The 227,116-nt window shown below is 46.0% G+C and carries 241 protein-coding genes, 1 tRNA gene, 11 pseudogenes, 3 riboswitches and 1 other annotated feature (2 of these 257 running past the window's edge); of the genes and pseudogenes, 152 read left to right on the forward strand and 101 right to left on the reverse strand.

The window, feature by feature from the left end:
• The 3 genes from NYE50_RS05755 to NYE50_RS05765 form a co-directional block, all read left to right on the forward strand.
• Positions 1-1,312: the final stretch of an ATP-binding protein gene (locus tag NYE50_RS05755; RefSeq protein WP_159353971.1), read on the forward strand. Its footprint begins 1,571 nt before the window's first position; the window shows 1,312 of its 2,883 coding nt (coding positions 1,572-2,883); the start codon falls outside the window, past its left edge; the stop codon is at positions 1,310-1,312.
• Positions 1,313-1,385: 73 nt separating this feature from the next.
• Entirely contained in the window at positions 1,386-2,330 is a 945-nt protein-coding gene (gene yhaM / locus NYE50_RS05760; RefSeq protein ID WP_003155251.1) for a 3'-5' exoribonuclease YhaM, read from the forward strand.
• A gap of 115 nt (positions 2,331-2,445) precedes the next feature.
• Positions 2,446-2,673 (forward strand): sporulation YhaL family protein, encoded by a 228-nt coding sequence (locus tag NYE50_RS05765; RefSeq protein ID WP_012117207.1) that lies wholly within the window; start codon positions 2,446-2,448, stop codon positions 2,671-2,673.
• A gap of 38 nt (positions 2,674-2,711) precedes the next feature.
• Here NYE50_RS05765 and NYE50_RS05770 read toward each other — a convergent pair whose 3' ends face one another.
• A complete protein-coding gene (locus NYE50_RS05770) occupies positions 2,712-3,563 on the reverse strand; it encodes a peptidylprolyl isomerase (RefSeq protein WP_014417328.1) in 852 nt (283 codons plus the stop codon).
• Positions 3,564-3,721: 158 nt separating this feature from the next.
• On the opposite strand from NYE50_RS05770, the gene yhzE1 reads away from it, so the two are divergent.
• Both yhzE1 and yhzE2 read left to right on the forward strand, forming a co-directional pair.
• Positions 3,722-3,808 (forward strand): sporulation protein YhzE1, encoded by an 87-nt coding sequence (gene yhzE1, locus NYE50_RS05775; protein ID WP_017417375.1) that lies wholly within the window; start codon positions 3,722-3,724, stop codon positions 3,806-3,808.
• A 124-nt stretch (positions 3,809-3,932) separates the two neighbouring features.
• Positions 3,933-4,019, forward strand: coding sequence for a sporulation protein YhzE2 (gene yhzE2, locus NYE50_RS05780; protein ID WP_003155248.1), 87 nt, complete (start codon positions 3,933-3,935; stop codon positions 4,017-4,019).
• 56 nt (positions 4,020-4,075) lie between these two features.
• On the opposite strand, the gene NYE50_RS05785 is transcribed toward yhzE2, so the two are convergent.
• Together NYE50_RS05785 and NYE50_RS05790 are read right to left on the reverse strand one after the other, a co-directional pair.
• On the reverse strand, positions 4,076-4,294 hold the full coding sequence (locus NYE50_RS05785; protein ID WP_003155245.1) for a hypothetical protein: 219 nt from the start codon (positions 4,292-4,294) through the stop codon (positions 4,076-4,078).
• A 60-nt stretch (positions 4,295-4,354) separates the two neighbouring features.
• Positions 4,355-4,885, reverse strand: a complete 531-nt coding sequence (locus NYE50_RS05790; RefSeq protein WP_007409225.1) for a DUF3267 domain-containing protein — start codon at positions 4,883-4,885, stop codon at positions 4,355-4,357.
• Between the two features lie 210 nt (positions 4,886-5,095).
• On the opposite strand from NYE50_RS05790, the gene NYE50_RS05795 reads away from it, so the two are divergent.
• On the forward strand, positions 5,096-5,437 hold the full coding sequence (locus NYE50_RS05795) for a YhaI family protein (protein WP_159353972.1): 342 nt from the start codon (positions 5,096-5,098) through the stop codon (positions 5,435-5,437).
• Here NYE50_RS05795 and NYE50_RS05800 read toward each other — a convergent pair.
• Both NYE50_RS05800 and NYE50_RS05805 read right to left on the reverse strand, forming a co-directional pair.
• Entirely contained in the window at positions 5,434-6,045 is a 612-nt protein-coding gene (locus tag NYE50_RS05800; protein WP_014417329.1) for an HTH-type transcriptional regulator Hpr, read from the reverse strand. The two genes, NYE50_RS05795 and NYE50_RS05800, sit on opposite strands and share 4 nt — an antisense overlap.
• Before the next feature lie 180 nt (positions 6,046-6,225).
• Entirely contained in the window at positions 6,226-6,582 is a 357-nt protein-coding gene (locus tag NYE50_RS05805; RefSeq protein WP_007409224.1) for a YtxH domain-containing protein, read from the reverse strand.
• 117 nt (positions 6,583-6,699) lie between these two features.
• Here NYE50_RS05805 and NYE50_RS05810 point away from each other — a divergent pair, with 117 nt between their 5' ends.
• Positions 6,700-6,891 carry a hypothetical protein gene (locus NYE50_RS05810; protein ID WP_007409223.1) on the forward strand — a complete coding sequence of 64 codons (192 nt, stop codon included), beginning with the start codon at positions 6,700-6,702 and terminating at the stop codon, positions 6,889-6,891.
• Positions 6,892-6,948: 57 nt separating this feature from the next.
• On the opposite strand, the gene NYE50_RS05815 is transcribed toward NYE50_RS05810, so the two are convergent.
• The 3 genes from NYE50_RS05815 to NYE50_RS05825 all read right to left on the reverse strand — a co-directional run bounded on the left by NYE50_RS05815 (position 6,949) and on the right by NYE50_RS05825 (position 9,241).
• Positions 6,949-7,467, reverse strand: coding sequence for a tryptophan transporter (locus NYE50_RS05815; RefSeq protein ID WP_003155234.1), 519 nt, complete (start codon positions 7,465-7,467; stop codon positions 6,949-6,951).
• A gap of 120 nt (positions 7,468-7,587) precedes the next feature.
• Positions 7,588-8,667, reverse strand: a complete 1,080-nt coding sequence (gene serC, locus NYE50_RS05820) for a 3-phosphoserine/phosphohydroxythreonine transaminase (protein WP_022553600.1) — start codon at positions 8,665-8,667, stop codon at positions 7,588-7,590.
• A 136-nt stretch (positions 8,668-8,803) separates the two neighbouring features.
• The gene (locus tag NYE50_RS05825; RefSeq protein WP_014417333.1) at positions 8,804-9,241 is read right to left on the reverse strand and encodes an HIT family protein; all 438 of its coding nucleotides are present in this window, start codon (positions 9,239-9,241) and stop codon (positions 8,804-8,806) included.
• Between the two features lie 481 nt (positions 9,242-9,722).
• Here NYE50_RS05825 and ecsA point away from each other — a divergent pair, with 481 nt between their 5' ends.
• Genes ecsA through NYE50_RS05840 form a run of 3 tightly spaced genes read left to right on the forward strand, consistent with a single transcriptional unit; the run spans position 9,723 to position 12,432 of the window.
• Complete coding sequence (gene ecsA / locus NYE50_RS05830; RefSeq protein WP_003155231.1) at positions 9,723-10,466, forward strand: ABC transporter ATP-binding protein EcsA; 744 nt, start codon at positions 9,723-9,725, stop codon at positions 10,464-10,466.
• The gene (locus NYE50_RS05835) at positions 10,459-11,685 is read left to right on the forward strand and encodes an ABC transporter permease (protein ID WP_007409219.1); all 1,227 of its coding nucleotides are present in this window, start codon (positions 10,459-10,461) and stop codon (positions 11,683-11,685) included. The genes ecsA and NYE50_RS05835 overlap by 8 nt, the downstream gene beginning before the upstream one ends.
• A 42-nt stretch (positions 11,686-11,727) precedes the next feature.
• Entirely contained in the window at positions 11,728-12,432 is a 705-nt protein-coding gene (locus tag NYE50_RS05840) for an EcsC family protein (protein ID WP_159353973.1), read from the forward strand.
• A gap of 20 nt (positions 12,433-12,452) precedes the next feature.
• Here NYE50_RS05840 and NYE50_RS05845 read toward each other — a convergent pair whose 3' ends face one another.
• The 3 genes from NYE50_RS05845 to hmoB all read right to left on the reverse strand — a co-directional run bounded on the left by NYE50_RS05845 (position 12,453) and on the right by hmoB (position 15,712).
• A complete protein-coding gene (locus NYE50_RS05845; RefSeq protein WP_159353974.1) occupies positions 12,453-13,640 on the reverse strand; it encodes a M20 family metallopeptidase in 1,188 nt (395 codons plus the stop codon).
• Positions 13,641-13,708: 68 nt separating this feature from the next.
• Positions 13,709-15,094: a membrane protein gene (locus NYE50_RS05850; RefSeq protein ID WP_017417381.1), complete on the reverse strand. Its 1,386-nt coding sequence runs from the start codon at positions 15,092-15,094 to the stop codon at positions 13,709-13,711.
• A 117-nt stretch (positions 15,095-15,211) separates the two neighbouring features.
• The gene (gene hmoB, locus NYE50_RS05855) at positions 15,212-15,712 is read right to left on the reverse strand and encodes a heme-degrading oxygenase HmoB (RefSeq protein ID WP_017417382.1); all 501 of its coding nucleotides are present in this window, start codon (positions 15,710-15,712) and stop codon (positions 15,212-15,214) included.
• A 122-nt stretch (positions 15,713-15,834) separates the two neighbouring features.
• Here hmoB and NYE50_RS05860 point away from each other — a divergent pair, with 122 nt between their 5' ends.
• The 6 genes from NYE50_RS05860 (at position 15,835) to NYE50_RS05885 (ending at position 24,762) form a co-directional block, all read left to right on the forward strand.
• Positions 15,835-17,976 carry a transglycosylase domain-containing protein gene (locus NYE50_RS05860; protein WP_159353976.1) on the forward strand — a complete coding sequence of 714 codons (2,142 nt, stop codon included), beginning with the start codon at positions 15,835-15,837 and terminating at the stop codon, positions 17,974-17,976.
• A 123-nt stretch (positions 17,977-18,099) separates the two neighbouring features.
• Positions 18,100-19,161 (forward strand): uroporphyrinogen decarboxylase, encoded by a 1,062-nt coding sequence (gene hemE, locus NYE50_RS05865; protein WP_014417339.1) that lies wholly within the window; start codon positions 18,100-18,102, stop codon positions 19,159-19,161.
• Positions 19,162-19,236: 75 nt separating this feature from the next.
• A complete protein-coding gene (gene hemH, locus NYE50_RS05870; RefSeq protein ID WP_003155221.1) occupies positions 19,237-20,172 on the forward strand; it encodes a ferrochelatase in 936 nt (311 codons plus the stop codon).
• A 27-nt stretch (positions 20,173-20,199) separates the two neighbouring features.
• Positions 20,200-21,633 (forward strand): protoporphyrinogen oxidase, encoded by a 1,434-nt coding sequence (hemY, locus tag NYE50_RS05875; protein ID WP_014417341.1) that lies wholly within the window; start codon positions 20,200-20,202, stop codon positions 21,631-21,633.
• Positions 21,634-21,781: 148 nt separating this feature from the next.
• A complete protein-coding gene (locus tag NYE50_RS05880; protein WP_003155219.1) occupies positions 21,782-22,354 on the forward strand; it encodes a TetR/AcrR family transcriptional regulator in 573 nt (190 codons plus the stop codon).
• A gap of 74 nt (positions 22,355-22,428) precedes the next feature.
• Positions 22,429-24,762: a YhgE/Pip domain-containing protein gene (locus tag NYE50_RS05885; RefSeq protein ID WP_021494936.1), complete on the forward strand. Its 2,334-nt coding sequence runs from the start codon at positions 22,429-22,431 to the stop codon at positions 24,760-24,762.
• A 62-nt stretch (positions 24,763-24,824) separates the two neighbouring features.
• On the opposite strand, the gene fabHB is transcribed toward NYE50_RS05885, so the two are convergent.
• The gene (gene fabHB, locus NYE50_RS05890; RefSeq protein WP_014417343.1) at positions 24,825-25,802 is read right to left on the reverse strand and encodes a beta-ketoacyl-ACP synthase III FabHB; all 978 of its coding nucleotides are present in this window, start codon (positions 25,800-25,802) and stop codon (positions 24,825-24,827) included.
• A gap of 136 nt (positions 25,803-25,938) precedes the next feature.
• Positions 25,939-26,142: a hypothetical protein gene (locus NYE50_RS05895; protein WP_021494937.1), complete on the reverse strand. Its 204-nt coding sequence runs from the start codon at positions 26,140-26,142 to the stop codon at positions 25,939-25,941.
• A gap of 132 nt (positions 26,143-26,274) precedes the next feature.
• Here NYE50_RS05895 and NYE50_RS05900 point away from each other — a divergent pair, with 132 nt between their 5' ends.
• Entirely contained in the window at positions 26,275-27,306 is a 1,032-nt protein-coding gene (locus tag NYE50_RS05900) for a M42 family metallopeptidase (RefSeq protein WP_263633493.1), read from the forward strand.
• Between the two features lie 38 nt (positions 27,307-27,344).
• Here NYE50_RS05900 and NYE50_RS05905 read toward each other — a convergent pair whose 3' ends face one another.
• Complete coding sequence (locus NYE50_RS05905) at positions 27,345-28,634, reverse strand: cation:dicarboxylate symporter family transporter (protein ID WP_003155211.1); 1,290 nt, start codon at positions 28,632-28,634, stop codon at positions 27,345-27,347.
• Between the two features lie 234 nt (positions 28,635-28,868).
• Positions 28,869-29,009 carry a protein YhfH gene (gene yhfH, locus NYE50_RS05910; protein WP_012117221.1) on the reverse strand — a complete coding sequence of 47 codons (141 nt, stop codon included), beginning with the start codon at positions 29,007-29,009 and terminating at the stop codon, positions 28,869-28,871.
• A 151-nt stretch (positions 29,010-29,160) separates the two neighbouring features.
• On the opposite strand from yhfH, the gene NYE50_RS05915 reads away from it, so the two are divergent.
• From NYE50_RS05915 to NYE50_RS05930, 4 genes are all read left to right on the forward strand, one after another.
• The gene (locus tag NYE50_RS05915; RefSeq protein WP_224988480.1) at positions 29,161-29,895 is read left to right on the forward strand and encodes an MBL fold metallo-hydrolase; all 735 of its coding nucleotides are present in this window, start codon (positions 29,161-29,163) and stop codon (positions 29,893-29,895) included.
• Positions 29,896-29,907: 12 nt separating this feature from the next.
• On the forward strand, positions 29,908-30,903 hold the full coding sequence (gene lplJ, locus NYE50_RS05920; protein ID WP_159353981.1) for a lipoate--protein ligase LplJ: 996 nt from the start codon (positions 29,908-29,910) through the stop codon (positions 30,901-30,903).
• A gap of 80 nt (positions 30,904-30,983) precedes the next feature.
• A complete protein-coding gene (locus NYE50_RS05925) occupies positions 30,984-31,628 on the forward strand; it encodes an SDR family oxidoreductase (RefSeq protein ID WP_017417391.1) in 645 nt (214 codons plus the stop codon).
• Positions 31,629-31,760: 132 nt separating this feature from the next.
• On the forward strand, positions 31,761-33,302 hold the full coding sequence (locus tag NYE50_RS05930) for a fatty acid--CoA ligase family protein (protein ID WP_224988478.1): 1,542 nt from the start codon (positions 31,761-31,763) through the stop codon (positions 33,300-33,302).
• A 47-nt stretch (positions 33,303-33,349) separates the two neighbouring features.
• Here NYE50_RS05930 and NYE50_RS05935 read toward each other — a convergent pair whose 3' ends face one another.
• A complete protein-coding gene (locus tag NYE50_RS05935) occupies positions 33,350-33,745 on the reverse strand; it encodes a hypothetical protein (protein WP_007409201.1) in 396 nt (131 codons plus the stop codon).
• Positions 33,746-33,899: 154 nt separating this feature from the next.
• Here NYE50_RS05935 and NYE50_RS05940 point away from each other — a divergent pair, with 154 nt between their 5' ends.
• Entirely contained in the window at positions 33,900-35,150 is a 1,251-nt protein-coding gene (locus tag NYE50_RS05940) for a M48 family metallopeptidase (protein WP_159353982.1), read from the forward strand.
• Between the two features lie 44 nt (positions 35,151-35,194).
• Here NYE50_RS05940 and NYE50_RS05945 read toward each other — a convergent pair whose 3' ends face one another.
• Complete coding sequence (locus NYE50_RS05945) at positions 35,195-36,343, reverse strand: S8 family peptidase (protein WP_017417394.1); 1,149 nt, start codon at positions 36,341-36,343, stop codon at positions 35,195-35,197.
• A 489-nt stretch (positions 36,344-36,832) separates the two neighbouring features.
• Between NYE50_RS05945 and NYE50_RS05950 the strand changes: the two genes are divergently transcribed.
• Positions 36,833-37,711, forward strand: a complete 879-nt coding sequence (locus tag NYE50_RS05950; RefSeq protein WP_159353983.1) for an ABC transporter substrate-binding protein — start codon at positions 36,833-36,835, stop codon at positions 37,709-37,711.
• A 15-nt stretch (positions 37,712-37,726) separates the two neighbouring features.
• On the opposite strand, the gene NYE50_RS05955 is transcribed toward NYE50_RS05950, so the two are convergent.
• From NYE50_RS05955 to NYE50_RS05980, 7 genes and pseudogenes are all read right to left on the reverse strand, one after another.
• On the reverse strand, positions 37,727-38,302 hold the full coding sequence (locus NYE50_RS05955; RefSeq protein WP_017417397.1) for a histidine phosphatase family protein: 576 nt from the start codon (positions 38,300-38,302) through the stop codon (positions 37,727-37,729).
• A 50-nt stretch (positions 38,303-38,352) separates the two neighbouring features.
• Positions 38,353-39,444, reverse strand: a complete 1,092-nt coding sequence (locus NYE50_RS05960; protein ID WP_061862040.1) for an acetyl-CoA C-acyltransferase — start codon at positions 39,442-39,444, stop codon at positions 38,353-38,355.
• Positions 39,432-40,868, reverse strand: coding sequence for an acyl-CoA synthetase (locus tag NYE50_RS05965; protein WP_159353984.1), 1,437 nt, complete (start codon positions 40,866-40,868; stop codon positions 39,432-39,434). The genes NYE50_RS05960 and NYE50_RS05965 overlap by 13 nt, the downstream gene beginning before the upstream one ends.
• A gap of 11 nt (positions 40,869-40,879) precedes the next feature.
• A complete protein-coding gene (locus NYE50_RS05970; protein ID WP_340763573.1) occupies positions 40,880-41,425 on the reverse strand; it encodes a biotin transporter BioY in 546 nt (181 codons plus the stop codon).
• A gap of 130 nt (positions 41,426-41,555) precedes the next feature.
• Positions 41,556-42,071, reverse strand: a complete 516-nt coding sequence (locus NYE50_RS21945; protein WP_369719112.1) for a methyl-accepting chemotaxis protein — start codon at positions 42,069-42,071, stop codon at positions 41,556-41,558.
• 243 nt (positions 42,072-42,314) lie between these two features.
• Positions 42,315-42,956, reverse strand: a pseudogene (locus NYE50_RS21950) (protoglobin domain-containing protein); the annotation flags it as partial.
• 14 nt (positions 42,957-42,970) lie between these two features.
• A complete protein-coding gene (locus tag NYE50_RS05980) occupies positions 42,971-44,494 on the reverse strand; it encodes an FAD-dependent oxidoreductase (RefSeq protein WP_224988476.1) in 1,524 nt (507 codons plus the stop codon).
• A gap of 124 nt (positions 44,495-44,618) precedes the next feature.
• Here NYE50_RS05980 and NYE50_RS05985 point away from each other — a divergent pair, with 124 nt between their 5' ends.
• Positions 44,619-45,476 carry an SDR family oxidoreductase gene (locus NYE50_RS05985; protein ID WP_072177103.1) on the forward strand — a complete coding sequence of 286 codons (858 nt, stop codon included), beginning with the start codon at positions 44,619-44,621 and terminating at the stop codon, positions 45,474-45,476.
• 30 nt (positions 45,477-45,506) lie between these two features.
• On the opposite strand, the gene NYE50_RS05990 is transcribed toward NYE50_RS05985, so the two are convergent.
• Entirely contained in the window at positions 45,507-45,740 is a 234-nt protein-coding gene (locus NYE50_RS05990) for an IDEAL domain-containing protein (RefSeq protein ID WP_007610478.1), read from the reverse strand.
• A 315-nt stretch (positions 45,741-46,055) separates the two neighbouring features.
• Here NYE50_RS05990 and NYE50_RS05995 point away from each other — a divergent pair, with 315 nt between their 5' ends.
• The 3 genes from NYE50_RS05995 (at position 46,056) to NYE50_RS06005 (ending at position 47,546) form a co-directional block, all read left to right on the forward strand.
• Positions 46,056-46,634: a competence protein ComK gene (locus NYE50_RS05995; RefSeq protein WP_003155179.1), complete on the forward strand. Its 579-nt coding sequence runs from the start codon at positions 46,056-46,058 to the stop codon at positions 46,632-46,634.
• Positions 46,635-46,779: 145 nt separating this feature from the next.
• On the forward strand, positions 46,780-47,148 hold the full coding sequence (locus NYE50_RS06000; RefSeq protein WP_012117235.1) for an iron chaperone: 369 nt from the start codon (positions 46,780-46,782) through the stop codon (positions 47,146-47,148).
• Positions 47,149-47,174: 26 nt separating this feature from the next.
• Positions 47,175-47,546 (forward strand): iron chaperone, encoded by a 372-nt coding sequence (locus NYE50_RS06005; protein WP_032866165.1) that lies wholly within the window; start codon positions 47,175-47,177, stop codon positions 47,544-47,546.
• A gap of 47 nt (positions 47,547-47,593) precedes the next feature.
• Here NYE50_RS06005 and NYE50_RS06010 read toward each other — a convergent pair whose 3' ends face one another.
• Together NYE50_RS06010 and NYE50_RS06015 are read right to left on the reverse strand one after the other, a co-directional pair.
• Positions 47,594-48,805, reverse strand: coding sequence for a GNAT family N-acetyltransferase (locus tag NYE50_RS06010; RefSeq protein ID WP_032866164.1), 1,212 nt, complete (start codon positions 48,803-48,805; stop codon positions 47,594-47,596).
• A gap of 156 nt (positions 48,806-48,961) precedes the next feature.
• Positions 48,962-49,672, reverse strand: a complete 711-nt coding sequence (locus NYE50_RS06015) for a YrpD family protein (RefSeq protein WP_151295556.1) — start codon at positions 49,670-49,672, stop codon at positions 48,962-48,964.
• 194 nt (positions 49,673-49,866) lie between these two features.
• On the opposite strand from NYE50_RS06015, the gene NYE50_RS06020 reads away from it, so the two are divergent.
• Positions 49,867-50,136 carry an excalibur calcium-binding domain-containing protein gene (locus NYE50_RS06020; RefSeq protein WP_003155168.1) on the forward strand — a complete coding sequence of 90 codons (270 nt, stop codon included), beginning with the start codon at positions 49,867-49,869 and terminating at the stop codon, positions 50,134-50,136.
• A gap of 103 nt (positions 50,137-50,239) precedes the next feature.
• Here the strand turns inward: NYE50_RS06020 and NYE50_RS06025 are convergent, their stop codons facing one another.
• The 5 genes from NYE50_RS06025 to NYE50_RS06045 form a co-directional block, all read right to left on the reverse strand.
• Positions 50,240-51,808: an IS1182 family transposase gene (locus NYE50_RS06025; protein ID WP_340762868.1), complete on the reverse strand. Its 1,569-nt coding sequence runs from the start codon at positions 51,806-51,808 to the stop codon at positions 50,240-50,242.
• A 161-nt stretch (positions 51,809-51,969) separates the two neighbouring features.
• A complete protein-coding gene (locus NYE50_RS06030; RefSeq protein WP_003155166.1) occupies positions 51,970-52,287 on the reverse strand; it encodes a YbjQ family protein in 318 nt (105 codons plus the stop codon).
• A 41-nt stretch (positions 52,288-52,328) separates the two neighbouring features.
• Positions 52,329-53,798, reverse strand: a complete 1,470-nt coding sequence (locus NYE50_RS06035) for a sodium:solute symporter family protein (RefSeq protein ID WP_159353985.1) — start codon at positions 53,796-53,798, stop codon at positions 52,329-52,331.
• Complete coding sequence (locus NYE50_RS06040) at positions 53,795-53,995, reverse strand: DUF3311 domain-containing protein (protein WP_110124622.1); 201 nt, start codon at positions 53,993-53,995, stop codon at positions 53,795-53,797. Before NYE50_RS06040 ends, NYE50_RS06035 begins: the two co-directional genes overlap by 4 nt.
• Before the next feature lie 120 nt (positions 53,996-54,115).
• A complete protein-coding gene (locus tag NYE50_RS06045; RefSeq protein ID WP_159353986.1) occupies positions 54,116-54,475 on the reverse strand; it encodes a hypothetical protein in 360 nt (119 codons plus the stop codon).
• Positions 54,476-54,625: 150 nt separating this feature from the next.
• On the opposite strand from NYE50_RS06045, the gene NYE50_RS06050 reads away from it, so the two are divergent.
• From NYE50_RS06050 to NYE50_RS06070, 5 genes are all read left to right on the forward strand, one after another.
• Complete coding sequence (locus tag NYE50_RS06050; RefSeq protein ID WP_159353987.1) at positions 54,626-55,252, forward strand: TVP38/TMEM64 family protein; 627 nt, start codon at positions 54,626-54,628, stop codon at positions 55,250-55,252.
• Positions 55,249-55,764 (forward strand): signal peptidase I, encoded by a 516-nt coding sequence (gene lepB / locus NYE50_RS06055; RefSeq protein ID WP_045925291.1) that lies wholly within the window; start codon positions 55,249-55,251, stop codon positions 55,762-55,764. The genes NYE50_RS06050 and lepB overlap by 4 nt, the downstream gene beginning before the upstream one ends.
• A 145-nt stretch (positions 55,765-55,909) precedes the next feature.
• On the forward strand, positions 55,910-57,388 hold the full coding sequence (locus tag NYE50_RS06060) for a monooxygenase (RefSeq protein ID WP_159353988.1): 1,479 nt from the start codon (positions 55,910-55,912) through the stop codon (positions 57,386-57,388).
• Positions 57,389-57,476: 88 nt separating this feature from the next.
• Complete coding sequence (locus NYE50_RS06065) at positions 57,477-57,998, forward strand: MarR family transcriptional regulator (protein WP_016938297.1); 522 nt, start codon at positions 57,477-57,479, stop codon at positions 57,996-57,998.
• Between the two features lie 161 nt (positions 57,999-58,159).
• Complete coding sequence (locus NYE50_RS06070; RefSeq protein ID WP_340762868.1) at positions 58,160-59,728, forward strand: IS1182 family transposase; 1,569 nt, start codon at positions 58,160-58,162, stop codon at positions 59,726-59,728.
• A 111-nt stretch (positions 59,729-59,839) separates the two neighbouring features.
• Here NYE50_RS06070 and NYE50_RS06075 read toward each other — a convergent pair whose 3' ends face one another.
• The 5 genes from NYE50_RS06075 to NYE50_RS06095 all read right to left on the reverse strand — a co-directional run bounded on the left by NYE50_RS06075 (position 59,840) and on the right by NYE50_RS06095 (position 64,536).
• Positions 59,840-60,997: an AbrB family transcriptional regulator gene (locus tag NYE50_RS06075; RefSeq protein WP_016938296.1), complete on the reverse strand. Its 1,158-nt coding sequence runs from the start codon at positions 60,995-60,997 to the stop codon at positions 59,840-59,842.
• Between the two features lie 166 nt (positions 60,998-61,163).
• Positions 61,164-62,360: an MFS transporter gene (locus NYE50_RS06080; protein ID WP_159353989.1), complete on the reverse strand. Its 1,197-nt coding sequence runs from the start codon at positions 62,358-62,360 to the stop codon at positions 61,164-61,166.
• Positions 62,361-62,375: 15 nt separating this feature from the next.
• Complete coding sequence (locus NYE50_RS06085; protein ID WP_017417412.1) at positions 62,376-62,996, reverse strand: TetR/AcrR family transcriptional regulator; 621 nt, start codon at positions 62,994-62,996, stop codon at positions 62,376-62,378.
• A 251-nt stretch (positions 62,997-63,247) separates the two neighbouring features.
• On the reverse strand, positions 63,248-63,757 hold the full coding sequence (locus tag NYE50_RS06090; RefSeq protein ID WP_071181685.1) for a ferritin-like domain-containing protein: 510 nt from the start codon (positions 63,755-63,757) through the stop codon (positions 63,248-63,250).
• A gap of 68 nt (positions 63,758-63,825) precedes the next feature.
• On the reverse strand, positions 63,826-64,536 hold the full coding sequence (locus tag NYE50_RS06095; protein ID WP_123117712.1) for a DUF421 domain-containing protein: 711 nt from the start codon (positions 64,534-64,536) through the stop codon (positions 63,826-63,828).
• A gap of 143 nt (positions 64,537-64,679) precedes the next feature.
• Here NYE50_RS06095 and addB point away from each other — a divergent pair, with 143 nt between their 5' ends.
• From addB to NYE50_RS06120, 5 genes are all read left to right on the forward strand, one after another.
• Positions 64,680-68,180: a helicase-exonuclease AddAB subunit AddB gene (gene addB, locus NYE50_RS06100; protein ID WP_159353990.1), complete on the forward strand. Its 3,501-nt coding sequence runs from the start codon at positions 64,680-64,682 to the stop codon at positions 68,178-68,180.
• Positions 68,167-71,871 (forward strand): helicase-exonuclease AddAB subunit AddA, encoded by a 3,705-nt coding sequence (gene addA / locus NYE50_RS06105; protein WP_038461775.1) that lies wholly within the window; start codon positions 68,167-68,169, stop codon positions 71,869-71,871. Before addB ends, addA begins: the two co-directional genes overlap by 14 nt.
• 64 nt (positions 71,872-71,935) lie before the next feature.
• Entirely contained in the window at positions 71,936-73,108 is a 1,173-nt protein-coding gene (gene sbcD, locus NYE50_RS06110) for an exonuclease subunit SbcD (protein ID WP_032866159.1), read from the forward strand.
• On the forward strand, positions 73,105-76,497 hold the full coding sequence (gene sbcC, locus NYE50_RS06115; RefSeq protein ID WP_172868826.1) for an exonuclease subunit SbcC: 3,393 nt from the start codon (positions 73,105-73,107) through the stop codon (positions 76,495-76,497). The genes sbcD and sbcC overlap by 4 nt, the downstream gene beginning before the upstream one ends.
• Before the next feature lie 15 nt (positions 76,498-76,512).
• Positions 76,513-76,806, forward strand: a complete 294-nt coding sequence (locus tag NYE50_RS06120; RefSeq protein ID WP_017417418.1) for a hypothetical protein — start codon at positions 76,513-76,515, stop codon at positions 76,804-76,806.
• Positions 76,807-76,846: 40 nt separating this feature from the next.
• On the opposite strand, the gene NYE50_RS06125 is transcribed toward NYE50_RS06120, so the two are convergent.
• From NYE50_RS06125 to NYE50_RS06155, 7 genes are all read right to left on the reverse strand, one after another.
• Positions 76,847-77,065, reverse strand: coding sequence for a spore germination protein (locus NYE50_RS06125; protein ID WP_003155143.1), 219 nt, complete (start codon positions 77,063-77,065; stop codon positions 76,847-76,849).
• A 39-nt stretch (positions 77,066-77,104) separates the two neighbouring features.
• On the reverse strand, positions 77,105-77,500 hold the full coding sequence (locus NYE50_RS06130; protein WP_159353992.1) for a spore germination protein GerPE: 396 nt from the start codon (positions 77,498-77,500) through the stop codon (positions 77,105-77,107).
• A complete protein-coding gene (locus NYE50_RS06135; RefSeq protein ID WP_003155141.1) occupies positions 77,500-77,676 on the reverse strand; it encodes a hypothetical protein in 177 nt (58 codons plus the stop codon). The genes NYE50_RS06130 and NYE50_RS06135 overlap by 1 nt, the downstream gene beginning before the upstream one ends.
• The gene (locus NYE50_RS06140) at positions 77,673-78,290 is read right to left on the reverse strand and encodes a spore germination protein GerPC (protein WP_159354698.1); all 618 of its coding nucleotides are present in this window, start codon (positions 78,288-78,290) and stop codon (positions 77,673-77,675) included. The genes NYE50_RS06135 and NYE50_RS06140 overlap by 4 nt, the downstream gene beginning before the upstream one ends.
• Before the next feature lie 35 nt (positions 78,291-78,325).
• The gene (locus NYE50_RS06145; RefSeq protein WP_159353993.1) at positions 78,326-78,562 is read right to left on the reverse strand and encodes a spore germination protein GerPB; all 237 of its coding nucleotides are present in this window, start codon (positions 78,560-78,562) and stop codon (positions 78,326-78,328) included.
• Between the two features lie 12 nt (positions 78,563-78,574).
• Positions 78,575-78,796: a spore germination protein gene (locus NYE50_RS06150; protein ID WP_003155135.1), complete on the reverse strand. Its 222-nt coding sequence runs from the start codon at positions 78,794-78,796 to the stop codon at positions 78,575-78,577.
• 189 nt (positions 78,797-78,985) lie between these two features.
• Positions 78,986-79,201 (reverse strand): aspartyl-phosphate phosphatase Spo0E family protein, encoded by a 216-nt coding sequence (locus NYE50_RS06155; RefSeq protein WP_014417374.1) that lies wholly within the window; start codon positions 79,199-79,201, stop codon positions 78,986-78,988.
• A 217-nt stretch (positions 79,202-79,418) separates the two neighbouring features.
• Between NYE50_RS06155 and NYE50_RS06160 the strand changes: the two genes are divergently transcribed.
• On the forward strand, positions 79,419-80,324 hold the full coding sequence (locus NYE50_RS06160) for a fumarylacetoacetate hydrolase family protein (protein ID WP_159353994.1): 906 nt from the start codon (positions 79,419-79,421) through the stop codon (positions 80,322-80,324).
• Between the two features lie 92 nt (positions 80,325-80,416).
• Complete coding sequence (locus NYE50_RS06165) at positions 80,417-80,773, forward strand: YisL family protein (protein ID WP_003155128.1); 357 nt, start codon at positions 80,417-80,419, stop codon at positions 80,771-80,773.
• Positions 80,774-80,972: 199 nt separating this feature from the next.
• On the opposite strand, the gene NYE50_RS06170 is transcribed toward NYE50_RS06165, so the two are convergent.
• Entirely contained in the window at positions 80,973-81,515 is a 543-nt protein-coding gene (locus NYE50_RS06170) for a DUF2777 family protein (protein ID WP_201448508.1), read from the reverse strand.
• A 175-nt stretch (positions 81,516-81,690) separates the two neighbouring features.
• Between NYE50_RS06170 and asnB the strand changes: the two genes are divergently transcribed.
• Together asnB and NYE50_RS06180 are read left to right on the forward strand one after the other, a co-directional pair.
• Entirely contained in the window at positions 81,691-83,532 is a 1,842-nt protein-coding gene (asnB, locus tag NYE50_RS06175) for an asparagine synthase (glutamine-hydrolyzing) (protein ID WP_159353996.1), read from the forward strand.
• An 84-nt stretch (positions 83,533-83,616) separates the two neighbouring features.
• On the forward strand, positions 83,617-84,357 hold the full coding sequence (locus NYE50_RS06180; RefSeq protein WP_053285064.1) for a squalene/phytoene synthase family protein: 741 nt from the start codon (positions 83,617-83,619) through the stop codon (positions 84,355-84,357).
• Between the two features lie 35 nt (positions 84,358-84,392).
• Here the strand turns inward: NYE50_RS06180 and NYE50_RS06185 are convergent, their stop codons facing one another.
• Complete coding sequence (locus tag NYE50_RS06185) at positions 84,393-85,760, reverse strand: MATE family efflux transporter (protein ID WP_003155121.1); 1,368 nt, start codon at positions 85,758-85,760, stop codon at positions 84,393-84,395.
• Between the two features lie 122 nt (positions 85,761-85,882).
• On the opposite strand from NYE50_RS06185, the gene NYE50_RS06190 reads away from it, so the two are divergent.
• The 3 genes from NYE50_RS06190 (at position 85,883) to iolG (ending at position 89,061) form a co-directional block, all read left to right on the forward strand.
• Positions 85,883-86,746 (forward strand): AraC family transcriptional regulator, encoded by an 864-nt coding sequence (locus tag NYE50_RS06190; RefSeq protein ID WP_007409155.1) that lies wholly within the window; start codon positions 85,883-85,885, stop codon positions 86,744-86,746.
• Positions 86,747-86,781: 35 nt separating this feature from the next.
• Positions 86,782-87,807: a LacI family DNA-binding transcriptional regulator gene (locus NYE50_RS06195; protein WP_014417382.1), complete on the forward strand. Its 1,026-nt coding sequence runs from the start codon at positions 86,782-86,784 to the stop codon at positions 87,805-87,807.
• 222 nt (positions 87,808-88,029) lie between these two features.
• A complete protein-coding gene (iolG, locus tag NYE50_RS06200) occupies positions 88,030-89,061 on the forward strand; it encodes an inositol 2-dehydrogenase (RefSeq protein ID WP_159353997.1) in 1,032 nt (343 codons plus the stop codon).
• A 117-nt stretch (positions 89,062-89,178) separates the two neighbouring features.
• Here iolG and NYE50_RS06205 read toward each other — a convergent pair whose 3' ends face one another.
• The 6 genes from NYE50_RS06205 to NYE50_RS06230 all read right to left on the reverse strand — a co-directional run bounded on the left by NYE50_RS06205 (position 89,179) and on the right by NYE50_RS06230 (position 95,575).
• Positions 89,179-90,747, reverse strand: coding sequence for an IS1182 family transposase (locus NYE50_RS06205; protein WP_340762868.1), 1,569 nt, complete (start codon positions 90,745-90,747; stop codon positions 89,179-89,181).
• A 161-nt stretch (positions 90,748-90,908) separates the two neighbouring features.
• Positions 90,909-91,403 (reverse strand): DinB family protein, encoded by a 495-nt coding sequence (locus tag NYE50_RS06210; RefSeq protein WP_022553575.1) that lies wholly within the window; start codon positions 91,401-91,403, stop codon positions 90,909-90,911.
• 154 nt (positions 91,404-91,557) lie between these two features.
• The gene (locus NYE50_RS06215) at positions 91,558-92,184 is read right to left on the reverse strand and encodes a pentapeptide repeat-containing protein (protein WP_088056528.1); all 627 of its coding nucleotides are present in this window, start codon (positions 92,182-92,184) and stop codon (positions 91,558-91,560) included.
• Positions 92,185-92,407: 223 nt separating this feature from the next.
• A complete protein-coding gene (locus NYE50_RS06220; protein ID WP_007409151.1) occupies positions 92,408-92,848 on the reverse strand; it encodes a GNAT family N-acetyltransferase in 441 nt (146 codons plus the stop codon).
• An 82-nt stretch (positions 92,849-92,930) separates the two neighbouring features.
• The gene (locus NYE50_RS06225) at positions 92,931-94,772 is read right to left on the reverse strand and encodes a bifunctional homocysteine S-methyltransferase/methylenetetrahydrofolate reductase (protein ID WP_094295674.1); all 1,842 of its coding nucleotides are present in this window, start codon (positions 94,770-94,772) and stop codon (positions 92,931-92,933) included.
• An 89-nt stretch (positions 94,773-94,861) separates the two neighbouring features.
• A riboswitch (SAM riboswitch) is annotated at positions 94,862-94,983 on the reverse strand.
• 100 nt (positions 94,984-95,083) lie between these two features.
• Positions 95,084-95,575 carry a YajQ family cyclic di-GMP-binding protein gene (locus tag NYE50_RS06230; protein WP_022553573.1) on the reverse strand — a complete coding sequence of 164 codons (492 nt, stop codon included), beginning with the start codon at positions 95,573-95,575 and terminating at the stop codon, positions 95,084-95,086.
• A 99-nt stretch (positions 95,576-95,674) separates the two neighbouring features.
• Here NYE50_RS06230 and NYE50_RS06235 point away from each other — a divergent pair, with 99 nt between their 5' ends.
• From NYE50_RS06235 to NYE50_RS06250, 5 genes and pseudogenes are all read left to right on the forward strand, one after another.
• Positions 95,675-96,571, forward strand: a complete 897-nt coding sequence (locus tag NYE50_RS06235; protein WP_170616562.1) for a CvfB family protein — start codon at positions 95,675-95,677, stop codon at positions 96,569-96,571.
• A gap of 170 nt (positions 96,572-96,741) precedes the next feature.
• Positions 96,742-97,717 (forward strand): annotated as a pseudogene (locus tag NYE50_RS06240) (BMP family ABC transporter substrate-binding protein).
• Positions 97,714-98,493, forward strand: a complete 780-nt coding sequence (locus NYE50_RS21955; protein ID WP_395606273.1) for a HAMP domain-containing protein — start codon at positions 97,714-97,716, stop codon at positions 98,491-98,493. Before NYE50_RS06240 ends, NYE50_RS21955 begins: the two are co-directional and overlap by 4 nt.
• Positions 98,494-98,615: 122 nt before the next feature.
• Positions 98,616-99,362, forward strand: a complete 747-nt coding sequence (locus NYE50_RS21960; protein WP_395606275.1) for a methyl-accepting chemotaxis protein — start codon at positions 98,616-98,618, stop codon at positions 99,360-99,362.
• 132 nt (positions 99,363-99,494) lie between these two features.
• The gene (locus NYE50_RS06250; protein WP_159353999.1) at positions 99,495-100,745 is read left to right on the forward strand and encodes a cytochrome P450; all 1,251 of its coding nucleotides are present in this window, start codon (positions 99,495-99,497) and stop codon (positions 100,743-100,745) included.
• Positions 100,746-100,793: 48 nt separating this feature from the next.
• Here NYE50_RS06250 and NYE50_RS06255 read toward each other — a convergent pair whose 3' ends face one another.
• Together NYE50_RS06255 and NYE50_RS06260 are read right to left on the reverse strand one after the other, a co-directional pair.
• Positions 100,794-100,916: a DUF3941 domain-containing protein gene (locus tag NYE50_RS06255; protein ID WP_098081280.1), complete on the reverse strand. Its 123-nt coding sequence runs from the start codon at positions 100,914-100,916 to the stop codon at positions 100,794-100,796.
• 48 nt (positions 100,917-100,964) lie between these two features.
• A complete protein-coding gene (locus NYE50_RS06260) occupies positions 100,965-101,816 on the reverse strand; it encodes a DegV family protein (RefSeq protein WP_029325952.1) in 852 nt (283 codons plus the stop codon).
• A 125-nt stretch (positions 101,817-101,941) separates the two neighbouring features.
• Between NYE50_RS06260 and NYE50_RS06265 the strand changes: the two genes are divergently transcribed.
• From NYE50_RS06265 to NYE50_RS06275, 3 genes are all read left to right on the forward strand, one after another.
• Positions 101,942-102,784, forward strand: coding sequence for a YitT family protein (locus NYE50_RS06265; RefSeq protein WP_007610547.1), 843 nt, complete (start codon positions 101,942-101,944; stop codon positions 102,782-102,784).
• Positions 102,785-102,798: 14 nt separating this feature from the next.
• Positions 102,799-103,260, forward strand: a complete 462-nt coding sequence (locus NYE50_RS06270; protein ID WP_159354000.1) for a BsuPI-related putative proteinase inhibitor — start codon at positions 102,799-102,801, stop codon at positions 103,258-103,260.
• 163 nt (positions 103,261-103,423) lie between these two features.
• The gene (locus NYE50_RS06275) at positions 103,424-104,992 is read left to right on the forward strand and encodes an IS1182 family transposase (RefSeq protein ID WP_340762868.1); all 1,569 of its coding nucleotides are present in this window, start codon (positions 103,424-103,426) and stop codon (positions 104,990-104,992) included.
• A 104-nt stretch (positions 104,993-105,096) separates the two neighbouring features.
• On the opposite strand, the gene NYE50_RS06280 is transcribed toward NYE50_RS06275, so the two are convergent.
• From NYE50_RS06280 to NYE50_RS06290, 3 genes are all read right to left on the reverse strand, one after another.
• Positions 105,097-105,294 (reverse strand): DUF3813 domain-containing protein, encoded by a 198-nt coding sequence (locus NYE50_RS06280; protein ID WP_003155097.1) that lies wholly within the window; start codon positions 105,292-105,294, stop codon positions 105,097-105,099.
• On the reverse strand, positions 105,294-105,443 hold the full coding sequence (locus NYE50_RS06285; protein WP_003155094.1) for a hypothetical protein: 150 nt from the start codon (positions 105,441-105,443) through the stop codon (positions 105,294-105,296). Before NYE50_RS06285 ends, NYE50_RS06280 begins: the two co-directional genes overlap by 1 nt.
• 85 nt (positions 105,444-105,528) lie before the next feature.
• The gene (locus NYE50_RS06290; RefSeq protein ID WP_159354001.1) at positions 105,529-106,341 is read right to left on the reverse strand and encodes a Cof-type HAD-IIB family hydrolase; all 813 of its coding nucleotides are present in this window, start codon (positions 106,339-106,341) and stop codon (positions 105,529-105,531) included.
• A 120-nt stretch (positions 106,342-106,461) separates the two neighbouring features.
• Here NYE50_RS06290 and NYE50_RS06295 point away from each other — a divergent pair, with 120 nt between their 5' ends.
• Both NYE50_RS06295 and NYE50_RS06300 read left to right on the forward strand, forming a co-directional pair.
• A complete protein-coding gene (locus NYE50_RS06295) occupies positions 106,462-107,229 on the forward strand; it encodes a prolyl oligopeptidase family serine peptidase (protein WP_007409140.1) in 768 nt (255 codons plus the stop codon).
• 62 nt (positions 107,230-107,291) lie between these two features.
• Positions 107,292-107,600 carry a metal-sulfur cluster assembly factor gene (locus tag NYE50_RS06300; RefSeq protein ID WP_003155088.1) on the forward strand — a complete coding sequence of 103 codons (309 nt, stop codon included), beginning with the start codon at positions 107,292-107,294 and terminating at the stop codon, positions 107,598-107,600.
• A gap of 108 nt (positions 107,601-107,708) precedes the next feature.
• Here NYE50_RS06300 and fosB read toward each other — a convergent pair whose 3' ends face one another.
• Entirely contained in the window at positions 107,709-108,152 is a 444-nt protein-coding gene (gene fosB, locus NYE50_RS06305) for a metallothiol transferase FosB (RefSeq protein ID WP_201448510.1), read from the reverse strand.
• Positions 108,153-108,337: 185 nt separating this feature from the next.
• Between fosB and NYE50_RS06310 the strand changes: the two genes are divergently transcribed.
• The 10 genes from NYE50_RS06310 to NYE50_RS06355 all read left to right on the forward strand — a co-directional run bounded on the left by NYE50_RS06310 (position 108,338) and on the right by NYE50_RS06355 (position 120,134).
• Positions 108,338-109,774 (forward strand): FAD-binding oxidoreductase, encoded by a 1,437-nt coding sequence (locus NYE50_RS06310; protein ID WP_109566850.1) that lies wholly within the window; start codon positions 108,338-108,340, stop codon positions 109,772-109,774.
• The gene (locus NYE50_RS06315; RefSeq protein WP_003155082.1) at positions 109,771-110,313 is read left to right on the forward strand and encodes an MFS transporter; all 543 of its coding nucleotides are present in this window, start codon (positions 109,771-109,773) and stop codon (positions 110,311-110,313) included. The genes NYE50_RS06310 and NYE50_RS06315 overlap by 4 nt, the downstream gene beginning before the upstream one ends.
• A 167-nt stretch (positions 110,314-110,480) precedes the next feature.
• Positions 110,481-111,518, forward strand: a complete 1,038-nt coding sequence (gene argC, locus NYE50_RS06320) for an N-acetyl-gamma-glutamyl-phosphate reductase (protein ID WP_071181696.1) — start codon at positions 110,481-110,483, stop codon at positions 111,516-111,518.
• A gap of 22 nt (positions 111,519-111,540) precedes the next feature.
• Positions 111,541-112,758 carry a bifunctional ornithine acetyltransferase/N-acetylglutamate synthase gene (argJ, locus tag NYE50_RS06325; RefSeq protein WP_017417439.1) on the forward strand — a complete coding sequence of 406 codons (1,218 nt, stop codon included), beginning with the start codon at positions 111,541-111,543 and terminating at the stop codon, positions 112,756-112,758.
• Positions 112,759-112,772: 14 nt separating this feature from the next.
• Positions 112,773-113,549, forward strand: coding sequence for an acetylglutamate kinase (gene argB / locus NYE50_RS06330; RefSeq protein ID WP_159354002.1), 777 nt, complete (start codon positions 112,773-112,775; stop codon positions 113,547-113,549).
• Positions 113,546-114,703: an acetylornithine transaminase gene (locus NYE50_RS06335; protein WP_159354003.1), complete on the forward strand. Its 1,158-nt coding sequence runs from the start codon at positions 113,546-113,548 to the stop codon at positions 114,701-114,703. The genes argB and NYE50_RS06335 overlap by 4 nt, the downstream gene beginning before the upstream one ends.
• Positions 114,704-114,773: 70 nt before the next feature.
• Complete coding sequence (locus NYE50_RS06340; RefSeq protein ID WP_012117273.1) at positions 114,774-115,832, forward strand: carbamoyl phosphate synthase small subunit; 1,059 nt, start codon at positions 114,774-114,776, stop codon at positions 115,830-115,832.
• Positions 115,825-118,920 carry a carbamoyl phosphate synthase large subunit gene (locus tag NYE50_RS06345; RefSeq protein WP_159354004.1) on the forward strand — a complete coding sequence of 1,032 codons (3,096 nt, stop codon included), beginning with the start codon at positions 115,825-115,827 and terminating at the stop codon, positions 118,918-118,920. The genes NYE50_RS06340 and NYE50_RS06345 overlap by 8 nt, the downstream gene beginning before the upstream one ends.
• Positions 118,908-119,879, forward strand: a complete 972-nt coding sequence (argF, locus tag NYE50_RS06350) for an ornithine carbamoyltransferase (protein ID WP_159354005.1) — start codon at positions 118,908-118,910, stop codon at positions 119,877-119,879. The genes NYE50_RS06345 and argF overlap by 13 nt, the downstream gene beginning before the upstream one ends.
• 75 nt (positions 119,880-119,954) lie before the next feature.
• Positions 119,955-120,134 carry a YjzC family protein gene (locus NYE50_RS06355; RefSeq protein WP_003155070.1) on the forward strand — a complete coding sequence of 60 codons (180 nt, stop codon included), beginning with the start codon at positions 119,955-119,957 and terminating at the stop codon, positions 120,132-120,134.
• Positions 120,135-120,170: 36 nt separating this feature from the next.
• Here NYE50_RS06355 and NYE50_RS06360 read toward each other — a convergent pair whose 3' ends face one another.
• Positions 120,171-120,356 (reverse strand): YjzD family protein, encoded by a 186-nt coding sequence (locus NYE50_RS06360; protein ID WP_007409129.1) that lies wholly within the window; start codon positions 120,354-120,356, stop codon positions 120,171-120,173.
• A gap of 260 nt (positions 120,357-120,616) precedes the next feature.
• Between NYE50_RS06360 and NYE50_RS06365 the strand changes: the two are divergent.
• The 4 genes and pseudogenes from NYE50_RS06365 (at position 120,617) to NYE50_RS06380 (ending at position 123,247) form a co-directional block, all read left to right on the forward strand.
• Positions 120,617-121,350, forward strand: a pseudogene (locus NYE50_RS06365) (hypothetical protein).
• 82 nt (positions 121,351-121,432) lie between these two features.
• Positions 121,433-121,999, forward strand: coding sequence for a hypothetical protein (locus tag NYE50_RS06370; RefSeq protein WP_017417444.1), 567 nt, complete (start codon positions 121,433-121,435; stop codon positions 121,997-121,999).
• Positions 122,000-122,089: 90 nt separating this feature from the next.
• On the forward strand, positions 122,090-123,043 hold the full coding sequence (locus NYE50_RS06375) for a BMP family ABC transporter substrate-binding protein (protein ID WP_072177123.1): 954 nt from the start codon (positions 122,090-122,092) through the stop codon (positions 123,041-123,043).
• 12 nt (positions 123,044-123,055) lie between these two features.
• Positions 123,056-123,247 (forward strand): ComZ family protein, encoded by a 192-nt coding sequence (locus NYE50_RS06380; RefSeq protein ID WP_014417408.1) that lies wholly within the window; start codon positions 123,056-123,058, stop codon positions 123,245-123,247.
• 28 nt (positions 123,248-123,275) lie between these two features.
• On the opposite strand, the gene NYE50_RS06385 is transcribed toward NYE50_RS06380, so the two are convergent.
• Positions 123,276-123,494, reverse strand: coding sequence for a hypothetical protein (locus NYE50_RS06385; RefSeq protein ID WP_007409123.1), 219 nt, complete (start codon positions 123,492-123,494; stop codon positions 123,276-123,278).
• Positions 123,495-123,660: 166 nt separating this feature from the next.
• Here NYE50_RS06385 and NYE50_RS06390 point away from each other — a divergent pair, with 166 nt between their 5' ends.
• From NYE50_RS06390 to NYE50_RS06430, 9 genes are all read left to right on the forward strand, one after another.
• Positions 123,661-124,599, forward strand: coding sequence for a beta-ketoacyl-ACP synthase III (locus tag NYE50_RS06390; protein ID WP_007409122.1), 939 nt, complete (start codon positions 123,661-123,663; stop codon positions 124,597-124,599).
• A 22-nt stretch (positions 124,600-124,621) separates the two neighbouring features.
• Positions 124,622-125,860: a beta-ketoacyl-ACP synthase II gene (fabF, locus tag NYE50_RS06395; RefSeq protein ID WP_021494977.1), complete on the forward strand. Its 1,239-nt coding sequence runs from the start codon at positions 124,622-124,624 to the stop codon at positions 125,858-125,860.
• An 82-nt stretch (positions 125,861-125,942) separates the two neighbouring features.
• Positions 125,943-126,728, forward strand: a complete 786-nt coding sequence (locus NYE50_RS06400) for a DUF2268 domain-containing protein (RefSeq protein WP_095060850.1) — start codon at positions 125,943-125,945, stop codon at positions 126,726-126,728.
• Positions 126,729-126,901: 173 nt separating this feature from the next.
• On the forward strand, positions 126,902-127,888 hold the full coding sequence (locus tag NYE50_RS06405; RefSeq protein WP_025284553.1) for an ABC transporter ATP-binding protein: 987 nt from the start codon (positions 126,902-126,904) through the stop codon (positions 127,886-127,888).
• Positions 127,885-128,874 (forward strand): ABC transporter ATP-binding protein, encoded by a 990-nt coding sequence (locus tag NYE50_RS06410; RefSeq protein ID WP_014417412.1) that lies wholly within the window; start codon positions 127,885-127,887, stop codon positions 128,872-128,874. Before NYE50_RS06405 ends, NYE50_RS06410 begins: the two co-directional genes overlap by 4 nt.
• Positions 128,875-128,951: 77 nt before the next feature.
• Positions 128,952-130,580 (forward strand): peptide-binding protein, encoded by a 1,629-nt coding sequence (locus tag NYE50_RS06415; RefSeq protein WP_095060848.1) that lies wholly within the window; start codon positions 128,952-128,954, stop codon positions 130,578-130,580.
• 75 nt (positions 130,581-130,655) lie between these two features.
• Positions 130,656-131,606, forward strand: coding sequence for an oligopeptide ABC transporter permease AppB (appB, locus tag NYE50_RS06420; protein ID WP_007610596.1), 951 nt, complete (start codon positions 130,656-130,658; stop codon positions 131,604-131,606).
• 14 nt (positions 131,607-131,620) lie between these two features.
• On the forward strand, positions 131,621-132,532 hold the full coding sequence (opp4C, locus tag NYE50_RS06425; RefSeq protein WP_072177127.1) for an oligopeptide ABC transporter permease: 912 nt from the start codon (positions 131,621-131,623) through the stop codon (positions 132,530-132,532).
• A gap of 147 nt (positions 132,533-132,679) precedes the next feature.
• Positions 132,680-133,432, forward strand: coding sequence for a YjbA family protein (locus NYE50_RS06430; RefSeq protein ID WP_007409116.1), 753 nt, complete (start codon positions 132,680-132,682; stop codon positions 133,430-133,432).
• Positions 133,433-133,464: 32 nt separating this feature from the next.
• On the opposite strand, the gene trpS is transcribed toward NYE50_RS06430, so the two are convergent.
• Entirely contained in the window at positions 133,465-134,457 is a 993-nt protein-coding gene (trpS, locus tag NYE50_RS06435) for a tryptophan--tRNA ligase (RefSeq protein WP_128974055.1), read from the reverse strand.
• A gap of 55 nt (positions 134,458-134,512) precedes the next feature.
• Positions 134,513-134,724: a binding site (T-box leader), on the reverse strand.
• 476 nt (positions 134,725-135,200) lie between these two features.
• Here trpS and NYE50_RS06440 point away from each other — a divergent pair.
• From NYE50_RS06440 to spx, 8 genes and pseudogenes are all read left to right on the forward strand, one after another.
• Complete coding sequence (locus NYE50_RS06440) at positions 135,201-136,835, forward strand: peptide ABC transporter substrate-binding protein (RefSeq protein ID WP_224988794.1); 1,635 nt, start codon at positions 135,201-135,203, stop codon at positions 136,833-136,835.
• A 106-nt stretch (positions 136,836-136,941) separates the two neighbouring features.
• The gene (locus tag NYE50_RS06445; protein ID WP_014417417.1) at positions 136,942-137,877 is read left to right on the forward strand and encodes an ABC transporter permease; all 936 of its coding nucleotides are present in this window, start codon (positions 136,942-136,944) and stop codon (positions 137,875-137,877) included.
• A gap of 3 nt (positions 137,878-137,880) precedes the next feature.
• Entirely contained in the window at positions 137,881-138,798 is a 918-nt protein-coding gene (gene oppC / locus NYE50_RS06450; protein ID WP_224988793.1) for an oligopeptide ABC transporter permease OppC, read from the forward strand.
• A 12-nt stretch (positions 138,799-138,810) separates the two neighbouring features.
• The gene (locus tag NYE50_RS06455) at positions 138,811-139,887 is read left to right on the forward strand and encodes an ABC transporter ATP-binding protein (RefSeq protein ID WP_003155039.1); all 1,077 of its coding nucleotides are present in this window, start codon (positions 138,811-138,813) and stop codon (positions 139,885-139,887) included.
• Positions 139,880-140,797, forward strand: coding sequence for an oligopeptide ABC transporter ATP-binding protein OppF (gene oppF, locus NYE50_RS06460; RefSeq protein ID WP_015239568.1), 918 nt, complete (start codon positions 139,880-139,882; stop codon positions 140,795-140,797). The genes NYE50_RS06455 and oppF overlap by 8 nt, the downstream gene beginning before the upstream one ends.
• 106 nt (positions 140,798-140,903) lie before the next feature.
• On the forward strand, positions 140,904-142,091 hold the full coding sequence (locus NYE50_RS06465; RefSeq protein WP_084191224.1) for a putative glycoside hydrolase: 1,188 nt from the start codon (positions 140,904-140,906) through the stop codon (positions 142,089-142,091).
• Positions 142,092-142,208: 117 nt separating this feature from the next.
• Positions 142,209-142,760: pseudogene (locus NYE50_RS06470) on the forward strand (GNAT family N-acetyltransferase); the annotation flags it as partial.
• Positions 142,761-142,957: 197 nt separating this feature from the next.
• Positions 142,958-143,353, forward strand: coding sequence for a transcriptional regulator Spx (spx, locus tag NYE50_RS06475; RefSeq protein ID WP_003155034.1), 396 nt, complete (start codon positions 142,958-142,960; stop codon positions 143,351-143,353).
• A 58-nt stretch (positions 143,354-143,411) separates the two neighbouring features.
• Here the strand turns inward: spx and NYE50_RS06480 are convergent, their stop codons facing one another.
• On the reverse strand, positions 143,412-144,068 hold the full coding sequence (locus NYE50_RS06480) for a TerC family protein (protein ID WP_224988792.1): 657 nt from the start codon (positions 144,066-144,068) through the stop codon (positions 143,412-143,414).
• Between the two features lie 275 nt (positions 144,069-144,343).
• Between NYE50_RS06480 and mecA the strand changes: the two genes are divergently transcribed.
• The 3 genes from mecA to pepF all read left to right on the forward strand — a co-directional run bounded on the left by mecA (position 144,344) and on the right by pepF (position 148,368).
• Complete coding sequence (gene mecA / locus NYE50_RS06485; protein ID WP_003155032.1) at positions 144,344-145,000, forward strand: adaptor protein MecA; 657 nt, start codon at positions 144,344-144,346, stop codon at positions 144,998-145,000.
• Between the two features lie 150 nt (positions 145,001-145,150).
• Positions 145,151-146,311 (forward strand): competence protein CoiA family protein, encoded by a 1,161-nt coding sequence (locus NYE50_RS06490; RefSeq protein ID WP_061862069.1) that lies wholly within the window; start codon positions 145,151-145,153, stop codon positions 146,309-146,311.
• 227 nt (positions 146,312-146,538) lie between these two features.
• Positions 146,539-148,368, forward strand: coding sequence for an oligoendopeptidase F (gene pepF / locus NYE50_RS06495; RefSeq protein WP_094296111.1), 1,830 nt, complete (start codon positions 146,539-146,541; stop codon positions 148,366-148,368).
• 37 nt (positions 148,369-148,405) lie between these two features.
• Here the strand turns inward: pepF and NYE50_RS06500 are convergent, their stop codons facing one another.
• The 5 genes from NYE50_RS06500 to NYE50_RS06520 all read right to left on the reverse strand — a co-directional run bounded on the left by NYE50_RS06500 (position 148,406) and on the right by NYE50_RS06520 (position 151,648).
• The gene (locus NYE50_RS06500) at positions 148,406-148,573 is read right to left on the reverse strand and encodes a hypothetical protein (RefSeq protein WP_003155026.1); all 168 of its coding nucleotides are present in this window, start codon (positions 148,571-148,573) and stop codon (positions 148,406-148,408) included.
• Between the two features lie 285 nt (positions 148,574-148,858).
• Positions 148,859-149,761: a protease adaptor protein SpxH gene (spxH, locus tag NYE50_RS06505; RefSeq protein ID WP_003155024.1), complete on the reverse strand. Its 903-nt coding sequence runs from the start codon at positions 149,759-149,761 to the stop codon at positions 148,859-148,861.
• Positions 149,758-150,156 carry a globin domain-containing protein gene (locus NYE50_RS06510; RefSeq protein WP_003155023.1) on the reverse strand — a complete coding sequence of 133 codons (399 nt, stop codon included), beginning with the start codon at positions 150,154-150,156 and terminating at the stop codon, positions 149,758-149,760. The genes spxH and NYE50_RS06510 overlap by 4 nt, the downstream gene beginning before the upstream one ends.
• Before the next feature lie 228 nt (positions 150,157-150,384).
• Positions 150,385-151,071, reverse strand: a complete 687-nt coding sequence (locus NYE50_RS06515; RefSeq protein ID WP_224988791.1) for a lytic transglycosylase domain-containing protein — start codon at positions 151,069-151,071, stop codon at positions 150,385-150,387.
• Between the two features lie 4 nt (positions 151,072-151,075).
• Entirely contained in the window at positions 151,076-151,648 is a 573-nt protein-coding gene (locus NYE50_RS06520; RefSeq protein WP_224988790.1) for a CYTH domain-containing protein, read from the reverse strand.
• Between the two features lie 124 nt (positions 151,649-151,772).
• On the opposite strand from NYE50_RS06520, the gene NYE50_RS06525 reads away from it, so the two are divergent.
• Genes NYE50_RS06525 through NYE50_RS06540 form a run of 4 tightly spaced genes read left to right on the forward strand, consistent with a single transcriptional unit; the run spans position 151,773 to position 154,527 of the window.
• Positions 151,773-152,138, forward strand: coding sequence for a UPF0738 family protein (locus tag NYE50_RS06525; protein ID WP_012117290.1), 366 nt, complete (start codon positions 151,773-151,775; stop codon positions 152,136-152,138).
• 27 nt (positions 152,139-152,165) lie between these two features.
• A complete protein-coding gene (gene yjbM, locus NYE50_RS06530; protein WP_003155019.1) occupies positions 152,166-152,801 on the forward strand; it encodes a GTP diphosphokinase in 636 nt (211 codons plus the stop codon).
• A 17-nt stretch (positions 152,802-152,818) separates the two neighbouring features.
• Complete coding sequence (locus NYE50_RS06535; RefSeq protein ID WP_003155018.1) at positions 152,819-153,619, forward strand: NAD kinase; 801 nt, start codon at positions 152,819-152,821, stop codon at positions 153,617-153,619.
• 14 nt (positions 153,620-153,633) lie between these two features.
• Positions 153,634-154,527, forward strand: a complete 894-nt coding sequence (locus tag NYE50_RS06540; RefSeq protein ID WP_159354010.1) for an RluA family pseudouridine synthase — start codon at positions 153,634-153,636, stop codon at positions 154,525-154,527.
• A 33-nt stretch (positions 154,528-154,560) separates the two neighbouring features.
• On the opposite strand, the gene prpE is transcribed toward NYE50_RS06540, so the two are convergent.
• Positions 154,561-155,310, reverse strand: a complete 750-nt coding sequence (gene prpE, locus NYE50_RS06545; protein ID WP_007409101.1) for a bis(5'-nucleosyl)-tetraphosphatase PrpE — start codon at positions 155,308-155,310, stop codon at positions 154,561-154,563.
• Between the two features lie 227 nt (positions 155,311-155,537).
• Here prpE and NYE50_RS06550 point away from each other — a divergent pair, with 227 nt between their 5' ends.
• From NYE50_RS06550 to NYE50_RS06595, 10 genes are all read left to right on the forward strand, one after another.
• Positions 155,538-157,382 carry a monovalent cation:proton antiporter family protein gene (locus NYE50_RS06550; RefSeq protein ID WP_224988789.1) on the forward strand — a complete coding sequence of 615 codons (1,845 nt, stop codon included), beginning with the start codon at positions 155,538-155,540 and terminating at the stop codon, positions 157,380-157,382.
• A gap of 53 nt (positions 157,383-157,435) precedes the next feature.
• Positions 157,436-157,544: riboswitch (TPP riboswitch) on the forward strand.
• A gap of 87 nt (positions 157,545-157,631) precedes the next feature.
• Entirely contained in the window at positions 157,632-158,339 is a 708-nt protein-coding gene (tenA, locus tag NYE50_RS06555) for a thiaminase II (RefSeq protein ID WP_015417218.1), read from the forward strand.
• Entirely contained in the window at positions 158,317-158,934 is a 618-nt protein-coding gene (gene tenI / locus NYE50_RS06560) for a thiazole tautomerase TenI (RefSeq protein WP_224988788.1), read from the forward strand. The genes tenA and tenI overlap by 23 nt, the downstream gene beginning before the upstream one ends.
• Entirely contained in the window at positions 158,918-160,027 is a 1,110-nt protein-coding gene (gene thiO, locus NYE50_RS06565; protein ID WP_224988787.1) for a glycine oxidase ThiO, read from the forward strand. Before tenI ends, thiO begins: the two co-directional genes overlap by 17 nt.
• Positions 160,024-160,227, forward strand: coding sequence for a sulfur carrier protein ThiS (thiS, locus tag NYE50_RS06570; protein ID WP_007409096.1), 204 nt, complete (start codon positions 160,024-160,026; stop codon positions 160,225-160,227). The genes thiO and thiS overlap by 4 nt, the downstream gene beginning before the upstream one ends.
• Positions 160,224-160,994 carry a thiazole synthase gene (gene thiG / locus NYE50_RS06575; RefSeq protein WP_007610655.1) on the forward strand — a complete coding sequence of 257 codons (771 nt, stop codon included), beginning with the start codon at positions 160,224-160,226 and terminating at the stop codon, positions 160,992-160,994. The genes thiS and thiG overlap by 4 nt, the downstream gene beginning before the upstream one ends.
• On the forward strand, positions 160,991-162,001 hold the full coding sequence (gene thiF, locus NYE50_RS06580) for a thiazole biosynthesis adenylyltransferase ThiF (protein WP_033574521.1): 1,011 nt from the start codon (positions 160,991-160,993) through the stop codon (positions 161,999-162,001). The genes thiG and thiF overlap by 4 nt, the downstream gene beginning before the upstream one ends.
• 22 nt (positions 162,002-162,023) lie before the next feature.
• The gene (thiD, locus tag NYE50_RS06585) at positions 162,024-162,836 is read left to right on the forward strand and encodes a bifunctional hydroxymethylpyrimidine kinase/phosphomethylpyrimidine kinase (protein ID WP_070081636.1); all 813 of its coding nucleotides are present in this window, start codon (positions 162,024-162,026) and stop codon (positions 162,834-162,836) included.
• 130 nt (positions 162,837-162,966) lie between these two features.
• Positions 162,967-163,743 carry an enoyl-ACP reductase FabI gene (gene fabI, locus NYE50_RS06590; protein WP_003155001.1) on the forward strand — a complete coding sequence of 259 codons (777 nt, stop codon included), beginning with the start codon at positions 162,967-162,969 and terminating at the stop codon, positions 163,741-163,743.
• A gap of 97 nt (positions 163,744-163,840) precedes the next feature.
• Positions 163,841-164,449, forward strand: coding sequence for a CotO family spore coat protein (locus NYE50_RS06595; RefSeq protein WP_302681664.1), 609 nt, complete (start codon positions 163,841-163,843; stop codon positions 164,447-164,449).
• A gap of 58 nt (positions 164,450-164,507) precedes the next feature.
• Here NYE50_RS06595 and cotZ read toward each other — a convergent pair whose 3' ends face one another.
• From cotZ to NYE50_RS06620, 5 genes are all read right to left on the reverse strand, one after another.
• Positions 164,508-164,951 (reverse strand): spore coat protein CotZ, encoded by a 444-nt coding sequence (gene cotZ, locus NYE50_RS06600; RefSeq protein WP_003154997.1) that lies wholly within the window; start codon positions 164,949-164,951, stop codon positions 164,508-164,510.
• Between the two features lie 145 nt (positions 164,952-165,096).
• Positions 165,097-165,579 (reverse strand): CotY/CotZ family spore coat protein, encoded by a 483-nt coding sequence (locus tag NYE50_RS06605; RefSeq protein WP_003154995.1) that lies wholly within the window; start codon positions 165,577-165,579, stop codon positions 165,097-165,099.
• 150 nt (positions 165,580-165,729) lie between these two features.
• Positions 165,730-166,230 carry a spore coat protein gene (locus NYE50_RS06610; protein ID WP_015239583.1) on the reverse strand — a complete coding sequence of 167 codons (501 nt, stop codon included), beginning with the start codon at positions 166,228-166,230 and terminating at the stop codon, positions 165,730-165,732.
• A gap of 92 nt (positions 166,231-166,322) precedes the next feature.
• Positions 166,323-166,637 (reverse strand): spore coat protein, encoded by a 315-nt coding sequence (locus tag NYE50_RS06615; RefSeq protein ID WP_160182568.1) that lies wholly within the window; start codon positions 166,635-166,637, stop codon positions 166,323-166,325.
• Positions 166,638-166,674: 37 nt separating this feature from the next.
• Positions 166,675-167,061, reverse strand: a complete 387-nt coding sequence (locus tag NYE50_RS06620; RefSeq protein WP_224988786.1) for a spore coat protein — start codon at positions 167,059-167,061, stop codon at positions 166,675-166,677.
• A gap of 170 nt (positions 167,062-167,231) precedes the next feature.
• Between NYE50_RS06620 and NYE50_RS06625 the strand changes: the two genes are divergently transcribed.
• The 4 genes from NYE50_RS06625 (at position 167,232) to NYE50_RS06640 (ending at position 168,746) form a co-directional block, all read left to right on the forward strand.
• Positions 167,232-167,588 (forward strand): DUF1360 domain-containing protein, encoded by a 357-nt coding sequence (locus NYE50_RS06625; protein ID WP_014417437.1) that lies wholly within the window; start codon positions 167,232-167,234, stop codon positions 167,586-167,588.
• Positions 167,589-167,874: 286 nt separating this feature from the next.
• Complete coding sequence (locus NYE50_RS06630) at positions 167,875-168,072, forward strand: hypothetical protein (protein ID WP_012117306.1); 198 nt, start codon at positions 167,875-167,877, stop codon at positions 168,070-168,072.
• Positions 168,073-168,163: 91 nt separating this feature from the next.
• A complete protein-coding gene (locus tag NYE50_RS06635; protein WP_007610678.1) occupies positions 168,164-168,325 on the forward strand; it encodes a YjcZ family sporulation protein in 162 nt (53 codons plus the stop codon).
• 166 nt (positions 168,326-168,491) lie between these two features.
• The gene (locus NYE50_RS06640) at positions 168,492-168,746 is read left to right on the forward strand and encodes a stage VI sporulation protein F (protein ID WP_003154986.1); all 255 of its coding nucleotides are present in this window, start codon (positions 168,492-168,494) and stop codon (positions 168,744-168,746) included.
• A 68-nt stretch (positions 168,747-168,814) separates the two neighbouring features.
• Here the strand turns inward: NYE50_RS06640 and NYE50_RS06645 are convergent, their stop codons facing one another.
• Entirely contained in the window at positions 168,815-171,100 is a 2,286-nt protein-coding gene (locus NYE50_RS06645; protein WP_224988785.1) for an ATP-dependent helicase, read from the reverse strand.
• A gap of 120 nt (positions 171,101-171,220) precedes the next feature.
• On the opposite strand from NYE50_RS06645, the gene NYE50_RS06650 reads away from it, so the two are divergent.
• From NYE50_RS06650 to bla (NYE50_RS06660), 3 genes are all read left to right on the forward strand, one after another.
• Entirely contained in the window at positions 171,221-171,475 is a 255-nt protein-coding gene (locus tag NYE50_RS06650) for a hypothetical protein (protein WP_032874485.1), read from the forward strand.
• Between the two features lie 161 nt (positions 171,476-171,636).
• Positions 171,637-173,205 carry an IS1182 family transposase gene (locus tag NYE50_RS06655; protein WP_340762868.1) on the forward strand — a complete coding sequence of 523 codons (1,569 nt, stop codon included), beginning with the start codon at positions 171,637-171,639 and terminating at the stop codon, positions 173,203-173,205.
• 146 nt (positions 173,206-173,351) lie between these two features.
• Positions 173,352-174,101 (forward strand): subclass B1 metallo-beta-lactamase, encoded by a 750-nt coding sequence (gene bla, locus NYE50_RS06660; protein WP_224989082.1) that lies wholly within the window; start codon positions 173,352-173,354, stop codon positions 174,099-174,101.
• 41 nt (positions 174,102-174,142) lie between these two features.
• On the opposite strand, the gene NYE50_RS06665 is transcribed toward bla (NYE50_RS06660), so the two are convergent.
• The 3 genes from NYE50_RS06665 to NYE50_RS06675 are packed head-to-tail and all read right to left on the reverse strand — an operon-like array spanning position 174,143 to position 175,829.
• Positions 174,143-174,865, reverse strand: a complete 723-nt coding sequence (locus tag NYE50_RS06665; protein ID WP_014417442.1) for an ABC transporter permease — start codon at positions 174,863-174,865, stop codon at positions 174,143-174,145.
• A complete protein-coding gene (locus NYE50_RS06670) occupies positions 174,858-175,595 on the reverse strand; it encodes an ABC transporter ATP-binding protein (protein ID WP_014417443.1) in 738 nt (245 codons plus the stop codon). The genes NYE50_RS06665 and NYE50_RS06670 overlap by 8 nt, the downstream gene beginning before the upstream one ends.
• Positions 175,596-175,829, reverse strand: a complete 234-nt coding sequence (locus tag NYE50_RS06675) for an AbrB/MazE/SpoVT family DNA-binding domain-containing protein (protein WP_224989079.1) — start codon at positions 175,827-175,829, stop codon at positions 175,596-175,598.
• 235 nt (positions 175,830-176,064) lie between these two features.
• Between NYE50_RS06675 and NYE50_RS06680 the strand changes: the two genes are divergently transcribed.
• A protein-coding gene (locus NYE50_RS06680) for an IS3 family transposase (RefSeq protein ID WP_099721935.1) occupies positions 176,065-177,215 on the forward strand; the annotation gives its coding sequence in 2 pieces (ribosomal slippage) (positions 176,065-176,338 and positions 176,338-177,215; 1,152 coding nt in all).
• A 62-nt stretch (positions 177,216-177,277) separates the two neighbouring features.
• Here NYE50_RS06680 and NYE50_RS06685 read toward each other — a convergent pair.
• Genes NYE50_RS06685 through NYE50_RS06695 form a run of 3 tightly spaced genes read right to left on the reverse strand, consistent with a single transcriptional unit; the run spans position 177,278 to position 178,978 of the window.
• Complete coding sequence (locus NYE50_RS06685) at positions 177,278-177,709, reverse strand: GNAT family N-acetyltransferase (RefSeq protein WP_029973128.1); 432 nt, start codon at positions 177,707-177,709, stop codon at positions 177,278-177,280.
• A 5-nt stretch (positions 177,710-177,714) separates the two neighbouring features.
• Positions 177,715-178,230, reverse strand: coding sequence for a YjcG family protein (locus NYE50_RS06690; RefSeq protein ID WP_003154969.1), 516 nt, complete (start codon positions 178,228-178,230; stop codon positions 177,715-177,717).
• Positions 178,231-178,255: 25 nt separating this feature from the next.
• The gene (locus NYE50_RS06695; RefSeq protein WP_007409075.1) at positions 178,256-178,978 is read right to left on the reverse strand and encodes an esterase family protein; all 723 of its coding nucleotides are present in this window, start codon (positions 178,976-178,978) and stop codon (positions 178,256-178,258) included.
• A gap of 174 nt (positions 178,979-179,152) precedes the next feature.
• Positions 179,153-179,278, forward strand: a riboswitch (SAM riboswitch).
• Between the two features lie 69 nt (positions 179,279-179,347).
• Here NYE50_RS06695 and NYE50_RS06700 point away from each other — a divergent pair.
• From NYE50_RS06700 to NYE50_RS06725, 6 genes are all read left to right on the forward strand, one after another.
• Positions 179,348-180,469: a methionine biosynthesis PLP-dependent protein gene (locus NYE50_RS06700; protein ID WP_191389658.1), complete on the forward strand. Its 1,122-nt coding sequence runs from the start codon at positions 179,348-179,350 to the stop codon at positions 180,467-180,469.
• On the forward strand, positions 180,462-181,637 hold the full coding sequence (gene metC / locus NYE50_RS06705; RefSeq protein ID WP_061862080.1) for a cystathionine beta-lyase: 1,176 nt from the start codon (positions 180,462-180,464) through the stop codon (positions 181,635-181,637). Before NYE50_RS06700 ends, metC begins: the two co-directional genes overlap by 8 nt.
• Positions 181,638-181,776: 139 nt before the next feature.
• Positions 181,777-181,849 (forward strand) — tRNA-Val (locus NYE50_RS06710).
• A gap of 150 nt (positions 181,850-181,999) precedes the next feature.
• The gene (locus NYE50_RS06715) at positions 182,000-183,049 is read left to right on the forward strand and encodes a tyrosine-type recombinase/integrase (RefSeq protein ID WP_024085137.1); all 1,050 of its coding nucleotides are present in this window, start codon (positions 182,000-182,002) and stop codon (positions 183,047-183,049) included.
• A gap of 164 nt (positions 183,050-183,213) precedes the next feature.
• A complete protein-coding gene (locus tag NYE50_RS06720; protein ID WP_168768883.1) occupies positions 183,214-183,942 on the forward strand; it encodes a helix-turn-helix domain-containing protein in 729 nt (242 codons plus the stop codon).
• Between the two features lie 212 nt (positions 183,943-184,154).
• A complete protein-coding gene (locus tag NYE50_RS06725; RefSeq protein WP_188153910.1) occupies positions 184,155-185,231 on the forward strand; it encodes a tyrosine-type recombinase/integrase in 1,077 nt (358 codons plus the stop codon).
• A gap of 667 nt (positions 185,232-185,898) precedes the next feature.
• On the opposite strand, the gene NYE50_RS06730 is transcribed toward NYE50_RS06725, so the two are convergent.
• Positions 185,899-186,123: a helix-turn-helix domain-containing protein gene (locus NYE50_RS06730; protein WP_224988998.1), complete on the reverse strand. Its 225-nt coding sequence runs from the start codon at positions 186,121-186,123 to the stop codon at positions 185,899-185,901.
• Between the two features lie 242 nt (positions 186,124-186,365).
• Between NYE50_RS06730 and NYE50_RS06735 the strand changes: the two genes are divergently transcribed.
• On the forward strand, positions 186,366-186,941 hold the full coding sequence (locus NYE50_RS06735; RefSeq protein WP_188153911.1) for a metalloprotease family protein: 576 nt from the start codon (positions 186,366-186,368) through the stop codon (positions 186,939-186,941).
• A gap of 141 nt (positions 186,942-187,082) precedes the next feature.
• On the opposite strand, the gene NYE50_RS06740 is transcribed toward NYE50_RS06735, so the two are convergent.
• From NYE50_RS06740 to NYE50_RS06750, 3 genes are read right to left on the reverse strand one after another with little or no spacing between them, the layout of a single operon-like run.
• Positions 187,083-187,682, reverse strand: a complete 600-nt coding sequence (locus tag NYE50_RS06740) for a hypothetical protein (RefSeq protein ID WP_160222968.1) — start codon at positions 187,680-187,682, stop codon at positions 187,083-187,085.
• A 17-nt stretch (positions 187,683-187,699) separates the two neighbouring features.
• Positions 187,700-187,891: a hypothetical protein gene (locus tag NYE50_RS06745; RefSeq protein WP_188153912.1), complete on the reverse strand. Its 192-nt coding sequence runs from the start codon at positions 187,889-187,891 to the stop codon at positions 187,700-187,702.
• The gene (locus tag NYE50_RS06750) at positions 187,881-188,114 is read right to left on the reverse strand and encodes a helix-turn-helix domain-containing protein (RefSeq protein WP_160222970.1); all 234 of its coding nucleotides are present in this window, start codon (positions 188,112-188,114) and stop codon (positions 187,881-187,883) included. Before NYE50_RS06750 ends, NYE50_RS06745 begins: the two co-directional genes overlap by 11 nt.
• Positions 188,115-188,224: 110 nt before the next feature.
• Between NYE50_RS06750 and NYE50_RS06755 the strand changes: the two genes are divergently transcribed.
• The 16 genes from NYE50_RS06755 (at position 188,225) to NYE50_RS06830 (ending at position 198,144) form a co-directional block, all read left to right on the forward strand.
• Entirely contained in the window at positions 188,225-188,572 is a 348-nt protein-coding gene (locus NYE50_RS06755) for a hypothetical protein (RefSeq protein WP_125122412.1), read from the forward strand.
• Positions 188,572-188,892 carry a hypothetical protein gene (locus tag NYE50_RS06760; RefSeq protein ID WP_071347032.1) on the forward strand — a complete coding sequence of 107 codons (321 nt, stop codon included), beginning with the start codon at positions 188,572-188,574 and terminating at the stop codon, positions 188,890-188,892. The genes NYE50_RS06755 and NYE50_RS06760 overlap by 1 nt, the downstream gene beginning before the upstream one ends.
• A complete protein-coding gene (locus NYE50_RS06765; RefSeq protein WP_188153913.1) occupies positions 188,893-189,093 on the forward strand; it encodes a hypothetical protein in 201 nt (66 codons plus the stop codon). It begins immediately after the preceding gene.
• Positions 189,090-189,431 (forward strand): hypothetical protein, encoded by a 342-nt coding sequence (locus NYE50_RS06770; protein ID WP_188153914.1) that lies wholly within the window; start codon positions 189,090-189,092, stop codon positions 189,429-189,431. Before NYE50_RS06765 ends, NYE50_RS06770 begins: the two co-directional genes overlap by 4 nt.
• The gene (locus NYE50_RS06775) at positions 189,424-189,600 is read left to right on the forward strand and encodes a hypothetical protein (RefSeq protein ID WP_188153915.1); all 177 of its coding nucleotides are present in this window, start codon (positions 189,424-189,426) and stop codon (positions 189,598-189,600) included. Before NYE50_RS06770 ends, NYE50_RS06775 begins: the two co-directional genes overlap by 8 nt.
• 384 nt (positions 189,601-189,984) lie before the next feature.
• On the forward strand, positions 189,985-190,473 hold the full coding sequence (locus NYE50_RS06780) for a hypothetical protein (protein WP_188153916.1): 489 nt from the start codon (positions 189,985-189,987) through the stop codon (positions 190,471-190,473).
• 249 nt (positions 190,474-190,722) lie between these two features.
• Complete coding sequence (locus tag NYE50_RS06785; RefSeq protein ID WP_188153917.1) at positions 190,723-191,535, forward strand: hypothetical protein; 813 nt, start codon at positions 190,723-190,725, stop codon at positions 191,533-191,535.
• A gap of 63 nt (positions 191,536-191,598) precedes the next feature.
• The gene (locus tag NYE50_RS06790) at positions 191,599-191,829 is read left to right on the forward strand and encodes a helix-turn-helix domain-containing protein (RefSeq protein WP_188153918.1); all 231 of its coding nucleotides are present in this window, start codon (positions 191,599-191,601) and stop codon (positions 191,827-191,829) included.
• A 688-nt stretch (positions 191,830-192,517) separates the two neighbouring features.
• Complete coding sequence (locus NYE50_RS06795; protein ID WP_188153919.1) at positions 192,518-192,886, forward strand: hypothetical protein; 369 nt, start codon at positions 192,518-192,520, stop codon at positions 192,884-192,886.
• Positions 192,883-193,365, forward strand: a complete 483-nt coding sequence (locus NYE50_RS06800; RefSeq protein WP_188153920.1) for a hypothetical protein — start codon at positions 192,883-192,885, stop codon at positions 193,363-193,365. The genes NYE50_RS06795 and NYE50_RS06800 overlap by 4 nt, the downstream gene beginning before the upstream one ends.
• A gap of 10 nt (positions 193,366-193,375) precedes the next feature.
• Positions 193,376-194,029 (forward strand): hypothetical protein, encoded by a 654-nt coding sequence (locus NYE50_RS06805; RefSeq protein WP_188153921.1) that lies wholly within the window; start codon positions 193,376-193,378, stop codon positions 194,027-194,029.
• A 35-nt stretch (positions 194,030-194,064) separates the two neighbouring features.
• Positions 194,065-194,772 (forward strand): hypothetical protein, encoded by a 708-nt coding sequence (locus NYE50_RS06810; protein ID WP_188153922.1) that lies wholly within the window; start codon positions 194,065-194,067, stop codon positions 194,770-194,772.
• Between the two features lie 74 nt (positions 194,773-194,846).
• Positions 194,847-195,068: a hypothetical protein gene (locus tag NYE50_RS06815; protein ID WP_041482358.1), complete on the forward strand. Its 222-nt coding sequence runs from the start codon at positions 194,847-194,849 to the stop codon at positions 195,066-195,068.
• Complete coding sequence (locus tag NYE50_RS06820) at positions 195,065-197,863, forward strand: phage tail tape measure protein (protein ID WP_340763706.1); 2,799 nt, start codon at positions 195,065-195,067, stop codon at positions 197,861-197,863. The genes NYE50_RS06815 and NYE50_RS06820 overlap by 4 nt, the downstream gene beginning before the upstream one ends.
• A 6-nt stretch (positions 197,864-197,869) precedes the next feature.
• Entirely contained in the window at positions 197,870-198,025 is a 156-nt protein-coding gene (locus NYE50_RS06825) for a glucosaminidase domain-containing protein (protein WP_024085160.1), read from the forward strand.
• On the forward strand, positions 198,022-198,144 hold the full coding sequence (locus tag NYE50_RS06830) for a hypothetical protein (protein WP_024085161.1): 123 nt from the start codon (positions 198,022-198,024) through the stop codon (positions 198,142-198,144). The genes NYE50_RS06825 and NYE50_RS06830 overlap by 4 nt, the downstream gene beginning before the upstream one ends.
• Before the next feature lie 88 nt (positions 198,145-198,232).
• On the opposite strand, the gene NYE50_RS06835 is transcribed toward NYE50_RS06830, so the two are convergent.
• Complete coding sequence (locus NYE50_RS06835; RefSeq protein WP_375804999.1) at positions 198,233-198,472, reverse strand: KTSC domain-containing protein; 240 nt, start codon at positions 198,470-198,472, stop codon at positions 198,233-198,235.
• A gap of 45 nt (positions 198,473-198,517) precedes the next feature.
• Between NYE50_RS06835 and NYE50_RS06840 the strand changes: the two genes are divergently transcribed.
• On the forward strand, positions 198,518-198,661 hold the full coding sequence (locus NYE50_RS06840) for a hypothetical protein (RefSeq protein WP_188153924.1): 144 nt from the start codon (positions 198,518-198,520) through the stop codon (positions 198,659-198,661).
• Positions 198,662-199,502: 841 nt separating this feature from the next.
• On the opposite strand, the gene NYE50_RS06845 is transcribed toward NYE50_RS06840, so the two are convergent.
• Positions 199,503-199,838, reverse strand: a complete 336-nt coding sequence (locus NYE50_RS06845; protein ID WP_007409072.1) for a hypothetical protein — start codon at positions 199,836-199,838, stop codon at positions 199,503-199,505.
• A 21-nt stretch (positions 199,839-199,859) separates the two neighbouring features.
• Positions 199,860-201,700: pseudogene (locus tag NYE50_RS06850) on the reverse strand (T7SS effector LXG polymorphic toxin).
• Between the two features lie 965 nt (positions 201,701-202,665).
• Here NYE50_RS06850 and NYE50_RS06855 point away from each other — a divergent pair.
• The 13 genes and pseudogenes from NYE50_RS06855 to NYE50_RS06915 all read left to right on the forward strand — a co-directional run bounded on the left by NYE50_RS06855 (position 202,666) and on the right by NYE50_RS06915 (position 210,679).
• Positions 202,666-203,409, forward strand: a complete 744-nt coding sequence (locus NYE50_RS06855) for an alpha/beta fold hydrolase (protein WP_224988640.1) — start codon at positions 202,666-202,668, stop codon at positions 203,407-203,409.
• 325 nt (positions 203,410-203,734) lie between these two features.
• Positions 203,735-204,064 carry an HIT domain-containing protein gene (locus NYE50_RS06860; protein WP_021494066.1) on the forward strand — a complete coding sequence of 110 codons (330 nt, stop codon included), beginning with the start codon at positions 203,735-203,737 and terminating at the stop codon, positions 204,062-204,064.
• A 77-nt stretch (positions 204,065-204,141) separates the two neighbouring features.
• The gene (locus NYE50_RS06865; RefSeq protein WP_014417483.1) at positions 204,142-204,612 is read left to right on the forward strand and encodes a hypothetical protein; all 471 of its coding nucleotides are present in this window, start codon (positions 204,142-204,144) and stop codon (positions 204,610-204,612) included.
• Positions 204,613-205,225: 613 nt separating this feature from the next.
• Positions 205,226-205,588, forward strand: coding sequence for a hypothetical protein (locus tag NYE50_RS06870; RefSeq protein ID WP_095271482.1), 363 nt, complete (start codon positions 205,226-205,228; stop codon positions 205,586-205,588).
• A 64-nt stretch (positions 205,589-205,652) separates the two neighbouring features.
• Positions 205,653-205,772 (forward strand): annotated as a pseudogene (locus NYE50_RS06875) (Fis family transcriptional regulator); the annotation flags it as partial.
• 123 nt (positions 205,773-205,895) lie between these two features.
• Positions 205,896-206,107, forward strand: a pseudogene (locus NYE50_RS06880) (helix-turn-helix domain-containing protein).
• 374 nt (positions 206,108-206,481) lie between these two features.
• Positions 206,482-207,306, forward strand: a complete 825-nt coding sequence (locus NYE50_RS06885) for a DUF2971 domain-containing protein (protein ID WP_159354027.1) — start codon at positions 206,482-206,484, stop codon at positions 207,304-207,306.
• A 233-nt stretch (positions 207,307-207,539) separates the two neighbouring features.
• Entirely contained in the window at positions 207,540-207,926 is a 387-nt protein-coding gene (locus tag NYE50_RS06890; protein WP_159354028.1) for a hypothetical protein, read from the forward strand.
• Between the two features lie 77 nt (positions 207,927-208,003).
• Complete coding sequence (locus tag NYE50_RS06895) at positions 208,004-208,300, forward strand: YjcQ family protein (protein WP_159354029.1); 297 nt, start codon at positions 208,004-208,006, stop codon at positions 208,298-208,300.
• Between the two features lie 111 nt (positions 208,301-208,411).
• On the forward strand, positions 208,412-208,783 hold the full coding sequence (locus tag NYE50_RS06900) for a hypothetical protein (RefSeq protein WP_159354030.1): 372 nt from the start codon (positions 208,412-208,414) through the stop codon (positions 208,781-208,783).
• Between the two features lie 159 nt (positions 208,784-208,942).
• Positions 208,943-209,217 (forward strand): annotated as a pseudogene (locus NYE50_RS06905) (phage terminase small subunit); the annotation flags it as partial.
• A gap of 138 nt (positions 209,218-209,355) precedes the next feature.
• Complete coding sequence (gene bla, locus NYE50_RS06910; RefSeq protein WP_159354701.1) at positions 209,356-210,276, forward strand: class A beta-lactamase; 921 nt, start codon at positions 209,356-209,358, stop codon at positions 210,274-210,276.
• A 121-nt stretch (positions 210,277-210,397) separates the two neighbouring features.
• Positions 210,398-210,679: a putative quinol monooxygenase gene (locus NYE50_RS06915; RefSeq protein WP_022553524.1), complete on the forward strand. Its 282-nt coding sequence runs from the start codon at positions 210,398-210,400 to the stop codon at positions 210,677-210,679.
• Between the two features lie 99 nt (positions 210,680-210,778).
• On the opposite strand, the gene NYE50_RS06920 is transcribed toward NYE50_RS06915, so the two are convergent.
• From NYE50_RS06920 to lacG, 9 genes are all read right to left on the reverse strand, one after another.
• Positions 210,779-212,191: an MDR family MFS transporter gene (locus NYE50_RS06920; RefSeq protein ID WP_172869130.1), complete on the reverse strand. Its 1,413-nt coding sequence runs from the start codon at positions 212,189-212,191 to the stop codon at positions 210,779-210,781.
• 132 nt (positions 212,192-212,323) lie between these two features.
• On the reverse strand, positions 212,324-212,797 hold the full coding sequence (locus NYE50_RS06925) for a MarR family transcriptional regulator (RefSeq protein ID WP_003154948.1): 474 nt from the start codon (positions 212,795-212,797) through the stop codon (positions 212,324-212,326).
• A 269-nt stretch (positions 212,798-213,066) separates the two neighbouring features.
• Positions 213,067-214,179, reverse strand: coding sequence for a glycoside hydrolase family 53 protein (locus NYE50_RS06930; protein WP_160249426.1), 1,113 nt, complete (start codon positions 214,177-214,179; stop codon positions 213,067-213,069).
• 51 nt (positions 214,180-214,230) lie between these two features.
• Positions 214,231-215,730, reverse strand: coding sequence for a UDP-glucose--hexose-1-phosphate uridylyltransferase (gene galT / locus NYE50_RS06935; protein WP_015388381.1), 1,500 nt, complete (start codon positions 215,728-215,730; stop codon positions 214,231-214,233).
• Position 215,731: 1 nt separating this feature from the next.
• On the reverse strand, positions 215,732-216,724 hold the full coding sequence (gene galE / locus NYE50_RS06940) for a UDP-glucose 4-epimerase GalE (protein ID WP_014304819.1): 993 nt from the start codon (positions 216,722-216,724) through the stop codon (positions 215,732-215,734).
• Between the two features lie 3 nt (positions 216,725-216,727).
• Positions 216,728-217,897 (reverse strand): galactokinase, encoded by a 1,170-nt coding sequence (locus NYE50_RS06945; protein WP_014304820.1) that lies wholly within the window; start codon positions 217,895-217,897, stop codon positions 216,728-216,730.
• A gap of 15 nt (positions 217,898-217,912) precedes the next feature.
• The gene (locus NYE50_RS06950) at positions 217,913-219,619 is read right to left on the reverse strand and encodes a PTS lactose transporter subunit IIBC (protein WP_014304821.1); all 1,707 of its coding nucleotides are present in this window, start codon (positions 219,617-219,619) and stop codon (positions 217,913-217,915) included.
• Positions 219,620-219,630: 11 nt separating this feature from the next.
• Positions 219,631-219,945: a PTS lactose/cellobiose transporter subunit IIA gene (locus tag NYE50_RS06955; protein ID WP_007407323.1), complete on the reverse strand. Its 315-nt coding sequence runs from the start codon at positions 219,943-219,945 to the stop codon at positions 219,631-219,633.
• Positions 219,946-220,008: 63 nt separating this feature from the next.
• The gene (lacG, locus tag NYE50_RS06960) at positions 220,009-221,409 is read right to left on the reverse strand and encodes a 6-phospho-beta-galactosidase (RefSeq protein WP_003154938.1); all 1,401 of its coding nucleotides are present in this window, start codon (positions 221,407-221,409) and stop codon (positions 220,009-220,011) included.
• Positions 221,410-221,661: 252 nt separating this feature from the next.
• Between lacG and NYE50_RS06965 the strand changes: the two genes are divergently transcribed.
• Both NYE50_RS06965 and NYE50_RS06970 read left to right on the forward strand, forming a co-directional pair.
• Positions 221,662-222,423: a DeoR/GlpR family DNA-binding transcription regulator gene (locus NYE50_RS06965; protein WP_003154937.1), complete on the forward strand. Its 762-nt coding sequence runs from the start codon at positions 221,662-221,664 to the stop codon at positions 222,421-222,423.
• A gap of 17 nt (positions 222,424-222,440) precedes the next feature.
• Positions 222,441-223,124: an HAD family hydrolase gene (locus tag NYE50_RS06970; RefSeq protein ID WP_069473345.1), complete on the forward strand. Its 684-nt coding sequence runs from the start codon at positions 222,441-222,443 to the stop codon at positions 223,122-223,124.
• A gap of 540 nt (positions 223,125-223,664) precedes the next feature.
• On the opposite strand, the gene NYE50_RS06975 is transcribed toward NYE50_RS06970, so the two are convergent.
• Positions 223,665-223,997 carry a hypothetical protein gene (locus tag NYE50_RS06975; protein ID WP_043867007.1) on the reverse strand — a complete coding sequence of 111 codons (333 nt, stop codon included), beginning with the start codon at positions 223,995-223,997 and terminating at the stop codon, positions 223,665-223,667.
• A gap of 101 nt (positions 223,998-224,098) precedes the next feature.
• Between NYE50_RS06975 and NYE50_RS21965 the strand changes: the two are divergent.
• A pseudogene (locus tag NYE50_RS21965) lies at positions 224,099-224,495 on the forward strand (MgtC/SapB family protein); the annotation flags it as partial.
• Between the two features lie 283 nt (positions 224,496-224,778).
• On the opposite strand, the pseudogene NYE50_RS21970 reads toward NYE50_RS21965, so the two are convergent.
• The 4 genes and pseudogenes from NYE50_RS21970 to NYE50_RS06995 all read right to left on the reverse strand — a co-directional run.
• A pseudogene (locus tag NYE50_RS21970) lies at positions 224,779-224,868 on the reverse strand (spore coat protein); the annotation flags it as partial.
• 164 nt (positions 224,869-225,032) lie between these two features.
• Positions 225,033-225,206 carry a YjfB family protein gene (locus tag NYE50_RS06985; protein ID WP_012117340.1) on the reverse strand — a complete coding sequence of 58 codons (174 nt, stop codon included), beginning with the start codon at positions 225,204-225,206 and terminating at the stop codon, positions 225,033-225,035.
• A 43-nt stretch (positions 225,207-225,249) separates the two neighbouring features.
• Entirely contained in the window at positions 225,250-225,651 is a 402-nt protein-coding gene (locus NYE50_RS06990; protein ID WP_029973097.1) for a ribosomal maturation YjgA family protein, read from the reverse strand.
• A 98-nt stretch (positions 225,652-225,749) separates the two neighbouring features.
• On the reverse strand, positions 225,750-226,319 hold the full coding sequence (locus NYE50_RS06995) for a YjgB family protein (RefSeq protein ID WP_159354037.1): 570 nt from the start codon (positions 226,317-226,319) through the stop codon (positions 225,750-225,752).
• Positions 226,320-226,426: 107 nt separating this feature from the next.
• Between NYE50_RS06995 and fdhF the strand changes: the two are divergent.
• Positions 226,427-227,116 (forward strand): annotated as a pseudogene (gene fdhF, locus NYE50_RS07000) (formate dehydrogenase subunit alpha); it runs 2,267 nt beyond the window's last position.

Consider the following 227,116-nt stretch of genomic DNA (forward strand, 5'->3'; position numbering starts at 1 on the left):
TCTGCAGGAAGAGCTTTGGCGTGACGGCCGGCACCGGCAGCAGCTGATTGCGGATCAAGCCGTGCTTGAACAGAAAGAAGCGGCATATGAAAGAGTCATCCGCCAATATGAAGAATGGGAGGCGGAAATGGCGCCGTTTGAAAAACAGGCGGAACTTTTTATGAAGGAACTGGGGTTTTCAGGAAGTCCTTCCCATCTTCTTGACGCATATCATGTGATGAAAGATGTCAAAAAAGAAATCCTTAACAAGCATGAGCTGACCATTGAAGCGGGCAGGCTGCAAAAGCTGCAAAGAGCTTTTGAGGACCGGGTCAAAAAGCTGAGTCCTTCAGACGGAAGGGAGCTGTCCGTAAAAGAAAGACTGCACGTTTTGCTGGCGCAGGCGGAACGGGCCCGTGAGGAAGCAAAACGAAAGCAGGCGCTCGAAACGGATCTGCTGCATGCACAAGAGCAAATGCGTGAATTAAATGAAGAAGTTCATTACTACGAACAGCAGGTCAAACAGCTTTTCATGGCGGCAGGCGCAAAAAAACGCGAACACTTTTGTGAACTCGCCAGGCTGAATGAAAGCCGCCGGGAAAAAGAGCGGCAGCTGCGCGAAATCAAAACGCACTTGTCCGGCATAGGCGGAAAACAGCTGGAGCCGTACATGAGCCGCACAGTGTCCGAACTTGAACATACAGTCGTTCAGAAGGAAACAGAGAAAAAAACGCTTGAGGAAAAAAGCGCCCAGCTCCGTGAGCAAACCGCTTTATTAACGGTGAAGCAAGAGCAGCTGGAGTCCTCGGGGCTTGTATCCGATTTAAAACATCAGACAGAAATGCAGAAGGAGCGCGTGAAAAAAACCGCTAAAGAGTGGGCCGCATTACAGACGGTCAGACACATTATCAGGGAAAAAATGGAGCGGCATAAAAAAGTGACGCTTCCCCGTCTGTTAGAAACCGCCGGTGCATTATACGGACCGCTTACGGACGGACGCTATCACAAATTGTATTTTTCCGAGGCTGATGATTCTATTATGGTCATGCGGAAAGACGGAACGGTGTTTTCTGCAGGCGAACTGTCACAGGCGGCATGCGAGCAGCTTTATGCGGCGATTCGTTTTGCCCTTGCGTCAGAGAGGGAGTCTGCGGTATCACTGCCGTTTTTACTTGATGACAGTTTTGTCCATTTTGACAGGCAGCGGCTGCAGCGGCTGTTTGATGTGCTGAATCAGCTTTCAGAAGGCGGGCGGCAGATACTTTATTTCACCTGCCATGAGCATGTCAGCCGGTCTTTTCACAGCGGACAAGTCATGCGGCTCCTGTCATAAAAGAGTTTATTTTCAAAAAAGAGGTATGTGCTATACTGGTATTATGTAAGATATGGAGGGAGCTTTTAATAGAATGGCAAAAGGTATTATGCTGCACGAGGTCGGCGAGCAGGTCGATCAATACTTTCTGATTAAATCTTCGACTAAAGGAATCGCAAGCAACGGAAAACCATTCCTGACGTTAATGCTGCAGGACCAATCGGGAGATATCGAAGCGAAGCTGTGGGATGCCAAGCCGACTGATGAAGTAACGTACGCGGCGCAGACGATCGTGAAGGTGATCGGAGATGTCCATCACTATCGCGGACGAAACCAGCTTAAGCTGAGAAACATCCGGCCGGCCGGTGAGAACGAAAATGTCAGCATTGATGATTTTCTGGAAACGGCGCCAATTCCGAAAAATGAAATGATGGAAACCGTCACTCAATACATTTTTGAAATGAAAAATCCAAACATCCAGCGGATCACAAGACATCTGGTCAAAAAATATGCGGCTGAGTTTATGGATTACCCGGCTGCGGCTAAAAACCACCATGAGTTCGTCTCCGGGCTCGCGTATCATGTAGTGTCCATGCTGAACCTGGCAAAAGCGATTGCCGATCTGTATCCGTCTCTTGACCGGGATTTACTGTATGCCGGAGTCATTCTGCATGATCTCGGCAAAGTAAAAGAGCTTTCAGGCCCCGTCTCCACAACGTACACCGTGGAAGGGAATCTGCTCGGGCACATTTCGATCATGGTGACAGAGCTTTCAAAAGCAGCCGAAGAGCTTCAGATTGACGCTGAAGAAGTGCTGATTCTGAAACATTTGATTTTAAGCCATCACGGAAAAGCGGAATGGGGAAGCCCGAAACCGCCGATGGTGAAAGAAGCGGAAATTCTGCACTACATTGATAATCTGGATGCAAAAATGATCATGATGGACAGAGCGCTGGAACGGGTGAAGCCGGGCGAATACACAGAGCGTGTATTTGCGCTTGAAAACCGTTCTTTCTACAAACCGACTTTCCATCAATAAGATAAAAAAGGCCGATTCTCTATGATCGGTCTTTTTTACGTTCAGCTCTCATAACTTGTCTTTATCAAGCATAGCTTAGAATAAAGACTCTGGGTGAAAAAAGGAGGAAACCGACGTGCTATTTTTTCCTTGGTGGGTATACCTTTGCATTATCGGAATTATTTTCAGCGCATATAAGCTTTTCACAACAGCTAAAGAAGAGGAAAAGCTTGACCAGTCGTTTATTGAAAAAGAAGGAAGGGTGTATATTGAACGGATGGAACAGGAACGCGAGCGCCGTATGGCTGCGCCCGCAAGTGAAAACGGGGATGCGGAAGAAAACTCCAATCATTCCATCGCATAAAAAAACTGTGCGGCTCGCCGAGAGCCCGCACAGTTTTTTTATTTAGATTCAGAAGATGTTGAAGTGTTAAACGTGTCTTTTAAGTCTTTGTCTTCCACTTTTACGTCAGCTTTTTTCATGACTTTTTGAATCGCTGCCTGTACAGCTGAGTTGTCGTTTAATTTCTGTTTAAGAACTTCTTCTTTCAGTTCTTTTTTCATGTCATCATATTTGCCGCGTTCTTCCGTCTTTTTGATGATATGATAACCGAATTTTGTTTTGACCGGATCGCTGACTTGTCCGACTTTCAGGCCGAATGCAGCTTTGCTGAATGTTGCATCCATTGACTTTTTATCGAACCAGCCAAGGTCGCCGCCGCTGTCTTTTGATGTGTCAGTTGAGTATTCTTTCGCAAGCGTTTCAAACTTCTCGCCTTTTTTCAGCTTTTTCTCCACTTCGTCAGCTGTCTTTTTGTCAGCGACAAGGATGTGGCTCGCGCGGATTTTACCTTTTAAGCCGTCGTAATATTCTTTCGTATCAGCGTCAGTCACTTTGATGTTGTCTTTCGCCGCTTTTTGTGCAAGCAGTTCGTACTTCACCTGATCTTTCAGGTAATCTTCGCCGTACTGCTGTTTAAGGGCGCTGTACTGATCGCCGAGCTGCGTTTTGTACTCTTTCAGCTTGTTATCGATTTCTTTATCCGTTACTTTGTATTTTTTTGCTAATACTTTTTCTTGTACGAGCTGTGTCAGCACACTTGCACCCGCGGTTTTTTTCATGTTCGTGTAGAGCTCGCCTTTTGTTACATTTCCGGCATCTGTCTTGGCGATTACGTCGTTGTCGCCGCTGCTGCAAGCGCTGAGAGCCAGGACGCTCGTTGCCGTAATAGCTGCTATCGCGATTTTCTTCATTCCTTTAAACACTCCTAATCATCCAAATTAAATTGCATATGCGTATCATAACATATTGTGGCTTTCTGTAAAAAGATTTTAAATAAAGGGCATTCGTCTAGTCAAACTTTTTCCTGATACATACAAATATATTGATCATGAAAAGGAGGTAATGAACCATGGGCGGAGGATATTCAAACGGTTTCGCGCTGCTCGTAGTACTGTTCATATTGCTTATCATCGTAGGTGCAGCTTACATTTGTTAAGCGAAACGGATCGCTTTTTCTAAAAGCGGTCCGTTTTCTTACCCGGGCGCCTAATCGTTTCAGAAGTACATTGCATATGATGTAATTGGAAAAATAAAACGTTTTGTAGGAGGTGCTTTTGGAGATGGGTGAAGTATTTGCAGGCGGTTTTGCATTATTGGTTGTTCTGTTCATCTTATTGATCATCATCGGCGCTTCTTGGCTTTATTAAGAAAAAAATATGGCTGTCGGGGGTCAGACCTCCGTCAGCCATATTTTTTTGCCTGTTTACACAGTAAAGGAGATCTCGACGAATGAAGAGATCAGTAAAATTAAAATAGATACATTAATAAAACGGAATACCTTATCCTGCCGGTCTTCAGGAATCTCTCTGACAAGGCATAATGTATTTGTGAGCCTGTTTATGAAATAAAGAATAAACAGGGCAGCCACGATAAAATAGAATAAAATGATGGGAGATTCCCCCTCTCTCTGAACTGCTCCCATATTACATTACCAAATATTTATTAAAAAAGATAGAATGTAACCTGAAAAATCAGCGGGACATCAAGACTCCGGCACTTTTTTTACTAAAATATCAAAACCGTCGGATTCCTGGTCAATCAGACATGATTTGGGCGCTTTGACCAGATGGAGCGCAAACAGAAGATCCGGCAGGCAATACCCCGCATGAATGCTCGAAATCATATAAAAGTAATGAGCGTGTCTCGGAAATGCCAGTCCGGCATAAAACAATAACGGCGTAATGAATAAAAACGGGCTGATCGTTGAAATCAACATCGTCGTTTTCGGTATGCCTTTCCATGTCGGCATCCGCAAGAAGTACATTTTCATTTCCTTTTTTCTTTTTTTACAGATCATCGGCAGGACATGTATGACTTTATGTACAAATAAAGTAACAACGAGCAGAACACAAAAAGCAAACACGTGCCCGTCACTTAAACTGATATTCGGACGCAGCAGCCCGAATGCCAAGAAGTTGCATATAAAAAACAGGATCATAAAACCTACAGCAGTCAATAATAAACGAACCGCACCATAATCTTTGATCAGATTAATGGTTTTCCAGCAATTCATCAGAGTCATCCTTCCGTACAAAGATGGAATACAATCTCAAAATAATTTACTCTCTTCAGGAGAAAAAATCAATCCTTTTTTAAAGAAAAAAATAAACCTGGAAAGAGAAGAACAGAAGAGCTCGGTGAAACATGGAAATGTACGGTTTAACCTTTCTTCTCCATTCATTATCAGCTAAAATAAGATTAAAGATAGAAAGAAGTGAAACGGATGGATTCAATGGATCAGCGTATCGGGCGTTTAGAATATTACATACAATTGCTGGTGAAAACGGTGGATATGGATAAGTACCCTTTTTATGCGATGATGATTGAAAAAGGGCTGACCGAAGAAGAAGGAGAAGAGGTCGGGCGGATCTGCCGCGAATTGGAGGACGAGCTGGAGTCGCAAAAAGCGCAAGGCTTTGTGACGTTTGACAAGCTCCTTGCGCTTTTTGCGGGACAGCTGAACGAAAAATTAGATGCTCATGAAACGATTTTTGCTCTGTATGAGCAGGGGCTTTATACAGCGCTGATGGAAGAATTTATTGAGATTATGAAGCACTTTGATTAACTGTTGATCGGTTCCAGCTCTTCAGCCGTTTCATGGACAGCCGATTCGTCCGTTTTTTTCTTCAGCCTTCCGTCTTCACTTTCAAAATCATTGTTTATGTTTGTCAATGATTTCTCGAATATCTCCATAAAATCTTCGCCGTAAATGTGGCGGATGACACAGGTTAATTCTTCAACCTCAGGAAACTTCCCGAATAAGTGGTAGATCGGCTGTGAGCCTTTAAACACCGCGTTCCTCGATGGATCAAACTCCTCAAGCAGGCTTTCGAATACATTTTCCCCTTCTTCAGTTAACTGAATGTACGTGTTCCGTTTATCATTCAGCCGCTTGGAAAATTTCAGATATCCCCGTTCTTCAAGCTTTTTTGAAAAGTTAAATGCAGTTGATACGTGCATAACGCCGAATTTGGCGATTTCTGAAATAGAAGCTCCTTTAAGCTGATAGGCAATCCATAATATATGATGCTCATTAATATTAAGGTCGTACGGCTTCAGCCAATTCTGCCAGTCTTTCTCGATAGATTTCCAGAGCGCTTTGGACAGCTGCGCCATTTTTTGGGTATAGATTAAAGCTTCTTTTAGATCGTAAGGCGGTTCAACACGATTCAATACAGATCACCTGCTTCACATTTTCTTTTCCTCTATTATGCCAATAAAATAAAGATTAATAAAGATGAAAATTTAAGAATTTTATAATAAATTCTTGATCCGTTGCTGGGAAAGGCTTTAAACCGCAAAAAAAAGTGCGGAACGCAATATGTCCGCACTTTTTTTTGGTTGTATAGGATATTAGTTTTGTAAGGTTTTCTCCAGCTGTCTGATTTTCTCTTCAATATCAGCGATTTCCTTTTGGAGATCCTGCTGGTGCGGTTTGATTTCCTCCTGCCACCTTTTAATGCTGGTCTGAAGCTCTCCGCCTACGTCTTTAATGACTTCTGCGCTTTCTTTCGCCGTTTGGACAAGCTGGTCCTTAAGCGCCATTCCGTCTTTTTTTAACCGTTTGATTGTGTCCTCAATTGAATTGCAATTCGCTTTGATTTTGCCCCGCAGCTCTTTTCCGGATGAAGGAGCCGAGAGTAACACCGCTGCGCCTCCGATCAATCCGCCTACGAAAAGGCCTGTTAAAAGGGAACGTCCGTCAGCCATTTGAAATCACCCCGTTTTTTTTCTCATAACTTTTATCATTTTTGTTCAGAAGAATAAACTTCTATACATAGCTTGCTTTATTTTAGCATATTTTTTAAGGGAAAAGGAGGGAGAAGGTTGTCTGTCTTTATGATTGTTTTATCTTGTATGGCTCTTGTCTTTGCGGCGGGCGCCGTTTATTACCTGAAACTGCTCGGCCAGGCCGCTTCATATCCGCCGAAGCGGGTCGTCCGCCAAAAGGCCATTGTCTGCTCAGCAGGAACCGCCCTCGCATTGTTCCTTATCTTTTTCACAAAACTTCTCGTATAAAACATGCTGAAACACATTAAAAAACCTCTTCCGGCCGGAAGAGGTTTCGGTATGCGGTTATTTCACCGTTTCAATCATATTGGACCGTTTTAAGATAGTTTGCACAATCGGATGCATAATGATAATGGCGATCGCGTTCAGCGCAGCCGCCGGAAGGACGACCGCGAGCACCAAGGCGGTGAATCCGCCCGGCAGGCCGACAATCAGAAGGGCCAGCGCCAAAAAGAGCAAACCGGAGATGAAGGTGCCGGCTATCGTAATGACGGCGGCGGCCGCTGTTTTCACGCTCTTTTTCACCAAAAGCGCCAGCGCGAGAAACAGAAACGCCGTTACCGGTTTTTCAATGATATTCGGAAGCTGTCCGCCCGGAAAAGATGTCGTGAGTGCGGAAATGATTCCCGTTACAATCCCGATCATCAGTACGTTCTGCACACGGGGGAATAACAGAATACCCATAAACATCATCACAAGCATCATATCGGGTTTCATTCCGAATAATACCGGCGGCATAATGGAATGAAGCACCGCTCCGATTGCCGCAAACAGGGCCATAATGACTAATTCTTTTGTTTTCATACTAAGCTCTCCTCTGCTAAGCTTTTTCGCCATCCAATAATATGCTCGTCATTTATTGCGATGGCCGGAAAAATTGATATGCAAACAGTATATCAAAGGAACCGTTATGTTAGAAGAAATTTATTCGTTTTCCTGCTGGAACTTTCTCATAAACTGAGCCAGTTTTTCACAATCAGCCAGGCTGACGGCGTTGTAGATAGACGCCCTGCAGCCTCCGACTGAGCGGTGGCCTCCGAGTCCGATCATTTTAGCCGCTTTCGCTTCTTCAACGAATTTTTTCGTGAGACTGCTGTCGCGGAGGGTGAACGTGACGTTCATGTGAGAACGGCTGTCTTTTGCGGCATGCCCCGCGTAAAACCCGCCGCTTGCGTCGATTGTGCCGTACAGGACATCGGCCTTTTCCTGATTGCGCCGTTCAGCCGCTTCGACACCGCCGTTTTCAGCCAGCCATTCAAGGACGAGGCTCAGCATATAAATCGCAAATGTAGGCGGCGTATTATACAGTGAATCGGCTTTTGTGTGAGTGGAGTATTTCAACATTTTAGGGACGTTGGCGTTTTCGTTTTCAAGCCATGATTTTTTCATGATGACGACCGTGACGCCGGACGGCCCGAGGTTTTTCTGGGCTCCGCCATAGATAACATCAAACGTTTTGACATCAATTTTTCTGCTCAGGATGTCGCTTGACATGTCGGCTACGAGCGGGATCGGTGAATTCGGGAACTCTTTCCACTGCGTTCCGAAAATCGTGTTGTTTGACGTAATATGCAGGTAGGCGCCGTCTTTGATTCCTGAGAGGTCCGCTTCCGGTATGTGGTTGTGGTTTGAATCTGCGCTTGTTGCCGTGACGGATGTGTTTCCGAACAGTTTCGCCTCGGCGAGTGCTTTTTCAGACCATGCGCCTGTTACGATGAAGTGCGCCGTTTTTTCCGGTGTTAAAAAGTTCATCGGCAGCATGGAGAATTGAAGGCTTGCGCCGCCTTGAAGAAATAAAATATCATAATCGTCGGGAATATCCATCAGTTCTTTCAGAAGGCTTTTGGCTTTTTGGTGCACCGCATCATATTCCGTGCTCCGGTGGGACAGCTCCATGACGGACATGCCGGTATCATTGAAGTTGACAAATTCTTTTTGTGCTTTTTGCAGCACATCCAGTGGAAGGGCTGCGGGTCCTGCATTGAAATTCGTTGTACGTTCCATGTTTACGATCTCTCCCTGTTTTCCGCTTTAGTGTAAGAAATAATACAATTATCCTATCACAATTTTTTGATTTTTTTGATATGAAAAAATATAATTTTATGTTTTTTGTGTTTCCGGACGCAAAAAAACCTCATCTTTAAGATGAGGCAAGCCGTTTTCTGACGGTTGAAGCGATCTCCTGAAGATCGTCAGGCGTATAGTCTTCGGCGTGGGTCTTCCAGACAGCCCCGAAACCGTCGCCTTTTCCGTAACGCGGAATGATATGCATGTGAAAATGGAACACCGATTGGCCCGCTTTTTCACCGTTGTTATTGAGAATATTCAGCCCGATCGGCTCGAATTCATCGCGGATGGCGCGTGCGATTTTCGGCACCGCTTCAAAATATTCTTTTGAAAGCTCAGGCGTAAACTCGTACACGTTTTCGATATGTGTTTTCGGAATCACGAGCGTATGGCCTTTTGTGACCTGGCTGATATCAAGAAACGCCGCGACGTGTTCATTTTCGTATACTTTTGAAGACGGAATGTCACCGGCAATGATTTTGCAGAAAATACAATCGTCCGCTTTGTGCATAGATGGGTTTCCTCCCTTATATGTATATTCTCATCGTACCACAAAAACGGCCAAAACAAAAAACAGGATGAACGGCTGCGCGTTCACCCTGATGCAGAAGTACGAGCTTTATCACAGAAAATTGAATATGCCTTTTGTAAGCACCTCATTTGTTTTTAAAATGAAGACTTATGGGTCTGCTTAATCATTCCTGGGACAAACACCTCATTTGATTATTTCATCATGAATGAAGAACATCATCAAAGCAGTGTGTGAAGAAATTGTAAGCACAGGACATGTTGATTTTCATCCAACTGTTCTAAGACGTCTTTTATAAACACCTCATTTTCAGTTGATTAAAGCTGTTTCCTTCTACATACATTATGATGTCCGCCAAAACGATAACTATGCACGATTTTCACGTGAGAAAAAAAGGGAATCGTTTCAAATCAGACTTTATTTTTGGTACTATGAAGAAAAACGAATCAGAAGGGGAGAAATTATGTCTCTGCTATCGGTAAAAGACTTAACCGGCGGTTATACGAGAAACCCGGTCTTAAAAAATGTTTCATTCACCCTTGAGCCGAACCAGATTGTCGGACTCATCGGATTAAACGGCGCGGGCAAAAGCACGACGATCCGGCATATTATCGGATTAATGGACCCGCATAAAGGCTCGATCGAGCTGAACGGCAAGACGTTTTCGGAGGATAAGGAAAGCTACCGCTCGCAATTTACGTACATCCCCGAAACGCCGGTGCTGTATGAAGAACTGACGCTCAAAGAGCATTTGGAGCTGACGGCCATGGCGTACGGCCTTTCCAAAGAAACGCTTGAAAAAAGGCTTCCTCCGCTTCTGAAAGAATTCAGAATGGAAAAAAGGCTGAAATGGTTTCCCGCTCACTTTTCCAAAGGGATGAAGCAGAAGGTCATGATCATGTGCGCGTTTCTCGCGGAGCCTTCGCTTTATATCATTGACGAGCCGTTTCTCGGCCTTGACCCGCTTGCGATCAATGCATTGCTGGAGCGGATGGACGCCGCGAAAAAAGCCGGATCAAGCGTGCTGATGTCAACGCATATCCTGGCTACGGCAGAGCGCTACTGTGACGCTTTCATTATTTTACATAACGGCGAAGTGCGGGCAAGCGGCACACTGGAAGAACTGAGAGAGCAGTTCGGCATGAAAGACGCAGCTCTTGATGACTTGTATATCGAACTGACGAAGGAAGACGCCGGCCATGAATAATATGTCTACGATTTGGCAGTCCCGGCTTGAAGAGCATATAAAGGAAACCAGAATGTATATGAAATATATGCTCAATGATCATCTCGTCATTGTGCTGATCTTTTTTATTGCCGGCGCGGCAAGCTGGTACAGCAAGTGGGTCAAAGACATTCCCGTTCATTTTCCGTCATTTTGGGTGATGGCGGTGCTCTTTTCATTTGTGCTGACCGGTTCATACGTCCGGACGCTGTTAAAGGAAGCGGACCTCGTGTTTCTGCTGCCGCTTGAACCGAAAATGGGGACATACTTTAAGCATTCATTTAAGTACAGCTATCTGTCACAGCTGTTTCCGCTTATTGCCCTGTCGCTTGTATGCATGCCTCTGTTTTTCGCTGTAAGTCCGGGGGCGTCGCTTGCGTCGTATGCCGCCGTATTTATTCAGATGCTGGCGGTAAAAGCGTGGAATCAGGCCATGGAGTGGCGGATGACGTTTATGAATGACAGAAGCATGAAAATGATGGATGCGGTCATACGCTTTATCTGCAATATGCTGCTTTTATACTTCGTCTTACAGTCGTTTTATGTGTACGCTGCCGCCGTCTACATTGTGATGGCCGGCCTTTATGTGTATTTCACATCGGCCGCAAAACATAAATCATTAAAATGGGAAGCCCATATTGAATATGAATTAAGAAGGAAGCAGCGGTTTTACAGAATCGCCAATCTGTTTACCGATGTGCCTCACCTGAAGAAACAGGCAAAACGCCGGGCGTATCTCGACTTTTTGCTCAGAATGATTCCGTTTGAACAGCGGAAAACGTTCTCCTATATGTATGCGCGGGCCTTTCTGCGTTCAAATGATTATCTCGGCATTCAGGTCAGGCTCACGATTATTTTTATCCTGATTATTATGCTCGTTTCCGCCAATCCGTGGATAACGGCGGCGTTAACCGTATTTACCGTCTTTATTACGGGGATACAGCTTCTGCCGCTGTTCGGGCATTTTCATCATCTTTCTCTGCAGGAGCTTTACCCGGTCAATCAGAAAGCGAAGCTGCAAAGTTTCTTTTCGCTGATGAAATCGGCATTAACCGTGCAGGCGCTGCTGTTCTGTGCAGCGTCAGCTTATGCCGCGGGAGTCAGCGGGGCGCTGTATGCGGCTGTTGCTTCAGCCGTTCTGATTTTTGTAATCATGCCTTCGTATATGGGCGGAAGATTGAAAAAGTACGGCAAGCTGTAATCTATCGGGTTTTTGAAACCTCAATGAAAGAAGGAGACACAGATGACCGACGATCAGCAGCTGATACAGGAAGCACTGCAATGGAAAGCGCGTTTTTTGCGCAAAGATTCCATGCTTGAACGCTTTTCTAAAGGAATGCAGGCGAAAATAAATGAGCGGATTCCCGATAAAATTCATGCCGTCATCACAGAAAGCATTAAAAAAATGACCGAAGCAACAATGGCTGGTTCAAATCTGGTGAAAAGCAAGCGGGATACACACGGTATGACGCTTGCTGAAAAAGATGCCCTCGCCAGACAAACCGTCGCATCGTACCAAAAGGTCGCGGCAGCTGAAGGTATCGGTACGGGGGCCGGCGGAATTTTTTTAGGGATGGCTGATTTTCCTTTGCTGTTATCCATTAAAATGAAATGTCTGTTCGATCTTGCCTCCATTTACGGCTATGATGTGAAAGACAGGGATGAACGATTGTTTTTGCTGTTTATTTTTCAGCTGGCTTTCTCAAGCGGTGAACAGCGGAAACGCATATACTCAATGATTGAACAGTGGGATTCGAAAAAGCATGATGTCGATTGGAGAGTTTTTCAGCAGGAATACCGCGATTATCTGGACGTGGTGAAATTGTTTCAGCTTTTGCCGGTCGTCGGAGCCGCCGTGGGCGGAGCGGCCAATTATAAACTGCTGTCACAGCTCGGTGAGACGGCAAGGCACGTTTTTCATTTAAGAATCACAGCAGCCGGTACGTAATGTACCGGCTGTTTTTTATGTCAGCGGGGGTAGCTCACCGCGGTACCGATAAGCACCTTGGCGGCCGTCAGCATCGCTTTTTCATTAAAATCAAATTTCGGATGATGATGAGGATAAATGGTTTCCGCGTTTTCTAAAGCGGCGCCCGTAAAGAAAAATGCGCCTTTTGTATGCTGCAGATAATAGGAAAAATCCTCTCCGGCCATCTGCGGCTCTCCTTCAACGACCTTCGTGACGCCGTCTGTTTCCGCTGCGGCTGCCGCAGCGTGCGCCGCTTCCTCAGGATGATTAACGACGGCGGGATAACCGCGCTTGAAACGATATTCATAGGAAGCGGAGTGCATGGAACAGATTCCTTTTACGACGGCTTCTATTTCTGCTTCGAGCAGGCTGCGCACACTTTCGTCAAACGAGCGGACGGTGCCTGATATGACTGCCTGATCGGCAATCGCATTAAACGGATTTTCAGCGATGAATGAGCCGGCTGAGATGACGGCCGGCTGCACCGGATTTACCCGCCGGCTGACGATATGCTGAAGAGCCGTGACGATTTGTGAGCCGATTAAAACGGCGTCCTTCGTATCGTGAGGAATCGCGCCGTGGCCGCCTTTGCCGATGACTTTAATCGTAAAGCCGTCAGCGGCGGCCATCACTGGGCCCGGGCGGCATAAGACCGTTCCGACGGGTTCAGTCGCCCAAAGGTGAGTGCCGAAAATGGCATCGACATGTTCGAGGCAGCCATCCTCAATCATTGCTTGTGCTCCGCCGGGAGATAATTCCTCAGCGTGCTGATGGATCATCACAAATGACCCTTTCAGTTTTTCCCGGTTGCGGTACAGCACTTTTCCGACAGCAAGCAGAGCCGCGGTATGGCCGTCATGCCCGCAGGCGTGCATGACGCCGGGAATTTGTGAAGCATAGGGCACATCTTTTTCATCCTGTATCGGCAGAGCGTCAAAATCAGCTCTGAGTGCCACGGCCGGTCCCGGTTCACCGCCTTCAATATAGGCTGTGACACCGTTGCCCCCGACATTCGTCCGGATGGGGACGCCGAGCTTTTCATAAAATGAGGCGATGAACGCCGGTGTTTTTTTCTCCTTAAACGATGGCTCGGGATTCATGTGAAGGTGACGCCTGATTTCAACCATTTCCTCATACAGCCCGTCAAGCTGAGCGTTTAAGCTTTTTTGAAGTGTCGTTAACGTCAAAAGCGATGCCCCCTCGTCTGCTTTTCCCATGATTGTATAGAAAATGTCAGAAGATTTCAATCCTTTTGCTACGGGAGAATGATGATGGCGGCGATCGTTGTGACGACTAGCCCGGCCGCAACCGGGATAAAGTTTTTCCTGGCAAGCTCAAACGGATCAACTTTACAAATAGCCGCAGCGGGGATCAGTGCCCAAGGGACCAATGTTCCGCCCCCGACCCAGATCGCTGAAATCTGGCCCAGCGCCGTTAAAACGGCCGGGTCCGTATGAAGCGCGGCGGAAAACAGCTTTGCCATCGAGCCTGCAAGAGATATACCGGAAAACCCTGACCCGTCGAGCCCGGTAATCGCACCGACTGCTGCCAGGGCGATGCCGGCGAATTCTCCGGACATCGGAAAAGAATGGGACAGGGCCAATCCGAGGTCATTGACGATCCCCGCAGATCCTTTCGGCAGCGGGGTGTTCAAAATACTTTTAAACCCCGCGTCACCGAGATAAAAGAAGGCCGCGATCGGAATGACGGGGCCGAATACTTTAAAGCCGAATTGAAAACCGCCGATAAAATACTCGGTGATCTTTTCTAAATGCCGCTCTTTATATACAATGAAATGAACGATCAGGAGAATGCCGATCGCGGTTCCTCCGACGAGTGCCGTCGCCTCGTTTCCTTGCAGACGGTATACAATCATGCAGATAATATCGGCGAGAAAAACAAGCGGAATGAAAACCGCCAGGATCACCCTGAGTTTTTTCGGCAGATACATACTTGTGTCCAAAGAACCGGAGCTGTCCAAGGAGAGGGGGGCCTTCGTTTTTTTTCGATCCCGCATGATGAGGAAGAAAGCGGTGATTGTCGTCGTTAACCCCATGATCAAAACGAGCGGAATACTTGCCTGCATGACATCGCCCACGGGAATGCCCGCGGCATCGGCCGTTAATTTCGGGGCCGCCTGAATGACGTAATCCCCCGATAAAGCGAATCCGTGGCCGAACAGGTTCATCGCCATAGCCGCGGCGATCGGAGAAAGGCCCGCCCGGATCGCTGCGGGAAGCAGCACAGCGCCGATCAGCGCCACCCCGGGTGACGGCCAGAAAAAAAGAGAGATGGCAAACATCAGACAGCCGATAACCCAATACGCGACAGCCGGCCCTTTCATCAGCTTTGCAAACGGAGAAATCATCGCTTCATTAATACCGGTTTCGGTCAAGAGGCCGCTCATCGCCACGATAAAACAAATGATAAAAATCGTCGGCAGCAATTCTCCGGCGGCATACGTGAAGCTGTGAAACAGGCTGCTGACCGAAGCGGAGAATGAATGCGTCGTCCATAGCGCAATCACAAAAATGCCGGCGAGTGAAATAAAGGTTGTATCTTTCCTGAGGAGCATAAAAACGATAATGGCCGCGATAAAAGCAACATAAAGCAGATGTACCGAGTAGACGCCGATCCCCAATTGAACCACTCCGTTTATAAATAGGATTGCTACAGGGTATTCATAGGCGGGCGGAAGGTGCAAGAACGAAGCGTAAAATCGGGACATTAAAAAAGCCGGAGAATCTCCGGCGGTTTTTTAGTCTATTGCGTAATAAGCGGTTACATAAGACGGCCGGGAGAAAATAGACGTCGTGTCGATGCCGGCAGATGTTCCGCGTTTTTTATGAGCTTCCTGATAAGAGTTTGACTGCTGCCAATCCTGAAAGGCTTTTTCCTCTTCCCACAGGGTCAAAATGACATACGTATCGCCTTCGAGCGGTCTTAATACGCGGATGGCTTGAAAACCGGGTTCATTTTCCACTTTGCCGGCGCGGTTTTTAAACCGGTTTTCAAACAGCGGACGGCCTTCCTGGGTAACGGCGATGTTGTTGAGGACGGCGTAGCCCGGATTTTTGATTTCCCCGACGCTGTCGATGCTTTCATAGGAATGGGGCGCCTGAAAAACGGTTTCTCCATTTGTTTCATGAATTAAAACCGCATTATCCTCACCTTGCATCAGCACCATATTCTCACTCGGGTGTTTCTTTGCAATCGTCTTTAAAAAATCGGCTGTCCCGTATGTAATATAAACCTTCATATCAGCCACCTCCTGCTTGCTAGTATATCAAAAGAGTGGTATAAGTTTCTATTGGCGACTCATTCTGACATAATTCGAAACAATATTTCCCATACTACAAGTTAAGAAAGGCGAGGTGACTTATGCTGAAAAAGAAAAAAAGATTCTTTATTCCGGCTGTAATTGCGGCGGCAACCGCTTTTCTCGCGTTAATCGGATACATTATCATTATATTTCTCGGCCATTATGTCATCGATGAAAAGAAATTAATACTGCACGCATCTTCAAAAATCGTCGATCAAAACGGTGATGAAATCGCGAGCCTCTATACGGAAAATCGCGAGCCGGTATCCATTCAGCAGGTTCCGGAAGATGTGAGAGATGCCTTTATCGCCGTTGAAGATAAACGGTTTTACGAACATCACGGCATTGATGTGAAGTCTGTCGGCCGGGCGGTGTTCCGGGATGTTTTAGCAGGCGGCAAGGTGGAAGGCGGAAGCACGATCACCCAGCAGCTGGCGAAAAACATTTTTCTGACTCATGATAAAACATTTTTGCGCAAGACGAAGGAAGTCATTATCGCCATCAATCTTGAGCGTGATTACAGCAAGGACAAGCTGCTTGAAATGTACCTGAACCAGCTTTATTTCGGCCATGGCGTTTACGGCATTCAAGCCGCGTCCCACTACTACTTTAATAAAGAAGTAAAAGATTTAACCGTTGCGGAAGGAGCCGTTCTGGCAGCGATTCCGAAGGCGCCATCTCTTTATTCGCCGATTCAGCATCCGGATAAAAATAAAGAACGCCGCGATACGATTCTTGCAATGATGAACGACCAAGGCTATATCAGCGCCAAGGAAGCCGTCAGAGCCCAGGGCCGGACATTGGGGCTTCATGTCAAGAAAACATCAGAAACGCCTTGGTTTGACAGTTATATCGATCTTGTCATCAAGGAGGCGGAATCCCGTTATTCGATGTCGGGTGAACAGCTGCTTCAAGGCGGCTATACGATCCGGACGTCACTTGATTCCAAGCTGCAGAAAACGGCATACACCCTCATGAAGGAAAGCGGCTATTTTCCGGGGACGGATCAAGCGGCAGAGGGAAGCGCCGTCTTTATTGATAATAAAACCGGAGGCGTGCGCGCGGCGGTCGGCGGACGCGACTACGTGACAAAAGGATACAACAGGGTTACGGCGAAGCGGCAGCCGGGCTCAACGTTTAAGCCGATTGCCGTATACGGTCCCGCCATGCAGGAAGACAAGTTCAAACCGTATTCGCTTCTCCAAGACAAACTCACGTCCTACGACGGGTATGAACCGAAAAATTATGACGGACAGTACAAGGGGGAAGTGACGATGCAGGATGCGATCACTTACAGCATAAATGCGCCCGCTGTCTGGACATTGAAGCAGATCGGCGTAGATATGGGAAAATCGTATCTTGAGAAAAACGGTATGAACATTTCTGACAACGGACTCGCGATTGCGCTGGGCGGTCTGTCTGAAGGCGTCACCCCGCTTCAGCTTGCCGGAGCTTATCATACCTTTGCGGCAAGCGGAATGTATACGAAGCCATTTTTTATAGAGAACATCACGGACGAAGACGGAGAAACGTTGTCCGGGCCTAAAAACGGCAAAACGCGCGTCTTCAGCGGACAGACGGCATGGAATATGACGAGAATGCTTCAGCAGGTCGTAAAAGAAGGAACCGCTTCACAAGGCAGCTATCAAGGTGACCTGGCGGGGAAAACCGGCACGACCACATTTACCGGCGTCCCCGGCGCGACAAAGGACGCCTGGTTTGCGGGATACACTCCCGGACTGACGGGAGCCGTCTGGATGGGCTATGACAAAACGGATAAAACCCATTACCTGAAAGGCGGAAGCCAATACCCGGTCAGACTCTTTAAAGATATCGTTACAAAAGCGGGGGAAAACGGCCGGACATTCAAAAAGCCTGAAAATGTGAAGGAACTGGGCAGCCCGATTGAGCTGGAGGCGGTAAAGTCCCTGTCGGCCCGTTATACATTTAAGGCGATGGGACTGATTACGGTTCAATTAAAATGGGATATTCAAAAGGATGATCGGGTTGTTTACCGAATATATGAGAAGAAAGACGGAAAAGACAAGCTTCTGGATTCGGTGAAAGGAAAAGGCAGCTTTGACATACCGTACGCCAATCTGTTTTCAGGGGCTTCATACAAAGTCGTTCCATATAATTCACAGACGGATCAAGAAGGAGAGGGAACGGAATACGTTCAGCCGAAGCTTTTTTCTTCTTAATCATGAATTCGGCGATTTTTTGAACATTAAGCCTCAATTCTATACGCTTTTGAAAAAACAAGGTATAGTGTAATGGGCGAAGAACACGAACGTATGGTTGCAGGAGGAAAGGTGGAAATTCAGATGAGTAAACGAGAAGCGTTTAATGATACGTTTTTAAAAGCGGCACGGGGAGAAAAGACAAATCACGTCCCTGTCTGGTACATGAGACAGGCGGGGAGGTCGCAGCCGGAATACCGCAAGCTGAAGGAAAAGTACGGCTTAGTCGAAATTACGCATCAGCCCGAGCTGTGCGCGTATGTGACGAGGCTCCCGGTCGAGCAGTACGGAGTGGACGCTGCCATTTTATATAAAGACATTATGACGCCGCTTCCTTATATCGGAGTGGATGTTGAAATAAAAAACGGAATCGGCCCGGTGATCGATCAGCCGGTGCGCTCTGCTGCGGATATTGAAAAGCTCGGCGAACTGAATCCCGAACAGGATGTTCCTTACGTGCTGGAAACGATCCGATTACTCGTAAACGAACAGCTGAATGTTCCGCTCATCGGTTTTTCGGGAGCGCCTTTTACGCTGGCCAGTTATATGATTGAAGGCGGGCCTTCTAAAAATTACAACAAAACAAAAGCGTTTATGCACAGTATGCCGCAAGCGTGGCAAATGCTGATGGACAAGCTCGCGGACATGATTATCGTTTATGCAAAAGCGCAGATTAACGCCGGCGCAAAAGCCATTCAGATTTTTGATTCATGGGTCGGCGCGCTGAACCGCGAAGATTACCGGCAGTTTATAAAACCGGTGATGGACAGAATTTTCCGGGAGCTTTCTGCAGAGCAAGTTCCGCTGATCATGTTCGGCGTAGGCGCAAGCCATCTGGCCGGGGATTGGCATGACCTTCCTCTTGATGTCGTCGGTCTTGATTGGAGACTCGGCATAGATGACGCCAGAAAACAAGGCATTACAAAAACGGTTCAGGGCAATCTTGATCCGTCGCTTCTTCTTGCGCCTTGGGAAGTCATCGAGAAAAAAGCGAAAGCGATACTTGATCAAGGCATGAAAGCGGACGGGTTTATTTTCAATTTAGGGCACGGCGTATTCCCTGATGTCAATCCGGAAACGCTGAAAAAGCTGACGGCGTTTGTACATGAATATTCCGCTGCCAAAAAAACGGAACAATCTTCCTGAGCAGATCGTTGGTTATAAGTAGATTTTCCTGTCAAAATCAAGGTAGACAGACCATCAAAAGAGGTGTTTAACAAAATGAGCAGCAAAAAGAAAATGGGACTTCTTGTCATGGCTTACGGAACGCCTTACAAAGAAGAGGACATAGAACGTTATTATACGCATATCAGACGCGGAAGAAAGCCGGAGCCTCATATGCTTCAAGATTTAAAAGACAGATATGAAGCGATCGGAGGCATTTCTCCGCTGGCGAAAATCACGCAGGAGCAGGCGGAGAAGCTCGCACAGCGTTTAAATGAAATCCAGGATGATGTAACATTCAAAGTGTATATCGGATTAAAACATATTGAACCGTTTATTGAAGACGCGGTGGCGGACATGCATAAAGACGGCATTACAGAAGCTGTCAGCCTTGTGCTCGCCCCTCATTTTTCAACATTCAGCGTCCAGTCATACAACAAACGCGCGAAAGAAGAAGCGGAGAAGCTCGGCGGCTTGACCATCAAGTCCGTTGAAAGCTGGTATGATGAACCGAAATTCGTTGATTATTGGGTCGGCCAGGTGAAGAAAACGTATGAATCAATGCCGAAAGAAGAACGGGATGACGCGATGCTGATCGTCTCAGCGCACAGCCTTCCTGAAAAAATTAAAGAATACGGCGATCCGTATCCTGACCAGCTGGAGGAATCCGCAAAACTGATTGCCGAAGGCGCCGGAATTACCGATTACGCAGTCGGCTGGCAAAGCGAAGGGAACACCCCTGATCCGTGGCTCGGGCCGGATGTGCAGGATCTTACGCGCGAGCTGTATCAAAAGCATCCTTATAAAGCATTTGTATACGTGCCCGCAGGCTTCGTTGCCGATCATTTAGAGGTGCTTTACGATAATGATTATGAATGCAAAGCTGTGACTGAAGAAGTCGGCGCAAGCTACTATCGTCCGGCCATGCCGAACGCACAGCCTGAATTTATCGACGCGCTTGCAGCGGTCGTGCTGAAAGAGCTGGACAAGTAGAATTAAACGGTAAAGAAGGCGATAAAAATGAGTGGCGATAAAAAACATCTGGTCATCATCGGCGGCGGCATAACGGGATTAGCCGCCGCCTTCTACATGGAAAAAGAAATCAAAGAAAAACAGCTGCCGCTTGAGGTCACCTTGATCGAAGCAGGCCCGAGAGCCGGCGGCAAAATTCAGACGGCGCATAAAGACGGCTACATCATTGAGCGGGGCCCGGATTCTTTTTTGGAAAGGAAAAAAAGCGCGCCGCAGCTCGTCAAGGATTTGGGGCTTGAGCATCTGCTCGTCAACAATGCGACCGGCCAGTCTTACGTGCTCGTCAACGAGACGCTTCATCCGATGCCGAAGGGCGCGGTGATGGGCATTCCGACCAAAATCGCTCCGTTCATCTCCACCGGTTTATTTTCTGTTCCCGGAAAAGCGCGGGCGGCGCTTGACTTTGTCCTGCCTGCGAGCAAACCGAAGGAAGATCAGTCTCTGGGTGAATTTTTCCGCAGACGCGTCGGTGACGAAGTTGTTGAGAATTTAATAGAACCGCTATTATCAGGGATTTATGCCGGAGATATTGATAAGCTGAGCCTCATGTCTACGTTTCCGCAATTCTATCAGACTGAGCAAAAGCACAGAAGCCTGATTCTCGGTATGAAAAAATCACGTCCGCAGCCTTCGGGACAGCAGCTGACGGCCAAAAAGCAGGGCCAGTTTTTAACGCTGACGACAGGGCTTCAAACGTTGGTGGAGGAGCTGGAAAAGCAGCTTACGCTGACAAAGGTGATGAAAGGAACGAAAGTCACCCATATCGGCCGCGAGGAGAAAGGATATTCCGTGACGCTTGATAACGGCAAAGTGCTCTATGCGGAAGGATGCATAGTAACAGCCCCGCATAAAGCCGCGGCGAAAATGCTTTCTGATCTGCCGGCGGTTTCATGTCTCAAAGACATGCATTCTACGTCCGTTGCCAACGTCGCCTTAGGTTTTCCTGAGGGAGCCGTCAAGATGGAGCATGAAGGTACGGGATTCGTAATCTCAAGAAACAGCGACTTCTCCATCACGGCCTGCACATGGACGAATAAAAAATGGCCGCACGCGGCGCCGGAGGGCAAAACGCTTCTCAGGGCGTACGTCGGAAAGGCCGGAGATGAATCCATCGTAGATCTTTCAGATAACGAGATCATTAAAATCGTAATGGAAGATTTGAAAAAAGTAATGAAAATGAATGGCGAACCGGAAATGACCTGTGTGACCCGCTGGAACGAAAGCATGCCGCAATACCATGTTGGCCATAAGGAGCGCATCAAAGAGTTCAGAGATGCGCTGAAAGCTTCCTATCCGGGCGTATACGCGACGGGCGCGTCATTCGAAGGGGTGGGCATCCCCGACTGTATCGACCAGGGAAAAGCCGCCGTATATGATTCACTGGCTTATTTATTTGAAACGTACCAGCCTCCGTTATCGTAAAACGGAGGTTTTTTTGCATGTTCCCGTTCTGTAAAGGGAACACCAGTAAAGAGAAAAAACATTTGAATCTTCTTTGCGACTGTGATAAGTTATCTTATGTACAAAATGACTAAAACGTTCAAACGGTCAATTTAACGAGGTGGGAAACATGTCCGTCGATCGGAAAAAGCTCATTCTGGAAGCGGCAACGAAGTCTTTTACACAATTCGGCTACAAAGCAACGACAATGGATCTGGTGGCAAAGCTTGCAAATGTGGGGAAGGGAACCATCTACACGTTTTTCAAAAACAAAGAAGAACTGTTTGATGATATTTTCACCACTATTTTAAGAGAAATGAAGGAACACGCAGACGAAGCGATGAAACCGGAGCTTTCATTTCACGAAAATGTCCACCGGGCGCTTGTCGCGATTTTGGAATTCAGAAAAACACACCAGCTGACTATTAAAATTTTTCAGGAGAACGCCGAGATTGGTACAATAGCCGTTCAGGATGTCATTGCGAAAATGGAGCGGGCCATTCTGTCATACATTAAAGAAAAGATAGAAACAGCCATTGAAAACGGAAGCATTAAACCGTGTGATCCGGAACTGACCGCTTTTGTGATGCTCAAGCTCTACATCGCGCTGATATTTGACTGGGAAAAAAACCATCCGCCTCTTGAAAAAGAGACGATCGCCGAATTGCTGGAAATGTATGTTGGTCAAGGATTATCTAAATAATAGATGATCCTTCACTTTTTAGGTGCCGTGACCGTTTTGTCAAATGAGTCAGTTTGCGGAAGGAGGCAACAGGGTTGAATACAATAAAAAGCCAGTGGAAAGACATTGTAACGAACAAGAAACTGTTAATCCCCATCATTGCCATATTATTCGTTCCGCTGATCTACAGCGGAGTGTTTTTGAAGGCGTACTGGGACCCGTACGGCACGGTGGATCAGCTGCCGGTTGTCGTTGTCAACCAGGATAAAGGGGCGGACTACGAAGGGAAACATCTTCAGATCGGTGACGATCTTGTGAAAGAGTTAAAGAAAAATGATAATTTTGATTGGCATTTTTCAAGCGATCTTGATCAATCGTTAAAGGACTTATTAAATGCTAAATATTATTTATTGGTCGAGATTCCTGAAGATTTTTCGAAAAACGCCAGCACGGTAATGGATAAAAATCCGAAGAAGCTGGATCTGAAATATCATACGAATGCCGGATCAAACTATGTCGGCGCGACAATCGGGGAAAAGGCGATCGACAAACTGAAAGCCTCCGTGTCGAAAGAAGTGACAGAGCAATACGCAAAAGTCATTTTTGATAACTTTAAAGATATTGCCAAAGGGCTCGGCAAAGCCAGCAGCGGAGCCAAGAAAATAGACGACGGCACGAAAAACGCGAAAGACGGCAGCGCCAAGCTGAAGGAAAATTTAGCGAAGCTTACTGAAAGCACCGCCACCATCAGCGATAAAACGCAGCAGCTTGCAGACGGAGCGGCGAAAGTGACAAGCGGAATTCAAACGCTTGACAGCTCTATCGCAAAACTTCAGAGCGCAAGCGCCGAAATTCAAGATAAATCAGGACAGATTGCTTCAGGAGGAGGCCAAGTGGCCAGCGGGCTGAAAACGAGCCTTGACGCACAAAAGCAGCTCCAGCAAAAGCTTCCGGATTTAACGAATGGATTAAGCGCGTTAAACAGCAAGGCGCAGGAAGTGTCGCAAAAAGCGGCGGCATTTGAAGATGCGATCAATTCAGTCAACCTGTCAGACATTGAAAACGCGGTTGGGCAGCTCGAGCAGACTGAAAAGGACCTGCAGCAGTTTAAGAAGAAGCTTTCTGATCTGAAAAACAACCTGGATGCCCGGGATGACGCGGTCAAAAAGGTGATTAAGGACAGTGATTTCTTAACGGATGAGCAAAAAGCGAAACTTGTTCAGCTACTGAATGAGAAGCTTCCGAAGGCCGACCTTCCGGATTTAGACAATATCGTCAGCCAGCTTCCGTCCGGCGGAGATATTCAGCTTCCGGATATGTCAGTCATAAAAAGCGCGCTCAAAGATGTAAAAGCGAAGGCTGATCAGCTGAAAGCACTGCCTCAGTCCACATCGAAACTGTATAACGGCGCAGCGGCGGTACAAGACGCGATTAACCAGCTGACAGCGGGAACTGATAAATTGTACAGCGGAGCGCAGACCGTCTTTGAAAGCCAAAACAAACTGACGGCCGGCATCGGCGAATACAACAGCAAGTTCGGACAGCTCAAATCAGGATCAGAAGCGTTAGTGTCAGGGAGCGGCCAAGTATCAGGCGGCTTAACGAAACTGCTGGACGCGCAAAACAAAATCCATGACGGCTCGTCCAAAATTGAGCAGGGTCAAGCGTCTCTCGGCACCGGTTTAAGCAAGCTTTTAGACGGAACCGGACAATTGTCCAGCCAGCTGAAAGATGCGGCCGATCAAACCGGGGACATTAAGACAGATGACAAAACGTACAGCATGTTTGCCGATCCGGTAAAAACGGACGATAACGCGATTCATTCCGTGCCTAACTATGGTACCGGACTGACGCCTTATATTCTCTCTATGGGCTTGTATGTCGGCGGATTGATGCTGACGGTCGTGTTCCCTCTGAGTGAAGCTTCAGGGCGTCCGAGAAACGGTTTTGAATGGTTCCTCAGCAAATTCAGCGTTATTCTGCTCGTCGGACTGATTCAATCCGTTATTGTCGCCACGGTTCTGTTGAAAGGAATCGGGCTTGATGTGGAGAGCACTTGGAGGTTCTATCTCTTTACGATGATTACCAGCATCGCGTTCCTGTCCATGATTCAATTATTGGCGACAACGATGGGAAATCCGGGACGCTTTATCGCTGTCATCATTTTGGTGCTCCAGCTCGGGGCAAGCGGAGGAACCTTCCCGCTTGAACTCCTGCCGGGATTCTATCAAGTGATTCACGGGGCACTGCCGATGACTTACAGCATCAACGGGTTCCGCGCCGTCATTTCAAATGGCGATTACGGCTATATGTGGCAGCAGGCATCCATTCTGTTGGGCATCGCCGTTGTCATGATCGCGCTGACCATCGTGTATTTTACGGTGCAAAGCAAAAAAGAACACAAAACGGAAGAAGAAATAACAGCATAAGAAAAAGAGGCTCTGAGCAGATGGTCAGGGCCTCTTTTTTTTAGATTTCGATCGTCGTACTATTAAAATCCCCATCTCACCAACAGTCCGGTATACGTCAATCCTCCGCCGAACCCGAATAATACCAGCGTCTGGCCTTCCGACAGTTTTTTCGCTTTCACAGCTTCGTCCAAAGCGAGAATAATAGAAACCGATGAAGTGTTGCCGTAATATTCAACGCTTGTCAATGTCCGTTCAAGCGGGAAGGGCAGTTTTTCACAGATGGATTCGATCATCCGCATGTTGGCGCTGTGAGGAACGAACCAATCCAGATCGTCTTTTGAAAAGCCGGCTTTTTCTAAAAGGGCATTGCATTCCTCAGGCACGGTTCTGGCCGCCCATTTATATACTTCGCGCCCGTTTTGCACCATGTTTCCTCCGCCTTTAAGCGGCTCGCCGTTTAATTCTGCGCTCAGTCCCGTGCGATACAGCACGTCCGCGCTGCCTCCCGCTGTTCCTTGCACGGCTGCCAAAAAGCCCGGCGCTGATTCATCGCGTTCCACCAATAGGGCGCCAGCAGCGTCTCCAAAAAGAACACAGGTCGTCCGGTCAGTATAATCCGTTACCTTTGATAATGTTTCACCGGCAATGACAATCACTTTTTGATGGGAACCGGCGGTAATTAATGCGTCTGCGAGCTGAAGGCCGTAAGTGAGTCCGGCGCATGTGGCGTTAATATCAAGCGCCCCCGTTTGCGGCCAGCCGAAGTAAGCCTGCACGCGTGCCGCGGTGCTTGGAAACGCATAGTCCGCCGTCGTTGTGGCGACAAGGATCATATCGACATCATCAAGAGTTCCGCTGTATCGTTCTGCAAGGTTTTTCACCGCTTCCACACACAAATCCGATGTGAATTCATGTTCGCCGGCAATGCGTCTTTCCTTCATACCGGTGCGCTGGACGATCCATTCATCAGATGTATCGACGATGCGCTCCAAATCCGCGTTTGTTAATCGGCGTGCCGGAGCATATGTACCGATTGCTGTAATTTTAGATTTTGACATGAAAAAATCACTCCTTTATATCAGATTATAACACCTGATATTATTACTTGGTACTAATTTTAATAAAAAAACCCAAGCAGCATCCGCTGTTTGGGGAGCATGAGAATCTATTTGTAAAACGGGCTTGTGTGAACGATTACCAATGACGGCAGCGGCAGCATGAATGATGATGCTTCTTTTTATCTTTCTTCTTTTTACAAGGGTCTTCTTTTTTCTTTTTACAGTGATCTTTTTCTTTTTTACAGCCCCAGAAGGCTGCACCAGACCAATTATCCTCAAACCAATCCTCAAACCAATCATTATGAAATCTTTTCCGCTTGTGCGGTTTACGGCTGATCATACATTTCCCTCCTATGCTCATGCTCCCTTCATTCTATGAAAAAAGAGAAGGAAAAGATTGGACGGGTTATGGATCAAAAGAGTATATTTTAAGAAGAATAAAAATTGATAGGAGGAATGACCTGTGGCAAATATGAAATATACGATGGAACTGATTAAAGAATTGGTGTCGATTCCGAGTCCGACGGGCAATACATACGAGGTTATCGCCTATACAGAAAGTCTTTTAAAAGAATGGGGCGTCTCCTCTTACAGAAACCGCAAAGGCGGTCTTTTTGTCACAATTCCCGGCCGTGATGACAAGAAACACAGATTGCTGACGGCGCATGTCGATACGCTCGGCGCGATGGTAAAGGAGATAAAGGCGGACGGCCGGCTGAAGATTGACTTGATCGGCGGCTTCCGATATAACTCGATTGAAGGGGAATATTGCGAGATCCAAACTTCTTCCGGCAAAACCTATACAGGCACCATCTTAATGCATCAGACTTCAGTGCACGTCTACAAGGACGCCGGCAAGGCAGAGCGGAATCAGGAGAATATGGAAGTCCGCCTTGATGAGCCTGTCCGGATGAAGGAAGAGACGTCCGATCTCGGCATCAGGGTCGGCGATTTCATCTCATTTGACCCGCGCGTGCAGATTACGCCGAGCGGCTTTATTAAGTCCCGTCATCTTGATGACAAAGCGAGCGTGGCTCTGCTCTTGAATTTAATCCGCCGCATCACGGAAGAGAAAATCGAACTTCCGTATACGACGCATTTTCTGATTTCTAATAATGAAGAAATCGGCTACGGCGGCAATTCCAACATTCCTCCTGAGACCGTCGAATACTTGGCTGTTGATATGGGAGCGATCGGCGACGGCCAGTCTACGGATGAATATACCGTCTCCATTTGCGTGAAGGATGCGAGCGGCCCGTACCATTATCAGCTCAGAAAACATCTGGCCGGGCTTGCGGAGCGCTATGGCATTGATTATCAGCTTGATATTTATCCGTATTACGGTTCTGATGCCTCAGCAGCCATCCGTTCGGGCCATGACATCGTCCACGGGCTGATCGGCCCGGGAATTGACGCTTCACACGCTTTTGAACGCACGCATGAATTATCGCTTCTTAATACGGCGAAGCTTTTGCATCGGTACGTTCTATCGCCGATGGCATAAAAAACCCTGCGCGGAAATCATTCCGTGCAGAGTTTATTTTAACCTGAGATGGTTGTGTTTTGTTCTGTTTTGGCGAGGCTCATGACCTTCGCGCCTTTAACGGGATCATACTGGCCTTCCCATTTTGACATCACAACAGATGCCAGCGCGTTTCCGGTCAGATTGACGACCGTACGGGCCATGTCCATAATCCGGTCAACACCGGCGATGAATGCAAGGCCTTCTGCAGGAATGTTGAATGCGCCTAATGTCGCAAGCAGGACGACGAAAGAAGTCCCGGGCACGGCAGCCATTCCTTTGGAAGTGACCATCAAGACAAGCACAAGGGTAATCTGCTGCCAAATGGACAAGTCAATGTGGTATACCTGAGCGAGGAATAAAGCGGCGATAGATTGGTACAGCACAGATCCGTCTAAGTTAAAGGTATATCCGATCGGCACAACAAAGGAAACAATACCTTTCGGACAGCCGATTTTCTCCATTTTTTCCATAACGCGGGGGAGTACGGTTTCGGAGCTTGACGTACTGAACGCTAATAAAATTTCATCCTTCATATAGGCGAGGAATTTGAAAATGTTTACTCCGGCAAGCTTTCCGACGATTCCGAATACAACAATGAGAAAGAAAGCCAAAGCTACATATACTAAACCGACCAGTTTACCGAGTGAAAGCAGGGAACTGAGCCCAAATTTGGAAACGGTAACACCAATCAACGCAAAAACACCAAACGGCGCAACTTTCATGACCAGGTTCACAACATGGAACATCGCATGAGAAACACCTTCAAAGAAGGCCAAGACAGGCTTTCCTTTTTCACCGATTGCCGAGATGCCGAGTGCAAACAGCACGGTAAAGCAGATAATGGCAAGCAGATCTCCTTCGGCTAATGATTGGAAGAAGTTTGTCGGTACGATATGCAGGAATGTGTCTGCGATAGATTTGTTATTTTGTTCTTTTTCTGTTTCAACATATTGACTGATATCTGTCTTTTGAGCTTCATGTATATTAACGCCTGTTCCCGGATGAAACAGATTCGCCAAAGCCAGCCCGAGAATAATGGCAAAAGTGGTAATGATCTCAAAATACAAAATCGTTTTGAAGCCTAATTTTCCGACTTGTTTTCCGCTTCCCGCGCCGGCAACGCCGATGATTAAGCTGGAGACGACAATTGGAATCACTATCATTTTGATTAAGCGTAAAAACAAATCGCCGATAGGCTGTAAATATGTTGGAATGGCGGGATTGCCGTACCAGATGACACCGACTACAACCCCTAGTATGAGTCCGACGAAAATTTGCGTCGCTAGTCCAAAGCGTAATTTTTTCATAGATTACCTCCCGAAGAAAAAAGTGCAATAAGTATCTAAAAAGATAGCTATTAGAACAAATTATAATAGAAAAGAAAACAATCCGTCTATAGAAAAATATAGATTGAAAATACTGAATATTTTAAAACGTACAGATAATTGCTAATAATGGTGAATAACGCCCTATTCAGAAAGTATGATGAGGGCCGAAAAAAACGGGCGCCGCACAACTTAGAATTGTGCGGCGCCCTATTGTCACATATCCTTAATTTTCAAGCAGTCATTACACAAATTAATGTGACACTCATACTGCTCAACAATCTCATTTCCGCATTCTTCGCATTTCTTACCGGGTAAATTTCTGAAAAAATCCGACATCTTTTCCAACATACCCATCCCTCTTTCATTGTTTTGTCTTTACATTGTATTATAACAGTTAGAGAAAATCAACGGCTGTTTTGGCACAATGTTTAAAACATGCAATTTGTACGAAAAATAGGTATATTGGAGGAAAGGAACTTTTTATCATAAACATTCGGAGGATTATATGAAAGTTACAGTTATTGGATGCTGCGGCGGTTTTCCGGCCGCAAACGAAGCAACTTCAGGCTATCTGTTTCAGTCCGGCGGCTATTCTCTGCTCGTCGATTGCGGAAGCGCCGTATTATCAAAGCTGTTTGCTTATGTTCCGGCAGAAGAGCTTGATGCCGTCATTTTGTCCCATTATCACCATGATCACATCGCTGATATCGGGCCGCTTCAATTTGCCAAACAGGTCGGCTCCTTTCTCGGAAAAGGGACGCATGCACTGCCGATTTACGGGCATGATGCTGATATAGAACAGTTTGAGCGTCTTACATATAAAACGCATACAAAAGGAGTGGCCTATCAGCCGGACCGCCCGCTTTCTGCCGGGCCGTTCACCATTACCTTTCTGAAAACGGTGCATCCGGTCACCTGTTATGCGATGCGGATTACTGACGGTTCAGCTTCTGTTGTGTATACGGCTGATTCAAGCTACCAGGACGCGTTTATCCCGTTTGCGGAAAATGCCGATCTGCTGATCTGCGAGTGCAATTTTTACGCAGACCAGGACGGCACGTCAGCCGGCCATATGAACAGTTTGGAAGCCGGACGTATCGCGAAGGAGGCCGGAGCGGGGGAGCTGATTCTCACGCATCTGCCTCATTTCGGCGAGCACCGGAAGCTGAAAGAAGAAGCGGAATTCGTGTTCGAGGGCGAAGTGACAATCGCCGCTTCCGGATTGAAGTGGGAGAAATAAAGGAGGAGCACCATGTTATTTATCGACAATCAAAACATAACCGACCCGAGGATCAACCTCGCGATCGAGGAATATTGCGTGAAGCATCTCGACCCTGAACAGACATACCTGCTGTTTTATGTCAATCAGCCCTCGATTATCATCGGGAAGAACCAAAACACAATAGAAGAAATCAATACGAAATACGTAGAAGATAACGGAATCATCGTCGTCCGCAGGCTGTCAGGAGGCGGTGCGGTTTACCATGACCTCGGGAATCTGAATTTCAGTTTTATCACCAAGGATGACGGCGACAGCTTTCACAATTTTAAAAAATTCACCGAACCCGTTATTCAGGCGCTGCGCCAGCTCGGTGTGGAAGCTGAATTAAGCGGCCGAAACGACATCGTCGCGGATGGCAGAAAAATTTCCGGCAACGCTCAATTTTCGACGAAAGGGCGTATTTTCAGCCACGGAACATTAATGCTGGATTCCGCCATTGATCATGTTGTATCAGCCTTGAAAGTGAAAAAGGACAAAATCGAATCAAAAGGCATTAAGTCAATCAGAAGCCGTGTCGCCAACATCAGCGAGTTTCTTGATGACAAAATGACGGCGGACGAATTCAAAAAGCACCTGCTTCACCATATTTTTAATACAAATGATCTTTCCGAAGTACCGGAATATAAACTGACCGATGAAGACTGGAAAGCGATCCGGAAGATTTCCGAAGAGCGCTATCAAAACTGGGACTGGAATTTCGGAAGGTCGCCCGCATTTAATCTTCAGCATTCGAAACGTTATCCGGTCGGATCGATTGATCTGCGTCTTGAAGTGAAAAAAGGAATCATTCAGGACTGCAAAATTTTCGGTGATTTCTTCGGTGCGAAAGATGTGAGTGAAGTCGAACAGGCACTGACCGGAAAACAGTATGACCGAACCGCTATCAGGGAGGCGCTGGCCGTAATCGATCTGAAACAGTATTTCGGTAAAATAGAGCTGGAAGATTTCCTCGAGCTGATTTATTAGAGCATTTGCCGAACGCATGATTTGAATCAGCGCCCGTTTTTGTGAAATGATAGAACCATAATGTATAGGGAGGGATCATGATGAAAGTATTTCTCATCGGAGCAAACGGACAGATCGGACAGCGGCTGACCGGGCTGTTTCAAAAAGACGGCACGCATACGCTGCGGGCGATGGTCCGGAAACAAGAGCAGAAAGAAGCGCTTCAAGCCGCGGGAACAGAAGCCGTTCTTGCAGATTTGGAAGGAAGCCCGGAAGACATCGCGAAAGCCGCCGAAGGCTGTGACGCGATTGTGTTTACCGCCGGATCAGGAGGAAGCACCGGATACGATAAGACGCTTTTGATTGATCTTGACGGAGCGGCGAAAGCGATAGAAGCGGCAAAGAAAGCCGGCATCAAGCGGTTCATTATGGTAAGCGCCCTTCAGGCTCATAACCGCGGCAATTGGAATGAAGCGCTGAAGCCGTATTACGCCGCAAAGCATTATGCGGATAAAATTCTTGAAGCGAGCGGTCTGACGTATACGATTATCCGGCCGGGCGGGTTATTAAATGATCCCGGCACGGGAAATATCAAAGCTGCGGCCGATCTGGAAAGAGGTTCCATTTCAAGAGACGATGTCGCCAAGACCGTTATCGCATCCCTTGATGAACCGAATACGTATGAAAAAGCGTTCGATCTGACAGCGGGCGGCACGCCGGTCAGTGAAGCGCTGAAACAATTATAGTTTCCGGTTTTACGGCACTCGGGGCTTTTTGCCCTTGAGTGTTTTTCTATATTTTTCTATAATAAAAGTGAACGTTTATTCCGGATAAATGAATGACTATTCATTCATTACAATTTTTAAAGGGGTGGGAAAATGAATCTGGTTTCCAAATTGGAAGAAACGGCATCGCAGAAACCGGAAAAACCAGCTTGTCTGTTTCAAGATCAGTACATGACGTATGAGGAGCTGGCAGGTAAAATCAAAGCATTTGCAAACGGCTTGGAGGACAGGGGACTGAAAAAAGGGGATCATCTCGCGCTGCTGCTCGGAAATACGCCTGATTTTGTTATTGCGTTTTTCGGCGCGTTAAAAGCGGGAATTGTCGTCATACCTGTAAATCCGGCATATACACCTTCAGAAATCGCATACATGCTGAAAAACGGCGATGTCAAAGCGATCGCCGGCATCGACCTTTTAATTCCCGTATTTGAAAGCCTGCACGGCTCGCTGCCGCTGCTGGAGCATATCATTATCAGCCAGACAGCAGAGAACGCTCCATCGACAGAAGACCCTCAATTGCGCTTAAAAATGACAACGTTTGCAAAAATGCTCTGCCCGGCGGAGCGCAGCAGAACTTATCCGACATTGTCCAAAGATGATACTGCCGTCATTTTATACACCTCAGGGACGACCGGAAAACCGAAAGGCGCCATGCTCACCCATCAGAATCTTTTCTCCAATGCAAATGATGTCGCCGGATACTTAGGAATGAATGAGAAAGACAAAATTGTGGCGGCATTGCCGATGTTTCACGTTTTTTGTTTAACCGTTTGTATGAATGCGCCTCTGATGAGCGGAGCGTGTGTCTTAATCGAGCCGCAATTCAGCCCGGCTTCTGTGTTTAAACTGATTAAAAGCCGTCAGGCAACCATTTTTGCGGGCGTTCCGACGATGTATAACTATCTGTATCAATACGAGCACGGCAAGGCGGAGGATTTTGCGTCCGTCAGACTGTGCATTTCAGGCGGGGCCTCTATGCCTGTTGCTCTGTTGCAGACGTTTGAACAAACCTTTGACGTCACCATTCTGGAGGGGTACGGACTTTCTGAAGCGTCTCCGGTTACTTGTTTTAATCCATTTGACCGGGGGAGAAAGCCCGGCTCGATCGGGACGAATATTTTACATGTCGAAAATAAAGTCGTCGATACGCTCGGACGCGAATTGCCCGACCATCAAGTGGGAGAATTGATCGTGAAAGGGCCGAATGTGATGAAAGGCTATTACAAGATGCCCGAGGAGACGGAGCACGCGCTGAAAGACGGCTGGCTGTACACGGGTGATTTGGCGAAGCGCGATGAAGACGGTTATTTTTATATCGTCGACAGAAAAAAAGATATGATTCTCGTCGGCGGATACAACGTCTATCCGCGCGAAGTAGAAGAAGTGCTCTACAGCCATGAGGGCATTAAAGAAGCCGTGGTCATCGGCGTTCCTGACGCCAAAACGGGGGAAGCGGTGCATGCTTATATAGTGCCGGGGGACGGTGAGCTGACAGAGCAGGCGGTTTTTGATTACTGTGAAACACATTTGGCAAAATATAAACGGCCGGCGGAAGTGGTTTTTCTTGATGAGATTCCGAAGAACGCGACCGGGAAGCTGCTGAGGCGGGCGGTCCGGGACTTGCTTCCGAAATGACGGACGAAAAGCGAAGCCGGGGGCTTCGCTTTTACATGCTGATCCGGTCAGCTCTGCGATTCTTCCTTAATGATGCTTTGCACAAGCTTCGTATCATGCCGGGTCAGTTTGTAATACGTGTTTTTATACTTGTACATCATATAATTGCCGCCTTCGAGCCACATGCTGAATGAATCAAAACGGTCTTCATGGTATTTGACCGTTCCGTCGTAATCGGGAGATACGCTTTTGGTCAGTTTGACTTGTTTTCCTTGGTTCAAGATATCGAGCATATCTTTTACATTCTGCCTGTCTTTAATTTTGATTTCTTTTTTTCCGTGCTCAGACAGAATAATCAGATCTGCGTTGCTTGATGGAAACACATCGCCGGTCCGGCTGTATACATAGAAGAAAGCAATAACCAAAAGGGCGATTACTACAATAAACGCGATTATTTTTTTCATATTCATCACTCCGTCTTTTAGTCTTTCCCGCTTCCTGTTGTTCCATTCTTTTCTGTTGTGAAAAGATTAACATCCGTTTCGGAGGCTTGGTTCTATTTATTTGCATTTATGCTTACAATAGGAGTAAGTCATCAGGCTAAGGAGGGAGACTTCCATGCGCAAATGGATAGCGGCAGCGGGACTTGCCTATGTGCTGTACGGCCTTTTTTTCTATTGGTATTTCTTTATGACAGGCGACTCCGCCGTCCCGGAGGCCGTAAAGGGAACGAAAGCCGATCCGTCCTCGTTTATGGACCCGGGCCGCCTGGAAGCCGCTGAAAACTTTTCAAATGTAAAGGATTTTTTATTTTTCATCGGTGCGCCGTTAGATTGGTTTTTATTTTTTCTGCTGCTCATTACGGGGCTTGCCAAAAAAATAAAGCATTGGCTGGAAGCAGCGGTGCGCTTTCGGGTGCTGCAAATCGGAAGCTTCGTATTTGTGATTTCACTCATCGTTACGGCGGCTTCTCTTCCGCTTGAATGGATCGGATATCGGGTTTCGCTTGCGTATCATATTTCGACGCAGACAGCAGCAAGCTGGATAAGAGACCATGTCATTGATTTCTGGATCAGTTTTCCGCTGTTTGCCGTGTGTGTGCTTGTGTTTTACTGGCTGATCACAAAGCATACAAAAAAATGGTGGTTTTACGCTTGGTGTCTTACTGTGCCGTTTACCCTGTTTTTGTTTTTTCTGCAGCCGGTCGTGATTGATCCTTTATACAATGATTTCTATCCGCTGAAAGACAAGGAGCTGGAAAGCAAAATCTTGTCGCTTGCCGACAAGGCTGACATTCCGGCCAGCCATGTTTATGAAGTAAATATGTCGGAGAAAACGAATGCGCTGAATGCGTATGTGACGGGAATCGGTTCGAATAAGCGAATCGTTTTGTGGGATACGACGCTTAACAAACTGAAGGATCGGGAAATTTTGTTCATTATGGGGCATGAGATGGGGCACTATGTGATGAAGCACGTGTACATCGGACTGGCCGGGTATCTCCTGCTGTCATTAGCCGGGTTCTATATCATTGACAAGCTTTATAAGCGGCTGTCCAAATTCTTCGGCCGAATGCTCCATATAAAGGGGTCTGAAGATCTGGCCGCCCTCCCGCTGTTATTGCTGCTCATATCCGTTCTCAGTTTTGCTTCTGATCCGGTTACGAATGCCGTCTCCCGGTATCAGGAAAACGCCGCCGACCGTTACGGCATCGAGCTGACCGGAAACCGGGAAGCGGCGATTGAGACGTTTCAGGACTTGGCCGATACGGGACTGAGCCGGGTCAACCCGCCGTTTCTCGTCAAAATCTTCAGAGGGAGCCACCCGTCGATCATGGAGCGGATTGAACATGCGGAGGAAGAAAAATAATAAAAAAACCGGCGGGGCCATGGCCGACGCCGGTTTTTTATGTTTTACTGAGCTGCCGCCTGTACGTTGATCAGCCCTTTTCCGTAGTAGAAAGCATCACCAAGTTTTGTAGTGGTGTTTTCTAAACTGCTGCGGACTTGAGTGTTTGTCCAGTTCGGGTGCTTAGAAAGAATCAAAGCAGCCGCTCCGGCAACGTGCGGAGATGCCATTGACGTACCATTGTACGCGCCGTACTTGTTTCCAGGAAGCGTGCTTTGGATAGAGACGCCTGGTGCCATGACATCAAGCTCAGAACCTACGCTTGAGAAAGATGCTCGTTGGTTGCTGCTGTTAACAGCGCCTACCGCAATGACAGAAGGGTATTTACCAGGGTAGCCCACTGTGCTTGAGCCGCCGGAAGTGCCTTCGTTACCGGCTGCCGCAACGACTACGATGCCGGAAGAAACGGCTTTGTCAACTGCCGCTTTTAACGCTGCAGAACCAGAAGGTCCGCCGAGGCTCATGTTAATAACGTCCATATTGTTTGCGATCGCCCACTCAATTCCGTTAATGATCCAGCTGTACTGGCCGGAACCGTCAGCGCCGAGAACTTTTACAGCGTAAAGAGATGCGCTTGGCGCAACGCCTAATACACCGACTGAGTTATTAAGAGCCGCAACTGTACCGGCAACGTGAGTTCCGTGAGAGTTGTTGTCTTGGAAAGGATTTGTTTCAGAAGGAACCATGCTGGCTCCGCCTGCTACCTTTAAATCAGGATGAGAAGAATCGATACCGCTGTCGATAACCGCTACTTTAACATTTGATCCAGTGAAGCCTTGAGAGTGCAGAGCAGGGGCTTTAATCTGTGATACGCCGTAAGGCACGGACTGCGCGTACGCCTGTGCAACGTGATCTTCTTCAACGTAAGCGACGCTAGGGTCTTTTTTCAGCTCTTTTACAGCTTTTTCATTTAATGTAGCTGAAGCTGCGTCTACATATTTGAATTGCTTTTGCACTTTCCCGCCTTTTTCAGAAATGACATCTTTTTTCTTAGCGGCGCTCATCGTGCTCATTGTCTGTTTAAATCCGACAATGTATTTCTTTTCCCCGTTTGATTTCCCTGCCGCCTGGGCAGGAGACGTGCTGCCGAACGCCATCGTAAAGATTAACGCTAAAGCAAACAGCAAACTGATCCATACCTTTTTGCCTCTCACTCTTTATCCTCTCCTTTTTTTCATTTGCAGAACAACCAATAGACAGATTATTCTGTGGATTAATTGTATAGCATGGAATAATATTTTAGTAGACCCAATTTTTTTCAGTTTGTTTTATTTCTATTTAGGTATATCATCTCTCTTTCGTTTAATAGGAACCCGAAATATTTAAATTTTAATGGAAAAAACCGATGGAAGGACATGAGTATTTGTACACAGCCGCGATCGCTCTCTTGTTTGCTGGGTCGAACGGTTTGATTCCATTTTTGGAAGCTGCGGCAAAAACAGGATAAATGTCACCTTTTGTTGAATGCAGAAGTCTGATGGAAACGAAAGCGGAATGAAATAAAGCGGCCGGCATGAATCAGTCTTCGGCTTTCTTGACGGAGAAAAGCTGTGAAACCATTTTATAAAAATAATGATAATGAATATCATTGATACTTATATTGTCAATGATATAATTGCGGAAAAATGAAAGAGGAGGAACAGATGAAACCAATTTTCAGTATGCTGATGATCTTATCCGTTCTCTTCATAACGGGATGCTCAGAACAGGAACATGAAACCGCCGTCAGGCACGATCTGGGGACGGCACATGTGGCTGCGCATCCGCAGCGCGTCGCCGTATTGAATGATGGCTTTATTGATACCCTCCATGATCTCGGCATAAAGCCGGCGGCCGTGGCGGATGACCGGGCAGAGCGAAACAACGGCAGTCCGTCCGTCGGGCTCCCGTCACATCCCGATTTGAAAAAGATCACTTCGTTAAAGCCCGATCTCATCATTGCAGACTCAAGCCTTCACAAGGGGATATACCATGAGCTGACAAAGATCGCTCCGACAATCGCTTTACAAAATGAAGCTGCGGATTATCAGGATGCGGTTGACGCTGCCCTTACTATTGAAAAGGCGGTCGGTAAAGATGGCATCATAGAGAAACAATTGTCGGCTCAGGAAGAAAAGCTGAATGACATCAAAAGAAAGCTGGATGCAGAAGGCGGCACGATTTTATTAATTGACGCTGCAAATGACAGCATTTCCGTAAAGGATGACCGGTTTTTCACGTCCCGGCTTTTGACGCTCGCAGGGTTTACATATGCGGTCCAGACGGATTCCGGCGGGAAATCAGACTCTATCAAAATGACGCCCGGGCAGCTTTTGCATATCGATCCTGATTACATCGTACTGTTGGACGGTGAGAAAGAACTCGAAAAAAATCACCTCTGGAAACAGCTGACAGCCGTGAAAAACGGACACGTTTACCGCGCGGACAGGGCGGTATGGACGGAGCGCCGGAGCATTGACGGTGCGGACGCCATATTACATGATCTTCAGAAAAAAATGCTCGCCAAAAAGGCCCAAAACTGAATTCGGGCCTTTTTGTTATGATTCTGATAGGTGGCTGCTTATATTGTAATCTTTGACGCGCCACTTATTTTCAATTCGTTCGATATTGCTCAGGCACGCATTGACAAGCTTTGCGTTTTGTATGTCGGTATCACCGTCAGAAATGGCGGACAAGAGGGCGTGAATGGCTGCGCCGTGAGCGACGATCAGTACTTTTTGCTCAGGAAACCGCTCCTGAACTTTCACTAAACCGGCAAGCATTCTGTCTGTCAGCTCTTCTGCTGTCTCCATGTTCGGGTAGTTTTTATCCGGGTAGCGCTTCGACCGTTCCGGTAAAGACATTCCTTCCGCATCACCGTAGCTCCGTTCTCTGAAATCTTCCATGACAACAATGGGAAGATTCAAAAACCCGTTAATAATGTCAGCTGTTTTTCTGGCCCGTTTCATCGGGCTTGAGACGATGACATCCCATTCGGACCCCTTTAAGTACTCTCCTGTTTCTTTCGCCTGACGCTCCCCCGTCGCATTTAACGGAATATCCGATTTGCCTTGAAGCTTCTTTTGGGCATTCCAATCAGTCTCTCCATGTCTTACTAAACAAACGGCAGTCATAAAGTCTCCACTCCGATCATTTTTTATCGATATCATCTATTATACTGCCGTTACGTTAACACTTCAAAGAGAAGCGCCAGTCCGACTCCGCCTCCGCTGCCGATCGCTGCTGCTGCGTAGCGGGCATCCGGGCGTCTTTTTGCTTCATAAAAAAGCCGGGTGACAAGCGCCGCCCCGGAAGCCCCGTACGGATGCCCGACGGCCAGAGCGCCGCCCCGGACATTTATTTTAGAATACGGCACTTGAAGCTGCTGTGAAAAAACGCATATTTTGACGGCAAACGCCTCGTTGATTTCGTATATATCAATATCATCCGGTGACAGGTTCCGTTCCTTCAAAAGCTTTTTGACGGCATAAACCGGGGCTGCTGACGGATAATGCGGATGGACGCCGCTTACCGCGCTTCCGATAAAACGCAATCCCGGCTTTAAACCGAGAGACCGCGCTTTTTGTTCTTCCATCACACAAACTGCCGCCGCCCCGTCAGAAATTCCGCAGCTGTTGGCGGCGGTGACAGAGCCTCCGGACTGAAAGACGGGTTTGGCACGGGAGATGAGAGGCTCCATGTTCCGCTTTTTCAGCATGTTTTCGTCAGCGGCGAATCCGTGACAGGGGAGAATTTCCCGGCGGTACAAGCCGTCTTCGTGCGCTTTGACGCTCCGTTCATAGCTGAGAAGGGCATATTCGTCCTGCATCTTTCTCGTTACGCCGTAAGCCTGTGCCGTATACTCGGCTGCTATGCCCATATCAGGATCGCCGATGTGTTCAGGAGAAAAGCGCGCCCGGGATGAGAAAGGGGAACGGCTGCTGCTCTCCGCTCCTCCCGCGATGTACGTGCTCCCCGCGCCGGCTTTAACAAAGTGGCACGCGACCCTCACGGCGTCCAGTCCGGAGCCGCACTGTCTGTCGATGGTCGTACCGGACACGCTCAAAGGAAGTCCGGCGGCCAAGGCTGACAGCCGGGCGAGATTCCCGCCGCGGCCCGTCGCGTTTCCGATCAGGACTTCATCAATGTCTTCGGGCATGTTCCGGCTCAAATGGCGAATCAGCGGAGCTGCCAAATCTTCTGGGAGACAGTCTTTTAACAGGCCGTTTTCCCGGGCGAAAATCGTCCGTTTCGCATCCGTAATTACAGCTTCCATTCCATCATGTCCTTTGCCTGCTTTTGTACGGCGGCACGGGCGATCTTTCCGCCGGCTGTTTCCGGTATTTCTGAAAACAGCCATTTTTTCGGGATTTTATATGCCGCCAGCTGCTCGCGGCACTGTTTCTTCAGTTCCTTTACATTTGCATGTCCGTCGATCACCGCAACGGCGATGCTGCCCCAATAATCATCAGGAATGCCGAGGACGGCCGCTTTTCTGACGCCCGGACAGCGGTTGAGCACACGTTCTATCTCTTCCGGGAATACATTCAGGCCGCCTGATACGATCATCCCGTTTTCACGTCCTTCGATATAAAGATAGCCTTCACGATCGATATATCCCATGTCATCAACCGTCATCCAGCCGGAATCATCAGATTTTGCGCCGTTGATGTATCCGGAAAATTTCATCGGGCTGTTCACAAAAATCTTCCCCGTTTCGCCCGGCATGCAGCGTTCTCCGCCGGGCCGGCGGATTTCGATTGTAACATTTTCAAACGGGCGGCCCGCCGCGTCAGGCTTTCGGGCGCTGTCTTCAGGCGATAAGAACGCCACGAAACTCAGCTCGGACGTTCCGTAAAAATCGTACAACCGCAAATGGGGATAGCGCTCTGACAGCGCTTGTTTAGACGAAGCGGGCCAGTCTGCACCGGAAGAAATCACCTTGAGCGGTGTATCCGGAAACGCCTCTAGTGAGAGCAGGGCGTCCGTCATTGTCGGAACGGTATATAGAACGTCAGCTTGTCTGAGCCGGTCTTTCATTCCGGCCGGATTGAATTTTCTTTGAAGGATGACGGTTCCGCCGATAAACAAAGTGCTGACGGCGCCGTATAAAAAGTGTGACGAGCGAAGCGTGCCCGGTACCAGCACTTTGTCATCAGGGGAAATGCCGAATTCACGTTTCGTACAAGAAAAGCTCTCCAGCCACGAACGGTGAGAGCGGGTGAAGGCTTTCGGCTTACCGGTCGATCCCGAGGTGAATCCGGTATAAAAGGGCAGGCCGGTGTTTTCGATAAAAGCGCCTTCCGTTTTTTCCGCCTCGATCAAAGGCCTGCATTCATCCCACAGGATGACAGGCGTTTTGACGCCGTCCAGTCTGCCGCTCAGCCGGCGGTCACAGATGACGAGGTCGGTTTTGCTGATGTGCAGCTGGTCCGCGAGTTCCGCCGCTGCCGAGCGGGGATCTAACGGAACCGCCGTGCAGCCGGCATGCGCCGCGCCTGCGAAAAGTTGTAAAAATGGGATGCCGTTCGGCAGTAATATTGCAATGTTTTCGGGCTTATCTATAAGGCTGCCAAGCCAGTTTGCGGTTTGGTTTACCAGCCTGTTCCAAGTTTGATAGTTGATCTGTTCTGTTTCTGTCTGAATTGCGATCTGTTCCGGCGCTTGTCCGGCTGTATCTGAATATGATGATGTAATCATGATGACTAAAATCAGCTTCCTTTCGTCGGCAAAAGCCGGCTTGCTTGAAGAGTTTTTCTGATTCTTACGGCTGCGAATGAGGCTGCGGCCGCTTTAAGCAGATCTCCGGGCACATAGATGAGGCTGAGCTTTACGGCAGTCAAGATATCAATGTGCATCATAAAAGCCTGAACGGGAATGCCGATGACATACAAAAACAGCACGCCGAACAAGAACTGTCTGATAAACAAATGTGAGCGAAGGCCTTGGATGCTGAGGCTCAGAAGTAATGCCGCCAGCGGATATGCGATGAGATATCCGGCGCTCGGCCCGAAAAAAACCCCGAACCCGCCTCTGCCGCCTGAAAGGAGAGGCGCTCCGCATGCCACAATCAGCAAAAAAAGCAATTGGCTTAAAAACGCCGCTTTCGGTTTTAGGATGCTTCCCGATAAGAGCACACCGATCGTCTGGAGCGTAATCGGAACCGGCGTAAAGGATAAGAAAAGCGGCGGGAGCAGCCCCAAAAGTCCCATAATGGCGGTAAACACGGCAATATGCATCATTTCTGTCAATTTCATTATGTATTCCTCCAGCTTATCAAAATATGTTTATACAATAAAGCGAGTCTTTATATATGTCAACTCTATTATATTTCAAGTTAACATTAAAAAGGCCGGCCCTTTATGAAAAAGGCCGGTCGGTTTATCTTTATTCTTCTGTAAGGATAACAAGTGAATCAACGGATGATGCAACGTGGGAAACGGCGCGGCTGACTTCTTGAAGGCCGCCGAGAAAGGCCTGCAAATCAACGTCGATTTTGCCTGTCTGGTCTTTGCTCGTTTTCATGCTTTGGACGATGTCATCAAACAGACGGTTGATCTGCGTCATTTTTTCTTTCGTTTCACTTACAAGTCCGTTGACATCTTTAATATGTTTGGACACGATGTTGATTTGTGTATTGGTATTGTTCACGAGCTCTGATACGGTGGAAACGGTTTTTTTCGTATCCTCTGAAAGCTTTCTTACCTCCGTCGCCACAACGGCGAACCCTTTGCCGTGCTCCCCGGCTCTCGCGGATTCTATTGAAGCGTTGAGTGACAGGAGATTCGTTTGCTCGGCGATCCCCGTCACGATGCCGAAGATTTTTTCGATCTGCTGGGCGATGTCATTCAGCTTGTCCATTTCTTCTTCAATCTGCAGAAGGCTGGCGTCGATTTTATTCATCTGCTTCTGCTGGCTTTCAAGCTCTTTTTTCCCGCCGATTGATTTTTCTTCGACATGTACGGAAGTGACGGTGCCGGCTTTTGACGCCTCGGAAATGCCCTCCGATTTATCGACCAGCTCCTGCACGGCTCTGCTCGTTTCTGAAAACAAATCAGCGAGTGATCCTGATGTTTCCTGGATTTTTTGATGAAGACGGGCTTTCTTTTCCTCTTGTTCGTCACGCTGGCAGTTATATTCGCTCTGGAATGCTTCAAGGACGAGCTGCTGTTCAAGATTCAATATTTTCGTCGTCGCTTTGATCGCTTTTAAAAGCTCATGCAAATCCGGAATTGCTGCTTCATATATGTTCATCATCGACAGAAGCAGATCCTGAAACGCTCCCATATACCATTTCGGTTCAAGGCCGATCCGCAAGTGGATGGAAGCGATGCGCTGTCTTTTTTCGATGAATTCATCATCAATCGTGCCGGCGAACATCTCATGGATATGACGCCGTAATGTTTTTTTCAGGCGCTCGACCGTGCTGTGGTCGTTAATGATCGTCATTAATGATTTTTCGTGATCCAGGTTTCGGTAAAAGGAATCGACGATTGTTGAGATATGTTCTTTAATTAACGGCTGCAGCTCTTCAAGCACATGAAGTTCTTCGTTTCCGAGCCTGACCATTTTCAGCTGTTTTTGGACATCTGCATATTGATTTGAAAGCGCGATGCGTTTTTTTTCATCGGCTTCTGAAAAATAAGCTGTTTCTTTTTTGCGGTCTTTTTTAAATAACAATATAAGTTCCCCCAGATATTCTCTTTTTCTTTTTATCGGTATGGAAGGAACTTGAATGAAGGAATCTGATAAAAATATTTTAATGCGGAAAAAAATAAAACCATTCATACAGAATGGTTTAGTCAATCTTGGCTGAGGCGCTTCAGCGGCTTGATGGCGGGACCTTCGGCAACCCCGCCGTCAGGTGTGAACCGGGACCCGTGACAAGGACAGTCCCACGTCCGTTCGCCGTCATTCCATTCGACCTCACAGCCCAAATGGGTGCATGTCGTATCGACAAGATGCAGACAGCCTTTTTCATCTTTATAGGCGCCTGCCCGTTTGCCGTTTACCGTTACGATTTTTCCCTCCCCGGGCCGAAGAGTCTCAGGTGAAGCGTCCGGCCTCTCAAGTTTGCCCGAGATAAGGTGTTTGGCCACGTCGGCATTATAGGAAATCAGTTTTTTCAGTCCGGGATCTGCGTGGAAGCGTGACGGAATAAACAGGCCGGAAAACGGGTTCTTTTTGTTTTGGATATGATCAGCCAAAAGCTTCGCGGCGAGCGCTGAGCTTGTCATCCCCCATTTTTTAAAACCGGTCGCCGCCAAAATATGTTCTTCATCGCCTGAGATGGGACCGATGAACGGAATTTTGTCAATGGTGACAAGGTCTTGTGCAGACCAATGATATGGGATGCTTTCAACTCCGATTGTGTCTTCCGCAAATTGTTTCAGCGCTTCGTAATGCCCGGACATTTCTTTTCCTTGGCCTGTTTTGTGGCTTTCACCGCCGACAAGCACCAGTTTTTCACCGTTCAAATCGGTGTATCGCAGTGATCTGGACGGCTTGTCTATGCTGAGATACATCCCGTCCGGATACGCTTGTTTCGGTTTTACCGCGAGTACGTAGGACCTGCTGGCATACATTCTGGCGGCATAAAGCCCGCCTCCGTCATAAAAAGGAAAGTGGGAAGAGCAGACAATGTAGCTGCACTTGATGCCGTGTCTGTTTTTCGTGACCACTTCCGGCTGCGGTTCTTTTTTTATGTCGATCGCAGCCGTCTGTTCAAAAATCCGCGCCCCGTTTTTAACGATCTCTTTGACGAGCGCCGCACCATATAAAAGCGGATGGAATTGCGCCTGATTCTTCATCGCGAGGCCGAGTCTGCAATCAACGGGGACGGGAAGTTCTTTCACAAGCTCATGTTCAATACCGAGCTTGGTATAAGCTTCCTGCTCACTGCGGATTTTTTTGACGCCTGATTCTGTATTCGTGTAAAGATATGCGTCTTGTTCAATCAGTCTGCAGTCAATCGAAAGGTCCTTGATGATCTGCTTCATGTCTTCCATGGCGCGGAGATGGGCTTCGAAATACAGCCTTGCGCTGGTCAGGCCGATCTGCTGAATAAGATCGGCATAGATGAAATCATGCTGGGCGGTGATTTTTGCGGTCGTGCCAGCGGTCGTCCCGTTTAAAATCCGGTCTGCTTCAATGACAGCGACACGGAAACCTCTTTTCGTCAGTTCGTATGCCGTTGTCAGGCCCGTAATTCCTCCGCCGATAACCGCAACGTCACATTCCGTATCTTCAGTGAGGGCGGGAAAGGAAGGAATGTCAGCTGTCGCTTTCCAATAGGAAGCCGGTTCCTCGTTTGAAAAAGTAGTCAATTCAGATTTACCTCCTCTGTTGTATATTCTTAATTTTTCCAATAAGACTCTGTTCATACATGAAATTCGTATAAGTTGCTCAAATTAATCATAATATAGTAATTAATGTAAAGGAGTGATCAAAATGGCTAATCAGAAGAAGAAAACCTTGCCGCCGCAGCATCAAAACCGGCAGCCGGGCTTTGAATATGTAATGGACCCGCGCCCCGTTTTTGACAAACCGAAAGCGGCGAAAAAACTTGAAGGGAAAACGGCGATCATCACGGGCGGAGACAGCGGGATCGGCCGCGCCGTATCCGTTTTATTCGCGAAGGAAGGCGCTAATGTGGTCATCGTTTACTTTGATGAGCATCAGGATGCCGAAGAGACGAAGCAATATGTAGAAAAAGAGGGGGCGAAGTGTCTGCTGATCGCAGGGGATGTCGGCGACGAAGCCTTCTGCAACGATGTCATCCGCCAGGCGGGCCAAGCCTTTCCTTCCATTGACATCCTGGTCAACAACGCGGGGGAGCAGCACGTGCAGCCGGGGATTGAGAAAATCACGAGCCACCAGCTCATCAGAACGTTTCAGACGAATATTTTTTCAATGTTTTACTTAACGAAAGCCTCGCTCCCTCACCTGAAAAAAGGAAGTTCAATTATTAATACGGCCTCCATTACCGCCTATAAAGGCCATAAAACATTGATTGACTATTCAGCGACAAAAGGGGCGATCGTCACGTTTACAAGATCTCTTTCCCAATCTCTTGTCACTCAGGGCATCAGGGTAAACGCAGTGGCGCCGGGGCCGATCTGGACGCCGCTGATCCCGGCGAGCTTCTCGGCGAAGGAAGTGGAAGTCTTCGGCTCAGATGTGCCGATGCAGCGCCCGGGAGAGCCTGTTGAAGTGGCGCCGAGCTATTTGTACCTAGCAAGCGATGATTCTTCCTATGTCACGGGACAGACGATTCATGTGAACGGCGGCACCATCGTAAACGGATAATGTAAAAAAAGCCAATCCATATGGATTGGCTTATTCACTCTGTTTGAGTGCGGCATATTCTTTTGAAAGCGTGAGGAACGCTTCTTTATTTTTATCATCAAGCGCCTTATTAATCTGCATTGTCAGCATGGCGATCCGGCGTTTATACAAGGATTCATCAAGCACCATTTGAATGTAAATATCGGCCATTGTCACATCGAATTCGTTTGCTTTTTGCGTGTTGCGGGACTTCATGAGCTCAGTGTACGACTTTTTCTCTTTCATAAAGAATCCCCCCAATGCCTTTTTTATAGTATATGGATAACGGCCGGAAAAATCAATTAATTTTTATAATCTTTAGACAACTAATACTTGGAAATATATCGACATATCCTGCAAATTGACGAAAAAACGAAAATGATCATCGTATAAATGAGGTGAAACGAAAAAGAAAAACAATATTTAAATAGTAATTTAAGACTAAATTACATCTTTAAAAGGTGATTTTTAGCTATATTCAAAAAAAACCTGTCGTTTTCCAATGACAGATGATAGATTATTAGTATAAATTTTCAAGAAAAGGATTGGAGGCTGCACATTATGTGCCAGAAAACACACGCACCCTTAGAAAGCTACGAAGTAAATCGTTCAACCATCGCTGTTTTGCCTGAGGAAATAGACGGTAAAATGGGGTCGAAGGTCATTGAAAAAGACTGCATTCTGTATGTCAGCATGAAGCCGATTCACATCATCGACAGAAGCTGCCGCTACTTTGGCTCCAGCTATGCCGGGAGAAAAGCGGGAACATATGAAGCGATTAAAATTTCTCACAAGCCGCCGATTATGGTGGACCCTTCAAATCACATCTTTTTATTCCCTACACTTTCTTCTGCAAGGCCTCAATGCGGCTGGATATCTCATGTGCACGTTAAAGATTTTCAACCGACGGCATTTGATGACACAGCTGTCACGTTCTCAAACGGCAAAACGATGGAACTGGAAGTATCCTATCATTCTTTTGAAAATCAGGTTTACAGAACCGCCTATCTCAGAACCACTTTTCAGGACAGGATGGGCAGTCATATCCCGAAGCGGCAGGAATTCATGCTGTATCCGAAAGAAGAGCGGACAAGAATGATCTACGACTTTATTTTGCGGGAGCTGGGGGAGAGATATTAGAGAAAGCTGTGATGTGAAGGGACGGGCCCTCTCCTTTTGGGGAGGGCTTTTTTCGATTTACATGCCCGGCCAGAGTTGTATCGTGTCCGTCTGTTGGCTATGATGATGTAAAGAGTAATGATATTTCATTTTAGGAGAGATGGGCATGGATGTGTTTGCAAAATATGTATCAGGAATCGATAACCCGGATCACCGTCTCAAAGCAGAGGAAATTTTGTCGTGGACGGCTGGCCAATTTCCGAACTTAGAAGCGCAGATCAAGTGGAACAAACCGACATTTACCGATCACGGCACCTATATCATTATGTTTGCCGCGGCAAAAAATCATTTGAGCATTTTACCTGAAAAAGAGACGATGGAGCATTTTGCCGATGACATCGCTCAAGCCGGGTACAGCGCTTCTTCGCGCCTGTTCCGAATTCGATGGACTGATCCGGTGCACTATGATCTGCTTAAGAAGATCATCGAATTTAACATCAAGGAAAAAGCTGAAAATCCGGGGTTTTGGCGCTAGCGGACGTGATGTTGATGGAGGAAGACATGGACGTTTTCAAAGACTATTTATCAAGTATCGACAGTCCTGATCATCGTCTGCGAATGGAGGAAATCCTGTCGTGGACGGCTGACCAATTTCCGAACTTAGAAGCGCAGATCAAGTGGAACACGCCGATGTTTACCGATCACGGCACCTTTATTATCGGCTTTGCGGCGGCAAAGCATCATGTAAGTGTTTCCCCCGAAGAAGCTGGAATTGCGCATTTTGCCGACGACATTGCCCATGCCGGCTACAGCGCTACTTCCCGTTTGTTCAGAATTCTATGGACTGAACCGGTGCATTATGAGCTGCTTGAACGCATGATTCAATTCAATATTCAGGATAAGGCGGACTGCTCAGCATTTTGGCGGAAATAATGAAAGAAGTGTTAAAAAAACAACCCTGAGGAGGGCTGTTTTTTTTATTAAAAGTAATCCGAGAAATAAGGGGTTTGCGTTTCCAGCAAATCCTCAATGAATTCCAATGTGTCCGGGCTGCATTCGAGCCGGCCCGTGCGGTGTAGGTATTCTGGTTTCCGGTATGCAAATAATAATGCCGTCATCGTCTGAATATCCAGTTTCGCCGCATCAGCATCGCCGCCCGGGCTTAAAACGGCTTTTCCTTCAGGCGAAATCTCCGCTGTAAAGACGCCCTGATTCCATTCAAGCAGCGGATCTTCCAGTGTAAAAGACCATGTCCGCTTCTCTTTTTGCGGTTTAAAGGGATACTGATTGATAAATTGCTCAATATCGACAATCCGGGCCATAAAGTAAGGAGAAATCGTTTCCTCAATTTCAGCATCTTCTAACAGAAAGGCGATCGGTTCATTAGAATAATTGTCGCCGACGACTTTTGTCACCATGGAGAAATGAGCCGAAATAAAGTTCCACAGGCCTCTTCGCGCTTCTTCATTTACATATACCATTTCTTTAATATGAAAAACTTCATCTGCAATCCAGTAAAGAACATAACCGTTCGCCTGTCTGGATTGGTCATAATACACGGCAGCCGTAAGCTCTTCTAAATCCCAGCGCCAATATTCATCCCATGCCAGTTCATTTCTGATCATGGCCGCATGGCTTTTATGCGCGAATCGGCTGTATACTTCTTTAATGACCTCATGTTCCGGCTCGACGCGTTCCACTTCACCGGAAACGATGCTCATTTTCGGGAGCTGAAAGTCTTTCACCTCAAACGTCATTTTATCGCTGATAATTTCCCAGCCTTTTCTTCTGTAGTAAGGGATGGAGTAGGGGAACAAATAGGATACGGACTGACCGCGCTCACGCATGTCAACTAATGCTTTGTATAACAGTTTCGCCATTAATCCCATATTGGCGTACTCGGGATATGTTCCGACCCCCGTCACACCGCCCATTTCGAACGTTTTATTAAAAATCCGGACTTGAAATGGATAAACGGCCGCCTGTGAAACGAGTTTGTCTTTGTCAAACCAGCCCAATACATGCGCTTGTTCCAAAACGGGGAGTTTTGCGGAGGCGATTTCGGGTTCCTTCCATCCCACTTCATGCAGATTACTGTTCGTGACTTGGAAAACATATCGGAGCAGCTGATTAAATTGCTGCAAATGTTTCGGTTTGACTTTCTTTAATTCAAGCCTTTTTTCTCTGTTCATAAATTTCGCTCCTGTATGAATAATGACTGAACGTCAATCATTTTTGTGGTTTACATAAAGTGTACATGAAAATCCGCCTCGTTTCCAATTTTTCACCCGGCGGCAGTATTGACATAACGAAACGCACGATGACAGAAATCGTGCGTTCAAAATTCTTTATTTGACGACAGACATGCTGACGCTGCTGCCTGACACTGTCAATTTGGCAAAATCCTGTGTATCAATCACAGGGGTGACTGCTTTATTGTCGATCGTGATGTTCGTAAAGGCTGTTGAGAAGTTTGATTTGATGTAAGGGCGCTGATCCTCTGATGTGACCGCGACGGTGGCGAGCGCTTTCCATTTTGAGACAGAGCCTACATTTGTTTGGGCGAGTTCTGAGATGATGCGGCCGGTGTATCCGTCATTATTCGTGCCCCAATATGTGGCGCGGGTATTGCCGTTCAGATTTTTGTAAATGGTCAGCTGTACGGTGCTGCCGGGCCGGAAGCCTTTCGTATAGGTGAATTGGCTTTCTCCTTCCAGATACTTGACCTGGCCTTGTCCCTTTGAACCGACTTTCATGATCGGTTTCCATACATGATAGGTGTCGCTGTATTGAAGTCCGATATCGGCTTCTGTGCCTCCGGTAAATCCTGAGTAAATATAGGCTGTCCCATTTGACACCTGAATCGAGCTTGGAAGCTGAATTTTCGTGACGAGAACTGAGCCCGTGCTGTTCAGGTAGGCCCTTCCGCCGATTCCTTTGCTGAGCTGAGACGCCGCTTCCGCCGTATTGGGACTGATCAACCCCGGAATATCCGCCGTACATGCGCCGAATAGAACGGCTGAAGTGAGAACACCCGCAAGAAGCCCTTTTTTCATCATCATTTCTCCTCCTATCATCATAGTCAGATAGCGCTATCAATTCATATTATAAAAGGTTTTGGGAAAAATTCCATAAAAGATATACGGGCGGACGTAAATTAAAACTATTTTCCTATTTATCTTGTAAATGGAGATTATTTGACTTTGATATGTTCAGCAATACCGCATAACTCAGGAGAGGGGATAGGATAGAGATGAAAAAGACGGCAGCTGTGCTTTTGTCTTTCGGTCTTGTGTTCGGATGTTCATACGGAGCGGGGCAGACGGCAGAAGCGAAAACAAAGGTGAAAACGTATCAAAACTGCAAGGCGCTGAATAAGGTGTATAAGGGCGGCGTGGCCAAATCGTCGAAAGTGAAAAACAAGGGCGGCAGAACAAAGTACAAGCCGTATGTATCAAAAGCGCTTTACAATGCAAATAAAAGACTTGACCGAGATAAAGACTATATCGCATGTGAGAAATAAAAAAGTGGCTGGGACAAAACTAGCTTCAAATAATGAGAAAGGTGAATTTGGGGGTACTCAAATTCATCTTTCTTTATTTTTATGTATAAATTCTTCTATTACCTTAGAAGTTGGCAGTGAATTTTCTTAAATTCACTGCCATTAATGCGAGACCCATTTCGTTTGCTACCTTCGATTTTCCTCGTACAGAAAATCGAGTGAAACGCAAATTAGCCTTCAAGAATCCAAAAACTGGTTCCACATCGGTTTTACGTTTTCGATAGATGGCACTCGTTTTCTCTTCTGAAAGCTTCGCTCTCACATATTCTTTTTGCTGTTCCCATTTTTTGTTCACCATTAGTTTTCGATTGTTTCCTTCTTTTGCCTTGGTACATGATGAACGGAATGGGCATCCTGAACAGTCTTCGCACTCGTAGACTTTGAAACTCCTTTGGAAACCTGTAGCGTCCGTTCGGACAGAATGATATTGAAATTCTAAACGTTTCTGATTAGGGCACGTATATGTATCGGTTTCTTGATCATATACCCAGTTATCAGGATTAAATGTATTTTGTTTGTACTTTTTCTTTTGTTCCTTCAAAAACATGTTATATGTTATCAGTGCTTCTCGGTTTCTGTTTGAGAGAATATCACTAAAGTTTTGTTCACTACCATAACCTGCATCTGCAACTATATGTTTCGGTAACTCGAAATAATGTTGCTCGATCTCATCTAAAAATGGAATTAACGTACGTGTATCTGTTGGGTTTGGAAATAGACTATAAGCAAGCGCATATTGACCTTCCGTTGCGATTTGTACATTGTAACCAGCTTTCAATTGCCCGTTTTTCATATAATCATCTTTCATTCGCATAAATGTCGCATCTAGATCTGTTTTAGAATAGCTATTACGTGGTCCAAAGATTTTAAGATCCTGTTGGTACTTCCGTTTTCTTAGGATAAAATCAATCAACTGTTTACGCACTTGTTTCGGGTATTTTCGTTCCCTTCGTAAGGCTTTTCGTTCCGTAACGTCTGAAGATGCTTCTATTTGTTTATCATATTCGGTCACTACTTCGTCTACTTTTTGAACCATTTGAGTGAGCTCTCCAAATGATAGCTGTTCATCACTTTCCCGTTCCATTTGGGGTATGATTTCGTTCTCAAGCAACTCATTGTACAACTGGTTTGACTTATCAATTAAACGCTGATGAAATTTCTCAATCGCTTTCTTCCAGACAAACGTAAATTTATTCGCATTCGCTTCAATCTTTGTACCATCGATAAATATCGCTTCTTGATCGATCAGTTTTTCTTCAATCAATTGGCAGCGAAATTGGATGAAACATTGACGGATTAAATCTTTCACTACTGGTTGAACACGAAATCGGTTAATTGTACGGTAGCTTGGTTCATACCCTTGAGCTAACCACATCATACGGATACTGTCTTTTAATAGGGCCTCTATTTTACGCCCTGAAAAGACAGATTGAGTGTAGGCACATAGAATAATTTTAAGCATCATGCGTGGATGATAGGCAGGACAACCTTCATTTCGAAGAAATGGTTCAAACGCTTCTTGAGGGATACTTTCCACTAAATGATGGACATGGTAGGCAATATCATTATTTTGTAACTTTACTTCTAAATCTAAAGGCAAAACGATTTGATTCATGGTATAATCTTTAAACATAAGGACACTTCTTTCTGATTAGATTTTGTATGGTAACTTAATTTTATCAGAAGTTGTCCTTATTTTTTATTGTAAAATAATCAAAAACGGTGAAAGTTTACTCGTCGTAAAATTTCACCGTTTTTTTCGTCTTAGAGGTGGGTTTTGTCCCAGCCCCTTTTTTAAATGGATTCGGCGGTGACGGCGGTTCCGTATCCGATTAATTCGGATGTGTTCTGTCCTGCGGTCAGTTCGAACCGCAGGCCGACGATGGCGTTCGCTCCGAGCTGCTCCGCCTCTCTGATCAGCCGCTCTTTCACCGCTTTTTTGGAGTCTTCCAGCATTTCAGTATAGCTTTTCAATTCGCCGCCGACGACAGATTTTAAGCCTGCAAGCAAGTCTTTGCCGATGTGTCTGGACTGGACGATACTGCTTGTCACCAAGCCTTTCACTTCCGTAATCTGTTTTCCGGCGACGGTTTCGGTCGTTGTCATGATCATGCGTTTTTCCCCTTTCGTGTATCTTACCGCTATCTTACCATTTAAGCCGCCTTTTCGGCTGCGCCGATTTGTTTTTTTCTGACTGCGGCGCTGACTGCAAACATGACGGCGATGTTCAGAACCAGTGCGATGATGCCTGTATTCATATCCTTAACGATCTGCGGAAGAAACGGAAAGAGGGTTCCGATGGTTGATTCGGTCAGCGTAATGAAGGCCACCGTTCCGACCCCGGCCGTTATGCCGGCAAAAGCGCCGTGGCTTGTGATGAAACGCCGCTTCGGCAGGCTGAATAAGAGGGCGGGGAAAAGCTGGATGACAAGGCTGTAGCCCATTAAAAGCAAGGTGACGATGGTATTTCCGCCTTTCAGCGTAAAATATACGGATATCAGCGCGATGACGGGTACGGCGTATTTTGCGAGCCGTGAGACTTTTTCGTCAGTCGTGCCGGGCAGAATGGCTTTGTACACATTTTTGGCGAACAGCGTGCTTGAGGCCATTAATATCATTGAACCGGGTACAAGCGCCGTCAGAATGCCCGCCGATCCGATCAGTCCGACAAACCAGGGATCAAAGGTTTTCACAGACAGCTTTAATAAGGCGAGATCCGTGTCCGCCCCTTTTAAACCGGGCACCTGCAGAATCGCCGCAAATCCGGTAAAGATGACAAACAGCAGGACGAGCTGATAAAGAGGCATGATGATTGCGTTTTTCCGAAACACCCGCGGATGCTCCGCCGAATAGGAAGCGGCAAATGTATGGGGCCACATATAAAAGCCGAGGGCGGTCAGCAAAACCGTTGAGCTGAACCAGGAAACGCTCTGTCCGGTTTCCGGCAGCGTGAGAAAACCGGGTTTTGCGGCGTCAATTTGTTTGAACATCTCCGTAAATCCGCCATAGTAATGAATGGGCAGATAAATGCCTAAATACAGGACGATGCCTAAAATCATGATATCTTTAACGACTGATATCCACGCTGAACCGTGGATTCCTGATATCATCACATAAATCGTGATGGAGACAGCGCCGATCCAGACAGCGGCTGAGGGCGGAATCTGTCCGTATGACGTTGCTGAAACAATTAATCCGAGCCCTTTCAGCTGCAGGACGAGATAGGGGATGAGGGATGCGATGCCGACGAGCGATACGAGAATGCCGAGGAGCGGGCTGTTGTATTTTGAAATAAAAAAATCTGATTGCGACATCAGTTTGTGTTGTTTGGCGTAAGTCCACACGGCTGGCAGAAGCCAATATGACAAAATGTAGGCAAGGCAGCCGTACGCGATAATATAAAAGGCGGGGCCTCCTTTTCCGTAAGCCCATCCGCTTCCGCCGAGGAATGTAAAGGTCGTGTATATTTCTCCCGCCATTAATAAAAAGACAAACATCGTGCCGAAGCCGCGTCCGCCCACCGTCCATTGTTCAAGGTCCATATGTTTTCCTTTTCGGGCCCGGATTCCGAGATATACACAAAACAGGAGCACGGCGGCCATTACGGGAAATGCTGCGTTCATTCCGCCTCACCCGCCTTGTTTTCTTTGTCCAATTTGTAAACGGCGGCCATCAGAATGGAAGTCAGCACCGCCCAGATGACGACATACGCAAGAATGAAAGGCATTCCGAAAACATAAGGCGTCACCCGGTTGGCAAATGGAATGCCGGCGAGAATTCCGAAAAAGGGCAGGGCGGCGAGAACATGAATCAGTTTCATAACATTCCTCCTTTTCATTGAAAACAGCGTGTCCCGATTATAAAGAAAATCATGTCGAATGTATAGTGTGAATAGTCTGAAATTTATCGACTGAAAAGGAAAAGCAGTCCCGGCTGCTTTTTAAATGGTCGCAAGAGACAGGTAATATTCCACTAAGGCGGTTACCTGTTCCCGTATTCTCGGGTTGAAATAACGGTGTTTTTCTTCATAGCCGTTAATGGTGCATATATAAAGCGTAAATGCTTCATCTCTTTGGGCTTCGTATATTTTGATTTTACGCTTTCTTAACTCTTTTCGAACATCACTCAAATCCTTTTGTGCTAATTTTAAAGAGCAGCTGATAAGCTGTTTATAGGGTTGTTTTAATTTGAACGGGCACGAATCAAGCGCTTCGAAATCCCGATTCAGAATGGCGGCCGCCATGGGCAGAAACAGCCCTTTTTCGATGAGGTCGCGGGTGCCGCTCCGGATGTCAGGCATAAATACTCCTTCTTTCTTAAAAGAGAACATTTGTTCTTATTTTATACTCACTTACACGATATTTCAAGTCGGAAAATCTCGTAAACATTTTCGTTTTTTGGAGATAATGTGTAGAATAAGGATAGACAAACTCGTTAAGGAGTATAAACGTTGGAGCAATTTTTATCATATTTCACTGAGGAACAGCTGACGGAATGGTTCCGAAGCTATAGAGCTTTCGGCCCGGCGGCTGCGGTTTTACTGCCTTTTATTGAAGCGTTTCTTCCGTTTTTGCCGCTTGTTGTATTTGTGGTGGCGAATACGAATGCATTTGGGCTGTGGGAAGGTTTTTTTCTGTCGTGGCTCGGATCTGCGGCAGGATCACTGCTTATGTTTTATGCCGTCCGCCGTTTCGGACAGAAAAGAGCTTTCGGTTTCATCCGCAGGCATCAGACCATAAGGCGGATGATGCTGTGGGTTGAGCGGCACGGTTTCGGTCCGCTGTTTATTTTACTTTGCTTCCCCTTTACGCCGTCCGCTGCGGTTCATATCGTTGCCGGCCTGTCACGTGTGGGGGCGCTGCAGTTTGTATCAGCCGCCGCTATGGGGAAAATGGTCATGATCTTTATGATCAGCTTTATCGGGTATGACCTTCACGCGCTCTTTACACAGCCTTTCAGGATGGCGGGCGCCTTAACGGTGATCGCGGTGCTGTGGTATGCAGGAAAGCATATCGAACGGCGTTTACAGACGAGGATCAGTCAGCATGAGAAAGACGGAGGGAGACAGGAATCTTGAAAAAACGATTTTGGTTTATAGCCGGCGTGCTTATCGTTGTTTTGGCCATACAATTAAAAAATGCCATTTTTATTGATTACAAAGTCGAAGGAATCAGCATGAATCCGACCTTTAAACAAGGAAATGAGCTGATAGTCAACAAGTTTTCCCATCGTTACAAAACGATCCGCCGTTTCGATATTGTGCTGTTTAAAGGCCCGCACCACAAAGTACTGATCAAACGTGTCATCGGGCTCCCGGGCGAGTCGATCGCTTACAGGGAAGACCAGCTGTATGTGAATGGAAAACGGGTTTCAGAACCGTTTTTAAAACCGTTAAAGTCATCATTGTCCGCAGGCAGCCATGTGACCGGTGATTATACATTGAAGGAAACGACCGGGCGCAAAAGCATACCGAAAGGACAATATTTCGTTATTGGCGACAATCGCATATACAGCCTCGACAGCCGTCATTTCGGACCGATTAAGGATAAAGACATCGTCGGGGTGATCAGTGAATCAGACGCCAAGTGAACGGCGTCTTTTTTTCGGAAATGATTGTCAAAAAGCAGAGGGAAGACTATAATGAGAATTGTTACGCATGAAACAAAAATCAGGCGTTTTATTTTTAGTGATTTTGTTGCGTTTGTAACAAAAAATATGAAAGAGGGCTGATGAGATGGAAACACAGGCTGCCATTATCGGGGGAGGTCCGGTCGGGCTTATGCTTGCATCAGAACTGGCACTGGCCGGAGTGAAAACGACTGTCATTGAACGATTGAAGAAGACGGTGCCCTATTCCAAGGCGCTTATTATGCATCCGCGCACACTGGAGCTTTTTTCCATGAGAGGCATATTGGAACGCTTTTTGGATAAAGGGACGAAGGTGTCATCCGGCCATTTTTCGATGCTGGATACACGGCTGGATTTTTCCCGGCTGGATTCTAAGCAGAATTATTCGTTAATGCTGCCTCAGGCAGATACGGAGCGGCTTTTGGAAGAATATGCATCAAGTTTAGGCGCAGATATCATCCGCGGAGCGGAAGCGGTGTCCGTTACCCAGACGGATGACGGAGTGGAGACGGTGTTCCGGGATGAAAGCGGTATCCGCACCCTGCGCAGCTTATATGCCGCGGGTACAGACGGAGCGGGGAGCATTGTCCGGAAACAGGCGGGTATCGCTTTTTCGGGCACTGATGCCGACTTAATAGGAACCCTCTGTGATGCCGTTTTGAAAACTCCGCCTGAATCTGCCTTTTTTTCAACGTGCCGTCTGGCGGGATCGGTTGTCATTGTCCCTCTTACGGACGGGCTTTTCCGCGTCCTGATCGTTTCTCCGCACGCTCCGCAAAAGCGGAAAGAAGAGCCGGTCACAGAAAAAGAGCTGAAAGAAGACCTGCGGCAGATATGCGGCACTGATTTCGGATTGAGTGATCCGGTGTGGACGTCAAGGTTCGGCAATGCCGAGCGTCAGGCCGAACAATACCGCTCAGGCCGGGTTTTTGTGGCCGGTGATGCGGCGCATATTCATTTTCCCGCAGGCGGCCAAGGGCTGAACACGGGACTTCAGGATGCCTTCAACCTCGGCTGGAAGCTGGGGGCGCAAATGAAGGGGAAAGCGGCGCCTCATCTTCTGGACAGCTATCATCAGGAAAGGCACAGCGCGGGAAAAGAAGTTATGCACAATATAAAAACTCAGATCAAGCTCATGGATTTTACCGAGTCAGGGATGGCATTAAGAGATACGATGACCGCTTTGCTCGATTTTCAGGAGGCCAACCGTTTATTGGCGGGAAAAGTATCTGCGCTTGATCTGCATTATGAACCGGACCCGGAGCTGCCGCCGCATATCCTGAACGGAAAACGGCTGCCCGATATAGAGCTGATTCTTCATGACGGCCGGGCGGCCCGGCTGTATGATTTTCTTCACAAAGGCGGCTTTGTGCTGCTATCATTAAGAGGAAGCATTCCTGCCGATATTGATACGGACAGCGTGGCGACTGTCAGGGCGGCGCTTTCTGAAACACGTGCCGGCTGGGGTGACGTCTATTCTGTTTTGATCCGGCCGGACGGCCACGCGGCTTGGGCGGCCGGCGGCTCGGGACGTGAAGCGGAAGAAGCCGTACTGGCCGGTTTGGAGAGATGGGGACTTATCTGATACCCTTTTATGCGCCTGTGTGATTGTTTCTTCCGTAACAAAACGTTATAGTAAAAGAAACAATTCATACGGAAGGGGTGACCCGCAGTTGGACAGAAGACAGCCAGACCATGCAAAACACATGATTCTTGAAGGGCTGACAGACATTTTCCACGAGCAGGAGAGGTGTCAGGAGGACATCAGGGCGTCGTTGGCCGGACGGATGGACGAACTCCGAGAAGAAAACGGCAAAAAACTTCAGCTGACCTTGACGGAAATACACATTTTATCTTGTATCGGAGATCATGAACCGATCAATGTCACATCAATAGCAGAAAAAATGAAGACGACAAAACCGACCGTGTCGAGAAGCTGCGCGAAGTTTTTGGAAGCCGGCTTTCTGCGCAGAACCCGGCTGAGCGACAATAAAAAAGAAGTCTATTTCCGGCTGACTCCTGCCGGAAAAGAGCTGCATTCCCTTCATCACGAATACCACGAAATGATAAAAAAGCGGTTCTTGGCATTTTTGGACCGCTATACAGATGAAGAACTGTTATTTGCTGAACGGCTGTTCCGTGATCTTTCAGCAAACTGGCGCTCTGTAAATGGCGTCGGGCAGCTGTTGAAATAAAAAAGGGGCTGGGACAAAACCCACCTCTAAGACGAAAAAAACGGTGAAATTTTACGACGAGTAAACTTTCACCGTTTTTGATTATTTTACAATAAAAAATAAGGACAACTTCTGATAAAATTAAGTTACCATACAAAATCTAATCAGAAAGAAGTGTCCTTATGTTTAAAGATTATACCATGAATCAAATCGTTTTGCCTTTAGATTTAGAAGTAAAGTTACAAAATAATGATATTGCCTACCATGTCCATCATTTAGTGGAAAGTATCCCTCAAGAAGCGTTTGAACCATTTCTTCGAAATGAAGGTTGTCCTGCCTATCATCCACGCATGATGCTTAAAATTATTCTATGTGCCTACACTCAATCTGTCTTTTCAGGGCGTAAAATAGAGGCCCTATTAAAAGACAGTATCCGTATGATGTGGTTAGCTCAAGGGTATGAACCAAGCTACCGTACAATTAACCGATTTCGTGTTCAACCAGTAGTGAAAGATTTAATCCGTCAATGTTTCATCCAATTTCGCTGCCAATTGATTGAAGAAAAACTGATCGATCAAGAAGCGATATTTATCGATGGTACAAAGATTGAAGCGAATGCGAATAAATTTACGTTTGTCTGGAAGAAAGCGATTGAGAAATTTCATCAGCGTTTAATTGATAAGTCAAACCAGTTGTACAATGAGTTGCTTGAGAACGAAATCATACCCCAAATGGAACGGGAAAGTGATGAACAGCTATCATTTGGAGAGCTCACTCAAATGGTTCAAAAAGTAGACGAAGTAGTGACCGAATATGATAAACAAATAGAAGCATCTTCAGACGTTACGGAACGAAAAGCCTTACGAAGGGAACGAAAATACCCGAAACAAGTGCGTAAACAGTTGATTGATTTTATCCTAAGAAAACGGAAGTACCAACAGGATCTTAAAATCTTTGGACCACGTAATAGCTATTCTAAAACAGATCTAGATGCGACATTTATGCGAATGAAAGATGATTATATGAAAAACGGGCAATTGAAAGCTGGTTACAATGTACAAATCGCAACGGAAGGTCAATATGCGCTTGCTTATAGTCTATTTCCAAACCCAACAGATACACGTACGTTAATTCCATTTTTAGATGAGATCGAGCAACATTATTTCGAGTTACCGAAACATATAGTTGCAGATGCAGGTTATGGTAGTGAACAAAACTTTAGTGATATTCTCTCAAACAGAAACCGAGAAGCACTGATAACATATAACATGTTTTTGAAGGAACAAAAGAAAAAGTACAAACAAAATACATTTAATCCTGATAACTGGGTATATGATCAAGAAACCGATACATATACGTGCCCTAATCAGAAACGTTTAGAATTTCAATATCATTCTGTCCGAACGGACGCTACAGGTTTCCAAAGGAGTTTCAAAGTCTACGAGTGCGAAGACTGTTCAGGATGCCCATTCCGTTCATCATGTACCAAGGCAAAAGAAGGAAACAATCGAAAACTAATGGTGAACAAAAAATGGGAACAGCAAAAAGAATATGTGAGAGCGAAGCTTTCAGAAGAGAAAACGAGTGCCATCTATCGAAAACGTAAAACCGATGTGGAACCAGTTTTTGGATTCTTGAAGGCTAATTTGCGTTTCACTCGATTTTCTGTACGAGGAAAATCGAAGGTAGCAAACGAAATGGGTCTCGCATTAATGGCAGTGAATTTAAGAAAATTCACTGCCAACTTCTAAGGTAATAGAAGAATTTATACATAAAAATAAAGAAAGATGAATTTGAGTACCCCCAAATTCACCTTTCTCATTATTTGAAGCTAGTTTTGTCCCAGCCACTTTTTATTCGGCTCATGTTCCTCTTTCTGCCCGGCCTCTATCGCCGTGCGCCTTTTTCAGCTGAGAAAGGTGGTGCAGCAGGCGATAGAAGGGCGGAAGCATGGCGATGACGAGAACGATCCTGATGACCTGAACCGCGACGACGAAAGTCGAGTCCTCATGCAGCGTGATCGAAGTCGCCGCCATCTCGGCGATTCCGCCGGGAGAGAAGGCGAGAACGGATGTAATCATGGAGATGCCCGTTAATTTAGAAACGGCAACCGCACTAAGGATCATTGCGGCGATTAATCCGACGGAGGAAATAAATCCGATCGTAAGCACTCTGGACACGCCGGTGAACATGCTTTTGTACATTTTCGAACCGATTGTGGCGCCGAGAAAAATTTGTGACAGCTGGTTCGCTTCCGGCGGCCACCAGGCCAGCATGTCTTTTCCCGCTAAAGCCGACACGCCGATTTCCGCGGCAGCAACGCCGATCATGCTGCCGAGCAGCCAAGGAGCGGGAAATTTCAGCCGTTTTGCGGCCTTACTTGCAAGCCAGGCAGCCAAAATAAATCCGGCCGTTAACAAGACGGGAATAAGGCCCGGATGTGAAGCTCCTGCTGAAACGGCTCCGGCTGATGTCTGAGCCGTACCGTTTTGTTTGGTAAATAAGAAAATGACGAGAAACGGTATTGTCATGACAACCAAAAGGACGCGTGTCAGCTGAATGAGACTTACAATCGCGGTATTTGCGCCGACTTCCTGGGCGATACCGGGCATGGCGGATAAACCGCCCGGCGCCGTTCCTACAAAGCTTGTCATCATGTCCGTCCGGCTGAACCGAAAGAGCACATATCCGGAAACAAGCGCCATCGCGATAGAGAAAATCAGCATGAAGCCAACCGGCAGCCAATGATCCCGTAAAACTGAAAGAACGGACAGGTTCAGTTTTTGGCCGAGTTCGATGCCGAGAATCATTTGTCCCGCCGCAAGCCATCTGCGGTTAATCCCTCTTCTGTCAGCCGCCATGAACAGCCAGCGGGGCCTCGTCATGGAGAGGATGCAGCCGGCGGCCAGCGTTCCGAGCATCCAGGCGATCGACATTCCTGTAAGCGAAAGAAGAAACCCCCCTGCCGCACTGATGAGAATAAACCAGATATCCGTAAGGAGATGTTTGTCTTTCTTCAATGAAAACCCTTCTTCCTGAAACATTCATATTAAATTGTTAAGCTCGTTAACCTTACTATTACTATAGTATAGATTTTGAGATAAATAAATAATGAATTATTTCTCATAATCCATTCATTTTTCTTATCGAAAACGCAAAAAAGCTCCGGAGATGGGTGAGTGCACCCTACTCCGAAACCTCGCCCGCTTTTCCTTTCCACACAAGGGTCAATCCCAGACCGAGAAATAAAACCACACCTGCGAACAGAAACGGGAAGTGAATATTCATATCAAATAAAATACCGCCCAGAGCCGGGCCGAAAATGGTGCCCAAACTCGTGTATGTTGAGTTCATACCGGCAACAAACCCCTGCTGATTTCCTGCGATTTTCGATAGATAAGTTGTCAGTGCCGGGCGCAGTAAATCAAACGCAAGGAAAATGATGCAGGTGACAGCGAGCACGGGTAAAAACCCTGACATCACCGTAGAAACGAAAGCCAGCACAGCGCCGATGATCAGACAAAGCTGAATGACTTTTTTCTCCCCGAGGAAGTTGACAAGTCTGCCGAATGCGAGCACTTGAATGAGGACCGCCACAATGGAGCTGAACGTAATAATAATGGCGATATCCTTTGGAGTGAAGCCGAATTTATGGTTTGTAAATAAGCTGAATACCGTTTCGTACGCCGACAGCCCGAATGCCAAAACAAAGACGATGATAAAGGCGATCAAGTAGCTTGGATGAATCGACTTTTTCAAATCTTTTAAGAAGGTTGATTCTTTGACGCTTTCCATCTGCTTTGCGCGTTCTTCTTTAGTTAACGGCTCTTTCAGCATAAAGACAGAGGAAATCACTGCGATAAATGCAATTCCCGCCGCAAAGAAAAACGGCATTCGAACGCCGTGATCGGCAATAAATCCTCCTATGCCGGGCCCGATGATAAACCCTGTGCTGATGGCGGCAGATACATAGCCCATCGCCTTCGATCTTTCCTGCACCGTCGTAATATCTGCGACATACGCTGTAACAGCGGGCATGATAAAAGCGGCACTGATGCCCCCCAGCACCCTTGCGAAATATAAAATGGAGACATGTGTGCCCAATCCGAAGGTCAGTTCGGATAATGCGAACAAAAACAGTCCGGCGAGAATCATGATTTTTCTGCCGAAGCGGTCAACCCATCTCCCCGCAATGGGGGATGCAATTAATTGCGCGACGGCGAAGGCAGCGACAAGGTATCCCATTGTGCTGCCCGTCAAGTGCATCACATTCATAAACAGCGGCATAACGGGAATGATCAATCCGATGCCTAAAAACGCAATAAATATGTTGCTTAATAAGATGATGAGTACAGCCTTTTGTTCTCTGATCGGTTTTTGCATGTTATTTCTCCTTTGTCAGCTGTCATTCTGTTTATCAGCGCTGATCGACCCGTGAATAAACGCGGAGATGGCTTCTTTTTGCAATTCGATTCTTTGCTGAATGGTATCGTTTTTATATAGCACATCTAAACCGTAGAAGACGGATAGCAGGATTTTCACTTTTGATTCGACATGATGAATGGACCAGCTGCCGTCTTGATTTCCCTCTTCTAAGATCTCCCTCATCACATCGTCATATTCAATATCAATTTTGTTGAGCCGCTTTACGACCTCCTCTGACGTAAACGCACTCGCATAAAACTCTTCACTTGCTCTCATAAGCGGGTAATTAATGCTCATCCGGCTGAGCAGCTCCGCAAAGCCCGCCAGTTTTTCGGCAGCATCTTTCAGATCAGCTTCCATTTCCCTCCACGTCTCGATCATCACGCGGTGATCCTCTTCCATGATATGAAGAAACAGAAACTCTTTTCCTTTAAAATGGTGATATAGATTGCCTTTACTGATTTCGGCCGCCTCTAAAATATCCCGAATCGATGTTTCTGAATATCCTTTTTTTGCAAATAAGTCACGCGAAGCGGATACGAGCCTGTTCTTCGTCTTTTCGCTCTTTCCGGCACCGCCTTTTGTATTTGTCACTTCACACAGATCCTTTCCGCCTCATTCATATCGTTGTCCCGGCAAAGCGGGGCTCGGTTCGTTTAAAACCGACCAGTTGGTTTATTTTATTATAAAGGGTTTTTGCTGATTATACAATGAAGAAGTTATCCATTGTTTAGAGGGAGTATAAAAACGGCTCGAAAAGTAAACCCCATTCTCTCATGTTGAAAGAACGGGGTTTGTCTGCGGTCTGAAGACTCCCGGCGGGGGAGCGTGATCTGCCTGAACCGTTATTTTCCGGTATTTACCTCGGTGTAGCTTGTGTTCGGCGCGTTTGATACCGTTCCCCCTGTATGGTGGAAAGGAGAGTGGGCCATATCGTATAAAAACCAGACGGCATGACGCTGCTCGTCAAATGCCGTGCGGGCAAATAACCGCTTCGCTTCCGGATGCACCGCTCTATCGGATGCCTGCAAATAAAAATCATTCGTTTTCTGCTCATCATAAAACGCCGCCCTCAGTCCTTCTCTGTATGTGTGCGGACAATGCTCCGTCTGTTTCGACGTCAACTGTTTTCCGGTAATTGACGTATACAGTGAAGAGAAAGCGTGCAGGTGGCGCACTTCTTCTTCTCTGATATGTTCGATTCGTCTTCTGATTTCTGCGGTCGGCGCTTTTTCGGCTAATATTGAGTAGCAAATCACAGCGCTGTATTCACCGTTTATGGATTTTACCAGATCCTTGATAAGCACAGAATCGTCACTGCAGATGGCTGTATAATGAAAAAAATTCTCGTGCATTGGACTCACCCCCGGATGTTTATAGGGTATTATACGGCGGCAGCCCGTGACATGTGCGGATGTCATTTTTATTCTTGATCCAGCGGCGATGTAATATGGTCGTCGTATGTGTCGACAAAAAGCCGGCCGTTGCTTCCGCGCACAGCGTATACGACGTCTTCCGGTTTGAGGTTTCTCTTGTCCAATTCTTCTCTCAGCCATTTTTCCGATACGTGGTTTTCTTCCAGATTCTTCATCACCAGCCGGCCGTCCATAATCAGCTCAACGGCAAAGTTCTTTTCATGTCCGGCAAAGATGCCGAGATCCTGTCTTGTAATGGGCGCAAATTCCGGTTTGACCTCCACTGACATGCTGCCGTTTGTTTCAATGATGGCAGTCTGAACCTGAGAAATGTCAAATACGTCATTTACACGCAGCTGCTGGTTCAAGTAGTCGATGGTATAACGCATCGTTTTCATATTATGCTCAAGTATTTTACCGTTTTGAATGATAATGGTCGGTTTGCCTGCAAAGAAACCCCTAAGGGCCCTGTTTTTCATAGAAAGATATGCGACAAGGTAAATGATTGCCACGAAAATAATGTAGGCAATGACATTATAATGAATCGGCAGCTTTGTATTAAACGACAGATTGGCCGTGATGGCGCCGAGCGAGATGGCCGCAATGAAATCAAAAAGCGTCATCTGTGAAATGGTTTGTTTACCGAGTATCCGGGCGCCGATAAACAGAATGCTGAACGACAGAGCCGTCCGTACAATTACTTCGGGATATTCTGACATCACCATTAGTCCTTCTTTCTTTATTTTGGTCAAAAACGATATTTTTTAAAACAGTCATCCCGTTTTTACCAGCAGATGAGATTGGTCATTTTCGTCAACTTTCGATAAAATGTAGAAAGATAAAAAGAGAGGGGTCTTTTAATTTGGGTGTTGAGTTTTTAGTAGGCAGATCGGGGAGTGGGAAAACGAGGCTGATTATCGACAGCATTCAAGATGAACTGCGCCGGGAGCCGTTCGGGAAACCGATCATTTTTCTAGTCCCGGATCAAATGACGTTTTTAATGGAATATGAGCTTGCTAAAACGCCGGATATCGGCGGCATGATACGCGCTCAAGTGTTCAGTTTTTCGCGTTTGGCGTGGCGCGTGCTTCAGCATACCGGGGGCATGAACCGCCCGTTTGTGACGACGACGGGTGTGCAGATGCTTTTAAGGAAACTGATTGAAGAATATAAGCACGAGTTTAAAGTGTATCAAAAAGCGAGTGACAAAACCGGGTTCACTGAGCAGGTGGAACGGATGCTGACAGAGTTTAAGCGGTACTGTATTGAGCCTGAAGACGTCCGCCGCATGGCGGAAAGCGGAACGGCGTCAGAATATCGCGGAGAGCGGATGCTGTCTGAAAAACTTCATGATTTAGGCATTTTATATCAGCAGATGGAAAGAAGCCTCGCCGGACACTATTTGCATTCAGAGGATTATTTGACGCTGCTCGCTCAGCAGATTCCTTTGGCGGACGTTGTAAAAGGCGCCCGTGTTTATGTCGACGGATTCTATCAATTTACGCCGCAGGAATTAAGGGTGCTGGAGCAGCTGATCATGCATGCTGAACATGTCACATTCTCGCTGACGGCGGACAGCCCTTCGGCGGAACAGGCACCGGATGAGCTCGATCTGTTCAGAATGACGGGAAGCACATACTATAAGCTTTATCAGACGGCAAAGGAATTGAATGCCGATATTTCCTGCAAGGAACTGCATGGCACGAAGCGGCATCGGCATGTGCCGGAGCTTGCCTGTATAGAGTCGCAGTACGATGTGCGTCCCGCCGCGGCGTATACCGGCGGACAGGAAGCTTTTACCGTCATGCAGGCGCAAAACAGAAGAGCTGAGCTTGAAGGTATTGCCCGGGAAATTCAATCACTTGTCCGGGACGGAGGATACCGGTACAAAGATATGGCGATTCTCATCCGTCAGCCGGAAGATTATAAAGATTTGCTGAAGGAAGTGTTTGCCGATTACGGGCTTCCTTATTTTATAGACGGAAAAGCTTCTATGCAGCATCACCCGCTTATTGAATTCATCCGTTCAAGCCTGGATGTCGTGAAGGGGAACTGGAGATATGAAGCGGTGTTCCGCTGTGCGAAAACCGAACTGTTATTCCCGCTTGATCAGCCGGAGCAGAAAATAAGAGAGCAGGTCGATCAGCTTGAAAACTACTGTATCGCCTACGGCATTAAAGGGGAGCGCTGGACGAGCGGCGAGCGGTTTGTATACAGGCGCTTCGTATCGCTCGATGAGGATTCCGCGCAGACAGATCAGGAAATAGAGATGGAGCAAATGCTGAATGAGACGAAAGAGTGGATGGCCGCGCCCCTTGTCCGGCTTCAAAACCGGATGAAAAAGGCGAAAACGGTTCAAAGCATGGCGGAGGCTCTTTATCTCTTTTTGGAAGATACCGATGTTCCCCTGAAGCTGGACCGAAAAAGGCAGCGGGCCGAAGAGGCCGGAAACATGATCGAAGCGCAGCAGCACGGCCAGGCGTGGGATGCCGTTATCCAGCTTCTCGAGGAGTTTGCCGGCATGATGGGTGAAGATGAAATATCTTTGGCGCTGTTCCAGCAAATGCTTGAAACGGGAACGGAATCGCTTCATTTTTCTTTAATTCCTCCTGCGCTTGACCAAGTATTTGTAGGGAATATGGATCTCTCAAGAATGTACGGCACGTCCTGCACATTCGTCATCGGGGCCAATGACGGCGTTCTTCCGGCGCGCCCGGATGAAAACGGCGTGCTGTCTGATGATGACCGGGAGTGGCTGAAAGCGGTCGGAGTGGAGCTGTCTTCCGCGGGGCGTGAGCGGCTGCTTGATGAGCATTTTTTCATCTATATGGCGCTGTCGAGTCCGTCTGACCGTCTTTATGTGTCATACCCGATTGCCGATGCGGAAGGAAAAACGCTCCTGCCGTCAATCGTTGTAAACAGGCTTGGCGAGCTGTTTCCCGATCATCAGGAAAAGCTGTCAGCGGCTGATCCCGAGCAGGTAAGCGAAGAAGAGCAGCTCCAGTATCTCGTCAATAAACAGGTGGCTCAGACATATACGGCAAGTCAGCTCAGGCTGTGGACAAGAGAGTACGAGATCAGTGACGTATGGTGGAGCGCATACAATGTGCTGATGAAAGAGTCTGATCACCGGCGTGCGAAAAAGCTGTTTTCAAGCCTGTTTTTCCGCAATGAGGCGAAGCGTCTTGAACGGCCTGTTTCGCGCCAGCTTTACGGCGAGCATATTAAAGGAAGCGTCTCCCGGATGGAGGCGTTTAATGCCTGCCAGTTTTCCCATTTTGCATCACACGGGCTTCAATTAAAAGAGCGGCAGTTTTTCAAGCTGGAAGCCCCGGATATCGGCCAGCTGTTTCACTCCAGCCTGAAGCTGATTTCAGACCGGCTTCGTGAGCAGAAGCTGGAATGGCGCGATCTGACGAAAGATCAGTGCCGGAATTTCTCCTATGAAGCGGTGGAACGGCTTGCGCCAAAGCTGCAAAAAGAGATTCTGCTCAGCTCAAACAGACACTTTTATGTGAAGGAAAAACTGCAGAAGATCGTCACGCGTGTTTCAGGCATATTAAGCGAGCATGCGAAGGCGAGCGGTTTCGTCCCGGTCGGTCTTGAACTCGGTTTCGGCGGAAGCGGGCCGCTGCCTCCGCTCACTTTCACGCTGAAAAACGGCTGTACGATGGAACTCGTCGGACGGATCGACCGCGTGGATAAAGTGGAAAGCTCAAAAGGCCTGCTGCTGAGAATCGTTGATTATAAATCAAGCGACAGAGGGCTTGATCTGGCTGAGGTGTATTACGGGCTCGCTCTGCAAATGCTCACATATCTTGACTTATCGATTACACATTCCGCGGATTGGCTCGGCATGAAAGCGACCCCGGCAGGCGTTTTGTATTTCCATATTCATGATCCGATGATTCAGGCCAGTCTGCCGATGGGGCTTGATGAAATCGAGCAGGAAATTTTTAAGAAATTTAAAATGAAAGGCCTTCTCCTCGGTGACCGGGAGGCGATCAGCCTGATGGACACGACGTTGGAGGAAGGGCGTTCAAATATCGTCAATGCCGGTTTGAAAAAGGACGGGTCTTTAAGATCCGACTCAGCCGCGGTCAGCGAACAGGACTTTCATCTGCTGACAGACCATGTGCGGCGGACATTTGAACAGGCGGGCGAAGCGATAACGGACGGGCTTGTGTCCATTACCCCGTATAAGCTGAAAGATAAGACGCCTTGTACGTATTGTGCGTTTCAATCGGTGTGCCAGTTTGATGAGTCGCTTAAGGAAAATGAATACCGCAGCCTGAAAGCGGAAAAAGACGGCACCATACTGGATTGGCTGAAGAAGGAGGCGGATGATGATGCAAATTCCTAAACCGAAAGACAGCATATGGACGGATGACCAATGGAGCGCCATCGTTTCTTCCGGCCGCGATATTCTGGTCGCTGCCGCAGCCGGATCAGGTAAAACGGCCGTGCTCGTGGAACGGATGATCAGAAAGATAACCGCGGAAGAAGATCCGGTTGATGTTGACAGGCTCCTTGTGGTGACCTTTACAAACGCCTCAGCAGCGGAGATGAAGCATCGGATCGCGGAAGCATTAGAAAAAGAGCTCGCCAAAAATCCGGGATCTCTGCATATCAGACGGCAGCTCTCTCTATTAAATCGGGCGAGCATTTCGACGCTTCACTCTTTCTGTCTGCAAGTGCTTAAAAAATATTATTATATGATTGATCTTGACCCCGGTTTTCGGATGGCTGACCAGACGGAAGGCGAATTGCTCGGAGACGAAGTGCTTGATGAGCTGTTTGAAGATGAATACGCAAAAGGGAATCAGGCGTTTTTTGAGCTTGCGGACAGATATACGACAGACAGGCATGATCTGGATCTTCAAGACCTTGTCAAACGGGTGTACGAGTATTCCCGGTCGCATCCTGACCCGGAAGCGTGGCTGCAAAGCTTTGTCCGCTTGTATGACGTGACGGAAGAAAGCAAAATGGAAGAGCTTCCGTTTTACCAGTATGTGAGAGAAGATGTTGAAATGGCGCTCTTCGGGGCAAAACAAAAGCTTGAGAAGGCGCTTGAACTGACAAAAGCGCCCGGCGGGCCGGCCCCGCGCGCTGATAATTTTCTGGATGACCTTCAGCAGATAGAAGAGCTGATCAGCTGCCGGCATGACTTCGATGCGCTGTATGAACGGGTTCCCGCAGTCTCATTTAAGCGGGCGAAGGCGGTAAAGGGTGATGAATTTGACAAAGCGCTTTTGGACGAAGCGACCGATTTGCGAAACGGCGCGAAGAAACTGATCGAAAAGGTAAAGACAGATTACTTTACAAGAAGTCCGCAAGATCACTTAAAGAGTTTAACAGATATGAAGCCTGTCATCGAAACGCTCGTTCAGCTCGTGATATCGTACGGAAAACGATTTGAAGCGGCGAAACAAGAAAAATCAATTATTGATTTCTCAGATTTGGAACATTACTGCCTGGCGATTTTAACTGCGGTTGATGAAGAAGGCCGGCGGGTGCCGAGCGAAGCGGCCGTTTATTATCAAGACCAGTTTCATGAAGTTCTGGTTGATGAATATCAAGATACCAATCTTGTGCAGGAGTCTATCCTGCAGCTTGTTAAAAGCGGGAATGAAGAGGCGGGAAATCTGTTTATGGTAGGCGACGTAAAACAATCGATCTACCGTTTCAGACTTGCTGAGCCGCTGCTGTTTCTCGGGAAATATAAAAGGTTTACAGAAAGCGGGGAAGGCGCGGGGCAGAAAATTGATCTGAACCAAAATTTCCGCAGCCGCTCCGATATTTTGGACAGTACGAATTTCTTGTTTAAGCAGCTGATGGGCGGAAAAATCGGCGAAGTGGACTACGATGAACAGGCGGCATTGAAGCTCGGCGCTTCGTATCCGCCGAATGACGCGGCAAAAACGGAACTGCTGCTGATTGACAGCGCTGATGACGCAGACAGCGCCGAGGATGCCGAAGACTTTGAAACCGTGCACTGGGAAGCGAAAGCGATAGCCGGGGAGATCCGAAAGCTTGTCTCATCTCCGTTTAAGGTATATGACGGCAAAACAAAAACACACCGGAATATCCAGTACCGGGATATCGTGATTTTGCTGCGCTCCATGCCGTGGGCGCCGCAATTAATGGAAGAGCTGAAAAACCAGGGCATTCCGGTGTACGCCAATTTGACGTCGGGTTACTTTGAAGCCGTGGAGGTGGCTGCGGCGCTTTCAGTCTTGAAGGTGATTGATAATCCGTATCAGGATATTCCGCTTGCTTCCGTGCTGCGCTCGCCCATCGTCGGATGTGACGAAAATGAACTTGCGCTGATACGCCTTGAAAAGAAAAAAGCGCCGTTTTATGAAGCGCTGAAAGCATATATAGCGAACGGTGACAGGCATGATGACCTGTATCAAAAACTGAGAACCTTTTATGACAGTCTGCAAAAGTGGCGGTCATTTTCGACGAATCATTCGGTGTCTGAGCTGATTTGGGAAGTATACCGCGATACCGGATATTTTGACTATGCAGGCGGCATGCCTGGCGGAAAGCAGCGCCAGGCCAATCTGCGCGTCTTGTATGACCGGGCGCGCTCGTACGAAGCGACGGCGTTCCGCGGGTTATTCCGCTTTTTGCGGTTCATTGAACGGATGCAGGAGCGCGGCGATGATCTGGGGACGGCCCGGGCGCTCAGCGAGCAGGAGGATGTCGTTCGGCTGATGACGATCCACAGCAGCAAAGGACTTGAATTTCCCGTCGTTTTCACCGCCGGACTCGGCAGAAGTTTTAATATGATGGATCTCAACAAATCATACCTGCTTGATAAAGAGCTCGGTTTCGGCACGAAGTATATTCATCCGGAACTCAGAATCAGCTATCCGACTCTGCCGCTTGTGGCGATGAAGAAAAAGATGCGCAGAGAGCTCTTAGCGGAAGAATTGCGCGTATTGTATGTGGCGCTGACCAGAGCGAAGGAAAAGCTGTTTCTCGTCGGTTCCTGCAAAAACCGGGAAAAACAGCTGGCCAAATGGCAGGCGCAAGCAGACCGGGCTGATTGGCTTCTTTCTGAATTCGACCGCTATCAGGCGTCATCTTATTTGGACTTTATCGGGCCGGCGCTCATCCGCCACCGTGACATGGAGGCGCACAGGACGCCGGGACTTTCATCGTCTGAGGATATCGCGCGCGACCCGTCGCGTTTTCACATCCGGATGCTGCAGCAAAGTGAATTGCTGGAAGAGAATCCAAAAGAACGTGCTGAAGAAAAGAGCAAACGTCTCAAAGCGATTCAGCAGGGCGAGCCGATTCCTGGTTCGTTTTCATTTGATGATCAGGCGCGCCGTCTGCTTGAATGGGAATATCCGTACCGAGAGCTGACGGCTATCAGAACGAAGCAGTCAGTTTCTGAGCTGAAGAGAAAGCAAGAATACGAGGATGAATACAGCGGCCGCTCTCTCATCAAACCGTCAGGAGACACGCTTTTATACAGGCGTCCCGGTTTTATGATGAAAAAAGGGCTGACAGCTGCCGAAAAAGGAACGGCGATGCATACGGTGATGCAGCACATACCGCTGACGCACGTGCCGACTGCCGAAGAAGCGGAGCGGACGGTCCGGATGCTTTACGAAAAAGAGCTGCTGACAGAAGAACAGCAGGAAGCTATTGATATAGAAGAAATTGTTCAGTTTTTCGGAACTGAAATCGGTAAAGACCTTCTCGGGGCGCTGCGGATTGACCGGGAAGTGCCGTTCAGTATGGCGCTTCCGGCCGGCGAGGTGTACAAGGATGCCGAAACGGCCGGTGAACCGCTGCTCGTGCAGGGGATTATTGACTGCCTCTACGAAACTGCGGACGGTCTCTATTTGCTGGACTATAAGACAGATCGGATAGAGGGGAAATTCCGGAACGGATTTGAAGGCGCGGCTCCGATTCTGCAAAAAAGGTATGAAACACAAATCGAATTGTATACAAAAGCGGTTGAACAAATTACGAAAACGAAAGTGAAAGGGCGTGCGCTCTATTTCTTCGATGGAGGTCACGTTCTTACACTGTAACAAGATCCGAAGCTCCTTTTTGGAGCGGATCTTTTTTTCTATCAAAAAGTGAGGTGAATGCGGTATGCGCATTTTACATACAGCTGACTGGCACCTCGGCAAAACGCTGGAAGGCAGAAGCCGGCTGAGCGAGCAGGCCGAGGTATTGGAAGAGCTGAATACCATTGTCAAGGAAGAAAACATTGATGCAGTCATTATGGCGGGGGATGTATTTGATACGGTCAACCCGCCTGCGCTCGCTGAACAATTGTATTATGAAAGTCTTTCCGCGCTTTCTGACGGCGGAAAACGACCGGTCGTCGTCATTGCCGGAAACCATGACAATCCCGACAGGCTGGCGGCGGCTTCTCCGTTAACAAATGAGCGCGGCATTCATTTAATCGGCTATCCGCGGACAGAACCCGTGCATATTGAGGTGCCGTCGGCGGACGAGCTGTTAGCCGTAGCCGCGCTGGCATATCCGTCAGAGGCGAGATTAAACGAAGTGCTTTCTGATACGTTTGAGGAAAAGCTTCTTCGCGATCATTACGATGTGAAAATCAGAGAGGCGTTTGCTCACATGTGCGGACTGTGCCGGGACGATGCCGTGAAAATTGCGGCGAGCCACATTTATGTCGCGGGGGGAAATCAGACCGATTCAGAGCGTCCGATTGAAGTCGGGGGCGCTTACACAGTTGCCGCTGACAGCCTGCCGGCTGATGCGGCTTACGTGGCTCTCGGCCATCTCCACCGTCCGCAAACGATCAAGCGCGCCAAGACGGCTGCCCGTTATTCAGGCTCTCCGCTCGCATACAGCTTTTCAGAAGCCGGTTATGCCAAATCGGTGACGGTGGTAGAAGCGAAGCCCGGCGGAGAAGCGAAGTGGGAAGAGATTTTTCTGTCTTCCGGTAAACCGCTCGTCAAATGGAAAGCGCAGGGGCTGAGCGAGGTTCACGGCTGGCTTGATGAAGGGCGTGACCGGAATGCGTGGATTGATCTTGATATCCATTTGACGGATCAGCTTTCTCTCGAGGAAATTCATCGGCTGAGAAAGGCGCATCCCGGCTTTATCCATATCAGGCCGGTTTTTGAAGAAAAAGAGACCGGCAATGACCGGATTGAAGTGAAACACACATCAATTGAGGATCGATTTAAGAAGTTTTATGAAAAACAAACGGGCGGCGGCGTGCCGGATGAGGAGATGGTCAAGCTGTTTTTAGAGCTTGCGTCAGCAGATGATGAGGAGGATGCGACATGAAGCCGATTCTGTTAACGATAAAAGGGCTCCACAGCTTCAGGGAGGAACAGACCATTGATTTTGCCGGACTGTCAGGAGCCGGGGTGTTCGGGATTTTCGGGCCGACCGGAAGCGGAAAATCGTCGATCCTTGATGCCATGACACTCGCTTTATACGGAAAAGTGGAGCGCGCCGCAAATAATACGCACGGCATCCTGAATCATGCCGAAGATCAGCTCGCCGTCTCATTTACATTCGCGCTTCAATCCGGCCACCGGGTTTCCTACAAGGTCGAGCGCGTTTTTAAGAGAACGGATGAAACGAAAGTAAAAACCGCCCTCTGCCGGCTGATTGAAATCAAAGACGAACAAACAGTGCTGGCCGATAAAGCGAATGAAGTGAACAAAAAGGTAGAGGAGCTTCTTGGCCTGACCATTGACGACTTTACAAGAGCCGTCGTGCTGCCGCAAGGAAAGTTTGCCGAGTTTCTGTCGCTTAAAGGCGCGGAAAGAAGACATATGCTCCAGCGCCTGTTTAATCTGGAACAGTACGGGGACAGGCTTGTCAAAAAATTGCGGCGGCGGGCGCAGGAAGCGGCAGCGAAAAAAAATGAAATGCTGGCCGAACAATCCGGCCTCGGAGACGCAGGAGAAGATGCGCTGAAACAGGCTGAACAGCAGTTTCACGAAGCGAACGAACGGCTTGAAGCAGCTGAGAAGAAACGGGTCCGGGCAAAAGAGCGTTTTGAGAATCACCAGGAAATTTGGAACCTGCAGACAGAAAGAGATGAATATGAGCGCCGGGAGAAAAAGCTTGAGGAAAGACGCCCGTACATCACGGATTTGACTGAGCGTCTTAAAGAGGCTGAAACAGCTCTCGCCCTTGAGCCGTACGCAGACCGCTACACAGAAGCCGTCCGCCGGAAGCAGCGCGCCGAACAGGAGCACGAACTGGCCAAACGGAAATCAGAGGCGGAAACCGTTTCATTTACCCGGCAAAATGAAGCCTATGAAGCATGGCGGGCCCATAAGGCCGAACAGGAGCCGAAGCTTGTCAAGGAAGAAGAGCTGTATCAAAGACTTTCAGCCATAGAACAAAAACTGCTTGAAGCGAAAAAAGAAGCGGAAAAAACAAATGCGGAACACAGCAAAAAAGAGGAAGAATACGAAGCCGCCTCGAAACAGCTGGCCGGAGTGAAAGACCGCCTGACCCGCGGCCAAAACAGGCAGAATGAGCTGAAAGAAGAGCTGAAAGCAGTTCAAGTGACCGCCGATGAACGGAAAAAATGCCAGACCGCAGCACAGCTGGCGGCGGGCTTTCAGCAGACACAGGAACAAATCACGAAAGAACGGGCCAATCTGACAACGCAGCTGAAAAACGTGGAGAAGCTGAACGGAGAAAGCGAGTCGCTCACAGCGAAAGCGAAAACGGAAGAGGAAGACATTACGCGCGCTTATCAAACGCTTCAAACCGTTTACCATATGGTCTGTGAAACGGAGCGTTCACTGAAAGCCGCAGCCGAACGGGCTGACAAAACGCAAGCCGATCTCCGCAGGCGCTCAGAGGAAGCGAGAACGGCTGCATTAACAAAAGAATTATCGGAAAAACTAATCGAAGGAAAGCCTTGTCCTGTATGCGGCTCGACGCAGCATGACCGCCCTCGTTCCGCTCATGAAACATTCTCGCCTGATACAGCTGTACAGGAACAGCTGCAGCAGGTTGAAGCACTACTTTCTGAGGCGGCGGCTCTTTCTCAGGAAGTGCTGACAGCCAAGGTTGCATTAGAAGAACAGTCGGGGCGTTTTACCGAAGAATGTCCGTTTCTGCAAAGCGCCCGGGTTCCGGAGCTGGAAGCCGCTTCCTCCATCAGCGGACGCCCGCTTGATGAAGCGTTCAGCGCCGTCCGCTTGGAGTGGAAACAAATGAAACAGGATATGCTGTCGGTAAAAGAGAAGGTCACAAGACTGATCAGCGCGCATCAGCAGACGGTGAAACAAGCTGAGCAGCTTGCCGAACGAATCCGCTACGAGGAAAAAGAAGCCGACCGTCTCAGACATTCATTAGAAGAGCTTGAATCGCTGTCAGAAAGCCGATTGAATCAGTACAACGAAGTCTGCGGTGATATTCCGCCAAACCGGATTGACTCCTGGCAGGCTTCGATAGATGAGAAGGACAGGCAGGCAGAAGAATGTGAGAAGCGCATTGAAACAAGCATCGCATTCCTCAAGGAACATGAAGAGGAGAAAGAACGCCTGCAGGAGATGAAGCATCGGCTTGAACGGGAACGGCTCGAGCTTCACTATGCGTCGGAGCGCCTGCAGCAGGTGATTGACGGATATGAACAAGAGCTCGGAACAGCAGCTGAAGAAACATCAATTTCCGCAAAGCTTGAAGCGGTGCGGCAGGAATTACAGCTGTTAAAATCGAAAGAACAGTCCCTATTCGATGCGCTGAAGCGGGCGCAGCAATCACTGAATGACGCAAAAGGCCGGGAATCCGGGAGTCTCATGTCACTCAGGGATGCTGAGACTTCCCTTGAGAAAGCGCAAAACGACTGGCGCGTGAGGTCAAAAGACACCGGGTTTACCGAGCCGGACCAAGTCAAAAAAAGTCTGCTTCCGCAAGGGCGTGCAGAGGAAATGAAAAAAGAAATTGATGAGTTCCTGGACACCTCAAAACAGCTATCGGCAAATATCAGCCGTGTTACTGATAAATTAGCCGACCGCCGGATATCAGAGGAAGAATGGACAGCATCCGTTTCTCTGCTGAAGCAGGCAGAGGCTGAGTCAGGCGCCGCCATGGAGGAAAAAGGAGCACAGGCAAAAGCCTTCGCGGTTATGCAAAAACAGCATAAGCGCTTTAAAGAGATTGAAGCCGAACTGAAAAGCTGGCAGACACAGATTGACAGGCTTGATAAGCTCCAGTCTGTATGTAAAGGCAATACATTCGTCGAATTTTTAGCGGAAGAACAGCTGGAAAGCGTGGCTCGGGACGCCTCTGCCCGTCTCGGAGCGCTGACAAGGCAGCGGTATGCCATATTAGTCGATTCAGAAGGCGGTTTCGTCATGCGTGATGATGCGAACGGAGGCGTCAAACGGCCCGTATCAAGCCTTTCCGGCGGGGAGACGTTTCTGACATCGCTGTCGCTTGCGCTTGCCTTGTCCGCCCAGATTCAGCTGCGGGGGCAATACCCGCTGCAATTCTTTTTCTTAGATGAAGGATTCGGGACTCTTGACCAAGGGCTCTTAGACACCGTTGTCACAGCGCTCGAAAAGCTGCAATCGGACAACTTATCCGTCGGAGTGATCAGCCATGTGCAGGAGCTGAGAGCGCGTCTGCCGAAAAAATTAATCGTTCATCCGTCCGAACCGGGCGGGAAAGGCACCCGGGTCACATTGGAGATCATGTAGAAAGGAGAAGGAATTATGGCCGATTCTGCCGAGGGCACATGTGAATTATGCGGCCGCCATCATGTGCGGCTGACGGAGCACCACTTAACGCCTAAGGAAGAAGGCGGGACATTCCTTCCGACCGCAATGCTCTGCATCCCTTGTCATAAACAGGTTCACGCGCTCTATACGAATCAGGAGCTTGCGGCAAGGCTCGCGGGAATAGAAGAGCTGCGGCGTGACCCGAAACTCGCGCGGTTTGTGAAATGGATCAGAAAACAGCCGCCAAAAAAGCTTGTAAAAACAAAAAAAGCAAATGAACGAACATAACGCCTAAAAAGCAGCCCTCTTCTGAAAGAGCGGCTGCTTTTTAGGCGTTTCCGACCACATTTTGATCGCTGACATCGGGGTCTATATAGTTTGTCGCATTGACAACGTTGTTTAATAACAGGAAATCTCCGGTATTGCCTGCTCCCGAACCGAGCGCAGATTTAGAAGAGCTTTTTGGAGAAAGATAAAAGGAATCACCAAAGTTTACGACTCCGCCCGATATGGAATTGATAGCTATAGGTCCGGTAATTGCTGGCATAAACGACACCCTTTATAGAAGTCTCACCGTCATTATATGTCAGGGCTGCTGTGATTGTGAGCTTGATGTGAAGATCTGCCTAATATGTTTCAGCCGCGAATCTCCCAGAACGATTGACGTCGATCCGATTTGAACCACGGACGCTGACGATACCCCTTGAACTTTCACATCCCTTACCCGAATTGAAGGGTTTTCATGGCAGAATGCGCTTTGGACTCCCGTTTCCGGTAACGGCATGACGGCCGGCTGCCGAAAGATCTGGTATTCTTTTTTGTTAAATGAGCCTTCATCATCTCTGTATACAGCAAGACTACGCTGATCGGCCAATACTGTGACCCGCATATTGATTTCATTCGTATCGCCTGCTTGAAAGACACTCGCAATTCCGACTGAATTGATTTTGGCGTTCCGGAGGCGTGAAATGCGCTTTAACATTATTCCGGCGCCAGCGGCACATAAGGCCCGATAATAAGAGATTCCGGAGGCGTGTCAAAGATGGAAGACAGATAGACGGAATCGGTGTCGCCGATTAATAATAAGGAAGAACTGGATACACCGGTAGACCGGATGTCGCCGACTTCAATATTCCGGTTAATCACTGTAAAAATCATGACGGATCATCACCTTTCACTTCACCAGGTATGTGCTTAATAAAGTGCTCGACGGCCCTGACAATATCACGCTTCACATGTTCGGCAATCTGCTCGGCATATTGCGCGGGCGCCGTATTTTCTTCTTTCGGGACATGGGACAGATAATACTGAATCCGGCTGTCCATCTGCTTTCTGATATCTTCAATAATATGATATTTGTTCGCTTCGTCCAGCCTGCTCTCATACTGAGTTTCGAGCTTCTCTAAAAGCGCGGGGATTTCTTCATTCAGATACATATCGACGTTTTGGCGGATTTGCTGCATTTGCTGGCCCGCCTGTTCCTGCTGCATCATTCCGACCTGCGGAGATGTCTGGCCGACTTCGAAGTTTTGCACGGCATTCGGATCAGTCGGATTCAATCCGATATTCAGCGTTCCTTCCAGCCGTTCAATTTTCAGCTGATCAAATTTATACTCGAGCCGATCGATTCTTGTAGAAGGCTGCTGCTTCAGCGTTGAAATTTCATTTTGGAATTCTTTCAGCTGCCGTTCGAGCTCCTGAATCTGCTGCGCCTGCTGCTGGACGAAAGAATTTAAATTCTGCAGGTAGGATGAAACGGATTGATCATACATGACATTCACCTCGCGTCTCGTTTCCTTCATTAAAACTACCGGCTTGGCGGCTGGAGCGGTACAAATGATGAGGTGCCGGGACCTCCCCCTGTTGTTACAGTCTGCTGCCCCGCGGTGACAGGCGGCGCCAGCTCAACATAACTCCCTGTATTGTACAGATTGGAAAGAGATTTAATTGAACCGGCGCTTCCGATTTGCAGTATGGAGGAATTGCTGACAGATTCTACACGCATGTAATTGATATGGATCGACTGATTGACGTAAAAATTCATACGGCGCCTCCTTTATGCGTTTCCTGCCATCGGCTGATCGATTACATCATTATCGTACACATTCGTTGAATTCCTGTAATTCGTCAGTGTGAGATTGTCTCCGGTATTGAAGCTGCCCGCTCCGGCAAATGTCTTAACCTCTGCTTTTGGAGAAATGGTGATGCAGTCGCCTATATGAACGACTCCGCTCGTACCGACGGCATTAATTTTAAACGCTCCGACAATTGCGGGCATACGAGCACATCCTTTTCGTGAAGATTTTCATGACTGCACTCCAGGAGCTTATCTGGGCTGCCTGCCTAAAATAGCTTATGACAAATGCACATTTTTGTGAGCGGAAAAAACTTTAGACGTAAAAACACCGGCGCTATACGCATGCCGGGCCTTATACATAAATGATACAGATTTATATACACATCACGTTTATGAGAAAGCCTCTTTTTTTCCTGCGGTGCGGCCGTGCTCAATCTGTACGGACGGGTTCAGCCCGCTGTCTTTCGTTTGTTGGATGAGCCCGCCCCGGCACCCGTTTAAAAGGCTGTCCAGCTCCTGGCTACACCTGATGGTCTCCGTCGCATTGATTCCGAATTTTTGCGCTGTCTCGAATAAAGTTAATCTTTTTTCTTCAATTTTGTTCATCGTGTGATCTCCAATTCTCGATTATTTTGGAAAACATAGGATGATAATAGTATAACCCATTTTGTCCAAGAAGGTTTTATTTCGTCAATATGACTAAAAAAGTGACAATTTTTGATACTCTTTTACACTTATTTTCAGCCTGTTTAAAAGAGGAATTTCCCGCCTGGAGGAAGAATACATAAAGGAATGCCAGATTTAAAAATGATGGGGGATTAACATGAAATTTGCGACAGGGGAACTGAACAGCCGAACATTTGTCGGTCTGATCATTGATGATGACAAAATCTTAGATCTGCAAAAGGCTGAAAAAAAATTGTTTGAACTTGAGACGATTCCGGGTTCGCTGATCGAGTGCATTCAAAAAGGAGATAAGTTTGTCGCGCATGCCGGACAGCTTGCGGAATGGGCGGAAAAACCGAATGACGAGTCGGGTTCATTTATGTATGCGCTGTCTGACGTAAAGCTTTGCGCGCCTATTCCGAGACCTTCAAAGAACGTGATCTGCATCGGGAAAAATTATCGTGATCATGCCGTTGAAATGGGGAGTGAGGCTGATATACCGGAGCATCCCATGGTTTTTACGAAAGCCCCCGCTGCCGTTACAGGACACGGAGAAACAGTGAACAGCCACTTGGACGTAACGGAGCAGCTTGATTATGAAGGGGAGCTTGCGGTAATCATATCAAAAAGCGGATCGCACATCTCCAAAGAACATGCGCTTGATCATATATTCGGCTATACAATTGTAAATGATATAACAGCGCGCGATCTGCAGAAAAAACATAAGCAGTTTTTTATCGGCAAAAGCCTGGATACGACATGCCCGATGGGCCCGGTCATTGTACATAAGTCGGCCGTCAGTGATCCGCAAAGCCTGAAAGTTGAAACGCGGGTGAACGGAGAACTGCGCCAATCAGGATCAACGGGCGACATGATTTTTCCGATAGCTGAATTAATCGAGACGCTGTCAAAAGGGATGACGCTTGAAGCCGGTGACATTATAGCGACGGGGACGCCGTCCGGTGTCGGAAAAGGGTTTAAGCCGCCGAAATTTTTAAAGCCGGGGGACCGCATTGACATTACAATTGAACCGATCGGCACGCTGTCGAACCAAATCGGATAATTGTGTGTCTTTCGCACGATTGATAATGCTCCGGGTGGCTTGTTGTGGTACCATAAGTGAGGCAGATTGATCGATAGGGGGAATTGAACATAATGACACATTGGCATATTACTTCATGGGTCGTTGCGCTTATCCTGGTGTTTGTCAGCTACGGGCTGTACGGTGCCGGAAAAGCGAAGGGCGCAAAAATTACGCATATGATTCTGCGCTTATTCTACATTATTATTATTCTGACCGGAGCTGAGCTTTTCGTCCGTTTTGCGAATTGGAACGGAGAATACGCCGGAAAAATGCTGCTCGGCATCATTACCATCGGACTGATGGAAATGCTCGTCATCCGTAAGAAAAAAGGCAAATCAACCGGCGGACTGTGGATCGGTTTTATTATCGTGCTCGTCCTGACGGTGCTGCTCGGCCTTCACTTGCCGATCGGCTTTCACGTATTTTAATCAGTCGCTTGAAAAACCCGGATGCATCCGGGTTTTTTTAGTTGCGCATACATTTTGCGCAACTGTGCCAGCGTCAATCACTCTCGTTACCGCAAAAGCTACGGCTGTAAAGGGTAAAAGCAAACGCCGGGCGTCAATCAGCGTGAAAAACAAAGCTAAATACATCAGGCGGCACCTATTTAAAAGTGCCGCCTGTTTGTTATGCGGTGCCGTCTTGTTTTGCCGCTGAATACATAATGGAGCGCCGCCCGTCAGATGCCGTCCATTCAAATCTGTCGTGTTTACCCGAGCTGCCGCGGTGATGCTGCAGGGCGCATTGTGCGTCATCCGCCGAGAAGTGATAAAACGAAACGCCTTCACCGGAAAACAGCGCCTGATTGTAGGAAAATACGCAATCATATACAGACAGGCCGAACCCGTGAAGATGGCTGAGAAACAGCAGAAACGTTTCATCGTCCAGCGAATCGAGCAAGGTTAACAGCGGCCGTTTGACCGCCTTTTCATAACGGATTTCTTCCCCGCCGAGCAGGGGGATGGTGTCAGCGCCGATTTCGGCCGCACCGCCGCAAATCCGTGCCGGCTGCCATCTGCCGCCGCGTTTCATCAATACGTCTGCGTTTCCTAGACTGTCTGCAAGCAGGATATCGCCTTCATCGTTTTCGACGAGGCAGATGCCGTCCTCTATCATCAGGGTGCCGCGCCCCCATTTGTTTTTTTCTGAGAAAAACTGTTTTCGTTTCATAACCGTGCCGGTCTCCTTTGTTTGTTTCTTCTCTTCCGTTCTTTCCAAATCGGGCTTGTCTCATACAACTCTTAGTGGGACAAATCAACTATCTGCGTTTCTTTGCATAAACTGGGTAAAGTGCTGATAGAAACGAATTTGATACCGACAGAAACGGGATTGGAGCTGATATCACATGTGTGGAATTGCGGGTTGGGTCGATTTTCAAAAGCAGCTCGTCCAAGAGAAACATATTATGAACAATATGATAGACACTCTTTCAAAACGAGGGCCTGATGATTCAAACGTCTGGGGAGAGCCCCATGTTTTATTCGGACATAAAAGACTTTCGGTCGTTGACATTGAAGGCGGCCGCCAGCCGATGGCCTGCACGCATCAAGAGGAGACGTACACCATCATTTATAATGGCGAGCTGTATAACACGGAGGAACTGCGGAAGGAGCTTCAGGCGAGGGGCCACCGTTTTGAGAGGACCTCTGATACAGAAGTGCTGCTGCACAGCTATATTGAGTGGCGGGAGGAGTGCGTGAACCGCTTGAACGGTATTTTCGCTTTTGCCATCTGGGATGAAAAGCGCGAGCGGCTGTTCGGGGCAAGAGACCGGCTCGGCGTCAAACCGTTTTTTTATAAAGAACACGGCTCTTCCTTTCTGTTTGGGTCGGAATTGAAAGCCATCCTTGCTCATCCTGATGTGAAAGCCCGCACAGACAGCGGCGGACTTGCGGAAGTATTCGGACTCGGGCCGTCCAGAACTCCGGGCTGCGGGGTGTTTAAAGGAATTCACGAGGTGCGTCCCGCTCATGCGTTCACTTTCTCAAAGGACGGTTTGTCCATATGGCGTTATTGGAATGTAAAGAGCGAAAAGCATACAGACAGCTTCGATGAAACCGCGGCTCACATTCGGTACTTATTTCAGGATGCAGTGACACGCCAGCTCGTATCTGACGTGCCGGTTTGCACGTTTTTATCAGGGGGGCTTGATTCGAGCGCGATAACCGCGATAGCCGCCGCTCATTTTGAGAAACAAGGCAGAGATCCCCTTCATACTTATTCAATTGATTATGAGGAGAACAGCAAATTTTTTAAAGCGAGCGCCTTTCAGCCGAATGATGACGGCCCGTGGATCGATAAAATGACAAATGCATACGGCACACAGCATCATAAGTGCGTGATTACGCAGGATCAGCTGGTTGAACATCTGGAGGAATCCGTTCTCGTCAGAGACCTGCCGGGCATGGCTGATGTTGATTCCTCGCTATTATGGTTCTGCCGGGAAATTAAAAAAGATTTTGTCGTGAGCCTTTCCGGAGAATGCGCGGACGAAATTTTCGGCGGATATCCGTGGTTTCACACCGCGGCAGAAGAAGCCGGATTTCCTTGGATGAGGTCGACTGAGGAGAGGATCACGCTCTTGGATGAAAAGTGGCAAAAACGGCTGAACCTTAGAGAATACGTGAATGCGAGATATGAAGAAACCATTGCGGAAACGCCGCTGTTAGACGGTGAGACGGGAACAGATAAAGCGAGACGGCAGCTGTTCTACTTAAATATGCTTTGGTTTATGACAAATCTGCTCGACCGTAAAGACCGCATGAGCATGGGCGCAAGTCTTGAAGTAAGGGTGCCGTTCGCCGACCACAGACTTGTGGAATACGTTTGGAATATTCCTTGGGAAATGAAAATGCATGGCAGCCGGGAAAAAGGCATCTTGCGGAAAGCGCTTGAAGGACTGCTTCCTGAAGATATTTTGTACCGCAAAAAAAGCCCTTATCCGAAAACGCATCACCCGAAATACACGCAGGGGGTCACAGAATGGCTGAAAACGATTTTGCAACAGAAAGATTCCGTGCTTCACACCCTGCTTGACAGAAAGAAGCTGGAAATGCTGCTGGAGACAGAAGGTTCATCTTTTCAGGTTCCGTGGTTCGGCCAGCTGATGAAAGGCCCGCAGCTGATCGCCCATCTTGCCCAGATCCATACATGGTTTGAGGCGTACCGTATCGATATAGAAGAATAACAGTGCCGCGACCGGTTTCCGCTGAGGATATCGGTCTTTTTATTGTGAAACATATGGTACACTAAAAAACAGAGGAGTGATACCATGACCGAATACGAAACATGCGCCCAGCTTGCCGAGGCGCACTTTCCTTTATATAAACGGACTTTCTCAACCCTGCCGCCAAAAAACAGGCGGGCCGCATGGGCGGTGCTTGCTTTGTTTCACGAAGCTGACCGGCTTGATGTGCAGGAACTTGGGGGATTTGAACAGGCGGCACAAGACTTTCTGAACGGGGCACGCGCCGACGGCTTTTTGTGGGAAGCGCTCGCCGATGTGCGGCAGCAATTTGCGCTTGAAGAAGAGCCGTTACGTGAGTTTATCGCCGGCCAAATCTCTGACAGAGAAAAAGTAACGTATCAAGAGTTTGATGACCTGCTGATGTACGCGGGCCAAACAGGCGGAGCCCTCGGCCTGCTTCTGCTGCCGGTTTGCGCGCGCCGGAACCAAGAGAAACTCCGCCATGCAGCCGTTTCATTAGGAGCAGCCATTCAGCTGACCCGGGTGCTTCTGGGGGTCCATACGGATGAGCGGGCGAAAAAGCGTCTCCCGCGCCATGTGATGAAGCAATTCGGCTATACGGAAGAAGAGCTGGAGAGCCATACCGTCAACAAAGCTTTTATGAATGTATGGGAGTACATCGCATTCGAGGCCGAGGCGTATTTCGAGGAGGCGTCTGAAGCGCTGGAGCTGTTTCCGTTATACTCAAGGCCCGCCGTTACCAATTTGCTGGCATATTACCGGTCAGAGCTCGGTGACATGAGAAAACAGCTTTCGCAAGCATAAAAAAACGCCCGGCTTCATAACGAAGCTTCGGGCGTTTATGCAATCCCTTTTTGAATCCAAATCCGCGACCGCCATCTTCTGTACATAAGAATGCCTCTGACCCATTCATCCGCGATAAATGAAATCCAGATGCCCATAAGCCCCAATCCGAAATGGATGCCGAACAGATAAGCGAGAGGCAGTCCGATACCCCACATGGAAATCATCGCCATGTAAACGGGGAATTTTGCATCTCCGGCAGCCCGCAGCGAGTTGATGATAATGACATTAAATGAACGGCCGGGCTCAAGAATGATCGTCATGGCGATCAGCATGCTCGCCGTCGCAATAATGTCAGGGCTGCTTGTGAAAATTCCGATCAGCTGCTTTGAAAACAAGGTCATGATCACGGATGTCAAAGCGGCAATGCCAAGCGCCCAGTACAGACTTTTCATGCAGCGGTCATAAGCGTCGTCAAACCGTTTGGCGCCGATATATCTGCCGATCAAAATCTGTGTGCCTTGGCTGATCGCCGTCCCGAACAGCAGGATAAACATGGTGATATTTTGTGTATAAACCTTTGTTGTAAGCGCCTGAGCGCCCATAATGGCGATAAAATAAGTAACAACCATTTGTGAAATGTTGTAAGACAGCTGTTCGCCGGCAGACGGAATCCCGATTTTCAGGAGTTTCCGCAAGTGCTCTTTATGGACGTGAAAAATCTTTTGCCATGTCAGACCGAGTCCGATGCGTTTTTTGACGATCACAATCATCGCGATCAGTCCGATGATCCGAGCAAAGGACGTTGACATCGCAACACCGGCGACGCCTAACACAGGAAGGCCGAGCGGCCCGAAAATGACAAGAAAGTTTCCGGCAATATTTAAAATATTCATCCCGATCGTAACGAACATCGTATCCTTCGTATGACCGTAGCTTTTTAAAATGGCGCTGAATGTCATAATCAAAGCCTGAATGAAGGACAGCCCGCCGACCACCTGCAAAAAGACTTTGGCATCCGGCATCAATTCATTGGAAAGACCCATCACATGAAGCAGCGGAACGGCCGCAAAAAATATGGCGGCGCTGATGGCGAGACTGATGACAAAGTTCGCTCCTATTGATACATAAGCCACTTCCTGCGCCTCTTTTTTCTGTTTAGATCCTAAAAACTGTGAAATCACAATTGTCGTACCCGTAGCGATAAAGCTGAACATCACGATAATTAAATTTAAAATCTGATTGCTGACACCCACGGCCGCCACACTGTTGTCAGAGTATTGGCTAAGCATAAGAGTGTCGGCGTTTCCCATAAACATATATAATGAAACCTCAATAAATATCGGCCAAGTCAGCGCGTATAATGAGAGTTTGTGATCAGAGGATTGTTTGAACGCAGCCCGTTTTAAAATCGCTTGTTTCATTTCTTTTAACCCCTTTCCTGACAAAATCAACGTTTAAAAGTGTACCTCCATTTTCTTATAATAAAAAGGGAGAGAAACGAAACTTCTTGCAAAAATCCGACTTAAAAAGGAGGGCCGAAAATATGTCCTTTCTCGAGTTCACAGTTCCTCCGTTCCCGGTCTTTATCGCTGCGGGAGAAGGAGTGTTCAAAAAAGGCGAAACCCATGTGAGACGGGTCTTCCCGGTGTTTGATCTGCTGTATGTGAAAGAAGGCGTCCTCTACATTACAGAAGACGAAAACGCCTTTTCCGTTGAAGCGGGAGAATATATTCTGCTTTCTCCCGGCCTTGAACATTACGGGACAAAAGGCAGTGAAGAAACGACATCCTATTCGTGGCTTCATTTTGAGGGAGCGGCTTATGAGGTGACGGAAACAACCGGGAACAATTGGTCGGAGCTGAGGCGAAAAAAAGGGAGCTTTGAAGAACCGTCCCGCTACCGCCTGTCCCTGCCGCAAAAAGGGAAGGTGAGACGCCCGCAGTTTATGGCCGGGCAATTCAGTGTGCTGACCGATGACAGCGCCGAGAACTCCGATCTGCCGCTCAGAAAGCAGATTCTGTTTGAAGAGCTGCTGCTCCATCTTCAGAAAGAAGCGTTCCAAATCCCGTCCGCAAAGGAAAGAGTCGCATGGGAGGCCGCCCGGTACCTGCAGGAGCACTATCAGGAGAAAACAACCATCAAAGCGCTCTCTTCGGCTCTTCATTACAACCAAGACTACGTGACCCGCTGTATGCAGCAGGTGCTCGGCGTCACGCCCGGCCAGTATACGAACAAAGTCAGAATGACGGAGGCGAAACGTCTTTTGTCCGCAACCAATGACAAAATGGGGGCAATCGCGGACGCCATCGGCATGGAGGACCCGACCTATTTTTCCAAACTGTTTAAACAGATTGAAGGCATTTCGCCGCTTGAATACCGCAAATTCGTAAGCCGGAAAACGGACTGACCTAAAACCAGAGAACAAAAGAGGGATCAGTAAGCATGAAAATGACAATTTACGATGTGGCCGAAAAAGCGGGCGTCTCCATCTCGACGGTCTCGCGGGTCATCAACAATACGGGGAGGATCAGTGACAAAACCCGCCGGATGGTGCTCCGTGTCATGGAGGAGATGGACTATCATCCGAATGTTCACGCATCCGCTTTGACGGGCAAAAAGACGAATATGATCGGCCTGATCACCCCGGATATTTCAAACCCGTTTTTCGGGGAACTGGCGAAAAGCATTGAAGACAGCGCCGGTGCACTGGGATTTCATATCATTATCTGCAGCACCGATTATCAGCCTGAAAAAGAAACGAAGTATTTTTCGATGCTGCGGCAGAAGCAGGCGGACGGCATTATTTTCGCGACGGGACTTGATCATGATGACAGCGTCACAGCGCTTGATGATATGGTGAAATCGGGCATCCCGCTTGCGATGATTACGCAGGATAAACCGCTCGCGCCGATGGACGTCGTCATTATCGATGACTTTCTCGGCGGCTATACGGCGGCTGAGCATCTCATATCTTTAGGCCATAAAAGAATTGCCTGTATCGTCGGCAACGGTTCGACGACGGGTGAAAGAGACAGAATCAAAGGCTTTCGAAAAGCGATGCGGGAAGCGGGGATGACACTAGATGAATCGCTGATCATACCGACGGAATATTCGCTGGAAAGCGGAAAACAGGCAGCGGGCGAGCTGTTTGACAGAGACCTTCCGACCGCCGTTTTCGCCTTTAATGACGTCTTGTCATGCGCGGCGATACAGGCGGCGCGCTCCCGGGGCATTCGGGTGCCGGAAGACTTGTCGGTCATCGGCTTTGACAATACCATTCTCGCTGAAATGACGGCACCGCCGCTCACGACGATTTCTCAGCCCATACGCGAAATGGGGCGGCGTGTCGTTGAACTTCTCATTGATGAGATTCAAGGGAAGAAAAAAACAAAAAGCAAAATCATTTTATCTCCGGAACTCGTCATCAGGCATTCTACGGCACCGGCAAAAACGCGCCCTCAGCGATAAGGCGCGTTTTTTTCTATGAAAAACATTGTCAAACGAGCGAAAAGCATTGTAAAATTAAAACAGCTTTGAGAAAGCGCTTGCGCAAACTGCGGATTGCAAGAAAAGAAAGCAAACAGCTTGGGTTATAAATAAAGCGCTTTCAAAATGATGATTTCTGTTTAATAAGGGAAACCGCTTGCGCAATTGCGGCATGCGGCCTCAAGAAAAAAGGAGCGGTGATAGATGACAGATCAAGTCAGATGTGCGGTGCTGGGATTAGGACGATTAGGGTATTTTCATGCGAAGCATTTAGTCAGCGAAGTGCGGGGAGCCGAGCTTGCGGCCGTCTGTGACCCGATGAAGGGAAAGGCGGAAGCGTGTGCGAAAGAATTAGGAATCGCCAAATGGACGGAGAATCCGTATGACCTGTTGGAAGATCACACGATTGACGCCGTCATCATTGTCACACCGACAAGCACACATGCGGAAATGATCATGAAGGCTGCTGAAAACGGCAAGCACATCTTTGTTGAAAAGCCGCTCACCCTGAGTCTTGAGGAATCTAAAGAAGTCATGAAAAAAATCGAAGAAACGGGCGTCATCTGCCAGGTCGGTTTTATGAGGCGGTTTGATCCGGCATACGCCGACGCGAAAAGAAGAATCGACGCCGGGGAAATCGGCAGGCCCATTTATTATAAAGGATTTACAAGAGATCAAGGCGCACCGCCCGCGGAATTTATCAAACATAGCGGAGGGCTTTTCATTGACTGTTCGATTCATGATTACGACATCGCGAGATATCTCATGAATGCCGAAGATACGTCCGTCTGCGGGCACGGGAGAATTTTAAAGCACCCGTTCATGGAGGAGTGCGGCGACGTTGATCAGGCATTAACGTATCTTGAATTTGATTCGGGCGCGGCCGGCGATGTGGAGGCAAGCCGAAATTCTCCGTACGGGCATGATATCCGCGCCGAAATTATCGGGACGGCGGGAAGCATCTTGGTCGGAACGCTGCGGAAAAGCCATGTCACCATTTTAACGGAGTCAGGCAGCAGCTACGAAATTATTCCGGATTTTCAAGCCCGCTTTAAAGACGCTTACCGTCTGGAGCTTGAGCACTTTGCCGAATGTGTGAAAAAAGGGGAAACGCCGATTGTGACAGACGTCGATGCCACGATTAACTTAGAAATCGGGATCGCCGCGACGGAATCGTTTAAAACCGGAAGGCCTGTAAAGCTTACCCCGGGCGCCTTCGGCTATGCCGGACTATGATAGATTCGAAGTGAAAAAGTGGCTGGGACAAAACTAGCTTCAAATAATGAGAAAGGTGAATTTGGGGGTACTCAAATTCATCTTTCTTTATTTTTATGTATAAATTCTTCTATTACCTTAGAAGTTGGCAGTGAATTTTCTTAAATTCACTGCCATTAATGCGAGACCCATTTCGTTTGCTACCTTCGATTTTCCTCGTACAGAAAATCGAGTGAAACGCAAATTAGCCTTCAAGAATCCAAAAACTGGTTCCACATCGGTTTTACGTTTTCGATAGATGGCACTCGTTTTCTCTTCTGAAAGCTTCGCTCTCACATATTCTTTTTGCTGTTCCCATTTTTTGTTCACCATTAGTTTTCGATTGTTTCCTTCTTTTGCCTTGGTACATGATGAACGGAATGGGCATCCTGAACAGTCTTCGCACTCGTAGACTTTGAAACTCCTTTGGAAACCTGTAGCGTCCGTTCGGACAGAATGATATTGAAATTCTAAACGTTTCTGATTAGGGCACGTATATGTATCGGTTTCTTGATCATATACCCAGTTATCAGGATTAAATGTATTTTGTTTGTACTTTTTCTTTTGTTCCTTCAAAAACATGTTATATGTTATCAGTGCTTCTCGGTTTCTGTTTGAGAGAATATCACTAAAGTTTTGTTCACTACCATAACCTGCATCTGCAACTATATGTTTCGGTAACTCGAAATAATGTTGCTCGATCTCATCTAAAAATGGAATTAACGTACGTGTATCTGTTGGGTTTGGAAATAGACTATAAGCAAGCGCATATTGACCTTCCGTTGCGATTTGTACATTGTAACCAGCTTTCAATTGCCCGTTTTTCATATAATCATCTTTCATTCGCATAAATGTCGCATCTAGATCTGTTTTAGAATAGCTATTACGTGGTCCAAAGATTTTAAGATCCTGTTGGTACTTCCGTTTTCTTAGGATAAAATCAATCAACTGTTTACGCACTTGTTTCGGGTATTTTCGTTCCCTTCGTAAGGCTTTTCGTTCCGTAACGTCTGAAGATGCTTCTATTTGTTTATCATATTCGGTCACTACTTCGTCTACTTTTTGAACCATTTGAGTGAGCTCTCCAAATGATAGCTGTTCATCACTTTCCCGTTCCATTTGGGGTATGATTTCGTTCTCAAGCAACTCATTGTACAACTGGTTTGACTTATCAATTAAACGCTGATGAAATTTCTCAATCGCTTTCTTCCAGACAAACGTAAATTTATTCGCATTCGCTTCAATCTTTGTACCATCGATAAATATCGCTTCTTGATCGATCAGTTTTTCTTCAATCAATTGGCAGCGAAATTGGATGAAACATTGACGGATTAAATCTTTCACTACTGGTTGAACACGAAATCGGTTAATTGTACGGTAGCTTGGTTCATACCCTTGAGCTAACCACATCATACGGATACTGTCTTTTAATAGGGCCTCTATTTTACGCCCTGAAAAGACAGATTGAGTGTAGGCACATAGAATAATTTTAAGCATCATGCGTGGATGATAGGCAGGACAACCTTCATTTCGAAGAAATGGTTCAAACGCTTCTTGAGGGATACTTTCCACTAAATGATGGACATGGTAGGCAATATCATTATTTTGTAACTTTACTTCTAAATCTAAAGGCAAAACGATTTGATTCATGGTATAATCTTTAAACATAAGGACACTTCTTTCTGATTAGATTTTGTATGGTAACTTAATTTTATCAGAAGTTGTCCTTATTTTTTATTGTAAAATAATCAAAAACGGTGAAAGTTTACTCGTCGTAAAATTTCACCGTTTTTTTCGTCTTAGAGGTGGGTTTTGTCCCAGCCCCTTTTTTATGATTCGTATGAGAAAAAAATGTAGTCAGTCGGCACGCTTTTATAGCCCATTTGGTGAAGCATCGCGCTTATATTGCCGCGATGGTATGTGCCGTGATTCACAACATGCCGGATCACATCGGCATATGTCGTCCGGAGCGTTCCCATGCGTGGATGAGAAATGGAGATCGGGCCTTCCGTGTTCTCCAATTCTCTTAAAAATTCGCTGTATTCTTTGTCCAGTTCAGTCATTCTATGTTCAATCGCCTCAAAATCTCCGTCAAGCTTTTCAAATTGATCAAACTGCGAGACGATTTGTTCGTAAGTTTCTCCGTAAAGCACGTGAAGCCAAATGTAATCAGCCCGGTATATATGCACAAGCACGGCGTTCACAGTCGGAAAAACACTATCCAGTTTCTGCTGTAAGCTTGCCGCGGGCAGGGTCTTCAGATGCTGAATAACCTGCTCATTTGCCCATCTGTGGTAGTGATACAGCTTTAAAATGTCTGACATTCCAATTCCCCCTCTTCCTTCCGTACATTCAACATGACCTGGCCGAATTCCTTTTATCGAAACAAAAGCGCCGCAAAATAAAAAAGCAGCACCCCACATCACCAATGCCGAGCATTTATTCAGGATGCCGCCCGCCGTTTCGTTTAATAAAAGATCACGTCACAATTGCTCCGAGCGCTTCTGCGAATGTCACGGCATGAGACGGAGAGATGCGGCATCCTTTCAGCTTATCGAGCGAGACGTGCAGGTGATCAAATGTGCACGTGCTGATATCCATATTAAAAAGAGACGTGCCGATGAAGTTTGCGCCGTTCAAATCACAGACGTCAAGATCTGTGTATTCAAGAACGGCATCATTCCACTCACTTTCTGAAAGGCCGCACGTGTCAAACCGGACATGCTTCATATTGGAATAGCTGAAGGAGCTGTAATGTGCGAGGCAGTCTTCAAACCGTACATGACGCATGGCGGAATCCGCCAGATTCAAGCCGAGAAGTTTTGAATGCTGAAACGCCGTTCTATGGATGATGCTTCCGCTGAAATCAGCGTTTGAGACATCACATTTGTCAAACAGGACATCCGTACATTCCATATGTCTGAAAGAGACATCCGTAAAAACGGTGTTTCTGAAAATGACTTTTTCGGCGCGCAGGCCGTCCAGTTTGCCGTTTATCACGGCGTTTTCTATGACGACTTCTTTTATGAGGTCGTCCTGAAGCGCTTCAGTAAAAGAAAGCACCGGCAATTCTTTCGGGATTTTCGGTTTTTGGATCGTATTCATCTCGTACTCCCTTTTCTAAACATAATAGCTGAAACCGGCAATTGGCAGATATCGCTTTCGACCCTGCCACCCTTGCCGAATGGCGTGTTGCTTACTGAACAAAGGGTAATATCAAAGCGGGATCGCGTCAATAGCGGCGCTTATAAAAGCTTCATTCCGTTTGAACGTCATCCGCCCACTGAAAGATAAAAACAAAGCCCTGATAAGAGGGCTTTTGTCTGTTTCAGGCGAGTTCTTTATACATGATCACATGCGGGCCGATGCCGGGTATGTCAAAGGGGCTGCCCGTGCTTTTCCAGCCGAGCTTTTCGTAATATCCCTTTACGTGACATCTGGCGTTGCACCAGACAAGCGCCGCCCCCATATCTGCCAGTTTCCGTTCCGCATAGGCGATTAACGTGCTTCCCGCTTTTTGCGTCCGGTATTCCTCAAGCGTCGCCATGCCGCGCAGCTGGTAGGCGGGCGCTGCCTGTAAAGCCTGCTGGTTCTGCGGGTAGAAAGAAGCGATGCTGATCAATGTTCCGTCGTAAAAACCTCCGAGATGAAAGGCTCCTTTGACGCTGTCCTGATCATATTTACAATCCTCAATCGTCTGATGGGGGCGCAGCACGCTGTGTCTGATCGCGTATGTGTCTTCTGCGGTGATGGGTTTTACTTCAACCATGAAAAAATCCTCCTTTGCTTGATTCTTTTTCTGTATCGTACCATGAAAAAGCCGCCTGTCATATCAGGCGGCTTCTTTCGCGTCAATGCAAATATACATCAGCCCGCTTTTCATCCTTTTGCTTAATATAAGCTGCAAGCTCTGACGTCAAATCAGAACGGAGAAACGGGGTGATTAAATAAATTCCGTTAAACAGTTCGCACGCCGTGTCGAGAAGCGATTTGGCGATGGCGAGGCCTTCGGCTTTCTGCTTTCGCTTGTCTTCGCCGGCGAGCGCCATTTTTTCGCGGATGCTGTCTGACAGCTTAATGCCCGGGATTTCATGATGAATGAACTCTGCGTTGCGGCTGCTCGTTAACGGCATGATTCCGATATACACCGGTGTTTTGAGATGCTTCGTTTCATGATGAATGTCAATGAGCTGCTGCTCCGAGTAGACAGGCTGGGACACGAAGTAGTCAGCTCCGCACTCGATTTTTTTCTCCAGCCGTTTGACTGCTTTATCAAGATGGCGGACATTCGGATTAAATGCTCCGGCTACGGAAAAGTTCGTTTTCTTGCCGAGCGGTTTCCCTGATAAAGAAATGCCCTCGTTGAATTGTTTAATCAGCCTGATCAAATCAAAGGACGTTAAATCATAGACGGAGGTAGCCCCCGGAAAGTCACCGATTTTTGAAGGATCACCCGTGATGGCTAAAATGTCGGTGAGCCCGAGCGTATCCAGCCCCATTAAATGTGACTGAAGGCCGATGATGTTGCGGTCTCTGCATGTAATGTGAACGAGAGAACGGATATCAAGGCGCTCTTTCAGCAATGAACCGCAGGCGGCATTACTGATCCGCGGTGTCGCCAATGAATTGTCGGCGAGCGTCAGCGCTTCTATGCCGGTTTCTTTTAATTCAGCGGCCGCTTGCAGAAATTTGTCAAAATTCAATTTCTTCGGCGGATCAAGCTCTACGATAATTGACCGTTTTTGAGCGGCGATTTCGTTTAAACCAGGCTCGGTCCGTTCATTACGGACTGAGATGACTTCCTCTTCCCGTCTGATTTTCACTTCTTTATCAGTGACGGGAGAAAGTCCGCGGACCGCTTCAGCCATGGCTCTGATATGGTTTGGCGTCGTACCGCAGCAGCCGCCGATAATGCGCGCGCCCTGAGTGCGGAACTGTACGGCGCTCTCCCGGAAATAGGCATCGTCCGTATCATAAACAAGCCGGCCTTCTTCTAAAGACGGAAGGCTGCTGTTCGGATAGACCGATAAATAAGCGTCATGGAAAATCGGCACTTCGGTGAGCGCTTCAATCATGTGGTACGGGCCGAGCCGGCAATTGATTCCCGTTATGTCAGCGCCGAGATCGGCAATGGACCTGAGGGCTTCCCGAAGCGGCGTTCCGTCCTGCAGCACGCCCTGTTCGTGCATGGATACGTTCAGCATAATCGGAAGTTCCGTTTCTTTTCTCGCGATCTTCAGCACTTCGCGGGCCTCTTCTAAATCATAGTATGTTTCCAGAAGCAGACCGTCCGGCTCTTCGTGCAGCAATAAATAAAGCTGCTCCCGAAAGCTGCGTTTAATCTCCTCCAGGCTGTAGGCGTTTTTGTTAAAGGTGCGGATGCCGCCCATCGTTCCCAATACATAAGCGCCGTCTGAGGAAGCGCGCGCGATTCTGACCGCCTCCTGATTGATTTTTTTCGTTTCATCCTCAAGTCCGTATCTTGAGAGCTTAATAAAATTCGCGCCGTACGTATTTGTCTGGATGATGTCTGCCCCGGCTTCCACGTAAGCCTTATGTATCCGTTTGATTTCTTCGGGCTTTGATACGTTCAGTTCCTCAAAACATCTGTCAATGCCGTAGGAATAGAGGAGAGTGCCCATCGCACCGTCTCCGATTAAAATCCGTTCTTCTAAGTCTTGTAATAGTCCCATTGTTTGCCTCCTTCATCACATTCAGCAAGGAAAAAAGAGAAATAAAAAAAGTCTTCTTAAGAAGAAGACTTTGTAATCATTTGTCTCTCTTCTTATCTTCCAAGCTGTTTTTAGCTTGCTGGATTTAGCACCTTGGTCATGGTTTGGGTAAACCACTACACCGGTTGCTGAAGCGTCGTCGGGCCAGTCCCTCGGCTTCTCTTGATAAGAACGTTCATGTAATTGTCATGGGTTTCCAAAACTTAACTGTGAAAATCCCTTTCTCCAAATTTACCGAAAATAGAGACAATAATCAATAGGAATCACATAATTTATCTAAAATTAATAAATTGAACGTCAATCGGCAGGTCTGCTCCGCGGACGGCTGCAATAATCTGCTGCAGATCATCTTTATTTTTTCCGGTGACGCGCACTTGGTCGTCCTGAATCTGCGACTTGACCTTCAAGCCGGAGTTTTTAATCACCGCGTTGATTTTTTTGGCGTTGTCTTTATCAATGCCCTGTACAAGCTTCGCGCGCTGGCGCACCGTGCCTCCCGATGCATTTTCGATTTTGCCGTATTCAATGTTTTTCGTCGGCACGTCCCGTTTGATCAGCTTGCCGCTCAGCACATCTTTGAGCTGATTCAGTTTAAACTCGTCATCAGAAATCAGGACAAGTTCTTCCTTTTCTAACTTCACATCGCTTTTCGATCCTTTAAAGTCATAGCGCGTGCCGATTTCTTTCAGCGTCATCTGAATCGCATTCTGCACTTCGGGAAATTCAACTTTGGATACAATATCAAAAGAACTTTCTTTTGCCATGAGAAAACCTCCTATAACATTTCACTTATGAGTTGATTATAGTAGAATAAAGAGAAATGTCCAACAGCATAAAGCATGAATTTATGCATATTGGAAAAAATGAGAAAAACATCAGCCTCATACGGGCGAATCAGGAAGGACGATAACATGAGACCAGGGCAGCAGCTCACGCTTAGTATAGATCACCAAACCGATTTCGGTTATTTTTTAACTGACGGCGAGGATACGGTTCTTTTACATAACAGTGAAATCACAGAGGATATCGAAGACAGAGATGAAGTGGACGTATTTATTTACGTCGATCATCAGGAAAGACTCGCGGCGACGATGAAAAAGCCGCTCATCAGCTTTTATGACTACGGATGGGTGGAAGTGACGGACGCTGTGGAAGATATGGGCATATTCGTCGACGTCGGTCTGTCAAAAGACGCGCTCGTCGCAACGGAGCACCTGCCTCCGTACAAATCCGTCTGGCCGCAAAAAGGAGACAGACTGTATTGCATGCTGAAGGTGACAAGCCGCGGGCGCATGTTTGCCAAACCGGCGCCTGAGGATATCATCAGTGAATTATTTACGGATGCAGAGGAAGACGTCATGAATAAAGACCTGACAGGCACGGTGTACAGACTGATCGCATCAGGCTCTTTTCTGATTACCGATGAAGGCATCCGCGCGTTTATTCACCCTTCAGAAAGAAAAGAAGAGCCGAGACTCGGCAGCCGCGTGACAGGGCGTGTCATCGAGGTAAAGGAAGACGGCTCCGTCAACATGTCCCTGCTGCCGAGAAAGCAGGATGCGCTTTCGGTTGACGCGGAAGAAATTCTGACCTATCTGAGATCAAGAAACGGCGCGATGCCTTACGGAGACAAAAGCCATCCTGACGATATCCGCGAACGGTTTCATTTAAGCAAAGCCGCCTTTAAGCGGGCGCTCGGGCATCTGATGAAAAACGGCAAGGTCTATCAGGAAGACGGCTGGACATACGAAAAACAATAAATGTTCTGCAAAAACATCGGTGAACCAAAACCGATGTTTTTTATTTTCTCAAAAGCTGCTATATTCCTCATTTGTTTAACAACCTGCCGAACATACATATTTTATTGAAATAAAATATTCTGACATCCGAACCGATATATAACTATAGAAAAAACAAAAGGAGAGTTTCAATGAGAAAAATGGCGATATTTGCGGCTGTACTGCTGCTTGCGCTCAGCACGGCGGGATGTGCCGGCAAATCTGAGGAAACGGCGGCCGAAAAAACGAAAACAATCGGCATCATGCTGACAGACAACGGCCTCGGCGACCAATCATTTAATGATTCAGGCTTTCAAGGTTTGATGAAAGCGAGAGACGAGCTCGGCATCACATTTGATTACCGGGAAATAAAAGATACCGGTACATACGAAAAAGGACTGACCCAGCTTGTCCGGGAAGGCAATGATCTTGTTGTGGGGCTCGGTTACAGCATGCAGGCGGATTTAGAAAAGGTCGCCAAAAAAATCCGAAGCAGCGGTTTGTGCTGATTGATTCCGTATCAGACCTGGATAATGTCACCTCCGTCACGTTTAAAGAGGATGAAGGAAGCTTCTTAGCCGGAGCGCTGGCGGCCATGACGAGCAAAACCGGCACGATCGGATTTATCGGCGGTTCCGATGCCGACGTCATTAAACGGTTTAAAAAAGGCTATCTGAAAGGCGCGGGATCAGTCAAACCGAACATCCGCGTGCTGTCGGACATCAGCGGTACGTTTGATGATGATAAGCTCGGGAAGCGCATCGCCCAAAACATGATCCGAAAAAAAGCCGATGTCCTGTTTACGGCGGCCGGCTTCACGGGTGTCGGCGCACTGAAAGAAGCGGAGGCGCAAAAAGTATACGCCATCGGTGTGACAGCGATCAATATTACACCGCCGAGCACGCCGTTATTTCTTCTTTAGTGAAAAATGTCGACCATGTCATCTATGAATTGGCGAAAGATTTAAAAGACAACAAGGAGATCAAAAGCGGTGAGATCGTTTACGGACTGAAGGAAAACGGCATGGAATTAGCCAAGATCAGAGTTGTCAAAAACGCAGGCGGGCTGGCGAAAAAGATCACGGATATGAAAAACAGCCTGATTGAAAAAGGAGGCGATCTGAAGTGACATTACGGACAAGGCTGCTCGTTAACGCAGCCGTTACGATGATTTGCTTCGCCGCCGTCATCGGCTTTACCATCGTAAACATGATGAAGATTCAGGCTTCAAATGAAGATGAAGTGGACGCGCTGTTAAACGTCCAGGAAGCAAAAGCTGACCTTAATACGTTAAAAGAAAGCATCACCGGCTATTCCTATACGCTCGCAGACGCTCAGAAAGAAGATGTGCGAAGCTATATGAAAAGCAGCTCAGACAAACTGGCGGCGCTCAAAAAAACGATGACGGACGATGCGGACAAAGCCGCTTATGACAAACTCGCCAAAAAATACGAATCGTGGCAGGCGGAGGCGTACGCTGCTCTTGATTCGAAAAGTCCGGCTGAAGCGACAAGGACGGCGGCCCGCATCAACGGTCTTCTGAATGATATTTATATGCTGAATCTGAAAAGCCGGGATCACTATGAAGACATGCAGAAGCAGACGGCTGACCAGATTCAGTTTATCGTTTACAGCGCAGCCGTGCTGACCATCGTGATACTTGCCGTCACCGTCATATCTTCCATCAGGCTGACGAGGAGAATTGCAGGGCCGATACGCCGCATGGCTGAAAATGCCCGTCGTATTGCGGGAGGGAACCTTGCTGTTGAAATGCTTGATTATAAAGGGAAAGACGAACTGAAAGAGCTGAATGACTCATTCGGAATGATGGCTGAACAGCTCCGCACCTTAATTCAGGGATCGGAGAGGTCGGCCGTGAAGTCGAGACTTTTGCGGAAGGTTTGACGAAGGAAAACCAGACGCTGAAGGACATGACCGAGCAGGTGTCCGTGTCGACGGAAGAAATGGCGCAAGGCTCCCAAACCATTTCAGAAGATCTGCAGCATGCGGTGCAATTCATTGAACAAATGGATGAACATTCAAAGGCGAACGCCGAACGTTCAAAACAAACGACGAGAAGCAGCGAAGAGACGATTGCGGCAGTGGCTGCGGGGCGCGGTGCTTTAGCTGAGACCAAGCAAGCCATTGATAAAAGCAATGAGACATCAAAAGAGATTTCCGAAGCCGCCGATCTCTTCATAGAGCATGCGGCAGGCATCAGTATGATGGCGCAGACCGTTTCTGACATTGCGGGCCAGACCAATCTGCTGTCATTAAACGCCGCAATCGAGGCGGCAAGAGCAGGCGAGGCCGGAAAAGGATTTGCCGTCGTTGCCGAGGAGATACGGAAGCTCGCAGACGGATCAGCCAAAGCGACCGCGCAGATTTTCGATATGGTAAAGCAAATTGAAGACGGCATCACGTCTATTACCGGAGCTGTCACGACCGGCGTCGCTTTAGCGGACAGACAGCAGGAGCTGATGGAGAAAACGTCAGAATCATTCGCCCATATTGAACAAAAAGCCGCCCATATTAAAGCGGAGCTTACTCAATTGGACGGACGGATCATCGAATCGAAACAGCTTGGCGGGCAAGTGCTGCATCATGCCGAAAGCATCAGCGCCGTCGTTCAGGAAACGGCTGCGGGAAGCGAAGAGATTTCTGCCTCCGCGCTTGAGCAGCTGTCTTCTTTTCATAAAATGGCGGAAAGCGTCAATAATCTGGTGAGCCTGACAGAGCGGTTAAACGATCAGGTCCGCCGGTTTACTTTGTAACGGGCTTTTGCCCCGCCCCTGATTTTTGCAGCCTGACATGAGTAACTTCTGAATGAAACACAAATACTGAATATACATGTGTTTATATTTATTCTTTTTCGTGAAAGGTGAAAAAAGAAGGGAGGAATCGGGATGGATGAACAAATTCCGCATGAAAAGGGTCTTGATAATAGTCTGGCTTTATTACGCGATGGTTATGTATTTGTGAAAAACCGAGCGGAGACTTATCGCTCAGATGTGTTTCGCGCCCGTTTATTAGGGAAGACATTCATTTGTATGAGCGGAGCGGAAGCCGCAAAGCTTTTTTATGACACAGAACGATTTCAGCGGCAGCAGGCCCTCCCCAAACGGGTGCAGAAAACGTTATTCGGAACAGGGGCAATCCAGGCAATGGACGGTGAACGGCATAAGCACAGGAAGCTTCTATTTATGTCGCTGATGACGCCGCCCCGGCAAAAACGGCTTGCGGAAGCGGTGGCAAAACAGTGGAAAGCATCTGCGGAAATGTGGGAGGGTTCAAACCGAATTGTCCTTTTTGATGAAGCGAAGAAAGTGCTGTGCCGGGCTGCCTGTGAGTGGGCCGGCGTCCCGCTGAAAGACTCAGAAGTGAAAGAACGGGCAGAGGATTTCACCGATATGGTAGACGCATTCGGCGCTGTCGGACCGCGTCATTGGAAAGGCAGAAGGGCGAGGCTGAAAACGGAGAAATGGATAGAGGAGGTCATTGAGGATGTGCGGTCCGGCAAGCTGCAAACGCCGGAGTGCTCAGCCTTGTATGAAATGGCTTTTCATACAGAACTTGACGGGAACAGACTTGATTCTCACATGGCTGCTGTTGAGCTTATTAATGTTCTGCGCCCGATTGCCGCCATTTCTTACTTCATTACGTTTTCAGCTCTTGCATTGCATGATTACCCTGAATATCGGGGCAAACTGAGATCGAGAGATGATCAGGAGGCTGAAAGATTTGCACATGAAGTTCGGCGGTATTACCCGTTTGCCCCGTTTTTAGGAGCCGTTATGAAAAAAGATTTCGTATGGAAGAACTGTGAGTTTAAAAAGGGTGCATCCGTCATGCTTGACCTATATGGGACAAACCATGATTCCCGGCTTTGGGAAAATCCCAATGAATTTCGCCCGGAACGTTTTCAGGGGCGGGAGGAAAATAAATTTGATTTCATTCCCCAGGGCGGAGGTGATCCGGCTAACGGTCACCGCTGTCCGGGTGAGGGAATGACCGTGGAAGTCATGAAAACTTCCCTTGCGTTTCTTGCCAATGAAATAGAGTACGATGTTCCGTCCCAAGATTTGAGCTTCAGCCTGTCCAGAATGCCGGCATTGCCTGAAAGCGGATTCGTGATAAGTGATGTTAGACGCATATAGAACAAAAAACAGCCCTCTATCTTCATACACAAGAGGGCTGTTTTGCTTTTACAGATGGTTCGGTTTTTTGGAATTCTGGTTTTTTCCCGCCTGCCGGTTTTTTTCGGCAAGCCGGTTCTTTTTCTGATTTACGGCGTTATTGTCCAACGGTTTTTTGTCATCATCTTTCATGCGGCAAAGCCACCCTTCTGTCCGTTAGGATGCCCGCCCGCATTGAAATTATGGCTTCAGGAAAAAAATCGCGAGCGTGCCCGGCCCGGAGTGCGCGCCGATCGCAGAGCCGATTGAATGAAGAATGATCTCTTTCGGATGGAACGCTTCTTCAATCATTTCCTTCATCCGAAGCGCCGTCTCCTCGTTATCTGCATAGCTGATCCCCACGGTTTGATCCGCCCAATCGCCGCCTTCTTCCTTCATCATTTCTATAATCCGTTTAAACAGTTTCTTCTGTCCGCGCAATTTTTCGAGCGGCACGAGCCTGCCGTCATCCACATGCAGAATCGGTTTAATGTTCAAAAGCCCCCCGACAAAAGCGGACGTTTTTGAAATTCTGCCGCCCCGCGCGAGATAAGCGACATCATCGACCGTAAATATATGTTTCATCCGTGCGCAAAAGCTCTTTACAGACGTTTCGATTTCTTGTATTGTATTCCCGTTAACACAGAGTGTTTGCGCGTGCATCACCGCAAGGCCGCAGCCCAATGAAGCGCATTTGGAATCTACAATCCGTAAATCAAAATCGGGAAATTCCTCTTTTACTTCATTGGCGATCATCACCGCCGTCTGATAGGTGCCGGAAAGACCTGAGGAAAAGGCGATGTATATCGCCGGTTCTCCCAGTTCCGCGTATTGTAAAAATACTTTTTTTATCGTATCCGGTGATGCCTGGGATGTTTTCGGAACTTTCCCGTCCCGCATCGCTTGAAATATATGATCCGCCTGAATGGTGACCGTGTCCTCATATTCGTTTCCGTCAAGTGTTACGTGCAGCGGAATGAACCCGATCCGGTTTTCTTCAATATAAGATTTCGGCAGGTCAGAGGCGCTGTCAGCAATAAGGTGAACTGTCATCATAATTCCCTTCTTTCCGATTGGTGAGAGTGATGCCAACTATATCATATAAATGTGGCAAAATAGTGTTCAAAACTTTATTTTAAGGGAAAAGCTAATAATGAAAATGAGCGGGGGAGCAAGCCATGGTACTAGAACAAGCAAAAAAATTAGCAATCGTCGTCATCGGCGCGTTTCTGTATGCGGCGGGACTGAATTTATTCCTGATACCGGCGAATGTATATGCCAGCGGTTTTACCGGTGTCGCCCAGCTGCTGTCAAGCGTCGTTGATCAATACGCCCCCTTTTATATTTCGACAGGAGTTCTCATGTTCCTCTTAAACATTCCCATCGGTGTGTTAGGGTGGCTGAAAGTCGGCAGATCATTCACCGTATACAGCATATTAAGCGTAGCGATGACGTCCGTCTTTATGGGAATTCTCCCGGAAATGAGACTGTCGCACGATATTCTTCTGAATACCGTATTCGGAGGAGTCATCTCAGCTATCGGCATCGGTTTAACGCTGAAATTCGGCGCTTCGACAGGCGGACTTGATATCGTGTCGATGGTGCTGGCCAAATGGAAGGATAAACCGGTCGGCACATATTTCTTCATTTTGAACGGGATTATCATTTTGACGGCAGGATTATTGCAAGGATGGGAGAAAGCATTATATACCCTTGTCGCTCTGTATGTCACAACAAGGGTGATTGACGCCATTCACACCCGCCACATGAAACTGACCGCCATGATCGTTACGAAAAAAGCCGATGAAATCAAAGAAGCGATTTACGGGAAAATGGTCCGCGGCATTACGACGGTGCCGGCAAAAGGCGCTTACACAAACGAACAGAAAGAAATGATGATCATCGTCATCACGCGGTACGAATTGTATGACCTTGAGAAAATCGTGAAAGAAGTCGACCCGAAAGCCTTCACAAACATCGTGCAAACGACAGGGATCTTTGGTTTCTTCAGAAAAGACTGATAGGAGCGGATAGAATGAAGTGGCTGTTTGGCCTGTTATTACCGGTCATTTTATTGATCGGATGCAGCAGTCAATCCGGGCAGAAGGAGCCCGCTGAGGAGGTATCCGGAGAGATGAATGAACAGCAAGCGGAATTAGCCGTAAACCCTGTGCAGACGGATCAGCAGATCGAATTTCAAATGTCTTTAAAAAACAAGAGCGGCAGCCCGATCGATTTCACATTCAGCTCAGGGCAGAAATTCGAATTGACCGTACATGACCAACATCACAAAGAACTGTACCGCTATTCAAAAGACAAAATGTTTACTCAGGCGTTTCAGACCGTGACCTTAATGCCGAATGAAACGTATGACTTTTCAGATGTGTGGAAAAACGTGCCCTGTCCGGGAACATACACGGTGACGGTGACGTTTTTAGGGAAGTCCGATCAGATCGGAAAGAGACTGAAAACGGTAAAAACATTTGAAGTGAAATAAAAAAGCGGGGCTGGGACAAAACCCACCTCTAAGACGAAAAAAACGGTGAAATTTTACGACGAGTAAACTTTCACCGTTTTTGATTATTTTACAATAAAAAATAAGGACAACTTCTGATAAAATTAAGTTACCATACAAAATCTAATCAGAAAGAAGTGTCCTTATGTTTAAAGATTATACCATGAATCAAATCGTTTTGCCTTTAGATTTAGAAGTAAAGTTACAAAATAATGATATTGCCTACCATGTCCATCATTTAGTGGAAAGTATCCCTCAAGAAGCGTTTGAACCATTTCTTCGAAATGAAGGTTGTCCTGCCTATCATCCACGCATGATGCTTAAAATTATTCTATGTGCCTACACTCAATCTGTCTTTTCAGGGCGTAAAATAGAGGCCCTATTAAAAGACAGTATCCGTATGATGTGGTTAGCTCAAGGGTATGAACCAAGCTACCGTACAATTAACCGATTTCGTGTTCAACCAGTAGTGAAAGATTTAATCCGTCAATGTTTCATCCAATTTCGCTGCCAATTGATTGAAGAAAAACTGATCGATCAAGAAGCGATATTTATCGATGGTACAAAGATTGAAGCGAATGCGAATAAATTTACGTTTGTCTGGAAGAAAGCGATTGAGAAATTTCATCAGCGTTTAATTGATAAGTCAAACCAGTTGTACAATGAGTTGCTTGAGAACGAAATCATACCCCAAATGGAACGGGAAAGTGATGAACAGCTATCATTTGGAGAGCTCACTCAAATGGTTCAAAAAGTAGACGAAGTAGTGACCGAATATGATAAACAAATAGAAGCATCTTCAGACGTTACGGAACGAAAAGCCTTACGAAGGGAACGAAAATACCCGAAACAAGTGCGTAAACAGTTGATTGATTTTATCCTAAGAAAACGGAAGTACCAACAGGATCTTAAAATCTTTGGACCACGTAATAGCTATTCTAAAACAGATCTAGATGCGACATTTATGCGAATGAAAGATGATTATATGAAAAACGGGCAATTGAAAGCTGGTTACAATGTACAAATCGCAACGGAAGGTCAATATGCGCTTGCTTATAGTCTATTTCCAAACCCAACAGATACACGTACGTTAATTCCATTTTTAGATGAGATCGAGCAACATTATTTCGAGTTACCGAAACATATAGTTGCAGATGCAGGTTATGGTAGTGAACAAAACTTTAGTGATATTCTCTCAAACAGAAACCGAGAAGCACTGATAACATATAACATGTTTTTGAAGGAACAAAAGAAAAAGTACAAACAAAATACATTTAATCCTGATAACTGGGTATATGATCAAGAAACCGATACATATACGTGCCCTAATCAGAAACGTTTAGAATTTCAATATCATTCTGTCCGAACGGACGCTACAGGTTTCCAAAGGAGTTTCAAAGTCTACGAGTGCGAAGACTGTTCAGGATGCCCATTCCGTTCATCATGTACCAAGGCAAAAGAAGGAAACAATCGAAAACTAATGGTGAACAAAAAATGGGAACAGCAAAAAGAATATGTGAGAGCGAAGCTTTCAGAAGAGAAAACGAGTGCCATCTATCGAAAACGTAAAACCGATGTGGAACCAGTTTTTGGATTCTTGAAGGCTAATTTGCGTTTCACTCGATTTTCTGTACGAGGAAAATCGAAGGTAGCAAACGAAATGGGTCTCGCATTAATGGCAGTGAATTTAAGAAAATTCACTGCCAACTTCTAAGGTAATAGAAGAATTTATACATAAAAATAAAGAAAGATGAATTTGAGTACCCCCAAATTCACCTTTCTCATTATTTGAAGCTAGTTTTGTCCCAGCCACTTTTTTTATTGCAATTTCTCCAGCTGATCCTGAAATTGGTGCAGCTGCTGACGTTCTGCATCCGTCGAATTGGCGTACGCGGAAGACACGGCGTTTTTGGCGCGTGAGACAGCTTTTTCCTGATCGCCGTCCTCGAAACCGTTAGCAATCATGACGGCCTGCTGGACAAATGACTTGGCTTGAGAAAACAGTTCGTTTCTCATTAAAAGTCAACCTGCCTTTCAGCCGAATCTTTTGCTGCATCATGCTGTGCTTCCTCTAATGTAGACCGATATGGAAATCTTGCGTCATGAAGACTGACAGAGTCCTTGCCTTGCTGAATAAACCGTTTTGATTTGTTTCGTTTACCCATTGCAATGTCCCCCTTCCATATTTAGACGAGATGAGTCGTCTGTTTTAGTATGGGCGGAAGGCTTTGTGTTATGAGCGGCAAAACCTCACAGGGAGAAATAGGATTTTAAAAATTCGGCGATTCCGTCCGCTTCATTTGATCCCGTGACGCGGTCGGCGGCCTGTTTGACTTCATCCGTGCCGTTTCCCATCGCTACGCCGCACCCGGCAAACCGGAGCATTTCAAGATCGTTATCTTCATCGCCGAACGCGATGATCCGTTCTCTCGGCACTTGGTAATAGTCGCTGATTTTCTTCAGGCCGACCGCTTTATTCATCCCGTGTTTAATGATTTCAATCACATGCCATGGAGCCGCCCATCTTCTGTGGTCAATGACCTCGGCGTGCACATCGGATAAATGCGCGCGTATGTCCGCGACGTCCTCTTCCTTTGCATGAATCAATACGGACGTTACATCCTCCTTGACCGTTTCACGCAGATCGCCGAATGTGACATTCGCCGTATTCATATGAAACGCCTCAATTAAATGCTCATCATGATAATGGAAGTACACATCATCAATGACCTCAGCGAGCACATTATGTATTTGATAGGTCTCTGTAAGTTCGGCAAGCTGTCTGACCACATCGACCGATAAAGACGTGTGGTAGCGTCCCCATGACTCGTCTTTCGGGTGGTGGACAAATGCCCCGTTAAAATTGACAATCGGCGTTGTCAGCCCGAGCTCGTCATAATACATCGAACTGGAACGGAAAGGGCGGCCGGTTGAGATGCAGACATGATGACCCGCTTCTTTCAGCGTCTGAATCGTCCGCGCCGTTTCAGGGGAAATGGTTTTATCATCTTTTAATAAGGTTCCATCCAGATCTAAAGCGATGAGGTAAGGTTTTGTCTCCATAAATAACTCCTTTTGTCATGTAATTTGCTGTTTTTCTCTTATGTACAGTGTAGCTTTTTACCATCTTTATTGTCTACATGTTACACTTATGATTATGGTTATCCTAAGGAGGGAGTCAACGTGATTCTTATTGATCATCAAACCGTATCAGGCATTCCGTTTTTACATATTGTAAAAGAAGAAAATCGGGACCGTCCCGCTCCCCTTGTTTTCTTTATTCACGGTTTTACAAGCGCGAAGGAGCATAATCTTCATTTCGCTTACCTGCTTGCTGAAAAGGGCTTCAGGGCGGTGCTGCCGGAAGCTCTTTACCACGGTGAACGCGCTGAACAGCTGTCAGCAGAAGAGCTCGCCGTCCATTTTTGGGACATTGTATTAAATGAAATCGAGGAGCTTGACGTGCTGAAAAAGGATTTTGAAGCGCGCGGTCTGATTGAAGACGGGCGGATCGGTCTTGCGGGCACGTCAATGGGCGGAATTACGACATTCGGCGCGATGGCCGCGTATGATTGGGTCAAAGCCGGCGTCAGTCTGATGGGAAGTCCGAACTATACGGCATTTTTTCAGCAGCAGATTGACCACATTCAAAAGCAGGACATCGACATTGACGTCACAAAAGAACAGGTCGATGAACTGTTTGCGCGGCTCAAACCGTTTGATCTCAGTCTGGAACCGGAAAAACTCCGGAGCCGCCCGCTGCTGTTCTGGCACGGCGTTCAAGACAAAGTCGTTCCGTATGCACCGACCCGCGGCTTTTATGAAACGATTAAACCTCATTACAGCAGCCGGCCTGACCATCTTCAGTTTCTGAAAGACGAACGGGCTGACCATAAAGTCCCGAGATACGCCGTTTTAGAAACCGTCGCCTGGTTCGATAAGCATTTATAAAGCACAAAGGTGTTAACAAAACCCGCTTTTACGTTATACTGAGGAAAAAGGAGTGATGGAACGTGGAAGAAGCATTAAAAGAAAACATCATGGGCGCCTTGGAGCAGGTTGTTGACCCTGAGCTCGGCGTCGATATCGTCAATCTCGGCCTTGTATACGACGTTGATATGGATGACGACGGCCTGACGCACGTTACGATGACACTGACATCAATGGGGTGCCCGCTCGCTCCGATCATCGTCGACGAGGTGAAAAAAGCGCTCGCCGACATTCCGGATGTAAAAGAGACGGAGGTCCACATCGTCTGGAATCCGCCGTGGACAAGAGACAAAATGTCACGCTACGCAAAAATCGCATTAGGGATTCAGTAATAAGAAAATGCACCTCGGATTTTAGGTACATCCTAAAGTTTGGAGGTGCTTTTCTTTTGTCTGCATATAAGCGACAGTGAGGGTTTGTTTTGGATCGCAAACAAACCTTTATATATAAAATTTCATATGAGGTTTATCTTTTTTGTAATAGGACAATCTGTCTTGGAGTGTGCCTGTGTGGAATTCAAATTTATGCCCATCGGGATCAGTAAAATAAATTGACTTTTGATCTTGTTTATCTCTTGGATGCCCATTTAATATATTTACATTTAGATTTTTTAGCCGTTGATGTATTGCATCAAAATCTTTTGGATCAATTGTAAAGGCCATATGCGTATAAGATTTATGTATTTCATTTCTTGGTATATCCGCCTCTAAGTTAAGTGCAAGCCAAAGCCCGTTCAGATCAAAATATGCTGTCTTTTGCCCTTTAACCAGGAGTTGTGCATGAAATACTTTTTCATAAAATTCTATAGATTTTTCCAAATTTGAAACAGAAAAAAGAAGATGATTGATTCCTTTTATGTTTATTTTCCCCACCTCATTTAACATGTTTGTTTTAAACAATCCCTTTGGTAATACATCTGCATATATATCGATTATATACTGACTAAAAAATCATTTTAAGGATTTCTGTGGATTTTTTATGCCGTGTGTTTTCCGGTATCGGGTTAAAAAGGAAAAAAACGGACGTAAGGCATGATATAATAGACCGGCTGCATGCGAGGGAGGAACCCATGAAGAAAAAATTACTTCTCATTATCCTTAGCATTCTTGTTTATACGGCGCTGTTCGCTGTTTCCGCTTTTCACAAAGAGCCGGAGCAGCAGGCAGGGACAATGACGGATGTCAGCCGTCTCATGCCCGTGAAAATTAAGCAGACGGTCAAAGGAAAAGAGAAAGAAACATTGATCGAAACCATTAAGGAAGCAAAGAGAAAGCATCTGAAGATCTCAATCGCAGGCGCCCAGCACTCAATGGGCGGCCAGACGTATTATGAAGACGGTATCGTTCTCGACATGACGGGCTACAACAAAATACTCGGTCTCGACCGAAAGAAAAAAATCATCAGAGTGCAGGCGGGAGCGACGTGGAATGATATTCAGCGCTATGTCAATCCGTACGGGCTCGCGGTAAAAGTCATGCAATCGCAAAACATTTTTACGATCGGCGGCTCACTGAGCGCCAACGCCCACGGCCGGGATATCCGGTACGGTTCGCTGATTGATACGGTCAAATCGTTTCATCTTTTAAAGGCGGACGGCAAAGTCATCACCGTTACTCCGAAAGATGACCTGTTTTCAGCCGTCATCGGCGGCTACGGCCTGTTCGGCGTCATCCTTGACGCGGATATTGAGCTGACGGATGATGAACTTTATGAAATGAAAACGAAACGCATGAACGCTGATACATACAGTCAATATTTTACGCAGCATGTTCAGCGCAACCCCGCCGTGCGCATGCATCTCGCGCGGATCGCAACAGGGGATAAAGGCTTTTTGCATGACATGTATGTGACTGATTACACGCTCTCAGACAATCAGAAAGAATTAAAGCAGCACAATGAACTGAAAGAAGATGAGCATCCGGCGCTGACGAAATTCGCGCTTGGCCTCTCCCGCCGGTATGACTGGGGCAGAAATTGGTTCTGGTCAACCCAGCAGTCTTATTTTCTCAGCCAAAACGGCGTGAAAGTCTCCAGGAACAATGTCATGCGGTCAGAGTCGAAATTTTTGGAATATGAAAACACGGACAACACCGACGTGCTACAAGAATACTTCGTGCCCGTCGGCGAATTTGCGCCGTACATTCATGATTTACGCAAGACGCTGTCACATGAAGATTTCAATCTCGTAAATATTACGATCCGCTACGTGCAAAAAAATGAAAAAGCCGATCTGTCATACGCAAAGGAAGACATGTTTTCACTCGTTCTTTTAATCAATGAAGGGTTTTCAAAAGACAGCCAGGCGAGTGCGGCGCGGATTGTCAGAAAAATGACGGATACGGCACTGCGCCACCGCGGCAGTTATTATCTCCCGTATATGCTGTACCAAACGAAAGAGCAGATGCGCGAGGCATATCCGAAAAGCGATATGTTCTTTCAGAAAAAACACAAATATGATCCGGATGACTTGTTTATGAATTATTTTTATCAGAGGTACAAATCATGAAACACAACCATTTAAAATGGCTGATCCTGTCTCAGAGCAGTGTCTTTTTTGCCGGCAGCCTGATCTTTCCGTTTTATATTTTATTTATTAAAAACATCGGTTCCAGCTACACGCAATTCGGTCTCTCATACGGCTTGTTCGGCCTGAGCGGCGCATTGATTCATCCGCTGCTCGGCCGGCTGTCGGCAAGACTGGACCCCCGCTGGTTCCTTATGGCAAATTCGTGGGGGATGGCGGTGCTTCTTCTGACGCTCCCGCACATTACCGGCGTGCACCAGGTTTATGTTGTGCAGGTGCTTTTGGGCCTGTTCGGCGCGATGCAAAAACACGGCGAGAAAATCATGATCGCCGATTACACCGACGGCGGGGAGCGGGGAAAAAAAGTCGGCAGCTATCATTTCTGGACGGCCGTATTTTCAGCTGCCGCCATTATTCTCGGCGGGTTTCTCGCTGATTTCTTTACGGTTTATATTATTTTTTACGCCAGCTCCGTGCTGTTTTTTATAAGCGGGCTGATGATGCTGAAGAAAACAGGCTGATCCGATCAGCCTGTTTTTCTTATGGAACTCCCTCGAACGAGAGGGAGTTTTTTTGTCAGCGAAAACAGATGGAAAATGAATGAAAAAATATTAAATATACAATTGAATTAATTTTTATTCATGTTATAATGTTAAATAATTTCACAAAAACCAAGAAGGTGAACCCGTTGAAAATAGGTGTTATAGGCGCTACTGGTTATGGAGGCGCCGAACTTGTCAGGATTCTTAACCATCACCCTTATGCAGAGGATTGTATATTGTATTCATCGAGTGACGAAGGAAAAGAATATGCCGCTTCATATCCGCATTTGAGGAATATAGCGTCACAATCACTTCAGCCGCTTCATATAGAAACGATCCGAAACGAAATTGATGTCATGTTCATAGCCGCGCCGCCCGGCGTCTCCGGAGAGTGGTCGCCCAAGCTGGCGGAGGCGGGCATCCCGGTCATTGATCTATCCGGCGATCTGCGGATTCAAAACCCGGCCGTGTATGAAAAGTGGTATAAGCGGGAGGCCGCTCCGAAAGGAACGATTCAAAGCGCGGTTTACGGTTTAGCTGAACTGCAAAAAGAAGAGATTCAGACTGCAAAGCTGATTGCCAATCCGGGATGTTTTCCGACGGCTGTGCTGCTCGGGCTCGCCCCGCTGGCGAAGAATAAGCTTTTACAAGATTCATTTCTGATTGTTGATGCGAAAACAGGCGTATCCGGCGCCGGCCGAAAAGCATCCATGGGCACTCATTATTCTGAGCTGAATGATAATTTCAAAATTTATAAGGTTAATGAGCATCAGCATACTCCGGAAATTGAACAGCAATTAGCGGCTTGGCAGCCCGGCACAGGCCCGATCACGTTTTCCGCTCATTTGGCGCCGATGACAAGGGGCATTATGGCGACGATGTATACGGAGGCTCCCCCGGGTATGTCTGCTGCACAGGTAAGAGAATTGTATTCCGAATTCTACAAAGATTCATATTTTGTCAGAATCAGGCCGGAAGGTGAATTTCCGGCGACGAAAGAGGTATACGGCAGCAATTTTTGTGATATCAGTGTCACCGTGGATGAAAGAACAAACCGTGCCACCATCGTTTCTGTCATAGATAATCTGATGAAAGGCGCCGCAGGGCAGGCGGTTCAAAATTTAAATATCATGAATGGCTGGCAGGAAGAAACGGGACTTACGATGACGCCAGTCTATCCATAGAACGAAAGAGGGATTCAAAAATATGATTCAGCTGAGTGAGGAAATCACGAAAATAAAAGGCGGCGTATCCTCGCCGAAAGGGTTTGAGGCAAAGGGCGTGCACTGCGGTCTGCGCTATTCAAAAAAAGATCTCGGAGCGATTATCAGTGAAGCGCCTGCAGTCAGTGCAGCGGTATATACGCAGAGCCATTTTCAGGCAGCGCCGCTGAAAGTGACACAAGCCAGCTTGAAAAAAGAGGGTGTGCTTCAGGCGGTTATCGTCAACAGCGCGATTGCCAACGCCTGTACGGGAGACCAAGGATTAAAGGACGCCTATGAAATGCGGGACGGATTCGCGAGCCAGCTCGGCATTGAGCCGGAGCTTGTTGCGGTTTCGTCAACCGGGGTGATCGGCGAGCTTTTAGATATGAAAAAAATTCAAGCGGGCATTGAACAGCTCGGTCAAGCGCCGTCCGTGTCCGGAGCATTTGAAGAAGCCATTTTGACGACGGATACAGTGACGAAACAGACGTGTTATGAACTGGTGATCGGCGGAGACATCATCACGATCGGCGGAGCGGCGAAAGGCTCCGGCATGATCCACCCCAACATGGCGACAATGCTCGGCTTTGTCACAACGGACGCGGCCGTGGAAGAACAGGCGCTCAAAAACGCGCTCAGAGAGATTACGGATGTTTCATTTAACCAAATCACCGTTGACGGAGAAACATCGACGAATGACATGGTGCTTGTGATGGCGAACGGCTGCGCGGGGAATGATTGCCTGACGGAGCAGCATCCTGACTGGCCGGCTTTTAAAAAGGGATTAAAGCTTGTATGCGAAGACCTTGCCAAAGATATTGCCAGAGACGGTGAAGGAGCGACGAAATTAATTGAAGCCAGAGTCGAAGGCGCGAAAAATAACCTTGAGGCGAATATTATCGCCAAAAAAATCGTCGGCTCAAGCCTTGTGAAGACCGCCGTTTACGGCACAGACGCCAATTGGGGGCGCATCATCGGCGCAATCGGGCACAGTGCGGCAAGCGTAACGGCCGAACAAGTGGAAGTTTTTCTCGGCGGCCAGTGTCTGTTTAAAAACAACGAACCTCAGCCGTTTTCGGAAACTGATGCCAAGGAGTACTTATCAGGTGATGAGATTACGATTGCAGTCCGCCTGCAGGAAGGCTCCGGCAGCGGCCGGGCATGGGGCTGTGACTTAACCTATGATTATATCAAAATCAATGCGAGCTATCGCACATAACAAAGGGGAGCGGCATGAAGAAAACCATCGTTTTTAAGTGCGGCGGAAGCGTGATCCGCGAGTTATCCGCCGATTTTTTTCAAAATGTAAAAGAGCTTATGCAAGCGGGCTGGACCATTGCCGTCGTGCATGGAGGCGGCCCGGACATTTCAAGAATGCTGAAAACATTGCAGATTGAAACGGAATTTGTCGATGGACAGCGGAAAACGACCAAACCGGTGCTGGAAACAGCGGAAATGGTCTTGTCAGGGACGATCAATAAATTTTTCGTAACCGAACTCGCGAAAAACGGGCTGAAAGCCGCGGGAATATCAGGAAAGGACGGCGGTCTCCTTCAAGCATCTTACCTTAATCAAGACAAATACGGAGAAGTCGGCGAAATACAAAATACAGATCCATTAATCATCCAAGCGTTAATGAAAGAAGGCATCATTCCCGTTATCGCTCCGCTTTCCATGACAAGTAATTTCGAAACGCTGAACGTCAACGCAGACGCCGCGGCATCGGCCGTCGCTTCAGCCTTACACGCCGACAAACTTTTATTTGTCACGGATGTCGAAGGAATTATGGACGGAGAGAACAGGCTGGATACTTTGACGCCGCAAGAGATTCAGGCCCTCATTGATGGCGGCGTGATTTCAGGAGGGATGATTCCGAAGGTAAACTCGGCATTATCGGCACTGAGTGAAGATGTCGAGGAAGTGATGATCGTAAACGGAAAAGGAGCGTTTTTCACCGATCAAGCCTTCCAAGGAACAAAAATCGTCAAAGAAAAGGAGAGCGTGTCATGAGCAGTCTATTTCAAACCTACAGCCGCTGGCCCATCGATATCAAAAAAGCGAAAGGGACAATCGCAGAGGATGAAAACGGAAAAACGTATCTTGATTTTATTCAGGGCATCGCCGTTTCCAATCTCGGCCATTGTCATGATGCGGTGACAGAAGCGGTGAAAGAACAGCTTGACAGCGTATGGCACGTTTCCAATCTGTTTGAAAATGATCTTCAGGAAAAAGCCGCGGCAAAGCTTGCCGAACATAGCGCGGGGGATCTCGTTTTCTTCTGCAACAGCGGGGCCGAAGCGAATGAAGGCGCCATTAAGCTTGCCCGTAAAGCAACGGGAAAGACAAAAATCGTAACATTTCATCAATCCTTTCACGGACGGACCTATGCGGGGATGGCCGCCACCGGACAAGACAAAATCAAGATCGGTTTCGGACCGATGCTTCAAGGCTTTCACTATCTTCCGTTTAATGATCCGTCGGCATTCAGCACGCTTTCAAAAGAGGATGATATCGCCGCCGTCATGCTTGAGACGGTGCAGGGAGAAGGGGGAGTCAATCCCGCCGATCCGGAATTCATCGAAGCCTTACAGACATTTTGCAAAGACAAACAGGCGCTGCTTATCGCAGACGAGATTCAAACCGGAATCGGCCGGACGGGCAAGGCATTCGGCTATGAGCATTTCGGTATCTCTCCGGACATCATCACTGCTGCGAAAGGGCTTGGAAACGGTTTTCCCGTCGGAGCCGTGATCGGCAAAAAGAAGCTTGGAGACGCCTTTACGCCGGGTACGCATGGTACGACTTTCGGCGGCAATAAGCTTGCCATGGCAGCTGTGAAAGCAACCTTGGACATTGTGTTTCAGCCGGACTTTCTCCAGGCGGCGGCAGACAAAGGATCATTTTTAAAAGCGCAGCTGAACCGTGAACTGACAGGGCCTTTTGTAAAAGAAATCCGCGGAAAAGGGTTATTAATCGGCATTGAATGCGCAGGTCACGTGTCCGGCATCATCGGAGATCTGCAGGAACGCGGGCTTCTCGTGCTTCCGGCCGGACCGAATGTCATCAGGCTGCTGCCGCCGCTTACAGTTTCTGAAGAAGAAATGCTGTCGGCCGTCAGTATGCTGAAAGCAGCGATCGAAGCGCATTCGGCAGTGAAACGGTAATTTTTTTTTCGATATAAGAGTATAAAAATTCATATTTTTAATTAATTATTCATCAAGAGGTGGGCTTTAGATGAAAGGCTATTTAGTATTGGAAGACGGAACATCATTCGGCGGTGAACTTGAAAAAGAGGCCCGCTGTGTTGGCGAAGCGGTTTTTTTCACCGGAATGACGGGTTATCAGGAAGTGCTTACAGACCCGTCATATAAGGGCCAGATCATCGTCTTTACGTATCCGCTGATCGGAAACTACGGAATTAATGAAAAAGACCTTGAAAGTAAGATTCCTCAAGTCAAGGCTGTTGCCGTCTATGAAGCGTGTGAACATTTTTCTCACCATGAAGCAGTTTCAAGCTTGAGAGAGTATTTAAATAAATGGAACATCCCGCTCTTAACCGAAGTGGACACACGGGCCGTCGTCAAAACCATCCGCTCCGGCGGCACGATGAACGCTGCCGTGTCAACAACAGGAGAGATTCCCGCAGCATCCGGAACAGAAAACCCGGCGGAGCTGGCGCAGTCTGAAGACATCACGTCAATGGGGAACGGAGACCGGCATATTGCGCTGATTGATTTCGGTTATAAAAAATCAATCGCCTCGTCACTTGTAAAGCGCGGCTGTAAAGTAACGGTCATTCCGTATCAGCAGATGAACGCTGTTTATGACATTCAGCCTGACGGAATCGTGCTTTCAAACGGCCCGGGCGACCCGAAAGCGATTGCGCCGTACATGAACCGGATTACATCATTACTCAGTGATTTCCCCGCACTCGGCATTTGCCTCGGGCATCAGCTGATTGCCCTGGCTTTCGGAGGAAATACGTATAAGCTGCCGTTCGGCCACAGGGGTGCCAACCATCCCGTCATTGACCGGAAAACGAAACGGGTGTTTATGACAAGCCAGAACCACAGCTATGTCGTCGATGAAGCATCAATTGACGAAAACGAGCTGTCCATTAGATTTCACCATGTCAATGACACATCGGTGGAAGGGCTCATTCATAAGCGCCTTCCCGTATTAAGCGTCCAGTTCCACCCTGAAGCTCATCCCGGACCGGCTGAGAGCGAGTGGATATTTGATGAATTTCTAGAGAAAGTGATACCAGCAAGGAGAGAAATTGCTCATGCCTAAAGATACAACCATTTCCAGCATATTAGTCATCGGCTCCGGCCCCATCATCATCGGCCAGGCGGCAGAATTTGATTATTCAGGAACGCAGGGCTGCATGGCTCTGAAAGAAGAAGGATACCGCGTTATTCTAGTCAACAACAACCCGGCAACGATTATGACGGATGAGGCGTTTGCCGATGAAATATATTTTGAACCGCTCACAACCGACAGCATCGAGGCCATTATTGAAAAAGAAAAACCGGACGGTCTGCTTGCCAATTTGGGCGGCCAGACGGCATTGAATTTAGCCGTTAAGCTTGAAGAAGCAGGCGTGCTGAAGAAGCATCACGTCAAGCTCTTGGGAACATCGGTGGAAACCATTCAAAAAGGCGAAGACCGGGAGCAGTTCCGCGCCCTGATGAAAGAGCTCGATCAGCCCGTTCCGGAAAGCGAAATCGTCGACAACGAAGAAGACGCCCTCCGTTTCGCTGAGTCTATCGGATTTCCGGTCATTCTGAGACCGGCGTACACGTTAGGCGGAAAGGGAGGCGGAATCGCGAAAACGAAAGAAGCGTTTCAGACGCTTATTAAACAGGCGCTGTTAGCAAGCCCGATCAGCCAATGCCTCGTCGAAAAAAGCATCGCCGGTTTTAAAGAAATCGAATATGAGGTCATGCGCGACAGCAATCATACATGCATCACCGTCTGCAATATGGAAAACATCGATCCCGTCGGCGTGCATACAGGAGACTCCATCGTCGTCGCACCGTCCCAGACGTTAACGGATGAAGAATATCAGATGCTGCGTTCAGCAAGCCTGGCGATTATTTCGGCGCTGGATGTGGTCGGCGGCTGCAACATTCAATTTGCGCTGGATCCGTTCAGCAAACAGTACTATGTCATTGAAGTGAACCCGCGTGTCAGCCGTTCATCGGCCCTCGCGTCAAAAGCGACCGGCTACCCGATTGCCAAAATGGCGGCGAAACTTGCCGTCGGCTATACGCTCGACGAACTGAAAAATCCGCTGACGGGCTCTACTTATGCAAGCTTTGAACCGGCGCTTGATTATGTCATCGTCAAATTCCCGCGCTGGCCGTTTGATAAATTTAAACATGCCGACCGCACGCTCGGAACGAAGATGAAAGCGACGGGAGAGGTCATGGCGATCGAAAGAAATATGGAAGCGGCCATTCAAAAAGCGGCGGCCTCCCTTGAGCTGAAAACGATCGGCACCCGCCTGCCTGAACTCGGCGGCTGTACGATCAATCAGCTGTGGGAATTAGCGGTAACGCCGGATGACCGGAGATTTTTCGTCGTCATGGAACTGTTAAGCCGCGGTGAAACGATAGAAGACATCCATGCCAAAACGAAAATTGACCCGTTTTTTCTCCATGTATTCCGAAATATCATCACATTGGAAAACAAGCTGATGGAAGAAGGGGATCATCTGTCTGTCCCGCTTTTAAAGCAGGCGAAGGTAAAGGGCTTCACGGATGTCATGATCGCATCTCTCACGGGAAAAACGGAAGAAGACATCCGTGCTCTCAGAAAGAAAACAGGCATCGTCCCGTCGTTTAAAATCGTAGATACATGCGCCGCTGAATTTGATGCCAAGACGAATTATTTCTACTCCACCTACCTCGGGGAAAGCGACGGAGATATCAGCCGAAAAGAGAAAAAACGCGCCCTCATCATCGGCTCCGGCCCGATCCGCATCGGTCAGGGAGTGGAATTTGATTACAGCGCCGTCCACGGCGTTCTGACCCTGCAAAAGCTGGGGTATGAAACGATTATGATCAATAACAATCCGGAAACAGTAAGCACGGATTATGAAATCGCCGACCGGCTTTATTTTGAACCGCTGACGACAGAACATATTTTGAACGTGGCGGAACATGAAAACATTGATTTTGCCATCGTCCAATTTGGGGGACAGACCGCGATCAATGCCGCTGAACCGCTGGAAAAAGCGGGCATTCCGCTGCTCGGAACATCCTTTGAAACCCTTGATGCGCTGGAGGATCGGGATCTGTTTTATCAGCTGCTTGATGATCTTGACCTGAAACATGCCAAAGGCGAAACCGCTTATTCAAAAGAAGAAGCAACGGAAAAAGCAAGCCGAATCGGCTACCCCGTGCTGATCCGTCCGTCTTATGTCATCGGTGGGATGGGCATGATCATCGTTGATTCAGAAGCGCAAATGTCAGAACTGCTGGAAAATGAAGCGGGCATGCCGTATCCGATTTTGATCGATCAGTACATTACAGGAAAAGAATTGGAGATCGATCTGATTTCCGACGGACATGAAGTATTCGTGCCGACTTATACAGAGCACATTGAACGCGCCGGCGTCCATTCGGGCGACAGTTTTGCGATTCTTCCGGGTCCGTCTGTCACACCTGATATGCAGCGTAATATAAAAGAGGCCGCCGAAAAAATCGCGGTAAAACTGGCTTTTAAAGGCATCATGAACATTCAGTTTGTCATTGATGACAAAGGAGATATTCTCGTTCTTGAAGTGAACCCGCGGGCAAGCCGCACGGTTCCTGTCGTGTCTAAGGTGATGGGGGTGCCGATGATCCCGCTTGCCGCCAGATTGCTGGCCGGCGCTTCCCTTAAAGACATCAAGCCCGAGGTTCAAAATCATCACGGAACGGCAGTGAAATTCCCGGTTTTTTCTTCGCACGCCATTCAGGATGTGGACGTAAAGCCCGGGCCGGAAATGAAGTCGACCGGAGAAGGCATGTGTGTCGCGTTTGACGCAGAAAGCGCCCTGAAAAAAATCTATGCGCACGTCTGGGAGAAAAAAGGCAGCATCTATCTGGAAGGCTGTCATGCGGAATTGGAACGTCAGGCTCAAGAGGCGGGATTTACGGTATGCAAAGATGCGTTCCCGGCATGGGCAGAGCGAAAGGATAAAGCGGTCCATATCAATTTCAATCACTCTGAAGAAGCGCGTAAACAACGGATCGAAGCCATGACGCACGGTGTGACGGTCTTTACTGAACCGGAAACCGTAAAAGCATTTTTAGCAAGCGGCTCGGGCAAACCTCAGCCTGTATCGCTCAAAGATCTTTATCAAAAGGAAGTGGCATCATGCACACAATAAAAGCGGAACACACATTAACCCATTTGTACGGCAAAGATTTTCTTTCCTTAAAAGATGTCAGCCCGTCAGACATCAATGCGCTTCTGACAGAAGCTTCATTATTAAAACAACATCCGATACAGCCGATCTTCCAAGGGAAAACATTGGCGATGATTTTTGAAAAATCTTCAACCCGCACGCGTGTGTCTTTTGAAGCGGGAATGGCCCAGCTCGGGGGAACGGGACTATTTCTTTCAAGCAGCGACCTGCAGCTTGGGCGGGGGGAGACGATCGCGGATACGGCGAAGGTGCTGTCCGGCTTCGTTGATGCCATTATGATCCGCACCTTTGAACATGAAAAAGTCGAAGAGCTTGCCGAGCATGCAGACATTCCCGTCATAAACGGGCTGACCGACCGGTATCACCCGTGTCAGGCACTCGCGGATCTGTTAACGATACAAGAAATAAAAGGAAAATTAAAAGGAGTAAAAGCCGCCTATATCGGTGACGGAAATAATGTGGCGCATTCACTTATGATCGGCTGCGCAAAAATGGGCTGTGACATTGCGATTGCTTCGCCGAAAGGCTATGAAGTAGAGGAAGAGGCGGTGAATGCCGCGAGAGAAGCGGCGGCTGTTTCCGGAGCGAAAATCACCCTTACCGAAAATCCGCAGGAAGCGGTGCAGGATGCAGACGTGATTTACTCCGACGTCTTCACGAGCATGGGGCAGGAGGAAGAGACGCAGCAGCGGCTGAATGTGTTTGCCCCGTATCAAGTCAACGCCTCACTCGTCAGTCTCGCCAAACCTGACTATACATTTTTGCATTGCCTGCCCGCGCATCGGGAGGAAGAGGTCACGTCCGAGATTATCGACGGCCCGAACTCTGCGGTATTCCAGCAGGCGGAAAACCGGCTTCACGCGCAAAAAGCGCTCCTGAAAGCTCTTCTTTACAAACAGGATGAACAAAAAAACCGCTGAATCTCATTCAGCGGTTTTTGATATTTCTCCGCATACAAGCGCATACTACATAAAAAAGAAAAAGGAGGAAATGACGTGGGACAGCAGCATCAATTCCGCCCGGGACAAAAAGCGCCGAATAACGGTGTGTACGTTGAAATCGGCGAAACGGGAAGCATGGTTAAAAATCCGCAGAAAATCAAGCTCACAGTGGGAGAAATGTTCCCTGAAACTTCAAACCACAACAGATTGTGGACGTATCAACGAAAACCGTGAACACAAAAAAACCTGCTGAATAGCAGGTTTTTTTATTTAATGCTGGCTTGCATCCTGTTTGACAGGCATGATCTCCGCAAGAACAAAGACAAGCACTGCAATAACTACGGCAATAACGGATGATTGCTTGAAATTGTACGCCGCGCTGTTCATGGAGGCGACCAAATAACAGGCCATATGTGTTAAAAGGAACGTCCAAATAAAACCGATAATAAACCGCACGTTTCCACCTCGTCCTTCATTTTATTCTACATTGTATCATACCATACATAAAGCGCGGGCGGAAGGTCATTTTCTCATCAAAAAGCGCGCCTGAACCTGACATGTGCCCGCCTGTCAGGCCGTCTGACGGAAAATTCGGTTCCCGTGCTCGGGATAATAGCCAAAACATAGCAGCAAATAGGAGTTTATCCGATCCGTTTTCATTCTTCTTACATATGATAGCCAATAGAGAGATTAGGAGTAAAAGGAGGCGGGCAGACATGGGGATAACGGAAAGATTCTTCCAATTCGGATCTGAGCTGAACGTCATCCATCTGCCGTATCGGCCGAACGGCTTCTGTATCTTTATTCTGGGGGACAGAACCCACTTTGTCAGCCGGGACTCAAGCTTTTGGCTCGAACATGAAGGGAGAAACCAGCTGTTAAATACGATGCTTGACAGAGGGTACACCATTTTCAACAGCAATTTATACGGACGGCATTGGGGTTCGGAAAAAGCCGTCCTTTACGCCAGACAGCTGATTCATTATGTGCTGAAACAAGAAACCCTCAATCCGAAAATACACTTGCTCGCAGAAGGCATGGGCGCCCTCATCGCCGATCAATGCTGCAGTCTTCACCGGAGCATATCCGTTCAGCCGCAATGTTAGATCCTTGTCTTGATCTTCAAGCCCATTTTGAATCAGAGAAAGAAAATAAGTTTTTTTATAAGCAGTTTCTGAGGGAAACGGCACAAAGCTTCGGTGTTTCTGAAAAAGAGGCAAGCTCACTGAGCTATCAGACCATTACCGGCTGCCGCACCCGCGCGCCGGTACATATATGGCAAAGAACGACCGGAGCGCCGTACCCGTACACCCTGCATGCGAACGCGTATAAAGAAGCCCGGGAAAAGACCGGAAGCAAGACTGATATCACGTATCACCTGCTTGAGAACCCTGCGCGTATGTACAGAGCCATCTGCCGGTTTTTCCGCAGTCATGAAAAAGACCTGTAATGAATAGAATACAACAGCCATCTCTTTTCAGAGGGCTGTTTGGCTTGTGTGCGAATGAATAACCGGAAAGGCGGCAGATGTGATGAAGACAGCGCTGATCATTGGAGCAGATGAATTTCTCGGCCTTTCATTGTGCGAACGGTTGATGGATGAGGGTGTGCATGTTGATGTCATTTTGGCAGAACCGGAGGACAAAACGAGGCAGCTGTATTTAGAAGAACGTTTAATGTGGCTCGCGAGAAACGGGCTTTTTCAAATAATAGATGAAATCGGTGAAAAGGAATACGATCGTATCTGCGTTCAATACGGGAGCGGGTGTCTGCCTGAAGAAAGGGCTGAGCCTTTATATTGGATTGTTTACAGTGAGGATCATGGAGACTGGGAAAAAAACGGTCAGCGGGATACGGCAAAAGCGATTATCCTTCCTCCCCTTTACGGTCCGTGGACGGAAGCAAAAGAAGATGGCGAAAGCAGGATCTTTTTAGAAGACGCAGTCTGCGGGCTGATGAATCAGCTTGAGGCTGACGGTACAGAAGACGAAAATCAGATTATTACCCTGGAAATAAAAGAAAAAACACAAAAAACGGAAGCGGAAGAAAAAATTAAAGAGTGGAAAAGACAATTTTCATCAATATTCGACATTTTTTAAGAAATACCTTCCATGTTATGTGCATTACCGCTACAATAAACGTATATCAATTTATACATGTTATGAGTTTGAAAAGGGGTTGAACATGGCTTGATCACCAGGCTTGTCATGACCTTTTCTGTCCTCCTTTTATTGAGCGGATGCGCACAAACTCCGTTTAAAGGAAAAATTGAGAAGGTCGGAATGCTTTTTCCCGATACCATCAGTGACTTGGTATGGGGCACAAAAGGTTACAAAGGTTTATTAGCGATACAATCTGAATTTAACGTTGACGTTTATTATAAAGAAAATATCAGATCCGATGAAGATATTTTAAAAGCGATAGATGATTTTCATAAAAAAGGAGTCAATCTTTTATACGGGCACGGAAATGAATACGAGGAAATTTTCAATATGATCAGCAAGGATTATCCCGACATGGAATTCGTCGTCGCAAACGGAACGGCGAAAAGCGATAATGTCACAAGCGTTCACCTGATGGGAGAAGCAATGGGCTTTTTCGGGGGAATGACGGCCGCCCATATGTCAAAAACCAATGAGGTAGGTGTCATCGCCTCCTTTCTGTGGCAGCCTGAAGTAGACGGCTTTATCAAAGGGGCGAAATATGAAAAGCCCGATATCACCGTCAATACTGAATTTACGGACCACTGGGATAACGGCAATGAAGCGCTGCATCTTTACGAGAAGTTAAAAGCGGAAGGCACGGATGTTGTATATCCGGCCGGAGACGGGTATAATGTTCCTGTCATTCAGCAAATCAAAAAAGACGGGCTTTACGCCATCGGCTATGTCGCCGAGCAATCGAATCTCGGCAAAAACACGGTGCTGACAAGCACGGTGCAAAACGTAGATAAAGCCTATACATTAATTGCCGAGCAATATAATAAAGGTACGCTCAAGAGCGGAGATCACAACTTTGATTTCAGGGAAGGAGTCGTTGAAATGGGGACGTTCAGCCCTCTGGTGGACAAAGCATTTCAAGACAAAATCTCAGACCTTGTCAAAACGTATAACAGAACAAATGAACTGCCGTCAAATGAATAGAGGTGGATATACATGCAGCATGAAAAGTCTCTTGAATTTATGCAGATCGCGATGAAATACCTGCCGGAAGCAAAGGCGGAGCTTGAGAAATCCGGCATAGATCTGTCTATGGAAATAATTCAGCCGTTTATGGACCTGTTTACATCGGTCATGGCGGAAGCGTATGAGCTTGGCAGATCTGATGCCGGGGAGCTGAATAAATAAAGAGAGCCACTTTTCATGAAGTGGCTTTTCACATGATTTTTTTCTTTATAGCGGACACCATCGGCGCGAAGTCTTTAAATACGGGCTTTAATTGATCCAGAGAGTTCATGATGGACCCCAGCTGATTCATCACGTGGTTGTAATCGATCTCTTCTTCGTTTTCAGCCTGAGGCTGCTCCGGGTTTTCTTCCGGTTCTTTATCCCGGTCTCTGGAATCGCCGAACATCATTTTGGAGAAAATATCCATAGTGAAGCCTCCTTTCGTCTTCCTTTTATTCTATGAGGAGAAGCGTCCGATAGTTTAGACGAATATATTGCCAACAGAAAAAAAATAGGGTAGAATTAGTACCTGATACTAATAATTGATCATAACTAATTAGTTTTAAATTCATTATAAAAAAGGAGTCTTTCCAATGAAAGCTGGAATTCTTGGCGTCGGCCGTTACATCCCGGAAAAAGTGCTGACAAATCATGATCTTGAACAAATGGTAGATACATCGGACGAGTGGATTCGTACGAGAACAGGTATAGAAGAAAGAAGAATCGCCGCGGAAGATATGTATTCATCCGGCATGGCCGCTGAGGCTGCGCAAAAAGCGCTTGATCAGGCCGGTATTTCTGCTGAGGAGCTTGATATGATCCTCGTGGCGACGGTTACTCCTGACCAGTCCTTCCCTACCGTTTCCTGTATGATACAAGAGAAGCTCGGGGCCAAAAAAGCGTGCGCGATGGATATCAGCGCCGCATGTGCGGGTTTTATGTACGGTATCGTAACCGCCAAACAATTCATTGAATCGCAAACATACAAACATGTCCTCGTGGTCGGCGTGGAAAAGCTCTCAAGCATTACCGACTGGGACGACCGCAATACGGCTGTGCTGTTCGGAGACGGAGCCGGAGCGGCGGTCATCGGACCGGTCAGCGACGACAGAGGCATACTGTCATTTGAGCTCGGAGCAGACGGTACAGGCGGTCAGCACTTGTACTTAGATGAAAAAGGGCATACAATCATGCATGGAAGAGAAGTATTCAAATTCGCCGTCCGGCAAATGGGTGAATCGAGTGTAAATGTCATTGAAAAAGCCGGCCTCTCCAAAGAGGACGTAGACTTTTTGATTCCGCATCAGGCAAACATCCGCATCATGGAAGCGGCACGGGAACGTTTGGAGCTTCCGGTTGAAAAGATGTCTAAAACAGTCCATAAATATGGAAACACATCCGCAGCATCCATTCCGATTTCATTAGTAGAGGAACTGGAAGCAGGCAAAATTAAAGACGGCGACGTCATCGTCATGGTCGGTTTCGGCGGAGGATTGACATGGGGCGCCATAGCAATACGCTGGGGACGATAAAAAAAGGTGAGGTGCACACAAGATGAGTAAAAAAAGAGTAGTCGTTACAGGGCTTGGAGCCCTGTCTCCGCTTGGCAACGACGCCGAAACAAGCTGGAAAAATGCAATCGGCGGCGTATCCGGAATCGGACCGATCACACGTGTGGAATCGGACGAGTATCCGGCGAAAGTAGCTGCTGAACTGAAAGATTTCAATATTGAAAATTACATGGATAAAAAAGAAGCGCGAAAAATGGACCGCTTCACGCAATACGCTGTCGTAGCCGCGAAAATGGCCGTTCAAGATGCCGGTCTGAACATCACAGACGAGATCGCGCCGAGAGTCGGCGTTTGGGTCGGGTCCGGAATCGGCGGTCTTGAAACGCTTGAATCCCAATTCGAAATCTTCCTGACTAAAGGACCGAGAAGGGTCAGCCCGTTCTTTGTTCCGATGATGATTCCGGATATGGCGACAGGCCAAATCTCAATCGCTCTCGGAGCAAAAGGAGTCAACTCCTGTACGGTGACGGCATGTGCGACGGGAACGAACTCTATCGGTGACGCGTTTAAAGTCATTCAGCGCGGCGATGCCGATGCGATGATTACGGGCGGAACGGAAGCGCCGCTGACAAGAATGTCATTTGCGGGCTTCAGTGCAAACAAAGCCCTTTCTACAAATCCTGATCCGAAAACGGCAAGCCGCCCGTTTGATAAAAACCGTGACGGCTTTGTCATGGGAGAAGGCGCGGGGATCGTCGTGCTTGAAGAGCTTGAGCACGCGCTTGCCCGCGGTGCGAAAATCTACGGGGAAATTGTCGGCTACGGCTCAACGGGTGACGCCTACCACATTACCGCGCCTGCCCAAGACGGGGAAGGCGGTGCGAGAGCGATGCAGGAAGCAATCAAAGATGCGGGCATCAAGCCTGAAGAAATTGATTACATCAACGCTCACGGCACAAGCACGTACTACAATGATAAATACGAGACAAAAGCCATTAAGACCGTTTTCGGTGATCATGCGTACAAGCTTGCCGTCAGTTCGACAAAATCAATGACGGGTCATTTGTTAGGCGCTGCCGGAGGAATTGAAGCAATCTTCTCCGTCATGGCCATTAAAGACAGCATTATCCCGCCGACGATTAACATCGAAACACCTGATGAAGAGTGTGATTTAGATTATGTACCGGACAAAGCGCGCGAGCAGGATGTCAACGTCGTTCTCAGCAACTCGCTCGGCTTCGGCGGACATAATGCCACTTTGATCTTTAAAAAATATCAATAATACAGTTTTTGACCGGCTGCCTGAAAAAGGTGGCCGGTTTTTTTGTGCGTGCATATGATAACAACAAGAGGAGGCGAACGGTATGAGCGTCAAGCAGACATATCAATGGATGGAAAAGGCGGCATCCGTAAATGATCTGGCCCAGCATCTTTTGCCGCTTTTTTCAGGGGCCGATAAGAAAGAGTGGAAGCCGATACTCGGGATGCTGCAAAACCACGGCATGTTCCGCCATCTGAAGGACGGCGTTAGGACCAGTAAACGGCTGAAAGAAAAAGGATGCTACAGCCATATTCAAAAGGAGGAAGCCTATTTAAAGGAGAAGTGGAACGGGCCGGACGTGCCGATCGTAGTTTTGCCCGTCGATGAACGAAACCGGAAAATCCGTCAGCAATTCGGATCAAAATCCGGTCTGGCCTTTCGGGACAAAATGTTCCTCTTTCTATCGTCGGATAGTTCCAATTCAGCTGTATCCGCCCTTATGACACATGAATATAATCACGTCTGCCGGTTAGAACATGTGACAAAGGACGAAAAAGATGAGACATTTCTTGATACAATCATGATGGAGGGGCTGGCAGAATATGCTGTATATGAGCGGTTCGGCTCAAGTCTTACGGCGGAATGGACGTCCTACTATACGCCTGAGCAGCTTGATTTTCTGTTTGAAAAAAGAGTCAAGCCGAACCTCCGCTTAACGAGAGACAGCAGAATGTTTTCCCAGCTGTTATACGGAAAAGGATACTTCCCCTCAATGCTCGGCTATGCCGTCGGATTCAATATAGTAAAAAAATATTTAACCGACCATCAAAAAACAGTAAAAGAAGCATTGGCCATCCCTTCAAAAACCTTTCTGGAGGCAACCCTTTAATAGATTAAAAGAATGGAAATTATTTAAGGATATTACATTTATCCTAAAAAATTCTTGCTTTTGTAATAATGATGTAATAATATACAACTATAAAATTTTTCGACTATTCTATATTTTGTGATAGCGAAACGTATGTTTCCCTCTGCTTCAGCGGAATGAGAAAGGGGCGTATCATGAGCACACTATTAGAAGTGAATAATTTAAAGACCTATTTTTTCAGAAAGAAACAGCCGATCCCCGCAGTCGACGGGGTTGATTTTCACATTAATAAAGGCGAAACCGTCGCTCTTGTAGGAGAATCCGGCTCGGGCAAAAGCATCACCTCGCTTTCTATTATGGGACTTGTCCAAGGCTCGGGCGGAAAAATTATGGACGGCTCGATTAAGCTTGAAGGCAGAGACCTGGCCTCCTTCACCGAAAACGAATATTGCAAAATCCGCGGAAATGACGTCTCTATGATCTTTCAGGAGCCCATGACTTCCCTGAATCCGGTGCTGACCATCGGCGAACAAATTACCGAAGTGCTTGAATACCATAAAAAAATGAATAAAAGAGAAGCGTCCAAAAAAGCCGTTGAGCTTCTGGAACTCGTCGGATTCTCCAGAGCGGAACAAGTGATGAAAGAATATCCGCACCGTCTTTCCGGAGGGATGAGACAGAGGGTGATGATCGCCATCGCGCTCAGCTGCAATCCGAAGCTTCTGATCGCTGATGAGCCGACGACGGCGCTTGATGTGACGATACAAGCCCAAGTATTGGAGCTGATGAAAGACCTCTGCAAAAAATTCGATACTTCCATTCTGCTGATCACTCACGATTTAGGTGTGGTTTCCGAAGCCGCCGACAGGGTGATCGTGATGTACTGCGGACAAGTCGTAGAGAGCGCGAGTGTGGAGGACTTATTTTTAAACCCTCTTCATCCGTATACCGAAGGGCTGTTAAACTCCATACCGGTGATAGATGGAGAGATTGATACATTAAAAGCGATCAAAGGCAGTGTCCCGACACCGGATAATCTTCCGGAAGGCTGCCGATTCGCCCCGAGGTGTTCAAAAGCGATGGACAAATGCAAAACAGGGCAGCCGGAGCTGATAACGCATGAAAGCGGCCGTTCTGTAAGATGTTTTTTATATGAGGAAGAGGGTGCCCAATCAAAATGACAGCTGCAGGCCAAGAAACGATTTTAGAGCTGAAAGACGTAAAAAAATATTTCCCGATCCGCTCCGGTTTTTTTCAAAGGAAAGTCGGTGATATAAAGGCTGTTGACGGTGTTTCTTTTTCACTGAAGCGCGGGGAGACGCTCGGCATCGTCGGTGAATCAGGATGCGGCAAATCAACGGCGGGAAGGACGATGATCCGTTTATACAAGCCGACAGACGGCCGGATTCTTTTTAAGGGGCAGGATATTTCCGGCTTATCTGAAGAAAAGCTGAGAAAAAGCGTCCGCAAAAACATCCAGATGGTCTTCCAAGATCCCTTCGCATCCCTTAACCCGAGGAAAACGCTGCGTTCCATTATTAAAGAACCGTTCCAGACTCACCATATGTACAGCATGAGCGAGCGGAACGAGCGAGTGGAGGAGCTGCTGGCGAAAGTCGGCCTTCATCCGAGCTTTGCAAACCGCTATCCGCACGAATTTTCCGGGGGGCAGCGCCAGCGGATCGGGATTGCGCGGGCTCTGACATTGAATCCCGAGCTGATTATTGCGGATGAACCCGTTTCCGCACTCGATGTCTCCATTCAGGCCCAGGTCATCAATCTGATGGAAGAACTGCAGGAAGAATTCAACCTGACCTATTTGTTTATTTCTCATGATTTGAGTGTTGTCCGCCATATCAGCGACAGAGTCGGCGTCATGTATCTGGGAAAAATGATGGAGCTGACTGAAAAACACGAGCTGTACGGCAATCCGCTTCACCCTTATACGCAGGCGCTTTTGTCTTCAGTGCCCGTCACGAGAAAAAAAGACGCCGTCAAGCGGGAACGAATCATCCTGAAAGGAGAACTGCCAAGCCCGGCAAACCCGCCGAAAGGCTGCGTGTTCCACACGCGGTGCCCGATGGCCAAACCGATCTGCAAGGAACAAATCCCGGCATTTGAAGAAGCCGCTCCCGGCCATTACGTCGCCTGCCATTTATATGCCTGAAATGACAAGCATCGAGAGGGGGTATGCCGGATTACATAACCAGTTTGCTGCATATATATCACAAAGGGGGAATTGATATGAAATTACGTAAAAGCGCACTGATGATGCTAAGTGTTTTTATGGCGCTCGCCATCTTCCTGTCAGCCTGCTCCGGCTCAAAATCCACAAGCACCGAATCCAAACCGGCAGGAAAACCGCAAAAAGGCGGAGATTTGGTTGTCGGGTCAATCGGGGAACCCACACTTTTTAACTCTCTGTATTCTACGGATGACGCAAGTACGGATATTGAAAATATGCTGTACAGCTTTTTAACGAAAACGGATGAAAAACTGAATGTGAAATTATCACTCGCTGAAAGCATTAAAGAATTAGACGGCGGCCTTGCATATGATGTGAAAATCAAAAAAGGCGTTAAGTTTCATGACGGAAAAGAACTGACTGCAGATGACGTCGTATTTACGTACAGTGTCCCTTTAAGCAAAGATTACAAGGGAGAACGCGGCTCAACATATGAAATGCTGAAATCCGTAGAGAAAAAAGGCGATTACGAAGTATTGTTCAAGCTGAAATATAAAGACGGTAATTTTTACAATAATGCGTTAGACAGCACAGCCATTCTGCCGAAGCATATTCTCGGTAATGTTCCGATTGCTGATTTAGAAGAAAATGAGTTTAACAGAAAGAAACCGATCGGTTCAGGACCATTTAAGTTTAAAGAATGGAAGCAGGGCCAATATATTAAACTCGAAGCGAATAATGATTATTTTGAAGGAAGACCGTATTTAGATACTGTAACGTATAAAGTCATTCCCGACGCAAATGCTGCCGTTGCTCAGCTGCAGGCAGGCGATATTAATTTCTTTAATGTGCCCGCCACTGACTACAAAACGGCTGAAAAATTTAATAATCTGAAAGTCGTTACTGATTTGGCCTTACAGTATGTGTACATCGGGTGGAATGAAAAAAATGAATTATTCAAGGATAAAAAGGTCCGTCAGGCGCTGACAACCGCTCTTGACCGGGAGTCAATCGTCAGCCAAGTATTGGATGGAGACGGAAAGGTAGCTTACATTCCGGAAAGCCCTTTATCTTGGAACTATCCTAAAGATATAGATGTTCCGAAATTTGCGTACAACGAGAAAAAAGCGAAACAGATGCTTGCAGAAGCCGGCTGGAAAGATACGAACGGTGACGGCATTTTAGATAAAGACGGAAAGAAATTCTCGTTTACGCTTAAAACGAACCAAGGAAACAAAGTCCGTGAAGACATCGCTGTCGTCGTTCAGGAACAGCTGAAAAAAATCGGCATTGAAGTGAAGACCCAAATCGTTGAATGGAGCGCGCTCGTAGAACAAATGAATCCTCCGAATTGGGATTTTGATGCAATGGTCATGGGATGGAGTTTATCCACATTCCCGGATCAATATGACATCTTCCACTCAAGCCAGATTAAAAAGGGCTTAAACTACGTTTGGTATAAAAATGCCGAAGCGGATAAGCTCATGAAAGATGCAAAATCAATCAGTGACAGAAAGCAATATTCCAAAGAATATGAGCAGATTTATCAAAAAATTGCGGAAGATCAGCCGTATACGTTCTTGTATTACCCTAACAACCATATGGCAATGCCGCAAAATCTTGAAGGATACAAATACCATCCGAAACGTGATTTATATAATATCCAAAAATGGTGGCTTGCAAAATAATTTTCCCTTAAAGGGGAGGGAGAGCGTTTTCTCCCTCTTCTGTTTTTAATAAGGAAAGTAAAGGGGGACAAGTATATGGCTGCATATATTATCAGAAGAACCTTAATGTCTATCCCGATTTTATTGGGAATTACAATTTTATCATTTGTTATTATGAAAGCCGCGCCCGGCGATCCGATGACATTAATGATGGACCCGAAAATCAGCCAGGCTGACAGAGAGCAGTTTATTGAAAAATACGGTTTGAATGATCCTCAGTACGTTCAATATTTAAAGTGGCTCGGCAACATGGTACAGGGCGATTTCGGAACGTCAATTGTCAGAAAAGGAACGCCTGTTTCAGAATTGATTATGGCCCGAATGCCCAATACGCTGCTGCTGATGCTCGTTTCAACGATTTTGGCTCTTATGATTTCTATTCCGTTCGGTGTCCTGTCGGCAAAGCGGCCTTATTCAAAGCTCGACTATGGCATTACGTTTACCTCATTTATAGGCCTGGCCATTCCAAACTTTTGGTTTGGATTAATTTTGATTATGATTTTATCAGTAAATCTCGGCTGGTTTCCGACCGGCGGTGTCGAGACGCTGAATGCCGATTTCAATATATTTGACCGGATTCATCATTTAATTCTGCCTGCATTCGTATTAGCTACAGCTGACATGGCCGGACTGACGAGATATACGAGATCCAATATGCTTGATGTATTAAATCAGGATTATATCCGTACAGCGAGAGCGAAAGGGTTCAAGGAGAACCGTGTATTATTTAAACATGGATTGAGAAATGCATTATTACCCGTCATTACAATTTTCGGTTTGATGATTCCTTCGTTTATCGGAGGATCTGTCGTTGTCGAACAAATTTTCACATGGCCGGGGTTAGGAAAGCTGTTTGTTGATTCAGCGTTTCAGCGTGATTATCCCGTCATTATGGCGATGACCGTCATTTCAGCTGTTCTTGTGGTCATTGGCAACCTTGTCGCTGATATTTTATACGCAGTGGTTGATCCGAGAATTGAATATTAAAAGGGGGGACATCGATGGCTGAGCTGAACACATCTCCGTCACCGGAGATCGGGCTGAAAGAAAATATTGCTGAAAAACCGGAAACCATGACAAAAATCTTTTGGGAAAAGTTTTCGAAAAATAAACTGGCGGTTGCAGGTGCTGTTATTCTGTTCGTGATTATTATGTCAGCGATTTTTGCGCCGGTGATTGCTCCTTATTCTCAAGAGCAGCAAAGCCTGCTTGATAAATTTAAAGCGCCGGGTCTTGAACATTTGATGGGGACGGATAAATTCGGGCGTGACATCTTCAGCCGGATTCTGTACGGCGCGCGAATCTCTTTACTAGTCGGATTTGCCTCTGTTGTCGGCTCTATTTTTATCGGGACGATTTTAGGAGCGGTAGCGGGCTATTTTAAAGGTTTCGCAGATGCTGTTATTATGCGGTTAGTGGATATTGTTCTTTCCATTCCTGATATTTTCTTATTGATTACGCTTGTTACAATCTTTAAGCCAGGCGTGGACAAATTAATTTTAATTTTCTGCCTGACAGGCTGGACGACAACCGCGCGTTTGGTCAGGGGGGAATTTTTATCCTTGCGATCAAGAGAATATGTGTTAGCCGCTAAAACAATCGGAACAAAAACACATAAAATTATTTTTTCACATATCCTGCCCAATGCGCTGGGACCGATTATTGTGTCAGCCACTTTAAAAGTCGGATCGGTTATTCTGGCCGAATCGGCGCTAAGTTATCTCGGTTTCGGGATTCAGCCGCCGATCGCAAGCTGGGGCAATATGCTTCAGGATGCACAAAACTTTACGATTATGATTCAGGCTTGGTGGTACCCGTTATTTCCGGGACTGTTCATTCTTCTTACCGTATTGTGCTTCAACTTTGTCGGAGACGGGCTGCGTGATGCGCTTGATCCGAAAAATGTGAAATGATCTCCCGGACGGAACGGGAGATTTTTTTGTTGCAATGCAGTCAGAAATCCAGTTCCGTATTGCGGAAATCTCATATCGAAATGGAATAATTTATCTATCCCTTGCCTATACTGTGGACAACAGTTTTTATAAAGTGAGGGGTCGAATATGTTATTTCTTCATGATGTATGGGTCAATTGGTTTGAAGGGGAAGAGAACGGCTACAATGTATGCCATTTTCACGAATGGCGGAAGGAAGACACGGTTGAGCTTTTGGATCAGACACCGCTGCTCAGAGTGCCGTCGGTATTATTTCATTACATAGAAAACGACTTATCAGAGCTTCCGAAAGAGCTGCTTGACCAAGTCCACCAAAAGTCATACGTGCGAAAAAATCATGAGCGGACAAAGCTGGAGTACTGTTTTGTCGTGACAGACGGGATCGGCATCATTGCCGTGGATACGATCGGGTATACCATTCCGGTCAGAAAGAGCCGCCTGATTCCGAGACAGGAGCAGCTTGTTTATGAAATGGTAAAGGATGTAGAACCGGAATCGTTTCAATTTGAGCCGGCGCAATTGGAGTCTTCAAAGGAATATCACATTTTGTCATTGGCGCCGGAGCATGTCAGAGGGCTGACGAGAAAAGAGCGGCAGATCAAGCAGCTGATGTTTATGGCGCTCGACCAGCTGAAAGGGCTGAAAAACCGTGCGGAAATTGTGTATTGGTACACGGAATGGAATCCGCATATGTATGAGCAGATCAAACGGATGAGCTTTGAAGAGATTTGGGACATGCTTTACAATGAAACAATTGAAGGCTGGTCAGATAAACATCTTGCGTTCTGTGAAAATTTGATTAAAGGGCAGCCGTTTTTCGAAAAGCTTTGGGAAATGGAGCAGGAATCAAAAGTGAACTAAAAAAGAGGCAGGGATTCTCCCGCCTCTTTTCTTTATCTTCTTTTCCGTCCGAGACCCATGGCGTTTTCCATTTTCTTCACCATTTTGCCGGCCGTTTTGTTTGCGCGCGCCGCTCCTTCGTCGAGAATGCGGTCAAGCTCGTCGCTCTCAATTAATTCACGGTAGCGCTCTTGGATCGGTGTCAATGCGCCGATAACGACTTCGGCTAAATCGCTTTTGAATTCACCGTACCCTTTGCCTTCATATTTAGCCTCTAAATCTTCAATTGATGTGTTTCCTAAAATAGAATAGATCGTCAAAAGATTAGAAACGCCCGGTTTGTTTTCTTTATCATACTTTACAATGCCTTCAGAATCAGTCACGGCGCTCTTGATTTTCTTTTCGAGCTGCTTCGGCTCATCAAGCAGCGTGATGTATGCCTTTTGGTTCGGATCTGATTTGCTCATTTTTTTGAGCGGATCAGCCAGTGACATGATGCGCGCGCCTGATTCAGGAATTTTCACCTCAGGAATCGTGAAGATGTCATTGTATTTTTTATTGAAGCGTTCCGCCAGGTTGCGGGTCAGTTCAAGGTGCTGTTTTTGGTCTTCTCCGACCGGAACAAGATCCGTTCCGTACAGTAAAATATCGCCGGCCATCAGCGGCGGATAGGTTAACAGTCCGGACACGACGGCTTCTTTGCCCTTTGACTTATCCTTAAATTGCGTCATCCGCTCAAGCTCGCCGATATATGCGACGCATTGGAGCATCCACCCCGCCTGGGCATGAGCGGGAACCTCCGACTGGATAAAGAGGGTCGCTTTCTCAGGATCGAGTCCGACGGCCAGGTAAAGGGCCGCGAGATTGCGAATGTTCTTCCGCAGTTCAAGCCGATCCTGCGGAACCGTAATCGCATGCTGATCGACAATGCAGAAGTAGCCGTTGTAGTCATGCTGCAAGTCAACAAATTGCTTCATTGCGCCGATATAGTTGCCGAGGGTAACGGAACCGCTCGGCTGAATGCCTGAAAAAATCGTTTTCTTCATATTTCTTACCTCATTTCTTAAAACATAATAAAAAAAGCCCATTCTTCCCGTAGAAAAAAGGGACGAATGAACCGTGGTGCCACCCTGATTATTCCATTACAATGGAATCGCTCGAGACGTTGGTAACGGAGGCTGCTCCGGCTGGGCCTACTAACGTTCGGTCAGCTGCTCAGAAGTCCATTCCACATCGCCCGTTACCTGCTCCCAGCACCGCAGACTCTCTTCAAACGGATGAAAATGTGTACTACTCTTCATCATCGCAATCACAACAAATGTATTTGATTGATCTATTATAAATCAATTATAGCCAAATGTCATCAGAGGAATACAAGCTTATTTCCAGTTTGCTAAAGGGCTGGAAATCCTCAAAAAGAACTGAAAATGCTTAAATGATAACGTATATCAACATTTCGTATAACGAATATTATATGTAAAAAGCAATATGAACTGGAAATTGCAATAAAAAAATTTAGTTAGGTCATGCTTTAAACTATAGAAGTGTATCACCTTTTTGACAGAAAAACTGACCAAATTTAAATATTTTAAATTGAGAAAATAGTATTGCAATAAATTATTCATTTCATTATAATGAACTTGTTCACTCTATTGTTACAGCTTCTTTACATAAAATAATCAGAAAAGACGGAACACAATTAAAGTTTAGAAAAATATTAAGTTATTTTGTCTGATATTTCTGAGTATTTAGTAGTAAAGGCTGAAAAATTTGATTAGGGGGTTAGTGCATGAAAAAGCGTTGGTCTATTGTAGGTTTGATGCTTATCTTCTCGCTTGTATTAAGTGCGTGCGGCGGATTCAGCGGCGGATCAGGCGGCGGTAAAAAAGACACCAAAGGACAGACTTCACTTAATATCAATATTAAAACCGAGCCGTTCTCACTGCATCCGGGTTTAGCGAATGATTCCGTGTCAGGAGGCGTAATCCGACAGACTTTTGAAGGATTGACACGCGTAAACTCCAAAGGTGAGCCTGAAGAAGGAATGGCATCTAAAATTGAAACAAGCAAAGACGGAAAGACCTATACATTTACGATTCGTGACGGTGCGAAATGGTCTAACGGCGACCCTGTGACGGCGCAGGATTTTGAATATGCGTGGAAATGGGCGCTTGACCCGAACAACGAATCACAATACGCTTATCAGCTCTACTACATCAAAGGCGCTGAAGCCGCCAATACAGGAAAAGGCAAGCTTGATGACGTAGGCGTAAAAGCCGTAAATGACAAAACATTGCAGGTGGAACTGAACAACCCGACACCTTACTTCCTGGAATTAACTTCATTCTATACGTATATGCCGATCAACAAGAAAATTGCTGAAAAACATAAAAACTGGAACACAAACGCAGGTGAAAATTACGTGTCAAACGGCCCGTTCAAAATGACAGCCTGGAAACACAGCGGTTCCATCACACTTGAAAAGAACGATCAATATTGGGATAAAGACGCTGTGAAATTGAAGAAAATCAACATGGTGATGATTAACAATGACAACACCGAACTGAAAAAATTCCAGGCGGGTGAGCTTGACTGGGCAGGAATGCCGCTTGGCCAGCTTCCGACCGAATCTCTGCCGACTTTGAAAAAGGATGGATCGCTCCATGTTGAACCGATCGCAGGTGTGTATTGGTACAAATTCAACACAGAAGCGAAACCGCTGAACAATGTTAACATTCGTAAAGCCCTTGCTTATGCGATCGACCGCTCATCTATCGTGAAAAATGTGACGCAGGGGGAACAAATCCCGGCCATGGCTGCAGTGCCGCCGTCAATGAAGGGATTCGAGGATAACAAAAAAGGCTATTTCAAAGACAATGACGTCAAAACAGCAAAAGAATACTTAAATAAAGGACTGAAGGAATTAGGTGTCAAGAGCGTCTCTGACCTTCCGGCAATCAAATTGTCCTACAATACGAATGATGCACATGCGAAAATAGCGCAGGCCGTACAGGAAATGTGGAAAAAGAACTTAGGTGTCAAAGCTGAGCTTGATAATTCCGAATGGAATGTGTACATCGATAAGCTGCACAGCCAAGATTATCAGGTCGGGCGTATGGCCTGGTTAGGCGACTTTAATGATGCAATTAACTTCCTTGAAGCATATCGCGATAAAGATGGGGGAAACAATGATACAGGATGGGAAGACCCTGAGTTTAAAAAGCTGCTGAACCAATCTCAGCTTGAAACGGATCCGGATAAACGTATCGAAGAGCTGAAAAAAGCAGAAAAAATCTTTATGGATGCAATGCCGGTCGCGCCAGTTTACTTCTATACAGATACTTGGGTGCAGGATAAAAACCTCAAAAATGTAATCTTGACCGGAACAGGTGACGTTTTCTTCAGAAACGCTTCTTTTGAATAACAGGCGGTTCTGAAAACAAAAGACCCAAGGTATATGGGGAGGATGTCCCCGTATACCTTTCTTGCTTATTAAGTTTAAAATGGTAAAAAATATGGAGGTGTTCACCTTGCTGAAATACATCGGTAAACGATTCATTTACATGATCATCACGCTGTTTGTGATTGTCACCGCCACTTTCTTCTTAATGCAGGCAGCGCCGGGCGGACCATTTTCCGGCGAAAGAAAGCTGCCGCCTGAAATTGAGGCAAACTTAAACGAACACTATGGCCTGGACAAGCCTCTTTTCGTTCAATATGCCAGCTACTTAAAATCTGTGGCGATGTGGGACTTCGGACCTTCTTTTAAATATAAAGGCCAAAGTGTTAATGATTTAATCAATTCAGGCTTCCCCGTCTCATTCACTCTCGGTGCAGAAGCTATTCTCCTCGCTTTAGCGTTCGGTGTGCTTTTCGGGGTGCTTGCTGCCCTGTACCATAATAAATGGCAGGATTATACCATTGCGATTTTAACGATCTTTGGGATCTCAGTTCCGAGCTTTATATTGGCGACGATTTTGCAATATATTTTCTCAATTAAATTAGAACTGTTCCCGGTCGCAGGGTGGGAATCCTGGGCATACACCTTTCTGCCCTCTATTGCGCTCGCTTCCATGCCGATGGCGTTCATTGCCAGACTCTCCCGTTCAAGCATGATTGAAGTGTTAAACAGCGATTACATACGGACTGCAAAAGCTAAAGGACTTTCCCGTCCGTCAGTCACCGTGCGCCATGCGCTTCGAAACGCGCTTTTGCCGGTCGTGACATATATGGGGCCGATGGCGGCATCCATTTTAACGGGAAGTTTCATCATTGAATCCATTTTCGGAATTCCCGGTTTAGGCGCGCATTTTGTAAACAGCATTACAAACCGTGATTATACGGTCATTATGGGAGTTACCGTGTTCTTCAGCGTGCTCCTGCTTTTATGCGTATTAATTGTAGACGTGCTGTACGGATTAATCGATCCGAGAATCAAGCTTTCTAAAGCAAAGAAAGGAGCCTAGACCATGCAGAACATTCCTAAAAACATGTTTGAACCAGCTTCAGCTAATGCCGGCGATGCCGAAAAAATAAATAAAAAAAGCCTTTCCCTCTGGAAAGACGCCATGCTCCGCTTCCGCAGCAATAAGCTTGCGATGGTCGGGTTCGTACTGATCGTTCTTATTATTCTGATGGCGATTTTTGCGCCTGTCTTTTCAAGGTATGATTATGCGACTACCAATCTATTAAATGCGGATAAAGCGCCGTCGAAAGATCATTGGTTCGGCACGGATGACCTTGGAAGGGATATATTCGTCCGGACATGGGTGGGCGCGCGGATTTCCATCTTTATCGGTGTCGCAGCTGCCGTGCTTGATTTATTAATCGGCGTAATCTGGGGCAGCATTTCCGGATTCCGCGGCGGACGCACAGATGAAGTGATGATGCGCATCGCCGACATTCTGTGGGCTGTTCCTTCATTATTAATGGTTATTTTGCTGATGGTTGTCCTGCCGAAAGGATTGCTCACCATTATCGTCGCCATGACAATCACGGGCTGGATCAATATGGCGAGAATCGTCCGCGGACAGGTGCTGCAATTAAAGAATCAGGAGTATGTGCTTGCTTCACAGACACTCGGCGCCAAAACCGGCCGGCTTTTGTTTAAACATATCGTCCCGAACGCGATGGGCTCTATCCTCGTAACGATGACACTGACGGTTCCGACGGCGATTTTTACAGAAGCGTTTTTAAGTTATTTGGGCCTCGGCGTACCTGCGCCGCTTGCGAGCTGGGGAACGATGGCCTCAGACGGATTGCCTGCATTAACCTATTACCCTTGGCGTCTGTTCTTCCCTGCCGGCTTTATCTGCCTGGCGATGTTCGGCTTTAACGTTATCGGCGACGGGTTAAGAGACGCGCTGGATCCTAAGTTACGCAAATAAGGAGTGATATGAGTGACACGTTTGCTAGAAGTAAAAGACTTAGCCATTTCATTTAAAACATACGGCGGAGAGGTACAGGCAATCCGCGGCGTGAATTTCCATTTGAATAAAGGAGAGACGCTTGCGATCGTGGGGGAGTCGGGTTCCGGAAAAAGTGTGACCTCCCAAGCGATTATGAAGCTGATCCCGATGCCGCCGGGCTACTTTAAAAGAGGACAGATTCTTTTTGACGGACGCGATATCGTGCCGATGTCTGAAAAAGAAATGCAGGCCATCAGAGGAAAGGACATCGGAATGATTTTCCAAGACCCGATGACCTCTCTGAACCCGACGATGAGAGTCGGCAAACAAATTACGGAAGTGCTTTTCAAACATGAAAAAATCTCAAGTGAAGCGGCGAAAAAGCGCGCCATAGAGCTGCTTGATCTCGTCGGGATTCCGATGCCCGAAAAACGGATCGGCCAATTCCCCCATGAATTTTCAGGCGGGATGAGACAGCGTGTCGTCATCGCGATGGCGCTTGCGGCAAATCCGAAATTGTTAATTGCCGATGAACCGACAACAGCGCTTGATGTGACGATTCAGGCACAGATCCTTGAGCTGATGAAAGATCTGCAAAAGAAAATTGATACGTCTATCATTTTTATCACGCATGATCTCGGCGTTGTCGCCAATGTCGCCGACCGGGTCGCCGTCATGTACGCGGGTCAGGTCGTCGAATCGGGCACGGTGGATGAAATCTTTTATGATCCGCGCCATCCGTATACGTGGGGACTGCTTGCCTCAATGCCTAGCCTGGACAGCACAGATCAGGAAAAACTGACGGCCATCCCGGGCACGCCGCCTGATCTGACGAATCCTCCGAAAGGGGATGCATTTGCGCTCCGCAGCTCATATGCGATGAAAATCGACTTTGAACAGGAACCGCCGATGTATAAAGTGTCTGATACGCATTTTGTGAAATCGTGGCTTCTGCATCCTGATGCACCTAAGGTCGAGCCGCCTGAAGCGGTGAAGGCTAAAATCCGTCAGCTTCCGAATACGTATCAGCATCCTGTTTTAATGAAGGAAGGTGAAAAAAATGACTGAGAAGCTTCTCGAAATCAAACATTTAAAACAGCATTTTTTCACGCAAAAAGGAACGGTAAAAGCCGTAGATGATTTGTCATTTGATATTTATAAAGGCGAAACGCTCGGCCTTGTCGGAGAATCGGGCTGCGGTAAATCAACGACGGGCCGCAGTATTATCCGGCTGTATGAGGCAACCGGCGGGGAAGTTCTCTTTAACGGGGAAAATGTCCACGGGAAAAAATCCCGCAAGAAACTGCTGGAGTTTAACCGGAAAATGCAGATGATTTTCCAGGATCCGTACGCATCTTTAAATCCGAGAATGACAGTCGCCGACATTATTGCCGAGGGAATAGATATTCACCGCCTGGCAAAAACGAAAAAAGAGCGGATGCAGCGGGTTCACGAACTGCTGGAAACGGTCGGTTTAAATAAAGAGCACGCCAACCGCTACCCGCATGAATTTTCGGGCGGACAGAGACAGCGTATCGGAATCGCCAGAGCGCTGGCGGTTGATCCGGAGTTTATCATCGCGGACGAACCGATTTCGGCGCTTGACGTCTCCATTCAGGCGCAAGTCGTCAATTTAATGAAAGAATTGCAGAAAGAAAAAGGGCTCACTTACCTGTTTATCGCCCATGATTTATCAATGGTCAAATACATCAGCGACCGCATCGGCGTCATGTATTTCGGAAAATTGGTGGAGCTTGCGCCGGCGGATGAGCTTTACGAAAACCCGCTTCACCCATACACGAAATCATTGCTGTCCGCTATCCCGCTCCCTGATCCGGACTATGAAAGAAATCGCACGCGAAAGAAATACGATCCGTCCATTCATCAGCTGCAAGACGGAGAAAAGATGGAATTCAGAGAAGTGAAACCGGGACACTTTGTCATGTGCACTGAAGCTGAATTTAAAACCTACCTATAAACCTATCTTCCTCCAAGACTCAGTCTTGGAGGATTTTTTTGCGCACATTCAAGTTTATTAAGCCTGCTCCCGTTTTTCTATAATGGAAAAAAAGGGGGAGATCAGTATGAAAACCATTTTGTGCGCCATTTGTGCGGGACTGTTTATCAGTGCAGCCGCTTATCCGGCCCACGCCGCTGCGAAAGAGGAGCAGCCGCTTGTAAAAATAGCGCTGGCCGAAAAAGAACTGCCGAAATCAAATGCACGGTTCGCTTATCCGTCAGGGCTGCATTTTTCACATCCTGATAAGGTGCGGGGCATTTACGTCACAGGGCATTCAGCGGGAGGAAGCAAATTCGGGGAGCTGACAGACTTTGTGGACAAAACGGAGCTCAATACAATGGTGATTGATGTCAAGGATGACAACGGAAACCTCACCTTTAAGCCGGACGGCCATTCTGAGTATGCCAAAATCGCCAAGCCGTACATCAAAGACCCAAAAAAGATGATGAAAAAGCTGGAGGAAAAAAAGATCTATCCGATCGCGCGTATTGTCGTATTTAAAGACAGCGAACTCGCGAACAAAAAGCCGGAGTGGTCTTTTAAAGAAAAAAACGGAAGTGTCTGGAAAAACGGCCGCGGCGAATCGTTCGTCAATCCGTTTATGAAAGAAGTATGGGATTACAATGTAAAGATTGCAAAACAAGCCGTAAAGATGGGTTTTCAAGAAATTCAGTTTGATTATGTCCGTTTTCCTGAAGGATTTGAAAAACGTGATGACGAACTGACATACGGTCACGGCGATTACGGAAAAACAGCAGACAGCAATGTGCAAAAACGCGTTCATGCCGTCACCGATTTTGTCGGTTATGCGAAGAAAAAACTCAAGCCGTACGGTGCGGATGTGTCGGTTGATATTTTCGGCTATTCAGCCACGCTGCCGGAAGCGCCGGGGATCGGCCAGAATTTCAGCAAAATTTCAGAACAGGTCGATGTCATTTCATCCATGATTTACCCGAGCCATTGGACAAGCTATTTCGGCATTGATAAACCGGATCTTGAGCCTTACAAAGTCGTCAAAGAATACGCAAAGGTGGAAAATAAAAAACTGTCTAAGCTGAAACACCCGCCTGTATCGCGTCCGTGGCTTCAGGACTTCACGGCATCATATCTCGGCAGCGGAAATTATCAAAAGTACGGGAAACGCCAGGTGGAAGACCAGGTTAAAGCGCTGCATGATGAAGGAATTGACGAATTTTTATTGTGGGACGCGGCAAACCGCTATACCAAAAACGTCGATTACACACCATTTTAAAAAAATTGAAACCATGTTAAAGGATCACACGTCTTAATAGATGTAAGATTGTTTAAACAATCGGAAATGGGGTATATCTAAAAGTGTGAAGACAACGAACCCATAAGGAGCAAATGAATGAACTGGTACGAAAAGCTGAGTGAATATTTTCCGATTGAAGAAATGAAATCAAAAGCGCATATGGAAGCTCTGTTAAAGGAGCAAAGCGATGTTTATCATAAAGAAGAGGGGCAGTACCACGTGCTGATGTATGCGGAATTTGACTCTTTCATCTTTATTGATTACCTGTTTGTGTCAAAGAAATCCAGAGGACAAGGCCTCGGAAGCAAGCTGATCGGCAGGCTGAAAAAGAAAAACAAGCCGATTCTGCTTGAGGTGGAGCCTGTTGACGAGGATGACACGGATACACAGAAACGCTTGCGTTTTTATCAAAGAGAGCATTTCAAGCACGCGCAGTCAATCGGGTATCGGCGCCGGTCATTGGCTACGAATGAAGTGAACAAAATGGAGATTCTGTACTGGTCACCTAAGACGGAATCAGAAGAAGAAATGTTTGAAGCAATGAAACAGACATATGAAAACATTCACACTTATAAAGATGAAAAATGGTACGGAGAATCATACGAAAAAACGGATGAAGTTCTCAAAGTCATTGATGAGAAAAAACGAATTCGATCAGCTGAGCTAATTGAGAATGGGGAAACATCCGCCAGCCGTAAATTTGCCGGATTGACACATTTTTTTCTCAGGAGACTGTTCACACTTACTTTTTTATAGTATAATACCTATAAAGATTCCTTTTTTAAAGTCATTTCAATTTGAGAATACAAACATGTTCATCCTACTAATTAGAGGAGTGAAGATTAATGGTTACATTATACACATCACCTAGCTGTACGTCATGCAGAAAAGCAAGAGCTTGGCTTGAAGAGCACGAGATTCCGTTTGTAGAGAGAAACATTTTCTCCGAGCCGTTATCAATTGATGAGATCAAGCAGATTCTGCGTATGACTGAAGACGGTACGGATGAAATTATCTCTACCCGTTCTAAAGTATTCCAGAAACTGAACGTAAATGTTGAATCAATGCCGCTTCAAGACTTGTACACTCTGATCAATGAGCATCCGGGACTGCTCCGCCGTCCGATCATCATTGATGAAAAACGTCTGCAAGTCGGCTATAACGAAGATGAAATCAGACGATTCCTGCCTAGAAAAGTACGTTCTTTCCAATTAAGAGAAGCACAGCGTCTGGCTAACTGATATAAGCTTACGATAAGCATGGAAAAAGCCCAAAACCGTCGGCGGTTTGGGCTTTTTATTATTTTTCAGTCTGCTGATAAATCATACTGGCGAGGATGACAAAAACGACGGTCAAAATCGGCAGCATCATCTGTATAGTGCCATGTTCCGCCATGAAGAAAGACAGCTTGCTGTCCCCGGCAATCATTTCACCGCCGGTAAATGCGAGAAGGCCGCTTCCGGCGTACATCAGTAAAGGCATTTTCTCCATAGCGGCATGAACGAGCTTGCTGCCCCAAATGATAATCGGCACCGAGATGAAAAGCCCTATCACTACAAGCGTCAGCTCACCGTGAGAAGCGCCGGCTACTGCGATGACATTGTCAAGAGACATAAAGATATCAGCCAAAACAATTGTGCGGATGGCTTTCCAAAGGGAAGAACTGCTTTTCACATGCTGCGCATCTTTCTTCTCAATCAGAAGCTGATAGCCGAGATACAATAAAAACACCCCGCCTGCGCATTGTAAAAAAGGAACATTCAATAAATAGACCGCGGCGCTCGTCAGCACGATTCTCAAGACGACTGCGATAAACGTTCCGAAGAGGATCGCTTGCTGTCTTTGTTTATGCGCCAGATTCCGGCTGGCCATCGCGATGACGACGGCATTGTCACCGCCGAGAATGAGATCAATCCCGATAATAAGCAGAAGGGACAGCAGGTAATCGTGCGGCATGGTAACACCTCGCTTATAGATCGATTGCTTGTACAGCTAATATATGAAGCAGTGCGCTATTTATGATGGGAACCGGGAGAAAGCCTGTTTTTCGGTGTGAAAATGCTTTTTTATTTCTTTTATAACTGTTTTATCATAAAATAGAAATATAAAGAATTTGCGCTGTCCTCTATAAGGTTAAGATGTGGACGGAATGGGTAAAGTGTAGTAAAGTACTATTCATCGGGAGCTTAGATGTCCCTTCAACATCTTATAAAGAAGGGAAGGTTGGCAAAATGGAAATAGAAAGAATTAATGAGCATACTGTAAAATTTTATATGTCTTATGGTGATATTGAAGATCGCGGTTTTGACAGAGAAGAAATCTGGTACAATCGCGAGCGCAGTGAAGAACTGTTCTGGGAAGTCATGGATGAAGTGCATGATGAAGAAGAATTCGCTGTCGAGGGTCCTCTTTGGATTCAGGTTCAGGCATTGGACAAAGGACTGGAAATAATCGTAACAAAAGCCCAGCTTTCCAAGGACGGACAAAAACTCGAACTGCCGATCCCGGAAGATAAAAAACAAGAGCCGGCAGATGAAAATCTCGATGCTTTACTTGATGATTTCCAGAAAGAAGAGCAGGCCGAGAGCCGGGAAGATAAGGAGCAAAAGCTTCAATTCACTTTGCGGTTCGATGATTTTGAGGATCTCATCTCGCTATCAAAATTGAATCTTAACGGAATCAAAACGACCCTGTATTCGTTTGAAGACCGATATTATTTATATGCAGATTTTTATGAGCAAACTGATGAAGAGGTTGAAAATCAGCTAAGCATCCTGTTGGAGTACGCGCACGAATCATCAGTCAGCATTCACCGTCTTGAAGAATACGGCAAATTGGTGATCGCTGATCATGCGTTATATACAATAAAAAAACACTTTGCATCATAACAAACCGATTTCTCTCAGCAGAAATCGGTTTTTTTTGTTCTGAATGACAGGATGAACGGCTGAAAACCGTATAACGGCTCTCATCCGCAAACAGGATTATATCTTCTTCCTGCTGAATACAACAAGATTCAGGAAAGGAGAAGATGCAACATGTTCAGTGCTGTGACTGCCGACGGAAGGCTCATTCAGCTGGCCGGAAGCTATTCAAAGGAAAAAGCGGCGGAGCTGAGAAAGAAACGCTGGTTCTGCCCTGTTTGCGAAAGTGAGCTTGATATCAAACTGGGCCGGGAGAAACTGCCGCACTTCGCTCATAAAAAAAGCAGGCTGTGTCCGGGGGAATCCGAACCTGAAAGCGAATACCATCTGGAAGGAAAAAGACAGCTTTTTCTCTGGCTAAAGACACAAGGGTGCAGTGTCAGCCTGGAACCGTATCTGACTTCCGCGGGACAGCGGCCTGACTTGACGGCGGAAAGCGGAGAAGAGAGGCTGGCTTTTGAATTTCAATGTGCGAACCTTTCGGCGGACTCTTTAAAGAGCCGGACGGCAGGCCTGAAAAACGCCGGGTACCGGCCGGTCTGGATTATCGGGGCAAAACGGTTAAAACGGCTGGCCGCGCAATTTTTCCGGCTTTCTGCTTTTCACTGGCAGTTCTTTGAAGTCCATTCATTTTCCTCCTTACTGTTTTACTGCCCCGACGCCCGCTCCTTTTACAGGCTGCATTCCATCACTCCGTTTTACACCGGCTATTCTTATGCCGGCTTAACCGCAATCCCTCTTCACAAAGCAAACCTGAAAGACATTTGTCATCCGGAAGGGCGGCACAGCGTCAGACTTCCCTCGTGGGGACGTGCCGTAGCCGGCTTCCGCAACAAAAGCGGGCGGTTTTTATCTGAAGATGCCGGTCTTATCCGGTGTCTTTTTTACGAAAGACATCAGGTTGCATTTCCATTTCTCCCCTCTGAAGTGTTTATTCCCGTTTCAGCGGGCTTTGTGTTTGCAAGTCCCGTTTTTGTGTGGCAGGGCCATTTATACTTGCGGCTTGCGGAACTTTCTAAAAAAGGCGCGCCGATCCGATTATCCGGCATGGTTCATGATTTACGGCAAAAAATCAGGGGTAAGGAGATCCGGATGAGGTATGGTTCACAAGACAGCCTTATCGGAATGGCGGTAAAACAATATGCTGATTTCTTATGCTTGCAGGATTTTTTAAGGGAAATTGAGAATGAAGTATATATGCCCTCATCTCAATGGAAGCGCCCTCAAACGGCAGAAGAGCTGCGCCGGCGGGATCTGCTCTTTTTTGGGGAATGAGAATGCTTCATTTCGTTCATCCTAACGTCAAGGTGGTGGCGAATGTGAGGGGCGTACAAGCATTTTGTTTTCGTTTTTTCACTGTATTATTGGTATGCTCGGTCTTATATGCCGCATATGATTTGACAAAAGGCAGTGAAAAGCCGGAAGATAATCACAACACAAGTTTTTGGAGAAACAATCGTTTTTTCAATTGGCTTGAAGTAAAGAAAACGAGGGGGATCACCATGACTAAGGAAAATAAAGCAGCACAGCTGCCTGACAGAAGTGAAGTAAAGGCAGAGCATACATGGAGACTAGAGGATATTTTTCCTAGTGATGAGGCCTGGAATAAAGAATTTCAAGCAGTTAAAGAATTAATCCCGAATTTATCTTCTTTTAAAGGCACACTTGCTCATTCGGCTGATAATTTATACGCGGCGCTTACGGCACAGGATGAAGTGACGAACCGCCTTGGGAAACTTTATGCATACGCGCATATGCGCTCAGACCAGGATACGGGAAATTCTTTCTACCAAGGGCTGAACGACAAAGCCGCAAGCCTGTATTCTCAGGCTGCCAGTGCGACTGCTTACATTGAACCGGAAATTCTGGCGATTCAGGAGGACAAGCTGCACCAGTTTATTCTCGAAAAAGAAGAGCTTAAGCTTTACTCCCATGCAATTGAAGAAATTACAAAACAGCGTCCGCACGTGCTGAGCGAACAAGAAGAGGCCCTGCTTGCGGAAGCCTCAGAAGCGCTGTCGTCGCCTTCCAATACATTCAGCGTTTTAAATAACGCCGATATTACATTTCCGTCGATTAAAGATGAAAACGGCAAGGAAACTCAAATCACACACGGCAACTTTATTAATTTTCTGGAAAGCAGCAATCGTGAAGTCCGCAAAAACGCATTTGAAGCTGTATATAAAACATACGGACAGTATAAAAACACGATGGCGACTACACTCAGCGGCACTGTGAAAAAAGATAATTTTTACGCCCGTGTGAAAAAATATAAATCAGCACGGGAAGCGGCTTTATCCAATAACAGCATCCCTGAAGAAGTTTACGATAACCTGATTAAAACGATCAATAAACATCTTCCGTTATTACACCGTTACATTGACCTGCGGAAAAAGGTGCTCGGCCTTGATGAAGTCCATATTTATGACCTGTACACACCGCTCGTAAAAGATTCGGGAATGAAGGTCACATATGAGGAAGCGAAAGATTATATGCTCAAAGGACTTGCTCCGCTGGGCGAGGAATACGCGTCTATTTTAAAAGAAGGACTTGAAAACCGCTGGGTCGATGTATACGAAAACAAAGGAAAACGCAGCGGTGCTTATTCGTCCGGTACATACGGCACGAATCCGTACATCTTGATGAACTGGCATGATAATGTCAATAATCTGTTTACGCTCGTTCACGAGTTCGGCCATTCCGTGCACAGCTACTATACGAGAAAATATCAGCCGTATCCATACGGTAACTACAGCATTTTTGTCGCTGAAGTCGCTTCAACGACTAATGAAGCGCTGCTCGGTGAATATATGCTGAACAGCTTAAAGGATGAAAAACAGCGTCTGTACCTGCTCAACCACATGCTTGAAGGGTTCAGAGGCACAGTGTTCAGACAGACGATGTTCGCTGAATTTGAGCATCTGATTCATACGAAAGCGCAGGAAGGCGAGCCGCTAACGCCTGAACTGCTGAACGAACTTTATTATGATTTGAATAAAAAGTATTTCGGTGACAACATGGTGATTGATAAAGAAATCAGTCTGGAATGGTCAAGAATTCCGCATTTCTATTACAATTATTATGTGTATCAATATGCAACAGGCTACAGTGCGGCCCAAGCGCTGAGCAGCCAGATCTTAAAAGAAGGCAAGCCTGCGGTGGAGCGCTATACCGAATTCTTAAAAGCGGGAAGCTCGGAATATCCGATCGACATACTGAAAAAAGCGGGAGTCGATATGACATCGCCTGAACCGATCGAGGCGGCCTGCAAAATGTTTGAAGAGAAGCTGAACGAAATGGAAGAGCTTCTTTCGAAAGTGAACCCTTCGTAATTCAAAAAAGCCTGTGCATAAGTTGCGCAGGCTTTTTCTAAAACCCTTTAAACGTTTTTCTGTGATTCAGCCGGTACAAGGCAAACAATATGGACAGAAACAGCAGGGGAGATGTAATGTAAATCGGCAGCATGTGCATCATGGCCAGCAGATTTAAAAAGAAGAAAAACACAATCATTCCGATGATCAATACGGTGCGGAGCATTGATTTCCCTCCTTGTTTTTCATTGATATATTCTATGAAAACAAGCAGTCAGTTATGTTTTGTGACAAAAATATGAACATTAATCTTATGGCTTGTCAAAACTCGACAAGATTTGATATGATAAGGATGTGAAATTGATCACAAACAAACATTACCCCTTTGTTTGACCGTGAAAAATTTCTCCCATCCCCTTTGTTGTCGTTAAGACATATGAAACCGCGCTTATCCCGGCGCGGTTTCTTTATTTGCACAAAAAAAGCCGGCTCCGTAAGGAATCAGCTTTTTTTAATGATCACAACAGGTGACATCCTCCTGGGTGCCGGCCAGAGACTTCCAAAACAGACCGTGCTTTGCTTCCACTCTGGCGACCTTTTTGGCGAATGCCAGTTTTTTCATTTCTTTTTCAACTTCTTCTAGACTCAAATCATAAACGAGTGCGATTTCTTTCGATGCGACAAACCGAAAATATTCAATGAAACATTCCAAAGGCGGCGTTTCAGAAGGCTTCGGTTCATCCCCGAGCATTTCGAATAAGATCTCTTCGTATACGTCATAAGAATAGTTGCCGGGAACCTTCAGCCCTTCATCATCATGCAGGCTGTTAAAGAACGTCAATGTCGGGTTGACGGTGACGTCCATTTCCGCCGCGATTTTCATATCGCACTGAAGCGCTTTTACCGCGCTTTGCGAATGGAGGTCGCGCTTGAATTCTTCAACATCCAATTTCGTCTTTTCGGCAATTTCTAAAAGAACGTCTTCATCCGTAATATTCTGCTTGGAAACAAACAGGCTTTCCTGCATGCTGCGGAGAAACAGAATGCCCGCTTTTCTTCCCTGCAGTTCGGCCGCTTTTAAAGCGAGTGCGGCAAGGTAGGGCGATGAAAGAGGCTGATCCTGCTCAAGCCAAAGGCTTCCGTCACAGGGCATCCCGGAACGGTTCGCAATTTTTTCCCAAGCTTCGGCAAGGAGGTGTTTTTTCCGCTTTTGCTTATTCAGCGATGTAATGCTCGCGGAAACAATGATCCGCAGCGTAAAAAAACGACCGTATTTGATTTTTAATTTTTTTATGGCGGGCTCCAGCGACCAGCATTCAGGACATAAAGGGTCGACAAACATGTAAATTTCGAGCGGTTTTTTTGGATGTCCGTGGCAATGGGCGAAGTATTGCTCATGCTGATAATTCGTCAATATGATCGATCCTCCGCTTCTGACTGGTTTACCATATGCCTGGCCGTCAGTTCCAGACGCCCGTACAGAAATTCACGAATATCGCCCTCCAGCCCGACCTGATCCATCGCTTTGCTCATACAGCTTAGCCACGCATCAGCCCTCTCGTCCGTAATCGGAAAGGGGAGATGCCTTGCCCTGAGCATGGGATGTCCGTGCTCTTCAGTATAAAGAGGAGGTCCGCCCAAATACTGGGTTAAAAATTGCTTTTGTTTTCTGGCCGTTTCAGTCAAATCACTTGGAAATATCGGCTTCAGCAAGGGATGAGACGAGACACGCTCATAAAAAGTATCAACAAGTTGCGATAGAAGTTCCTCTCCAATCGCTTCATATGGTGCGTTAAACGATTGTCCCATGTTGACTACTCCTTTATATGGCTAATAGGAATCATAATTCCCATTGCGAATTTATCTTTCAGTTTTACTATCTTCAGTTACTGTATATTTTAGCAATAACATTTTATTTCTACAAACAAAGTGCCTTTCTGTCAGGCGCTTGTATTTCATATCATATCACATCGCCTTCATTCATGTGTAAGATTTCACTCCGCAAAAAAACCAGAGGGCGAAGGAAGCCTCTCTGGTTTACGCGTAATACTGTTTGGTTATGTTTTTGACATATTGCTGTGTTTCCTTAAACGGCGGAATGCCTCCGTACCGATCTACGTTGCCGGGGCCTGCGTTGTAGGCGGCTAACGCCAGAGATACATTTCCGTCGTATTTCGTGAGCATCTGCTTTAGGTACTTTGTGCCGCCCTCAGCGTTCTGGACGGGATCAAGCGGGTTTGACACCCCGAGTGATTCTGCCGTGGAAGGCATGAGCTGCATCAGTCCCATTGCCCCCGCACCGCTGACCGCTTTCGGATTAAAGCCGGATTCCTGTTTAATAACCGCGCGGATCAGCTTTTCGTCCACTCCGTATTTTTCGGCCGCTTTCTGAATGGCGCTGTCTATTGAAAAGTTTCCGGTGCTGATATCAGAAGCCGCATCCGGAGACTTTATGCCCGGGGAAGCGGTCTGTGAAGCAGCCGCGGAGCCGGATGAAACGGGAATTCTCGGTGAATATGAAGCGTGAGCGGTCCGCACACCGTTTAAAATTCCCAATTCCGGCTGCTGCCGGACGGCTGTGCCCGTATATTGGCTGAGCAGCGCGCTGAAATTTGAAAGCGGGCTTTCGGCAGATTGTCCGCTTGAAGCGGTGCTTGTATTAGACATTGATTGCAGCGCCATTGATTGAAGCTGGAGAAGGGCCGCCCAATTCGTTATATTCACTGTGTCATTCCACCTTTTTTTGTTTCTGTTCATAAAAACGCTGGATTTTATTTTTAGTAACCCGCTGAGGGATGCCGAATTGCTTGAGCAATTGTTCAAACGCCCGTTTTCCTTCATCCCAGTCAGCAGCTTCGAATTCCAATTCAAAGTCTTCTTTCTCTAAATATCGGCTGTGATCTAAAATGATTAAGCCTTTTTCTGATTCTTTTTCCGCGCGTGCGGTCGACAGCGTCCCGAAATAGCAAATGTGTTCTGAGTTGATTCCGAGACCTTCCAGCTGACGTTTGACGGGGCCTTCCGGAATCTTGAAGACGTCAAGATCAGGTGCCGCAAGCTCTTGGTGGGTTTCCAGCAGACCGACCGCGGCAGGCTCTTTTAACGTCAGAACGAACGCGCCGTCTTTTTCTCGGATGCGGAGTGCTGATTTTTTTTGTTTCAGGGAAAAATCTTTCGTGTCGAAATAATGATTGACCTGCTGTTTAAAATCATGTTCTTTCATGCAGAGTGCTTCACTCAGCTTCAGAAATTCTGATTTTGTCAGCAGGTTTTTGAATTCAATTTCTATTTCTTGGGTCATGACAGTCTTCCTTTCAGGACGAAAAATTGTATAATTCCCATTATCTCTTTAGAGGTTACGTTTATCAATATCGACCTTGATATGATAAAATAAATGCTGTACTTTGTTAAAAAAGGAGAACATTATGCAAAAGAGAATTGAAATCCAAAATGCATCATTAACAGAAGACGCGCTCCGCTTGAAGTGCGGAGAGGACTTAAGCGGAGCGGAACGCAAAGCCTCAGGTCAAATGCTTGTTGATTCCGATCACTTTGCTTTTGTATACATACTTGAATCAGCTGACTCTTTTGAATATGTCATTATAAAAGAACATATCTGGCCGGATCTGAAAGAAGCCTTAGACCAAAGAAAGCCGGCGGTCCTTGAGGCCGGCGGAAAAACGGTTGAACTTTCAGGGCTGCATGAAGAACTCGATTATCTTCTTGAAAATATTAAAGATAATGCAAACTACGGAGATATGGAAGAAAAAGTGAAAAACGTATTTCTTTAGAACAGGTTCGGAATTGGGGGATGTACGATGGATGACAAACAATGGGAGCAATTTCTAGCGCCATACCGCCAGGCTGTTGAAGAATTAAAGGTGAAGCTGAAAGGCGTCAGAACCCTTTATGAGTATGAAGATGACCACTCACCGATTGAGTTTGTGACAGGCCGCGTGAAGCCGGTGGCGAGCATACTTGAAAAAGCGAGACGAAAAAGCATACCGCTTCATCAGATTGAAACGATGCAGGATATCGCGGGGCTGCGTATTATGTGCCAATTTGTCGATGATATCCAGATCGTCAAAAATATGCTGTTTGCCAGAAAAGATTTTACCGTTGTCGATAAGCGGGATTACATAGCAGAGCATAAGGAAAGCGGATATCGGTCTTACCACCTTGTCGTTTTATATCCTTTACAAACAACGTCCGGAGAAAAGCACGTTCTTGTGGAAATACAGATTCGGACGCTTGCCATGAACTTTTGGGCAACCATTGAGCATTCACTGAATTACAAATACAGCGGGAACATTCCCGAAAAAGTAAAGCTGAGGCTGCAGCGGGCCTCAGAAGCCGCATCCCGGCTCGATGAAGAAATGTCAGAAATCCGCGGAGAAATCCAGGAAGCCCAAGCCGCGTTCTCGCGAAAGAAAAAAGCGGGAGACCGCCAGTAGGAAAGGAGGGGAATGGCATGAAATTTGCCGTTTCTTCAAAAGGAGACGAGGTTTCAGATACACTGAAAAGCAAAATACAGGCGTATTTACTCGATTTTGATATGACCTTGGATGAAAAAGAGCCGGAAATCGTTATTTCCGTCGGCGGTGACGGAACGCTTCTTTACGCATTTCACAGGTACAGCGACCGTCTCGATAAAACGGCGTTTGTCGGAGTTCACACGGGGCATTTGGGTTTTTATGCCGATTGGGTTCCGCAGGAGATAGAAAAGCTCGTTCTGGCCATCGCCAAAACGCCGTATCATACCGTGGAGTATCCCCTTCTTGAGGTGATTGTCACTTATCATGATGAAGAGCGTGAGGAGCGGTATCTGGCTTTGAACGAATGTACGATCAAAAGCATAGAAGGCAGTCTCGTCGCTGACGTGGAAATTAAAGGCCAGCTGTTTGAAACGTTCAGGGGAGACGGTTTATGTCTGTCCACGCCTTCCGGAAGCACGGCTTATAATAAGGCGTTAGGCGGCGCAATCATCCACCCTTCCATCAGAGCGATTCAGCTTGCGGAAATGGCATCCATTAACAACAGAGTGTTCAGGACTGTCGGCTCGCCGCTTTTGCTTCCCGATCATCATAACTGTGTCATCAAACCGAGAAACGACGTCGACTTTCAAGTCACAATTGATCATTTAACCTTGTTGCATAAGGATGTCAAGTCCATTCTATGCCGTGTGGCAAATGAAAAAGTCAGATTTGCAAGATTCCGCCCTTTTCCGTTTTGGAAAAGGGTGCAGGACTCCTTTATCGGAAAAGGCGAATAGAAAGAGGAAACGGATTGGACAACTTTTTTATCCAAAAGAACATGACTGCCCGGGAAGCCGGCATGACGATAAAAGAATATACGGCGCAGCTCGGCATTTCAAAGCGGCTACTCGCTGACATTAAATTCGGCGGGGGAGACCTGCTTGTGAACGGAGAGCATGTAACCGTCCGCACCGTGTTAGCGGACGGAGACGTGCTTAAGATTGAATTTCCGAAGGAGCATGTGAGTGAAACGCTTTTGCCTGAGCCGGTTCCGCTTGATATTCTTTATGAAGATGACCATGTGCTTGTGGTCAATAAACAGCCGTATGTCTCCTCAATTCCATCAAGAGAACATCCGTCGGGAAGCATCGCTAACGGAGTGATCAGCCACTACCGAAAAAGCGGCGTGCCATCAACGGTTCATCTTGTCACCCGCCTTGACAGGGATACATCGGGGGCGATGCTGATCGCCAAACATCGGCTTTCCCATTCTCTTTTGTCAGCAGCGCAGAAGAAGGGGCTTGTCAGCAGGCGGTATCTCGCTGTCGTACACGGCATCATGCCGCAGAAGGAAGGAACGGTGGACGCGCCCATCGGAAGAAAACACGACAGTATTATTGAGCGGATGGTAACGCCGGAGGGACAACGAGCGGTGACGCATTTTCAAACGGAAAAAGCGGAACATGCGTTTACGCTTGCAGCCCTGCGGCTGGAAACGGGGCGGACGCATCAAATCCGGGTGCACATGAGCTACCTCGGCCATCCGTTAGTCGGTGATACACTGTACGGCGGAAAAAATGAGGGAATTGCGCGGCAGGCTCTTCACAGTGAGCGGCTTTCATTCGTACACCCCATGACCGGAGAAACGCTCGTTTTTCACGCCCCGGTGCCTGACGATATGAAAACATTAATTGAACACATGTAAAGCCCGAACCGTTTGCCGGTTTCGGGCTTTTTTTCATGCCTGCCTGCCGTGATCTTCGCGAAATCGTGAAGCATCATACGGCATTGAGCTTTCCACAGAGACGGTTTCGTGCTCGGGAAAACGAAAGCCTGTCAGTTGATTGCCGAAGACGCAGCCTGTGTCAATGTTGATTGTACGGTTGACGATCCGGGGGCGTTTTACCGGGGTATGGCCGTAAACAATCCATGCCTTGCCTTCGTAAGCGGCGGCCCAGTCTCTTCTGACGGGTCTGCCGTCGGGATACGTTTCACCCGTGATATCGCCGTACAGAACAAATTCTTTTACCTTACGCGAGTATTTACCGATATCGTCAGCTTTTATGCCGGCGTGGGCGACAACGAGATCGCCATTATGTAAAATGTCATAAAGCGGCGCTGACTCATATAATCGGATGAATTGTCTGGAGACTTCCGTTCTGTCGGCGGGAGACAGCTCTTTCAGTTCGGCTGCCGTCGTTTCCAGTCCGTGCATCACTTTTACGGGGTTTCCTTTTAAGTAACGATACAGTTTGTTGCAATGATTTCCCGGGACATAACGGACGGCTCCTTTTTCATATGCTTTTGCCACAAAACGCATCACTTCTACGGATTTTGGGCCTCTGTCCGTTAAATCCCCCGCAAAGACAAGCGTCCTGCCTTCAGAATGAACGGGCGTTCCGTCTTTCACTTCATATCCGAGCTTTTGCATTAACGCGATCATTTCGTCATAACATCCGTGTATATCGCTGATGATGTCATAAGCCATTCGTGTCAGCCTCCTTATTAACGGTTTTTTATTTATTATGGGGCTAATTCCTATACCTAATTACGCTGTTTTGGTACAAATTAAAAAAGAATTAAAGAAATAAAGCCTTATCACTTTTTTTTCGCGTTCAGCCTTGTTAGAATATGCGTTATGTTTTTAAAAAAAAGTAAGGTTTCGCCCGCTTTAAGCGGGCTTTTATAGCCCTTGTTTTAAGGAGGTATTTACGAATGGAACACACATCAGTCGCATCTTTAGTCGTCGTTCTGATCGTCGCTTTTTTGACGCCGCTCCTTTTACATCGGTTTAAGCTCAGCATCCCCGTCGTCGTCGCGGAGATCATCATGGGGCTTATTATCGGAAAAAGCGGCCTGAATCTTGTCGTTCAGGGAGACACGTGGCTGGAGACGCTGTCGGTTCTCGGCTTTATCTTTTTAATGTTTTTAAGCGGATTGGAAATTGATTTTTCTTCATTTGAGAAAGGGAAGAAAAAACAATTCCTTCCGAATGGCAAGGAAGCGCCCAACACGTTTTCTGCCGCACTGATTATCTTTTTCGGCATCTTTATTTTATCATTGCTGCTGTCCTATGCCTTTGTATTAGCCGGTTTTATACAAAACGCATTTTTAATGACGCTTATTATTTCGACGATATCACTCGGCGTGGTGGTCCCGACTTTAAAGGAAGAACGGATCATGAACTCCAATATCGGCCAGATCATCCTGCTTGTCGCCGTTATCGCGGACTTGGCTACGATGATTCTGCTCGCTTTTTTCTCTTCTCTTTACGGAGAAGACAGCGGAAATATGTGGCTTCTGTTGATTCTTTTTGCCGCGGGGGTCGTGCTGTATTTCTTCGGCAGGATCTTTAAACACCGTTCATTTGTGCAGTCGATGTCTAAAGGCACCGTGCAGATCGGCACGCGGGCCATTTTCACACTGATTATCGTGCTTGTCGCTTTATCGGAATCTCTCGGGGCGGAAAATATTCTCGGCGCGTTTTTGGCAGGCGTTCTGGTATCGCTTCTGTCTCCGAATAAAGAAATGGTGGAACAGCTGGATTCATTCGGCTACGGGTTTTTAATTCCGATCTTTTTCGTCATGGTCGGGGTGAAATTGGACATTTGGACACTTTTCCAAGATCCGAAAACAGTAACGATGATTCCGCTGCTTCTGCTTGCGCTGTTTATCAGCAAAATGTTCCCGGTGTTTTATTTAAAGAAATGGTATGACAAAAGAACCGTGTTTGCTTCGGGCTTTTTGCTGACGTCCACGCTGTCGCTTGTTATCGCGGCGGCTACGATCGGAGAAAGGCTCCACATTATCAGCGCCAATATGTCCGGCGCGCTGACTTTAGTTGCGGTTATTGCCAGCATCATCACGCCGATCGGCTTTAAGAAATTATACAAACGGCAAAGCGCGCCGCAGGAAAAAAAGCGCATTACATTTATCGGCGCCAACCAAATGACACTTCCGGTTACGCTGGAATTGCCTGAGGAGGAATATGAAGTACGGGTCGTCCATGTGTATCAGGAAAATGCCGGGGAAACGCTTGCGGAATCGGTTTTTTCGGTTGACACGATTTCTGATTACGAGCCCGGTACGCTTGAGTCGCACGGTATTTTCAAAACGGATATTCTTGTCGTGGCGACGGGAAATGAAGATGTGAACGCCGAAATCGCCTTAATAGCGAAAGAGAAAGGGACTGAGCGTATCATCGCAAGCGTCGGCTCGGTTGAGCATGAAACAAAACTGAAAGAAGAGGGCATCAGTATTTTTTCTATCCTTCTGTCTACAAAGACGCTCTTGCGCGCATTAATTGAGGCGCCGGGCGTGATGAGCCTCCTGACGAATGAGGAGTATTCGTTATATCAGATCAATCTGGAAAACCCGGCGTATAACGGCATCATTCTGCGGGAATTTCCGCTGATGGGCGATGTGATTTTCGTCCGGATTTTCAGAGGTGTGGACAGCATCGTTCCGCACGGAGACACGCGGCTGAAAACAGGAGACCGCCTCATCGTCACGGGCTCGCGCAACTACGTGTCGGAACTGAGAAAAATCCTTGAAGCTTGACCAAATTGCAATTCGTGATAATATAGAAGGCATAACAAATAAATCATTAATCGTATGACCACTAGGGGTGTCCTTCATAAGGGCTGAGATAAAAGTGAGACTTTTAGACCCTCATAACTTGAACAGGTTCAGACCTGCGTAGGGAAGTGGAGCGGTATTTTTTGGGGGTTCCTTTTATCCATTTAAATTCCAAACCACTTTTCCGATGCGGGAAAGTGGTTTTTTTATTTTATCAGGGGGGAAGACATGATGACATTTTCTGAAGAATGCAGACAGGCGGCTGCCGAATGGTGGGACGGAAGTTTTGTTCATCCGTTTGTAACGGGAATCGGTGACGGAAGCCTGCCGATAGACCGTTTCAGCTATTACGTGCTGCAAGATTCCTACTATTTGACGCATTTTGCAAAAGTTCAGGCGTTCGGCGCCGCATATGCCGAAGACTTGTTTACGACGGGCAGGATGGCGGGCCACGCTCAAGGGACATATGAAGCGGAAATGGCGCTGCACCGCGAGTTTACGGAGCTTTTAGGGATTACGGAAGAAGAGCGTGCGGCATTTAAACCGGCACCGACCGCCTATTCTTATACGTCTCATATGTACAGATCGGTGATGAGCGGCAATTTTGGAGAAATATTAGCTGCACTTCTGCCCTGTTATTGGCTTTATTATGAAGTCGGCGAACACTTAAAAGAGTGCAAACCGGAGCATCCGATTTATGAAAAATGGATCGGTACATACGGCGGAGACTGGTTCAGACAGCAAGTCGAAGAACAAATCAGCCGTTTCGACGAGATTGCTGAAAACAGCACAGAGGACATCCGCGCGAAAATGAAAGAGAATTTTGTGATTTCAAGCTATTATGAATATCAATTTTGGGGAATGGCCTATCAAAAAGAAGGCTGGTCCGAGAAGGGCGGAAAAGAGGTGGAATCTTTTGGAGCTGCACGCGGTAACTGATAATCGCAAACCCGTTGCCGAGCTTGCCGAGGATATTCTTTCGATTCAGCGCGAAGTAAGCTTTATCCATATCCGTGAGCGGGATAAAACAGCGGGAGAGATCATGCAGCTTTTGTCCCTTTTGAAAAAGGGCGGTGCGGATAAGGACAAATTGATTATCAATGACAGGGCGGATATCGCGCTTTTTGCCAACATACACCGTGTTCAGCTTCCGTCCCGCAGCTTTTCCGTAAAGCAGGTGCGAAGCAGATTTCCCCATCTTCATATCGGACGTTCGGTTCATTCGCTGAAAGAAGCTATCCAAGCTGAAAAGGAAGATGCGGATTATGTGGTGTTCGGCCATGTATTTGAAACCGAATGTAAACAAGGACTTGAAGCAAGAGGCATCAGCCTGCTTTCAGAGATCAAACGCACGCTTTCCATCCCCGTCATCGCAATCGGCGGAATGACAATGCAGACGATCGGACACACAAAGCAGGCGAAACCGGACGGAATTGCCGTCATGTCAGGTATTTTCTCAGCTGAAAATCCTGAGGAGGCGGCAAAACGGTATGCACGCGCGGTAAGGGAGGCCGATTATGAAGAAGTACTATGATACAGCGGTGATCGGCGGCGGAATTATCGGGTGCGCCATTTCTTATGAGCTGGCGAAGACGCAGCAGAACGTTGTCTTGTTTGAAGCCGGAGAAGTCGGCCGAAAAACGACAAGCGCTGCCGCGGGAATGCTGGGCGCTCATGCGGAATGTGAAAACCGGGATGCGTTTTTTGATTTTGCCATGCACAGTCAAAGGCTGTATGAAGCGGCGGGGCAAGAGCTTGAGGAAGCTTGCGGCATTGACATCAGGCGCCATAACGGCGGAATGCTTAAACTGGCGTATACCGAAGAAGATATCGCCCGTCTACGGAAGATGGATGATCTGCCTTCCGTCACCTGGCTTTCAGCGAAAGATGCCCTTGAAAAAGAGCCTTACGCTTCAAAAGACATTCTCGGCGCAAGTTTTATAAAAGACGATGTCCATGTCGAACCGTACTATGTCTGCAAAGCGTATGCAAAAGGAGCGCGGCGCTATGGCGCTCACATATATGAGCATACACAAGTCACCTCCGTAAAACGGGTGAACGGAGAATATTGCATCACAACATCCGGCGGGGATGTCTATGCTGACAAAGTCGCAGTTGCAAGCGGTGTATGGAGCGGCCGGTTTTTCAGCCAGCTCGGCTTGGGACAGCCTTTTTTTCCTGTGAAGGGAGAATGCCTTTCCGTGTGGAATGACGATACCCCGCTGACCAAAACCCTTTACCATGATCATTGTTATGTCGTCCCGAGAAAAAGCGGCCGGCTTGTCATCGGCGCCACGATGAAACAGGGCGACTGGAGCGATACGCCTGACATCGGAGGAATTGAGGCCGTCATTGCAAAAGCGAAAACAATGCTTCCCGCCATCGAACATATGAAAATAGACCGGTTTTGGGCGGGTCTCAGGCCGGGAACAAGAGACGGAAAGCCGTTTATCGGGCGGCATCCTGAAGACAGCGGCATCATCTTCGCCGCCGGCCATTTTCGGAACGGCATCCTGTTGGCGCCGGCAACGGCTGAAATGGTGCGGGATATGATCCTGGAAAGACAGATTAAACAGGAATGGGAAGAAGCGTTTCGAATTGATCGCAAGGAGGCTGTTCATATATGATCCTTCAGCTGAACGGAAAACAAATTGATTGGAATCGAAATGAGGGGACGGTTCAGGATTTGCTTGAATCGTACCAGCTTGATCAAAGAATCGTAGTTGTGGAGAGAAATAAAGAAATCATTGAAAAAAAGAATTATGAAAATACAAGTTTGTGTGACCGCGATGTCATAGAAATTGTCCATTTTGTAGGAGGCGGATGAGGATGTTAACAATAGGCGGAAAACAGTTTCAGTCAAGATTGCTGTTAGGAACGGGAAAATATCCGAGTTTTGAGATTCAGAAAGAGGCGGTGGCTGTCTCGGAATCAGATATTTTAACCTTTGCGGTGCGGCGGATGAACATCTTTGAAGAGTCTCAGCCTAACTTTCTCGAACAGCTTGATTTGTCTAAATATACGCTTCTGCCGAATACGGCCGGCGCCGCAACGGCTGAAGAGGCGGTCCGAATCGCAAGGCTTGCCAAAGCTTCAGGGCTTTGTGACATGATAAAAGTAGAAGTCATCGGATGCAGCCGGTCACTTTTGCCTGATCCGGTTGAAACGCTGAAAGCATCAGAACAGCTGCTCGAAGAGGGATTTATCGTGCTTCCGTATACGTCAGACGATGTCGTGCTCGCAAGACGTCTTGAGGAGCTCGGAGTGCATGCCATTATGCCGGGCGCTTCTCCGATCGGTTCCGGTCAGGGAATTTTAAATCCGCTGAATCTTTCCTTTATCATTGAACAGGCGAAGGTGCCGGTCATTGTCGATGCCGGCGTCGGATCTTCAAAAGACGCCGCCTACGCGATGGAGCTCGGGGCTGACGGCGTGCTGTTAAATACCGCTGTGTCAGGCGCTGATGATCCGGTCAAGATGGCCAGGGCGATGAAGCTTGCCGTAGAAGCGGGCCGTCTTTCTTATGAAGCGGGGAGAATTCCGGTGAAAGATTACGGAACTGCAAGCAGTCCGCGAGACGGTCTTCCGGTATGACGGACAGATATTCCAGACAGGAGCTGTTTCAGCCGATCGGTCCCTCCGGCCAAGAGAAGCTCCGGTCGTCTCATGCCGTGATTATCGGCGCAGGTGCGCTTGGAACGGCAAGTGCGGAGATGCTTGTCAGAGCAGGGGTCGGGAAGGTAACGATCGCTGACAGAGATTATGTGGAGTGGAGTAATCTCCAGCGCCAGCAGCTTTATACCGAAGACGATGTCAGACAGGAAATGCCGAAAGCCGCGGCGGCTGAAAAACGGCTTCGGTCTATAAATAGTGATGTAGAGGTCGAGGGATTTGTCATGGATGTCACTGCGGAAAACGCACCCGGATTGATTCGTGATGCTTCCCTCATCGTGGATGCCGCCGACAACTTTGAAACGAGGCTGATTGTGAATGATGCGGCTGTGCAGAAAGGAATTCCCTTTCTGTACGGCGCCTGTGTCGGCAGCTACGGGCTCTCCTTTACCGTCATTCCCGGTGTAACGCCGTGCCTTCATTGTCTGCTTGAGACATTGCCTTTAGGCGGTATGACATGCGATACGGCGGGAATCATCAGCCCGGCTGTATTGCAGACGGCCGTTTTTCAGGCAGCAGATGCGCTGAAGCTGTTAACGGGCGGATCTATCGAGCATGTTCTCCGTTCCTTTGATTTATGGAAAAATGAACGGTCAGAAATAAACGTCGCCCGTCTTAAGTCGGCTGATTGCCCAAGCTGCGGCACAAACGATTATCCGTTTTTATCCTATGAAAATCAGACAAAAGCGGCGGTTCTGTGCGGGCGGAACACGGTGCAGATCAGAGCGGGGATCTCTGAACAGTTTGATCTGCAAAAACTTGCGGGACAGCTCAGACGGACAGGGCTTGATGTTTCAGCCAACCCGTATTTAATTTCGTTTTGCAAAGACAATTTCAAGATGGTACTGTTTCGTGACGGCAGAGCATTAATACACGGCACAAGTGATATCAGCAGAGCGAAATCCTTTTATCATAAATGGATCGGATAATGCGAAAGGAGCGAAAAACATCATGAGCATATGCAAAGCATTGACGATTGCCGGATCAGATTCAGGAGGCGGCGCCGGTATACAGGCGGATCTCAAAACCTTTCAGGAGCTCGGCGTTTTCGGGATGTCAGCCATTACAGCGGTCACCGCCCAGAACACTTTGGGCGTTCACGGCATTTATCCGCTCACCCGGGAAGCGCTGGGCAGCCAGATTGACGCGGTGGCGGAAGATTTGCGGCCTGACGCTGTAAAAACGGGAATGCTGTGGAGCGCGGAAATGATTGCGGAAATTGCGGAAAAAACGGATCAGTACGGGCTTGATCATCTCATCACCGACCCCGTCATGATTGCCAAAGGAGGCGCTTCCCTGCTGCGTGAGGAATCTCAGGCCGCATTAAAAGAGCTGTTAATTCCGCGCAGCTATGCGGTAACGCCGAATGTTCCGGAAGCTGAGGTATTGACGGGAATGGAAATCCGCACGTTTGAGGACCGGAAAAAAGCGGCCGAACGCCTTTGCAAGCTTGGTGCAAAGCATGTCATCATAAAAGGCGGACACCAGCCTGAACAGGGGAGGATCGTTGATTTATTATTTGACGGTTCGTCTTTTACCCAAATCAGCCACGCTTATATTGACACCAAACACACCCACGGAACAGGCTGCACGTTCGCAGCCGCGCTGACGGCGGAAACGGCAAAGGGGAAAAACATTCAGACCGCGTTTGAGACAGCCGTCAATTTTGTGCGGGAAGCCGTGGAACATACGCTCGGCATCGGAGCGGGACACGGCCCGACCAATCATTTTGCCTTTAAAAGGAACAGTCTGCAGACGAGATAAAAAAGAGACCGCTTCAACATCCGCGGTCTTTTTCCCATGCTTTCAATCTGGACAAGGTTATGATATGATAAAAATTAAGATCAGGTACTAAAACTATGTCTTTAAGACGATTACAGGAGGCTTTATACATATGAATTTCTCACTTGAAGGCCGCAACATCGTTGTGATGGGCGTTGCCAATAAACGCAGTATCGCATGGGGAATCGCCCGTTCGCTGCATGAAGCCGGAGCGCGCCTCATTTTCACTTACGCGGGAGAGCGCTTGGAAAAATCAGTTCATGACCTTGCGGCTACATTAGAAAGAAATGATTCCATCATCCTTCCGTGTGATGTGACAAATGACGCTGAGATCGAAACTTGCTTTGCGAGCATTAAAGAGCAGGTCGGCGTGATTCACGGCATCGCGCACTGCATCGCGTTCGCAAACAAAGAAGAGCTTGTCGGCGAATATTTAAATACGAACCGCGAAGGATTCCTGCTTGCACATAACATCAGTTCTTACTCTCTGACAGCGGTCGCAAAAGCGGCGCGTCCGATTATGACTGAAGGCGGAAGCATCGTTACACTCACTTACCTCGGCGGAGAGCGCGTCGTTTCAAACTATAACGTAATGGGTGTGGCAAAAGCGTCTCTTGATGCGAGCGTCAGATATTTAGCCGCTGACCTAGGAAAAGAAAACATCCGCGTCAACAGCATTTCAGCAGGACCGATCCGTACGCTGTCTGCAAAAGGAATCAGTGATTTCAACTCTATCCTGAAAGAAATTGAAGAGCGCGCGCCGCTGCGCCGCACGACAACACCTGAAGAAGTGGGCGACACGGCTGCATTCTTGTTCAGTGACCTGTCAAGAGGCATCACGGGCGAAAATCTTCACGTTGATTCAGGATTCCATATTACCGCACGTTAAATAACAAGCAGTCCCTTTCAGGGATTGCTTTTTTCTTTCTTCTGATTTTAATCATTCCGTCATATAAATAAAACATGACAGAATCGGAGGGATGAAGATGTCAAAACAAAACAGAAACGCGGAAAAAAAACCGCTCATGTATATTGTTCAGGCGGATTATTCAGACACGCAATCATCAATGCAGGACATATTAATCAAAAAAAGGAAAGCGCCTCAGCCGCCGGAAGAAGAGCCGATGCATGGAAAGCGGGAGGAAGAATGTCAAACTCAGCCTGAAGGAGCAGTGGCTGTCGAACCAGAAAAGCAAGTACCTGAACAGCACAGCCGCGCAGAAGAAGCCGTTCAAGAAGTTCCGGCGCAAGCGGAGCAGGACAATGCCAAGCCCGACGCCGCTAAAAAAGAGCCTGATGCCGCTGAAAAAGAGCCTGAAGCGGTTCACAATGCCGCCCCAGAGGAAAAGGTTCCGCCAAAGCGCGTGAAAAAGCCGATGAGCAGAATGTCCATTCTTGAAAAAATTGATTTCTTAACGAAGCTGCCGCATAATATGCCGCGGACCCTTTGTCTGATAGAAGCCAACGGGAAAACCTACAGAGGCGTAATCGTCGGCAGAAAAAATAATGCGATCTTCCTGCGGACGACAAGCAACGGAGCGCCGGCAGAACTCGCAATAGACGATATTACCTCGCTGCATCCGCTTGGATTTTAACCATACAAAAAGCTGCCTGAATTCTTTCATCCGGCAGCTTATTTTTATGCTTTTTGATTTAAGAATGTGTGCGGTTGATCAGTCTCGGGTTCAGGCAATTGATGGCGCAGAAGCTATGGAGATCGACTTCAACGCAATAGTTCGTTTTTTCTAAACGGAATACATCGCAGAGAGAGTCTTTATCTGTAAAATCAAGAATGTGCTTATGCTCGTCAAAAGCAATAAGCAGGCTTAATGTGGCACAGCCGTCACAGACCCTTTCAACTCTGAAAAAAACGGTGTTAAAACACGGGCCGTTATCCAGCTCGCCGACATTTCCGAATGCGGTAAACGGTGATGATTTAGAAGTGAAAAGCACAAACGGCACTGTATCGCCTAATGAAAAACCCGGCGATAAAAGGTTGGAATAGCATCCGGCCGGGCAATCTTCCTCGACCGCATTTTGCAGGTCTTCAATATTTTCTACCGCTTCACGCACACAGTATGTTGTATGCTTGCTCATAATATCCCTCCTGACTTCACGTTTTATATACCGGATTAAACGATATCGGAGAGTCAGCCGCCCGGAAGTCCGGGCGGGCTGATGATTGCATCTGTAATAGAAGGTTGGAAGGGGATTCTTCTTTAGGAAAGATGCGAATCAATGACTATCCGTGATGCTTTTTCTCTTTGTGCGGCTCAGGCCGGTCAACAAGCTCCGGTGAAAGGCATTGAATGGCGCTGAAGCAGCTCAGATCAACTTCAATGCAAAAATCTGTTTTTTCTAAACCGAAGAAATCCGGGTCACAAGGATGGCAGACGCTGAGGGTGTCGCCGTGCACATCTACGGGGCGCAATACTGAAAGCGTTGCGCAGCAATCACAAACTCTTTCTGCCCGGAAGAAAATAGACTCGAAGCACTGGCTGTCATCCGCAAAGCCTCCGACGTTCCCGAATGTGGAGAACAAACCGCCTTTTTTATCAAACAAGAGAAACGGGATGGTATCTTTACCGGTAACCGTCGGGCTTAACAGATTGGTATAGCATCCAGTCGGGCATTGTTCTTCAACAGCCTCTTGTTCTGCTAAAATCTTCTCGACTGCATCGCATACACAACTTTCATCTCGGCCATGGTGTTTTCCGCAGCTCATGGATTTCAGCTCCTTCTTTTAGGGTATTTGACTTTTGTCTTTAACAACATATGTACGCGAGCCTCACTTGGTGTGGGTGAACGTCTATATATTCATCATATGCGGAGAAAATAAGAAAAAGCAGAGCATTTTTAGCTCTGCTTTTTCTTTTTAGAGGACAAGGGTGATGACTAAGACGGCAATCAGTAAATTTGTCGCTGTTGAGATCAACACTGCGATATCGGCATCTACTGTTGTCACGTTTACGCCGCGGGAGTTTTCGATGAGCAGTTTTTGACGGTTGATTTGTTTGTTAGCTGTTAGCTGCAGTAAGTCTTGTGCGACCAATTCAGCGATGACTCCGTCAGCGATTGAAGTGAGAGTGGCCGTTACGACTGCTGCATTAATCGCTGTCATGACTGAAGCGACTGCTTGAACGTCTGTTGACGTTACGTTAATATCACAAGAGTCTCTGATAATAATCGCTTCTTCAGAAACTTGTTTGTTGATATTCGCTTGAGCAAGGTCTTGGTCAAGGAAGGCATTATCTTCGCCAAATCCATGTCCGTTACAGCAAACATTACATCTTCTGCCTTCTTTTTCTTCTTTTTCTTCTCGCGGATGTTCGCATTCAGGATCAAGTGCAACCCAAGAGTATGGTCTGCTTTCCATATCTATTCCTCCTTTTCTTTTACTATTATTAAATGAGCCGGCCCCTTACTTTGACTCAGGCATCTATCCTGATAAAAATCACTATTTTTTAGTTATTGACCGGGATTTTGGCGTCTTTGCCGGAGCTGTTCGATTAATTGTTCTCTGCGGGTTTGCGGATTGGTCTGCTGATCTTGCGCTTTTTCCTGCTCTTTTTTCTGTTTCTGGCTTTCAAGAAAAGCTTCTGTTTTTGCCTGCATGTCTTTGACTAATGCGATCAGCATTTCTTTTTCTTCATCAGGTATTTCCCGCATTTTATCTTTTGTCACGCCGTGTTTTTTGAAGACATTGCTGACAAGCACCTTTAAAAGCGGATCCACTTCTGGTAGATTTTCGAGTTCTTTTTTAAATTTTTCGTTATCTGCCATTTGTTCTCACCTCTATTTAAATATTTGAAAAGAAAGGTTAAAGGATGTCTAGTTCAGCAAAAAGTATATTTAATAATTGAAACAAAATTTGTACAAAGGCCATAATATCGTCTGCAGTCAGTGTGATTTTAATATTGCGGCTGTTCAGGACTTGAATGACGGTCCTCTTTTTTATTTGGCAATCATCCAGGATCAGCAGTTCGGTTGCTATTTGGTCGGCTGTGTCTTCATCTGCGATCGCGAGCTGTGTCGCGAGGATAATCGCCGTAGTAACTGAGGCTTGTATAGAAAGAGCGGCCGTTATATGTGTTGTATCTATTGTGACATTTTCGCAATCAATCACTTCGATCTTCTGCTCGAATTCGTTAGATAATTGTTCGAATATTTGCGGTTGCAGTGTTTCGACTTTTTCTTCAAACGACATAACCTTCACTCCTTTCTCATTCATACTCTATATAATGCAAATGAAACGCCGAGCGGAATAAGAAAAACAACTAAACCGCACCTATTTTTTTACCGGACAAGGTGCGATTCATGAAGATCAGGGTTTTCGCATATGTATAAAGAGGTCAAGTTTTGAAAAGGAGTGAACAGGTGGTTATCAATTGGCTTTCATTTATTCTGTTATCGTTTGCCGTTTTCCGGCTGGCCAGGCTTTTCGTATTTGACACCATTATGGCGCCGCTTCGGAGCCTTTTTCACGAGGAAAAAACAGAAACCGCACCCGACGGCACGACAGAAACCTACATTGTCATAAAAGGAAAAGGCATCAGGGCATTTATCGGTGAACTTCTCAGCTGCTACTGGTGTACGGGCGTGTGGTGTGCCGCCTTTTTAATTGCGGCGCAGATTGTGGTACCCGAGGCCGCGCAATGGCTGATTTTGCTGTTAGCCATAGCCGGCGCGGCCGGGATCATTGAAGCTGCGGTTTCTCGTCTTCTGCAGGAATAAGGCGGTTCCACCAGCAACTTACCGTCACTTTCGGCATAAACTGGCATATATGACATAAGGAAAGGAAGGATCACCATGAATCAATCAAGCAAACCTTCCCAACATTCTCCATACAAATCAACTGTGCATCAGCCTTACGAAAAAAAAATTAAGAAAAAAGGCTGCGGCTGCGGCCAAAAGAAAAAACCGAAATAGCCGTTTTCTAAAAAACCGGAGCTTCCGGTTTTTTTGTTTTTTGCCGAACGCCGGCCTCTGTTCGGCATAGATCATAGGAGGAGGGGATGTTATGAATATATTTGAATCATTCATAAACGGTAAATACCGCCGGCACAATCAAAACCAGCGGGAGCATGACAAATATATCTTATCTATTGAAAAACAGCTGTCTGAGTTTGATGAAGCGGGATCGCGCTTTGAGGAATGGATAGATGTGTTTGCCGCCGAAACAGAAGCGAAACTGAAGAAAAATGAGCATTCTCACTAAAATGAATGAAATCCGCACCGGCCCTATGCATTTATCCAAGCCAAACAAGTCGGCTCACATAGAGTATAGAGAGTAAAGGAGGTGCTTAGATATGGGATTCGGATATGGCGGATTCGGCGGCGGCTACGGCGGTTATGGCGGCTGCGGCGGATACGGAGGCGGCTATGTCGGAGGCGGATACGGCTCAACATTTGTTCTTGTTGTCGTATTGTTCATCCTTCTGATCATTGTCGGTGCATCCTTTTTTGGCTAAACCTTAGCAAGACCTTGGATAAGCGCGGGACCATTCAGTCCCGTGCTTCCCTGATGTATGAAGGAGTATAGAGACGGGGCACTCGGAATTTTTTCCTTGTCTTACGGGCACATGTTCCGCTCTTTATTCATACAATATCGTATTACTCCACAAAAGGAGGCACACCATGGATAATCAATTTTTCAAAAATATTGAGAAGAAAACAGGCGTCAGCATGAAGGATGTCATGAACCTTGCAGGATCATTGCAAAATGCCAATTTCAAAGATGAAAACACGGTGAGAGGCGTCATTCAGAAGGTGTCCCAGCTGGCTAATAAGCGTGTTCCGAAAGAATTGGAAGACAAAATCGTTCAATCTATTACAAGCGGTAAAGAGAAACTTGATTTTGGCACCATTTCTAAAATGCTGAACAATAAATAGGCGTCAGCCGGCCTTGTTAAAAAGGCCTTTTTATGTGAGAAGAACCCGGCAGTGATCTGCCGGGTTCTTTATATCCTGAGTGCGCTCCGTCTGTCCGTCCGAAGAAGGGGCTCGAGAAATCTTGAGCTGCGCGCTGTTTTTCCCCGCCTGTACGCGGGACAAGATACATATAAATGCTGCATGGCCCTTGTCATTGCGACATACAGAAGCCGTCTTTCTTCTTCGAGCGGAGCGGGATCACCCTGTCTCGCCGTCTCAAGCGCGAAGTCATGGGGGATCGAGCCGTCAGCCGCGCCTAAAATATAGACCGTATTGAATTCAAGACCTTTAGAGCGATGAATGGTCAGCAGTTCGACGCCGTTTTCATCGGTTTTCAGATTCTCAGCGGCGCGCATATGATCGACATGGGCAAGAAAATCGGGAATGGTTTTGAATTTTTTGGCGGCCACTTTGACATCCCTGAGATCATCAGAGCCTTTTTCCAGTTTGTTTCCCTCATTGCCCCGTTTTTTTAAATACTCGGAAAAACCCATTTTGCTTTCTGCAAAGGTGATGGCTTCAACAGGCTTCATTGTCCGGATGCTTGCGAAAAACGGAACGATCTGCTTGATCTTCCCTATTTGAAAAGGCTTCAGGTCAGGCAGTTTCGTCAGTGCCTTAATCATCGTGCAATCTTCCGTGATTGACAGCGCCTTTAACGTTTGCAGGGCAGATTGCTTTAAAAATAAGGCGGGCAGCAGGTCTTTCACCGCATCCGGATCATCTTCATTCTGACTCGCATATAAGTAGGCGAGGATCTGGCGTACGATTCTGCGGCTGTAGAACGTCTGCACGCCCCGGTCGGCATGATAAGGAATCGATGATTGATGCAGTCTTTCATAAATGGCCCGTCCGGCGCTGTTTGTCCGGTAAAGCACGGCAAAATCGTCAGGACTCGCCCCGTTTTGAATTTTCTCTTTCATATCCGAAACGATCATGGTCGCTTCTTCTTCTTCATCGTAAGGATAAAATATCACGGGATTGTGAACGCCGTCTTTGACGGCAGAAAGTGTTTTTTCATACCGTTTTTTATTTTTCTTTACGACGGCATGAGCGCTTGAGACGATCGGATGCGGCGATCGGTAATTTGCCGTTAAGTAAATGGTCTTTGCTCCCGGATAATCCTTTTGAAAATCAAGAATGAAAGACGGGCTGCTGCCGCGGAACGCATAAATGGATTGGTCGTCATCACCCACGCAGCACAGGTTATTCTCCGGGCTTGCGATCATTTGCATAATGTTGTACTGGACAGGATTGATATCTTGAAACTCATCAATCAAAATATGAGAAAATCTGTTTTGGTACTGCGCGAGAATATCAGGCCGGCTTTGAAACAGTTCATAACAGCCTTGGGCCATGTCATCAAAATCAAATTGCCGTTTTTCCCGCTTCTGCCATTCGTAATGTTCGTAGAGCCTGTACACTTTTTTCTCCCAGTCGTCCGCAAGCGGAATGGTCTCATGGGGGAGATACGTGTTTTTCCAGCAGCCGATAAGCTGAAGCGCCTGGTCGACGGGAAACTCTTTTTCATCCAAATTTTCTTCGTAGAGCGCCTTTTTTACATATTGCTCTTTTTGCCACTCCATTTTTAAAAGCTGGCTGCCGTTCCATTTTGAAGAATCATAATGATAGAGTATTTTATAGAAAAAGCTGTGGAATGTTCCTGTCACGAGACGGGAGACTTTTCCGGATGCCAGACCGTACTCATTCGCCATCCGCTCTTTCATTTCGGCGACGGCTTTTGTCGTAAAGGTCACAAGCAGCATATTCTCGGGTGAAATGCCGAGGTGTTCAATCATATGGGCGGCGCGTGCTGTCAGCACCCTTGTTTTTCCGCTTCCCGCTCCGGCAAGCACTAATAAAGGCCCGTCCGTTTCAGTAACTGCCTTCATCTGTTCACGGTTCAGGCCGATGCCGGGGAACAAAGATGTATCAGCCGCCTCGGATGTTGGTGAAAATGGTTCGGCCGCAGGCACTTTTTTCGGGCTTTTCCATTCTGAGACGATCGGTTTCGGATTCTCTGAAATCGCTTTTCCTTTCGGCAGGCGGAACATGCCGGCTTCCTTATACTCTTCTTTTTCTTTCTCTGCTTGCGGTTCCTCGGCCGCGCATGCTTTTTCACAGGCGGTGAAGTCTCCCTTTTGCCGGTGATAAAATGCCGGCTGCTCTAAAATCGAAAGCCGCATCAAGACGGGCTGGTCACAATGTGCGCAAAAAATATTTCCTTTTTGAGCTTCTTCAAAAAGGAATTGGTAATGTTCTCTGGAATATGTATGTAAATGTATCGTTCGGTTATTCAGTCGGGCGCATTTCAAAAAGGGGTCCTCCCATTAAAAGGTGTTCATCCATTTGATAGACAAAGAATATCATAACAAAAGAACCGCGTTTCAAAAAGTAAGATTAAGGGAAATGAAAAGCGAAGGGGAGGGGTACATATGATTTATGCAGGACGGATTCAAAACCAGCAGTATTCTCAATACGCCAACCGGGCAGCGGGTTATAAGCCTGATTACGCCGGCATTACGAAAGCGGCCGCCCTCGCCAATGACAGGTTGTACAGAGAGGTGGAGCGCCGCCAGGAAAACACCGCAGCCGCAGAAAAGAAAGTACATGAGGAAAAACGTAAGCGCTCTCTTTCCCGTCTGCCGCAAATCATGGGAAAAGGCCGGCTGATAAATCAATACGTGTGAAAAAGGGGCTGGGACAAAACCCACCTCTAAGACGAAAAAAACGGTGAAATTTTACGACGAGTAAACTTTCACCGTTTTTGATTATTTTACAATAAAAAATAAGGACAACTTCTGATAAAATTAAGTTACCATACAAAATCTAATCAGAAAGAAGTGTCCTTATGTTTAAAGATTATACCATGAATCAAATCGTTTTGCCTTTAGATTTAGAAGTAAAGTTACAAAATAATGATATTGCCTACCATGTCCATCATTTAGTGGAAAGTATCCCTCAAGAAGCGTTTGAACCATTTCTTCGAAATGAAGGTTGTCCTGCCTATCATCCACGCATGATGCTTAAAATTATTCTATGTGCCTACACTCAATCTGTCTTTTCAGGGCGTAAAATAGAGGCCCTATTAAAAGACAGTATCCGTATGATGTGGTTAGCTCAAGGGTATGAACCAAGCTACCGTACAATTAACCGATTTCGTGTTCAACCAGTAGTGAAAGATTTAATCCGTCAATGTTTCATCCAATTTCGCTGCCAATTGATTGAAGAAAAACTGATCGATCAAGAAGCGATATTTATCGATGGTACAAAGATTGAAGCGAATGCGAATAAATTTACGTTTGTCTGGAAGAAAGCGATTGAGAAATTTCATCAGCGTTTAATTGATAAGTCAAACCAGTTGTACAATGAGTTGCTTGAGAACGAAATCATACCCCAAATGGAACGGGAAAGTGATGAACAGCTATCATTTGGAGAGCTCACTCAAATGGTTCAAAAAGTAGACGAAGTAGTGACCGAATATGATAAACAAATAGAAGCATCTTCAGACGTTACGGAACGAAAAGCCTTACGAAGGGAACGAAAATACCCGAAACAAGTGCGTAAACAGTTGATTGATTTTATCCTAAGAAAACGGAAGTACCAACAGGATCTTAAAATCTTTGGACCACGTAATAGCTATTCTAAAACAGATCTAGATGCGACATTTATGCGAATGAAAGATGATTATATGAAAAACGGGCAATTGAAAGCTGGTTACAATGTACAAATCGCAACGGAAGGTCAATATGCGCTTGCTTATAGTCTATTTCCAAACCCAACAGATACACGTACGTTAATTCCATTTTTAGATGAGATCGAGCAACATTATTTCGAGTTACCGAAACATATAGTTGCAGATGCAGGTTATGGTAGTGAACAAAACTTTAGTGATATTCTCTCAAACAGAAACCGAGAAGCACTGATAACATATAACATGTTTTTGAAGGAACAAAAGAAAAAGTACAAACAAAATACATTTAATCCTGATAACTGGGTATATGATCAAGAAACCGATACATATACGTGCCCTAATCAGAAACGTTTAGAATTTCAATATCATTCTGTCCGAACGGACGCTACAGGTTTCCAAAGGAGTTTCAAAGTCTACGAGTGCGAAGACTGTTCAGGATGCCCATTCCGTTCATCATGTACCAAGGCAAAAGAAGGAAACAATCGAAAACTAATGGTGAACAAAAAATGGGAACAGCAAAAAGAATATGTGAGAGCGAAGCTTTCAGAAGAGAAAACGAGTGCCATCTATCGAAAACGTAAAACCGATGTGGAACCAGTTTTTGGATTCTTGAAGGCTAATTTGCGTTTCACTCGATTTTCTGTACGAGGAAAATCGAAGGTAGCAAACGAAATGGGTCTCGCATTAATGGCAGTGAATTTAAGAAAATTCACTGCCAACTTCTAAGGTAATAGAAGAATTTATACATAAAAATAAAGAAAGATGAATTTGAGTACCCCCAAATTCACCTTTCTCATTATTTGAAGCTAGTTTTGTCCCAGCCACTTTTTTTGAGTCGTATATATGAAAGATGCGGAAAGGAATGATCCAATTTGAGAAAGCTTTCATTATTAATTGCGGGGTTATTTCTATTCGGCCTCTTTACTGCCGGAATGAAACCGGCAGACGCGGCGGAGGGCTCCGCAGCAAAAGATGTCACTCTCACACAGCTGGCGCCGCATGTTTGGATGCATACAAGCACCGGTACGGCAGACGGAAGTCCCGTCCCTGCGAACGGATTGCTTCTTGAGACTTCCAAAGGAATCGTACTGATTGATACTCCGTGGAATGACAGTCTCACAGAGCAATTAATGACACAAATAAAAAAGCGGTTTCCAGGAAAAAGGATGACCGATGCCATTGTGACACACGCCCATGATGATCGTATCGGCGGTCTGAACACCCTGTACAAATACGGTGTAAAGGTGCACAGCACGAAACTGACCGCCGACTTCGCCCGACAGCAGGGATATGACCGGCCGCTCGGAGATTTGAAAAACGTGACAAAGCTGCAGTTTGGCGATATGAAAATTGAAACGTTTTATCCGGGAAAAGGGCATACGGAAGACAATATGACCGTCTGGATGCCTGAGGATAAGCTCTTATTCGGCGGATGCTTAATCAAGGCTTTAGAAACAAAGGAAATCGTGCCTACTCCGGGCTTTTATCCGGATCAGTGGCCGCGCGCCGTCCGCAAAGTCATGAAAAGATATCAGGACATCAGCATTGTCGTTCCGGGCCATGGCAGTCCGGGGGATGACCGTCTGCTGCCGCATACGATAAGCCTTCTGAAAGAAACGTAATAAAGAAGACCGGCGCTCCCATTACGGAGTGCCGGCTTTTTTTATTTCTTCCTGATTTTCATAAAACTGAGGAAAGCAAGTGCAAGCGCCAAAACGGTATATCCCGCTATCGGCCAAATATGCTGATGAAAGGAAGAATAATCTCCGGATATGACTTCCTGGGCCAGCTCGATCGAGTGAATAAACGGTAAGGCATAAGCGATATGTTTGAATGTGTCACCCAGCAGGCTCACCTCCATCCAAGCCCCGCCCAGAAATTGCACGAGTGTAATATAAATCGTTCCGATACCTGAAATTTGTTTGTCCGTAAACACAGCCCCTAAACATAAACCGAAGAAAACGGACATCATCGCAATCGGCAGCAAGACAGCGATACCTGCGAGAAGATTCATCCACTCGGCGGATAAACCGGCAGCCGCTGCTGCGATAAAACAAATGACGATTTGTAAAATGGCTAACGGCAGCATCGGCAGTGCATAACCGATGACATAATCGGCTGTTTTTAAAGGGGAAGCAAACAAACGGGTCAAAAGGGCGGTCTGTTTGTCTTTTGCGATCAGCAATGCAGAGAACATCGTAAGGAAAGCGAAACCGAAAACAATGAGTCCGGGTGCTAAGTGCTGAATTTTAAAGGTATCAAGCGGCGCATTTTTTTCAATCGCCGTAAACAGAAACAATAGAATAACAGGCAGTGCGATTCCAAGGATAATAGACAGGGGGTCACGAAAAATTTCTTTGCGGTTGCGAATGGCGAAATCAAGCATAAAGACCCGCCTCCCCGTCACAAATCGCTAAAAAGGCATCTTCAAATGTGGCTGAATGAGTTTGCATTTTCAGAGCCTCCGCCGTGCCCAGTGCTTTTAAAGTCCCATTTTCTAAAATGCAAATACGATCTGCCAGGGCTTCAGCCTCTTCTAAATAGTGTGTCGTTAATATAATCGTCATGTCTCCCTTTAATGCCTCAAGATTTTTCCACAACTCGCGGCGTGAACGGACGTCCAGCCCTAATGTCGGCTCATCTAAGAAATAAATATCCGGCTTGGTGATCATTCCCATTGCGATGCTGAGGCGGCGCTGCATTCCTCCTGATAATGTTTTTGTTTTTGCTCTTTCTTTCTCTTTTAATTGAAACAATTCGAGCATCTCATCTGTTCTTTTTTTTGCTTCTTTTTTCGGAATTCCGTAGACTCCGGCTATAAACTCTAAGTTTTCCCGTACGGTTAGATGAGGAGCGATGGCTGTTTCCTGCGGGGACATATTCAATTTCGGTTTTATTTTATCCAAATCAGTCAAAATACTGTGTCCAAGCACTGATGCATCACCGTCATCCGGAGAAAGAAGTCCGCAAAGCATACTGATTAATGTCGTTTTTCCGGCTCCGTTCTCACCGAGTAAAGCGAAAACTTCCCCTTTCTCAACTGAGAACTCAAGACGGTCAACGGCGGCGGTTTCTTTATAATGTTTCGTTAATTGCTTCAGCTCAATCGCGTGCATTTACTCATCCTCGCTATCTTCATCGATTTGCTTAGCGTTTAAAATATCTTTTGCAAATTTGAAAAAGAGTTCTTGTTTTACAAGTGCGATACCTTGCTGGTCATCCCCGAGCATAAGCAGTGAGTCCCCCGGATTTATATCGAAAACATCTCTTGCTTCTTTAGGAATGACAATCTGTCCTTTTGTACCCACTTTAACAGTCCCGAATATGTGTTTTCCTTTTGGTGCAGTCATGTTTATCCCTCCGAAATATGAATTGTATTTTTTGTATGAATTGTAATACTTCGTATACTAAACATACATTAACCTTCCATAAAATGCAATAAAATTCATGAAATAGTATTATTTTCATAAAAAAAGCACTCCTGCTATAAGGGACTGACCCCATAAGATGAGACAAACAAAAAACACCTTCAAGTTTGAAAACGGATGATTGTTAGCCGAAATTAGACTTGGAGGTGTTTTTTCTATGGGGACAAGAGTGAGTTATCCGGTTGAAGTGAAACAGAAGGCTGTAGAAATGAGATTGGCAGGCGTGCCTATGAAAGAGATCATGCAGGAATTGAATATTAAGAATAAGACACAGGTTCAGACATGGGTTAGATGGCATAAGACTGGGGATACACATCGATTCGAACAGCCTGTCGGAAAGCAATACACTTACGGAAAAGGCCCGGAGTATTCTTCCGAATTAGAGAAACTGCAGGCAGAAAATCGTTATCTGAGACAACAGAATGAAGTTTTAAAAAAGTGCAACGAATTGGAAAGGAAGCTGATAGCGAAACGCCAGTCGAGCTTGTAGAAGCATTGCGCGGCACAATGACCATACAGGATATCTGTATTCATTTAGGTATCTCACGAGCATCTTATTATCGTTGGAAGAAGAATCTGATGAAAGATAACCCTAAATACCATTTAGAAAAACAAATCGGCACGTTGTGCCGAGAACACAAGTTTCGATATGGCTATCGGAAAATCACAGCCATATTAAAAAAGGGAATGCGTGTGAATCATAAAACGGTTCAGCGCATTATGCAGAAGAATCAGTGGCAATGCCGGGTTAAGGTGAAAAAGCGCAAGAAAGATGGGCAGCCATATGCCGTGGCCGAGAATATATTGGATCGAAACTTTCAGTCTGAACGCCCTCTGGAAAAGCTAGTAACGGATATCACATATTTGCCTTATGGGCAGAAACAATTGTATCTTTCCAGTATATTGGATTTATACAATGGAGAAGTGATTGCTTTTACAATTGGCGATAGACAGGACACAGACTTTGTCTTACACACACTTGATCAGCTGCCCGCACTGCCAGAGAACTGCGTGTTACATAGTGACCAAGGTTCTGTTTATACATCTTATGAGTATCAGAAAGCTGTTAAAACAAAAGGCATTACCATGAGCATGTCCCGCAAAGGGACGCCCGCTGATAATGCCTCCATCGAATCGTTTCATTCCTCACTAAAGTCTGAAACGTTCTATCTTAACAGCATTGATCGAACTACGACGACCATCGTAGAACGCACTGCCATAGAATACATTCATTATTATAACAATATTCGTATTCAAACGAAACTAAACAGCCAATCGCCGATACAATATCGGCAATTGGCTGTATGAAGGTGTTTTGATCCCTGTCTCAAAAACAGGGGTCAGTCCCATAAACAGGGGTGCTTTTGATTTTATCGTTTGTGTTCCTTTATCATTTCCAGATGGGGGATGCCCGCATCGAGAAATTCTTCGCCGGATGTGACGCGGTATCCTTGTTTTTCGTAAAACGGAACCGCCTGCGTCTGCGCATGTAAGAGAAAGCTGTCGGCGCCCTTGGCTGCCGCCGCTTTTTCAAGCGCCTGCATAATGACGGCTCCGACGCCTAAAGAACGATGGCTTTTCATCACGCAGATGCGTTCTAATTTTCCATGCCCGTCTTTTATGCGCCATCTGCCGGCTCCGACCGGCTGGCCGCCGTCATATATGACTATATGTTCTGACGTGTCCTCGAATTGATCAATCTCTTCTTCTTCCGGAACGTGCTGTTCTTTAACAAAGACCTCTTTTCTGACGAAAAAAGCGTCGTTCAGCTGTTTTTCAGTTTTTGCGATGATGGATTCCAAGCAGCTTATTCTCCTCCGCCTAATAAAAATGTTTCGTACACAGTCCATGAGCCGTTATCCAGCTGATAGAGCAGGTGAAAACGGTCGATGACTTCTTCGTGGGAAATGTCCTGCATTTTCAGCTGTCCGAGTACGTCGGAATGTTCATCTGACGACAGCTTCTGGCCGACCGTGACATGCGGAACGAAGCTGTATTCCGGCTCGCCGGATAATGCTCCTGAGTAGCATTTCTCACTCAGAGATTTTAATTCCTCCGTCGGTTCTGCTTTCATATATATCACATTATTCACAGGAGAAAACGAGCTGTATTTTGTGATTTTCAGAACGAGCGGATGCGACTCTTTCGCCGTCTGTCTCAGCTGTGATACGACCTGCTCGATTTCCTGTTCTGTCGCTTCAAACGGATCTCTTACCGTCAGATGCGGCGGAATGAGCGCGTAGCTCGGGTCGTAGCGTTTCCGGTACGAATTTGCGAGATCCTGTAATTTTTTTGATGGAAATAAAACAATACCGTATTTCATGAAAGTTCCCTCCTTAAATGAATGGTTACAGCATTTTTTTCAGCGCCGGCGTGATGAGCGGCTGCCAGTAGGTCCATTTATGATCCCCGTCGAAGGTTTCATACGTGTATTCGGACTGTTTGCTTTCCAGCAGCTGTTTGAGCTCTTCGTTCGGCGCGGTGAAATCAAGAACCTGGCCGTCCGTCGTGTGAACGCCGGTTTCTTTTTCTCCGATTTGATGGTAAACGGAAATCTGTTTGAGATCCTCCGACTGCCGGACGGCATCCAGAACGTGCCCGTCAACATACGGAGACTGCATGATGACGTTTCCAAACATGTTCGGATAGTCAATCGCCGTCATGAGCGAAACGGTTCCGCCGAGGGAATCCCCGATCATGGTGCGGCCGTATCCGACTTGATAAGTCGGGTATTCTTTGTCGATAAAAGGAACAAGCTCATTGGCGATAAACCGCTTATATGAGGCGAACTTAGAGCCTTCTGGATGGTATGTGTTTCTTCGCTCCCGCACATTTTTATAAGGGACGCCGATAATGATGCAGCGGTCAATTTCCCCTTTTGACATAAGCTCTTCCGCCTGCCGCCCGATTCTCCCTAATCTGAAATAATCATGGCCGTCCTGAGCGATGACCGTATGATATTTATACAGGGGGGAGAAGGTGGCGGGCAGGTAGACCAAAACGGTCATTTCCTCTTCAAGCTCATGGGAGAAAAGTTTTTTCTCATGAATGATTCCGTTTTTCGATGCCACTTCGCATTCCTCCAGGCCGCTTCTTGTCTTGATGGTTTTTTCCTATTGTACCATGAATTATTAGAAATTTCTTTCTTCAGATGCACTTCTTGCGAGAGTTCAGATAAATAAAAAGTTGTTGAAATCCATTTTATTGTGCGTTAATATAGAACAATCAGAAAATACAAAACAATATTCTTATCACGAGAGGTGGAGGGACTGGCCCTTTGAAACCTCAGCAACCGGTTTGCTTTGCCGCGGGAAGGCAAAGTGCCAAGGTGCTAAATCCAGCAAGCGATTCACATGCTTGGAAGATAAGAGGAAGAGAAAAGCTCCTTCTTCTTATGAAGAGGGGGCTTTTTTATTTTTGAAAAAGGATGGTGCTTACTGATGACGCAGCATGTTGATACAAAATTAGCCCAAATCGGAAATAGAAGCGAAGAAGCAACGGGAACGGTCAGTCCGCCGATTTATCTGTCCACCGCTTACCGCCATAGAGGAATAGGAGAATCTACAGGTTTTGATTACGTGCGCACGAAAAACCCGACACGCCAGCTCGTCGAAGACGCCATCGCCGTGTTGGAAAACGGTGCGAGAGGATTTGCCTTCAGCTCGGGAATGGCAGCCATTCAAACCATTATGGCTTTGTTTAAAAGCGGGGATGAATTGATTGTATCCTCCGATTTATACGGAGGCACGTATCGTTTGTTTGAAAACGAATGGAGAAAATACGGCTTAAGCTTTATTTACGATGATTTCAGCGATGAAGACTGTTTACGCTCCAAAATAACGGAAAACACGAAAGCGGTATTTGTTGAAACGCCGACAAACCCGTTAATGCAGGAGGCGGACATTGAAAAAATTGCCCGAATTACGAAAGAAGCCGGCCTGCTTTTAATTGTGGATAATACGTTTTATACCCCGGTGCTCCAGCGCCCGCTTGAACTGGGAGCGGACATCGTCATTCACAGCGCCACAAAATATTTAGCCGGGCACAATGATCTTCTTGCCGGTCTGGCTGTCGTTAAGGATGAAGAGCTCGGCGAGATCATGTTTAATCACCAAAATGCGATCGGTGCCGTTCTTTCGCCGTTTGATTCGTGGCTTTTAATGAGAGGGATGAAAACACTCGCACTCAGAATGCGCCGTCATGAAGAAAACGCCCGTGAACTTGCAGAATTTTTAGAACAGGAAGAAGAAATCGCCGACGTATTATATCCCGGAAAAGGCGGAATGCTGTCTTTCCGGCTGCAAAAAGAGGAATGGGTCAATCCGTTTTTAAAGGCGCTGAAAACGATCTGTTTCGCGGAAAGTCTCGGCGGGGTGGAAAGCTTTATTACATATCCCGCGACGCAGACGCACATGGACATTCCGGAAGACATCCGTATCGCAAACGGCGTCTGCAACCGTCTGCTGAGATTTTCAGTGGGCATTGAACATGCAGAAGATTTGAAGCGGGATGTCAAGCAGGCATTACAGCAAGTAAAAGAGGAGGCCGTGTCATATGAGTAATCAAAATTGGACGCTGGAAACCCAGCTCGTGCACAATCCATTTAAAACAGACGGAGCCACCGGAGCCGTCAGCGTCCCGATCCAGCATGCTTCCACATTCCATCAGTCTTCATTTGAAGAATTCGGGACATATGACTACAGCCGCTCGGGCACACCGACAAGAACAGCGCTTGAGGAAACGATCGCAGGTCTTGAAGGCGGAACGAGAGGTTTTGCTTTCAGCTCCGGTATGGCGGCGATTTCGACGGCATTTCTGCTCTTATCCCAAGGCGACCATGTCCTCGTCACGGAGGATGTGTACGGCGGAACATTCCGCATGGTGACTGAGGTTCTGTCCCGTTTCGGAATCGAACATACCTTTGTTGATATGACGGATATCAACGAAGTGGCGCGGAATATCCAGCCGAACACAAAGGTCATTTATATGGAAACACCGTCAAATCCGACACTTGGAATTACTGATATTAAAGCGGTTGTCCAGCTTGCAAAAGAAAACGGCTGTCTGACCTTTCTGGATAATACATTCATGACACCTGCACTGCAGCGTCCGCTTGATCTCGGCGTTGATATTGTGCTTCACAGCGCAACAAAATTCCTGAGCGGACACAGTGATGTGCTGTCAGGCCTTGCCGCCGTAAAAGATGAAGAGCTCGGCAATCAGCTGTATAAGCTGCAAAACTCGTTCGGCGCCGTCCTTGGCGCGCAAGATTGCTGGCTCGTGCTGCGCGGCTTAAAAACATTGCAGGTCAGACTGGAAAAAGCGAGCCGGACGGCTGAGCGGCTGGCTGCCTATTTTGACGGGCATCCCGCCGTCAAAAACGTTTACTATCCCGGCCTTGCCGGACACCCGGGAGCCGATACCCATAAACGTCAAGCGAGCGGAGCGGGCGCCGTCCTGTCCTTTGAATTGGAAAGCAAAGAAGCCGTCAAAAAGCTGGTCGAAAACGTATCGCTTCCGGTATTTGCCGTCAGCCTCGGCGCCGTCGAGTCCATTCTCTCATACCCTGCAGCCATGTCGCATGCCGCCATGCCGAAAGCAGAGAGGGAGAAACGCGGCATCACAGACGGCCTTCTGCGCCTGAGCGTCGGAGTCGAAAACGCCGAAGATTTAGAACGGGACTTCGAACAGGCATTGAAAAAAATAACCCCCGCCCAAGTGAGATCATAAACGAAAAGGGCGCCGTCAATTTTGCGACGCGCCCTTTTTTTTATTTTAGATAAAAAAAGTGTTGACGAATGAGAAATCAGGATATATAATTATAAATGTCAGAGAGACAACAACATACCCAGCAACACATACATATCATGATTCCGTAGCTCAGCTGGGAGAGCGCTACCTTGACAGGGTAGAGGTCGCTGGTTCGAGCCCAGTCGGAATCATACACTGCGGTTAGAGGCGTTATATCAACGTTTCTAGCCGTTTTTTATTGTGTTGACTTAGTCGTATTAAGGCGCAGGGTAGCGGCGGGCCGTTACCGTGTTTGAACGTTTCTTATTCTATTAAACCGGAATAGGAGGCGTTCTTTTTTTATGGATGATATTCGAAAAGGGAAACCGATTAAGCGAACACGCAGGCGTAAACTCCGTGATCTCGGTGACTTAGACGGATTATTTCAGACGTTCATCACGATAAAGACGGCCGAAGGGAAAGCGAAAGGAACGTTACAACAGTATCGCGATAATTATAAATCTTTTACTACGTTTCTTGAGGAATTCGATATACCTCGTTCTCCTACGGCTATTGATCGAGATACAATACGGGACTACATAAACTATATGCGCAATGATTGGGTGCAATTTAAGGGGAACGTTTATATATCGGATGAGGAAAAGAAGCGAGGTCTATCAGATAGCACGATAAATACGCGCTTAAAAACACTGCGAGTAATGTATAACACCTTAGAAAGCGAAGGACTTATTGATAATAATATAATGCACAGAGTTAAGAACGTACAAGAAATAGAAGAGCCTATTATTATTTTGCAACCAGATGAGCTACAACGCCTTTTAAAAACGCCTGATAAGAAAAACTTTGCAGATTTTCGTGATTATGTATTGATGAACGTATTGTTAGACGGAATGATGCGGATCGGTGAAATAACACATGTTGAAAAGCGAGATTTTGATTTTAAATCCTATATTCTAACGATTCGATCATCTATTGCGAAAAATCGAAAGACAAGATATATACCTTTACTACCTACTACATGTCGGTTAGTTCAAGAGTTAATCGCAGAAAATGAATTGGATTTTAAAAGTGATTATGTTTTTCTGACAAACTACGGAGCTCGTCTTGACAGAAATCATTTTAGAAAGAGATTAGTTGATTTCGCGGCAAAAGCTAACGTGAAAAAGAAGGTGCACCCTCATTTATTTAGGCATACAGCCGCTACTATGTTTTTGGAGAATGGAGGAGATAGCCGAATGCTTCAGAAGCTACTCGGTCATTTAGATTTACGAATGATTCAGAGATATACACACGTGGCTGATAAATCCGTAGCGAAGGCGCATGCCAAACATACAGTGATGAACTATATTATCAAAGCTCAAGCTATGCCCCGAAAAATAAAAAGATCCTAAAAACACACACAAAAAAAAGAACGCCATCCAAAGGAAATAAATTCCGATAGATAGGACGCCCTAACCTACGTCTATCTTATCGAAAAAAAGCGTACTTGTCTACGTTTATTTAAGCGCGCCTGATTTTCCGACGGAACGGTGTCTCTTAACGAGGAGAAAGCCGTATGTACACGAAAGAAGCCTCTAAAATGGCGTCGTTCCGTTCAGTGGACGAGCTAAATGGCGCCATCCGTACGCACATATACCACAATAAGTCCGATCTAACGCCTGCCGCAATCGAGGTTCTAAAGGTGTTGTCTCGTCATGCCGTCAAAACGCCGGGCGTGGCGTACCTGAAGCTCGCATCTATCGCGGAATTAATCGGCCGGCACCGCGTTACCGTGATTCGGGCCGTTAAGCGTTTAGTCGATCTCGGTATTATCCGCAAAGAAATTAAATACCGGCCGATATCCGGCGGCAACGGCGCCAATATGTACGTCATCCAGCCGGCGGCCGATGTTACTCCGTCTGTGTTACCCCGCCAAGAAGCCGAAAAGCCAACGGAGACAACGGCCGAGGCACCGAAAACGGAAAACGAAGCTGTTATTTCTCAAAGCAAATTAAAGTTCTTACAGAATACGTATGCTGCGTTTAAATCTGCGGTCAATACGTTTGTTAGCGATCGGAAATTAACGAGCAAGCTGTACGGCATATACCTTGCGCATACGTCGTATTTAAAAGGCGTGTATGCTGCCGATATTCTTCAAGGAATCGGACTGGAATCCGTTCGTCAAACGTTTATAGCGACTAAACGGAAGCCTATCCGCAACTTGGCCGGCTATTTTAACGGCGTACTGGATCGGATGCTCGATGGGCTATTTGCTGCGCGATTTGATTCGTTAACGCCTCGTTAACGCCTTGTTAACGTCTTCGTGCGTTAATTCGTCGTTTTGTTAGCGGATAGTTTCGTTCGTGTTTCGTTGGTATTTAAGGATTAATTACCTATTATAGTTCGGTTTTTATTGGGATATGTTTGTTTTTATTTAGTTAAATAGGGTTATTTTTCGTTATTACTCTTATGTTTAATGCCTGTTTTCGGTAATCTCAAAATGGGAGGCGATTTTTTATGCATTCAGAAAACCGAAAAGGTAAACGTGTAAAAAGAAAAATGAAAATGGAGCGTACAAATATTTATTCGTTAGAGGAATTATTTGAACGCTTAGTGCGTGCCAAGCGCGCCGAAAACGTCGTTCAGGAAACGATCGATAAGTACATGCGCGCTTGTCGGTATTTAACGAAGTACGCGGAAGAGATCGGGGTGTCCGCAGACATACGCCATATTGACGTTGACTTTGCGCGCGGGTTTGTCGCGTGGTTGATCAACGATAAAATAAAGTTCGACGGTCATAATTTCAAATTGAACGAGCATAAGACGCAGGGGTTATCCCCGAGGTCAGTTAACGACTATATCAAGACCATACGGACTTTCTTTCGTTTTTTGATCGATGAGGATTTGGCTATGGAAAATCCTTTTTTGAAGTTGAAACTCCTTACGGAACCGCAAGATGTTATTGAGATATTGACCAAATCAGAACTTAGACAATTACTAGCTGCACCATACCTAAGGTCCTATCCAGAATTCCGAGACTTCGTAATTATGACTTGTTTAATCGATTCTTTGTGTAGGGTAGGCGAGATACTTTCGTTGAAAATTGAAAATATAGACTTTTCTTCAAACTTTTTAATATTAGAAGGGACAAATACGAAAACCCGAAAAGGAAGACTAATACCTTTACAAGGTAGGACAGTGAGGCTTATAAAAGAACTGATTAAAGAGAACGAAGAATTCGATAGTGAGTATGTTTTTCTAGCAAACTACGGTGAGAAGATGACAACTAATAACTTTAGGCAGCGTTTGAACAACTATGCTGATCGGGCCGGCATCAAAAAGCGCGTGCATCCTCATTTGTTGCGTCATACCGGGGCAACTATGTTTTTAGAAGCCGGAGGAGACATCCGGCATTTACAGATGATACTTGGACATAATGATCTTCGAATGATCAAGAGGTATACGCATTTATCCGGAAAATCGTTGAAAGAACAGCACGATAAATTCTCGCCTCTTGTGCAAATCAGTAGTAAGGCTGGTCGTAAGAGAAAAGTTAACAACGATACGGATAAAAATTTTAGAAAATTACCTTGAAAATTATAGTTTAATACGACGTCCCAGACGTTGAGGTATATCGGCATTACTGCGGAAGAATCCGAAGTAGCTTACGAGGCTATCGAAGTATAGGGGTTACAGTAACCAGCCACACCTACCGAGGACGGTCGCCCCGAACTCATGGGGTGGCGGCATGTTACGCCAGCAATACGGCACAGAGTCGTAGGCATGCGGTAGGTAGCACAGGAATGAAGGCGCAGCAAACCGCGTCAGATCAACGATTAGCCGGATAATAGGCCGCAGTATATTCGGGGCATATTGCGCCCATGTGTATGACTGCATGTAACACTAACGCATAACCAGTATGCAGTATCTTATACATTGTATGCGGCATAGGGCATCCGGCATGACGTTGATACGGCGCGGTTTAAGCGTTGCATAAAATACGTAAGAAACAATGCGCGTTCGAAACGTCTTTAAACGTTATTGTATCAATGATTGTCGATGATTTCGAATGTAACTCAAGTTCATTCTGTTAAATTCGGTATTCAATAATATGAATCAGGTATACAGAACCAACCGAAAAGAATATTTTTAATCACACGACCCCCAAAGCCCCCTAACACGACCCCCGCAACTTCTGTTTTTAATTAGCGCACAAATTTTTAAACTCGACGGGTTGCTGCATACGAAAAAAGACGCCGATCTATTCAGCGTCCTCTTCTCCGGCTTCTTCAATTTCGAATAGCTCATCGACTTCTACTCCGAGCGCCTTCGCAATCGAAAAAACGTGCCAGTCTTCATGTCGACTATTCTTATCGAAACGTGATATTGAACCTTGCGGCACACCCGATGCTTCCGATAGTCTTACCTGCGTCCACCCTTTCGTCTTCATAACGGCGTTTAGACGCGGCGTTGCGTTTAGTTTCATTTCGACCACCTCTGCGACCATTATAATTTATTTAAATAGAGAACGGATAGTTTATCCAGTTTTTTAGCGCAGATTTAAAATGCGAAAAATAAGCAATCAGATCGCTAGCTAAAGCACCGGATTAAGAAGAAAAACGGATTATAGGAGATCCCTTCGTTTAATTTATAATGTTATCGCAAAAAGCGTTTGATCTAAATATTTTTTTAAAACAACCGATATTATATTTGAGGTGATAATATATATTGCGCTATTTAGAAAGTTCACACCCAATTGTTGATAGGTTAGCGATGTGTCTTAGTATACTGTGCTGGTTTATTTATCCAATTTTACTCTTCGGTTTTGCTTACATGCGAGAATTCCAGCTTCCTTACTATATATTACTGAACTTAAGTTTCTTTATGTTTTTGCAAGTATTACTCACTGTGGTACACGAAAAAGCTCATGCATACGCGGCTTCTTGCTTTTCATTGAAAACTGAGATTAGCTACCGTAATAAAGATAAAAAACATTTTAGAGATGGACAAAAATTTTTCAAACCATGTTGTCTATTTAAGGGTGATGCAAAAATCAGTAAGATTGCTTTCGTTACTATTGCAATTGCGCCTGCAATTACGCTTTCATTAATATTTTTGTTGTTTTTATTACTTTTCAAGACATATTTATCTCAATTTTCAGATGTGTTTTATTTTGGAGTTTTGTTGTACGTAATAAAATTAAGAGGTTGTTCAGGTGATATTAGTCTTATAATTGGAGCGTTAAAGCAGTCTAAGGGCGTTAAATTTCAACAATTAGACGCGGGTAACTTTAGAATACTTTAAAAATGAAGAAGACGCCTTACGGGCGTCCTTTTTGTATTAACTATAAGCGATGCAAAAAATATACTGAGTTTTATAAGTGGATTTTCACACTTTATAAAAAGTTTACGATGTCTAGTTTAAAAAAATCTGCTTAAATGTTAGTTATACATAATTATCTTTGGATACTTTATCGTATATCCAGTAATATAGTTTTTCATACAAAAAATTAACCTCGTTCTTCATATGAATGTAATCAATGCCAAAGTTTTCTTTACCATCACCGTAAACATTCTCCTCAAGCTGTTGGTCGAAAGGATATCTAAAATAAATGGAGTATGGATCAAAATTATTTAACTCAATTATTAATACATGAAGCTTTCTTAATACTTTTTTGCTTTCATTATCTTTTGAAAATAAATAACTTTTACGTAATTCAGAGGTAACCATATCCCATAATGGACTTAAGTTATGTCTATTTAATTTATCTTGGATTTTTGTTTTGTCTAATTTTCTCTTTATGTAAGCATGATATAAAATTGCTTTTAGGCATAACTCAATTGAGTGTCTGTATAGATAAATAATTGGAATGATTGTACTATCAATGGAATGATTGTTCAAGCCTTCGTATGATGAAATTAACTTATCGGCAGATTCTTTAAAGTAATTGGAATATAGTATTAAATGTTCATCGTGGGATCTGAAAGTTTTCTGCCAGTTAGGATAAGCATTTTTATAAATATCAATATTGCTTTTGAAAATCAATTAGGAACCTCTCCTTTTTATTTTTTATTTATGACACCTTCTATTGCCTCAGAAATTGTTGACCATTTTTCTAGTCCGCGTGCTACATGCGTACCTTTACCTGCTATTGTCGCGTATGCTTCGTATGTATTATTGGCTTCGAAAACTCTCACCGATAGATCCCTTTCCTTAAAGAGTAGCCATTCTTGCTTTTCTCCTTCAAATATCATGATTCTCTCCTTCTACTTCGATTAAACTTATAATCTCGTTTATATCTTCAATGTCTAAGGCATTTGCTATACGTTCAATATGTCCGAAATTAATATTTTGCCTCTTACCGTTTATTAACTCACTTAACGCTGCATGTCTAATTCCACATATATCAGCGAGAGCTCGGAGCGAAAGATTCTGCTTTTCCAAAAGATCCCCTATATTAACTTTAACTTTTTTCATTAATTGACCTCCAGATGTATTTTTTTCTTGACTATACGCAATAGCGTACCATATAATCGGAAGTAAGTTGGTACTTAAAAGCGTAACAATTTAAAGGGAGGAACATTTAAATGAAAACGATTGATATCAAAAAGGAAATTCTTTCTGCAGACAAATGGCAACGAATAACTGTCGACTATGTAAACTATCCAAACGTCTGTGATCCGGAAGGCTATCGAGAGCCGATTGAGGTTTTGCATATCGGAAACGACATCACGCTAGATGTTAGCTCAGGTTATATATCTTTATCGCGATTGCATTACAACGAAGAAGGTAAACCGGAGCTTGGCGACAAAGCCGAGGAGCTTGCTGAATTTGAAACCGGCATTGAAATTGAACTTACATCCGAAGAGATCGCAAATATGACCGTACTTGAATTCATGATTAAAATAGCTCAATCGAAAGAGGGTGCAGAATAATGGAAAAGATCAAAATCAATCACTTTTATTTTATGGAGGAAGGAAAACGAATTGAGGAGACAGTCGAGGCAATTGACCTTGGGAATGGCTATGCGCTTACAATGACCGATGCAACTGAACCGGATCATTATGTCATGATTCATACGATATATGAAGGTTCTTACGGTCCGGAAATCGGCTGGCATTCCGAAATAAGCGAAAATGTAATGTATTCAATACCGAAAAACGGCCGCATTCCGAGTTTAGAAGAGATCGCATCCATGTCAGCGGTCGAGCTTATGCTGTTCTTAGCCGGTAAATATCGAAAGGAGGCGGCGTAAATGCAAGTTCGTTATGCACGCACAATTGTCGGATGGTTTAACGTGTATCCGGCAGGAATTGACCGTTATGTCAATTTGAAGCCGGAGGACTTTTTCGCTCTTTTACCGCAAGTATCTCAGTGGGTACGTTCTGGCTGCGGAGAAATTAGTGTTGCTGCGGCATTTGAACTTTTTGGTGAGCAGGAGGCGCAGCCAGCATGAGCCAGTTCCAAGCGCAGAAGGTGCATCTGGTCCGGCACGGATCGGCGGATTTTCCATATAAAGAAACCCATGACGCCTATTTAATCGCAGCTGATACGGTAGCATTGTGCGATTTTGATGCGTGGGGCGGCGGCAGATTTGCGTTTTACGACACGGGCGGCCTAACGCAAAAGAATGACGGATACCACTTATACGCCGATGCGCACCCGGAATCATTCACATTTGAATTCGCTAAGACTACGGCGGCCCTAAAGAAGCTCGACGGCCGCGAAATAACAGATATGAGTGTCGCGCAGTTCAAGCGGATGTTTTTCACGGGAGGAGAAGGCCATGTATAAAGTAGGCGAAACTGTGCGTTTTTGGGGCGTTAAGACGGACGGCTTGACGTGGTTATCAGCCGAAGCCATGACCGGTAAGGTAATCCGCCGGCAGCACGAAGAGCGGATATATACGATCGAGGGACAGCGGGGAACCGTTCACGATGTTCCGGAAAAGTTAATTGATTGAGGTTCCGCAATAAAAGCCGGTTAAACGCCGGCTTATTTTTTTGTCCATTTTCCGAAGTGTATTCGCAGTTATAAATGACGGGGGAGAAAGTTTCGTCATCCATGTCGCAAAATTGACGGTAGCCTACCCATTATACAAGTGTAGGACGAAACCGACGGAAGTTTGTGCCAATCCGGAAGTTGGTACGCAGTTAAAACGATGGAACAAATCCACGTTGAATTGTGCGGTTTGAAAAAGTCACGGGTATTATCTAGTGAACTGCGCGGTTTTCACCTTACTTGCATATTGTTTTGTGCAAGATGTCGCAATACTGGCTGCTACCTACCCGTTATATTAGTGAGAAATAAAAACACTCACAACATTGTGTGGGAGGAGGATAAGTAAATGGAGCAATTTAAAAAGTATTTGCCGAATGATAAGACTGAATTATTAGAACAAACAAACTTTGAAATGTATAACCTCGATCTTATGCGCAGGGTGTTTCCACGTATTATTGATGAGTTTGATCAAATTTATAAACGAAAACAAAGAAAGCCACAAATTAGAGACATTATCGCTTTGTACTTTTATCTACTTTCCTATGTCGACGGCAAGCATACGTTAGAGAGTGGCGAAAAAAGTAAACGCTTTGGAGCTAGCTTTCCAGCGAGACAGAAAATTGCAGATGACTTAGGGATTGCAGAGAAGCGAATTAAGCCGCTCGTTGATATTTTGCTAACAAACGGTTTGTTACTCGAAGCGAGGGACGTTTGGATCGGGACAAGTCGGTATAAATGGTACTTTGTTTCTTTTTGTCCGAGGATCAGTGATGACGGCTATATAGTTTCGGAAGGTGGGGAAAAAATACTGCCCGATCTTTCTGTTTATAAGTGATACAAGCAACAGAGGGCTGTTTGGATACATGTATAAGAGGAGAGTATGCAAGAAGGTGCTAGATACCCAAGTAAACATACCAATAGAAACATACCAACGTTAAACATACCAACAAATAATAGCACTCAATTAAAATACTTTCGCGCAGATACTTATTAATTAAATGAATTCTATCGCGATAAATAATATCTGCAAGATTGAGCGAAAGCGAACGATTGCTTTGTTTCAAAAAGAAAGGAGGAAATAAAAATGAAAATAAGTCAACCGAAGGAAGAGCTCAAACAAAAAATAAATAGATGGAAAACCGAAGTTAATTCCGATTTTGTGGACGCTTTCCACCTGAATCGCGAGATTGATGCCGCGCTCTCGGAATACGTTCAGGCCACCGGAAAAAGCCCGATGCAATCGGCGTCCGGATTGATGAAGCCTATAAGCGATCTGCTCGTCAAGGTTCACGAAAATATCGAGCGGCTTCAAGTAAAGGAACGTACCCGCGAAGAGTGGGAGCGCGAGGAGGACAAGTACATACCGCCAACGCCTTCCGAGGTTAAATCAGGATATCGAGTGTGCGCCTGTTGGAATTGTAATAATGTTTTTAAGCGCCTCGGAAAAAAGAAATATTGCAGTGACGCATGCGGTCAAGAGCAAAGAGACGCCAGTAAACGGTTGGAACGAACAGGCACGTACTTAGCTCCAAAACGTGACGGATATTTGCTTAACCGAGAAGAGAATGCCGGAAAAAAAGACGAAGGGAGACTCGTTTTTTCTGATCGAATACATTTATATGGGAAGCGTGAATTGAACGGAAATCGCCCGTATTCTCCTCGTAGAAATACAGAAGCAAAACAGCACGGCGATATAAAGTTTGGCCGAGTTTGGGGCAGCGGGGAAGAGAAATCGGAGTACGAAAGATTCAGGGATGGTGAAAGTCCGGGAATCTTTACGGTTGATATTGCGTCCGGTCTTAAAATCTACCATACAAACGGGAAAAAACACGTATATAGTGAGAAGGGTGCTGGCGCGTGGCATCTCCTTCAATCTTGCATTAGCCATTCTGGCTAATGTTTTTTTCTGCCTTTTTTTTCGATACTAAGTTAAGAAAATTTAACAAGGAGGGTAGACCATATGGAATTAACCGGTGATCAGTTTTTAAAAATTCGCCGAATTTACAGGCTATCCCAAAAAGATGTAGCAGATTTAACAGGGGTTTCGGAAGCTTTCATTTGCATGGTCGAAAACGGGAAGCGAAAACTTACTCCAAAAGTCTCTACAAGATTAGCAGATAAATTGGATCTTAACCCTGCTAAAGTGATTAGCCTGCTTGAATTCTACGCGCAGACGGAGGTTATTAAATGAACCAGCGAAAGATCAACACGATGCGAACGAAACTTGGCCGCCTCGCCCGAAACCAATGCGCTAATTACAAAAGCAGTGGTGCCTGTGATCTTCAGCGTTGCGGTGTGTGTACCGTTGAAATCAAAACGGATTCAATGCCGGGGAATGTTTGTCCCTACTTTATGCGAAACGTTCTGCCCGTAGATCCGGTTTTAATGCGGAAGTATCTCGAATATTTACAATCCGATCATCCGTTACAGAGCAAGTCGAACAGGGCGGAAAAATGCAAACGTTGCGGCCATCGATTCGAGCGCAAAAGTAACCGGCAACTATACTGCGCCGGATGTGCGGTTAAAAGTGAAAAGGAAAATAGTCGGCGAAGGAATCGAGATTATCGTGATAGACAAAGAAAAAGAATGACGATTTAGACGTCTGTAAACGTTGATATGACGGGCTTTTCAAATGCAAAAACCGGCACCCGGCTATATTACTATTAGATTTCGATTTTTGAATCTAAAGGAGGTACATCTTTGACTAACGTCTTGGTCTACGTAAAACCTGACGAAGTGCTCACGGTAGACGTGGAAACAGGTGAAATATTACGAAAGATTAGCGGCTGTCACCGGGACTTACTCGTGTCACAGGCGCTTTTTTACTGCCAGAATGCCGGCGAAGTACCCACAATCGTTTATCAGAGGGAGGAAGATGTATGTACTGCGTATCTAAAATGACCGAATTTTGGGGGAGTTACGGAGAATCAGGCGGCTCGTACATCCGAGAGGCAAAAGGCGGGAGCTTTACGGGATTGCTGCCCGGCCGCATTGCACTTATCGAACTGGATACGGAAAGAGGAACCTATATTGTATCGGGTCGCGATGGCGGGATCATAGCGATGTCGACCATCAAGCGGAATCAGAAGGCCAGTGACACCGATTTCCGACGTGTACTCCTCGAAGCGGTCACCGATGCCGCAATACACTTCGGCGCCAAGAATGCGTTTGTGCTACGCGGATCGGAAAGAGTGCCGTTAGATGAGTATGAGGCGGAATTATTTGCGGAAGAGAAGGCGGACATATGAAGCATACACTCTATATCGCGAAGGTGGGCGACGAGAAACGGGCGGCCTACGCTTACATCGTTACAAATTACGAGGGCATACAGGCCGCCGGCCATTTCATCACTGCGGGCAAGCACAGGCACGACGGCCAGATGACCGATCATATCGCTTTTCAGCGCGCTTTACGAGCTGCATCGGCTTTAGCGGGCGTTGTCGACCTAACGATCGTCTTTGACCACTCGCTCATTGACTTGGCATTCGAAATGGTCGAGGTTGAGCGTCCGAAATACCCAACCATCTATCAGAATTCTGTACGTTTGACCGGCCGGTTCCAGTCGCATGAATTTGCGTCGACAGATTTTAACGAAATGGGAGCATGTCCGGAAGAAGTTTCCGTAATGGATGATGCGATGGAGGTTCTGGGTAATTGGCGGACGTTTAAGGGGCGTTTATTACTGCTGAAAAATTGCCTTTTCAACAATAAAATTATCATTTCTTAGGAGGGGTACGATGAAGTTTAAGTATTCAGATGAACTCAAAGAAAAATTGTCGGAGCTTGAGGGCCTAGAGGAGCAGAAGAAAAAAGCACTCGAAAGGCTTCAGGAACACGACGAAAAGTTAGCGAAGGAGCTTCAAAAGGCTGAGGAAGATTTGAAAGCGGCCACAATGGAACTAGCGCTCGACGCATCTTCAGCAAAGAGAACGAAAGAGCGTAAGGCGAGGGAAACCGTTGCATCGTTGCGGCTGGAAGTTTCGGGCGGATACGAGAGGAAAACGTCCGTTAAGCAGGCGCACGAACAAAAGATACATGCGGTCAAAGGAGACATCCTCCGGAAGTTATCAGATGAAGTAACCGCACATAAGAGCAAACATGAGCAGGCAGCGCTTGACCGCGTACGTAAAGCTAAGATGGAATACTTAGAAGCCGCAGCCAGTTACCACGATTTAATTAATATTCAATGCCGTCAAACGTACTTCGATGTAGGCCGACAGATAGGTGAAGCGCAATTCGCTACCTACGATGGGCTATTCGAAAGGCACAAACCGAGAATTTACGTCACAGAGCCGACCTTCACGTATAGACCTAACGGGACAAACCCATACGGGATCATTGAGCCGGAAATACACCGGGCATGGTTAAAAGGAGAAATCCCCGCTGAATAAACAACCAGTAAGACAAAATAAAGGAGGACTTTATAATGAATAGATTTGAAAAGATGAGCCAGAGTTACGCGCAAATGGAACAAATTCGTGAATCAGTCAAAGGCTTGGTTAGGGAGGCTAAACAGGGTTTTGAGAGGCGCGAAACAGAAATCCTTCGAGACGTTACCCTTACACATGTAGGCCAAAAACAGCAACTAGATAAGGTGCGCGCTCAATATTTAAACCAACTATTAGGCCAACTTAAGAGTGCTAAAAAGGAATTCGATAAGATTTCCGATAGTGCGGTCGCTTTTGCGGATGAAATCCTTCTCGCCGAGCCTGAAAAACCGTCCGCAGCAGTAGAAGCGGAATTTGAGCGACGTCTTACCGCCCTTAAAACGGATACTGTACTGGCGGCAAATACTAAAACAGGATTGAGTAAACTAGAAGCTTTCGTCAACACGATTGATAACCCGTATTTTGCTCGGAAAATGATGGCTGAGTTTCCGGCGTTGGCAGCTTCTTTTGTTGATAAAGATGTATCAAGCCAACTCAAGCTCGGCCATATAAATATGAAGCTGACAAACGTGGCGTCTACCGAAGAACAAAAACAAGCTCAACAGATTAAGGAGTCCGCATTGAGTAAAAAAGATCAGCCACTTATTCCGGAATATGATCAGTATTATAATGTTGCGACTAAAACGTTTGGCCATCAGGTGGCTGACTATCTCCGTAATCCAGAAGCGTATTCCAGCCAAGAGTAATTTAATAGAGCACGAAAAGCAAGGGTGTCCGAAATGGGCGCCCTTTTTTATTTTACCTAAAAGGAGCGAATGAGATGGGAGAAGTAATTCCTTTTGTAACGAAAGAAGAAGCAGACAGAGTCGCATATGCAGTTGGTGTTATCGAATGGGTGACAGAAAAAGTCCTTAAAGGCAACGGGAATTTTACAGACGAGCAGGGAGAAAAAATAGTTGAAGCAACTAAGGTCTTAGATCAATACAGCGCAGAGGAGATTGTGCTTTTCTTCAATCGCTCACAAGAAGGCGGTAAAGAATGAGCGGAGCGACGGTAGGTGAGATCCGGGCGCGCCTTGTACTTGATATGAATGATTGGTCGCGGAGACAGACGCAAGTCAGGGGCGATATGACGAGAATGGGCCGTTCATCAGCGAATCTGTCGAAACAAATGGGCCTCATCCAAAAGGCTTCGCTTGCGGTCGGCGGCGCAGTCGTAGCCGGCATCGGTGTTTCCGTCAAGAAAGCGGCTGACTTCGAGGAGGCCATGTCGCGAGTTAAAGCGATCAGCGGTGCGACCGGTCAGGACTTCGAAGATCTGAAGAATATCGCGGCTAAGATGGGCGCCGAAACAAAATATACCGCGGTCGAAGCGGCCGAGGGTCTTCAATATCTTGCGATGGCGGGCTTCAGCGTAAAAGCGCAAGTCGGATCGTTGCCGGCCGTGCTCAACTTGGCGGCAGCTTCAGGCGAAGGGCTCGGACGTTCCGCGGATATCGTTTCGAACATCATGACCGGCTTCGGCATTAAAGCGGAAGACTCCGGGCATGCCGTTGACGTACTCGTAAAAGCGATGACGACGGCCAACACGGATCTGCCGCAATTAGGCGATGCAATGAAATTCGTCGCCCCTGTTGCGCACTCTCTCGGATATTCAATCGAAGACACTGCGACGGCCGTTGCGAAAATGTCAGATGCCGGTATTCAGGGATCGATGGCGGGTACGGCGCTTCGTGCGTCACTCTTACACCTTACGAATCCGGTCGGGCAGTCGGCCAAAGCGATGAAAAAGTACGGCATCGAAGTAAAGGACGCGCAGGGAAATCTAAAGCCGATACCGGAACTTGTCGGTCATATTTCGAAGCAATTCGAAGGGATGACATCGGCACAGAAAACGGCAGCGGCGGCACAGCTCGTCGGAGTTGAAGCGGCTTCCGGATTCGTTACGCTCTTGGGCGTCGGAGAAAAGGGACTGCGCAACTATTCGAAGACACTGAAGGAAGCCGGCGGGACTGCGGACAAAGTAGCGAAAACGCAGATGGATAACCTCAAAGGGTCGTTCGAACAGTTTACGTCTGCGCTCGACGGCCTCGGAATCGCGATCGGTAACGAGTTTTTACCTACTTTCCGAAAAATTGTCGAAACTGGTACGAAGGTAGTCGAGTTCCTTAGCGAACTGAATCCGGGGATCATCACGACGGGCCTCGAAATGGCGGGCGCGGCGGCAGCAGTGGCGCTGGTTGCGTCGTCCATGATGAAACTCGGAATTGCAGTACGCGGTTTGTTCGTTGCGATGGGTCCGGCCGGATGGGTAATCACCGTGCTATCTTTATTAGCGGGAGCACTTGTCGGGGTAAAAGCGGGATACGATCAGATGAATACTGTTAGTTTAGAGGCGGCCGAGTCGAAACAGAAGGAAATAGATTCTATCAACAGCTTAACGAAAGAGTTCGATAAACTTCAAAATAAAACGAAGCTGACTGCCGATGAATTCGTTTACTATCTCGATTTGAATGATCGAATTAAAACGGAGACGGATGCCAATTCTATCAAACGAATGAAGGAAGAACAGGAAGAGTTGCGTAAGAAATCTGGACTGACAAACGAGGAATTTAATCGCTACCTTTCGCTTAACGACAAGGTTTTAGAGAAGGCACCGCAAACAAGCGCTGCGATCACCGATCAAGGTAATGCGTTCGCAAAAAATACTAAGGCGTTAAAGCGGCTGACTGAGGAAAAGGCGGAAGATTTGCGACTTGATCTGGAAAAACAGAAAAACCTCGCAGATAAAAATTATGAAGACAACCTAAGTAAGCAGAAGCAGCTTACAGGAGAAATAAAAGATCTGACAAAAGAGAGGCACAAAAGCGAGAGTGAGATAGCAGATCAGCTTGCTCTAATTGAAGAAACTGAAGGGAATATAAGAGACGCTAAACTCGAAGGAAACACGAAAGAAGTAGCTTCACAAGAGACTGTCCTTGAAGTTCAGAAAGGGACCTTAAAGACACTAAGAAGCCAATTAGACACCAGCTTACAGAAAATTTCAGCTAAAAAGACCGAACTTGATAAGGTAAACGAAGAAATATCTAAGCTGGATACTATTCGTCAGAAGATGATCGACCTTGAGCTCCGTCAAGTTGGATTAAACGCCAAAAAGGGCGAAGGCGTGAGAGTGATCGATAAGGAGATTGGGCGCTTACAAGATGCGAAGGCGAATCTGAAAAACAACACGACAGCAGCCGATCGTAAAACGGATGAATATCGAAAGTCTGTTAAAGCAATTGACGATGAGATCGCAAATCTTCGTACTGCAAGAGGCCGAGTCGAGGAGATTACTTCAGAAGCCCAAAGAATGAACGATGCTTTAAGTAAGGACATTTCGAAGCGGATCACGACAATCACATCGGATGTCACCATGAAGACAGAGCGAGCTGTAAGCCGTGGAAAAGGAAACGAGGGTACTTATCACACTGGCGGCGTCATCGGCCTCGGTCAGCTAAATAAACTTCACATTGGCGGCCTAGCGTCTCAATTCGCTAATCCAATGAGTCACGAAGTCGATATTCGGGCCCTGCGTAACGAAATGGTGCTTACTGAAGCGCAGCAAGCGAACCTTATGCGAATGATAGACGCAGGGCATACGTCAGGGCTCGGAGGAGAATCCGCCTTATCATCGGATATGCTCCGCGCGCTCAGTTCGATTGAGCAGGCGATAAAGACGAAGGGTGGAGCTTCCATAATCGTAGATGGATACGAACTAGGCCACGTCATTGAGCCGCATATAATTGCGATCCAGCAAGACGGCCTCGATATAGAAAGTCTAAGGAGCGGGAGGTGATTTCGAATGGGAAATACGGACTTCATAAAGAAAATCGCTCCGGATGCGCAGAAAATATACGTGAATTATAAAATTCTCGCCAGTCTTGTAATCGCGCAAGGGTGCTTAGAAAGTGCGTACGGAACCAGCGGCCTCGCAGTGGTGTGGGGTGAAGTGTTTTGAAAGCGATTGAATCAGGAGTAAACAGAGACAGTCAGAAGGTTGCCGACGCTACTTTTCCATACTCTGATCGGGAAATGATGGATGAAATCAACACGGCGGAGTTGTTGGATGGGTGGTAATACCGGAGTTGACGAAGCAGGGCGGCTAATGCCGCCTTTTAGTTTCATTCGTCATACGTTTGCCAACTATAAAATATAAGGGAATTTTCTAAACTCTTGCATATCTATAGCTGTTTTTAATAAAAGCATGATGGTATCTTCCCTTAGAAGGAGCCGACATTAGACCATCATACACACCTTGGGGCACATCAAAATAATCGTAAGTGCCGCTGTTAAAAACAATCCGTAGCACTTTGGATTGAGAATTGTATCCAACAGCGCTTAAATTTGAAGAGTTAACTGGGACTAGGTTCATTTTATCACCTCCATTTGGTATATATTTCTGCATATAAGATCAAAATACCTTCAAAAACTAGACGAAAGGATGAGGAAATTGTCTGAATTTAAAACGCTAAATGAAATCGTTGAACAACTTAAGAGCTGCGGGTATGAATGCGAGGCAGGACCGTTAGAAAATAACGCAGCTTTTCAAAAGCTTGCGGAATTAGCTGACGACGAATTACGAGAGCAACCGTAAAACAAAGTTTCTATCGAGATTGACTGAGTGTTAAAATTATACTCTTCTTTACCTTGCGTGGTTGAGGGGCCATAGTTTATAATCGGAGATAATAGAATAAGGACGTTCAATGTTAGTTGCATGACTTAACGCTGATATACCAACGTTTGACTTACCGACTGACTTATCGGATCACTTGCGGATACCTTGACAGGGTAGAGGTCGCTGGTTCGAGCCCAGTCGGAATCATCCACGGCGGTTAGAGGCGTTATATCAACGTTTCTAGCCGTTTTTTATTACATTGACTTAGTCGATGACTTAGGCGTATTAAGACGCAGGGTAGCGGTCCTACCAACGACAAGGTAGCGGTTTTTATTTCGGTGACTTAACCGAAATGGAGGCGGTAATATGTCCGCAAATAGAACAGGAAAACGCGTCAAAAAGGAACGTACTTTACGGAAGACTACGAGCAACCTTGATGTGCTTTTCTACGGACTGAAGACAGTCTACCCTATTGAAAACATAGTAAAGCCCTTCTCTTATGAGAAGGGCTTTCTTTTATCTTGAGGCATTCAATGTGTTGTTTTATTTGTTCTGTAACTTGTTTAAGGCATTAGGAGGTCTACTATCAGGATTGGAGAGCCTTTTTTTATTTTACTAATGTTTTTTGGATCACTCAGAACAGAACTATACTTTCCGACCTTTTCGGCAAGTGCTGTCTGACATGTTACTCAAATTTCACGCACTATATAAGCCCCTCTCTTATGAGAAAGGCTTTAATATTTTGGTTCTCTGGGAAATTTGAATACCGGCTCAATAAAGGTTAAGAACCACATTTCACCGCGTAGAATAATGAATGTACTTAATCTTTAAATATCTCAGGAATTTTATTTCTCCATATTAATAACAACTCTTTAAATTGGTCTGTTTCTATTGAGTTTTTATAAGGGTCATCGATTAAAAAAGGGTTTTCAACATCGGTAACATCTTTTTTTATCAATACACTTATCCCATTTAAATCAATTTCAAAATCCTCATGTATCCCATTTAAAACATTCTGAATGTATTCTATATACTCATCAGTTTGTTCTATTGTTGTAATATTTTCAATGAAGTCAGAGAAAAGACTGATTTCTTCTGGTAAAACTATTTTTATATCACCAAATGGATCTTTATCAAACCTGTATGAATATTTCATGTGTCACGGTCACCTTTAAGATTATTTTTTATATAACGGATATGCTGTTGCTATTGTTCCGTCACTATTTAAATACATTTCAATTTTAATTCCTGTTGAAGTGATTCCCCTATACTTATTTGAACGTACTTGTTTTCTAGTATGATAAGCTTCGTCAATTGCTTTTAATACATCGGCGCGGTTCCATTCTCTTGGAAAGAAACTTGAATCCGCTATCTTTTTTACAGACCCGACTTCAACTTTCGCCATATACACTCCATTTTTGTCAGGTTTCTTTTCTGTACCTGGTATAATCTTCCCGCCCATCATGCTTTCATGGTGGTAGCCAACTGCTTTACCGCGTTTATTAACTTCTCCATGATAAATATGTTTCATTGTACCTGCGGTATACTTGCTTTTTCCTGTACTAAAATTTGAAGACACAGATTTACTGAGCACACTCTCTTTCTGATCTTCAATAATACTTTTCAACAAAGGCGTATTCTTCACATTGTGAGTATTTTCAATATCCTGTGCTATTCCGGCAAGCGCGGGTTGGTACTTATTTTTCGAAACGGAATTGATATAGTCTTTTCCTTTTTCAATCCCGGTTTTTACATGTTTTACAGCCGCTTTTTCTCCGGCTTCCAAGACGTTATCCACTTTGGCGGCGCCTGTTTTGGCGAGCTTGCTTGATACTTTTACAGCTGAGCCGGAACCTTTGAGTCCGACAATGCTCCCGATGGCGTAGGTGATGTAATGTGACCTTGAATACGCATCTCCGTTAACCATTTTATCATTCCATGAATCCGCCAGGTTTGTCCATATGATTTTTGCGTAGGAGGGCGTGTTCAATACGCCGGATATGGTTTTAGCGACTTTTTGTTCATCGGAGAGATGGTAAAAATCCCATGCGCCGACAGCCAGATCTTTGACGCCGGTTATTGTGTCTTTCCCGACATCATAAAGACCGACGCCTATTCCTTTGACGATATCCCAAGCCGTTTCTCCGACTTCTTCGAGCTGCTTTGCTTGTTCATGCTGCATCACATATTGCACCTGAGCGGGTTCAAGGTTTTCATAGCCGATCTTCTTCGCGATTTCCAAATACTCATCCGGATCAGTGACACCAGCGGCCAGCTTTTTCTTCAGATCCTTGATTTCCCGCTCTTTCGCTTCTTCCTTTTTAATCGTCAAATAAGCATCCGAATGTCTTGCGATATCGCCTTTTTTCTTATGGATGTCGCTTTCACGGTATGCTTTGGCGTTGTAGTGAAGCGGCGTGGCGCTTTTTCCTTTGCCCGTGACGTTTTGGAGCTGCTGAAAGTCGGCTTGGATGAACTGTTCGTTTGCTTCGGTTTCTGCGTATTCTTTCATTAGATCGTGATCAAGCTTGCCGAGTTTATGTATCGTTTCGCTTCTTTTTTTGTCAGCTGAAGAAAGCTTCTGATCCGTGCTTTCGGTTGAAAACAATTCGAGCGAGATGATGTCTTCGATCTCTCCGAGGATGGAGCGCATGTCCTTTTTCTGCTCTTCCATAATCGCCTTTGATTTACTGAGGGCGTGGGTGAGCTCGTGCTCCAGAAATGATTCCTCCATATGCGAATTGGAAAGTGTCCGGCGTCTTCGACCTTACCGGGAAGGCTTGTGAGAAATGCGATTTTCATGTCGATCAGATCAAGCCAGCTGTCTGTGACGCCGGCGTGGTCCTTGAAAAAAGCTTTGATATTGTCAGCGCCCCGGCCTGAGAAATCATTGTCACCAAGGTCAGCCATACCTTGAAACGCTTTTTTCAGATTGACCATCTGGCCGCGCAGTTTTTTGTATTCACCCGCGCGCTGTTTGGCAGCGGCGAGGAGGGTGGTTGCTTCAAAAACTTTCATGACCATAATCCTTTCATTCGAAATACTTCAACAAGATTTTACCATGGAGGAATAAGGAATAAGGTCAATGTACTATCTAAAATGGTAAAATGAATCATTTGACCCACTTCTTTGTCCTTTTAATTATGTGATTAAGCATTTGAGAAGAGAGCTTATGGATGGGAAACCGGAGTGCAGGAATTACTCGGTAGCGTTTGAATGAATTGGAAAGATTAAGCCAGTTAAAAGGTTGGAGCACATTTTTAGATAATGAATTGTAGTGTGTAAAAGATGAAAATGGCGTAATTCAAGATGCAGGTGATTTATTAACCGGAATTGATATATTAACGGAAAATAATGTATAATGTACCGGGCAGCTTTGAACTCATTGAAGGTGATGAACATGAAGAAGTGGAAAGTTTTTATAAGATAAATCCTGACTGAAGAGACTTAATTGAATGAAAATTAACATAAGTCTATTTACCCTGTTCTTTTTTAGGAGGAAGGTATGTAAATATTAACAATAATTGAAATCGCATTAGTGGCAACTGTATTAGGTTTATTTGCATGGACTTTTAAAAAAGAGAAAAATACTGATGAAGATGTATTCAATTATGCTAGATATATGATTTATTTGCTTGTAGCTGAAGTTGCATTGTATGTCGTGTTTCAGATGGTTTAAGTTTAAACACGTTTTTACTCTAACAAAGAGAGATGTGAACAATGATAAATATCTTAACTAATATCTTAAAAAATGACAGATTAGATGAATACCCATTATTACATAGAGAGTCTCGATTTCTGGGGTAGCATATAGTGTTCTAAGTGATGATAAGGGCTTAAAAGAAGTATATTTAGAGAAGAAGAGTTTATTGGAATGAGATGGATGGCATTCGACAGAAAAACAGGAAAGTATATAAAATATCAGAGACAGAATGCTCCATTTTAACCTATGAACCTAATGATTAAACACTGGAGGTTTTTGTATGAATAAAATTACCAATACTGGCAAGATGCAAGATATTGGTGGTATTAAGCTCTATTACGAATTTTTTGAAAGGCAAAATGAAAACATTACAGTCATATTTGAATCAGGGTACGGATGCCCTTCTGCTTCTTGGGACCCTATAAAAGGTGAAATTTCAAAATTTGCGCAATTTTTCATCTACGATAGAGCAGGTTTAGGAAAAAGTGAAAAAGACGATAGACCAAAAGACAGCAAGCAGTCTGTTGAAAATCTTCGTACCCTTTTACAAAATGCGAATATTAAACCACCATATATGCTTGTAGGGCATTCATTTGGAGGAGCAAATGTAAGGTTATATGCTTGTACATATCCAGAAGAAGTAGCAGCGGTTATTCTCTTAGATTCCTGCCATGAAGATCAAAACAAAATTATGCCACCACTATTCAGTGAAGAAACAAGATCTCTTTACTTTAATCAATTTTCGGTAGAAGGTTCTTTAAGTGAAATTCAAGATAGTTTTGAACAAATAGACAAATGCACATCATTAGGAGATGTTCCACTTATAGTTGTCAGCGCTGGTTTACAGTCTTATCATACAACTGAATCCTTCGCTGCGTGGAATCTATTTCAAAGAGACTTTCTGCGTTTATCAACAAATAGCAAACATATTGTTGTGAAAAATGCATCACATGGTCTACATGTTGATCAACCTCAGATTATTGTTGACATTATTAAAGATACATTGAAAGAGATACAAAAATAAGTTTAGTTTAAAAACTGTACAAGGAGTAAAAGCAGCACAGGTAGCAATCCTTAAACACCGTATCAAAAGCTGCTGGATTGCACGGAATGGAAAATTCTATAAAGCGATATATTTAGACGTATCGAAATTATTTCTTAGAGAAGAAAGCTTATGAATTTACTTAATTGGACTTACATTATATCTACAATTATAGGAGCTGATGGGTTCATAAGTTTATTGTGGTTCTCTTATTTTAATGATAAAGGTGAAAAATAAAGTAGAGCATTGGGTTAAATTTGTATATTGACTATGAAGATCAACGCTAAAAAGTAAGGGGGATTAATGATTGACAGAAGACTTTTATTGCGATGAAGTATTAAGCGGAAAAACAAAAGTAAATAAAGTTTTAGAAACCGAGAATGTATTGGCGTATCATCATACAAGACCTTTTTGGCCGGTGCATATTGTTGCTATTCCTAAAAAACATATCTCTTCTTTAATCACTTTGGAAGAAGACGACAATGAACTTTTACTCGAGTTGCTGGGTGTGATTAAAAAGGTTGCGGCGAAGGTGACAAAAGAAAGTGGTTCTTGCAGGGTGCTTACTAACTTAGGAGATTATCAGGATTCAAAGCATCTGCATTGGCATATAGCTTCAGGAGATCCATTGAGATAAAAGAATCCTTTTAAAGTGAAAATAAATTCCAAAGAAACTCCAAGGAGCAGTAAATAGCCAAAAATTGAGGATATAAAATGAAATTGTATAATGAATTTATAAATATAGCTAAAACTCTTAATAAAGAGTTAGACATTACCCCATTATTATATGGCTCTTTAGGTCTTGAAAAGGTAACTGGGTTGAACTTTTCACCAGAAGATATTGACATCCTTATTCCTTTAATATTTTTAGAGGAAAAGTGGGAAAAACTTAAAAAAATTATGGAACTGCAAGGATATAAATTGGTTGATTTACATGAGCATGAATTTAGGAAAACTAATACTAAAATAGGCATTGCTTACATTGAGGATTTAAAACCATTTGCAGATGTAGATTATCATAACCTAGGGGTTTTTGAAGATGACGGAGCCAAATATCATTTGCTGACTATTGATGATTACCTCAAGGTTTATAATATGTCTTTATTAGATGGATATAGAAGAACAAAGAAGAGTAATAAAGATCAAAGTAAAATTAACATATTGAATAAACTGATACAGTATTAATTAAATATTTGTACATTAACATGGCGGCAAAACCATCACCTCTTCAATCCATTTTTGCATCTCTTCGTTTGGAGTTCAATAAAGAAATATCGGCCGCATACTCAAGACCCCCTCACCATTAACTTTGAGGGGGTCTATTTTATTTATCTTATTAATTTGAAATATACGTTGACCAGCAATTCATATTCAGAAAGGTCAATTGTTTTTAGATTCACCGTTCTTTTTGTTCTCGGCAATCTTTTTGTCGACTACATCACTTTGTTCATGTTGAATCGGTTGTTAGAACATCATGTGATGCACCTCCTTTACAAAGCATACACACATATGAGAGGGCTGAAATTCACCCGTATGAATTGGGATACGGCGGCCCAAACGGCTTTTCGCATGGGGAACCAACATGCGGCAACTGGTCAACAGCTTTAGAAACTTCATCCTAACAGGGAAGTGCGGCAAGCATTGGGAATATAAAGGAATATAGGCTTATAGCTATGAAGGATGTATGAAAATCCGTCAGATGGCGGTGTCGTGACAGTTCGAATGCGGGTGTATGGAACTTCCCGTTCATCCGGAGTTATGTCAGGGGACGAAAAGACTTTTTTGAGGAGGAAACGGAATGATTGAATTTACACGGCCATCACCTATGAAGAAAACATGCACGATGCACCCGGAAAAGGAATCTGTCAGATCGGTTTCGTTTACTGATTTTAACGGCAATTCTGTAACAGTAACACTTTGTCAAATGTGTCTGGCTGAATTAAAAATGAAAGCCGCGACTGAATACAGGAGCATGACCGAGGAGCGGGCCAAACAGAATCGTTTCAAGATTGGTGATCATGTGTATTTAGAGCATTTGGGAGTAGTCAGCGAGATAAAAAATATGGAAGGCGTTCAAGTGGCAAACAGGACAGACGCAGACGGAGTCCGGAAGGCTACCCCTAAGGAAATCGCAGAATACAAAAAACAGGGGAAGCAATGACAATGAAAAAAACTACTCAAGGCAATCATTTATCCGTTGTATTATAGCGGAGGCCGTTGCGCCGTCTGCCGAAGAGATCGCGCAGTTATTGGGGATTAAAAAAGGAACTGTGCAGAAGAACATTGAACGTTCCTGCCTGAAAATGAAAAATAGAGCAGATCACAGCCTATTCTGTTTAGCATGAATAGGTTGTTTATTTATTGAAACATAAGAAAATTTTTCAAAAAATCTTTAAAGACTACTATTGTTATAGGTATAATGGTATTGTTTATTGTTACAAATTAGGGGATTCAAAGAGGATGATATTATGTATAATCTTAAAGAACGCGATGCAATTAAACGGTTCTTAAATGAGGAAACCGTTAATACAAGCGAAGCAATTGAAATATTGGGCTTCACTCGCCATACCTAAACCAGTTAGTTAAAAGCGGGGAATTAGAGCCGATGAAAGAAATGCCTCGGGACAGGCTTTTTCTGAAAGAGGATATTTTGGATTTTCAAAAACATAGAAGGAAATGAGCAAATATGAAAAAATTAATCGATGGTTCAACGATCTTATTCTTTATTCTGTTTGTGATATTGTTCACTAATTTTAATTATGGTCATCTTAGCACCTTGGATATTATCACCATGATTTTGGCATTGATCTGGTTGATATTGACCCTAATTAATATAACCCTAAAATGGAGAAACCTTCGGAATGGCTAAGTTTATCTTCAAGAGCATGGACGTGCTTTGAATTTTCATGGATAAGGAAGTCATAACGACATCTGAAGCCATTTAGATTATCGGATGTAACCTGCAGAATCTCAAAAGCGGAAGGGTTCTTTCGTTCGACAAATTTTGCAAAGGTTCCTATCCTTTTACCGATAATAAACTGGGAGGGTAAGGTTTTGAAATTAAAAGATATTAAACCAAAAAAAATACAGCCCCATCAGGATTTTCGCAATCTCGTTTATGAATTTATAGAAAGCAAAAAGAAAAAGAAAATAAAATTACTCTATCATTATACAAATATCTATGGAGTAGAAGGAATTTTAAAACGTAAAGAATTTTGGCTATCTGATGCAAACTTTTTGAACGATAAAAATGAACTGTTGTATACTTATAATTTATGTGAAGAGGTAATATCAGATATTTGCGGCGAATCAAAAGACAGTTTCTTAAACCATTTTAAATATATTATTGAATCTAAACCTTTAAAAAAACCTGTCTATGTAATGTCACTCACTACAAATTCAGATTCAAATTTACTTTGGTCTAATTATACAAATAATGATGGTTATAATATTGTTCTTGACCCTAAAAATTTATTTGGAAAGTTAAATTTAGATAATTATGATCTGTTGGAATTTCCAGTCATTTATGATATAAAAACACAAAGGAAAATGATCGAAGAACTAATGAGTAAGTTTATTGGAGTTAATTTGTTTTTTCAAAACAAATTAGATGACCCTAACTCTGGTAGTTATCAATGGTCGCAATGGAGTTATCAAAATGGTTTCTTGTCTTTGTATGTGAAAATTTTTTCTGTCTTTTTTAAGGATTCATGTTTTTCTCAAGAAGAGGAGTACAGAGTAGCATTAATTCCAAAGGCTGTTGAACCGGACTATTTAGACTATTCTTGCAGAGTTTCAAATGGTACTTTTATTCCTTATCTTACTGTACCATTCCATGATAAAAGTGCAATTAAAGGTTTAAATTGGGCCGAAGAATAATATGGATATAGCCAAAGACGGAATACTGAAATTTTTGGAAGTGAATGGTTATGACCATCTTGATGAAAACTCAGTAAATAAATCTAAAATACCATATAGATATTAGTAATCCAATGTGCTTTTTTCGTCTTACGGTTGCGACCTATTTATGAAGAGAGTCTTCGATTGCTTACTTTTTCAAACAACATCTTAAACCTGATATTGGTATAATCTTTATTGGGCGGTGATGAAATTTGAGTAAGAAAAAATTAGTCAACTCAGAAGAAGGTAAAGAAAACGTTGTAGACCGAAAAAGAGAGTTTAGAAATGCTTTCTTTTTTATGAAAAGGTGGGCAAAAGCACCTTTACTTCCTAGTTATACAATAGGGTATAGTAGAGGTAATGCAGATAAAGAACCAGCCAAATTAATTTATGAGTACATCCTATCTTTACAAGAAAATTCTAGTATAACTTTCGAGAAAAAAGTGGATTTGTTAGATACCTTTTTAGAAAAGGCAAATCAAGAACAAAGGGGCACTTATGTTATGGGCACGGGCATGTATAATAATTTTCGGTCCTATATTAGGAGGTCTTTAAAAGATATTGAAGATGGCATACCCGTGCAAACAAGAAAGAAATAATCTAAATCATTCGACAAATTCTGCAAATTGTTCCTTTCTCCTACTCCTTAACCGATAATAAGGTGGGAGGTGAGTAAATGGATCGCAGAAAACTAGTTTATAGTATTTTAAAAGAGATGGACAAAGGTATTGAGCCTAGATATACCGATTACGATGCAGATCTTCAGTTTTTTGGTGAAGTTGTAGAAATGATGCAACGTAAAAATTTAATTGAAAATGCAACTGTCATTAGAGCTGGTATGGGTAACCCTGTAAAAATGACATTATTAAAACATGCAAAAATTACTTTTGACGGTATGGAATACCTTGAACAAAATAATGTTTGGGCTAAAACATATAACACAATTAAAGAATTAAGAGATTGGATTAAATAACATGGGCATCCCTTGGGGTGCTTTTTTATCTAACGACTGCATCTATTTATGATAAGTTCTTTCATTTGGAAAAATTTCATTTTCAATATGGTTGAGGTGATAATAATGTCATTGGCTAATCATTTATTAAAGAGAAAAATTGCTGAAATCACAACTGAATTAAGCTCTATTAAAGGCAAAACCAATATATTAATTACCTCCGATAGAAGAGATCTTGAGAGATTATTGGAAAGCTACTACTGGGCGTCTGAAGAAGTCCAAATCTTATTAAAAAAAGTGCTAAAAGAAAAGCCACCCGAAGTATTGCAAGAGGCACATAATGCTATATGTGATGGGTTAATAGGAATTATTACAGGCATTGAAATAGTCACTCGTTCTATTGATGTGAAAAATTCTAGAATAAATGGAGAATTAAAAACAATTGGTGAACAAATAATAGACAAAGACTTTAAAATTCTTAAAGATAACATTAGTGTCTACTAAAAAGCATTCCTCAGGATGCTTTTTTATGTTCTCTGTAAACCGATTCCGGTAAGCCTCGGGAAAACTATTGGTGGTTAACGGTCTGAGTGCGGCGTCGGTTTAGAGGGAATATCTTTTCAAAAATAAACACGAATCAAAAGGGGGCGGCGGTGAATGTAGATGGCTGAAAAGCATATTCAGGCGTATAAGGATTACGTCAAAGGTATGAAATACAAGGATCTTGCCGAGAAATATGGGGTGTCAGTGAACACCATTAAATCGTAAAAACAGCGGCATGGTTGGGAAAGGAAAAGATGCACACAAAAATAGGCGGGCAACCCGGCAGCAAAAACGCATTAGGAAACAGCGGAGGGGGCTCCGGCAAGAAACCAAACGCTGTATCACACGGGTTTTTCTCGAAATATCTGCCGGAAGAAACACTATCCATTGAAGAGATTTAGGGGTGTTTTCAATTAAATTTTCAGCTGATTTCCTAACTGTCATGGACAACATCTCACAGGAAATATATTGACTTTCATCCTGTTTGTAATGTTAATTAGAAGATGTATACAAAATCATTTTAATGAGGAGGCCTGAATGTGAAAAATAAAGCGGGAATACAAGTTGGAATATGCATTGGACTTTTATGTTTAAGCTTTACCGGTTTCAATCCTTTATTCGGCTCAGCGCATGCTGAAGCGAAGTCTATAGAAGACACAAAAATGACAAGCTGTATAACGAATCAGAAATTTGTTCAGCTTGAGAAAAAATTTGATGCCAGGCTTGGGGTTTATGCGATTGATACAGGTTCAAACAAGACAATCGCCTATCGGCCGAATGAACGGTTTGCTTACGCATCAACCTATAAAGTTCTGGCCGCGGCTGCTGTTCTGAAGACAAGCTCAAATGAAAAACTTAATGCCATCATCCGCTACAGCAAAGACGATTTAGTTACATATTCTCCAATCACAGAAAAACACCTGGATACAGGCATGAGCCTGAAAGAAATCTCAGAAGCCGCTGTCCGTTACAGCGATAATACCGCCGGGAACCTATTGCTGCAGCAGCTTGGCGGCCCTAAAGGTTTCGAAAAGTCATTGAAACAGATCGGGGATCATGTAACGAAAGCTGATCGATTCGAGACGGATTTAAACTCGGCGATTCCCGGGGATCGTCGTGACACAAGCACCGCAAAAGCACTGGCAACTGATCTTAAGACTTTCGCTTTGGGTAACACTCTAACGACTGACAAGCGCACGATCTTAACGGATTGGATGCGGGGCAACGCTACCGGCGACGAACTGATTCGGGCAGGCGCTCCTGCAGGATGGGAAGTCGGCGATAAATCCGGAGCCGGAAGCTACGGCACACGAAACGACATTGCGATCGTTTGGCCGCCTGACAGAGCCCCAATTGTTTTGGCAATCCTGTCAAACCGGTTTACGGAAGATGCCAATTATAATAATGCTCTTATCGCTGAGGCTGCAAAAGTCGCTCTTAATGCCCTTAAATAAACATTGCCGTTCATTTTTTATGGACGGTTTTTTATATGTTGAGAATGCGGTATGCCGGTTTCGTTTTTCGATAAATGTTATAATGTAAAGCCATAAAAAGATGGGAAGAGGGGGAGTTTCGATGCATTACATAACGGCATGCTTAAATATTATCAGTGATAAAGACCTTAATGAAATAATGAAGGAATTCAAAAAACTTGAGGAAGAAACGAACAAAGAAGAAGGCTGTATTCAGTTCCATGCTCATCCGCTCGAACCATCAGAACGCAAAATCATGCTTTGGGAGATTTGGGAAAACGAAGAAGCTGTTAAAGTCCATTTTACGAAAAAACATACAAAAGACGTTCAAAAACAAGAATTAACGGAAGTAGAATGGTTAATGAAAAGCAATGTGAATGAGTAAAAGGCTTTGTCTATTGTTGGCCGACTCTGTCAACAACAATCATCAGTTTCGTTCACTAAAACCCTTGCTGCGCAAGGGTTTTTTACTTTAAAAAGTTCTTTATATCGCAGTCTTTTTATGGGTAAGGAACAGACTTGGAATGAAGATGGCCGCAAGGATGATGACGGATACTAAGAACCCGGCATGGTAGCCTTTTAAACTGTTCGGAATCGTCGGCTGCAATCCTTGTATGACAGTTGCGGTAACGGTTGCGATCACAGCTGACCCAAAGCTGGAACCGAGGTTTTCAATCATATGAATACCGACACCCGCTTCCGGAAGCTGTTTGCTGTCAAGGCCTGTATAAGCGTCACTCATTAATGGGAGCATCATTCCTCCAAAACTGGTGCCGCGGATAAATAATACGACGGAAATCCAAATCATACTTGTGTTATCGGTGATAAAAATAAGCGGGATAGATCCGATCAGCGAAAGAACAAGACTGACCGTAACCACGTATTTCACACCGATCTTATCAATCATTTTTCCGATCAGCGGACGAGTCACGAGCATTCCGATTCCTTGAGGGATTAAAGCGAGTGCTGCTCCGACTGCCGTGAACTGACGAATGTTTTGAAAAAACAGCGGAAGTATTAACATCGGCCCCATGATGGCAACATTCGCTAAGAACAACCCGATCGAAGATGCTAAGAAGCTTTTGTTTGCAAACAAATTCATAGGCAGCACGGTTTGGTTTTTCTTGATCAGATTATATACAAGATAAATGGCTGCTGAAACAAGACCGATGCCCGCCCATAAAATGGTGTCGCTATTGTTAAATGATGCATGATCCGCCGCTTTCGTAATGCCGTAAATCAATGCCGCGCTCATTAATGACAAATTGATAATCCCGAAAATATCGAGTTTACGATCTTTGTTGAATGGTTCAAAGTCTGGAATGGTTTTCATCATAAGCGGTGCGGCAATCAAAACGATGAACACGTTGATGTAAAAAATCCAATGCCATGAAGCGCCTTGGACGATGAAGCCTCCGATGACAGGTCCTAAGATCGGGCCGAAGATCATAGGGGTGCTGACGATTGCCATCACTTTTCCCAGGTTTTCCGGACCTGCCGTTTTAACCAAGAGTGTTGACATAAGCGGAGTCATAATACCGGCGCTGAATCCTTGAAGCAAACGGAAGACGATGAAGCTGGAAACGTCACGGCTCATTCCCGCAAAAACAGAAATGACACCAAAGGCGATGACTGAGCCGATGAAGATTTTCTTACCGTTATATTTATTCATAAGCCAGCCGGATACGGGTACTGCAATTGCAAGTGCTAAGACATAGCCTGTAACGGACCACTGAATGGTATCCAATGTCGTGTTGAAGTCTTTGGTCAGTTTGCCGATGGCGATGTTTACCATCGTAGAGTCAAGCATGGGAGCAATTGCTCCCAGTGCAATAGCCCAGGCGGCTGTGAGAACTTCTTTTGGCAGCAAAAGTTCCTTTCTTTTATGTGTTGACATATTATTCTCCTCTCAAAATTGCTGTATTTGTTTCCTTGTCAACAAAATAATAGAGTGATTTTGTTTCTTTGTCAACAATAAGAAGGATATAAAAAGGCAGCCCGTTTTCATGGAGCGGGGCTGCCTATGGTTTTATTCCGATTTCATGTCTGCACCAAGTTTCTTTATTTCTGAATCCAAATGCCTGCTGTATGTTTCCACGAAGCTCAGCATCGTGTCAAATTGTTCATCAGTTACTTGTTCAAACACGATTTTGTCCCGTTCTTGAAACTCTTTGTGCAATTCCTCGTGAATTTTATAAATGACTTTTCCTTGCTCGGTAAGCCTGAAATAGATTTCTTTCTTGTTAAGCGGCTTCTGATAGCTTTCGATAAGGCCTTTATTGATAAGCTTCTTCGTTAATTTACTTATAGCGCCTCTTGTCATATAAAGGGACTCCGCAAGTTTTGTCACATTGGCGTCTTCAATTTTTTCGATGAATTCGATGCAATGCACTTCAGAAGGTTTATGCCCCTTAAGGCTTTCTTCCATCTTCAGCCTATTCAGCCACACCATCTTGTTAAAAAAGTCCCTGAAATCCGTGAGGAGCTGTTCTTTTTTGTCCATGACCCGTCCTCCTGCTCGGTGGTGCTTACACAATATTATAAAATGTTTGTTTCTTTTTCAACAATCGTAAAGTTATTATTTAGGAACTGAGAGATAGTGCGCAGAAATAAGAAGGAGGGGGAACAGAAGAAGTATCCTATTTTTAACCGAAATGTGTTTTTTCGAGTATGTTTCTTTCCGTATTCGTTATTAGCTCTTCATAACAGGCTAACTCTGCAGCCTTACAAAAAAGCAGGCTGCGAAAAGAGCCTGCTTTAGAATTGCATCAATCATTTTCCTGTTGCGGCATCATAAAAAGCGTCAATTGCGGTTGTGTATTTCAAGACGTTTTTAGACACTTTTGCGGTTGCGCCTAGTGGATACGCATCTGACAGAACGCTGGAGTGAGCTTCGGGTTCCCAGTAAAATACGCCGGTTCCTTTGCCGTTCGGAACGGCTTTCACCAGTTTTATGGTGTCTTTTATGGTCCAGTAGGAATCTTTCGGATTATTTTCATCTCCGCCCAGTTCAACCACCATGACTTCCTTGTTGTAGCGTGAGGCGATGTCATTCAAATTAGATGATAAATGGCCGGTGAGCTCCCAGTACGGCTTACCTTCCCAATAGGGATAGAACGAAACGCCGATGATGTCGGTTTTCCCTCCGTTTTTAAAGAATTGATCAAACCACCATCTGAATAGGCTGTTGTCCGTGCCGTGTGCTAAATGGCTGATTACCTTGGTGGCCGGGCTGACGGATTTCACGGCGTCATAGCCTTTGTTCAGTAAGCCGGTCAATTTGCTGAAATCGCTCGTGCTGCCGTCGGGCAGTAAAATTCCTGAATTCATTTCATTCCCTACTTGCACCCAATCAGGGGAGATACCGTGATTTTTAAGTTCTTTCATGACATCGTACGTATGGTTATACACGGCTGCCTGAAGCTGGCTGTTTGAATAGCCGGTCCATTGGTTCGGCTTGATCTGGTGGCCGGGATCAGCGAACACATCACTGTAATGGAAGTCAACCATTACTTTCATTCCTAACGCTTTTGCCCTTTTGGCCGCCGCAAGTACGCCTGCTTTGTCACTATAGCCGAGCATGGTCCATGTTGTGCCGTCTTTCAGCCAATAATAGCTGCTTGGCGGATTCACAAACACTCTCAGTCTCACGGCATTTATTCCGTGATCTTTAAGAATCTGCACGGCATCTTTCTGTTTCCCGCCGTCATCCAGCCAGCGCACACCTTCATCCTCCATTTGTTTCAGCCATCCTATATCCGCGCCATAGGCAAACGGGGCATCCGCTTTTGCTTTAGGAGACTTCTCAAAGAATGTAAAAGCGGTGAAAATGAGAGAAAGACAGATTGCGCTCACAAATACACGTTTCAATCGGTTTTTGAACATCACAATACCTCCTGATAAAAAAGATTGTTGATTGATTTCACTCTGAATGTTTCAGCTGCCATTCTCCAATAACGTCGTGAAACGCTGAAACGCCTGAATTCCTTCGGGTGTCATTTTAAAAACGCCTGCATCGGTCAGCGCGCGTAAAAATACATTCGCGGTTTCTCTTTGTAAAACAGCGGCTGTATTTTCCGGTGTCACGTCTTTATCCGCTTTGATGTTTTCAGCCCACGGAAGATGAATGTCTTTGATGTCATGAGGTTCATTCAGTAAATACTTTTTCACTTCTGCCAGCTCATCTTTCAGGCGGGGAGGTAAAACGGCGAGCCCCATCACTTCAATCAGACCGATATTTTCTTTTTTGATGTGATGGACATCCTGATGCGGGTGAAAAATGCCATCCGGATAATCTTCGGAGGTGCGGTTGTTTCTGAGAGCGAGATCGATTTCAAAATCCGTTCCCCTGCGTCTGGCAATCGGGGTGACGGTATTATGGGGTTCATTTGTCTTCGCGATGATGCTGACGGTTTCGTCTGAATATTCCCGCCACTTTTCAAAAACATAGGCAGCGGCATCTGTCAGCAAATCCGGATCTTTTGCGCGAAGGCGGATCACTGATACCGGCCACTTTACGGCTTCGGCCTGAACGTCTGGAAAATGACGCATATGAAAAGGGTAGAGGGAACCCGCTTTTGCCATGGGAAACTCATGGGCGCCGCCTTGATAATGATCGTGTGAAAGAATGGAACCTCCTACGATCGGCAAGTCTGCGTTTGACCCCGCGAAATAATGCGGGAAAATTTCCGTAATGGCCAGAAGCCTTCTGAAGCTGTCGCGGCTGATGTTCATCGGCTTGTGTACGCTTGAAAGAAAGATGGCATGCTCGCTGTAATACGCATAAGGAGAGTATTGAAAACCCCACTGTTCTCCCGCTAAGTCAAGCCTGATGATGCGGTGGTTTGAACGGGCGGGGTGATGCGGTGTTCCGGCATACCCCTCGTTTTCCATACAGAGCAGACATTTCGGATACCGGTTTTCCGGACTGTTTTTTACCGCGGCGATGTCTTTAGGGTCTTTTTCGGGCTTTGATAAATTAATGGTGATGTCCAATTCTCCAAAAGGTGTTGTTGAGCGGTACACGATATTTTTTCGAATGGCCCGCGTCTTAATATAGTCGTTGTTTTGACTCAATCTATAAAAATAATCTGTTGCTTTTTTCGGGCAATCTGATAACAATTTGCTGAATGCGGCATTGATCAGAGAAGGGGCCGGTGTGATTACGTCCATGATTCTGCTTCCCAGCATGTCTCTTTCAGCCGGCGTATCGTTTATGATTGACCGTTTTACCGCGTCTTTCACCATTTCGTCCACATAGTGAAGCCTGTTTTGTTTCTTGATACGTTTCGGTTCTGCATAATCCGTCAGTCCGAGCAGATCGAGAAGTCTGTTTCTTGTATAAATCACATCTGTTTCATTTATGTCGCCTAAGACAGTGCTTTCTTTCAGAAACCCTGCCACTGATTCAAAAACGTCAATGACCGCCGCCTCCATTTCATTTGTCCTTGTATCCGTTAGGATGATGCCGATGCCAATTCCATGCTGACGCAATGATTTCCGATATGTCCGTTTGTTTCGGATTCCAGCCGAGAATGTTCCGCGCTTTATCGCTGGAAGCGATGAGGGCGCTTGGATCACCGGGTCTTCTTGCGGACGCTCTTACTTTTATGTCTCTTTCGGTCACTTGCCGGGCCGCTTCCGCCATTTCTGATACGGAAAACCCGCTGCTTGATCCTAAATTGAAAATGCCGCTGTCTCCGCCGTTTTGCAAATATTCCAGAGCGAGAATATGGGCATCGATTAAATCAGAAACATGAACATAATCGCGGATGCACGTGCCGTCTTTTGTATCATAGTCAGTGCCGAATATCAAAACCTCCTCGCGCTGACCGAGCGCGGTTTGTAAAAGGATAGGGATAAGGTGGGTTTCCGGATGATGATCTTCTCCGATGGAACCGTCCGTTTTCGCGCCGGCAACGTTAAAATACCGAAGCGAGACATATTTTATGCCGCAAGCGGTTTCACACCACTTCAGCATTTTTTCTGCCATGAGTTTTGATTCCCCGTATGCGCTTTCCGGATTTTCCGGCATGTCTTCTGTGATGGGCGCTTTTTCAGGTTCGCCGTAAACAGCGGCGGATGAAGAAAACACAATGTGTTTCACTTCGAATTCCTGCATGACCTCCAGCGTAATTTGCGTACCGTACACATTATTATTGAAATATGAAAGAGGGTCTTTCATTGATTCGCCGACAAGGGATTGAGCGGCAAAATGAAGAACGCCTGTTACGTTCTCCTTCGCAAATACAGAGCGAAGAAACGGTTTGTCACGGATATCTCCATGGTAAAAAACGGCTTTTTCATGAACGGCTTTCCGGTGGCCTGTCTGGAGATTATCCACAGCTATCGTTTCAAATCCTTTGTTTACTAATTGATCAACCGCATGAGAACCGATATAGCCGGCTCCGCCGAGAACGAGAATCGCCATGATTTATTTTTCCCTCCATTCAGCCGCGCCATCGCTTATATCCGCGATGTAGAAAGAAGCTTCAAGACCTGTTCTGCCGCGGTAGTGAGATGAAACGGCCCGGATAAAGCCGGCGGTTTCTTCACTTTCCACAATGGCTATGGCGCAGCCGCCGAACCCCGCGCCCGTCATCCGCGCTCCGAGTGCTCCTTCTTTCCAGGCTGCTTCAGCCAGCGCGTCTAATTCGTCACCGGTCACTTCGTAGTCATCACGTAACGAACGGTGCGACGCATTCATCAGCTCCCCGAACGTTTTCAAATCATTCGATTTGAGAGCTTCCGCCGCTGAGAGGGTCCGCTCGTTTTCATTGACCGCGTGCCGGGCTCTTTTACGCAAAGTTTCACGGGAGAGAAGAGGTTCGAGTTCGTTGAATTCTTCTCCCGTCAATTCCGCAAGTGATGCGATATTTTTATATTGCCGCAGTTCCGTGAGAGCCGCGTCGCATTCGCTGCGGCGTTCATTATACTTTGAAGCCGCCAGCTCCCGGCGCTTGTTCGTATTCATAATGACGATTTTATATCCGTTAAAAGCAGCCGGAATCATTTCGTGCTCAAGCTTATCGCAGTTTAACAGAATGGCCATGTTCTTTTTGCCTTTTTGCACTGCGAATTGATCCATAATCCCTGAATTCACGCCGATAAATTCATTTTCGACTCTTTTTCCGATAAGCGCCAGTTCAGTATCGGAAACATCCAGGCTGAATAACTTTCTTAAAATGGAACCGGTTAACATTTCAATGGAAGCAGAGGAGCTTAAACCGGCTCCGTTTGGAATCGTACCGTGAAAAAGAATATCCATTCCGCTGTCTATTTGGCCGCCGGCTTCAAGAAGGTAATGGATCATCCCCTTCGGATAATTGGCCCACCCGTCTTCTTTTTTGTATGCAGTGGCGGAAAGATCAAGGCAGACAATGCCGCTGTCAGGAAAGTTTTCTGAGTATAACCGGATCTGGTGATCTTCGCGTTTTGCGCATACGGCATATGTTCCGATCGTGATCGCGCATGGAAGAACGTGACCGCCTATATAATCCGTATGTTCCCCGATCAGGTTGATCCGGCCGGGTGCGAAAAACAGTTCTCCGTTACTTCTCTTGAAAATGTCTTCGAATCTTGATTTCAAAAGTTTGGCATCCATGATAAACCTCCGATTCTATTTTGAGGTATGCTCCAGTATGAACTGAATGGCTTTTTGTGAATTTCTGGTGAGACTGATATATTCCGCTCCTTTCGTTGCGACGAGTTTCACATGCAGGCGGTCCGCATCTTCTTTAATGTCATCATAATAAGAGCCGACTTGCGGAGCCAAAATAATCATATCGAAGTCTTTCATGATGTCGTAATGGGATCCGTAGGCGCCTGCTGAGGCGGTGATCGGCACGTTGTATTCTTCGGCTCCTTCGGTCAGTGCGTTCGCAAGCATAGCGCTCGTTCCCGCTCCGGCGCACAGCACTAACACATTGGTGCCGTGTTCCAAGGCGGATGAGGATTCCTGAAGATTTGTGCTGATGACGGTGGCCTCGTCTTCTGAGGCGCCGGCCATTACGGGCTGTATCTCCCGGGATTTTTGCGGCGCGGTTTCAGGTTCGGTATGTTGGGCTTCTTCCGCCGCTAATACTTTGTCATAAGCTTTACAGAATGGCAGGTATATCAGGAAATCGACAATAATTAATACAGCAGTCAGCACAAAAGCCGAGAGCCCCATGCCGGTTCCGAGAATCAAGCCGGCGGGCGCCGGGGTGGCCCACGGAAGAACATACATAAAACTGTTCATTCCGATGACATCCACGAAAAATTTAAACAGACAGACATTCACCATCGGCGTTACAACAAACGGAATGAAAAAATAAGGATTTAAAATGATCGGCGCAGCAAAGAGAAGAGGTTCGTTTACTGCGAAAGACACCGGAACCGCGGATGCTTTTCCGACTGCTTTCAATTGCTTGGATTTCGCGAAAAGCAGAAAGATAAACGGAACAACAAGGGTTGCGCCGGTTCCTCCCATTGTGCCGACGAAGTTCCCGAGTCCGACGGTCAGCACGTTGGACGCCTGCTCGCCGGCATTATGAAGCTGAAGGTTCGCCTCCACATTTGCGTAAATAATAGCTGCGATGGCCGGCTCTACAATAGAAGGCCCGTGAACGCCGACAAACCAGAACAGCGCCATCATTCCCCAAATGACACAAATCCCGAGATAACCGTCTGCGGCGGTAAAAAACGGCGATAAGAGAGAGGAGAGAGCCTCCGCAAACGATACATTCAGCGTATTCCTGATCAATAAATCAACGATCACCATGGCCAAAACGGAAAAAGCGAACGGAAAAACATCTTTAAATGTTTGTGAAATGGTACCCGGTACTTCTTTAGGCATTTTAATCGTAATATTTTTCAGCACGCAGAATCTGTAAACGTTCACCGTTATGAAAGCGGATACAAAAGCGGCTAAAAGACCTTTTGTGCCGAGATATTCCGTGGAGAACCCGCCGTCGATTTGAGTGACGCTTAAAATGAGAAACCCGACGACTGAAGCAAGCATCGCTGAAACGGGGTTGATCCCTTTGTTTTTCGGCATTTTTCGGTTCATTGATTCACTCAGGCATTTCGCACTTGTTGCCGCAACGATCAGACCGAGGGCGCCCATTGAATAGTTATAAACTTTCCAAAGCCATTCAGAAACACTTTTAGGCCAAGTGAAACCCAACACTTCCGGCACAGCGGCGGTGAGGATGAAAATGCTGGCGAATAAAATAACAGGCATGGCAGTTAAGAAGCCGTCGCGGATCGCGCCTAAATAAATGTTTCTTGAGATTTTTTCGAAAAACGGTTTTCCCTTTTCGATTTGCTTGATGATACCGTTCATTTTTCCACTCCTTATCGGCGGCTTCGGTAGAGTTCTATAAAATCCTGAATAAGATCACGGAGCAAAAGGGTTGTCATCAAGTGGTCCTGGCCGTGAACGAAAATAAACCCTAATTCCATGTCCTTGCCGTCAGCTTCTTCAGCTAACATTTTCGTTTGCGCATTGTGGGCGAGGGTTAAATTTTCATCGGCGCTTTTCAATGCTGCTTCCGTGTTTTCGAAGTTTCCGGCACGGACTTCTTTCAGGACTTTCAATAAAGTGCTCCTGGCGTCGCCGGCATAGGCGACGATTTCAAAACCGAGCATCTGCAATTCTTCCTTTGTCATGAAAAAAACCTCCTAAAGACGGCACACATGATGAAAAGAGATTCTTTTCATCATGTATGATCGTTAAATGATTGTTTTTGTTTCACTTACAAGTTTGTACCAGTAGGCCGATTCTTTCGGATACCGTTTTTGGGTGTCGAAGTCGACGTAAAAAAGACCGTAACGTTTGTTGTAGCCGTTGGTCCATGAAAATAAATCCATTAAGGACCATAAGAAGTACCCCTTTACATTGACTCCGTCGGTAATCGCTTTACTGACGGCTTCTAAATATACTTTTAAATAGTCGATTCTTGCCTTATCCATAATGATGCCGTCTTCAAACTCATCTTTATAGCCCATGCCGTTTTCGGTAATGTAAATTTTGTTATATTGCGGATAGTCCCGTTTGATGCGCATCAGCATGTCATACATGCCTTCAGGGTAAATGAGCCAGTCCCAATCGGTCCGCTTCAGGCCTTCTTTGTAAATTCGTTCGCCGATTCCTTTTACTTTATAGACCGAAGTGCCCTTATCGCCCGTTCCGTTATGGTGAATAACGGTTTCTCCGTCGTACGCTTTGACGAAATGGCATTGATAATGATTGATGCCGAGATAATCATTGCGCGTCGAGGCTTTTTTCATCACGTCAAAGTCACTGTCTGAAAACTCGTATGAAGCGCCGTTTGCCTCACAGATTTCATCCAGAGCACGCATGGTTTCCTCAGAATAATAGCCAAGGTAGGTGGCATCGAGGAGGAATCTCACTGATAACGCGTCATCCAGAAAACAGGCGTGGCGGTCTTCTTCTGTGCCGCTGGCGGGATATTTTGTTTCCAATGAGTGGACGACCCCGATTTCTCCCGGATAACCGCCGTCTTTAAAAAGGTTGACGGTCATCGCATGCGCTACCATCATGTGATGGAGGCATTGAATGACTTTTGTGATATCACTTTTAACAGATGGCGGGAAAACCCCGAGTAAATACTGGTTGGTGGCTGTGGGATAAATTTCGTTAAACGTGCTCCAATATCTGATTTCGCTGAATTCTTTAAAGCAAAACTCCGCATAGCTGACGAACGCTTCTATTGCAGCGCGGTTGAGGAAATCTCCCTGATCAAATAATCCTTTCGGTGTATCGAAATGATGCAGCGTGACAAAAGGGGTGACGTTGCGTTTATGGCACTCTGAGAAAATACGATGATAGTAATCAACACCTTCCTGATTGATTTTGCCCGTGCCGTCAGGGAAAATTCTCGTCCAGGCTATAGAAAGGCGGATGCCGTTTATTCCGAATTTTTCACATAGTTTAATATCTTCCGGAAACTGGCGGTAAAAATCACTTGCCGGATCAGGGCTGAATCTTCCCTGTTTTTCAAGAAATTCATCCCAGGCCACAGGCCCTTTGCCGCCTTCTTTTGTGGCGCCTTCCGCTTGATATGCCGCAGTCGCCCCGCCGAAAATAAAGTCATGAGGTAATTTGAGCATTACTGAATCCTCCTTCGCCAATGTGTGAATTGGAGTTTGTTAATGTTTGTAATTGTTATCTTTTGTTTAATAGTAAACGCATACATTTTTGTTGTCAATAGCTTCATAAAGAAATAACATCTGTTATTATAGAGGTTATATAAGTTTTTCGTTGTTTTACATGTTGATTATGTTGTTTGTTAATGTTTATTTTTGTTGACCGGATTGCCGCAGTATGTTAGATTGTGTGTAAAGTTGAGGGGATGATTGAACATGTTAAAAAAAGAGCGACTTTTAAAAATCATCGATATCGTAAACTCGCGGGGGTTTATTACGGTGAGTGATATTATCGATGAACTGGAAGTTTCTGATATGACAGTGAGAAGAGATCTGGACGAGCTGGATAAGGCCGGAAAAATCGTACGTATTCACGGAGGCGCACAGAGCATATCTTATTCCATTGATCACGAATTATCGCATAATGAAAAACTCGGTGTTCAAATGGAGGAGAAGGGGAAGATCGCGGAACTCGCAGCTTCCTATGTAAATGACGGCGATACCGTTTTTTTAGGGCCCGGCACGACGATTGAACTTTTAGCGAAACACCTGCTGCATAAGCGAATCAGGATTATCACAAACAACTATCCCGTATTTGATATTTTGAAACATGGCGACACTGCGGATACCATCCTGATTGGAGGCGACTTCCGAAAAAATACCGGTGCCTTCGTCGGCCCCATCGTGAACGGCAATCTGCAGAAATTCAATTTTACGAAGGCTTTCATCAGCGCCAACGGCATACATAATGATGAGATTTCTTCTTACAGCATTGAAGAAGGGGAAGCTCACCAAATCGCGCTGAATAATTCGCGGACGAAATTTTTGCTGGCGGATAATAAAAAATTCAACCGGGAAGATTTTTACGTGTTCTATAACTTGCACGATATGGACTATCTGATTACGGATGATAAAGTCATGAAAGATGTTCAAATTCATTACGAGCAATATGTAGATGTCAAAATCGCAAAAAAATAAAAAAGGCGGGCGGTTCGATGAAAGGGGTTATTTTTGATTTCAACGGCACGATGTTTCAAGATTCGCATCTGCACGAAAAAGCATGGTTTTTCATGGTGAAAAAATACGCGCCGAAAACCATTTCTGATGATGACATTTTCGTTAACATTCACGGGAGAACAAACAGTGAAATCCTGACGTATTTTATTTCCGGCGATTTAACAAATGAAGAAATCAAGAAGCTGTCTTTTGAAAAAGAAGCTTACTACAGAGAATTATGCCTTGAAAACAAAGATGAATTAAAGCTGACGAAGGGACTGACCGGCGTATTGAATCATCTGAAAAAATCTGAAACGCCGATGACCATCGCCACGGCTACGGTAAAGGAAAATGTCGAGTTTTACTTTGACGTCTTTCACTTGGATCAGTGGTTTGATTTTGACAAAGTCACGTTTGATGACGGGAGCTTCCCCGGAAAACCGGCGCCGGATATTTTTCTCATCGCATCGGAAAAGTTAGGCCTCAGACCTGAAGAATGCTTGGTCATTGAAGATGCCTTTTCGGGGCTCACAGCGGCGAAAAAAGCAGGTGCGGGCAAGATTATGGCCATTGACCCGCTCGGAAAAAACCGCGCGCTATTTGAAGAAAAACAGCTGGCGGGTGACGGGATACTGACAGATTTCACCTCGTTTTTTGAGGTGATTGCCGGACATTCTGTTTGAGAGATGCAGTTGGATTGAGAGTGCTTTATGTAAGATCTTTTGATGCTATACCCGAAAATTAGGATGTTAAAAAACGCTCCCTATTCATATATGCAACAGAAACCGAAGTTTTTGATGGGGTATTCTTTAGTTGGCGGTCAAACTAAAGAAGTGGTTCAAGGACATAACAGAAGGAGTGTGCTAAATGAATATATTTAGAATAAGAATCTGCTTTGGATAGTGGAATCGCAAAAAAATTTAGGAGCTTTGCAAAACATTTCAACAGCTGTTCTTAATAATAGGGTTTACAGTGTTGAAGGTAGAAAAAGTCCTATTTAGCAAGCCCTCTTTTAAAAAAGAGGGCTTTTTTTATGAGGTGTCTATTCTTTTTCAGTTGCGCTTTTGTTTTTGTATAATGATTTTCTCATTGAAGGCGGCATTTTTTGCATCAGAAAGGTGTTCGCCTTAATTGAAATATTGGCTGAATTTATAGATTCGCAGAGATAAGGGAGTCGTAAAAGATATGCCGTTTGCGGATTTCAGCCTGTCTTTTGAGAAGGATCATTCTTCAATGACGCTTATTTCCCCCGTACCGAAAAAAAGTGAAACACGTTCTCCTCGCTTTTCATAGGTTTTGATAAGTCCTTCCTGCCCTTTAAGTTTCCAGCCTTTTTCGGCTATTTCCAATTGGTATAAACCGCTCGGACCTTCTTCTTCTTTTGCGAAACGGTATGTATAGTTTGAAACGTATTTTCCTTTTTCATATTCCTTTGTTTTAGTGTGCATAGCGAATAATGGCACCGGGAAATCAGGGTGAGAAACAGCTGCTTTATATCCTCCCAAAATAAATAAGCTAAATAACAATAATATAAAAAACCACAGAATATATTTCATAAAACCTCCTTATGTCAATTAGTCGGTGCATTTTAAAAAAAGATACACCGCATGATTGGGTTATAAAAGCGGGTAAGAAGATAAGGAAAGGAGAGAGACGGATGGAACTTGATTTTGTGATTCGTCTGGCGGTTGCGGGTCTGCTTGGGGCTCTTATTGGATTGGAGAGAGAATTCAGGGCAAAGGAAGCCGGTTTGAGGACGCATTTTTTAGTGGCCGTCGGCAGCGCCTTGATGATGATCGTTTCCAAATACGGCTTTTTTGATTTGTTATCCAACAGCCATACGTCCTTTGATCCGAGCCGGGTGGCGGCGCAGGTCGTCAGCGGCGTCGGATTTTTAGGAGCCGGCACGATTATTTTGCAGCGGCATGTCGTGCGGGGGCTTACGACGGCCGCGGGGATTTGGGCTACGTCGGGGATCGGGCTGACGATCGGGGCAGGTATGTATGTCATCGGCATCAGCGGCACGATTTTGGCGTTAATCGGGCTTGAACTGTTAAATTTTCTGTTTAAACCGGCGGCGCATTCTTTGTCTGTCAGTTTCAGGATTGAAGAGAAAGCCGTCATGCATGATATTTTAACTTCTCTTGAGGAAAAAGGAATTCTGATTACGTCCTATGAATTGAATAAGGCGGTGCTTGAAGTGAAGGGAAGGGTGAAAAGCAAAAGCGGGAAAGCAGCGGTAATGGAGAAAGTTCAAGCCCTCCCGTATATCCTGTCGGTCAAAGTTGAATAGCAGACAGGGGAAGCCTCCTGTCTGCAGTCATTTCTTTTCAAACATTAATACCAGGGATAGAACGGGATATACGGCCGCGGATAGTATGGATACGGTCTGGGGAAATAATAAGGCGGCCGCGGATAATGATATGGCACCCGTTCGTGGCTCTCGGCTGTGTATTCATGATAGAAAGGATCGTAGAAGAGGAAAACCTCCTTTTCAAATGTTGGTTCCGTTTACCTTATTCCTGTATGCCCGGTATGGTGTACGTACAACGGGCAAAAAAAAGACGCCGGTTATCATCCGGCATCTTTTTTTACACTTTCACATCAATTGAATGTCCGGCAGTCGGGTGCTGGGACGGCAGCATTTTCACAGTTTCTTCCGCCGCAGCCTGTGCATGCTGCATGACCGTTTTTGTTAAAGCGATATTTACATTCTGCGCCAGAGATGCTTGATGCATAGCGATTGATAACGCAGGGATATCCATAGCTTCCACCTCCTTATCCCTTCATATCGGCGGCGTGCTCCGATTATGAAGGGGACTGGCGGTTTCTTTTTACGGCCCATTCTAAAAGTGCGGCAGCGCATACCCCGAGAGTATAGGCAAAAATGTCACTCCAGACAAATTGCCAGCCGAGGATCAGCCCGCCGAGCGTGCTGCTTCTGATTGCGTCAATCCAAGGCGCGTGATACAGCTGGCTGCATTCAATCAGACAGCAAAACGAGAGGCTCAAAAATGCGGCTGTTTCCGTCCGGATGTGCCGAAAGAAAAGCCCGAATCCTGTAAAAATCATTGCCGCCCACAAGGCATCTCCTAAATAAGCGTTTATGATGCCGGGCAATAGGGCGGTGATGTATGCGGTTCTGGACAGCAAACCGAGGGCGATGATAAAAACGGTACATATTCCGTATGTCAATGGATGTCTATTCACTTCACACTGTTCCCCTTTTTTTTGTACTCCCATGTATTGTAAGGAACGACGGAGAAGCTGTCTATGAAAAAAACGGCCCGGGAGGCCGCTTTTTTGCGTTATCTGGCTTTTAGGTTGACGTGGTCTGCTTTTTGGTCACTGCCGATGACGAAGCGGAGCTCATACTGCCCCGTATGGTAGACGTAATCTGTTTCGCCCGTTTTTGGCACTGTCAGGATTTTGTCAGCGCTGCCGATTTGTTTGCTTAAGACGTCAGGTGTGACGCTGCCGAGGTTTAAGCGCCGCTCGACCCCTGTTCCGAAATAGCGTATTTCCGAGATTTTTTCGTTTTTATGATAGGAAAATCCATAACCGGGGTTTCCCATGTTCCAGCTGTATAAATCAAATGGATTGCGGCTGTCTGCTTTTTGTTCCGGCTCGCCGATTTTATTGTAAACGTCCTGTCTTGTGCTTTGGTTGATTTTCAGGCCTTCCACATGTTGCGGCATTTCCCCTTTAAACGCCGATTGGTAAAGGCTGTTCACCAGTTCTTGTGCACGTTGGTTTTCCGTTTTTGAAGCGGCTGCGGCATGGACGGGCTGTGTATCTGAAAATGCTTCTGCGCCGAATGCGCATCCCGTGAGCATCACTGCCGATAATCCCGTGGCGAGTGTTTTTTTCTTCAACATTTACCGCTCATACCCGTATGTTTCCTGAGATAAACGAGATGTTTTAGTAAAAGGCCTGCTGGGAATCATAGAGGATGTATAGAGGGGGACAGAAAGGGGAAAAGAAAATGGCTGATACAAAGAAAGTTACAATCAATGGGGTTGAAATGGAAGCGCCGGACGGCCAAACCGTTTTGCAGCTTTTGAACAATAGTTCAATTGACGTGCCGCACGTGTGTTATCACCCGAGTCTCGGGCCGATTGAAACGTGCGATACCTGTATCGTCAATGTTAACGGGGAACTGGTGCGTTCGTGTTCCGCGCAAATAAAGGACGGAGATGTCATCGATACGCTTTCGTCCGATGTGAAAAAAGCGCAGATTATCGGCATGGACAACATTTTGCACAACCATGAATTGTACTGCACGGTCTGTGATTACAACAATGGGAGCTGCGAAGTACATAATACCGTAAAGGAAATGAAAATCAATCATCAAAGCATTCCGTTCGATCAAAAACCGTATCCTAAAGATGAATCAAATCCGTTTTACCGATATGATCCCGACCAGTGCATTTTGTGCGGACGCTGCGTCGAAGCCTGTCAGGACGTACAGGTAACCGAAACGTTAAGCATTGATTGGGAGCGGAAACGCCCGCGGGTCATTTGGGATCAGGATGTGCCGATCAATGAATCATCATGTGTTTCCTGCGGACATTGCTCGACGGTATGTCCGTGCAATGCCATGATGGAAAAAGGCATGGAAGGCGAAGCGGGGTATTTAACAGGCATTAACCAAGAGACGCTTCGGCCGATGATT

Origin of the sequence: Bacillus sp. EU55, assembly GCF_038005925.1 — a bacterium.
Taxonomy (GTDB): domain Bacteria; phylum Bacillota; class Bacilli; order Bacillales; family Bacillaceae; genus Bacillus; species Bacillus velezensis.

Excerpts from the sequence above, each read along its gene's own strand:
- yhaM (WP_003155251.1), top strand. The coding sequence starts at position 1,386 with ATGGCAAAAGGTATTATGCTGCACGAGGTCGGCGAGCAGGTCGATCAA.
- NYE50_RS05770 (WP_014417328.1), bottom strand. The coding sequence starts at position 3,563 with ATGAAGAAAATCGCGATAGCAGCTATTACGGCAACGAGCGTCCTGGCT.
- yhzE1 (WP_017417375.1), top strand. The coding sequence starts at position 3,722 with ATGGGCGGAGGATATTCAAACGGTTTCGCGCTGCTCGTAGTACTGTTC.
- yhzE2 (WP_003155248.1), top strand. The coding sequence starts at position 3,933 with ATGGGTGAAGTATTTGCAGGCGGTTTTGCATTATTGGTTGTTCTGTTC.
- NYE50_RS05785 (WP_003155245.1), bottom strand. The coding sequence starts at position 4,294 with ATGGGAGCAGTTCAGAGAGAGGGGGAATCTCCCATCATTTTATTCTAT.
- NYE50_RS05790 (WP_007409225.1), bottom strand. The coding sequence starts at position 4,885 with ATGAATTGCTGGAAAACCATTAATCTGATCAAAGATTATGGTGCGGTT.
- NYE50_RS05795 (WP_159353972.1), top strand. The coding sequence starts at position 5,096 with ATGGATTCAATGGATCAGCGTATCGGGCGTTTAGAATATTACATACAA.
- NYE50_RS05805 (WP_007409224.1), bottom strand. The coding sequence starts at position 6,582 with ATGGCTGACGGACGTTCCCTTTTAACAGGCCTTTTCGTAGGCGGATTG.
- NYE50_RS05815 (WP_003155234.1), bottom strand. The coding sequence starts at position 7,467 with ATGAAAACAAAAGAATTAGTCATTATGGCCCTGTTTGCGGCAATCGGA.
- serC (WP_022553600.1), bottom strand. The coding sequence starts at position 8,667 with ATGGAACGTACAACGAATTTCAATGCAGGACCCGCAGCCCTTCCACTG.
- NYE50_RS05825 (WP_014417333.1), bottom strand. The coding sequence starts at position 9,241 with ATGCACAAAGCGGACGATTGTATTTTCTGCAAAATCATTGCCGGTGAC.
- ecsA (WP_003155231.1), top strand. The coding sequence starts at position 9,723 with ATGTCTCTGCTATCGGTAAAAGACTTAACCGGCGGTTATACGAGAAAC.
- NYE50_RS05835 (WP_007409219.1), top strand. The coding sequence starts at position 10,459 with ATGAATAATATGTCTACGATTTGGCAGTCCCGGCTTGAAGAGCATATA.
- NYE50_RS05840 (WP_159353973.1), top strand. The coding sequence starts at position 11,728 with ATGACCGACGATCAGCAGCTGATACAGGAAGCACTGCAATGGAAAGCG.
- hmoB (WP_017417382.1), bottom strand. The coding sequence starts at position 15,712 with ATGAAGGTTTATATTACATACGGGACAGCCGATTTTTTAAAGACGATT.
- NYE50_RS05860 (WP_159353976.1), top strand. The coding sequence starts at position 15,835 with ATGCTGAAAAAGAAAAAAAGATTCTTTATTCCGGCTGTAATTGCGGCG.
- hemE (WP_014417339.1), top strand. The coding sequence starts at position 18,100 with ATGAGTAAACGAGAAGCGTTTAATGATACGTTTTTAAAAGCGGCACGG.
- hemH (WP_003155221.1), top strand. The coding sequence starts at position 19,237 with ATGAGCAGCAAAAAGAAAATGGGACTTCTTGTCATGGCTTACGGAACG.
- hemY (WP_014417341.1), top strand. The coding sequence starts at position 20,200 with ATGAGTGGCGATAAAAAACATCTGGTCATCATCGGCGGCGGCATAACG.
- NYE50_RS05880 (WP_003155219.1), top strand. The coding sequence starts at position 21,782 with ATGTCCGTCGATCGGAAAAAGCTCATTCTGGAAGCGGCAACGAAGTCT.
- fabHB (WP_014417343.1), bottom strand. The coding sequence starts at position 25,802 with ATGTCAAAATCTAAAATTACAGCAATCGGTACATATGCTCCGGCACGC.
- NYE50_RS05895 (WP_021494937.1), bottom strand. The coding sequence starts at position 26,142 with ATGATCAGCCGTAAACCGCACAAGCGGAAAAGATTTCATAATGATTGG.
- NYE50_RS05900 (WP_263633493.1), top strand. The coding sequence starts at position 26,275 with ATGAAATATACGATGGAACTGATTAAAGAATTGGTGTCGATTCCGAGT.
- NYE50_RS05905 (WP_003155211.1), bottom strand. The coding sequence starts at position 28,634 with ATGAAAAAATTACGCTTTGGACTAGCGACGCAAATTTTCGTCGGACTC.
- yhfH (WP_012117221.1), bottom strand. The coding sequence starts at position 29,009 with ATGGGTATGTTGGAAAAGATGTCGGATTTTTTCAGAAATTTACCCGGT.
- NYE50_RS05915 (WP_224988480.1), top strand. The coding sequence starts at position 29,161 with ATGAAAGTTACAGTTATTGGATGCTGCGGCGGTTTTCCGGCCGCAAAC.
- lplJ (WP_159353981.1), top strand. The coding sequence starts at position 29,908 with ATGTTATTTATCGACAATCAAAACATAACCGACCCGAGGATCAACCTC.
- NYE50_RS05925 (WP_017417391.1), top strand. The coding sequence starts at position 30,984 with ATGAAAGTATTTCTCATCGGAGCAAACGGACAGATCGGACAGCGGCTG.
- NYE50_RS05930 (WP_224988478.1), top strand. The coding sequence starts at position 31,761 with ATGAATCTGGTTTCCAAATTGGAAGAAACGGCATCGCAGAAACCGGAA.
- NYE50_RS05935 (WP_007409201.1), bottom strand. The coding sequence starts at position 33,745 with ATGAAAAAAATAATCGCGTTTATTGTAGTAATCGCCCTTTTGGTTATT.
- NYE50_RS05940 (WP_159353982.1), top strand. The coding sequence starts at position 33,900 with ATGCGCAAATGGATAGCGGCAGCGGGACTTGCCTATGTGCTGTACGGC.
- NYE50_RS05950 (WP_159353983.1), top strand. The coding sequence starts at position 36,833 with ATGAAACCAATTTTCAGTATGCTGATGATCTTATCCGTTCTCTTCATA.
- NYE50_RS05955 (WP_017417397.1), bottom strand. The coding sequence starts at position 38,302 with ATGACTGCCGTTTGTTTAGTAAGACATGGAGAGACTGATTGGAATGCC.
- NYE50_RS05960 (WP_061862040.1), bottom strand. The coding sequence starts at position 39,444 with ATGGAAGCTGTAATTACGGATGCGAAACGGACGATTTTCGCCCGGGAA.
- NYE50_RS05965 (WP_159353984.1), bottom strand. The coding sequence starts at position 40,868 with ATGATTACATCATCATATTCAGATACAGCCGGACAAGCGCCGGAACAG.
- NYE50_RS05970 (WP_340763573.1), bottom strand. The coding sequence starts at position 41,425 with ATGAAATTGACAGAAATGATGCATATTGCCGTGTTTACCGCCATTATG.
- NYE50_RS21945 (WP_369719112.1), bottom strand. The coding sequence starts at position 42,071 with ATGAATAAAATCGACGCCAGCCTTCTGCAGATTGAAGAAGAAATGGAC.
- NYE50_RS05985 (WP_072177103.1), top strand. The coding sequence starts at position 44,619 with ATGGCTAATCAGAAGAAGAAAACCTTGCCGCCGCAGCATCAAAACCGG.
- NYE50_RS05990 (WP_007610478.1), bottom strand. The coding sequence starts at position 45,740 with ATGAAAGAGAAAAAGTCGTACACTGAGCTCATGAAGTCCCGCAACACG.
- NYE50_RS05995 (WP_003155179.1), top strand. The coding sequence starts at position 46,056 with ATGTGCCAGAAAACACACGCACCCTTAGAAAGCTACGAAGTAAATCGT.
- NYE50_RS06000 (WP_012117235.1), top strand. The coding sequence starts at position 46,780 with ATGGATGTGTTTGCAAAATATGTATCAGGAATCGATAACCCGGATCAC.
- NYE50_RS06005 (WP_032866165.1), top strand. The coding sequence starts at position 47,175 with ATGGACGTTTTCAAAGACTATTTATCAAGTATCGACAGTCCTGATCAT.
- NYE50_RS06010 (WP_032866164.1), bottom strand. The coding sequence starts at position 48,805 with ATGAACAGAGAAAAAAGGCTTGAATTAAAGAAAGTCAAACCGAAACAT.
- NYE50_RS06015 (WP_151295556.1), bottom strand. The coding sequence starts at position 49,672 with ATGATGAAAAAAGGGCTTCTTGCGGGTGTTCTCACTTCAGCCGTTCTA.
- NYE50_RS06020 (WP_003155168.1), top strand. The coding sequence starts at position 49,867 with ATGAAAAAGACGGCAGCTGTGCTTTTGTCTTTCGGTCTTGTGTTCGGA.
- NYE50_RS06025 (WP_340762868.1), bottom strand. The coding sequence starts at position 51,808 with ATGTTTAAAGATTATACCATGAATCAAATCGTTTTGCCTTTAGATTTA.
- NYE50_RS06030 (WP_003155166.1), bottom strand. The coding sequence starts at position 52,287 with ATGATCATGACAACGACCGAAACCGTCGCCGGAAAACAGATTACGGAA.
- NYE50_RS06035 (WP_159353985.1), bottom strand. The coding sequence starts at position 53,798 with ATGAACGCAGCATTTCCCGTAATGGCCGCCGTGCTCCTGTTTTGTGTA.
- NYE50_RS06040 (WP_110124622.1), bottom strand. The coding sequence starts at position 53,995 with ATGAAACTGATTCATGTTCTCGCCGCCCTGCCCTTTTTCGGAATTCTC.
- NYE50_RS06045 (WP_159353986.1), bottom strand. The coding sequence starts at position 54,475 with ATGCCTGACATCCGGAGCGGCACCCGCGACCTCATCGAAAAAGGGCTG.
- NYE50_RS06060 (WP_159353988.1), top strand. The coding sequence starts at position 55,910 with ATGGAAACACAGGCTGCCATTATCGGGGGAGGTCCGGTCGGGCTTATG.
- NYE50_RS06070 (WP_340762868.1), top strand. The coding sequence starts at position 58,160 with ATGTTTAAAGATTATACCATGAATCAAATCGTTTTGCCTTTAGATTTA.
- NYE50_RS06080 (WP_159353989.1), bottom strand. The coding sequence starts at position 62,360 with ATGCAAAAACCGATCAGAGAACAAAAGGCTGTACTCATCATCTTATTA.
- NYE50_RS06090 (WP_071181685.1), bottom strand. The coding sequence starts at position 63,757 with ATGCACGAGAATTTTTTTCATTATACAGCCATCTGCAGTGACGATTCT.
- NYE50_RS06095 (WP_123117712.1), bottom strand. The coding sequence starts at position 64,536 with ATGTCAGAATATCCCGAAGTAATTGTACGGACGGCTCTGTCGTTCAGC.
- addA (WP_038461775.1), top strand. The coding sequence starts at position 68,167 with ATGCAAATTCCTAAACCGAAAGACAGCATATGGACGGATGACCAATGG.
- sbcD (WP_032866159.1), top strand. The coding sequence starts at position 71,936 with ATGCGCATTTTACATACAGCTGACTGGCACCTCGGCAAAACGCTGGAA.
- sbcC (WP_172868826.1), top strand. The coding sequence starts at position 73,105 with ATGAAGCCGATTCTGTTAACGATAAAAGGGCTCCACAGCTTCAGGGAG.
- NYE50_RS06120 (WP_017417418.1), top strand. The coding sequence starts at position 76,513 with ATGGCCGATTCTGCCGAGGGCACATGTGAATTATGCGGCCGCCATCAT.
- NYE50_RS06125 (WP_003155143.1), bottom strand. The coding sequence starts at position 77,065 with ATGCCAGCAATTACCGGACCTATAGCTATCAATTCCATATCGGGCGGA.
- NYE50_RS06130 (WP_159353992.1), bottom strand. The coding sequence starts at position 77,500 with ATGTTAAAGCGCATTTCACGCCTCCGGAACGCCAAAATCAATTCAGTC.
- NYE50_RS06135 (WP_003155141.1), bottom strand. The coding sequence starts at position 77,676 with ATGATTTTTACAGTGATTAACCGGAATATTGAAGTCGGCGACATCCGG.
- NYE50_RS06140 (WP_159354698.1), bottom strand. The coding sequence starts at position 78,290 with ATGTATGATCAATCCGTTTCATCCTACCTGCAGAATTTAAATTCTTTC.
- NYE50_RS06145 (WP_159353993.1), bottom strand. The coding sequence starts at position 78,562 with ATGAATTTTTACGTCAATCAGTCGATCCATATCAATTACATGCGTGTA.
- NYE50_RS06150 (WP_003155135.1), bottom strand. The coding sequence starts at position 78,796 with ATGCCCGCAATTGTCGGAGCGTTTAAAATTAATGCCGTCGGTACGAGC.
- NYE50_RS06155 (WP_014417374.1), bottom strand. The coding sequence starts at position 79,201 with ATGAACAAAATTGAAGAAAAAAGATTAACTTTATTCGAGACAGCGCAA.
- NYE50_RS06160 (WP_159353994.1), top strand. The coding sequence starts at position 79,419 with ATGAAATTTGCGACAGGGGAACTGAACAGCCGAACATTTGTCGGTCTG.
- NYE50_RS06165 (WP_003155128.1), top strand. The coding sequence starts at position 80,417 with ATGACACATTGGCATATTACTTCATGGGTCGTTGCGCTTATCCTGGTG.
- NYE50_RS06170 (WP_201448508.1), bottom strand. The coding sequence starts at position 81,515 with ATGAAACGAAAACAGTTTTTCTCAGAAAAAAACAAATGGGGGCGCGGC.
- asnB (WP_159353996.1), top strand. The coding sequence starts at position 81,691 with ATGTGTGGAATTGCGGGTTGGGTCGATTTTCAAAAGCAGCTCGTCCAA.
- NYE50_RS06180 (WP_053285064.1), top strand. The coding sequence starts at position 83,617 with ATGACCGAATACGAAACATGCGCCCAGCTTGCCGAGGCGCACTTTCCT.
- NYE50_RS06185 (WP_003155121.1), bottom strand. The coding sequence starts at position 85,760 with ATGAAACAAGCGATTTTAAAACGGGCTGCGTTCAAACAATCCTCTGAT.
- NYE50_RS06190 (WP_007409155.1), top strand. The coding sequence starts at position 85,883 with ATGTCCTTTCTCGAGTTCACAGTTCCTCCGTTCCCGGTCTTTATCGCT.
- NYE50_RS06195 (WP_014417382.1), top strand. The coding sequence starts at position 86,782 with ATGAAAATGACAATTTACGATGTGGCCGAAAAAGCGGGCGTCTCCATC.
- iolG (WP_159353997.1), top strand. The coding sequence starts at position 88,030 with ATGACAGATCAAGTCAGATGTGCGGTGCTGGGATTAGGACGATTAGGG.
- NYE50_RS06205 (WP_340762868.1), bottom strand. The coding sequence starts at position 90,747 with ATGTTTAAAGATTATACCATGAATCAAATCGTTTTGCCTTTAGATTTA.
- NYE50_RS06210 (WP_022553575.1), bottom strand. The coding sequence starts at position 91,403 with ATGTCAGACATTTTAAAGCTGTATCACTACCACAGATGGGCAAATGAG.
- NYE50_RS06215 (WP_088056528.1), bottom strand. The coding sequence starts at position 92,184 with ATGAATACGATCCAAAAACCGAAAATCCCGAAAGAATTGCCGGTGCTT.
- NYE50_RS06220 (WP_007409151.1), bottom strand. The coding sequence starts at position 92,848 with ATGGTTGAAGTAAAACCCATCACCGCAGAAGACACATACGCGATCAGA.
- NYE50_RS06225 (WP_094295674.1), bottom strand. The coding sequence starts at position 94,772 with ATGGGACTATTACAAGACTTAGAAGAACGGATTTTAATCGGAGACGGT.
- NYE50_RS06230 (WP_022553573.1), bottom strand. The coding sequence starts at position 95,575 with ATGGCAAAAGAAAGTTCTTTTGATATTGTATCCAAAGTTGAATTTCCC.
- NYE50_RS06235 (WP_170616562.1), top strand. The coding sequence starts at position 95,675 with ATGAGAAAAACATCAGCCTCATACGGGCGAATCAGGAAGGACGATAAC.
- NYE50_RS21960 (WP_395606275.1), top strand. The coding sequence starts at position 98,616 with ATGGATGAACATTCAAAGGCGAACGCCGAACGTTCAAAACAAACGACG.
- NYE50_RS06250 (WP_159353999.1), top strand. The coding sequence starts at position 99,495 with ATGGATGAACAAATTCCGCATGAAAAGGGTCTTGATAATAGTCTGGCT.
- NYE50_RS06255 (WP_098081280.1), bottom strand. The coding sequence starts at position 100,916 with ATGAAAGATGATGACAAAAAACCGTTGGACAATAACGCCGTAAATCAG.
- NYE50_RS06260 (WP_029325952.1), bottom strand. The coding sequence starts at position 101,816 with ATGACAGTTCACCTTATTGCTGACAGCGCCTCTGACCTGCCGAAATCT.
- NYE50_RS06265 (WP_007610547.1), top strand. The coding sequence starts at position 101,942 with ATGGTACTAGAACAAGCAAAAAAATTAGCAATCGTCGTCATCGGCGCG.
- NYE50_RS06270 (WP_159354000.1), top strand. The coding sequence starts at position 102,799 with ATGAAGTGGCTGTTTGGCCTGTTATTACCGGTCATTTTATTGATCGGA.
- NYE50_RS06275 (WP_340762868.1), top strand. The coding sequence starts at position 103,424 with ATGTTTAAAGATTATACCATGAATCAAATCGTTTTGCCTTTAGATTTA.
- NYE50_RS06280 (WP_003155097.1), bottom strand. The coding sequence starts at position 105,294 with ATGAGAAACGAACTGTTTTCTCAAGCCAAGTCATTTGTCCAGCAGGCC.
- NYE50_RS06285 (WP_003155094.1), bottom strand. The coding sequence starts at position 105,443 with ATGGGTAAACGAAACAAATCAAAACGGTTTATTCAGCAAGGCAAGGAC.
- NYE50_RS06290 (WP_159354001.1), bottom strand. The coding sequence starts at position 106,341 with ATGGAGACAAAACCTTACCTCATCGCTTTAGATCTGGATGGAACCTTA.
- fosB (WP_201448510.1), bottom strand. The coding sequence starts at position 108,152 with ATGTTAAATGAGGTGGGGAAAATAAACATAAAAGGAATCAATCATCTT.
- NYE50_RS06310 (WP_109566850.1), top strand. The coding sequence starts at position 108,338 with ATGAAGAAAAAATTACTTCTCATTATCCTTAGCATTCTTGTTTATACG.
- NYE50_RS06315 (WP_003155082.1), top strand. The coding sequence starts at position 109,771 with ATGAAACACAACCATTTAAAATGGCTGATCCTGTCTCAGAGCAGTGTC.
- argJ (WP_017417439.1), top strand. The coding sequence starts at position 111,541 with ATGATTCAGCTGAGTGAGGAAATCACGAAAATAAAAGGCGGCGTATCC.
- argB (WP_159354002.1), top strand. The coding sequence starts at position 112,773 with ATGAAGAAAACCATCGTTTTTAAGTGCGGCGGAAGCGTGATCCGCGAG.
- NYE50_RS06335 (WP_159354003.1), top strand. The coding sequence starts at position 113,546 with ATGAGCAGTCTATTTCAAACCTACAGCCGCTGGCCCATCGATATCAAA.
- NYE50_RS06340 (WP_012117273.1), top strand. The coding sequence starts at position 114,774 with ATGAAAGGCTATTTAGTATTGGAAGACGGAACATCATTCGGCGGTGAA.
- NYE50_RS06345 (WP_159354004.1), top strand. The coding sequence starts at position 115,825 with ATGCCTAAAGATACAACCATTTCCAGCATATTAGTCATCGGCTCCGGC.
- argF (WP_159354005.1), top strand. The coding sequence starts at position 118,908 with ATGCACACAATAAAAGCGGAACACACATTAACCCATTTGTACGGCAAA.
- NYE50_RS06370 (WP_017417444.1), top strand. The coding sequence starts at position 121,433 with ATGAAGACAGCGCTGATCATTGGAGCAGATGAATTTCTCGGCCTTTCA.
- NYE50_RS06380 (WP_014417408.1), top strand. The coding sequence starts at position 123,056 with ATGCAGCATGAAAAGTCTCTTGAATTTATGCAGATCGCGATGAAATAC.
- NYE50_RS06385 (WP_007409123.1), bottom strand. The coding sequence starts at position 123,494 with ATGGATATTTTCTCCAAAATGATGTTCGGCGATTCCAGAGACCGGGAT.
- NYE50_RS06390 (WP_007409122.1), top strand. The coding sequence starts at position 123,661 with ATGAAAGCTGGAATTCTTGGCGTCGGCCGTTACATCCCGGAAAAAGTG.
- fabF (WP_021494977.1), top strand. The coding sequence starts at position 124,622 with ATGAGTAAAAAAAGAGTAGTCGTTACAGGGCTTGGAGCCCTGTCTCCG.
- NYE50_RS06400 (WP_095060850.1), top strand. The coding sequence starts at position 125,943 with ATGAGCGTCAAGCAGACATATCAATGGATGGAAAAGGCGGCATCCGTA.
- NYE50_RS06405 (WP_025284553.1), top strand. The coding sequence starts at position 126,902 with ATGAGCACACTATTAGAAGTGAATAATTTAAAGACCTATTTTTTCAGA.
- NYE50_RS06410 (WP_014417412.1), top strand. The coding sequence starts at position 127,885 with ATGACAGCTGCAGGCCAAGAAACGATTTTAGAGCTGAAAGACGTAAAA.
- NYE50_RS06415 (WP_095060848.1), top strand. The coding sequence starts at position 128,952 with ATGAAATTACGTAAAAGCGCACTGATGATGCTAAGTGTTTTTATGGCG.
- appB (WP_007610596.1), top strand. The coding sequence starts at position 130,656 with ATGGCTGCATATATTATCAGAAGAACCTTAATGTCTATCCCGATTTTA.
- opp4C (WP_072177127.1), top strand. The coding sequence starts at position 131,621 with ATGGCTGAGCTGAACACATCTCCGTCACCGGAGATCGGGCTGAAAGAA.
- NYE50_RS06430 (WP_007409116.1), top strand. The coding sequence starts at position 132,680 with ATGTTATTTCTTCATGATGTATGGGTCAATTGGTTTGAAGGGGAAGAG.
- trpS (WP_128974055.1), bottom strand. The coding sequence starts at position 134,457 with ATGAAGAAAACGATTTTTTCAGGCATTCAGCCGAGCGGTTCCGTTACC.
- NYE50_RS06440 (WP_224988794.1), top strand. The coding sequence starts at position 135,201 with ATGAAAAAGCGTTGGTCTATTGTAGGTTTGATGCTTATCTTCTCGCTT.
- oppC (WP_224988793.1), top strand. The coding sequence starts at position 137,881 with ATGCAGAACATTCCTAAAAACATGTTTGAACCAGCTTCAGCTAATGCC.
- oppF (WP_015239568.1), top strand. The coding sequence starts at position 139,880 with ATGACTGAGAAGCTTCTCGAAATCAAACATTTAAAACAGCATTTTTTC.
- NYE50_RS06465 (WP_084191224.1), top strand. The coding sequence starts at position 140,904 with ATGAAAACCATTTTGTGCGCCATTTGTGCGGGACTGTTTATCAGTGCA.
- spx (WP_003155034.1), top strand. The coding sequence starts at position 142,958 with ATGGTTACATTATACACATCACCTAGCTGTACGTCATGCAGAAAAGCA.
- NYE50_RS06480 (WP_224988792.1), bottom strand. The coding sequence starts at position 144,068 with ATGCCGCACGATTACCTGCTGTCCCTTCTGCTTATTATCGGGATTGAT.
- mecA (WP_003155032.1), top strand. The coding sequence starts at position 144,344 with ATGGAAATAGAAAGAATTAATGAGCATACTGTAAAATTTTATATGTCT.
- NYE50_RS06490 (WP_061862069.1), top strand. The coding sequence starts at position 145,151 with ATGTTCAGTGCTGTGACTGCCGACGGAAGGCTCATTCAGCTGGCCGGA.
- pepF (WP_094296111.1), top strand. The coding sequence starts at position 146,539 with ATGACTAAGGAAAATAAAGCAGCACAGCTGCCTGACAGAAGTGAAGTA.
- NYE50_RS06500 (WP_003155026.1), bottom strand. The coding sequence starts at position 148,573 with ATGCTCCGCACCGTATTGATCATCGGAATGATTGTGTTTTTCTTCTTT.
- NYE50_RS06510 (WP_003155023.1), bottom strand. The coding sequence starts at position 150,156 with ATGGGACAATCGTTTAACGCACCATATGAAGCGATTGGAGAGGAACTT.
- NYE50_RS06520 (WP_224988790.1), bottom strand. The coding sequence starts at position 151,648 with ATGACCCAAGAAATAGAAATTGAATTCAAAAACCTGCTGACAAAATCA.
- NYE50_RS06525 (WP_012117290.1), top strand. The coding sequence starts at position 151,773 with ATGCAAAAGAGAATTGAAATCCAAAATGCATCATTAACAGAAGACGCG.
- yjbM (WP_003155019.1), top strand. The coding sequence starts at position 152,166 with ATGGATGACAAACAATGGGAGCAATTTCTAGCGCCATACCGCCAGGCT.
- NYE50_RS06535 (WP_003155018.1), top strand. The coding sequence starts at position 152,819 with ATGAAATTTGCCGTTTCTTCAAAAGGAGACGAGGTTTCAGATACACTG.
- prpE (WP_007409101.1), bottom strand. The coding sequence starts at position 155,310 with ATGGCTTATGACATCATCAGCGATATACACGGATGTTATGACGAAATG.
- NYE50_RS06550 (WP_224988789.1), top strand. The coding sequence starts at position 155,538 with ATGGAACACACATCAGTCGCATCTTTAGTCGTCGTTCTGATCGTCGCT.
- tenA (WP_015417218.1), top strand. The coding sequence starts at position 157,632 with ATGACATTTTCTGAAGAATGCAGACAGGCGGCTGCCGAATGGTGGGAC.
- thiO (WP_224988787.1), top strand. The coding sequence starts at position 158,918 with ATGAAGAAGTACTATGATACAGCGGTGATCGGCGGCGGAATTATCGGG.
- thiS (WP_007409096.1), top strand. The coding sequence starts at position 160,024 with ATGATCCTTCAGCTGAACGGAAAACAAATTGATTGGAATCGAAATGAG.
- thiG (WP_007610655.1), top strand. The coding sequence starts at position 160,224 with ATGAGGATGTTAACAATAGGCGGAAAACAGTTTCAGTCAAGATTGCTG.
- thiF (WP_033574521.1), top strand. The coding sequence starts at position 160,991 with ATGACGGACAGATATTCCAGACAGGAGCTGTTTCAGCCGATCGGTCCC.
- thiD (WP_070081636.1), top strand. The coding sequence starts at position 162,024 with ATGAGCATATGCAAAGCATTGACGATTGCCGGATCAGATTCAGGAGGC.
- fabI (WP_003155001.1), top strand. The coding sequence starts at position 162,967 with ATGAATTTCTCACTTGAAGGCCGCAACATCGTTGTGATGGGCGTTGCC.
- NYE50_RS06595 (WP_302681664.1), top strand. The coding sequence starts at position 163,841 with ATGTCAAAACAAAACAGAAACGCGGAAAAAAAACCGCTCATGTATATT.
- cotZ (WP_003154997.1), bottom strand. The coding sequence starts at position 164,951 with ATGAGCAAGCATACAACATACTGTGTGCGTGAAGCGGTAGAAAATATT.
- NYE50_RS06605 (WP_003154995.1), bottom strand. The coding sequence starts at position 165,579 with ATGAGCTGCGGAAAACACCATGGCCGAGATGAAAGTTGTGTATGCGAT.
- NYE50_RS06610 (WP_015239583.1), bottom strand. The coding sequence starts at position 166,230 with ATGGAAAGCAGACCATACTCTTGGGTTGCACTTGATCCTGAATGCGAA.
- NYE50_RS06615 (WP_160182568.1), bottom strand. The coding sequence starts at position 166,637 with ATGGCAGATAACGAAAAATTTAAAAAAGAACTCGAAAATCTACCAGAA.
- NYE50_RS06620 (WP_224988786.1), bottom strand. The coding sequence starts at position 167,061 with ATGTCGTTTGAAGAAAAAGTCGAAACACTGCAACCGCAAATATTCGAA.
- NYE50_RS06630 (WP_012117306.1), top strand. The coding sequence starts at position 167,875 with ATGAATATATTTGAATCATTCATAAACGGTAAATACCGCCGGCACAAT.
- NYE50_RS06635 (WP_007610678.1), top strand. The coding sequence starts at position 168,164 with ATGGGATTCGGATATGGCGGATTCGGCGGCGGCTACGGCGGTTATGGC.
- NYE50_RS06640 (WP_003154986.1), top strand. The coding sequence starts at position 168,492 with ATGGATAATCAATTTTTCAAAAATATTGAGAAGAAAACAGGCGTCAGC.
- NYE50_RS06650 (WP_032874485.1), top strand. The coding sequence starts at position 171,221 with ATGATTTATGCAGGACGGATTCAAAACCAGCAGTATTCTCAATACGCC.
- NYE50_RS06655 (WP_340762868.1), top strand. The coding sequence starts at position 171,637 with ATGTTTAAAGATTATACCATGAATCAAATCGTTTTGCCTTTAGATTTA.
- NYE50_RS06665 (WP_014417442.1), bottom strand. The coding sequence starts at position 174,865 with ATGCTTGATTTCGCCATTCGCAACCGCAAAGAAATTTTTCGTGACCCC.
- NYE50_RS06670 (WP_014417443.1), bottom strand. The coding sequence starts at position 175,595 with ATGCACGCGATTGAGCTGAAGCAATTAACGAAACATTATAAAGAAACC.
- NYE50_RS06675 (WP_224989079.1), bottom strand. The coding sequence starts at position 175,829 with ATGACTGCACCAAAAGGAAAACACATATTCGGGACTGTTAAAGTGGGT.
- NYE50_RS06690 (WP_003154969.1), bottom strand. The coding sequence starts at position 178,230 with ATGAAATACGGTATTGTTTTATTTCCATCAAAAAAATTACAGGATCTC.
- NYE50_RS06700 (WP_191389658.1), top strand. The coding sequence starts at position 179,348 with ATGACGCAGCATGTTGATACAAAATTAGCCCAAATCGGAAATAGAAGC.
- metC (WP_061862080.1), top strand. The coding sequence starts at position 180,462 with ATGAGTAATCAAAATTGGACGCTGGAAACCCAGCTCGTGCACAATCCA.
- NYE50_RS06715 (WP_024085137.1), top strand. The coding sequence starts at position 182,000 with ATGGATGATATTCGAAAAGGGAAACCGATTAAGCGAACACGCAGGCGT.
- NYE50_RS06720 (WP_168768883.1), top strand. The coding sequence starts at position 183,214 with ATGTACACGAAAGAAGCCTCTAAAATGGCGTCGTTCCGTTCAGTGGAC.
- NYE50_RS06725 (WP_188153910.1), top strand. The coding sequence starts at position 184,155 with ATGCATTCAGAAAACCGAAAAGGTAAACGTGTAAAAAGAAAAATGAAA.
- NYE50_RS06730 (WP_224988998.1), bottom strand. The coding sequence starts at position 186,123 with ATGAAACTAAACGCAACGCCGCGTCTAAACGCCGTTATGAAGACGAAA.
- NYE50_RS06745 (WP_188153912.1), bottom strand. The coding sequence starts at position 187,891 with ATGATATTTGAAGGAGAAAAGCAAGAATGGCTACTCTTTAAGGAAAGG.
- NYE50_RS06750 (WP_160222970.1), bottom strand. The coding sequence starts at position 188,114 with ATGAAAAAAGTTAAAGTTAATATAGGGGATCTTTTGGAAAAGCAGAAT.
- NYE50_RS06755 (WP_125122412.1), top strand. The coding sequence starts at position 188,225 with ATGAAAACGATTGATATCAAAAAGGAAATTCTTTCTGCAGACAAATGG.
- NYE50_RS06760 (WP_071347032.1), top strand. The coding sequence starts at position 188,572 with ATGGAAAAGATCAAAATCAATCACTTTTATTTTATGGAGGAAGGAAAA.
- NYE50_RS06765 (WP_188153913.1), top strand. The coding sequence starts at position 188,893 with ATGCAAGTTCGTTATGCACGCACAATTGTCGGATGGTTTAACGTGTAT.
- NYE50_RS06770 (WP_188153914.1), top strand. The coding sequence starts at position 189,090 with ATGAGCCAGTTCCAAGCGCAGAAGGTGCATCTGGTCCGGCACGGATCG.
- NYE50_RS06775 (WP_188153915.1), top strand. The coding sequence starts at position 189,424 with ATGTATAAAGTAGGCGAAACTGTGCGTTTTTGGGGCGTTAAGACGGAC.
- NYE50_RS06780 (WP_188153916.1), top strand. The coding sequence starts at position 189,985 with ATGGAGCAATTTAAAAAGTATTTGCCGAATGATAAGACTGAATTATTA.
- NYE50_RS06785 (WP_188153917.1), top strand. The coding sequence starts at position 190,723 with ATGAAAATAAGTCAACCGAAGGAAGAGCTCAAACAAAAAATAAATAGA.
- NYE50_RS06790 (WP_188153918.1), top strand. The coding sequence starts at position 191,599 with ATGGAATTAACCGGTGATCAGTTTTTAAAAATTCGCCGAATTTACAGG.
- NYE50_RS06795 (WP_188153919.1), top strand. The coding sequence starts at position 192,518 with ATGTACTGCGTATCTAAAATGACCGAATTTTGGGGGAGTTACGGAGAA.
- NYE50_RS06800 (WP_188153920.1), top strand. The coding sequence starts at position 192,883 with ATGAAGCATACACTCTATATCGCGAAGGTGGGCGACGAGAAACGGGCG.
- NYE50_RS06805 (WP_188153921.1), top strand. The coding sequence starts at position 193,376 with ATGAAGTTTAAGTATTCAGATGAACTCAAAGAAAAATTGTCGGAGCTT.
- NYE50_RS06810 (WP_188153922.1), top strand. The coding sequence starts at position 194,065 with ATGAATAGATTTGAAAAGATGAGCCAGAGTTACGCGCAAATGGAACAA.
- NYE50_RS06815 (WP_041482358.1), top strand. The coding sequence starts at position 194,847 with ATGGGAGAAGTAATTCCTTTTGTAACGAAAGAAGAAGCAGACAGAGTC.
- NYE50_RS06820 (WP_340763706.1), top strand. The coding sequence starts at position 195,065 with ATGAGCGGAGCGACGGTAGGTGAGATCCGGGCGCGCCTTGTACTTGAT.
- NYE50_RS06825 (WP_024085160.1), top strand. The coding sequence starts at position 197,870 with ATGGGAAATACGGACTTCATAAAGAAAATCGCTCCGGATGCGCAGAAA.
- NYE50_RS06835 (WP_375804999.1), bottom strand. The coding sequence starts at position 198,472 with ATGCAGAAATATATACCAAATGGAGGTGATAAAATGAACCTAGTCCCA.
- NYE50_RS06845 (WP_007409072.1), bottom strand. The coding sequence starts at position 199,838 with ATGAAATATTCATACAGGTTTGATAAAGATCCATTTGGTGATATAAAA.
- NYE50_RS06855 (WP_224988640.1), top strand. The coding sequence starts at position 202,666 with ATGAATAAAATTACCAATACTGGCAAGATGCAAGATATTGGTGGTATT.
- NYE50_RS06865 (WP_014417483.1), top strand. The coding sequence starts at position 204,142 with ATGAAATTGTATAATGAATTTATAAATATAGCTAAAACTCTTAATAAA.
- NYE50_RS06870 (WP_095271482.1), top strand. The coding sequence starts at position 205,226 with ATGATTGAATTTACACGGCCATCACCTATGAAGAAAACATGCACGATG.
- NYE50_RS06895 (WP_159354029.1), top strand. The coding sequence starts at position 208,004 with ATGGATCGCAGAAAACTAGTTTATAGTATTTTAAAAGAGATGGACAAA.
- NYE50_RS06915 (WP_022553524.1), top strand. The coding sequence starts at position 210,398 with ATGCATTACATAACGGCATGCTTAAATATTATCAGTGATAAAGACCTT.
- NYE50_RS06920 (WP_172869130.1), bottom strand. The coding sequence starts at position 212,191 with ATGTCAACACATAAAAGAAAGGAACTTTTGCTGCCAAAAGAAGTTCTC.
- NYE50_RS06925 (WP_003154948.1), bottom strand. The coding sequence starts at position 212,797 with ATGGACAAAAAAGAACAGCTCCTCACGGATTTCAGGGACTTTTTTAAC.
- NYE50_RS06930 (WP_160249426.1), bottom strand. The coding sequence starts at position 214,179 with ATGTTCAAAAACCGATTGAAACGTGTATTTGTGAGCGCAATCTGTCTT.
- galT (WP_015388381.1), bottom strand. The coding sequence starts at position 215,730 with ATGGAGGCGGCGGTCATTGACGTTTTTGAATCAGTGGCAGGGTTTCTG.
- galE (WP_014304819.1), bottom strand. The coding sequence starts at position 216,724 with ATGGCGATTCTCGTTCTCGGCGGAGCCGGCTATATCGGTTCTCATGCG.
- NYE50_RS06945 (WP_014304820.1), bottom strand. The coding sequence starts at position 217,897 with ATGGATGCCAAACTTTTGAAATCAAGATTCGAAGACATTTTCAAGAGA.
- NYE50_RS06950 (WP_014304821.1), bottom strand. The coding sequence starts at position 219,619 with ATGAACGGTATCATCAAGCAAATCGAAAAGGGAAAACCGTTTTTCGAA.
- NYE50_RS06955 (WP_007407323.1), bottom strand. The coding sequence starts at position 219,945 with ATGACAAAGGAAGAATTGCAGATGCTCGGTTTTGAAATCGTCGCCTAT.
- lacG (WP_003154938.1), bottom strand. The coding sequence starts at position 221,409 with ATGCTCAAATTACCTCATGACTTTATTTTCGGCGGGGCGACTGCGGCA.
- NYE50_RS06965 (WP_003154937.1), top strand. The coding sequence starts at position 221,662 with ATGTTAAAAAAAGAGCGACTTTTAAAAATCATCGATATCGTAAACTCG.
- NYE50_RS06970 (WP_069473345.1), top strand. The coding sequence starts at position 222,441 with ATGAAAGGGGTTATTTTTGATTTCAACGGCACGATGTTTCAAGATTCG.
- NYE50_RS06975 (WP_043867007.1), bottom strand. The coding sequence starts at position 223,997 with ATGAAATATATTCTGTGGTTTTTTATATTATTGTTATTTAGCTTATTT.
- NYE50_RS06985 (WP_012117340.1), bottom strand. The coding sequence starts at position 225,206 with ATGGATATCCCTGCGTTATCAATCGCTATGCATCAAGCATCTCTGGCG.
- NYE50_RS06995 (WP_159354037.1), bottom strand. The coding sequence starts at position 226,319 with ATGTTGAAGAAAAAAACACTCGCCACGGGATTATCGGCAGTGATGCTC.